This window comes from Cupriavidus sp. 22TCCZM04-2, from assembly GCF_057798895.1.
On sequence record NZ_JBYOJS010000004.1, the window covers coordinates 57,672 to 281,813 of the forward strand.

211 protein-coding genes, 2 tRNA genes, 1 other RNA gene and 1 pseudogene (2 of these 215 running past the window's edge) are annotated in these 224,142 nt (G+C 66.1%); 98 read left to right on the forward strand and 117 right to left on the reverse strand.

Annotation, left to right across the window (positions count from 1 at the left end; translation table 11 throughout):
* The 8 genes from AC3FKG_RS08155 to recA all read right to left on the reverse strand — a co-directional run.
* Window positions 1–961, reverse strand: the 5' portion of a protein-coding gene (locus AC3FKG_RS08155) for a PglL family O-oligosaccharyltransferase (protein ID WP_488742829.1). The gene continues 842 nt to the left of window position 1, outside the view; 961 of the gene's 1,803 nt are visible here — the first part of the coding sequence; it begins with the start codon at window positions 959–961; the stop codon falls past the left edge of the window.
* 91 nt (window positions 962–1,052) lie between these two features.
* Entirely contained in the window at window positions 1,053–1,541 is a 489-nt protein-coding gene (locus AC3FKG_RS08160) for a pilin (protein ID WP_488742830.1), read from the reverse strand.
* Window positions 1,542–1,855: 314 nt separating this feature from the next.
* Window positions 1,856–2,551: a TerC family protein gene (locus AC3FKG_RS08165; RefSeq protein WP_488742831.1), complete on the reverse strand. Its 696-nt coding sequence runs from the start codon at window positions 2,549–2,551 to the stop codon at window positions 1,856–1,858.
* A 270-nt stretch (window positions 2,552–2,821) separates the two neighbouring features.
* The gene (gene sucD / locus AC3FKG_RS08170; RefSeq protein ID WP_488742832.1) at window positions 2,822–3,703 is read right to left on the reverse strand and encodes a succinate--CoA ligase subunit alpha; all 882 of its coding nucleotides are present in this window, start codon (window positions 3,701–3,703) and stop codon (window positions 2,822–2,824) included.
* An 88-nt stretch (window positions 3,704–3,791) separates the two neighbouring features.
* The gene (sucC, locus tag AC3FKG_RS08175) at window positions 3,792–4,961 is read right to left on the reverse strand and encodes an ADP-forming succinate--CoA ligase subunit beta (protein ID WP_483710502.1); all 1,170 of its coding nucleotides are present in this window, start codon (window positions 4,959–4,961) and stop codon (window positions 3,792–3,794) included.
* 87 nt (window positions 4,962–5,048) lie between these two features.
* A complete protein-coding gene (locus AC3FKG_RS08180; RefSeq protein WP_483710501.1) occupies window positions 5,049–5,723 on the reverse strand; it encodes a DUF2889 domain-containing protein in 675 nt (224 codons plus the stop codon).
* Window positions 5,724–6,018: 295 nt separating this feature from the next.
* The gene (gene recX, locus AC3FKG_RS08185) at window positions 6,019–6,489 is read right to left on the reverse strand and encodes a recombination regulator RecX (protein ID WP_483710500.1); all 471 of its coding nucleotides are present in this window, start codon (window positions 6,487–6,489) and stop codon (window positions 6,019–6,021) included.
* A 100-nt stretch (window positions 6,490–6,589) separates the two neighbouring features.
* Window positions 6,590–7,651, reverse strand: coding sequence for a recombinase RecA (recA, locus tag AC3FKG_RS08190; protein ID WP_483710499.1), 1,062 nt, complete (start codon window positions 7,649–7,651; stop codon window positions 6,590–6,592).
* Window positions 7,652–7,946: 295 nt separating this feature from the next.
* Here recA and AC3FKG_RS08195 point away from each other — a divergent pair, with 295 nt between their 5' ends.
* The 5 genes from AC3FKG_RS08195 (at window position 7,947) to AC3FKG_RS08215 (ending at window position 12,757) form a co-directional block, all read left to right on the forward strand.
* Window positions 7,947–8,636 carry a response regulator gene (locus AC3FKG_RS08195; RefSeq protein WP_483710498.1) on the forward strand — a complete coding sequence of 230 codons (690 nt, stop codon included), beginning with the start codon at window positions 7,947–7,949 and terminating at the stop codon, window positions 8,634–8,636.
* Window positions 8,637–8,705: 69 nt separating this feature from the next.
* Window positions 8,706–10,250: a sensor histidine kinase N-terminal domain-containing protein gene (locus tag AC3FKG_RS08200; RefSeq protein ID WP_483710497.1), complete on the forward strand. Its 1,545-nt coding sequence runs from the start codon at window positions 8,706–8,708 to the stop codon at window positions 10,248–10,250.
* The gene (locus AC3FKG_RS08205; RefSeq protein ID WP_483710496.1) at window positions 10,247–10,567 is read left to right on the forward strand and encodes a DUF4212 domain-containing protein; all 321 of its coding nucleotides are present in this window, start codon (window positions 10,247–10,249) and stop codon (window positions 10,565–10,567) included. Before AC3FKG_RS08200 ends, AC3FKG_RS08205 begins: the two co-directional genes overlap by 4 nt.
* Window positions 10,568–10,833: 266 nt before the next feature.
* Window positions 10,834–12,528, forward strand: a complete 1,695-nt coding sequence (locus AC3FKG_RS08210) for an MFS transporter (RefSeq protein WP_488742833.1) — start codon at window positions 10,834–10,836, stop codon at window positions 12,526–12,528.
* Window positions 12,529–12,680: 152 nt separating this feature from the next.
* Window positions 12,681–12,757, forward strand: a tRNA-Met gene (locus tag AC3FKG_RS08215).
* A 176-nt stretch (window positions 12,758–12,933) separates the two neighbouring features.
* Here the strand turns inward: AC3FKG_RS08215 and AC3FKG_RS08220 are convergent.
* Window positions 12,934–13,572 carry a LuxR C-terminal-related transcriptional regulator gene (locus AC3FKG_RS08220; protein WP_488742834.1) on the reverse strand — a complete coding sequence of 213 codons (639 nt, stop codon included), beginning with the start codon at window positions 13,570–13,572 and terminating at the stop codon, window positions 12,934–12,936.
* Window positions 13,573–13,754: 182 nt separating this feature from the next.
* The gene (locus tag AC3FKG_RS08225) at window positions 13,755–14,822 is read right to left on the reverse strand and encodes a CaiB/BaiF CoA transferase family protein (RefSeq protein WP_483710493.1); all 1,068 of its coding nucleotides are present in this window, start codon (window positions 14,820–14,822) and stop codon (window positions 13,755–13,757) included.
* Between the two features lie 356 nt (window positions 14,823–15,178).
* Here AC3FKG_RS08225 and AC3FKG_RS08230 point away from each other — a divergent pair, with 356 nt between their 5' ends.
* On the forward strand, window positions 15,179–15,616 hold the full coding sequence (locus AC3FKG_RS08230) for a universal stress protein (RefSeq protein ID WP_483710492.1): 438 nt from the start codon (window positions 15,179–15,181) through the stop codon (window positions 15,614–15,616).
* Between the two features lie 44 nt (window positions 15,617–15,660).
* On the opposite strand, the gene AC3FKG_RS08235 is transcribed toward AC3FKG_RS08230, so the two are convergent.
* A complete protein-coding gene (locus AC3FKG_RS08235) occupies window positions 15,661–16,701 on the reverse strand; it encodes a serine/threonine protein kinase (RefSeq protein ID WP_488742835.1) in 1,041 nt (346 codons plus the stop codon).
* Window positions 16,702–16,720: 19 nt separating this feature from the next.
* Window positions 16,721–18,235, reverse strand: coding sequence for a DEAD/DEAH box helicase (locus AC3FKG_RS08240; RefSeq protein ID WP_488742836.1), 1,515 nt, complete (start codon window positions 18,233–18,235; stop codon window positions 16,721–16,723).
* A 291-nt stretch (window positions 18,236–18,526) separates the two neighbouring features.
* On the opposite strand from AC3FKG_RS08240, the gene AC3FKG_RS08245 reads away from it, so the two are divergent.
* The 15 genes from AC3FKG_RS08245 (at window position 18,527) to AC3FKG_RS08315 (ending at window position 34,445) form a co-directional block, all read left to right on the forward strand.
* Window positions 18,527–20,218, forward strand: a complete 1,692-nt coding sequence (locus AC3FKG_RS08245) for a ClcB-like voltage-gated chloride channel protein (protein ID WP_483710489.1) — start codon at window positions 18,527–18,529, stop codon at window positions 20,216–20,218.
* A 106-nt stretch (window positions 20,219–20,324) separates the two neighbouring features.
* The gene (locus tag AC3FKG_RS08250; RefSeq protein ID WP_483710488.1) at window positions 20,325–20,711 is read left to right on the forward strand and encodes a hypothetical protein; all 387 of its coding nucleotides are present in this window, start codon (window positions 20,325–20,327) and stop codon (window positions 20,709–20,711) included.
* An 83-nt stretch (window positions 20,712–20,794) separates the two neighbouring features.
* The gene (miaB, locus tag AC3FKG_RS08255) at window positions 20,795–22,147 is read left to right on the forward strand and encodes a tRNA (N6-isopentenyl adenosine(37)-C2)-methylthiotransferase MiaB (protein WP_483710487.1); all 1,353 of its coding nucleotides are present in this window, start codon (window positions 20,795–20,797) and stop codon (window positions 22,145–22,147) included.
* A gap of 23 nt (window positions 22,148–22,170) precedes the next feature.
* The gene (locus AC3FKG_RS08260; protein WP_483710486.1) at window positions 22,171–23,169 is read left to right on the forward strand and encodes a PhoH family protein; all 999 of its coding nucleotides are present in this window, start codon (window positions 22,171–22,173) and stop codon (window positions 23,167–23,169) included.
* Window positions 23,170–23,925, forward strand: coding sequence for an rRNA maturation RNase YbeY (ybeY, locus tag AC3FKG_RS08265; RefSeq protein ID WP_488742837.1), 756 nt, complete (start codon window positions 23,170–23,172; stop codon window positions 23,923–23,925).
* Window positions 23,926–24,055: 130 nt separating this feature from the next.
* Window positions 24,056–24,937 (forward strand): CorC family transporter, encoded by an 882-nt coding sequence (locus tag AC3FKG_RS08270; RefSeq protein WP_488742838.1) that lies wholly within the window; start codon window positions 24,056–24,058, stop codon window positions 24,935–24,937.
* Complete coding sequence (gene lnt, locus AC3FKG_RS08275; protein WP_488742839.1) at window positions 24,934–26,508, forward strand: apolipoprotein N-acyltransferase; 1,575 nt, start codon at window positions 24,934–24,936, stop codon at window positions 26,506–26,508. Before AC3FKG_RS08270 ends, lnt begins: the two co-directional genes overlap by 4 nt.
* A gap of 511 nt (window positions 26,509–27,019) precedes the next feature.
* Entirely contained in the window at window positions 27,020–27,976 is a 957-nt protein-coding gene (gene glyQ, locus AC3FKG_RS08280) for a glycine--tRNA ligase subunit alpha (RefSeq protein WP_483710482.1), read from the forward strand.
* Window positions 27,973–28,605 carry a hypothetical protein gene (locus AC3FKG_RS08285; RefSeq protein ID WP_488742840.1) on the forward strand — a complete coding sequence of 211 codons (633 nt, stop codon included), beginning with the start codon at window positions 27,973–27,975 and terminating at the stop codon, window positions 28,603–28,605. The genes glyQ and AC3FKG_RS08285 overlap by 4 nt, the downstream gene beginning before the upstream one ends.
* A 35-nt stretch (window positions 28,606–28,640) precedes the next feature.
* Complete coding sequence (glyS, locus tag AC3FKG_RS08290) at window positions 28,641–30,773, forward strand: glycine--tRNA ligase subunit beta (protein WP_483710480.1); 2,133 nt, start codon at window positions 28,641–28,643, stop codon at window positions 30,771–30,773.
* Window positions 30,774–30,804: 31 nt separating this feature from the next.
* Window positions 30,805–31,383 (forward strand): D-glycero-beta-D-manno-heptose 1,7-bisphosphate 7-phosphatase, encoded by a 579-nt coding sequence (gene gmhB, locus AC3FKG_RS08295; protein ID WP_483710479.1) that lies wholly within the window; start codon window positions 30,805–30,807, stop codon window positions 31,381–31,383.
* Window positions 31,384–31,415: 32 nt separating this feature from the next.
* Window positions 31,416–32,168, forward strand: a complete 753-nt coding sequence (locus tag AC3FKG_RS08300) for a lysophospholipid acyltransferase family protein (RefSeq protein ID WP_483710478.1) — start codon at window positions 31,416–31,418, stop codon at window positions 32,166–32,168.
* The gene (locus AC3FKG_RS08305) at window positions 32,165–33,016 is read left to right on the forward strand and encodes a M48 family metallopeptidase (RefSeq protein WP_483710477.1); all 852 of its coding nucleotides are present in this window, start codon (window positions 32,165–32,167) and stop codon (window positions 33,014–33,016) included. The genes AC3FKG_RS08300 and AC3FKG_RS08305 overlap by 4 nt, the downstream gene beginning before the upstream one ends.
* A gap of 106 nt (window positions 33,017–33,122) precedes the next feature.
* Window positions 33,123–33,530 (forward strand): lactoylglutathione lyase, encoded by a 408-nt coding sequence (gene gloA / locus AC3FKG_RS08310; RefSeq protein WP_483710476.1) that lies wholly within the window; start codon window positions 33,123–33,125, stop codon window positions 33,528–33,530.
* 9 nt (window positions 33,531–33,539) lie between these two features.
* Complete coding sequence (locus AC3FKG_RS08315) at window positions 33,540–34,445, forward strand: DMT family transporter (protein ID WP_483710475.1); 906 nt, start codon at window positions 33,540–33,542, stop codon at window positions 34,443–34,445.
* A gap of 75 nt (window positions 34,446–34,520) precedes the next feature.
* On the opposite strand, the gene trpS is transcribed toward AC3FKG_RS08315, so the two are convergent.
* The 5 genes from trpS to AC3FKG_RS08340 are packed head-to-tail and all read right to left on the reverse strand — an operon-like array spanning window position 34,521 to window position 41,446.
* Window positions 34,521–35,552, reverse strand: a complete 1,032-nt coding sequence (gene trpS / locus AC3FKG_RS08320; protein ID WP_488742841.1) for a tryptophan--tRNA ligase — start codon at window positions 35,550–35,552, stop codon at window positions 34,521–34,523.
* Window positions 35,553–35,595: 43 nt separating this feature from the next.
* Complete coding sequence (rsmA, locus tag AC3FKG_RS08325) at window positions 35,596–36,432, reverse strand: 16S rRNA (adenine(1518)-N(6)/adenine(1519)-N(6))-dimethyltransferase RsmA (RefSeq protein ID WP_483710473.1); 837 nt, start codon at window positions 36,430–36,432, stop codon at window positions 35,596–35,598.
* A gap of 14 nt (window positions 36,433–36,446) precedes the next feature.
* Entirely contained in the window at window positions 36,447–37,490 is a 1,044-nt protein-coding gene (pdxA, locus tag AC3FKG_RS08330) for a 4-hydroxythreonine-4-phosphate dehydrogenase PdxA (RefSeq protein WP_488742842.1), read from the reverse strand.
* Window positions 37,491–37,513: 23 nt separating this feature from the next.
* Window positions 37,514–39,004 (reverse strand): peptidylprolyl isomerase, encoded by a 1,491-nt coding sequence (locus tag AC3FKG_RS08335; RefSeq protein WP_483710471.1) that lies wholly within the window; start codon window positions 39,002–39,004, stop codon window positions 37,514–37,516.
* Window positions 39,005–39,013: 9 nt separating this feature from the next.
* A complete protein-coding gene (locus tag AC3FKG_RS08340) occupies window positions 39,014–41,446 on the reverse strand; it encodes an LPS-assembly protein LptD (protein WP_488742843.1) in 2,433 nt (810 codons plus the stop codon).
* A 159-nt stretch (window positions 41,447–41,605) separates the two neighbouring features.
* Here AC3FKG_RS08340 and AC3FKG_RS08345 point away from each other — a divergent pair, with 159 nt between their 5' ends.
* From AC3FKG_RS08345 to AC3FKG_RS08425, 17 genes are all read left to right on the forward strand, one after another.
* A complete protein-coding gene (locus AC3FKG_RS08345; protein ID WP_488742844.1) occupies window positions 41,606–42,640 on the forward strand; it encodes an aminoglycoside phosphotransferase family protein in 1,035 nt (344 codons plus the stop codon).
* A gap of 98 nt (window positions 42,641–42,738) precedes the next feature.
* Window positions 42,739–43,431 carry an AzlC family ABC transporter permease gene (locus AC3FKG_RS08350; protein WP_488742964.1) on the forward strand — a complete coding sequence of 231 codons (693 nt, stop codon included), beginning with the start codon at window positions 42,739–42,741 and terminating at the stop codon, window positions 43,429–43,431.
* Complete coding sequence (locus tag AC3FKG_RS08355; protein ID WP_211948850.1) at window positions 43,428–43,751, forward strand: AzlD domain-containing protein; 324 nt, start codon at window positions 43,428–43,430, stop codon at window positions 43,749–43,751. The genes AC3FKG_RS08350 and AC3FKG_RS08355 overlap by 4 nt, the downstream gene beginning before the upstream one ends.
* The gene (gene murU / locus AC3FKG_RS08360; RefSeq protein ID WP_488742845.1) at window positions 43,748–44,491 is read left to right on the forward strand and encodes an N-acetylmuramate alpha-1-phosphate uridylyltransferase MurU; all 744 of its coding nucleotides are present in this window, start codon (window positions 43,748–43,750) and stop codon (window positions 44,489–44,491) included. The genes AC3FKG_RS08355 and murU overlap by 4 nt, the downstream gene beginning before the upstream one ends.
* A 79-nt stretch (window positions 44,492–44,570) precedes the next feature.
* Window positions 44,571–45,965, forward strand: a complete 1,395-nt coding sequence (locus AC3FKG_RS08365) for an aminopeptidase P N-terminal domain-containing protein (RefSeq protein WP_483710466.1) — start codon at window positions 44,571–44,573, stop codon at window positions 45,963–45,965.
* Window positions 45,962–46,438 carry a hypothetical protein gene (locus AC3FKG_RS08370; RefSeq protein WP_483710465.1) on the forward strand — a complete coding sequence of 159 codons (477 nt, stop codon included), beginning with the start codon at window positions 45,962–45,964 and terminating at the stop codon, window positions 46,436–46,438. Before AC3FKG_RS08365 ends, AC3FKG_RS08370 begins: the two co-directional genes overlap by 4 nt.
* A complete protein-coding gene (locus tag AC3FKG_RS08375) occupies window positions 46,419–47,657 on the forward strand; it encodes a UbiH/UbiF/VisC/COQ6 family ubiquinone biosynthesis hydroxylase (RefSeq protein WP_483710464.1) in 1,239 nt (412 codons plus the stop codon). The genes AC3FKG_RS08370 and AC3FKG_RS08375 overlap by 20 nt, the downstream gene beginning before the upstream one ends.
* Before the next feature lie 294 nt (window positions 47,658–47,951).
* A complete protein-coding gene (gene dusB, locus AC3FKG_RS08380; protein ID WP_488742846.1) occupies window positions 47,952–49,022 on the forward strand; it encodes a tRNA dihydrouridine synthase DusB in 1,071 nt (356 codons plus the stop codon).
* Window positions 49,019–49,252, forward strand: a complete 234-nt coding sequence (locus AC3FKG_RS08385) for a Fis family transcriptional regulator (RefSeq protein WP_211948844.1) — start codon at window positions 49,019–49,021, stop codon at window positions 49,250–49,252. The genes dusB and AC3FKG_RS08385 overlap by 4 nt, the downstream gene beginning before the upstream one ends.
* A 22-nt stretch (window positions 49,253–49,274) precedes the next feature.
* Window positions 49,275–50,846: a bifunctional phosphoribosylaminoimidazolecarboxamide formyltransferase/IMP cyclohydrolase gene (purH, locus tag AC3FKG_RS08390; RefSeq protein ID WP_483710462.1), complete on the forward strand. Its 1,572-nt coding sequence runs from the start codon at window positions 49,275–49,277 to the stop codon at window positions 50,844–50,846.
* 205 nt (window positions 50,847–51,051) lie between these two features.
* Entirely contained in the window at window positions 51,052–51,597 is a 546-nt protein-coding gene (gene ruvC, locus AC3FKG_RS08395; protein ID WP_483710461.1) for a crossover junction endodeoxyribonuclease RuvC, read from the forward strand.
* Between the two features lie 81 nt (window positions 51,598–51,678).
* Window positions 51,679–52,836, forward strand: a complete 1,158-nt coding sequence (locus tag AC3FKG_RS08400) for a glycerophosphodiester phosphodiesterase (RefSeq protein WP_483710460.1) — start codon at window positions 51,679–51,681, stop codon at window positions 52,834–52,836.
* Between the two features lie 118 nt (window positions 52,837–52,954).
* On the forward strand, window positions 52,955–53,536 hold the full coding sequence (gene ruvA, locus AC3FKG_RS08405) for a Holliday junction branch migration protein RuvA (RefSeq protein ID WP_483710459.1): 582 nt from the start codon (window positions 52,955–52,957) through the stop codon (window positions 53,534–53,536).
* 34 nt (window positions 53,537–53,570) lie between these two features.
* Window positions 53,571–54,623, forward strand: a complete 1,053-nt coding sequence (gene ruvB, locus AC3FKG_RS08410) for a Holliday junction branch migration DNA helicase RuvB (protein WP_483710458.1) — start codon at window positions 53,571–53,573, stop codon at window positions 54,621–54,623.
* A 219-nt stretch (window positions 54,624–54,842) separates the two neighbouring features.
* Window positions 54,843–55,436: a hypothetical protein gene (locus AC3FKG_RS08415; protein ID WP_483710457.1), complete on the forward strand. Its 594-nt coding sequence runs from the start codon at window positions 54,843–54,845 to the stop codon at window positions 55,434–55,436.
* Between the two features lie 44 nt (window positions 55,437–55,480).
* A complete protein-coding gene (locus tag AC3FKG_RS08420; protein ID WP_483710456.1) occupies window positions 55,481–56,065 on the forward strand; it encodes a BPSL1445 family SYLF domain-containing lipoprotein in 585 nt (194 codons plus the stop codon).
* A gap of 169 nt (window positions 56,066–56,234) precedes the next feature.
* Window positions 56,235–56,972, forward strand: a complete 738-nt coding sequence (locus AC3FKG_RS08425) for a queuosine precursor transporter (RefSeq protein ID WP_488742847.1) — start codon at window positions 56,235–56,237, stop codon at window positions 56,970–56,972.
* Between the two features lie 27 nt (window positions 56,973–56,999).
* On the opposite strand, the gene AC3FKG_RS08430 is transcribed toward AC3FKG_RS08425, so the two are convergent.
* From AC3FKG_RS08430 to tyrS, 4 genes are all read right to left on the reverse strand, one after another.
* On the reverse strand, window positions 57,000–57,674 hold the full coding sequence (locus tag AC3FKG_RS08430; RefSeq protein ID WP_488742848.1) for a histidine phosphatase family protein: 675 nt from the start codon (window positions 57,672–57,674) through the stop codon (window positions 57,000–57,002).
* 49 nt (window positions 57,675–57,723) lie between these two features.
* Window positions 57,724–58,371 (reverse strand): YbhB/YbcL family Raf kinase inhibitor-like protein, encoded by a 648-nt coding sequence (locus tag AC3FKG_RS08435; protein ID WP_483710453.1) that lies wholly within the window; start codon window positions 58,369–58,371, stop codon window positions 57,724–57,726.
* Window positions 58,372–58,459: 88 nt separating this feature from the next.
* A complete protein-coding gene (gene dtd, locus AC3FKG_RS08440; RefSeq protein WP_488742849.1) occupies window positions 58,460–58,930 on the reverse strand; it encodes a D-aminoacyl-tRNA deacylase in 471 nt (156 codons plus the stop codon).
* Between the two features lie 8 nt (window positions 58,931–58,938).
* The gene (gene tyrS / locus AC3FKG_RS08445; protein ID WP_483710451.1) at window positions 58,939–60,180 is read right to left on the reverse strand and encodes a tyrosine--tRNA ligase; all 1,242 of its coding nucleotides are present in this window, start codon (window positions 60,178–60,180) and stop codon (window positions 58,939–58,941) included.
* Window positions 60,181–60,422: 242 nt separating this feature from the next.
* Here tyrS and AC3FKG_RS08450 point away from each other — a divergent pair, with 242 nt between their 5' ends.
* Both AC3FKG_RS08450 and AC3FKG_RS08455 read left to right on the forward strand, forming a co-directional pair.
* Entirely contained in the window at window positions 60,423–61,817 is a 1,395-nt protein-coding gene (locus tag AC3FKG_RS08450) for a M23 family metallopeptidase (protein WP_488742850.1), read from the forward strand.
* 23 nt (window positions 61,818–61,840) lie between these two features.
* A complete protein-coding gene (locus AC3FKG_RS08455) occupies window positions 61,841–62,968 on the forward strand; it encodes an anhydro-N-acetylmuramic acid kinase (protein ID WP_488742851.1) in 1,128 nt (375 codons plus the stop codon).
* Between the two features lie 21 nt (window positions 62,969–62,989).
* On the opposite strand, the gene AC3FKG_RS08460 is transcribed toward AC3FKG_RS08455, so the two are convergent.
* Window positions 62,990–63,895 (reverse strand): LysR substrate-binding domain-containing protein, encoded by a 906-nt coding sequence (locus tag AC3FKG_RS08460; protein ID WP_483710448.1) that lies wholly within the window; start codon window positions 63,893–63,895, stop codon window positions 62,990–62,992.
* A gap of 90 nt (window positions 63,896–63,985) precedes the next feature.
* Here AC3FKG_RS08460 and AC3FKG_RS08465 point away from each other — a divergent pair, with 90 nt between their 5' ends.
* The gene (locus tag AC3FKG_RS08465) at window positions 63,986–64,786 is read left to right on the forward strand and encodes a phytanoyl-CoA dioxygenase family protein (RefSeq protein WP_483710447.1); all 801 of its coding nucleotides are present in this window, start codon (window positions 63,986–63,988) and stop codon (window positions 64,784–64,786) included.
* Window positions 64,787–64,830: 44 nt separating this feature from the next.
* Here AC3FKG_RS08465 and erpA read toward each other — a convergent pair whose 3' ends face one another.
* The 4 genes from erpA to rplM form a co-directional block, all read right to left on the reverse strand.
* Window positions 64,831–65,199 carry an iron-sulfur cluster insertion protein ErpA gene (gene erpA / locus AC3FKG_RS08470; protein ID WP_211948827.1) on the reverse strand — a complete coding sequence of 123 codons (369 nt, stop codon included), beginning with the start codon at window positions 65,197–65,199 and terminating at the stop codon, window positions 64,831–64,833.
* A gap of 102 nt (window positions 65,200–65,301) precedes the next feature.
* Window positions 65,302–65,763: a bactofilin family protein gene (locus tag AC3FKG_RS08475; RefSeq protein ID WP_488742852.1), complete on the reverse strand. Its 462-nt coding sequence runs from the start codon at window positions 65,761–65,763 to the stop codon at window positions 65,302–65,304.
* Window positions 65,764–65,986: 223 nt separating this feature from the next.
* Window positions 65,987–66,379: a 30S ribosomal protein S9 gene (rpsI, locus tag AC3FKG_RS08480; RefSeq protein WP_483710445.1), complete on the reverse strand. Its 393-nt coding sequence runs from the start codon at window positions 66,377–66,379 to the stop codon at window positions 65,987–65,989.
* Window positions 66,380–66,391: 12 nt separating this feature from the next.
* Window positions 66,392–66,820, reverse strand: coding sequence for a 50S ribosomal protein L13 (gene rplM, locus AC3FKG_RS08485; protein ID WP_010813907.1), 429 nt, complete (start codon window positions 66,818–66,820; stop codon window positions 66,392–66,394).
* 744 nt (window positions 66,821–67,564) lie between these two features.
* Between rplM and AC3FKG_RS08490 the strand changes: the two genes are divergently transcribed.
* Window positions 67,565–67,987, forward strand: a complete 423-nt coding sequence (locus AC3FKG_RS08490; RefSeq protein WP_483710444.1) for an OsmC family protein — start codon at window positions 67,565–67,567, stop codon at window positions 67,985–67,987.
* Window positions 67,988–68,043: 56 nt separating this feature from the next.
* Here the strand turns inward: AC3FKG_RS08490 and rnpB are convergent.
* The 5 genes from rnpB to AC3FKG_RS08515 form a co-directional block, all read right to left on the reverse strand.
* Window positions 68,044–68,385: RNase P RNA component class A (rnpB, locus tag AC3FKG_RS08495), an RNA gene on the reverse strand.
* A 35-nt stretch (window positions 68,386–68,420) separates the two neighbouring features.
* Complete coding sequence (locus tag AC3FKG_RS08500; protein WP_488742853.1) at window positions 68,421–69,263, reverse strand: DUF3025 domain-containing protein; 843 nt, start codon at window positions 69,261–69,263, stop codon at window positions 68,421–68,423.
* A gap of 11 nt (window positions 69,264–69,274) precedes the next feature.
* Window positions 69,275–70,309 carry a dihydroorotase gene (gene pyrC, locus AC3FKG_RS08505; protein ID WP_483710442.1) on the reverse strand — a complete coding sequence of 345 codons (1,035 nt, stop codon included), beginning with the start codon at window positions 70,307–70,309 and terminating at the stop codon, window positions 69,275–69,277.
* 45 nt (window positions 70,310–70,354) lie between these two features.
* Window positions 70,355–71,665: a glycerate kinase type-2 family protein gene (locus tag AC3FKG_RS08510; RefSeq protein WP_483710441.1), complete on the reverse strand. Its 1,311-nt coding sequence runs from the start codon at window positions 71,663–71,665 to the stop codon at window positions 70,355–70,357.
* Window positions 71,665–72,738: a tartrate dehydrogenase gene (locus tag AC3FKG_RS08515; RefSeq protein ID WP_483710440.1), complete on the reverse strand. Its 1,074-nt coding sequence runs from the start codon at window positions 72,736–72,738 to the stop codon at window positions 71,665–71,667. The genes AC3FKG_RS08510 and AC3FKG_RS08515 overlap by 1 nt, the downstream gene beginning before the upstream one ends.
* A gap of 131 nt (window positions 72,739–72,869) precedes the next feature.
* Between AC3FKG_RS08515 and AC3FKG_RS08520 the strand changes: the two genes are divergently transcribed.
* On the forward strand, window positions 72,870–73,700 hold the full coding sequence (locus tag AC3FKG_RS08520) for a class II glutamine amidotransferase (protein ID WP_483710439.1): 831 nt from the start codon (window positions 72,870–72,872) through the stop codon (window positions 73,698–73,700).
* A gap of 80 nt (window positions 73,701–73,780) precedes the next feature.
* Here the strand turns inward: AC3FKG_RS08520 and AC3FKG_RS08525 are convergent, their stop codons facing one another.
* From AC3FKG_RS08525 to AC3FKG_RS08550, 6 genes are all read right to left on the reverse strand, one after another.
* Window positions 73,781–74,515 carry an amino acid ABC transporter ATP-binding protein gene (locus AC3FKG_RS08525; protein WP_483710438.1) on the reverse strand — a complete coding sequence of 245 codons (735 nt, stop codon included), beginning with the start codon at window positions 74,513–74,515 and terminating at the stop codon, window positions 73,781–73,783.
* On the reverse strand, window positions 74,512–75,195 hold the full coding sequence (gltK, locus tag AC3FKG_RS08530) for a glutamate/aspartate ABC transporter permease GltK (protein ID WP_483710437.1): 684 nt from the start codon (window positions 75,193–75,195) through the stop codon (window positions 74,512–74,514). Before gltK ends, AC3FKG_RS08525 begins: the two co-directional genes overlap by 4 nt.
* A gap of 9 nt (window positions 75,196–75,204) precedes the next feature.
* Window positions 75,205–75,933 carry an amino acid ABC transporter permease gene (locus AC3FKG_RS08535; protein ID WP_483710436.1) on the reverse strand — a complete coding sequence of 243 codons (729 nt, stop codon included), beginning with the start codon at window positions 75,931–75,933 and terminating at the stop codon, window positions 75,205–75,207.
* A 63-nt stretch (window positions 75,934–75,996) separates the two neighbouring features.
* Window positions 75,997–76,896: a glutamate/aspartate ABC transporter substrate-binding protein gene (locus AC3FKG_RS08540; protein WP_488742854.1), complete on the reverse strand. Its 900-nt coding sequence runs from the start codon at window positions 76,894–76,896 to the stop codon at window positions 75,997–75,999.
* Between the two features lie 251 nt (window positions 76,897–77,147).
* Window positions 77,148–78,455: a Glu/Leu/Phe/Val family dehydrogenase gene (locus tag AC3FKG_RS08545; RefSeq protein WP_483710434.1), complete on the reverse strand. Its 1,308-nt coding sequence runs from the start codon at window positions 78,453–78,455 to the stop codon at window positions 77,148–77,150.
* A 190-nt stretch (window positions 78,456–78,645) separates the two neighbouring features.
* Complete coding sequence (locus AC3FKG_RS08550; RefSeq protein ID WP_483710433.1) at window positions 78,646–79,605, reverse strand: LysR substrate-binding domain-containing protein; 960 nt, start codon at window positions 79,603–79,605, stop codon at window positions 78,646–78,648.
* Window positions 79,606–79,814: 209 nt separating this feature from the next.
* Here AC3FKG_RS08550 and AC3FKG_RS08555 point away from each other — a divergent pair, with 209 nt between their 5' ends.
* Window positions 79,815–80,372 carry a cysteine dioxygenase family protein gene (locus AC3FKG_RS08555; protein WP_488742855.1) on the forward strand — a complete coding sequence of 186 codons (558 nt, stop codon included), beginning with the start codon at window positions 79,815–79,817 and terminating at the stop codon, window positions 80,370–80,372.
* A 57-nt stretch (window positions 80,373–80,429) separates the two neighbouring features.
* Window positions 80,430–80,888 carry an Lrp/AsnC family transcriptional regulator gene (locus tag AC3FKG_RS08560; protein ID WP_211948812.1) on the forward strand — a complete coding sequence of 153 codons (459 nt, stop codon included), beginning with the start codon at window positions 80,430–80,432 and terminating at the stop codon, window positions 80,886–80,888.
* A 9-nt stretch (window positions 80,889–80,897) separates the two neighbouring features.
* Here AC3FKG_RS08560 and AC3FKG_RS08565 read toward each other — a convergent pair whose 3' ends face one another.
* Entirely contained in the window at window positions 80,898–82,787 is a 1,890-nt protein-coding gene (locus AC3FKG_RS08565; protein WP_483710431.1) for an ABCB family ABC transporter ATP-binding protein/permease, read from the reverse strand.
* A 118-nt stretch (window positions 82,788–82,905) separates the two neighbouring features.
* Here AC3FKG_RS08565 and AC3FKG_RS08570 point away from each other — a divergent pair, with 118 nt between their 5' ends.
* Window positions 82,906–83,310, forward strand: a complete 405-nt coding sequence (locus AC3FKG_RS08570; RefSeq protein ID WP_483710430.1) for an acyl-CoA thioesterase — start codon at window positions 82,906–82,908, stop codon at window positions 83,308–83,310.
* Between the two features lie 100 nt (window positions 83,311–83,410).
* Here the strand turns inward: AC3FKG_RS08570 and AC3FKG_RS08575 are convergent, their stop codons facing one another.
* From AC3FKG_RS08575 to clsB, 6 genes are all read right to left on the reverse strand, one after another.
* On the reverse strand, window positions 83,411–84,187 hold the full coding sequence (locus AC3FKG_RS08575) for an enoyl-CoA hydratase (RefSeq protein ID WP_483710429.1): 777 nt from the start codon (window positions 84,185–84,187) through the stop codon (window positions 83,411–83,413).
* 79 nt (window positions 84,188–84,266) lie between these two features.
* Window positions 84,267–85,466 (reverse strand): acetyl-CoA C-acyltransferase, encoded by a 1,200-nt coding sequence (locus AC3FKG_RS08580; protein WP_488742965.1) that lies wholly within the window; start codon window positions 85,464–85,466, stop codon window positions 84,267–84,269.
* 17 nt (window positions 85,467–85,483) lie between these two features.
* Window positions 85,484–87,907 (reverse strand): 3-hydroxyacyl-CoA dehydrogenase/enoyl-CoA hydratase family protein, encoded by a 2,424-nt coding sequence (locus tag AC3FKG_RS08585; protein ID WP_488742856.1) that lies wholly within the window; start codon window positions 87,905–87,907, stop codon window positions 85,484–85,486.
* Window positions 87,908–87,991: 84 nt separating this feature from the next.
* Complete coding sequence (locus AC3FKG_RS08590) at window positions 87,992–89,779, reverse strand: acyl-CoA dehydrogenase C-terminal domain-containing protein (protein WP_488742857.1); 1,788 nt, start codon at window positions 89,777–89,779, stop codon at window positions 87,992–87,994.
* Window positions 89,780–89,864: 85 nt separating this feature from the next.
* Window positions 89,865–90,455, reverse strand: a complete 591-nt coding sequence (locus AC3FKG_RS08595; protein ID WP_211948946.1) for a TetR/AcrR family transcriptional regulator — start codon at window positions 90,453–90,455, stop codon at window positions 89,865–89,867.
* Window positions 90,456–90,790: 335 nt separating this feature from the next.
* Window positions 90,791–92,122, reverse strand: coding sequence for a cardiolipin synthase ClsB (gene clsB / locus AC3FKG_RS08600; protein WP_488742858.1), 1,332 nt, complete (start codon window positions 92,120–92,122; stop codon window positions 90,791–90,793).
* Between the two features lie 90 nt (window positions 92,123–92,212).
* On the opposite strand from clsB, the gene mobB reads away from it, so the two are divergent.
* Window positions 92,213–92,734: a molybdopterin-guanine dinucleotide biosynthesis protein B gene (gene mobB, locus AC3FKG_RS08605; protein WP_488742859.1), complete on the forward strand. Its 522-nt coding sequence runs from the start codon at window positions 92,213–92,215 to the stop codon at window positions 92,732–92,734.
* Here the strand turns inward: mobB and AC3FKG_RS08610 are convergent.
* From AC3FKG_RS08610 to AC3FKG_RS08690, 17 genes are all read right to left on the reverse strand, one after another.
* Complete coding sequence (locus tag AC3FKG_RS08610; protein WP_483710424.1) at window positions 92,731–93,504, reverse strand: endonuclease/exonuclease/phosphatase family protein; 774 nt, start codon at window positions 93,502–93,504, stop codon at window positions 92,731–92,733. The genes mobB and AC3FKG_RS08610 overlap by 4 nt on opposite strands.
* Window positions 93,504–93,974 (reverse strand): dihydroneopterin triphosphate diphosphatase, encoded by a 471-nt coding sequence (nudB, locus tag AC3FKG_RS08615; RefSeq protein ID WP_483710423.1) that lies wholly within the window; start codon window positions 93,972–93,974, stop codon window positions 93,504–93,506. The genes AC3FKG_RS08610 and nudB overlap by 1 nt, the downstream gene beginning before the upstream one ends.
* 73 nt (window positions 93,975–94,047) lie before the next feature.
* The gene (locus AC3FKG_RS08620; RefSeq protein ID WP_488742860.1) at window positions 94,048–94,941 is read right to left on the reverse strand and encodes a hypothetical protein; all 894 of its coding nucleotides are present in this window, start codon (window positions 94,939–94,941) and stop codon (window positions 94,048–94,050) included.
* Between the two features lie 205 nt (window positions 94,942–95,146).
* Window positions 95,147–96,955 carry an aspartate--tRNA ligase gene (gene aspS / locus AC3FKG_RS08625; RefSeq protein ID WP_483710421.1) on the reverse strand — a complete coding sequence of 603 codons (1,809 nt, stop codon included), beginning with the start codon at window positions 96,953–96,955 and terminating at the stop codon, window positions 95,147–95,149.
* 45 nt (window positions 96,956–97,000) lie between these two features.
* Window positions 97,001–97,738, reverse strand: coding sequence for a DUF502 domain-containing protein (locus AC3FKG_RS08630; protein WP_483710420.1), 738 nt, complete (start codon window positions 97,736–97,738; stop codon window positions 97,001–97,003).
* Window positions 97,739–97,751: 13 nt separating this feature from the next.
* The gene (locus AC3FKG_RS08635; RefSeq protein WP_483710419.1) at window positions 97,752–98,090 is read right to left on the reverse strand and encodes an FmdB family zinc ribbon protein; all 339 of its coding nucleotides are present in this window, start codon (window positions 98,088–98,090) and stop codon (window positions 97,752–97,754) included.
* Window positions 98,091–98,284: 194 nt separating this feature from the next.
* Window positions 98,285–99,721: a high affinity choline transporter 1 gene (locus AC3FKG_RS08640; RefSeq protein ID WP_483710418.1), complete on the reverse strand. Its 1,437-nt coding sequence runs from the start codon at window positions 99,719–99,721 to the stop codon at window positions 98,285–98,287.
* A gap of 296 nt (window positions 99,722–100,017) precedes the next feature.
* Window positions 100,018–100,641 carry a methyltransferase domain-containing protein gene (locus AC3FKG_RS08645; protein ID WP_483710417.1) on the reverse strand — a complete coding sequence of 208 codons (624 nt, stop codon included), beginning with the start codon at window positions 100,639–100,641 and terminating at the stop codon, window positions 100,018–100,020.
* A gap of 20 nt (window positions 100,642–100,661) precedes the next feature.
* Entirely contained in the window at window positions 100,662–102,236 is a 1,575-nt protein-coding gene (ubiB, locus tag AC3FKG_RS08650) for a ubiquinone biosynthesis regulatory protein kinase UbiB (protein ID WP_483710416.1), read from the reverse strand.
* A 75-nt stretch (window positions 102,237–102,311) separates the two neighbouring features.
* Window positions 102,312–102,980 carry a ubiquinone biosynthesis accessory factor UbiJ gene (locus AC3FKG_RS08655; RefSeq protein ID WP_483710415.1) on the reverse strand — a complete coding sequence of 223 codons (669 nt, stop codon included), beginning with the start codon at window positions 102,978–102,980 and terminating at the stop codon, window positions 102,312–102,314.
* Window positions 102,981–103,130: 150 nt separating this feature from the next.
* On the reverse strand, window positions 103,131–104,105 hold the full coding sequence (locus AC3FKG_RS08660) for a Tim44 domain-containing protein (RefSeq protein ID WP_483710414.1): 975 nt from the start codon (window positions 104,103–104,105) through the stop codon (window positions 103,131–103,133).
* Window positions 104,106–104,176: 71 nt separating this feature from the next.
* Complete coding sequence (gene ubiE, locus AC3FKG_RS08665) at window positions 104,177–104,908, reverse strand: bifunctional demethylmenaquinone methyltransferase/2-methoxy-6-polyprenyl-1,4-benzoquinol methylase UbiE (protein WP_488742861.1); 732 nt, start codon at window positions 104,906–104,908, stop codon at window positions 104,177–104,179.
* Window positions 104,909–104,929: 21 nt separating this feature from the next.
* Window positions 104,930–105,346 carry a gamma-butyrobetaine hydroxylase family protein gene (locus AC3FKG_RS08670; protein ID WP_483710412.1) on the reverse strand — a complete coding sequence of 139 codons (417 nt, stop codon included), beginning with the start codon at window positions 105,344–105,346 and terminating at the stop codon, window positions 104,930–104,932.
* Window positions 105,347–105,418: 72 nt separating this feature from the next.
* Window positions 105,419–107,284, reverse strand: coding sequence for an ABC transporter ATP-binding protein/permease (locus AC3FKG_RS08675; RefSeq protein WP_488742862.1), 1,866 nt, complete (start codon window positions 107,282–107,284; stop codon window positions 105,419–105,421).
* 133 nt (window positions 107,285–107,417) lie between these two features.
* The gene (locus AC3FKG_RS08680) at window positions 107,418–107,795 is read right to left on the reverse strand and encodes an HIT family protein (protein ID WP_483711452.1); all 378 of its coding nucleotides are present in this window, start codon (window positions 107,793–107,795) and stop codon (window positions 107,418–107,420) included.
* A 53-nt stretch (window positions 107,796–107,848) separates the two neighbouring features.
* Complete coding sequence (locus tag AC3FKG_RS08685; protein WP_488742863.1) at window positions 107,849–111,823, reverse strand: DUF3683 domain-containing protein; 3,975 nt, start codon at window positions 111,821–111,823, stop codon at window positions 107,849–107,851.
* Window positions 111,824–111,982: 159 nt separating this feature from the next.
* On the reverse strand, window positions 111,983–112,561 hold the full coding sequence (locus tag AC3FKG_RS08690) for a YqaA family protein (RefSeq protein WP_483710409.1): 579 nt from the start codon (window positions 112,559–112,561) through the stop codon (window positions 111,983–111,985).
* A gap of 322 nt (window positions 112,562–112,883) precedes the next feature.
* Between AC3FKG_RS08690 and AC3FKG_RS08695 the strand changes: the two genes are divergently transcribed.
* The 8 genes from AC3FKG_RS08695 (at window position 112,884) to AC3FKG_RS08730 (ending at window position 121,129) form a co-directional block, all read left to right on the forward strand.
* Window positions 112,884–113,390, forward strand: coding sequence for a (2Fe-2S)-binding protein (locus AC3FKG_RS08695; RefSeq protein WP_483710408.1), 507 nt, complete (start codon window positions 112,884–112,886; stop codon window positions 113,388–113,390).
* A 12-nt stretch (window positions 113,391–113,402) separates the two neighbouring features.
* Window positions 113,403–115,778: a xanthine dehydrogenase family protein molybdopterin-binding subunit gene (locus AC3FKG_RS08700; protein WP_483710407.1), complete on the forward strand. Its 2,376-nt coding sequence runs from the start codon at window positions 113,403–113,405 to the stop codon at window positions 115,776–115,778.
* 30 nt (window positions 115,779–115,808) lie between these two features.
* Window positions 115,809–116,609, forward strand: a complete 801-nt coding sequence (locus tag AC3FKG_RS08705) for an FAD binding domain-containing protein (protein WP_483710406.1) — start codon at window positions 115,809–115,811, stop codon at window positions 116,607–116,609.
* 190 nt (window positions 116,610–116,799) lie between these two features.
* Complete coding sequence (locus AC3FKG_RS08710) at window positions 116,800–117,696, forward strand: AAA family ATPase (RefSeq protein ID WP_483710405.1); 897 nt, start codon at window positions 116,800–116,802, stop codon at window positions 117,694–117,696.
* Window positions 117,697–117,699: 3 nt separating this feature from the next.
* On the forward strand, window positions 117,700–118,962 hold the full coding sequence (locus tag AC3FKG_RS08715) for a vWA domain-containing protein (RefSeq protein ID WP_488742864.1): 1,263 nt from the start codon (window positions 117,700–117,702) through the stop codon (window positions 118,960–118,962).
* Window positions 118,953–119,519 (forward strand): SRPBCC family protein, encoded by a 567-nt coding sequence (locus AC3FKG_RS08720; protein ID WP_483710403.1) that lies wholly within the window; start codon window positions 118,953–118,955, stop codon window positions 119,517–119,519. The genes AC3FKG_RS08715 and AC3FKG_RS08720 overlap by 10 nt, the downstream gene beginning before the upstream one ends.
* Window positions 119,492–120,514 (forward strand): XdhC family protein, encoded by a 1,023-nt coding sequence (locus AC3FKG_RS08725; protein WP_483710402.1) that lies wholly within the window; start codon window positions 119,492–119,494, stop codon window positions 120,512–120,514. The genes AC3FKG_RS08720 and AC3FKG_RS08725 overlap by 28 nt, the downstream gene beginning before the upstream one ends.
* Before the next feature lie 9 nt (window positions 120,515–120,523).
* Window positions 120,524–121,129 carry a nucleotidyltransferase family protein gene (locus tag AC3FKG_RS08730; RefSeq protein ID WP_483710401.1) on the forward strand — a complete coding sequence of 202 codons (606 nt, stop codon included), beginning with the start codon at window positions 120,524–120,526 and terminating at the stop codon, window positions 121,127–121,129.
* 108 nt (window positions 121,130–121,237) lie between these two features.
* Here AC3FKG_RS08730 and AC3FKG_RS08735 read toward each other — a convergent pair whose 3' ends face one another.
* From AC3FKG_RS08735 to otsB, 4 genes are all read right to left on the reverse strand, one after another.
* Window positions 121,238–121,591 (reverse strand): 4a-hydroxytetrahydrobiopterin dehydratase, encoded by a 354-nt coding sequence (locus AC3FKG_RS08735; protein WP_483710400.1) that lies wholly within the window; start codon window positions 121,589–121,591, stop codon window positions 121,238–121,240.
* 31 nt (window positions 121,592–121,622) lie between these two features.
* Entirely contained in the window at window positions 121,623–123,014 is a 1,392-nt protein-coding gene (otsA, locus tag AC3FKG_RS08740) for an alpha,alpha-trehalose-phosphate synthase (UDP-forming) (protein WP_483710399.1), read from the reverse strand.
* A gap of 34 nt (window positions 123,015–123,048) precedes the next feature.
* The gene (locus AC3FKG_RS08745; RefSeq protein WP_483711451.1) at window positions 123,049–124,863 is read right to left on the reverse strand and encodes a glycoside hydrolase family 15 protein; all 1,815 of its coding nucleotides are present in this window, start codon (window positions 124,861–124,863) and stop codon (window positions 123,049–123,051) included.
* 72 nt (window positions 124,864–124,935) lie between these two features.
* Entirely contained in the window at window positions 124,936–125,718 is a 783-nt protein-coding gene (gene otsB / locus AC3FKG_RS08750; protein ID WP_483711450.1) for a trehalose-phosphatase, read from the reverse strand.
* A 284-nt stretch (window positions 125,719–126,002) separates the two neighbouring features.
* On the opposite strand from otsB, the gene ilvA reads away from it, so the two are divergent.
* Window positions 126,003–127,562 carry a threonine ammonia-lyase, biosynthetic gene (gene ilvA, locus AC3FKG_RS08755; RefSeq protein WP_483710398.1) on the forward strand — a complete coding sequence of 520 codons (1,560 nt, stop codon included), beginning with the start codon at window positions 126,003–126,005 and terminating at the stop codon, window positions 127,560–127,562.
* Window positions 127,559–128,392 carry an NADPH-dependent 7-cyano-7-deazaguanine reductase QueF gene (gene queF, locus AC3FKG_RS08760; RefSeq protein WP_483710397.1) on the forward strand — a complete coding sequence of 278 codons (834 nt, stop codon included), beginning with the start codon at window positions 127,559–127,561 and terminating at the stop codon, window positions 128,390–128,392. Before ilvA ends, queF begins: the two co-directional genes overlap by 4 nt.
* Before the next feature lie 63 nt (window positions 128,393–128,455).
* Here the strand turns inward: queF and AC3FKG_RS08765 are convergent, their stop codons facing one another.
* Complete coding sequence (locus tag AC3FKG_RS08765) at window positions 128,456–129,829, reverse strand: carbohydrate porin (protein ID WP_483710396.1); 1,374 nt, start codon at window positions 129,827–129,829, stop codon at window positions 128,456–128,458.
* A gap of 215 nt (window positions 129,830–130,044) precedes the next feature.
* On the opposite strand from AC3FKG_RS08765, the gene AC3FKG_RS08770 reads away from it, so the two are divergent.
* Genes AC3FKG_RS08770 through AC3FKG_RS08790 form a run of 5 tightly spaced genes read left to right on the forward strand, consistent with a single transcriptional unit; the run spans window position 130,045 to window position 135,447 of the window.
* Window positions 130,045–130,743 (forward strand): TetR/AcrR family transcriptional regulator, encoded by a 699-nt coding sequence (locus AC3FKG_RS08770; protein ID WP_483710395.1) that lies wholly within the window; start codon window positions 130,045–130,047, stop codon window positions 130,741–130,743.
* Between the two features lie 28 nt (window positions 130,744–130,771).
* Window positions 130,772–131,761, forward strand: coding sequence for an HlyD family secretion protein (locus AC3FKG_RS08775; RefSeq protein WP_483710394.1), 990 nt, complete (start codon window positions 130,772–130,774; stop codon window positions 131,759–131,761).
* Entirely contained in the window at window positions 131,758–132,786 is a 1,029-nt protein-coding gene (locus AC3FKG_RS08780; protein ID WP_483710393.1) for an ABC transporter ATP-binding protein, read from the forward strand. The genes AC3FKG_RS08775 and AC3FKG_RS08780 overlap by 4 nt, the downstream gene beginning before the upstream one ends.
* Complete coding sequence (locus AC3FKG_RS08785) at window positions 132,783–133,931, forward strand: ABC transporter permease (RefSeq protein ID WP_488742865.1); 1,149 nt, start codon at window positions 132,783–132,785, stop codon at window positions 133,929–133,931. Before AC3FKG_RS08780 ends, AC3FKG_RS08785 begins: the two co-directional genes overlap by 4 nt.
* A gap of 13 nt (window positions 133,932–133,944) precedes the next feature.
* The gene (locus AC3FKG_RS08790) at window positions 133,945–135,447 is read left to right on the forward strand and encodes an efflux transporter outer membrane subunit (RefSeq protein WP_488742866.1); all 1,503 of its coding nucleotides are present in this window, start codon (window positions 133,945–133,947) and stop codon (window positions 135,445–135,447) included.
* A 13-nt stretch (window positions 135,448–135,460) separates the two neighbouring features.
* On the opposite strand, the gene AC3FKG_RS08795 is transcribed toward AC3FKG_RS08790, so the two are convergent.
* From AC3FKG_RS08795 to AC3FKG_RS08830, 8 genes are all read right to left on the reverse strand, one after another.
* A complete protein-coding gene (locus tag AC3FKG_RS08795; RefSeq protein ID WP_488742867.1) occupies window positions 135,461–136,675 on the reverse strand; it encodes a pyridoxal phosphate-dependent aminotransferase in 1,215 nt (404 codons plus the stop codon).
* A 436-nt stretch (window positions 136,676–137,111) separates the two neighbouring features.
* A complete protein-coding gene (locus tag AC3FKG_RS08800) occupies window positions 137,112–140,384 on the reverse strand; it encodes a pilus assembly protein (RefSeq protein WP_488742868.1) in 3,273 nt (1,090 codons plus the stop codon).
* A gap of 80 nt (window positions 140,385–140,464) precedes the next feature.
* Window positions 140,465–141,010 carry a pilus assembly PilX N-terminal domain-containing protein gene (locus AC3FKG_RS08805; RefSeq protein WP_488742869.1) on the reverse strand — a complete coding sequence of 182 codons (546 nt, stop codon included), beginning with the start codon at window positions 141,008–141,010 and terminating at the stop codon, window positions 140,465–140,467.
* On the reverse strand, window positions 141,011–142,054 hold the full coding sequence (locus AC3FKG_RS08810) for a PilW family protein (protein ID WP_488742870.1): 1,044 nt from the start codon (window positions 142,052–142,054) through the stop codon (window positions 141,011–141,013). It abuts the gene before it with no gap.
* Window positions 142,051–142,650: a type IV pilus modification protein PilV gene (gene pilV, locus AC3FKG_RS08815; RefSeq protein WP_483710386.1), complete on the reverse strand. Its 600-nt coding sequence runs from the start codon at window positions 142,648–142,650 to the stop codon at window positions 142,051–142,053. Before pilV ends, AC3FKG_RS08810 begins: the two co-directional genes overlap by 4 nt.
* Window positions 142,647–143,180, reverse strand: a complete 534-nt coding sequence (locus tag AC3FKG_RS08820; protein ID WP_488742871.1) for a GspH/FimT family pseudopilin — start codon at window positions 143,178–143,180, stop codon at window positions 142,647–142,649. The genes pilV and AC3FKG_RS08820 overlap by 4 nt, the downstream gene beginning before the upstream one ends.
* Window positions 143,181–143,182: 2 nt before the next feature.
* Window positions 143,183–143,623 (reverse strand): type IV pilin protein, encoded by a 441-nt coding sequence (locus AC3FKG_RS08825; RefSeq protein WP_488742872.1) that lies wholly within the window; start codon window positions 143,621–143,623, stop codon window positions 143,183–143,185.
* Between the two features lie 266 nt (window positions 143,624–143,889).
* Window positions 143,890–145,215 (reverse strand): aspartate aminotransferase family protein, encoded by a 1,326-nt coding sequence (locus AC3FKG_RS08830; RefSeq protein WP_488742873.1) that lies wholly within the window; start codon window positions 145,213–145,215, stop codon window positions 143,890–143,892.
* Window positions 145,216–145,519: 304 nt separating this feature from the next.
* Here AC3FKG_RS08830 and AC3FKG_RS08835 point away from each other — a divergent pair, with 304 nt between their 5' ends.
* A complete protein-coding gene (locus AC3FKG_RS08835; RefSeq protein WP_488742874.1) occupies window positions 145,520–146,413 on the forward strand; it encodes a MurR/RpiR family transcriptional regulator in 894 nt (297 codons plus the stop codon).
* 7 nt (window positions 146,414–146,420) lie between these two features.
* On the opposite strand, the gene AC3FKG_RS08840 is transcribed toward AC3FKG_RS08835, so the two are convergent.
* The 3 genes from AC3FKG_RS08840 to AC3FKG_RS08850 all read right to left on the reverse strand — a co-directional run bounded on the left by AC3FKG_RS08840 (window position 146,421) and on the right by AC3FKG_RS08850 (window position 148,365).
* The gene (locus AC3FKG_RS08840; protein ID WP_488742875.1) at window positions 146,421–147,329 is read right to left on the reverse strand and encodes a glutamate/aspartate ABC transporter substrate-binding protein; all 909 of its coding nucleotides are present in this window, start codon (window positions 147,327–147,329) and stop codon (window positions 146,421–146,423) included.
* Between the two features lie 149 nt (window positions 147,330–147,478).
* A complete protein-coding gene (locus AC3FKG_RS08845; protein ID WP_483710380.1) occupies window positions 147,479–147,823 on the reverse strand; it encodes a hypothetical protein in 345 nt (114 codons plus the stop codon).
* A 59-nt stretch (window positions 147,824–147,882) separates the two neighbouring features.
* A complete protein-coding gene (locus tag AC3FKG_RS08850) occupies window positions 147,883–148,365 on the reverse strand; it encodes an ion channel (protein WP_488742876.1) in 483 nt (160 codons plus the stop codon).
* Between the two features lie 154 nt (window positions 148,366–148,519).
* On the opposite strand from AC3FKG_RS08850, the gene AC3FKG_RS08855 reads away from it, so the two are divergent.
* On the forward strand, window positions 148,520–148,768 hold the full coding sequence (locus tag AC3FKG_RS08855; protein ID WP_483710378.1) for a hypothetical protein: 249 nt from the start codon (window positions 148,520–148,522) through the stop codon (window positions 148,766–148,768).
* 93 nt (window positions 148,769–148,861) lie between these two features.
* On the opposite strand, the gene AC3FKG_RS08860 is transcribed toward AC3FKG_RS08855, so the two are convergent.
* The 19 genes and pseudogenes from AC3FKG_RS08860 to AC3FKG_RS08950 form a co-directional block, all read right to left on the reverse strand.
* Window positions 148,862–149,194, reverse strand: coding sequence for an RcnB family protein (locus tag AC3FKG_RS08860; RefSeq protein ID WP_488672142.1), 333 nt, complete (start codon window positions 149,192–149,194; stop codon window positions 148,862–148,864).
* Window positions 149,195–149,348: 154 nt separating this feature from the next.
* Window positions 149,349–150,113, reverse strand: coding sequence for a DUF4410 domain-containing protein (locus AC3FKG_RS08865; RefSeq protein ID WP_488742877.1), 765 nt, complete (start codon window positions 150,111–150,113; stop codon window positions 149,349–149,351).
* A 176-nt stretch (window positions 150,114–150,289) separates the two neighbouring features.
* The gene (locus AC3FKG_RS08870) at window positions 150,290–151,618 is read right to left on the reverse strand and encodes an ATP-binding protein (protein WP_488742966.1); all 1,329 of its coding nucleotides are present in this window, start codon (window positions 151,616–151,618) and stop codon (window positions 150,290–150,292) included.
* Window positions 151,618–152,331: pseudogene (locus AC3FKG_RS08875) on the reverse strand (response regulator). The gene AC3FKG_RS08870 and the pseudogene AC3FKG_RS08875 overlap by 1 nt, the downstream one beginning before the upstream one ends.
* A 133-nt stretch (window positions 152,332–152,464) precedes the next feature.
* Complete coding sequence (locus tag AC3FKG_RS08880; protein WP_488742878.1) at window positions 152,465–153,394, reverse strand: hypothetical protein; 930 nt, start codon at window positions 153,392–153,394, stop codon at window positions 152,465–152,467.
* 140 nt (window positions 153,395–153,534) lie between these two features.
* Window positions 153,535–154,752, reverse strand: coding sequence for a hypothetical protein (locus AC3FKG_RS08885; protein ID WP_488742879.1), 1,218 nt, complete (start codon window positions 154,750–154,752; stop codon window positions 153,535–153,537).
* Between the two features lie 114 nt (window positions 154,753–154,866).
* Window positions 154,867–155,328: a cupin domain-containing protein gene (locus AC3FKG_RS08890; protein WP_483710372.1), complete on the reverse strand. Its 462-nt coding sequence runs from the start codon at window positions 155,326–155,328 to the stop codon at window positions 154,867–154,869.
* Window positions 155,329–155,857: 529 nt separating this feature from the next.
* The gene (locus AC3FKG_RS08895) at window positions 155,858–157,519 is read right to left on the reverse strand and encodes a cation acetate symporter (RefSeq protein WP_488742880.1); all 1,662 of its coding nucleotides are present in this window, start codon (window positions 157,517–157,519) and stop codon (window positions 155,858–155,860) included.
* Window positions 157,516–157,821, reverse strand: a complete 306-nt coding sequence (locus AC3FKG_RS08900; RefSeq protein WP_483710370.1) for a DUF485 domain-containing protein — start codon at window positions 157,819–157,821, stop codon at window positions 157,516–157,518. The genes AC3FKG_RS08895 and AC3FKG_RS08900 overlap by 4 nt, the downstream gene beginning before the upstream one ends.
* A gap of 289 nt (window positions 157,822–158,110) precedes the next feature.
* The gene (locus AC3FKG_RS08905; protein WP_488742881.1) at window positions 158,111–159,301 is read right to left on the reverse strand and encodes a porin; all 1,191 of its coding nucleotides are present in this window, start codon (window positions 159,299–159,301) and stop codon (window positions 158,111–158,113) included.
* 40 nt (window positions 159,302–159,341) lie between these two features.
* Window positions 159,342–160,301, reverse strand: a complete 960-nt coding sequence (locus tag AC3FKG_RS08910; protein ID WP_488742882.1) for a Bug family tripartite tricarboxylate transporter substrate binding protein — start codon at window positions 160,299–160,301, stop codon at window positions 159,342–159,344.
* 359 nt (window positions 160,302–160,660) lie between these two features.
* Entirely contained in the window at window positions 160,661–161,467 is an 807-nt protein-coding gene (locus AC3FKG_RS08915) for a TetR/AcrR family transcriptional regulator (protein ID WP_483710367.1), read from the reverse strand.
* Between the two features lie 85 nt (window positions 161,468–161,552).
* Window positions 161,553–162,812 carry an MFS transporter gene (locus AC3FKG_RS08920; protein ID WP_488742883.1) on the reverse strand — a complete coding sequence of 420 codons (1,260 nt, stop codon included), beginning with the start codon at window positions 162,810–162,812 and terminating at the stop codon, window positions 161,553–161,555.
* 77 nt (window positions 162,813–162,889) lie between these two features.
* Window positions 162,890–163,645: a maleate cis-trans isomerase family protein gene (locus tag AC3FKG_RS08925; RefSeq protein ID WP_488742884.1), complete on the reverse strand. Its 756-nt coding sequence runs from the start codon at window positions 163,643–163,645 to the stop codon at window positions 162,890–162,892.
* 45 nt (window positions 163,646–163,690) lie between these two features.
* Window positions 163,691–164,140: a thioesterase family protein gene (locus AC3FKG_RS08930; RefSeq protein WP_488742885.1), complete on the reverse strand. Its 450-nt coding sequence runs from the start codon at window positions 164,138–164,140 to the stop codon at window positions 163,691–163,693.
* Window positions 164,137–165,297 carry an FAD-dependent monooxygenase gene (locus AC3FKG_RS08935; protein ID WP_488742886.1) on the reverse strand — a complete coding sequence of 387 codons (1,161 nt, stop codon included), beginning with the start codon at window positions 165,295–165,297 and terminating at the stop codon, window positions 164,137–164,139. Before AC3FKG_RS08935 ends, AC3FKG_RS08930 begins: the two co-directional genes overlap by 4 nt.
* Window positions 165,294–166,163 carry a VOC family protein gene (locus AC3FKG_RS08940; RefSeq protein WP_488742887.1) on the reverse strand — a complete coding sequence of 290 codons (870 nt, stop codon included), beginning with the start codon at window positions 166,161–166,163 and terminating at the stop codon, window positions 165,294–165,296. Before AC3FKG_RS08940 ends, AC3FKG_RS08935 begins: the two co-directional genes overlap by 4 nt.
* Window positions 166,164–166,176: 13 nt before the next feature.
* Complete coding sequence (locus AC3FKG_RS08945) at window positions 166,177–167,895, reverse strand: AMP-binding protein (protein WP_483710361.1); 1,719 nt, start codon at window positions 167,893–167,895, stop codon at window positions 166,177–166,179.
* A gap of 42 nt (window positions 167,896–167,937) precedes the next feature.
* The gene (locus AC3FKG_RS08950) at window positions 167,938–169,191 is read right to left on the reverse strand and encodes an alpha/beta hydrolase (RefSeq protein WP_483710360.1); all 1,254 of its coding nucleotides are present in this window, start codon (window positions 169,189–169,191) and stop codon (window positions 167,938–167,940) included.
* Between the two features lie 199 nt (window positions 169,192–169,390).
* On the opposite strand from AC3FKG_RS08950, the gene AC3FKG_RS08955 reads away from it, so the two are divergent.
* The 4 genes from AC3FKG_RS08955 to arsH all read left to right on the forward strand — a co-directional run bounded on the left by AC3FKG_RS08955 (window position 169,391) and on the right by arsH (window position 172,135).
* A complete protein-coding gene (locus tag AC3FKG_RS08955) occupies window positions 169,391–169,720 on the forward strand; it encodes an ArsR/SmtB family transcription factor (RefSeq protein ID WP_483710359.1) in 330 nt (109 codons plus the stop codon).
* 151 nt (window positions 169,721–169,871) lie between these two features.
* Complete coding sequence (arsB, locus tag AC3FKG_RS08960) at window positions 169,872–170,942, forward strand: ACR3 family arsenite efflux transporter (protein ID WP_483710357.1); 1,071 nt, start codon at window positions 169,872–169,874, stop codon at window positions 170,940–170,942.
* Window positions 170,943–170,951: 9 nt separating this feature from the next.
* Window positions 170,952–171,374 (forward strand): arsenate reductase (glutaredoxin), encoded by a 423-nt coding sequence (arsC, locus tag AC3FKG_RS08965; protein WP_483710356.1) that lies wholly within the window; start codon window positions 170,952–170,954, stop codon window positions 171,372–171,374.
* Window positions 171,371–172,135, forward strand: a complete 765-nt coding sequence (arsH, locus tag AC3FKG_RS08970) for an arsenical resistance protein ArsH (protein WP_483710355.1) — start codon at window positions 171,371–171,373, stop codon at window positions 172,133–172,135. The genes arsC and arsH overlap by 4 nt, the downstream gene beginning before the upstream one ends.
* 125 nt (window positions 172,136–172,260) lie before the next feature.
* On the opposite strand, the gene AC3FKG_RS08975 is transcribed toward arsH, so the two are convergent.
* Entirely contained in the window at window positions 172,261–172,794 is a 534-nt protein-coding gene (locus AC3FKG_RS08975) for a single-stranded DNA-binding protein (RefSeq protein ID WP_483710354.1), read from the reverse strand.
* Window positions 172,795–173,062: 268 nt separating this feature from the next.
* Window positions 173,063–174,313: an MFS transporter gene (locus AC3FKG_RS08980; protein WP_483710353.1), complete on the reverse strand. Its 1,251-nt coding sequence runs from the start codon at window positions 174,311–174,313 to the stop codon at window positions 173,063–173,065.
* A 411-nt stretch (window positions 174,314–174,724) separates the two neighbouring features.
* On the opposite strand from AC3FKG_RS08980, the gene uvrA reads away from it, so the two are divergent.
* Both uvrA and AC3FKG_RS08990 read left to right on the forward strand, forming a co-directional pair.
* A complete protein-coding gene (uvrA, locus tag AC3FKG_RS08985; protein WP_483710352.1) occupies window positions 174,725–177,586 on the forward strand; it encodes an excinuclease ABC subunit UvrA in 2,862 nt (953 codons plus the stop codon).
* Between the two features lie 231 nt (window positions 177,587–177,817).
* Window positions 177,818–178,303, forward strand: a complete 486-nt coding sequence (locus AC3FKG_RS08990; protein WP_483710351.1) for an adenosine-specific kinase — start codon at window positions 177,818–177,820, stop codon at window positions 178,301–178,303.
* A gap of 1 nt (window position 178,304) precedes the next feature.
* Here AC3FKG_RS08990 and AC3FKG_RS08995 read toward each other — a convergent pair whose 3' ends face one another.
* The 3 genes from AC3FKG_RS08995 to AC3FKG_RS09005 all read right to left on the reverse strand — a co-directional run bounded on the left by AC3FKG_RS08995 (window position 178,305) and on the right by AC3FKG_RS09005 (window position 181,398).
* Window positions 178,305–179,996, reverse strand: a complete 1,692-nt coding sequence (locus AC3FKG_RS08995; RefSeq protein WP_483710350.1) for a Na/Pi cotransporter family protein — start codon at window positions 179,994–179,996, stop codon at window positions 178,305–178,307.
* Between the two features lie 165 nt (window positions 179,997–180,161).
* Window positions 180,162–180,773, reverse strand: a complete 612-nt coding sequence (locus AC3FKG_RS09000) for a LysE family translocator (RefSeq protein WP_488742888.1) — start codon at window positions 180,771–180,773, stop codon at window positions 180,162–180,164.
* Window positions 180,774–180,825: 52 nt separating this feature from the next.
* Window positions 180,826–181,398, reverse strand: a complete 573-nt coding sequence (locus tag AC3FKG_RS09005) for an adenine phosphoribosyltransferase (protein ID WP_483710348.1) — start codon at window positions 181,396–181,398, stop codon at window positions 180,826–180,828.
* A gap of 164 nt (window positions 181,399–181,562) precedes the next feature.
* Between AC3FKG_RS09005 and AC3FKG_RS09010 the strand changes: the two genes are divergently transcribed.
* Both AC3FKG_RS09010 and AC3FKG_RS09015 read left to right on the forward strand, forming a co-directional pair.
* On the forward strand, window positions 181,563–182,141 hold the full coding sequence (locus tag AC3FKG_RS09010; RefSeq protein WP_483710347.1) for a DJ-1/PfpI family protein: 579 nt from the start codon (window positions 181,563–181,565) through the stop codon (window positions 182,139–182,141).
* 58 nt (window positions 182,142–182,199) lie between these two features.
* Complete coding sequence (locus AC3FKG_RS09015; RefSeq protein WP_483710346.1) at window positions 182,200–182,583, forward strand: ribbon-helix-helix domain-containing protein; 384 nt, start codon at window positions 182,200–182,202, stop codon at window positions 182,581–182,583.
* Between the two features lie 28 nt (window positions 182,584–182,611).
* Here AC3FKG_RS09015 and AC3FKG_RS09020 read toward each other — a convergent pair whose 3' ends face one another.
* Both AC3FKG_RS09020 and AC3FKG_RS09025 read right to left on the reverse strand, forming a co-directional pair.
* Complete coding sequence (locus AC3FKG_RS09020; RefSeq protein WP_483710345.1) at window positions 182,612–184,591, reverse strand: monovalent cation:proton antiporter family protein; 1,980 nt, start codon at window positions 184,589–184,591, stop codon at window positions 182,612–182,614.
* 8 nt (window positions 184,592–184,599) lie between these two features.
* Window positions 184,600–184,728, reverse strand: a complete 129-nt coding sequence (locus AC3FKG_RS09025) for a hypothetical protein (protein WP_483710344.1) — start codon at window positions 184,726–184,728, stop codon at window positions 184,600–184,602.
* Here AC3FKG_RS09025 and AC3FKG_RS09030 point away from each other — a divergent pair.
* The 11 genes from AC3FKG_RS09030 (at window position 184,727) to AC3FKG_RS09080 (ending at window position 194,102) form a co-directional block, all read left to right on the forward strand.
* Window positions 184,727–185,710, forward strand: coding sequence for a KpsF/GutQ family sugar-phosphate isomerase (locus AC3FKG_RS09030; RefSeq protein ID WP_483710343.1), 984 nt, complete (start codon window positions 184,727–184,729; stop codon window positions 185,708–185,710). The two genes, AC3FKG_RS09025 and AC3FKG_RS09030, sit on opposite strands and share 2 nt — an antisense overlap.
* A gap of 25 nt (window positions 185,711–185,735) precedes the next feature.
* Entirely contained in the window at window positions 185,736–186,362 is a 627-nt protein-coding gene (gene lptC / locus AC3FKG_RS09035) for an LPS export ABC transporter periplasmic protein LptC (protein ID WP_483710342.1), read from the forward strand.
* Window positions 186,363–186,449: 87 nt separating this feature from the next.
* Window positions 186,450–187,091, forward strand: coding sequence for a lipopolysaccharide transport periplasmic protein LptA (gene lptA, locus AC3FKG_RS09040; protein ID WP_488742889.1), 642 nt, complete (start codon window positions 186,450–186,452; stop codon window positions 187,089–187,091).
* A gap of 29 nt (window positions 187,092–187,120) precedes the next feature.
* Window positions 187,121–187,921 carry an LPS export ABC transporter ATP-binding protein gene (gene lptB / locus AC3FKG_RS09045; RefSeq protein WP_483710340.1) on the forward strand — a complete coding sequence of 267 codons (801 nt, stop codon included), beginning with the start codon at window positions 187,121–187,123 and terminating at the stop codon, window positions 187,919–187,921.
* A 99-nt stretch (window positions 187,922–188,020) separates the two neighbouring features.
* A complete protein-coding gene (locus AC3FKG_RS09050; protein ID WP_483711448.1) occupies window positions 188,021–189,499 on the forward strand; it encodes an RNA polymerase factor sigma-54 in 1,479 nt (492 codons plus the stop codon).
* Window positions 189,500–189,548: 49 nt separating this feature from the next.
* Window positions 189,549–189,902 carry a ribosome hibernation-promoting factor, HPF/YfiA family gene (gene hpf, locus AC3FKG_RS09055; RefSeq protein WP_483710339.1) on the forward strand — a complete coding sequence of 118 codons (354 nt, stop codon included), beginning with the start codon at window positions 189,549–189,551 and terminating at the stop codon, window positions 189,900–189,902.
* 376 nt (window positions 189,903–190,278) lie between these two features.
* Complete coding sequence (locus AC3FKG_RS09060; protein WP_483710338.1) at window positions 190,279–190,734, forward strand: PTS sugar transporter subunit IIA; 456 nt, start codon at window positions 190,279–190,281, stop codon at window positions 190,732–190,734.
* A gap of 75 nt (window positions 190,735–190,809) precedes the next feature.
* Window positions 190,810–191,781: an HPr(Ser) kinase/phosphatase gene (gene hprK / locus AC3FKG_RS09065; protein WP_483710337.1), complete on the forward strand. Its 972-nt coding sequence runs from the start codon at window positions 190,810–190,812 to the stop codon at window positions 191,779–191,781.
* Window positions 191,782–191,958: 177 nt separating this feature from the next.
* On the forward strand, window positions 191,959–192,330 hold the full coding sequence (locus tag AC3FKG_RS09070; RefSeq protein ID WP_483710336.1) for a PsiF family protein: 372 nt from the start codon (window positions 191,959–191,961) through the stop codon (window positions 192,328–192,330).
* A 105-nt stretch (window positions 192,331–192,435) separates the two neighbouring features.
* Window positions 192,436–193,323, forward strand: a complete 888-nt coding sequence (gene rapZ, locus AC3FKG_RS09075; RefSeq protein WP_483710335.1) for an RNase adapter RapZ — start codon at window positions 192,436–192,438, stop codon at window positions 193,321–193,323.
* Window positions 193,324–193,439: 116 nt separating this feature from the next.
* Entirely contained in the window at window positions 193,440–194,102 is a 663-nt protein-coding gene (locus tag AC3FKG_RS09080) for an LON peptidase substrate-binding domain-containing protein (RefSeq protein ID WP_483710334.1), read from the forward strand.
* Window positions 194,103–194,126: 24 nt separating this feature from the next.
* Here the strand turns inward: AC3FKG_RS09080 and mutY are convergent, their stop codons facing one another.
* The 3 genes from mutY to mutM form a co-directional block, all read right to left on the reverse strand.
* Window positions 194,127–195,314 (reverse strand): A/G-specific adenine glycosylase, encoded by a 1,188-nt coding sequence (gene mutY / locus AC3FKG_RS09085; RefSeq protein WP_488742967.1) that lies wholly within the window; start codon window positions 195,312–195,314, stop codon window positions 194,127–194,129.
* A gap of 103 nt (window positions 195,315–195,417) precedes the next feature.
* A complete protein-coding gene (locus AC3FKG_RS09090) occupies window positions 195,418–197,373 on the reverse strand; it encodes a dynamin family protein (RefSeq protein WP_483710333.1) in 1,956 nt (651 codons plus the stop codon).
* A 221-nt stretch (window positions 197,374–197,594) separates the two neighbouring features.
* A complete protein-coding gene (gene mutM / locus AC3FKG_RS09095) occupies window positions 197,595–198,449 on the reverse strand; it encodes a bifunctional DNA-formamidopyrimidine glycosylase/DNA-(apurinic or apyrimidinic site) lyase (protein WP_488742890.1) in 855 nt (284 codons plus the stop codon).
* Window positions 198,450–198,588: 139 nt separating this feature from the next.
* Here mutM and AC3FKG_RS09100 point away from each other — a divergent pair, with 139 nt between their 5' ends.
* From AC3FKG_RS09100 to AC3FKG_RS09135, 8 genes are all read left to right on the forward strand, one after another.
* Complete coding sequence (locus tag AC3FKG_RS09100; RefSeq protein WP_488742891.1) at window positions 198,589–200,454, forward strand: tetratricopeptide repeat protein; 1,866 nt, start codon at window positions 198,589–198,591, stop codon at window positions 200,452–200,454.
* A gap of 83 nt (window positions 200,455–200,537) precedes the next feature.
* A complete protein-coding gene (locus AC3FKG_RS09105; RefSeq protein ID WP_488742892.1) occupies window positions 200,538–201,152 on the forward strand; it encodes an outer membrane lipoprotein LolB in 615 nt (204 codons plus the stop codon).
* On the forward strand, window positions 201,149–202,027 hold the full coding sequence (gene ispE / locus AC3FKG_RS09110) for a 4-(cytidine 5'-diphospho)-2-C-methyl-D-erythritol kinase (protein WP_488742893.1): 879 nt from the start codon (window positions 201,149–201,151) through the stop codon (window positions 202,025–202,027). Before AC3FKG_RS09105 ends, ispE begins: the two co-directional genes overlap by 4 nt.
* Window positions 202,028–202,086: 59 nt before the next feature.
* A tRNA-Gln gene (locus AC3FKG_RS09115) sits at window positions 202,087–202,163 on the forward strand.
* 94 nt (window positions 202,164–202,257) lie between these two features.
* Window positions 202,258–203,211 (forward strand): ribose-phosphate pyrophosphokinase, encoded by a 954-nt coding sequence (locus AC3FKG_RS09120; protein WP_483710328.1) that lies wholly within the window; start codon window positions 202,258–202,260, stop codon window positions 203,209–203,211.
* 131 nt (window positions 203,212–203,342) lie between these two features.
* Window positions 203,343–203,957 carry a 50S ribosomal protein L25/general stress protein Ctc gene (locus tag AC3FKG_RS09125; RefSeq protein WP_483710327.1) on the forward strand — a complete coding sequence of 205 codons (615 nt, stop codon included), beginning with the start codon at window positions 203,343–203,345 and terminating at the stop codon, window positions 203,955–203,957.
* Window positions 203,958–204,089: 132 nt separating this feature from the next.
* Window positions 204,090–204,686: an aminoacyl-tRNA hydrolase gene (gene pth / locus AC3FKG_RS09130; protein ID WP_483710326.1), complete on the forward strand. Its 597-nt coding sequence runs from the start codon at window positions 204,090–204,092 to the stop codon at window positions 204,684–204,686.
* Between the two features lie 225 nt (window positions 204,687–204,911).
* Entirely contained in the window at window positions 204,912–206,768 is a 1,857-nt protein-coding gene (locus AC3FKG_RS09135; protein ID WP_488742894.1) for a PhoX family protein, read from the forward strand.
* 116 nt (window positions 206,769–206,884) lie between these two features.
* Here AC3FKG_RS09135 and AC3FKG_RS09140 read toward each other — a convergent pair whose 3' ends face one another.
* The 5 genes from AC3FKG_RS09140 to AC3FKG_RS09160 form a co-directional block, all read right to left on the reverse strand.
* The gene (locus AC3FKG_RS09140; RefSeq protein WP_153949000.1) at window positions 206,885–207,145 is read right to left on the reverse strand and encodes a YfhL family 4Fe-4S dicluster ferredoxin; all 261 of its coding nucleotides are present in this window, start codon (window positions 207,143–207,145) and stop codon (window positions 206,885–206,887) included.
* Between the two features lie 69 nt (window positions 207,146–207,214).
* A complete protein-coding gene (gene coaD / locus AC3FKG_RS09145) occupies window positions 207,215–207,700 on the reverse strand; it encodes a pantetheine-phosphate adenylyltransferase (protein ID WP_211947085.1) in 486 nt (161 codons plus the stop codon).
* 179 nt (window positions 207,701–207,879) lie between these two features.
* On the reverse strand, window positions 207,880–208,524 hold the full coding sequence (rsmD, locus tag AC3FKG_RS09150; RefSeq protein ID WP_488742895.1) for a 16S rRNA (guanine(966)-N(2))-methyltransferase RsmD: 645 nt from the start codon (window positions 208,522–208,524) through the stop codon (window positions 207,880–207,882).
* Between the two features lie 82 nt (window positions 208,525–208,606).
* On the reverse strand, window positions 208,607–209,962 hold the full coding sequence (locus AC3FKG_RS09155) for a M16 family metallopeptidase (RefSeq protein ID WP_483711446.1): 1,356 nt from the start codon (window positions 209,960–209,962) through the stop codon (window positions 208,607–208,609).
* A gap of 43 nt (window positions 209,963–210,005) precedes the next feature.
* A complete protein-coding gene (locus AC3FKG_RS09160; protein WP_488742896.1) occupies window positions 210,006–211,526 on the reverse strand; it encodes a M16 family metallopeptidase in 1,521 nt (506 codons plus the stop codon).
* Between the two features lie 194 nt (window positions 211,527–211,720).
* Here AC3FKG_RS09160 and ftsY point away from each other — a divergent pair, with 194 nt between their 5' ends.
* The gene (gene ftsY / locus AC3FKG_RS09165; protein WP_483710322.1) at window positions 211,721–212,824 is read left to right on the forward strand and encodes a signal recognition particle-docking protein FtsY; all 1,104 of its coding nucleotides are present in this window, start codon (window positions 211,721–211,723) and stop codon (window positions 212,822–212,824) included.
* Window positions 212,825–212,891: 67 nt separating this feature from the next.
* Here the strand turns inward: ftsY and maiA are convergent, their stop codons facing one another.
* Both maiA and AC3FKG_RS09175 read right to left on the reverse strand, forming a co-directional pair.
* Entirely contained in the window at window positions 212,892–213,539 is a 648-nt protein-coding gene (gene maiA, locus AC3FKG_RS09170) for a maleylacetoacetate isomerase (RefSeq protein ID WP_483710321.1), read from the reverse strand.
* A gap of 4 nt (window positions 213,540–213,543) precedes the next feature.
* Window positions 213,544–214,245 carry a fumarylacetoacetate hydrolase family protein gene (locus AC3FKG_RS09175; RefSeq protein WP_483710320.1) on the reverse strand — a complete coding sequence of 234 codons (702 nt, stop codon included), beginning with the start codon at window positions 214,243–214,245 and terminating at the stop codon, window positions 213,544–213,546.
* Between the two features lie 217 nt (window positions 214,246–214,462).
* Between AC3FKG_RS09175 and AC3FKG_RS09180 the strand changes: the two genes are divergently transcribed.
* The 5 genes from AC3FKG_RS09180 (at window position 214,463) to ybiB (ending at window position 219,676) form a co-directional block, all read left to right on the forward strand.
* Entirely contained in the window at window positions 214,463–215,116 is a 654-nt protein-coding gene (locus AC3FKG_RS09180; RefSeq protein ID WP_483710319.1) for an ANTAR domain-containing response regulator, read from the forward strand.
* 356 nt (window positions 215,117–215,472) lie between these two features.
* Window positions 215,473–216,786, forward strand: coding sequence for a CmpA/NrtA family ABC transporter substrate-binding protein (locus tag AC3FKG_RS09185; protein WP_483710318.1), 1,314 nt, complete (start codon window positions 215,473–215,475; stop codon window positions 216,784–216,786).
* 53 nt (window positions 216,787–216,839) lie between these two features.
* Window positions 216,840–217,742 carry a nitrate ABC transporter permease gene (gene ntrB / locus AC3FKG_RS09190; RefSeq protein WP_483710317.1) on the forward strand — a complete coding sequence of 301 codons (903 nt, stop codon included), beginning with the start codon at window positions 216,840–216,842 and terminating at the stop codon, window positions 217,740–217,742.
* A gap of 32 nt (window positions 217,743–217,774) precedes the next feature.
* Window positions 217,775–218,578 (forward strand): ABC transporter ATP-binding protein, encoded by an 804-nt coding sequence (locus tag AC3FKG_RS09195; protein ID WP_488742897.1) that lies wholly within the window; start codon window positions 217,775–217,777, stop codon window positions 218,576–218,578.
* A gap of 87 nt (window positions 218,579–218,665) precedes the next feature.
* Complete coding sequence (gene ybiB, locus AC3FKG_RS09200; protein ID WP_483710315.1) at window positions 218,666–219,676, forward strand: DNA-binding protein YbiB; 1,011 nt, start codon at window positions 218,666–218,668, stop codon at window positions 219,674–219,676.
* A 13-nt stretch (window positions 219,677–219,689) separates the two neighbouring features.
* Here the strand turns inward: ybiB and AC3FKG_RS09205 are convergent, their stop codons facing one another.
* Window positions 219,690–220,565 carry a pirin family protein gene (locus AC3FKG_RS09205; protein WP_488742898.1) on the reverse strand — a complete coding sequence of 292 codons (876 nt, stop codon included), beginning with the start codon at window positions 220,563–220,565 and terminating at the stop codon, window positions 219,690–219,692.
* A gap of 346 nt (window positions 220,566–220,911) precedes the next feature.
* Between AC3FKG_RS09205 and rpoH the strand changes: the two genes are divergently transcribed.
* The gene (rpoH, locus tag AC3FKG_RS09210; protein ID WP_483710313.1) at window positions 220,912–221,841 is read left to right on the forward strand and encodes an RNA polymerase sigma factor RpoH; all 930 of its coding nucleotides are present in this window, start codon (window positions 220,912–220,914) and stop codon (window positions 221,839–221,841) included.
* Window positions 221,842–221,923: 82 nt separating this feature from the next.
* On the opposite strand, the gene AC3FKG_RS09215 is transcribed toward rpoH, so the two are convergent.
* From AC3FKG_RS09215 to AC3FKG_RS09225, 3 genes are all read right to left on the reverse strand, one after another.
* Entirely contained in the window at window positions 221,924–222,544 is a 621-nt protein-coding gene (locus tag AC3FKG_RS09215) for an SCO family protein (RefSeq protein ID WP_488672237.1), read from the reverse strand.
* 135 nt (window positions 222,545–222,679) lie between these two features.
* A complete protein-coding gene (locus AC3FKG_RS09220; protein ID WP_483710311.1) occupies window positions 222,680–223,615 on the reverse strand; it encodes a heme o synthase in 936 nt (311 codons plus the stop codon).
* Window positions 223,612–224,142: the end of a COX15/CtaA family protein gene (locus tag AC3FKG_RS09225; protein WP_488742899.1), read on the reverse strand. Its footprint extends 573 nt past the window's final position; only the last 531 of its 1,104 coding nucleotides appear in the window; its start codon lies beyond the right edge, outside the window; the stop codon is at window positions 223,612–223,614. Before AC3FKG_RS09225 ends, AC3FKG_RS09220 begins: the two co-directional genes overlap by 4 nt.

A 224,142-nucleotide genomic window follows, 5' to 3' on the forward strand; every position in this document is an offset into this window, starting at 1 on the left:
GCCATGGGTGGGAGCGGAACATTGCCCACGCGTGGGTCCATAACGCACTGCGCGCGGACATCTGATCCGGGGCCTCGAATTGCGCAATTGTGTCGAACAGGCGCCAGTCGAAGGCGTGGCCGGCTGCCTTGATTGCCGGCTGCAGCACCAGCAGCACTGCGACCATGGCAACGGCCGCAACCAGTTGGCCGACGGGCCGGCGCATGGGATCGATATCGCGGCGCGTACCGCATGCAAGCCACGCGGCGATGACGGCGTACAGCGCGGCAAGACCCACGTGCAGAACGCCGGTGCGTGAACCTGACAGGACGATACCGCTTTCCAGCAAGACCACGGCTACCAGCCACATCGGGAAGCGAAGCTTGCCGCGTGATGCTAGCCATGTTGCAGCGACCAATGCCATGCCTTCTACCGTGGCCTGATGGTTAGGCTGGTTGAGGTTGCCCCAGAGGCGGCGGTTGTCGTCGTAGAAGTACGACGAGACCAGGCCGAAGCTACGGGATTCCAGGTGGAAAAGCTGTACCCATTGTGACAGGGTGCCGAGGAGGCCGGCGAGGAGGAAGGCAGTGGCGAGGGCGTCTGTCACTACTCGACGATTGTCCGTCGAAGTAGATGCGCCGTAACGATAGGCCGTCAGCATGACGACCGCGCCGAATGCGAGAGTGAGTTGCGTCGCGAAACGGCTGCCAGTCAGGTCAGTGACGCCGTAGGCAGTTTGGATTGCGCCAAGGGCGAACAACCAGACGGGAAGGCACGCGATCCGGGGGACATTGGCGTCGTTGTGTGACTTGGACTGGATCGTCGATACCGCGAGCGCGCCGGCAAGCAGAAGAAAACATGCAGCGGCTACCCACTCGCCGTATAGGGTCGCCAGCGGCAGCGTATGCCGGGAAACCAGCAGGGGAAAAACAATCGAGAGGACAACTAAGAGCGCCGGAATGGCGGTCCTGGACTGCGGCATGCGGCGCCTTGTTGGGGAAAAGGCGGATGATAGCTTGGCAGGTGGGCAAAGAAAAAGCGCCCGGAGGCGCTTTTTCCGCGAAATACTGCTATCAGATGCCCGTCTGACTCCGCGTACAACCTCCGCCAGTTGCGCCCGTCCAAGTCACGGCCGCCGGGGTAAGCCCCGGGGTCAACGTTACGGTGCAACCTGAGTTGGTCAGCTGGCCTGCGCTCGCGATGTTAATAACGCCGGCAGCATAAGTTACCGTGCCGTTGGCGGGCGTCGGCATAGCTGTGAAGTTACCGCCCGCAGCAGTGGCCAAGTTCGCAGTGGTGTCGCAAGGGGCAATTGCCGGTGCACCCGGGGCCGCTGCGGTAGGAAGGGCGTTGTTCTGGACACACTCCGCAATGGCTTGCTTCAGCGCAGCAACCGAGGTGATATTGTCCGACCACCGGCTACGCGTCACATAATCCTGATACTGCGGAATCGCAATCGCCGCCAGAATACCGATGATCGCCACAACGATCATCAGTTCGATCAGCGTAAAGCCCTTCTGGACACGGCGGCCCAGCTTCTTGATTTGTTGAACCCGTTGCATGAGATGACCCCTCGAAGAGATTTTAGGTTAATGCACTGCACGTCTTCGATTTGTGAAGTGCGGGGAGGATAGAGCAGGTACTGTGCCAGGCACCAATACCCACGAACAGGGGGTCAAGCGACAAATTTCGTCACGTAGCAAACGTGCACCCGTGTCTTAGTACCAAAAATTGTCAGTAGTCTGCCAATGTCTCATGCCAGATCGACAAAATGTGCGATAACTCACATAAGGTAGTTCCGCATTTCCGTTTCTCCATCAGCAGAAAGGGCAGCCACCCGGGCTGCCCTTTGCTTTGAGGCGTCGAAAACGCTTCGTCAGGCCGTCTGTGCCGCCCGGCGGCCCATCAGCTTGCCGACAACCACCACCAGGATCGCGCCGGCCGCGCCGAACACCAGATGGGCATGCGGCACATTGACTTCGAACCAGGCGGCATCGACCGGATCACTCACGAGCATTTCACCGGCCAGGTAGCCCAGCAACGCCGCACCCAGCACGATGATGATCGGGAAACGCTCCATCACCTTGAGCAGGATGGTGCTGCCGAACACGATCAGCGGGATCGACAGGCCCAGGCCCAGGATCAGCAGCATCAGCTGGCTGCCCTCGGGGCCCTTCTGGGCCGCGGCGGCCACGGCCACCACGTTGTCCAGCGACATCACCAGGTCGGCAATCAGGATGGTACGGATGGCCGCCCAGATATTGTCCTTGGCGTCGTGGCCCTCTTCGTCATCGTCGCTGTTGAGCAGTTGCACGCCGATATAGACGAGCAGCACCGCGCCGATGATCTTCAGGTAAGGCAGGCTCAGCAGCTTGACGGCTGCCACGGTCAGCACCACGCGCATGATGATGGCGGCGGCGCTGCCCCAGAAAATGGCCTTCTTCTGTTGCGCGGGCGGCAGGTTGCGCGAGGCGAGCGCGATAACCACCGCGTTGTCGCCGGACAGGACGATGTTGGTCAGGATGATCGATCCCAACGCAATCCAGAACGTGGTGGAAGACAGCAGTTCCACGGCAAGGCTCCTCGAGGTTTCTATCTATGTGTCCGACCCCGCCCGATTGCGGCAGTTTCGGATGTCTGAGAAAACAGACATGTATATCGTGCGAACCTTTCGATTCGATTTCAATTCACGGGCGAACTTCTCGGGAAATACCCTAGGAAGCGCTTCGCCACAATGACATTGCCCCCGCACTTGGCGGGGGCAACCCCGCTCCGGCCAGGCCGGAGCGGTTCAACACAGGGCCCTGCGCGCAATATGACGCGCGAGGCACGGATGTGTTGCTTACAGCATTGCCTTCAGCAGGCGAGCCATCTCGGACGGGTTCTTGGTCACCTTGATACCGCAGGCTTCCATGATTTCCAGCTTGGCCTGGGCGGTGTCGGCACCACCCGAGATCAGCGCGCCGGCGTGGCCCATGCGCTTGCCCGGAGGCGCGGTCACGCCAGCGATGAAGCCAACCACCGGCTTCTTCATGTTGTCCTTGATCCAGTGGGCCGCGTTGGCTTCGTCCGGACCGCCGATCTCACCGATCATGACCACGGCGTCCGTTTCCGGATCGTCGTTGAACATCTTCATGACGTCGATATGCTTCAGGCCGTTGATCGGGTCGCCACCGATACCGACAGCCGACGACTGGCCCAGGCCCAGCGCGGTCAGCTGGCCCACGGCTTCGTACGTCAGCGTGCCCGAGCGCGACACCACGCCGATGCGGCCCTTGCGGTGGATGTGGCCCGGCATGATGCCGATCTTGATTTCGTCCGGCGTGATCAGGCCCGGGCAGTTCGGTCCCAGCAGCAGGGTCTTCTTGTTCTCGCGGCGCATGCGGTCCTTCACTTCCATCATGTCGCGCACGGGAATGCCTTCGGTGATGCAGACCACCAGGTCCAGGTCGGCGTCAACGGCTTCCCAGATGGCAGCGGCAGCGCCTGCGGGCGGCACGTAGATGACGGAAACGGTGGCGCCGGTCTGGGCCTTGGCATCCTTCACGCTGGCGTAGATGGGAATGCCTTCGAAGTCTTCGCCGGCCTTCTTCGGGTTCACGCCTGCGACGAAGCAGTTCTTGCCATTGGCGTAGTCACGGCAGCCACGGGTGTGGAACTGGCCGGTCTTGCCAGTGATGCCCTGGGTGATGACCTTGGTGTCTTTGTTGATCAGAATCGACATACGTTATTCCTTTGCTTGGCTCTGGCAGCACGGGCACGCAGCCACGCGCGCTGCCCCAGTCCGCTTGAATGTGTTTCGGACGCCCGGATTACTTCTTGCCGGCGGCAGCAGCCACAACCTTCTGGGCGGCTTCTTCCATGGTGTCGGCAGCGATGATGGGCAGGCCCGAATCAGCCAGCATCTTCTTGCCCAGGTCTTCGTTGGTGCCCTTCATGCGGACCACCAGCGGTACCGTCAGGTTCACGGCCTTCGACGCCGAGATCACGCCTTCGGCGATCACGTCGCAGCGCATGATGCCGCCGAAGATGTTGACCAGGATGGCTTCAACGTTCGGGTTGCTCAGCATCAGCTTGAAGGCTTCGGTCACCTTCTCGGTGGTGGCACCGCCGCCCACGTCGAGGAAGTTGGCCGGCTCGCCGCCGAACAGCTTGATGGTGTCCATGGTGGCCATGGCCAGGCCGGCGCCGTTCACCAGGCAGCCGATGTTGCCGTCCAGCGAGATGTAGGCCAGGTCGAACTTCGAGGCTTCGATTTCGTTGGCGTCTTCTTCATCCAGGTCGCGGTAGGCGACGATTTCCGGGTGACGGAACAGCGCGTTCGAGTCGAAGTTGAACTTGGCGTCCAGCGCGATGACCTTGCCTTCGCCGGTCAGGATCAGCGGGTTGATTTCGGCCAGCGAAGCGTCGGTGTCGTAGAACGCCTTGTACAGGCCTTGCAGGGCCTGGCGAGCCTGGGGCACGGAAGCGTCGGGCACGCCGATCTTGCGGGCGATGTCGTCGGCGTCAGCGTCGGTCAGGCCGGTCGACGGCTCGATGATCAGCGTGTGGATCTTTTCCGGGGTGTGGGCAGCGACTTCCTCGATGTCCATGCCGCCTTCGCTCGATGCCATCAGGGCGATCTTCTGCGAAACGCGGTCCACCACCAGCGAAACGTACAGTTCCTTCTTGATGTCGGCGCCTTCTTCGATCAGCAGGCGGTTGACCTTCTTGCCTTCCGGACCGGTCTGGTGCGTGACCAGCTGCATGCCCAGGATGTTGGTGGCGTAGGTCTTGACCTCGTCGATGCTCTTGGCAACCTTCACGCCGCCGCCCTTGCCACGGCCACCCGCATGAATCTGTGCCTTGACCACCCAAACCGGGCCGCCAAGCTCTTCTGCGGCCTTCAGGGCTTCGGCAACCGAGAACGCGGGGATGCCGCGCGGAACCGGCACATTGTATTTGCGCAGGATTTCCTTGCCTTGGTACTCATGGATATTCATGCGTGTTTCCTTTCGGGTAGGCGTAAAAGGTAGAAGGGAAGAATCTGAAAGAAGACGAACTCTCTCGTCCGTGGCCGATCCTGAGGATCAGCCGGAAGTGCCGGTTGGCCGGTCGTACGGAACATTGCCGTGGCCGGCAGCCGCTTGCGCCTGAGGCGTGTTCGCAGCAACCTGCTCCGCCTCGGCCCGAACCTTGGGCTTCGGCTGGTGACCATACCAGCGTGGGTAAAACTCTCGAACCACCTCGCCATCGAAACGCAGCGCGTGGCAGCCGTTCAACTGGTAAGGGGGTTCGGGATTGGGATCATTGTCGGCGCCATCGCGAATGCTGATGACTTCGCCGGCGAATGCCTGGATGGCGGCACTCGGCAGCACGCCAGCGGCTTCGGTCAGATGCGAGCAGCCCTGGATACCGGACAGGCGATCGCGCACCGCCTTGCGGAAGCCCTTGCGCAGGTTCAGTCCGATCAGCTTGCGGTAAGCCGGGCCGATCTGGTCGCATTGCGTCGGATACGGCACCCAGTCGGAACAAGCCTCCGCATCCAGCACGTTGAGTTGCTCGTCGATCGTGACGCGCAGCCACAGGTCGTGCAGCGGCTGTCCAACCGGACGGATCCGGCCGCCAGCGAGGTCAATGTCACGCGGCTTGGTGTCGGTCAGGTTGACCTCGATGTCCCACAAGCCGTCTTCCCTGAGGTAAGCCTGGGCCGTAATGGCGCGGGTATGACGCAGGGAGCGGTTGACGGGCTGGGAAAGAGGCATGACCAGACTGGGAATACGGGGGCAAGGTACCGTGGAAAGGCAACGGCGCCGAAAAACCTGAAGAGTTTAACATGCCGGACCGCTTTGCCCGGGAACATCCGCATGCGCCAAGTGTCGGCGTCGGATTGTCGGCCAACGGGAGCGGAAAACCGGCGGATAAAAGCCATATGGCCGCTCCCGATGCCGGACTCGGCCCGCGGCGTAGCTGGCATACGGCCGAATACACTTGTCGCCAGTACTGGTATTGCCCTGAACTCAGGCCGGATACGCGGACCGGATACGCGGGCCGGCCGCCCTATTCCATCCCGTCCGGATACTCGTCCTCGGCGCCCTGGATCACCTTGCCGATGACCGAGCGCGAAAAACCGCGCGCCATCATGAAACGGATTTGCTTCGCCCGCTCTTCCGGCGTGGCCGGCGGGGTGCCGAAACGCTTGCGCCAGACCTCGCGCGCGCGCTCGGGCTCGGACTCGCGCAGGCGATCTCGCAATTCGCCCAACTGCTCGCTGCCAAGCTGGTGGGTCTTGGCCTCCTGGATGACGCGGGCTGCACCGTAGCGGCTGCCGCGGCGGTGCAGCAGGCTGTCGGCAAAACGCTGGTTGGACAGCCAGTTCTCGCGCTCGAGCGCATCGAGCAGCTGTTCGAGCTGCTCGGGGGATTCCGCGTGCGGTGCCAGCTTGCGCGCCAGTTCGGCCCGGCTGTGCTCGCGGCGCGACAGGTAGCCTACGGCGCGGGCCTTGAGGGAAAGCGGGGGTCGGGTGGCCATCGGCGCAATTCGGAATTCGAAATTCGGGTAAGGCGGGAAACAAAAAAGGCTGGCGCATCGGCAATGCGCCAGCCCCCTGGAGCGTGCCTGTCGGCAGCGCTCAGTCTTGTTCCACGACCGCGGCCGCCTGCACGCCATTCATCGGCGCCACGCCCAGCGCGGTGCGGACCTTGTTCTCGATCTCCTGGGCAATGTCCGGGTTCTCGCGCAGGAATTCGCGCGCATTGTCCTTGCCCTGGCCGATCTTGTCGCCGTTGTAGCTGTACCAGGCGCCCGACTTCTCGACGATCTTGGCGTCCACGCCCAGGTCGATGATCTCGCCCTGGCGCGAAATACCCTGGCCGTAGAGGATATCGAAGAAGGCCTCGCGGAACGGCGGCGACACCTTGTTCTTGACCACCTTGACCTTGGTCTCGTTGCCGATCACGTCGTCGCCCTTCTTGATCGAACCGATACGGCGGATGTCCAGGCGCACGGAGGCATAGAACTTCAGTGCATTGCCGCCCGTGGTGGTTTCCGGCGAACCGAACATCACGCCGATCTTCATGCGAATCTGGTTGATGAAGATCACCAGGCAGTTGGTGCGCTTGATGGTGCCGGTCAGCTTGCGCAGCGCCTGGCTCATCAGGCGGGCCTGCAGGCCGGGCAGCGAATCGCCCATTTCGCCTTCGATTTCGGCCTTGGGGACCAGCGCGGCCACCGAGTCGATGACGATCAGGTCGACCGAGCCCGAACGCACCAGCGCATCGGTGATTTCCAGCGCCTGCTCGCCGGTGTCCGGCTGCGAGATCAACAGGTCGCCGACGTTCACGCCCAGCTTGCCCGCGTAGTTGACGTCGAGCGCGTGCTCGGCATCGATAAAGGCACAGGTGCCGCCCAGCTTCTGCATTTCGGCCACGACCTGCAGCGTCAGCGTGGTCTTGCCCGACGATTCCGGACCATAGATCTCGACCACGCGCCCGCGCGGCAGGCCGCCGACGCCAAGCGCGATGTCCAGGCCGAGCGAGCCGGTGGATACCACCTGGATATCCTTTTCGACCTCGCCATCGCCCAGGCGCATGATCGAGCCCTTGCCGAACTGCTTCTCGATCTGGGAGAGCGCGGCGGCAAGCGCCTTCTGCTTCTCGGCGCTCACGCCGGCACCTGCCTTCTTGTCGTCCATGGTCGTCCTTGAGTCAAATGTTGAGTCAATGGTGGTATAAAGGGTCGAATGTGGCGCGGCACCGGCATTTCAGAATTTTCCGGCTCTTCCGGCTCCTCCGGCTTTTCCGGCTTGCTGCCGACCGGTTTCCCGGGTCTCGCCACAACTACAAAATCACCCGACTGCCTGCACAGCCGCCTTCTGCTGCGGCCTGCGCGGAATGTGCGGGTACTGTATAAAAAAACAGTATGCTTGGCAAGCCCTGTCCGCATTGTTTGCGTGGCCGCTGGCAATGCCGGCCGTGGTGGAGACAACCATGCGCATTCTGATCGCCGAAGATGACGATGTGCTGGCCGACGGCCTGACGCGCTCGTTGCGTCACTCCGGTTATGCCGTCGACCATGTCACGAATGGCCTGGAGGCCGATTCCGCGCTGTCGACCCAGAATTTCGACCTGCTGATCCTGGATCTGGGCCTGCCGCGCATGCCGGGCCTGGAAGTCCTGAAGCGCCTGCGCGCGCGCGGCGCCATGCTGCCGGTGCTGATCCTGACCGCCGCGGACAGCGTGGGCGAGCGCGTCAAAGGCCTGGATCTGGGCGCCGACGACTATATGGCCAAGCCTTTCGCGCTGACCGAACTTGAGGCCCGGGTGCGCGCGCTGGTACGACGCGGCGCAGGCGGCGGCGCCACGCTGATGCGCCATGGCCCCCTGTCCTTCGACCAGGTCGGTCGCATTGCCTATATGAACGATCAGATGCTGGACCTGTCGGCGCGCGAAATCGGACTACTGGAAATCCTGCTGACGCGCAGCGGGCGGCTGGTCTCCAAGGAACAACTGGTCGACCATCTGTGCGAATGGGGCGATGAAGTCAGCAATAACGCGATCGAGGTCTACGTGCACCGGCTGCGCAAGAAGATCGAGGTCGGCGGCATCCGCATCGCCACCGTGCGCGGACTGGGCTATTGCCTGGAAAAATTCCAGCCGGCCGTGGCCGCCCCGAACTAAGGCGTCCGCGCGCCGTTGCCGTCCACGCAGCCGATCACTCGACCGAAACCGCCTACACCCTTTGCCGAGATGAGCCAGCTGCGACTGCCATGGCGGCATCGGCCCGCCAAGGATCCCGCGCCCCCGTCCGGCGCCTCCGATCCCGACGACCTGGCCGACGCCCTGCCCCATCTGGAGGAAAGCACCGCCCACCCCGCCCCGCGCTCGCTGTTCGGCGAGATCCTGGACTGGATGCTGGCGCCGCTGCTCCTGCTGTGGCCGATGAGCATCGCCGTCACGTACCTGGTGGCCAAGTCGATCGCCAACGGGCCGTTCGATCGCGCGCTCGAGGCCAGCGCCATCGTGCTGTCGCAGCAGGTCCGCGAAGTGAATGGGCGCGTCACGCTGCAACTACCGTTGTCGGCGCGCGAGATCCTGCGCGCGGACGAGACCGACAACATCTACTACCAGGTCGTCGGCAAGCGCGGCGAGTATGTCGCCGGTGACCACGACCTGCCGCTGCCATCCGAAGAAGACCAGGGCCATCCCGGCCTGGTCTCGCTGCGCGATGACCGCGTGGCGGCCAACGACGTGCGCGTGGCCTACACCTATGTCGATCTCAAGAACGTCGGCGGTACCCAGCCCGTGCTGGTGCAGGTGGCAGAGACCCTCGACAAGCGCGCGCGGCTTGCCAACGAGATCATCAAGGGCGTGATCCTGCCGCAGTTCGTGATCCTGCCGCTCGCCGTGGTGCTGGTGTGGTTCGGGCTCACGCGCGGGCTCGCGCCGCTCACGGCGATCCAGCAGCGTATCCGCGCGCGCAATCCCGGCGATACCAGCCCCATCGACGAGCGCGCGGCGCCGCAAGAGATCACGCCGCTGGTCGCGTCATTCAACGAGCTGCTGGCGCGGCTGGACCAGTCGGTGCAGACGCAGAAGCGTTTTATCGCCGATGCCGCGCACCAGATGAAGACCCCGCTTGCGGGACTGCGCATGCAGGCGGAACTGGCACAGCGCGAACAGTCGCCGGAGGAATTGCGCCGGTCGCTGGCGCAGATTGCGGGCAGTTCCGAACGCACGGCGCACCTGGTCACGCAGTTGCTGTCGCTCGCGCGCATGGAGAACCTGGCTGGCGCGGGCAGCATGGCCGCGCTCGACCTGGCCGCGCTGGCGCGCGACGTGGTGAAGGACTGGCTGCCGCGCGCCTGGGCCCGGCAGATCGACCTGGGACTCGATGCCAGCGACCATCCGGTCATGGTCCAGGGCAATCGCCTGATGCTCACCGAAATGCTCAATAACCTGATCGACAACGCCATCCGCTACACGCCGCCCCACGGACATGCCACCGTGCGCGTCAGCGCCGATGCGTTCGAACCATTCGCCTATCTCGATGTGGAGGACACCGGGCCGGGCATCGCGTCCGCGGATCGCGAGCGCGTGATGGAACGGTTCTATCGCGTGCTGGGCACCAACACCGAAGGCAGCGGCCTGGGCCTGGCCATCGTCCGGGAGATCGTGCAGCAGCATGGCGGCGAAGTCCGGATCGATGACCACGTCTACCAGCAGGAGCCTCGGCTGGCCGGCGCGCGGTTCCGCATCACGCTGCGGCAGCCCACACCGGAGCCGGCGGCATGAGCACGCCTGCCCCGCACGATCCGGCGCTCAAGCGCGCCTGGCGGCGCAACCAGCGCTGGATCTGCGCGCTGCTCGCGGCCTGGTTCGTGGTCACCTTCGTCGTCAGCTGGTTCGCCCGCGACTTGCGCTTTGACTTCTTTGGCTGGCCGTTCTCCTTCTGGATGGGCGCACAGGGCGCGCCGGTCGTCTACGTCCTGATGACCGCGCTCTATGCGTGGCGCATGAACCGGGCCGACGACGAAGCTGACGCGGGCGCTGCAGACGGCTCCCCGCCTTCGGAGGGCATGAAACCGGAAGCCGGCAAGGATGCTGCTTAGCACCAAGCCGGCATAGCGCGAGCGCACGGCGCTCGCCGCACTTTCGCCTTCGCAATGCAGCACCGAAAGTGCCGGCTCAAGCGCTGCGCGGGCTAGCGTATACCCCGACGATTTACGCGCCAGACAGCGGAAATCTGTCAGAACTCAGTAAGTTTCGCCTCCCAAAATCCAGTCAGCTCCGGTGCCTATGGCTCCGCAGCGCGCCATGTCTTGCGGTGCGTCCGCGGCCTCGCCGGTGAACCATTTCAGACGGAGGAGACAACAACATGGCAAACCCGCAGAACGTAGCGATGCCTGGAGGCAGCGCGCAACATGCGCCGATGACGACCGAGGAGAAGAAGGTCATCCTGGCCTCGTCGCTCGGCACGGTGTTCGAGTGGTATGACTTTTACCTGTACGGCTCGCTGGCGGCAGTGATCGCCAAGCAGTTCTTCGCCGGCCTGGATCCCACCTCCGCCTTCATCTTCGCACTGCTGGCCTTCGCCGCCGGCTTTATCGTGCGCCCGTTCGGCGCTCTGGTATTTGGCCGCCTCGGCGACATGATCGGCCGCAAGTACACCTTCCTGGTGACGATCCTGATCATGGGCCTGTCGACGTTCATCGTCGGCCTGCTGCCCGGCTTTGCAACCATCGGCTGGGCCGCCCCGATCATCCTGATAGCACTGCGCATGCTGCAGGGCCTGGCGCTCGGCGGCGAGTACGGCGGTGCCGCCACCTACGTGGCGGAACACGCGCCGCACGGCAAGCGCGGGTCCTACACGGCCTGGATCCAGACCACCGCGACGCTGGGCCTGTTCCTGTCGCTGATCGTGATCCTGCTGTGCCGCGAACTGACCGGTGCCAATTTCGACGCCTGGGGCTGGCGCATTCCGTTCCTGGTCTCGATCCTACTGCTGGCCGTGTCGGTGTACATCCGCCTGTCGATGAGCGAATCGCCGGCGTTCCAGCGCATGAAGGCCGAAGGCAAGACCTCGAAGGCTCCGCTGACCGAATCCTTCGGCCAGTGGCGCAACCTGAAGATCGTGATCCTGGCGCTGCTGGGCCTGACCGCGGGCCAGGCCGTGGTCTGGTACACGGGCCAGTTCTACTCGCTGTTCTTCCTGACCCAGGTGCTGAAGGTCGACGCCAAGACGGCCAACCTGCTGATCGCCGGCGCGCTGGTGATCGGCACGCCGTTCTTCCTGTTCTTCGGCTCGCTGTCGGACAAGATCGGCCGCAAGTGGATCATCATGATCGGCTGCGCCCTGGCCGTGCTGACCTACTTCCCGCTGTTCAAGGCGATGACCCACTATGCCAACCCGGCACTGGAACGCGCCCAGCAGTCGGCACAGATCGTGGTCACCGCGGATCCGGCAAGCTGCTCGTTCCAGGGCAGCCCGATCGCCCGCGAGATCGACTTCCGCAGCTCGTGCGATATCGTCAAGCGTACGCTGGCCCAGGCATCGGCCAGCTATGAAGTGGTAGCTGCCCCGGCCGGTACGGTGGCATCGGTGAAGATCGGTGACAAGGAGATCAAGTCCTTCGACGCCACGGTGACCACGGGTGCGTTCGACGACGCCAGCAAGAAGCAGATCGCCGAGTTCAAGAAGGCCGTCGGCGCCGAGATGTCCGCGCACGGCTACCCGACCAAGGCGGATCCGGCCCAGATGAATACGATCATGGTGCTGGTGATCCTGGTGATCCTGGTGATCTACGTGACCATGGTCTACGGCCCGATCGCGGCGATGCTGGTCGAGATGTTCCCGACGCGCATCCGCTACACCTCGATGTCGCTGCCCTACCATATCGGCAATGGGTGGTTCGGCGGCTTGCTGCCCACCATCTCGTTCGCGCTCGTGGCCCAGAACGGCAACATCTACTACGGCCTCTGGTACCCGATCATCATCGCCGCGGTCACCTTCGTGATCGGCGCGCTGTTCGTACGCGAGACCAAGAACGTGGATATCTACGCGAACGACTGAGCCAAACCCTTTGAGGCAAGACCGATCCGGTAATCGGTCGCTCCAGCCGGCAGGCCGCAAGGCCTGCCGGTTTTCTTTTCACGCCCGTGTCATCATCTTTTCAAAGAGGTGTTGACAGGTCGTAAATTCCCGGTAGAATAGCGGTCTCTGTTGGCGAATTAGCTCAGTCGGTTAGAGCGACGGAATCATAATCCGCAGGTCCGGGGTTCGAGTCCCTGATTCGCCACCATCCATTCTCAAAGGGGGTTAGCGCAAGCTAACCCCCTTTGTCTTTCCGGGTTCCGTTGAGCGGTCCCGTCTTCGCCGGCGACTACGCTGCCGCGACGCGGTCATTCAGAATGGCCGCCCTTCTCGCGCTCACCCTCGACTGCCGTCCGGCGGCACTTGACCAGCCGGGGACAGCCATTACAGCAACCGGTGCCGGCGCGCATAGTCGACCATCTCGACGACGGACTCCACATTCAGCTTGCACATGATGTTGGTCTTGTGGGTGCTCACGGTCTTGCTGCCGATCAGCAGCAGCGCGGCGATCTCCTTGTTCGAGTGTCCGCGCGCCAGGTACTGGAGCACCATGAGTTCGCGCTCGGTCAGCCGCGCCAGCCTGCCGGCAGACGGCAGGCGCAGCGAGCGTGCGGCTTCCAGCGTCTGCGTGGGAAACACCAGGTAGCCCGACATCACGCCCTGCGCGGCCTGGACCATTTCCGCCAGGTCCCGCTGGCGCGGCACGAAGCCATGGGCCCCTGCGCGCAGCGCCTGCGCCGGCGCCATCGTGGCATCGCTGTCGGACAACACCAGCAGCCGCACCGCGGGATAGCCGGTGGCCAGCCGCCTGATCAGCGCGATGCCGGCCTGGCCAAGCGTGTCCAGCTCGATCACGACCAGCCGTGGCTGGCGATCACGCACCAGCTGCCGGGCCAGCCGCACGTTGTCGGCCAGCAGCGTCCGGCGCGCGCCCAGCGCATGGGCGATCTGCCACGATGCCTCGCCGGGCGGCGCAGGCCCTGCATCGACGATCAGGGCTTCATCGAACGAGGTGGGGTCCAACGCGCGGCTCCATGTTGAAGGGACTACCGCGAAGATTAGGTCGTGGGCTCCACGCCGGATCGGCGAAACGGCCGCATCTGCATGCGTACTTGTCGCAACGAAGCTGGAGAATTTCTGCGTCCGGGGCGGGCTTATGCGCTTTACGCTATACGCCCGCCTCCCGCAACGCGTTCAGCTCGCGCTCAGGACGGCTTTGCCGGCGAGAAGCGCGGCGCCGGCGTGGAGCGCGCGACTTCGCGATCGCCCTGGCGGTGCAGGCGGTAGGTGCCGCGCGCCTGGTTGTGCGGATGGCGTGCCGCCTCGTCCAGCGTGAGCACGCGGGCAAAGCAGACATCGGTACCGCCGAGCAGCGATTCCCAGTGCGTGCTGGGACGCGAAGCGATCAGCGCGGCGATGCGCGCCTTCACCGTCGGCCACTGCGCGCGGTCATACTGCGCGGCCGGATCGATGTCCGTGAGTTCGAGGCGCTCGAGCAGTTCGCGATAGAACTGCGGCTCGAGCGCGCCGAGCGTGATGGCGCGGCCATCGGCACACGCATAGACGTCGTAGAACGGGGAGTCATGGAAGGCGCTGGGCTGCGGGCCGCCCAGCGTGCCGGCCGCGCGCGATACCTGCACCAGCGAGCCGAGCATGGCGACGATGTCGGTGATCGCCGCATCCACCACGCAGCCCTGCCCGCTCGACCGCGCGTGCAGGATGGCACTGGTGATGCCGAATGCCAGGCCGAGCGCCCCCGTGGCATCGCCGACCACCGTGGGCGGCACCATCGGCAGCGCGCCGTCACGCGCGGCCATCGACAGCAGGCCGGTCAGCGCAATGTAGTTCAGGTCGTGCCCGGCGCTCTGCGCGAGCGGGCCGGTCTGGCCCCAGCCGGTCATGCGGCCGTAGACCAGGCGCGGGTTGCGCGCATGGCATTGCGCCGGACCCAGCCCCAGGCGCTCCATGGCACCGGGGCGCAGCCCCTCGATCAGGGCGTCGGCGCCGGCCACCAGGTCCAGCGCGGCAGCCACGTCCTCGGCGGACTTCAGGTTGAGCTGCACCACGGTCTTGCCATGCTCGAGTTCCATTTCGGCCGGCACGTTCTGGCCGCGCAGGATCCGCCGGGCATCGGGGGCAACCGGACGGGTCACCAGCGTGACTTCCGCGCCCAGGCCAGCCAGCATGGCTCCGCACAGCGGCCCCGGACCGATCCCTTCGAATTCCACTACCTTGATGCCACGCAGGGGCAGGAGGTTGCCGCTTTCGCTCATGTTTGCTGTCTCCGTCGAGCGCTCCGGCCGGGCCGGATCGCCTGATGTTCTGGGGTAGAAAGGCCGGGCACCATGTCGCGGCAGCGCCAGCCGGGCTCGGCACATGCTAAGCGGGCTTACCAGCGAGCGGCAATGGCTAAATGTGTCAGGCGCCTTGACATATCCTGCCGCATTGCCGCTCCGGGAGCGCAAAAGGAAATTTCCGAGTCACTTGATCTAAATCTGATTGTGGCGCAAGACTTGCTGCCATGATGGTGACGGACGGCCCGCCGCCCGCTCCTTCAATCCGCGGCGCCGATCCTGCCTATCCTATAACCTGGCGTATCCGTTCAGCGCCCCTCCAGGAGATTCCCGCCATGACCAATATCGTGCTCGCCACCGACGGATCGGCCTTCAGCGACGCGGCCGCCCGCTTCATTGCCGAAGGCAAGCTGTTGCAAAGCGGCTTTACCGTCCACGTGGTGCACGTCGCGCCCGAAGTCAGCGGACAGGTCCGCGCCTTTGTCAGCAAGGAAACCATCGACGCCTGGCACCAGGAGGCCAGCGACAAGGCCATGGCCGGCGTGTGCGAGATCCTGTCCGCGGCCGGCATTCCGTTCGAGCGCCACGCGCTGCACGGATTCGCGCCCGAGCGCATCGTCGCCTACGCGCGTTCAGCGGATGCTCAGGCTATCGTCATGGGGACACACGGCCGCGGTTCGTTCTTTGATGCGGTGATCGGCTCCGTGGCGGGCCGCGTGCTGGCGCAGGCGCCCTGCCCGGTGCTGCTGGTCAAGGCGCCCGAAAAGGCCTGAGCGGGGCGGGCCGACCGCCGCACCGCCCCTCTCCAGTCAGTCTCTCAAGCGCCCCACAGGGGCGCTTCTTCCATCAGCGCGACTTGCTCGCGCAGTTCCAGGATGCGGTCCTGCCAGTAGCGCGCCGTTCCGAACCACGGAAACGCCGCCGGAAAGGCGGGATCGCGCCAGCGGCTGGCCAGCCAGGCGCTGTAGTGGAGCAGCCGCAGCGTGCGCAGCGCTTCCACCAGCCACAGTTCGCGTGGCGCGAACTCGGCAAAGTCTTCGTAGCCCGCAACGATATCGGCCAGCTGGTCCTGCATGGCGGCACGGTCGCCTTCGAGCAGCATCCACAGGTCCTGCACGGCGGGCGCCATGCGGCTGTCGTCGAAATCCACGAAATGCGGACCTGCGGCAGCCAGCCCCGTGGCCCGGGCGTCGTCGCCGTCGATCCACAGCACGTTGCCGCGATGGCAATCGCCATGCACGCGCAGCAGGCGCACGTCGCCGGCGCGGTCATAGCAGCGGCGCACGCCGTCCAGCGCTAGCTCCACCACCGCCCGCCACGGTTCGCGCAGATCGGCCGGGATACAGTCATGCGCGATCAGCCAGTCGCGCGATGCCACGCCGAAGGTCTGCGCGTCGAGCACTGGTCGGGCCTGGTAGGCATGGGCAGAACCCACGGCGTGGATGCGCCCGATGAAACGGCCGAGCCAGGTCAGCGTGTCGGCGCGGTCCAGCGCGGGTTCGCGGCCGCCACAGCGGGGAAAGACGGAAAAGCGGAAATCTTCATGGCGTTGCAGCGTGCTGCCGTCCGGTCCGGCAAGCGCCGGCACCGCGGGAATCTCGGCATCGGCAAGTTGCTGCACGAAGGCATGCTCTTCGAGGATGGCGGCATCGGTCCAGCGGCCGGGCCGGTAAAACTTGGCCACCACAGGCTTGGCGTCCTCGATGCCGATCTGCCAGACCCGGTTCTCGTAGCTGTTGAGCGCCAGCAGCCGGCCGTCAGGGCGCATGCCCGCCGACTCGAGCGCATCGAGGATCAGCTCGGGCGTCAGCCCCGCGAACGGAATGCCGCTGTCGCCGGATGCTTGATGTGCGCTCATGCCTTCGGGCCTGGCGGGCTCAGCGCCCGCGCTTGGCCGGTGTGCCGCCAAGCAGCGCTGCCTGCGCCGGACGGCGGTTGCGTGCCGGGGCGCCGGCCCCGTCCTGCGTCGGCCGCGGCTGGCCTCCGCTGCGCGGCTGGGCCGGTGCGGCATTGCGGCTTGCGCCACCCTGCCCGCGGCCGGATTCGCCGCCGGCATGGCCTGCGCCGCCACGTGGCGCATTCTGGGCAGAACGCTGGCGCGGTTGTGCCTGCGCCGGTTTGGCCGCCGCAGGCGCAGCCGCCTTGGGCTGCGCGCGGCCACGTCCCCCGCCCTGTCCACCACCACCGCCACCACCGCCGCCACCCTGACCACGCTGCTGGCGGCCCTTCTGGATGGGCTCCGCCGCGATGCTCGGATCCACCTCGAAGCCGGTCAGTACGGTCTGCTCCAACTTGCGCTTGATCAGGCGTTCGATATCGCGCAGCAGGCCGTGCTCGTCCACGCAGACCAGCGAGATCGCCTCCCCCTCTGCGCCCGCGCGGCCCGTACGGCCGATGCGGTGCACATAGTCCTCGGGCACGTTGGGCAGGTCGAAGTTGACCACATGCGGTAACTGATCGATGTCGATGCCGCGCGCGGCGATATCGGTCGCCACCAGCAGGCGCAGCGTGCCGGCCTTGAATTCCGACAGCGCGCGCGTGCGTGCCGACTGGCTCTTGTTGCCGTGGATGGCCAGCGCCGACAGCCCCTCCTTGGTCAACTGCTCGGCCAGGCGGTTGGCGCCGTGCTTGGTGCGCGTGAACACCAGCACCTGGTGCCAGTCATGCTGGCGCACCAGGTGTGCCAGCAGTTCGCGCTTGCGTTCGCGGTCCACCGGGTAGACGCGCTGCTCGACGGTCTCGGCCGTCGTGTTGCGGCGCGCGACCTCGATCGAAGCCGGGTTGTTCAGCAGCCGGTCCGCCAGCCCGCGGATCTCGTCCGAGAACGTGGCCGAGAACAGCAGGTTCTGGCGCTTCGGCGGCAGCACATTGAGGACCTTGCGGATGTCGTGGATAAAGCCCATGTCGAGCATGCGGTCGGCTTCATCGAGCACCAGCAATTCCACATGCGAGAGGTCGATCGTGCGCTGGGACACATGGTCGAGCAGACGGCCAGGCGTTGCCACGACGATGTCCACGCCGCGCCGCAATTGTTCGATCTGCGGGTTGATGCCGACCCCGCCGAACATGACCATCGAGCGCAGCTTGAGGTGCTTGCCGTAGTTGCGCACGCTTTCTTCCACCTGGGCGGCAAGCTCGCGCGTGGGGGTCAGCACCAGCGCGCGCACCACCGGCCGGCCCGGGCGCTGCGCGCCGGATTCGGACAGCAGTTGCAGCATCGGCAGCGTGAAGCCGGCGGTCTTGCCGGTACCGGTCTGGGCGCCGGCAAGCAGGTCGCCGCCTTTGAGGATGGCGGGAATTGCCTGGGCCTGGATGGGAGTCGGGGTGGTGTAGCCCTGTTCGGCCACGGCCCGCACAAGCTTGTCGGACAAGCCGAGTTCGGAGAAAGACATGAATGGATGCTTCGGCCGTCTGCTGCGCGCTGGGCGCGCCAGCCAGCAGGCGACCTGTGTGATCTGAAACAACGCCGGTCGGGGGACCGGCGAAGCGGGGGCCGGCGGCATCCGCTTACGAAACAAAGGTCGGTAGTGTAACAGCCAAGGGCAAACCTTTTCGGCACATGGGCACGCCGTGCCGGCTGATACACACCGGCACGCGGCGCGCGGGTGTGGCGCTGCGCTATCATGCGGCCACCACCCGTCCCGGGGCGACGGCGCGGCGTCGCGCCACCCACGCAAGCACTCATGCGGTTCCGATTCCTCGAAGACCAGGAAGTCACGCTGTTCGCGGCGATTCCGGTCGGCATTCTGGCAGCCATAGCGACCACCCTGTTCAAGGAAGCCCTGGAACGGGCCGGCGTCGTGATTTTCTCCAGCGACGCGGACGTCGTCGCGGTGTTTGCCGGGCTGGCGTTGGCCTGGCGCATCGTGGTACCGGCCGTCGGCGGCGCGCTGGCGGGCTTGCTGCTCTGCGCCGCCAACCGCTTTTCCGGCAGCGGCGGCGCGACCGACTACATGGAAGCCGTGGCCAACGGCAGTGGCCGCCTGCCGGTGCGCGTCACGCTGCTGCGCTCGCTGTCGTCGTTCTGCTCCATCGTCAGCGGCAGCTCCGTCGGCAAGGAAGGCGCGATGATCCAGCTCGCCGCGCTGTGCGGCTCGCTGTTTCCATCGACACGCATCGGCCGGCCCGACGGCGCCTCGAACATGGGCCGCATGCTGACCGCCTGCGGTGCCGCCGCCGGCCTGGCCACGGTCTACCACACGCCGCTTTCGGCCGCCGTGTTCGTGGCTGAAGTGGTGTTCGGCGCACTGGCGGTGCAACGGCTGATGCCGCTGTTCCTGGCTTCGGTGGCAGGCGCCATGGTCAGCCAGTGGCATGGCGGCCTTCAGCCCCTGTATCCGGGCCTGCACATCGAGCCGGACCTGCGCCCGCAGCTGATACTGGCCGCGGCAGGCCTTGGCGTGACCGCGGGCATTGTTGGCGCACTGTTCCTGCGCGCCGCGAGCAAGGCGCGCGGGCGCTTCGCGCGCGTGCCAGGCGGCCCCGTGGCGCGGCTCGCACTGGGCGGCGCACTGGTGGGCGTGCTGGCCATGGGCGTGCCCGAAGTGGTCGGCAACGGCTTCTCGACGATCCAGACCATCCTGCAGGAACAGCCGCTGACCGTCTCGGTGGGCCTGGTGCTGCTGGCCAAGCTGGCGGCTACCGTCATCAGCATGGGCTCCGGCGCGGTCGGCGGCGTGTTCACGCCTTCGCTGTTCGTCGGCGCGGCGCTGGGCCAGTTGCTGGCGCTGGCCATGCAGGCCGTAGTGCCCGGCGCACCGGCCTCGCCGGTGCTGCCGCTGGTCGGCATGAGCGCCTTTCTTGCGGCGACCAGCCAGGCGCCGTTGATGTCGGTGCTGATGGTGTTCGAGATGACGCTGGCCCCGGCGCTGCTGCTGCCCTCGATGATCGGCGCCGTGGCGGCGTACTACACGGCTTCGCGCTGCCAGACGCTGTCGCTCTACAGCGTGATTGCCGAGCGCGCGCAGGCCTCCGCCGCCGAAGAGAACGCGCGCGCCATGACGCTGGCCGGGCTGTGCGATCCGACCGATACCACGCTGGCGCCGGATGCCTCGCTGGCCGCCGCGGCCGACAAGTTTGCCGAGACGGGCACCCGCTACCTGTACCTGGTCGAGCCCGATGGCCGCCTGCTGGGCGCGCTGTCGATCCACGCGCTGCAACGCGCGCAGCGCGAAAATTCCACCACCGGCGTGCTGGCGCTGGCCCAGCGCGACTTCCCGTCGCTGACCCCGGAATCGCGGCTGCGCGACGCGCTGGAGGTCTTTGCCGCGCATGGCATCAACCGCATTCCGCTGGTGCGCGATGCGGACAGCCGCGAGCTGATGGGCACGGTCTCCAAGCAACGTGTGCTGCAAGAGGCATCCTGTCTGTTCTAGACGACGCGGCGAACGGGCACGGCACGGTGCCGGTCGAACGGGGTAAAATACGCGGTTGCCCTTCAGCCCCCATCTCAACCTGAGCTGCGCCCTTTCCGGAGCCAATATGCCCGCTGGCCGTTCCCTGCGTCGGAGTGCTTCATCGCGTTTTCTCAAGCCGCTGCTGGCCCTGTCGCTGGGCACGGCACTGTGGCTTGGTGCAGCCGGCGCCATGGCGCAGCCGATCCGCGTGATCCCGGTCGATGCGCCGCAGGCGAAGCTGGTCGTCGCCGCGCCGTCGGCCGGGGCACCGCAGACGGTCACGCTCGATGGCAAGACCTTCGGCGTGGCGCCGGGCCTGCGCGTGTTCAGCAGCGACAACGAGCTGATGAACATGGCTGCCATCGCGGGGCAGAAGCTGCCGGTGCGCTACAAGCTCGACCTGTACGGCCAGCTCCTGACCGCATGGGTGCTCAGCGAACAGGAACAGAAGGCGCTGAAGGCGAAGTCCTGACCCACCGAAGTACGGAGGCGCATGCGCCGTCCGTGTTGTTGCCACACCCTGATGCCCCCAGGTGAACCACTGAGACCGGCACCATGAAGAAAGTATTTGTGAAGACGTACGGCTGCCAGATGAACGAGTATGACTCGGACAAGATGGTCGACGTCCTGAACGCCAGCCAGGGGCTGGAACCCACCGACAACGTCGAAGACGCCGACGTGATCCTGTTCAACACCTGCTCGGTGCGCGAGAAAGCGCAGGAGAAGGTGTTCTCCGAACTGGGCCGCATGAAGGCGCTCAAGGCCGCCAAACCCGACCTCGTGATCGGCGTGGGCGGCTGCGTGGCCAGCCAGGAAGGCGCGAGCATCGTCTCGCGCGCGCCCTATGTCGACGTGGTGTTCGGCCCGCAGACGCTGCACCGCCTGCCCGACCTGATCGCGCGCAAGCAGCGCACGGGACAGTCGCAGGTCGATATCTCGTTCCCCGAGATCGAGAAGTTCGACCACCTGCCGCCGGCCCGCGTGGAAGGCCCGAGTGCCTTTGTCTCGATCATGGAAGGCTGCTCGAAATACTGCAGCTACTGCGTGGTCCCGTACACGCGCGGCGAGGAGGTCTCGCGACCGTTCGAGGACGTGCTGGCCGAAGTGGCCGGCCTGGCGGAACAGGGCGTGCGCGAAGTTACGCTGCTGGGCCAGAACGTCAACGCCTATCGCGGCGCCATGGGCGGCACCAGCGAGATCGCCGACTTCGCGCTGCTGATCGAGTACGTGGCCGAGATCCCGGGCATCGAACGCATCCGCTACACCACCAGCCACCCGAAGGAATTCACGAGCCGCCTGGTCGAGCTGTATGGCCGCTGCGACAAGCTCGTCAACCACCTGCACCTGCCGGTGCAGCACGCCTCCGACCGCGTGCTGATGGCGATGAAGCGCGGCTACAGCGTGCTCGAGTACAAGAGCATCGTGCGCAAGCTGCGCGCGCTGCGGCCCGATATGTCGATGTCGTCGGACTTTATCATCGGCTTCCCCGGCGAAACCGAAGCCGACTTCGGCAAGCTGATGGCGATGGTCGAAGAGATTGGCTACGACACCTCGTTCTCGTTCATCTTCAGCCCGCGCCCCGGCACGCCGGCGGCCAACCTGCACGACGACACGCCGCACGAGGTCAAGCTGCGCCGCCTGCAACACCTGCAGGCCACGATCGAGGAGAACGTGCAGCGCATCAGCCGCAATATGGTGGGCTCGGTGCAGCGCATCCTGGTCGAAGGCCCGTCCCGCAAGGACCCGACCGAACTCCACGGCCGCACCGAGAACAACCGCGTGGTCAATTTCGCGCTGCCGGGCGTACCGCAAGCGCAGCGCGACCGCATGATCGGCCAGATGGTCGACGTGTCGGTCACGCAGGCGTTCCCGCATTCGCTGCGCGGCGAGATCGTGGTGCGGCAATGAGCGAAGCCACCCCACGCGCCAGAATGAAGATTCCTACCGCAGAATTCGTCGCCCCGCGCGACGACAACACGCGGCTGCAGAACCTGTGCGGCCCACTCGACGAGAACCTGCGCCAGATCGAACAGGCGCTCGACGTGACCATCCAGCGCCGCGGCCACCGCATGACCGTGCGCGGAACCAACGCGCAGGATGCCGCCCTCGCGCTGGAGCGCTTCTACAACGAGGCGCGCACCGCGCTGTCGATCGACGACGTGCAGCTGGGCCTGGTGGAGGCACGCCAGATCTCGGCGCACGGCAGCTACCTGCCGCAGGCCGACGACGAGAACGGCGCCACCGAGTTCGAGGACGACTCCCCGGTACTGCATACGCGGCGCTCGGGGCTGCAGGGCCGCACCGCCACGCAGCGCGAGTACCTGCGCCACATCCTGTCGCACGACCTCACGCTGGGCGTCGGCCCGGCGGGGACCGGCAAGACCTACCTGGCGGTGGCGTGCGCGGTCGATGCGCTCGAGCGCGACACGGTCAAGCGCATCGTGCTGACGCGCCCGGCCGTGGAAGCCGGCGAGCGCCTGGGCTTCCTGCCTGGCGATCTCGCGCAGAAGGTCGACCCGTACCTGCGTCCGCTGTATGACGCGCTGTACGACCTGCTCGGCTTCGACCGCACGCAGAAGATGTTCGAGCGCCAGATGATCGAGATCGCGCCGCTGGCGTACATGCGCGGACGCACGCTGAACCACGCCTTCATCATCCTCGACGAGGCGCAGAACACCACGCCCGAGCAGATGAAGATGTTCCTCACGCGCATCGGCTTCGGCTCCAAGGCGGTGATCACCGGCGACACCACGCAGATCGACCTGCCGCGCGGACAGAAGAGCGGCCTGGTCGAGGCCCAGCACGTGCTACGCGATGTGCGCGGCGTCGCCTTCTCGCGCTTTTCCAGCATCGACGTCGTGCGCCACCCGCTGGTGGCCCGCATCGTCGACGCCTATGACGAATACCACGCCCAGCACAAGGACGCGTAAGTGAAATCCAAGAAAGCCCAGCCTTCCGGTATCAGCCTGACCCTGTTCGATGGCGAAGGCCGTGCGCGCAAGAGCGCCGCCCGCGCCGTGCGCGTGCAGCTGCCCGATGGGCGCAGCCTGACCGTCGACCTGTCGCAGGCCGCCGACGGCGTGGTGGCCCTGCTGGCCGAGCACACTGACACCCGCCAGCAGGCCGGCCTGCTGGTGCGCCCGGACAATAACGATGCGCTGTCGGTGGCGGTCACGGCCACGCCGGTGGTCACCACGACGGGCACCCCGGCCACGCCGCCCGCGCTGGAACTTGAAGTGCAGCAAGGCGACGGTGTCGGCAAGCGCGCCGGTCTGCCTGCGCGCAAGCAGATCGAGACCTGGGTCACGTCGGCGCTGTACGCCGACGCCGCGCTCACCGTCCGCTTCGTCGGCGAAGACGAGGGCCGCGCGCTCAATCGCACCTATCGCGGCAAGGACTACGCCACCAATGTGCTGACTTTTGCCTACGCCGAGAATGAGGACGACCCGGTGAGCGGCGACATCGTGCTGTGCTGCCCCGTGGTTGAAGCCGAGGCGCAGGAGCAGCGCAAGCCGCTGGAAGCGCACTATGCTCACCTGATCGTGCATGGCGTGCTGCACGCGCAAGGATACGAGCACGAGGACGACGCCGAAGCAGAGGAAATGGAAGCGATCGAGACCGAAACGCTGCAGGCCCTGGGCTATGACGATCCTTACCGCGACGACCACAGGCCGGTCGCCCACTGAGCGCCGCGCCCCTTCGCGCCTAAAGTGAGCCCACCCGCACACAGCCTGCCGCCTTGGCGGGCTGTGTCACGGGGATCGACGGGCTTTTAGTGTATCCTTCAGACGATCTCCACCACGCGCTTGCCGCGAAATGAACGACCCCTATCCCAGTTCGAAGCCTGCCCAATTCAGGCACTCCGATCGTCCCCGATCGCTGCTCGAACGCCTGACCGACCTGATTTCCCCTGAGCCCGAATCCCGCGCGGAGTTGCTTGCCGTGCTGCAGGATGCGCATGAGCGCAACCTGATCGACGCCGATTCGCTGTCCATGATCGAGGGCGTGTTCCAGGTCTCCGAACTGACCGCGCGCGACATCATGGTGCAGCGCTCGCAGATGGATATGGTCAATATCGCGGACGCGCCGCAGACCTTCATCCCGTTCATGCAGCATACGGCGCACTCGCGCTTCCCGGTGTATGAAGGCAGCCGCGACAACATCATCGGCATCCTGCTGGCCAAGGACCTCCTGCGCTACTACACCGACGAGCAGTTCGACCTGCGCGAGACGCTGCGCCCGGCGGTGTTCATCCCGGAATCCAAACGCCTGAACATCCTGCTGCGCGAGTTCCGCAACAACCGCAACCACATTGCCATCGTCGTCGACGAATACGGCGGCGTGGCCGGGCTGGTCACCATCGAAGACGTGCTGGAACAGATCGTCGGCGACATCGAGGACGAGTTCGACCTCGACGAGGACCAGGACAACATCCTGCCCCTGCCCGATGGTGGCTGGCGCGTGCACGGCCTGACCGAGATCTCGCAGTTCAACGAGGTGTTCGGCACGGCGTTCTCCGACCACGACGTCGATACCGTGGGCGGCTTGCTCTCGAACCATCTCGGCCACGTGCCGCATCGCGGCGAGATCATCACGTTGCCGCCCGTCAGCTTTGAAGTGCTGCGCGCCGACGCGCGCCAGGTCCACCTGCTGCTCGTGCACCGCGAGTCGCCCGCGAACCACCTGGCCGACGCATGAAGCGCCCGGCCCCGGTGCTGGCCGGCACGTCCGTCGCGGCGCGCGAGCGCGTGTCCACCGCGATCCTCACCCGCCTGCTGCTGGCCGGCATGCTCGGCATTGCCCACACCCAGGCCTTCGCCCCGCATGACTGGTGGTGGCTGCAGATCCTGTCGCTGGCCGGCCTGGCCGCGCTGATCGCCGATGCCCCGCGCGCCCGCGTGGCCGCCGCCACCGGCTATGCCTTCGGCCTGGGCTGGTTCCTGTCCGGCATCTGGTGGCTCTACATCAGCATGCATGTCTACGGCGAGATGCCGGCCTGGATGGCAGCGCTTGCCGTGGTGCTGTTCAGCGCCTTCCTGTCGCTCTATCCGGCGCTGGCCGGCGCGGCCTGGCATCGCGTGGCCGCGCGCCTGCCGCGGCTGTCGATCTGGAACCCGCTGGCCTTCGGCGCGGCATGGGGACTGTCGGAGTGGCTGCGCGGGGTGATCTTCACCGGCTTCCCGTGGCTGTCGGGCGGTTATGCGCATGCCGATGGTCCGCTGGCCGGCTTCGCCCCGCTGTTCGGCGTGTACGGCATCGGCGCGCTGGCCGCTACCGTGGCCGCGCTGCTGGTGCTGGCCGTCCGTGCATTCGGGCATCGCGACGGCGGCCGCGGCCTTGTGGCCGCCGTGCTCGTGGCGGCGCTGCCGATCGCCGGTGCAGTGCTGTCGCCGATTGCGTGGACCACGCCTGCTGGCAGCCCGATCACGGTCCGGCTGCTGCAGGGCAACGTGCCGCAGGACATCAAGTTCGAGCAGGCCGGCGTGCAGCGCTCGATCGAGCTGTACCGCGACATGATCACCGCCACGCCGGCCGACCTCATCGTGACGCCCGAAACCGCGTTCCCGGTCATCCTGCAGGACCTGCCGGTCGATGTCGCGATGGCGATGCGCGACTTCATGGAGAAGTCCGGCACCGCCGTGCTGTTCGGCGCCGCCGGCGCCGATTCGCCGGTCGATTTCACCAACAGCGTATTTGGCATCGGCCCGCTGTCGCGCGGGCTCTACCGCTACAACAAGCACCACCTGGTGCCGTTCGGCGAATTCATCCCGCTCGGTTTCCACTGGTTCGTCTACATGATGAAGATGCCGCTCGGCGACTTCCGGCGCGGCGGGCTGGAACAGGCACCGATGCCGGTGCGCGGCATCCGCGTGGCACCCAATATCTGCTACGAGGATCTGTTCGGCGAGGAAATCGCCCAGACGCTGCGGCACCAGGCCGCGCCCGCGAACATGATGGCGAACCTGACCAACCTGGCGTGGTTCGGCGACACCATCGCACTGGACCAGCATCTGCAGATTTCACGCATGCGCGCGCTGGAAATGCGTCGCCCGATGTTGCGCGCGACCAATACCGGCATGACCGCCGTGGTGACGCCGGATGGCAAGGTTCAGGCACGCTTGCCGACCTTTACCGTCGATACGCTGACGGCCCGGGTGCAAGGCATGCAGGGGCTGACGCCCTATATCCGCTGGGGAAATGTGCCGGTGCTGGCCTGGTTTGCAGCCGTGCTTGCGTTGGCCGCCTGGCGCGCGCGGGGCGCACGCTGAAACTGACTGCCGGGTCACAGGCAGCAGGTTTGCCAGGGCGCGTCCGTCACGGGTAGTGCGGTGCGCGTCCAGGCCCGGCATCGCCGCGGTGTGGCCTGGCTATGCCGTCTCCTTCCAGTCGCCGCCGAATCAGGCGAGCAGGCTCGTCACTGCTGCCGCGGCGATCATGACCGCGATGGCGAGCAGATAAGGTTTGCGAGAAAGTAATGCCATGACCGTGTCCCCATCATTTGGTGGTTCTTAGCAACTCTGACAACTGGTTGCTTACTCATACTGTATACAAAAACGTTATCGGCAAGGGCACCCCAAGCCTGAATCCCCCGTCGGTGTTTTCCCCATGCGTTGCGAAAGCCCGACATGCCGCCGCGGCCCGCAAAGGCAGGCCGGCGCCCAAAAACCCGATAGAATTCAGGGTTTGGCACCAACCGTATGCGTCGCCCGCTGCACTTTGACTGCAGCCCGCGCCCTGAACGGCGCGGCATTGCGGCGGGACTCCCGATCTAGTCTTCCTATGCTGACCTTCCAACAAATGATTCTGACCCTGCAGGCCTATTGGGACCGGCAGGGCTGCGCACTCTTGCAACCCATCGATCTGGAGGTCGGCGCGGGGACTTCGCACGTGCACACGTTCCTGCGCGCGATCGGCCCGGAGCCGTGGCGCGCGGCCTATGTGCAGCCGTCGCGCCGCCCCAAGGACGGCCGCTACGGCGAGAATCCGAACCGCCTGCAGCACTACTACCAGTACCAGGTCGTGCTCAAGCCCGCGCCGGAGAACATCCTCGAGCTGTACCTCGGCTCGCTCGAAGCGCTGGGGCTGGACCTGAAGCAGAACGACATCCGGTTCGTCGAGGACGACTGGGAGAACCCCACGCTGGGCGCATGGGGCCTGGGCTGGGAAGTCTGGCTCAATGGCATGGAGGTCACGCAGTTCACCTACTTCCAGCAGGTCGGCGGCATCGACTGCAAGCCGATTACGGGCGAGATCACCTACGGCATCGAGCGCCTGGCCATGTACCTGCAGAAGGTCGAGAACGTCTATGACCTGGTCTGGACCGAGTGGCAGGAGAACGGCGAAACGCGCCGCCTGACCTATGGCGATGTCTACCACCAGAACGAAGTCGAGCAGTCCACGTACAACTTCGAGCACAGCAACACCGAAATCCTGTTCCGCCATTTCGCCGAACATGAGAGCGAGGCCAAGCGTCTGATGGGCAATGGCGGCGAGACAGCCGACAGCGGCACCCAAGCGCAAGCCGGCACCGGCCCTCGCCTGGCGCTGCCCGCCTACGAACAGCTGCTCAAGGCCGCCCACACGTTCAACCTGCTGGACGCGCGCGGCGCGATTTCCGTGACCGAGCGCGCCGCGTATATCGGCCGCATCCGCAATCTTTCGCGCCAGGTCGCGCAGGCCTATTACGATTCGCGCGAAGCGCTGGGCTTCCCGATGTGCGGCGGGGCCAAGGCATGACGTCGCTGACGCGCAGCGCGCTGTGCTGCGCCATGGTCATGGCAGTGCTGGGGCTGACGGGCGGTGCCGCCGCGCGTGCCAAGACCCAGCCCGCGCCGAGCCCGCAGGCGCTGCTGCTGCCGGCCGATCTGTCCAATGTATGCGAAGCCGAACCGCAGGCACTGCAGGTCGCCATGGCGCGCCACTGGCAGCCATCGCTGAACTCGCTCGATCAGTGGACACAGCTGGTGCGGTCGTTCGCGTGCGACCTGTCGGGCTCGCGCGATCTTGGCTGGCACCGCGTGCCGCTGCGTGCGTATGAAAGCGCGATTCGCTATCCGCTGACCTGGACCGATACGGAAATCCGCAACGGCAAGCCGCGCCGCGTCATGCGCACCTACTATTCGGCCGCGCAGTTGCCGCCGAAGATCGATTTCTGGGTGGGCGGGCGCATCGACGAGATCCGCTACGACAAGCGCCTGCGCCGTATCGAAGCGCGCTTTCCGGCCGCGGGCAGCCGCGCCGCCGGCAACGGTGCGGCAAGTGCCGTCGCCGTGCCGCAATGCGCGTTCACCACCCTGCAATTCCGGCAACAGAACGGCCTCTGGCTGCTCTCCGGTGTAGAACCTAATCTTGAGCCGCACTGCTGATTGCAGGGCGTGCCACAACTTGTTGGAAACGATTCATGTCGCAACCCATGACCGACTCGCTGCTGATCGAACTGTTCACCGAAGAGCTGCCGCCCAAGGCCCTGTCGCGCCTGGGCGAGGCCTTCGCGCAGGGCCTGTTCGCCGGCCTGCGCGAGCGTGACCTGCTTGACGACGGTGCCGCCGTCACGCCCTATGCCTCGCCGCGCCGCCTGGCCGCGCTGGTATCCGGCGTGCGCCGCAGCGCGCCCGACCGCGAGCAGCGCGAGAAGGTCCTGCCGCTGACGGTGGCGCTGGGCGCCAATGGCGAACCGACCGCGCCGCTGGCCAAGAAGCTCGCCGCGCTGGCGAAGTCCGTCGGTGTGCCGGAAATCGACTGGCAAACGCTGGAGCGCGCCTCCGACGGCAAGGCCGAGGCCTTCTTCTATCGCTACACCGCCCGGGGCGCGGAGCTGGCCGCCGGCCTTCAGGCCGCGCTGGATGACACTATCGGCAAGCTGCCGATCCCGAAGGTGATGAGCTACCAGCGCCCGAGCGGCGACACAGTCCATTTCGTGCGCCCCGCGCACCGCCTGGTGGCCCTGTTCGGCAGCGAGATCGTGCCGGTCTCCTTGCTTGGCCTGCAGGCCAGCAACCTGACGCAGGGCCATCGCTTCCTGTCGCAAGGCGTGATCGAGATCCCGCACGCGACGCAGTATGCGGACGCGCTGCTGCAGCAGGGCAAGGTGATCGCGAGCTACGCGCAGCGTCGCGAGTCGATCCGTGACCAGTTGCTGAAGGCTGCCGGCGCAGACCAGGTCGTCATGCCGGATGCGCTGCTCGACGAGGTGAATTCGCTGGTGGAATGGCCGGTGGTCTACGCCTGCCATTTCGAGGAAGCTTTCCTGGCGGTTCCGCAGGAATGCCTGATCCTCACGATGCAGACCAACCAGAAGTATTTCGCGCTGACCGACGCCGACGGCCACCTGCGCAACCGCTTCCTGATCGTTTCCAATCTCGCCACGGAAACGCCGCAGTCGATCATCACGGGCAACGAGCGCGTGGTACGCCCGCGCCTGGCCGATGCCAAGTTCTTCTTCGACCAGGACCGCAAGAAGACGCTGGCTTCGCGCGTGCCGCAGCTGGCGAGCGTGGTCTACCACAACAAGATCGGCACCCAGCTTGATCGCGTGCAGCGCCTGCAGCAGATTGCCGGCCACATTGCCGATGCGCTCAACGCGGCTGGCGTCGCCGTGGACAAGGCCGCTGCCATGCGCGGCGCCGAACTGGCCAAGGCCGACCTGCTGACCGATATGGTCGGCGAGTTCCCCGAGCTGCAAGGCACCATGGGCACCTACTACGCCCGCCACGACGACGAAGCCGAGGACGTGGCGCTGGCCTGCTCCGAGCACTATCGCCCGCGCTTTGCCGGCGACGCGCTGCCCGAAGGCGCCGTCAGCACCGCCGTGGCGCTGGCCGACAAGCTCGAAACGCTGGTCGGCATCTGGGGCATCGGCCTGCAGCCGACTGGCGAGAAGGATCCGTTCGCGCTGCGCCGCCATGCGCTGGGCATCCTGCGCATGCTGATCGAGAAGCCGCTGGCGCTGTCGGTCGACGCGCTGCTCGCGCTGACCCAGCAGGCCTTTGCCGGCGTGACGGCCGTCAAGGCCGCCCCTGAGGCGATTGCCGATTTCCTCTATGACCGTGTGCGCGGGTACCTGAAGGACAAGGGCTACACCACCAATGAAGTCGAAGCCGTGGTCAGCCTGCGCCCACAGCAGCTGCACGACGTGATCGGCCGCATGGAAGCCGTGCGCACGTTCGCCGCGCTGCCGGAAGCCGAAGCGCTGGCCGCCGCCAACAAGCGCATCACCAACATCCTGAAGAAGAACGCGGACGCCGCGCAGGACATCGCCGCCGTCAACCCGGCCCTGTTCCAGGAAGATGCCGAACGCGCGCTGCATGGCGCCATCGAACAGGTGCGCCCGGCCGTGGCAGCGGCCTTCGCCCGCGGCGACTTCACCAGCGCGCTGCGCGACCTGGCCCAGCTGCGCGAGGCCGTCGATGGCTTCTTCGACAACGTGATGGTGATGGCCGAGGACGCGCAGCAGCGCGCCAACCGCCTCGCGCTGCTGGCCTCGCTGCATGCGCTGGCCAACCGCGTGGCCGACATCTCCAAGCTGGCGGCCTGACCCGGGCCGCACGCCACACCGGAAACCAGACATGCCGCAGACACCGCCCAAATTCATCGTCCTCGACCGCGACGGGGTGATCAACCTCGACAGCGACCAGTTCGTGAAATCGGCCGACGAATGGGTGCCGATCGAAGGCAGCCTAGAAGCCATCGCCATGATGAACCAGGCGGGTTACCGCGTGGTGGTCGCCAGCAACCAGTCCGGCATCGGCCGCGGGCTGTTCGAGATGAGCGCGCTCAACGCCATGCACGAGAAGATGTACAAGGCGCTGGCCAACCTGGGCGGGCGGGTCGACGCCGTGTTCTTCTGCCCGCATACCGCGGCCGACGCGTGCGACTGCCGCAAGCCGAAGTCCGGTCTGCTCGAACAGATCAGCGAACGCTTCGGCATCGAACTCAAGGGCGTGCCGATCGTCGGCGACTCGCTGCGCGATCTCGAGGCCGGCGTGGCGGTCGGCTGCACCCCGCACCTCGTACTGACCGGCAAGGGCCAGAAGACCCTGGACAAGGGCGGTCTGCCGCCCGGCACGCGCGTTCACGACGATCTGCGCGCCTTCGCCCGCTGGCTGGCCGGCGGCGACGTCGCGCCGCGCCCGGCTTCTTCCTGAATTCCCTGCTGACCCCATCAAGCGCCCCCTCGATGACCTTTTTGCGTTCCCTTCTGTTTGCGCTGTACCTGCTGGTGCTGACACCACCCTACGCAACCGTCTGCTTTATCGTCTTCCCGTTCATGAATGCCGCGCGGCGCTTCGATTTCGTGCGCGGGTGGACCCGCCTTGCGATCGGCGCGGCGCGTGTGATTTGCGGCATCCGCTACCAGATCGAAGGGCGGGAGCACATGGACACCATGCTCGACAAGCCCGTGGTGCTGCTCTCCAAGCACCAGTCCGCATGGGAAACCATCGCCTATGTGGCGTTGATGCCCAAGCCACTGTGCTTTGTCTTCAAGCGCGAGCTGCTGCTGGTGCCGTTCTTCGGCTGGACCCTCGGTTTGCTGAAGATGGTGCATATCAACCGCAAGGAAGGCATCAAGGCGTTCTCCTCCGCCGCGCGCCAGGGCCGCGAGCGTTTGGCCGAGGGCGCGTGGATCATCATGTTCCCTGAAGGCACGCGCACGCCGTCGGGCCTGGAGAACCCGCGCTACAAGAGCGGCGGCGCCCGCCTCGCCGTGGAAACCGGCGCATGGGTGATTCCGATGGCCGTCAATTCGGGCCGGGTGTGGCCGCGCAACTCGTTCTTCAAGTACCCGGGCATGATCACGATCTCCATCGGGCCGTCGATCCCGTCGGCCAACAAGACGGCCGACCAGCTCAACCAGGAAGTGCGCGACTGGATCGAGCGCGACATGCGCCGCATCGACGCGCCGAGCTACGGCAACGGACAGGCCGCATGAGCTTGCTGCGTCCCGCTCCCGATGCCCCCGGCGCACAGCTGGAACTGCCGCTGGCCGACAGCGCGCAGGACATCGTGGCCGGGATGGCGCCGACTCCACCCGCGGCCGGATGGCCGGCACCCCAACCGGATGGCCGCCGGCTCCAGTTGGGCGAGCACACGCTGCACTACAGCCTCAAGCGTTCGTCGCGCCGGACCATCGGCTTCACGGTCGATGACCGCGGCCTCTCAATCACGGCCCCGCGCTGGGTCACGCTGGCCGATGTCGAGAGCGCCATCCGCGAAAAGCAGCGCTGGATCCTGAACAAGCTCGGCGAATGGCGCCAGCGCGAAACGCGGCGCGTGCTGCCCACGGTGCAATGGCGCGATGGCGCCACGCTGCCGTTCCTTGGGCAGACCATCACGCTCACGCTGGAATCGCCGATCGGCGCGGTGCTGTTCAATGGCGAGACGCTTGTGCTCCACCTGGCCATGCCCGCGCATGCCGACGAGCAGCAGATCAAGGATCGCGTGCAGAGCTGGCTGCAGCAGCAGGCGCGGCGCTTGCTGCCGCAACGGCTCGACCTGTATGCCGAGCGCCTGGGCGTGCGTCATAGCGGCTTCGCCCTGACCTCCGCCGCCACGCGCTGGGGCAGCTGCACCGCCGACGGCAAGATCCGCCTGAACTGGCGGCTGATGCATTTTCCGATGTCGATGATCGACTATGTCGCGGCGCATGAACTGGCGCATCTCAAGGAGATGAACCACGGCCCGCGCTTCTGGGAGACCGTGGAATCGATCTTCCCGGAGTTCCGCGATGCACGGGCACAATTGCGGGCCCATCCGCCCGAACTGCTGCCGACGTTCTGAGCGAACGTCCTGAATGGCGACGGCACGCCTGGCCGCGCCGGTGCGTTTCACGCAAACGCACTAAAATGTCGCATTCCCCTCAAGAACGACCCACAGGGCATCTCAAATGCGACTCCTCCATACCATGCTGCGCGTCGGCGACCTGCAGCGCTCGATCGACTTCTACACCCGCGTGCTCGGCATGCAGCTGCTGCGCGAAAGCGACAACACCGAGTACAAGTACCGCCTGGCGTTCGTCGGCTATGGCCCGGAAAGCGAAACCGCGGTGCTGGAGCTGACCTACAACTACGGCGTCGACAAATACGACCTGGGCACCGCCTACGGCCATATCGCGCTGGAGACCGACAACGCCGCCGCGGCCTGCGACCGCATCCGCGTGGCGGGTGGCAAGGTCACGCGCGAAGCCGGCCCGGTCAAGGGCGGCACTACCGTGATCGCGTTTGTCGAAGACCCGGACGGCTACAAGATCGAACTGATCGAGCGCAATTCGACGCGCGACGCCAGCCGTCCCTGAGCGCGCGGCATGGACGCGCAGACCCTGAGCCGCCGCCCGCTCGATGGCGCCGCCGTCGGCCTGATGGTGGTGCTGTGCGCCGCCTGGGGGCTGCAGCAGGTCGTGATCAAGCTGACCGCGCCGCTGATGGGCGCGGTGCTGCAGGCGGGCGTGCGCTCGGCCATCGCGGCGCTGCTGGTGTTCGGCTTTGCCGCGTGGCGCGGCACGCCGCTCTGGCAGCGCGACGGTACGCTGCGCGCGGGCCTGCTGGCGGGATTGCTGTTCGGCGCCGAATTCTTTTGCATCTTCGTCGGACTCGGCCACACCACGGCATCGCGCATGGCGGTGTTCCTGTACACCGCGCCAATCTTTACCGCGGTCGGACTGCATTTCGCCGTCGCGGGCGAGCGTCTGCGCGCAGCCCAGTGGCTGGGCGTGGTGCTGGCCTTCTGCGGCATGGTGCTGGCCTTTGCGGACGGCATAACCGCCGCCTCCGCGCATGGCGGCACGCTGGCCGGCGATGCGCTGGGCGTGGTGGCGGGGCTGCTGTGGGCGGCGACCACCGTGGTGGTGCGTGCCACGCCGCTGGCCAGTGCTCCGGCCAGCAAGACCCTGCTCTACCAGCTCGCGGTATCGGGCGTGCTGCTGCTGGCCATGGCCCTGATGGGCGGCCAGGCGGACAGTGTCCAGCTCAACGGCGCCGTGCTCGCCAGTCTCTTCTACCAGTCGGTGCTGATCGCGTTTGCCAGCTACCTGGCGTGGTTCTGGCTGTTGCGGCGCTACTTGGCCTCGCGGCTCTCAGTGTTTTCGTTCCTGACGCCGCTGTTCGGCGTCGCCTTCGGCGTAGTGCTGATGCAGGATGCGATCGGGCCGCGCTTTGCGGTCGCGGCACTGCTGGTGCTGGCGGGGATCGTGCTGGTGAATCGCCGCGGTTGAGCGTCGCGGGACGGAAACAAAAAACGCGCGGAAAGATCCGCGCGTTTTTTGTTGGCCGATCGGCCTGGTAGCGTCTCAGCGGCTGCCGAACGAGAACATGCCCAGCGCCTCTCGCACCTCGTCCAGCGTCTGCTGGGTGATGGTCTTGGCCCGGTTGGTGCCGTCGCGCAGCAGGTCGAACACATAGTCGGGATCCTTGGCGAGCTGCTCGCGGCGCTCGCGGATCGGGCCCAGCAGTTCGTTCAGCACGCTTTCGACGCGGCGCTTGAGCACCATGTCGCCCAGCCCGCCACGGCGGTAATGCGCCTTGAGCTCTTCCACTTCTTCCGTGTTCGGGTCGAAGGCATCGAGGTAGGTGAACACCATATTGCCCTCTACCTTGCCCGGGTCCGAGACCTTCAGGTGGTCCGGGTCGGTGTACATGCTGTGCACGGCTGCCTTGATCTGCTCGGGCGCAGCGCCCAGCGCAATGGCGTTGCCCTGCGACTTGCTCATCTTGGCCTTGCCATCGACGCCCGGCAGGCGGCCGAACTTCGGGATCAGCGCCTGGCATTCCTTCAGCACGTCGCGGCCGACCTGGTGGTTGATGCGGCGCACGATCTCGTTGGTCTGCTCGATCAGCGGCGCCTGGTCCTCGCCCACGGGCACGATGTCGGCCTTGAACGCGGTGATGTCCGCGGCCTGCGCCGCCGGGTAGCACATGAAGCCAGCCGGGATATCGCGGCCGAAGCCACGGGCCTGGATCTCTTCCTTGATGGTCGGGTTGCGCTCCAGGCGCGCTACCGTGACGAAGTTCAGGTACATCAGCGTCAGCTCGGCCAGCGCCGGCAGGTACGACTGCACGGTGATGGTCGTCTTCGCCGGATCGATGCCGACGGCCAGGTAGTCCAGCGCCACTTCCAGCACGTTGCGGCGGACCTTGTCGGGATCGTGCGCGTTGTCGGTCATGGCCTGCGTGTCGGCCAGCAGCAGGTATTGCTCATGCGTGTCCTGCAGCTGCACGCGCGTCTTGAGCGAGCCAATGTAGTGGCCGAGGTGCAGCGGGCCGGTGGGACGATCGCCGGTCAGGATGACGGGTCGCTTGTTGGTTTGCGTATTGGCGGTCATGACGGAAATTCGCGGAAAATTCGGGATGGTATCGGTCTGGCAATCAGGCGGCGGGCCGATCGGAAGCGGCACCGCCCAGGCGGCGCGCCAGTTCGACGTACTCGCCGACGGGCACCTCTTCGGCGCGGCGGCTCAGGTCGAAGCCGATGGCCTCGAAATCGACCTGGTCCCGCAGGAACGATAGCGTATTGCGCAGCACCTTGCGCCGCTGCGAGAACGCTGCGGTAACCAGGTCGCCCAGCACGGTGATATCGCAATCCGCATGCGGAGAACGCAGCCGGCCGTCCACCGTGCGCGGCCACGGAATCATGCGCACCACCGCGGAATCGACCTTCGGCGGCGGGTTGAACGAACCCGGTGGCACGTCGAGCACGTGTTCCATGTGGTAGCGCACCTGGAGCATGATCGACAGCCGGCCGAAGGCCTTGCTGCCGGGCTCGGCCACCATGCGGTCGACCACTTCCTTCTGCAGCATGAAGTGCTGGTCGCGCACGTGGTCGGCGTACTCCATCAGGTGGAACAGCAGCGGGCTGGAAATGTTGTACGGCAGGTTGCCGACGATGCGCAGCGGGCGCCCCGCCACCGCCAGGCGGCTGAAGTCGAACGCCAGCGCGTCGCCCGCGTGGACCAGCAGGCGGTCGCCATAGCGGCGGCGCAGCCGTTCGACCAGGTCACGGTCCAGTTCGACCACCTGCATCTGCGGCACGCGCTCGAGCAGCGGATCGGTCAGCGCGCCCAGGCCCGGGCCGATCTCGACGAGCACATCGTCTGCGGTCGGATTGATGGCATTGACGATGCCGTGGATGATCGAATCGTCGACCAGGAAGTTCTGGCCGAATCGCTTGCGGGCCACGTGGCCCTGGTGCATGTTTGAACGCATGGAGGATTACACCACTAGTGCGATGGCCTGGCCGTTGCATGCCTGCCGTTGGCATGCCCGGCCATGGTGACCGCACTGCGGATCGCCTCGATCATGCTGCCGTGCTCGGCCTGGCCGCTGGCGGCCAGGTCGAGCGCGGTGCCGTGGTCGACCGAGGTGCGGATGAAAGGCAGGCCCAGCGTGATATTCACGCCGTGCCCGAACGTGCCGTACTTCAGGGGCGCCAGCCCCTGGTCGTGGTACATCGCCAGCACGCAGTCGGCGTCGCGCAGGTGGCGCGGCTGGAACAGCGTGTCGGCGGGATAGGGGCCGCGCGCATCGATGCCGGCATCGCGCGCCTGCGCCAGCGCCGGTTCGATGATGTCGATCTCCTCGCGGCCCATGTGGCCGCTTTCCCCGGCATGAGGATTGAGACCGGTCACAAGGATGCGCGGCCGCGCAATGCCGAACCAGCGCCGCAGGTCGGCATCGATGATCGACAGTGTCTGCAGCAGCAGCGGTATGGTCAGGGCGTCGGGCACCGCGCGCAGCGGCAGGTGCGTCGTGGCCAGCGCCACGCGCAGCATGGCGTTGGCATGCGCCGGCTGGGGGCCGGCCAGCATCATCACCACGCGCGGCACGCCGGCCGCCTCGGCAAGGTATTCGGTATGGCCGGTGAATGGCACGCCGGCATCGTTGATCGTGCTCTTCTGCACGGGTGCCGTGACCATCGCCGCGAAACACGCGGGGCCGCCATGTTGGGCGCGGCAGCCGGCAATGGCGGCGTCAAGCATCGACAGTACGTAGGGACCGTTGCGCGCATCGAGCCGGCCCGGCTCGCAGGCAACCGCCAGCGGCACGTGATGGACGACTACGTCGCCCTCGCCCAGCAGGCGTTCCCAGGCATGCGCCACGCCGAGCGCGGCGGCGCGCGATGCCAGCAGTTGCGCATCGCCGAGCACATGGTAGCGGCAGTGGCCGTTTTCGCCCGCGAGCCGCAACAGCGCCCCGATGGTGATGTCGGGGCCGATACCGGCGGGTTCGCCGGTCGAAATGGCTAGCGCAAGCGGGTCGGGCATATCGGGATCGTGCGGAGCGGGCCTCAGCGCTGTCGGTTGACGCGGTATTCGACGTACGCCGCCGAACGGAGCTGGCGCACCCAGTCATCATAGGCGGCGCGCAGCTTCTGCTCGCGGATTTCCGCACGCGCGAAGTCTCGCTGCTTCTCGGGCGCCATCTCGGTTTCGCGGCGGTTTTCCACCTGGATCAGGTGCACGCCGAATTGCGTCACCACCGGCTCGGAAATCTCGCCTGGGCGCAGCCGGTTCATGGCCTGCTCGAACTCCGGCACAAGTTCGCCCGGCGATACCCAGCCAAGCTCGCCGCCCGCCTGGGCCGAGCCGTCCTGCGAGAAGCGCTTGGCGGCATCGGCAAAGTCGCCGCCGTGCGTAATGCGGTCGCGCAGCGTGCCGAGCTGGCGGCGCGCCTCCGCTTCCGGCATGTTCGGGCCGGTGCGGATCAGGATGTGGCGGACCTGGGTCTGCGTAATGCGCGAGGCCGCAGCCGGGCTCGAGGCCGCCGCAGCCGGCGCCACGCGCTTGGCGGTCAGCTTCAGGATGTGGAAGCCATTGGCGCTTTCCACCACTTCAGGCGCCACGGCGCCGGGTTGCAGGTCGACTACCGCATTGGCGAAGATGGCCGGCAGGCGGCCGATCTCGCGGAAGCCCATGGAGCCGCCCTGCGCCGCTTCGGGCGCCTGCGAATTCGCCTGCGCCAGTTGCGCGAAATCGGCGCCGCCCTGCGCTTGCTTGAGCAGCCCTTCCGCCTTGGTCTTCAGCGCCTGCTTCTGCGCATCGGAGGCATCTTCGGGCACGCGCACGAGGATCTGCGCGACGTTGAACTCGGTCGGCCCAGTCGCCGCCGCGCCCTGGCCACCACGCGCGGCAAGGTAGTTGTCGATCTCGCCGTCATATACCTGTACCTTCGAGTCCACTTCGCGCTCGCGCAGGCGGATCACCTGCACCTGCTTGCGCAGCTCGTCCCGGTACTTGGTCCAGGTCATGCCGCTGGACTCGACGCGACTGCGCAGTTCCGTTGGGCTCAGGCGGTTCTGCTGCGCCACCGATTCGATGGCACGGTCCAGTTCCTGGTCGGTCACCTTGATGCCGGCATCCTGCGCGGCCTGGGTCTGCACGCGCTCCATCACCAGGCGCTCGAGCACTTCGCCAAGCAGGTCGGCGCGTGCGGGCGCCGGGCGGTTGGCGGCGCGAAGCTGGCTCTCGATCTCGTCGGCGCGGTCAAGCAGTTCACGCCGCGTGATCACGCTGTTGTTGACCACCGCGACGACCTCGTCCACCAGCTGCGAACGCTTGCCGCTGCTGCCGGGTTGCGGCACGCCAAGCTGCGGCTGGCTCGACGGGACGGCCACGTCCGAGGACTGCGGCACGAAGATGCCGGTGGTGCGCGGCCCTTGCGAAGGCGCCTTGAGCTGGGCCAGGGCCGGCCCGGCCACGGCGGCCAGCACGGCCGACAGCAGCACGCGGCGCCAGGGCGACGACACCAGGGAAAACACGGCAAATTCTTGACGTTTCATCGTAATCCGTCATTCATAGTGATCGAACTGGGTCGTCGGCACCGGCTTGGCGGTGACGGGTTCGTACCCAGGAACATTCAGGCGCAGGATATCCAGCGGATTCGAGCCGATCTTCGACAGCCCGCGGAACTCCACCTGCAGGAAGATGCGGCCGGTGTAGCCCTGCGAGGTGTTCCGGAAGCGCTGGTAGACCACACGGCCGACCCAGCAATCGGCGGCATATTCCACGCCGGCCAGCGCATCGACCATCTGGTTGGCGTTCCGGTCGAAGGCGAACCGCCCGATGCCATAGGCGCGTTGCGTAATCGGCCACTGACCGGAAATCTCGAACTGGTCGATGGCGGTATTGTCCGTCACCGACGTGGCGCGCCGGTAGCGGTAGCCCACGTTGAGCAGCTTGCGCGCCTCCGGGCGCCAGGCAAATGCCAGGTTGGAGTAATTGACGTGCTCCGAATCCGGATTGTATTGGATCCCCGCGTCGACATAGTAGCCGCGGAACAGCTGGATCGTGGTGGCGGCCAGCAGGTCCGAGCTGCCCGCCTTCGGGTCCTGCAGCGTGCCGTTTATCTGCACGCGCTGGCCGGTGAAGTCGTAGCGCTGCGCAATCGTGCCGCGGAAACGCTCCACGCCGGTATCGGCTTCGATCAGGCGCGTGGTCACGCCGGCGGTCAGCTTGTTGTTGTCGGCGACCCGGTCATAACCGGTGAACGGGTTTTCCGAGAAGATCTGCCCGTAGCCGAAGTCCGACTGCACGGTATCGAACAGCGGGAACTGGCTCTGGTCGACGAACGGCGTGTAGACATAGAACAGCCGCGGTTCGAGCGTCTGCAGGTAGTTGACCCCGAACAGCCGGCTCATCGTCGGCGCAGTGCGCTCGAAGGTCATGCCGGAATCGAGGCTGACGGTCGGCACCGTCCGCGAGAAATTGTTCTGCGCGGTCGGCGTGTTGCTTTGCGCCTCCATCTGGTATTGCGTCGCATTGAAGATGACCTTCGGCGTCACATACCAGCCCGGGCGCACGATCGGATAGCTGATCGTCGGCTGCACGAACATGCGCTCGCCCTGCGGCTGCTGGAAGCCGTTGGACGTCAGCGGAATGCGGAAGCGTGTGTAATCCGTTTCCACCTGCACATCGAAACCGCCCAGGTCATAGCGGATGTACTTGCCGTTGAGCTGCGGCTCGCGCTCGTAGGACGGCCCGCTCGGCAGCAGCGTCTGGAATTTCTGCACGCGCGCCAACACCGTGAAGTCCTGCCAGTTGTAGGTGACGCCGCCTTCCTGGGTGTACTGCCGCAGCGTCGATTGCGACACCGTGCGCGTCAGGTCGTCCGGATACTTGTCGTCCGATACGCGGTTCAGGTTCAGGTAGGCGTTCAGCCCCTTGGCAAGGTTCTGGGTATGCTGGAACGAGTAGGACCAGCGGTTGGTGCCGGTCTGGCGGTCATCCGGCAGGATTTCCGCGCGCAGCCGGCCCGAATAGCCTTGCCCCAGGTACCGGTAATCGCCGCCGAGCATGAAGCCGCGCGACGTCATGATGCGCGGATAAAGCGTCAGGTCGCGGTTCGGCGCGATGTTGAAGTAGTACGGCAGCGTGACATCGAGGCCCGATTTCGAGCCGTAGCCGAACAGGGGCGACAGAAAGCCGCTGCGGCGCTCGTCGGTCAGCGGGAAACTGAACACCGGCGCGCCTGCGATGGGCACGTCGAAGAAATGCAGCACGCCGCCGTAGGCCACGCCGACCTGGCGATCGCTGTCCAGGTCGAGCTGGCGCGCGCTGAAATACCAGTCGGCATTGTCCGGCGAACATGTGGTGTACGTGGCCCGCTTGATCACGCTGCGGTCCTTGTCCACGAAATCGATGCGTTCGGCCTTGCCCGTGCCGCCGGTCTGCTGGAAATAATAGTCGGGCGAGAGCATGTAGCCCTCGTTCGCCTCGATCTTCATGCGCGCCTCGGGGCCCACGGCCAGCGCGCCGCCGCGCGACACGCGGGCATTGCCGTGGGCGAAGGCCTCGTCGGTATCCTGGTCGTAGGTCAGCTTGTCGCCCTTGACCACGGCACCGCCACGGCGCAGCTCGGCGTTGCCTTCGATTTCCACGCCGCGCTCGTTATAGCCGTTCAGCCGGTCGCCGGACACGAATGCCGGCGGATTCTCGCCGGGCTCGCCCGACTTGGACGGCTCGGCCAGGCGCGGCACGAGTTCGCCCGACACCGTCGGCGCGGGCGGCACCTGGGGGGCGACTTCGATAAGGGGCTCGGTCTGGTCTATGTCGGGGATGGCGGAACTCGACATCTGCGCGTGCGCGCCCACCGACAGGCCGGCCATGGCCAGCACCAGCGGCCGCAGGGCGCCGGCAGGCAGCCGGCCAGTGCGGCTGGAAGGGCCGGAAAGCGCAGGCGGCTTGTTGGCTCGGTGGTTCGTTGATCGTCGTTGTTCGGTCATGCGAGCGGGTTTTCAGTCACGTCGTCGGTGGCGGCTTGCCTGCGAGCCGCCAGCGCCGTCGAAACAGGCTGCGGGGCAACCGAAGGCCCCTCCCGGGGGCCGCCCGGCGCCCGGGTCTGGTCGGGTATTATACGGGGCAACCAATACTACCTTTCCGGCATGGCAGCACTTCCTCACGACCCGCGCCTGGACCAGCTCAAATCCTGGGTATCCGGACTCGGTCCGGACTGGTCCGTCGATCCCGATTCCTGCGTACCCGCTTCGGCCGACGCCAGCTTCCGGCGCTACTTCCGCGTCAGCACGGCCAACGCCGCGCATCCAACCGCCATTGTGATGGACGCGCCGCCCGCGCACGAGGACTGCCGGCCGTTCGTCCATGTCGCGGCGCTGTTCGGCGCCGCCGGCGTGACGGTGCCCACGGTCCTGGCACAGGATCTGGAGCAGGGCTTCCTGTTGCTGGCCGATCTAGGCAGCCAGACCTACCTGTCCCGGCTCGACGATTCCTCAGCAACCGGCATGTACGCCGACGCCGCGGTCGCGCTGGTCCGCATCCAGGCCGCTACGCGTGCCGGCGAACTGCCGGCCTACGATCGCGCCCTGCTGCAGCGCGAACTGGACCTGTTCCCCCAGTGGTACATCGCGAAACACCTGGGCGCGACGCTCACGGACGCCCAGCAGGCCGACCTGCGCGAAGTGATGGATGTGCTGCTGGCCAACATCCTGTCGCAGCCGCAGGTCTACGTGCACCGCGACTATCACTCGCGCAACCTGATGGTGCTCCCCGGCGGCGCCAACCCCGGCGTGCTCGATTTCCAGGACGCCGTGATCGGCCCGATCACCTACGACGCGGTCTCGCTGTGGCGCGACGCCTATATCGAGTGGGACGAGGAGCAGCAGCTGGACTGGCTGATCCGCTATTGGGAGCGCGCGCGCAAGGCCGGGCTGCCGGTGAACGCCGATTTCGGCGAGTTCTACCGCGATTTCGAGTGGATGGGCCTGCAACGCCACCTGAAGGTCCTCGGCATCTTCGCGCGCCTGTACCACCGCGACGGCAAGGACGGATACCTCGCCAACCTGCCCCTGGTGCTCAAGTACACGCGCCAGGTCGCGGGCCGCTACACGGAACTGCGCAAGCTGATCCGCCTGCTCGACGCGCTCGAAGGCGCCGCGAGCCCGGCCGGCTATACGTTCTGAGCGGGGCTCGCGCAGTGCCCCCGCCGGACCATCCCGACAACCCCCGCGCCATCACGCGCTCGGGCGAATGGTGGGCGGGCGTACGCGCGCTCGCGCCCATGCTGCTGGGCGTGGTGCCGTTCGGCCTGATCTATGGCGTGCTGGCGGTCGGCGCAGGCATGCCCGCCTGGCTGGCCTGCGCCATGAGCGCCATCGTGTTCGGTGGCGCTTCGCAGATGATCCTGACGCAACTGTGGTCGGCCGGCACGCCGGCCCTGGTGATCGCCGTCACCGTCGCCATGGTGAACCTGCGCCATGCGCTCTACTCCGCCACCATTGCCCCCACGCTGGCCCACCTGCCGCGCCGCTGGAAAGCGCTGATCGCCTACCTGCTGACCGACGAAGCGTTTGCCGCCATGACGCACCGGCTGGCCGACACCGGCCCGCGCGCGCGCTACCGCCACTGGTTCTACTTCGGCGGCGGTTTCGCGCTGTGGGCCAGCTGGCAAGTGTCGACGCTGGCCGGCGTGCTGGTCGGCGCACAGGTGCCGCGTGACTGGCCACTGGACTTTTTCCTGCCGCTGACCTTTATCGGCATCATCGTGCCGGGCCTCAAGCACCGCGCGCAGGTCGCCGCGGCGCTGGTGGCGACCGCCCTTGCGGTGGCGTGCTTCGGCATGCCCCACAAGCTCGGGCTGATGGTCGCCGCACTTGGCGGCATTGCCGCCGGCATGCTGCTGCTCGGCCGTGGCAACGTGTCCGGCGAACGTCCGGCCGGCAAGGACGCCGCCGTCGGCAAGGAGCCGGCATGAACTCGCTGACCTTGCTGTGGGTATTCATTGGCGCGGGGCTGGCCACCTTCCTGATCCGCCTGTCGTTCATCGCGGTCGAAGGCCGCGTGCGGCTGCCGGCGTGGTTCCGCACCGCGCTCCAGTTCGTCCCGGCCGCCATGCTGTCCGCGCTGATCGCCCCCGACCTGCTGATGCGCGGCGGCGAACTCTACGTGAGCCCGCTCAACGCGAGGCTGGTTGCCGGCCTGGTCGCGATCGTGATCGCGGCGCGCACGCGCAGCATCGGCTGGACCATCGTCGGCGGCATGGCCGCCCTCCTCGCCATGGAGACCCTGATTTGAAAGCCATGATCTTCGCCGCCGGCCGCGGCGACCGCATGCGTCCGCTGACCGATAGTTGCCCCAAGCCGCTGCTGCCGGTGGGCGGCAAGCCGCTGATCGTCTGGAAGATCGAGGCACTGGTGCGCGCCGGGCTGCGCGACATCGTCGTCAACCATGCCTGGCTCGGCGAGCAGATCGAGGCCGCGCTGGGCGACGGCAGCCGCTTTGGCGCGCGCATCGCCTATTCCGCCGAAGGCAGCGCGCTGGAGACGGCCGGCGGCATCGCCAAGGCGCTGCCGCTGCTGTCGCGGGCGCCTCAGGCGGAGCACGGCGAGATCTTCCTGGCCGTTTCCGGCGATATCTTCTGCGAATACGACTTCCGCGCCCTGTTGCCGCGTGCCCGCGAGATGGCCGGTGCGCCGGTCCCGCGCATGCATCTGGTGATGGTGCCCAATCCGCCGTTCCACCCGGCCGGCGACTTCTCGCTGTGGCCCGACGGCCGGCTGGCGCTTGACCCGGCGCCGGGAGCCGAGCGCCTGACCTTCGGCAACATCGGCCTGTATGACACGCGCCTGTTCCGCGATATCGCCCCCGGCACCAAGGTGGCGATGACGCCTTGCTATCGCGCCGCCATCGCGGCGGGCGCGGCCAGCGGCGAGCGCTTCGACGGCCGCTGGGAAAACGTCGGCACGCCGGCCCAGCTGGCCGCGCTGAACGACGCCGTCGCCGCGCGCGGCACGGCCACCGCAGGCGGCGCCTGAGTCGCCTGCCTGCGCTGACGGGCCCCGAGGTCCGTCAGCGTTAGAATCTGATGCATTCCCCCATCCAGTTGGCAATCCTATGTCCGCACCCGATACAGCCCTCCTGGCGTCTTGCCGCGATCGTCGCGCGCGCGTGCTGCAGCACTTGCGCGCCGGCGGCGGTGGCGTGGCCATCCTGCCCACGGCGCCGGAAGCCATGCGCAACCGCGACAGCGACTACCCGTACCGGCATGACAGCTATTTCTATTACCTGACCGGCTTCACCGAGCCCGATTCCGTGCTGGTGCTGGTCGCCGGCCAGGGCACCGAAGCCGACCGCAGCATCCTGTTTTGCCGCCCGAAGCATGAAGAGCGCGAGATCTGGGACGGCTTCCGTTACGGCCCCGACGGCGCACGCGCGGCCTTCGGCTTCGATGAAGCCCATTCGGTCGAAGAGATCGACGCCATCCTGCCCGGCCTGCTCGCCAACCGCGCGCAGCTCGCGTATCCGCTGGCCGCGTCGACGCGCACCGACATGCAGGTGCGCCGCTGGCTGGATGCGGTGCGCATGCAGGGCCGCGCCGGTGTCGCGGCGCCATCGGTCGCGGTGGACATCCGTACGCTGCTCGACGAGATGCGGCTGATCAAGGATGCCGGCGAACTGGCTACCATGCGCCGCGCCGGCGAGATCTCCGCGGGCGCCCACGTGCGCGCCATGCAGGCGACCCGCCCCGGCCTGCGCGAGTACCACCTGGAAGCCGAGCTGCTGTACGAATTCCGCCGCCACGGCGCGCAGAGCGTGGCCTACAACTCTATCGTCGCGGCCGGGCCCAACGCCTGCGTGCTGCACTATCGCGCCGGCCCCGCCGAACTGCGAGACGGCGACCTGTGCCTGATCGACGCCGGCTGCGAGCTGGACGGCTACGCGTCGGACATCACCCGCACCTTCCCCGTATCCGGACGCTTTTCGCCGGCCCAGCGCGAGCTGTACGACCTCGTGGTGGCCGCGCAGGAAGCCGCGATTGCCGAGACGCGCGCGGGTGTCCCCTATAACGTGCCGCACGATGCCGCGGTGCGCGTGCTCGCGCAGGGCATGCTCGATACCGGCCTGCTGGATCGCAACAAGGAAGGCACGCTCGACGACGTGCTGGCGAGCGGCAGCTACCGCCGCTTCTATATGCACCGCACCGGCCACTGGCTCGGCATGGACGTGCACGACGTGGGCGAATACCGCGCGGCCGCGCCCGCCGTTGACGGCGAACGCCCGTGGCGGCCGCTGGAGCCGGGCATGGTCGTGACCGTGGAGCCTGGCATCTACGTGCGTCCGGCCGAGGACGTGCCGGAACGCTACTGGCATGTCGGCATCCGCATCGAGGACGATGCCGTGGTCACCGGCGGCGACTGCGAGATCATCACGCGCGGCGTGCCGGTCAAGGCCGACGAGATCGAGGCCCTGATGCGCGAGCGCAATAGCATTACCGGAGGCAAAGCATGATCGGATGGCTGCGACGACTGTTCCCCGGCAGCGCCGGGACGCCGCACAACGTGCCCACGAAACGCCACGTCGATCCGAACGAACCGTTCGTACTCAACCTCTACGACGACCGCGTGGTGGTACACCGCCCCGACGGTCAGCGCGAGGAGGTCATGTGGGATTCGCTCGAACGCGTGGTAGTGCGGGTTTCCAAGGCCGCCCCCTGGGCCGGCAAGGCCTGGCTGATCCTGGTGGGCGCCGCCGACAGCGGCCAGGGCTGCGTCGCGCCGCTGGACGCGGCCAACGCCAGCGCCCTGCTGGAGCGCCTGCAGGCCCTGCCCGGCTTCAACCAGCAGAAACTCGACAACGCCCTGCGCGATGCCGAGGCCGGCAAGTCGCGCTCCGACGCGATCTGCTGGAAACGCGGCGCGCCCGAGCAGGCGCCGGATCTCACTACGGACGGGAGCGCCGGCAATGACCCAGGCCGAGCCTGAAGTCAGGGACATCGCCATCGTCGGCGGCGGGCCGGTAGGCCTGGCGCTGGCCTGCCAGTTGCTGCTGGCGACCGAATGGCGCATCACGCTCATCGATGCGGCCACGCCGGCGCGGGCGGCGCGCGACCCGCGCGCCATCGCGCTGTCGCATGGCAGCCGGCAACTGCTGGAGCAGGTAGGTGCGTGGCCGGTGGCGGGCACGGCGATCGAGCATATCCATGTTTCGCAACGCGGCCATCTCGGCCATGTGAAGCTCCACCATGAAGACTATGGCGTACCGGCGCTGGGCTATGTGGTGCGCTACGGCGAACTGTGCAACGTGCTCGAACGCGCGCTTGGCCGCGCCGTCCAGCAGGCCGGTGCATCTCGGCTGCTGCGCGTCTTCGAGACCCGCATCGACGAGCTGCGGCAGGATCCGCTGATCGGCGGGAACTTCGATGGCCTGGACGCCATGGCCGGCGCCGTGCACCTTGCCGGCACGACGGCCGACGGGCAGGCGGCGCGCTTTGCCGCGCGCATTGCCGTGCAGGCTGAAGGCGGCCTGTTCCACCAGCAGGTCGCGCATGGGGGCCAGGGCGCGCGGCATCGCGATTACGGCCAGACCGCCGTGATCGGGCACGTTGCCTGCTCGCGGTCACGGCCGGGCTGGGCGTGGGAGCGATTCACCACCGAAGGGCCGCTGGCGCTGCTGCCTTACGACGAACATGGCGTCGACGGCTACGCGCTGGTCTGGTGCTGCCCGCCCGAACAGGCGGCGCGCCGGCTGGCGCTGTCCGACGCCGATTTCGCGGCCGAGCTTGGCGAGGCATTCGGCGACCGCCTGGGCCGCTTTACGCTGGCCGGCAAGCGCCACGCTTTCCCGCTCGGGCTCAACGCGGCGCCGGTCACGGTCGACGGCCGCATCGCGGCCGTGGGCAATGCCGCCCAGACCCTGCACCCGGTGGCGGGCCAGGGGCTCAACCTCGGGCTGCGCGATGCCTTCGCGCTGGCCGACTCGCTGCGCACGGGCTGCACGCCGCGCGCGCTGAAGGCCTTCGCCTCGCGCCACCGCCTGGACCGGGCGGTGACCATCGGCGTGACCGACCTGTTGCCGCGCGCATTCGGCGTCCACTACCCGATGGCCGCCCATGCGCGCGGGGCTTCGCTCGCGGCGCTGGCCTGCCTGGCGCCGCTCAAGCACGCGCTGGCACGGCACATGATGTTCGGCATGCGCCGCTGAAAGGCCCTGGGAAAGCCGCGTATGCGGCTTTCGCCACTTTTCACCCAGCCGGGTCCAGCGTTTTCAGACGCCACCTATTGTCTTGATGCTCAATTCTTGGGCAGCGGCAGTCGTTTGGCGTTAGAATCCAGCCCTCGCTCATGCCCGTGAAGATTGCCGACAGCCGTTTTGGCGCGGGCGTGTTTTTCCGTTTCACTCCAGAACCACGCAGCCGGGCCGACCCGATTTGCATTGCGCCATGCGCATGCCGCCGGGAGCCGTGGCCGCCGTAATCACCGGAATCGCCGCCTCAACGTGCAGATCGGACCACACCAGCTTCGCAACAACCTGTTCGTCGCCCCCATGGCGGGCGTGACGGATCGCCCGTTCCGCCAGTTGTGCAAGCAGCTCGGCGCGGGCTATGCGGTGTCGGAAATGGTGGCGTCCAATGCACAGCTCTGGAAAAGCGAAAAGACCATGCGCCGGGCCAACCATGCCGGCGAAGTGGAGCCCATCTCGGTCCAGATCGCCGGCGCCGAGCCGGCCATGATGGCCGAGGCCGCCCGCTACAACGTGGACCGCGGCGCGCAGATCATCGATATCAACATGGGCTGCCCGGCCAAGAAGGTCTGCAACGTGGCCGCGGGCTCCGCGCTGCTGCAGAACGAGCCGCTGGTGGTGCGCATCGTCGAGGCCGTGGTCGGTGCCGTCGGGGATCGCGTCCCGGTCACGCTGAAGATCCGCACCGGCTGGAACCGCGAGAACCGCAACGCCCTGCGCGTCGCGCGCATGGTGGAAGACGCGGGCATCAGCATGCTGACCATCCATGGCCGCACGCGCGCCGACCTGTACCACGGCGACGCCGAGTACGAGACCATCGCCGCGGTCAAGGCCACCATCGGTATTCCGGTGGTCGCCAACGGCGATATCACGACACCGCAGAAGGCAAAGCAGGTGCTGGCGCTGACGGGCGCCGACGCCATCATGATCGGCCGCGCGGCACAGGGCCGGCCGTGGCTGTTCCGCGAGATCGAGCACTTCCTGGCCACCGGCGAATTGCTGCCCCCGCCGGAGGTGGCCGAGATCCGCGCCATCATGAATACGCACCTGGAAGACCACTACGATTTCTATGGCGAGTTCACCGGCGTGCGTACCGCGCGCAAGCATATTGCGTGGTACACGCGCGGGCTGCGTGGCGCGAACGTGTTCCGCCATCGCATGAACACGCTGGAGAGCACAGGCGAACAGCTTGCCGCGGTCAATGCCTTCTTTGACGAGCAGGCGCAGTGGTCCGACCGGCTGGTCTATGTCGATGAAGCCGGTGCGGGCGAGAGGGAAGATGAAACGGACAACAACAACAAAAAAGGGGAGTTGCTTGCCGCATGAGCCGCAACGCTATCGACCAGTGCATCCGGGACAGCCTGGACAGCTACTTTCGGGATCTGGATGGCGAAGAGCCGTCCAATATGTACAACATGGTGCTGGAGGCCGTCGAGCGCCCGCTGCTCGAAGCCGTGATGGTGCGCGCCGAGCGCAACCAGTCGCTGGCCGCCGCCTACCTGGGCATCAATCGCAATACGCTGCGCAAGAAGTTGCAGCTGCACGGTTTAATTTGAATTTGAAGCGTTTCGTACAGCCATGATCAAGCAAGCTCTCCTTTCCGTTTCCGACAAGACCGGCATCGTCGAATTCGCGCGCGAACTGAACGCGCTCGGCGTCACGCTGCTTTCCACCGGCGGTACCGCCAAGCTGCTGGCCGACAGCGGCCTGCCCGTCACGGAAGTGGCCGACTACACCGGCTTCCCCGAGATGCTCGACGGCCGCGTGAAGACGCTGCACCCGAAGGTGCACGGCGGCATCCTGGCGCGCCGCGACCTGCCCGAGCACATGGCCGCGCTGGCCGAGCACAATATCCCGACAATCGACCTGCTGGTGGTGAACCTGTATCCGTTCCAGCAGACCGTTGCCAAGGATGACTGCACGCTGCCGGACGCGATCGAGAATATCGACATCGGCGGCCCGACCATGCTGCGTTCGGCGGCCAAGAACCACCGCGACGTGACCGTGATCGTCGATCCGGTTGACTACGCCGTGGTGCTCGACGAAATGCGCGGCAATGGCAACAAGGTCGGCTACGACACCAATTTCCGCCTGGCCACCAAGGTATTCGCGCACACCGCCCAGTACGATGGCGCGATCACGAACTACCTGACCAGCCTCGGCACCGACAAGTCGCACCAGGGCCGCAGCGCCTATCCGCAGACGCTGAACCTGGCCTTCGACAAGGTGCAGGAAATGCGCTACGGCGAAAACCCGCACCAGTCCGCCGCGTTCTACCGGGACCTGAAGGCGGTGGATGGCGCGCTGGCCAACTACGTGCAGCTGCAGGGCAAGGAACTGTCGTACAACAACATCGCCGACGCCGATGCGGCGTGGGAATGCGTGAAGTCCTTCGACGTTGCCACCCCGGCCTGCGTGATCATCAAGCACGCAAACCCGTGTGGTGTGGCTGTCGGCGCGAATGCGCTGGAAGCGTATGACAAGGCTTTCAAGACCGACTCGACCTCGGCCTTCGGCGGCATCATCGCCTTCAACGTGGAACTCGACGAAGCTGCGGCGCAGGCCGTTGCGAAGCAGTTTGTCGAAGTGCTGATCGCGCCGTCATTTAGCGCGGCTGCGCGTGCCGTGTTCGCGCCGAAGCAGAACGTGCGTTTGCTCGAGATCCCGCTGGGCAAGGGGGTCAACCAGTATGACTTCAAGCGCGTGGGCGGCGGTCTGCTGGTGCAGGGCCCGGATGCCAAGAACGTCAAGCCGTCGGAACTGCGCGTGGTGACGCGTCGTCATCCGACCCCCAAGGAAATGGATGACCTGATGTTTGCGTGGCGCGTGGCCAAGTACGTCAAGTCGAACGCCATCGTGTTCTGCGGCGGCGGCATGACGCTCGGCGTCGGCGCCGGGCAGATGAGCCGCGTGGATTCGGCGCGCATCGCCAGCATCAAGGCGCAGAATGCCGGACTGACCCTGGCCGGGTCGGCTGTGGCGTCGGATGCGTTCTTCCCGTTCCGCGACGGGCTGGATGTGGTGGTGGACGCCGGCGCGACTTGCGTGATTCAGCCGGGTGGTTCGATGCGCGATGACGAAGTGATCGCTGCTGCGGATGAACGTGGTATTGCGATGGTGCTGACCGGTACTCGGCATTTCCGTCACTGATTCTGCGGCTTCTTTTGCGAAGGGCTCCGGGTTCGCGGGTGATGTTGCCTGTGGCTCGGGGCTTTTTTGCTTCTGGCTGGTTTTGGGGGAATAAGGGCGGTATCGTGCTTGGCGGGCGCTGCTGCTCCGCCGGCTACGCCGGCGAAACAGCAGCGCATCCAAGTACCAAGAAAACGTCTGTCGCCCCCTCCATCCCCAAAAATAAATGCGCATCTTAGGCATCGACCCCGGCCTCCGCACAACCGGCTTCGGCGTACTGGAAAAGCACGGCAACAAGCTTTCCTACATTGCCTCGGGCACCATCAAGAGCAATGGCGACACTGACCTGCCTGCGCGCCTGAAGACCTTGTTTGACGGCATCAGCGAGGTGGCCCGCACCTACGCACCGGACTGCGCGGCGATCGAGAAGGTGTTCGTCAACGTCAACCCCCAGTCGACCTTGCTGCTGGGCCAGGCCCGCGGCGCGGCGATCTGCGGACTGGTGGGGCAAGGCCTGCCGGTATTCGAATACACCGCCCTGCAACTCAAGGTAGCGGTAGTCGGCTATGGCCGCGCCAACAAGGAACAGGTGCAGGAGATGGTGATGCGGCTGCTGAGCCTGCCGGGGCGTCCGAGCACCGACGCCGCCGATGCGCTCGGCGTGGCCATCTGCCACGCCAATGGCGGCGACACGCTTGGCACGCTGTCCGGCCTGGCCCCCGACCTCGTCCGCAAGGGCATGCGCGTGCGTCGCGGGCGGCTGATCGGCTGACAAATACCGCGGCAAGAGCCCAACACTCCCGTCTCTTACAATCGAGGGCATTTGCCGCGCGGCGGCCACGAACCCTCGACCATGCTCCGCTTCCGATTCTGTCTTCCCGCAACCCTGGCGACAATCGTGCTGGCCGGCTGCGCCACGAAGCTACCCACGCCTTCCGCACCCAAGCCTACCGCCGCAGCCAAAGAAATCCCCGCGCCCGCACCGGCCAGCAAACCGCTGGTCATCGCGCACCGCGGCGCCAGCGCGCTGCGCCCCGAGCACACGTTGGCCGCGTATGCCAAGGCCATCGAGGACGGCGCGGATGTCATTGAGCCCGATCTCGTCATCACGCGCGACGGCGTTCTCGTGGCGCGCCATGAAAACGAAATCGGCGGCACCTCCAACGTGGCCGAAATGCCGCAGTTTGCCGACCGGAAACGCACCAAAGTCATCGACGGCGAACGCCTGAGCGGATGGTTCACCGAGGACTTCACGCTGGCCGAACTCAAGACGCTGCGGGCACGCGAACGCATCCCGAAGCTGCGCCCCGACAATGCCCGCCTCAACGACCAGTTCGAGATCCCGACCTTCGACGAGATCGTGCGGCTCGCCCAACAGGCATCGCTGCGCACCGGCCGGCAGATCGGCCTGTATCCCGAACTGAAGCACCCAAGCTACTTCCGCGGCATCGGCAAGCCGCTTGAAGACAAACTCCTCGAAGCGCTGCGCCGCCAGCCATACCTGCGCGAGGCGCCCGTCTTCGTCCAGTCTTTCGAGGCCGGCAGCCTGCGCGAGGTGCGCAAGGCCCTGGGGCATGGCATGCCCAATGTCAGGCTGGTGCAACTGATCGGCAACCCGAAGCAGACCCCGCCCGACTGGCGGCTGGCCGGCGACACGCGGACCTATGGCGACATGCTGAGCCCGACCGGCCTGCGCGAAGTAGCTGCCTACGCCGACGGCATCGGCCCCGAGAAGAACAGCGTGGTGCCGCGCGATGCGCAAGGCGGCCTGGGCGCGCCTTCCGCCGTCGTGCGCAACGCGCACGCGGCTGGCCTGCTGGTGCATCCCTATACATTCCGGCCCGAGAATGCCTTCCTGCCCAAGGCCTTCCGGACTGGCGGAGATGCCGCCACGCGCAGCCCCGCCGGCATGGTGCGCGAGGTGGAGGCCTTTGTCGCTGCCGGCGTGGACGGTGTCTTCACCGATGACCCGGCGCTCGGCCGGCGTGCCATCGACGCCCGGAACCCGTGAGGCGCGGATGCGCCGCTGGGCTACACTTGCGGCCTTTCGCAGGACCGCAATACCGCAATACCGTTGAACCGACCCCGCTCCTGCCCATACCGCTAACGCTAACGCACACGCAAAAACCATGATCGGACGCATCGCCGGCACCCTTATCGAGAAAAATCCTCCGCACCTGCTCGTGGACTGCCACGGTGTCGGCTACGAGATCGATGTGCCGATGAGCACGTTCTACAACCTGCCCGCGACCGGCCAGCCGGTGACGCTGCTGACCCAGCTCATCGTGCGCGAGGACGCGCACCTGCTCTACGGCTTCGGCACGGCGACCGAGCGCAACACGTTCCGCGAGCTGATCAAGATCACCGGCATCGGCGCGCGCATGGCGCTGGCGGTGCTGTCCGGCATGTCCGTGCCGGAACTGGCGCAGGCTATCACGCTGCAGGAAGCCGGGCGCCTCACGCGCGTGCCGGGCATCGGCAAGAAGACCGCCGAACGCCTGCTGCTCGAACTCAAGGGCAAGCTCGGCGCGGAACTCGGCCATGCGCCGGGCGCAACCCCCGTGCATGACAACGCGGTCGATATCCTCAACGCGCTGCTGGCGCTCGGCTACTCGGAAAAGGAAGCCGCCGCGGCCATCAAGCAGGTGCCTGCCGGCACGGGCGTTTCGGATGGCATCAAGCTGGCGCTGAAGGCCCTGTCCAAGGCGTGAAGCGTAAAATAGCGCGACACCTGACGCCGCAGCCATGATTGAAACCGACAAGTTCTCCGCCCCCGACCGCATGATCGCCGCCACGCCCGCTTCCGCGCACGAAGAGGCGTTCGAGCGCGCGTTGCGGCCCAAGCTGCTCGACGAGTACGTCGGCCAGGAGAAGGTGCGCGGACAGCTGGACATCTTCATGCACGCGGCGCGCAACCGCCGCGAGGCGCTGGACCACGTGCTGCTGTTCGGCCCGCCCGGCCTGGGCAAGACCACGCTCGCGCATATCATCGCGCGCGAAATGGGCGTCAACCTGCGCCAGACCTCCGGTCCGGTGCTCGAACGACCGGGCGACCTGGCCGCGCTGCTGACCAACCTCGAAACCAACGACGTGCTGTTCATCGACGAAATCCACCGGCTCTCGCCGGTCGTCGAGGAAATCCTGTACCCCGCGCTCGAGGACTACCAGATCGACATCATGATCGGCGAAGGCCCGGCGGCGCGCTCGGTCAAGCTCGACCTGCAGCCGTTCACGCTGGTCGGCGCCACCACCCGCGCCGGCATGCTGACCAACCCGCTGCGCGACCGCTTCGGCATTGTGGCGCGGCTGGAGTTCTATACGGCCCAGGAGCTCGCACGCATCGTCACGCGCTCGGCCCAGTTGCTGGGCGCCCGGATCGACCCGCAGGGCGCGCTGGAAATCGCCCGCCGCGCGCGCGGCACGCCCCGGATTGCCAACCGGCTGCTGCGCCGCGTGCGCGACTATGCCGAAGTCAAGGGCGATGGCACCATCAGCCGCGAGATCGCCGATGCCGCGCTGGCCATGCTGGACGTGGACGGCGTGGGCTTCGACCTGATGGACCGCAAGCTGCTGGAGGCCGTGCTGCACAAGTTCGGCGGCGGCCCCGTCGGCGTCGACAACCTGGCCGCGGCGATCGGCGAAGAACGCGACACCATCGAGGACGTGCTGGAGCCCTATCTGATCCAGCAGGGGTACCTGCAACGCACGCCGCGCGGCCGCGTCGCCACGGCGGCGGCCTACCTCCACTTCGGCCTTCCCGCGCCCGACCGCGGCGGCACCGGCGAGCTGCCCGCCTGAGGAAAACCGGCTCCCGGCGGTGAATGCTGCACCGCCACAAGCGCTCGCCCGGCGCCTCCCTGTCGTCAATTAAACTTTTTTGTCCCGCATCCCAAATTTTTTCGAAGTGGATTGCTGGCCCCTGCCCGATTGTCCACAATGGCTTCAACGGCACCCCAGCCATGGTGCCACGGTAGCCGTGCCGATTGGCATGGCCGCTTACCATCGCCAAGGAAAACCATGATCCGTCGTCCGTCCTCCCTGCCGGTCGCAGTGTTAGCGGCTGCCATGCTTATCGCCACCAGCGCCTACGCCCAGCGTCCGCAGGCTCCGGTCGGCGTTGCCGAGGAGGCCGTCGTCAGCGGCAAGATCATCGATATCGATCCGAACACCAAGGCTGTGCTGGTACAAGGCCCGCGCGGCAACGTCGTCGAACTGGTGGGCGGCGACGAAGTGAAGAATTTCGGCCAGATCCACAAGGGCGACATCCTCACCATCGCGCGTGGCGCGGCGCTGGTGGCATCGTTGGAACCGGTGGACAGCAAGTCGTCCGCGCTGGCGGAAACGGTGGACCGTACTTCGCGCGCGGCCGAAGGCAGCAAGCCCGGCATCATGCGCGAGATCACCACGACTGTGACGGCGGAGATCACGAAGGTCGATCCGGCCAAGCATCTGGTCACGTTCCGGGGCCCGCGCGAAACCTTGCGCACAGTCAAGGTGGAAGATCCTGCCATCGATCTCAGCAAGATCCAGCGTGGCCAGATGGCAAAGATCGTCTATCGTGAAGTCGTAGCCATCACGGTCAAAGCCCCGGCTGCATCCGCAGCCAATTGACCCCGAAGCCAGACGCGGTACTTTACCCCACCAGGAGGTTACCTATGAATCGACGCCATTTTGTTACCCGGGTTGCCGGATCGGGGCTGCTCGTCGCCACCGCGTTCACGGTTGGCTGCACGACGACAGGCACCAAGGCCTCGTCCGATCCGGCAGCGAAAAGACAGGAAATCGATGCGGGTGTGGATGGCGCGCTGAACCGCCTGTATTCCTCAACCAACGGCTCTCGCGAACTCGCCAACCGTGCGCAGGGCATCCTGGTGTTCCCGCGCGTCATCTCGGCGGGCCTGGTGGTCGGCGGCGAATACGGCGAAGGAGCCCTGCGCTCGCACGGTTCGACCGTGGGCTACTACAGCACCGCGCAGGCTTCGGTTGGCCTGACCGCAGGTGGCCAGTCCAAGGCCGTCATCATCATGTTCATGACGCCCGAGGCCTACAACAAGTTTGTGGCAAGCAAGGGCTGGACCGCCGGAGCGGATGCGAACGTGGCACTGGCCAAGATCGGCGCGGACGGCCGGCTCGATACGCTGACCAGCCAGCAACCGGTGGTGGGCTTCGTGCAGACCAACGCGGGCCTGATGTTCGATGCGTCGATCAACGGCGCCAAAATCTCCAAACTGGATATCTGATCCCGGATGCGCCGACCCGCGGCTGGATAGCCGCACGAACCGGTACACTTACCGCACGATCCCGGCTACGGCCGGGATTTTTCTTGCTGCACGGCAAGGCACGTCCCCGGCTGGCATAATCGCCCGAAAAAACGCAGGCGCGGAAAGCGCCGCCAAACCGGGAACCTCGATGTCCGCCCTGCCCACCGCCGCCACAGCCGCCTCCACCCATACCGGGCGCGTCTACCGTTACTACGATCTCGTCATGGTGGCCTTCGTCACCGTGCTGCTGTGCTCCAACCTGATCGGGGCCGCCAAGGCGGCGCAAGTGACAGTCCCACTGCTGGGGCCGGTTACCTTCGGCGCCGGCGTGCTGTTCTTCCCGATCTCGTACATCTTTGGCGACGTGCTGACCGAGGTCTACGGCTATGGTCGCGACCGCCGCGTGGTGTGGGCGGGCTTCGCGGCCCTGGCGTTTGCGACGTTCATGAGCCTGGTGGTGCTGCACATGCCCGTGGCGCCGTTCATGGCCGACTACCAGAAGAGCCTGGAAGATGTGTTCGGCAATACGTGGCGCATCGCGTTAGGTTCGCTGATTGCCTTTTGCTGCGGCAGCTTCGCCAACAGCTATGTGCTGGCCAAGATGAAGCTGTGGACGGGCGGACGCTGGCTGTGGACCCGCACCATCGGCTCGACGCTCGCCGGCGAGCTGGTCGACTCATCCCTGTTCTACGTGATTGCGTTCTACGGGATCTGGCCGCTGGAGAAGGTGCTCCAGGTCGCGGTGGCGCAGTATGTGCTCAAGACCGGCTGGGAAGTCGTGATGACGCCGGTCACGTACAAGGTCGTGAACTTCCTCAAGCGCGCCGAGAACGAGGACTGGTACGACCGCAACACCAACTTCACGCCGTTCCGCCTGCGCGTCTGAGGCCGGCGGCCTGCCCGTGGCGTCCCGTCAGGGAACGCGCCGGTCCACTTCATCGAGCGCCAGCGCTTCCAGGTGGGTCACGTCGCCCCACTGGGCCAGCGTCAGGTGATGGCTGTCGCTGCGCAGGCGGTTGATGCTGGCGTTCAGCAGTTCATGCTGGCGCGGCGCTTCCAGCGTCATGCCGGTGGCCTCGCGGTAGAGACAGTCGAGCACGCCGCCGTGGGCCACCAGCGCGATGCGCTCGCCCGGATGACGACGCGACAACGACAGCGCGATCTCGACCGCGCGATCATGAAACTGCGCCAGCGACTCGCCCTGAGGCGGCGCGTAATCTGGCACGCGCGCCTGCCAGCGGGCGAAGTCCTCGGGCAGTTGCTCGGCAACCTCGGCATAGGTCTTGCCCTGCAAGGTGCCGTAGCTGCGCTCGCGCAGGCGCGGCTCGGAGCGAACCTGCAGGCCGAGCGCGTCGGCCAGGGGCGCAGCGGTCCGCATGGCACGGCCCAGGTCGCTGGAGTAGACCGCGTCGATCGGCTCGCCTGACAGCGCCGCGGCGAGCGCCCGCGCCTGGGCTTCACCGGTCTCGTTGAGCGGGATGTCGAGCTGGCCCTGCAGCCGGCGCTCGCGGTTCCAGGCCGTCTCGCCATGACGGATCACAATCAGGTGCGTGTAGGCCAGCGAATGCGGCCCGGAGCTTTGCAACATGCCCTTTCCTTGCATTTCCTTGCCCGGCGCGGACGCCGGGCACGCGACCTCAGCCGGCCACCTTGGGGTTGAGCGTGTAAGTGCCGGTCAGGCTTGCCTGCGCCAGCACATGGCCGCGGATGGCTTCCAGCACCTGGGCGCCCGTGAACTTGCCGTCCAGCGGCACCCGCTCCAGATCCAGCGCGTAAACCGTGAACACGTAGTGGTGCAGCAGCGTGTCGTTCCACGGCGGGCACGGGCCGTCGTAGCCGTAGTAGTCGCCCTTCATGTCGGCGTCATTGGCGAACCAGCCGGTGTAGTCGTTGATGCCGTGGCGCAGGCCGCCGGCGGTGGCCGTGCCGCCGGCCGCTTCGGGTCCCGGCTTGCCGCGCGCGATCACGCCGTCGCTGTGCGAGCCGGCGGCGATCGTGGTCAGGCCCGGCGGAATATCGACCAGCGCCCAGTGGTAGAAGTCCACGCGCGGCAGCGATGCCGGCACTTCGCGGCCTTCCTGGTTGACGTCGTCCCCTTTGCTCGGGACATCGCGGTCATGGCAGATCAGGACGAAGGACCGCGTCTGGGCCGGCGCGTCTTCCCAATGCAGGTCTGGATTGCGGTTGCTCGACAGGGCCACGTGGGCATCGGCGTCGGGCACGCAGAAGGCGAACTCGCCGGGGATCGGCGTGTTGTCGGCGAAGGACTTGCTCCAGAGTTTCATTTGTCTCTCCTGTCTGTGGATGGCCAGCGCGGGCGCGGCCACCGTGGTTTCCTGCTGCCTGTCCGGGTTGCGGCAGCCTGCGGCGGGCTCAGGCGTTGCCGGGCGGCGACACGCGCAGCCAGAACGTCACGGGTCCGTCGTTGGTCAGGCTCACTTGCATCATCGCCCCGAATTCGCCCGTTTGCACCTCCGGGTGCGACGCCCGCGCCCGCTCGACGAAATACTCGTACAGGCGGCGCCCGTCCTCGGGCGACGCCGCCGGCGTGAAGCTGGGCCGGGTACCGCTGTTGGTATCGGCCGCCAGCGTGAACTGGGACACCACCAGCAGCCCGCCCGCCCCGCCGTTGCCGTCCATATTCTGCACCGGCAGGTTCATCTTGCCGTCCGCGTCGGAAAACACGCGATAGGACAGCATCTTGGCCAGCAGGCGGTCGGCCTGCGCCTCGGTATCGCCGCGCTCGGCGCAGACCAGCGCCAGCAGTCCGGCGCCGATCTCCCCGGTGGTGCGGCCGCCGACGGTCACCCGGGCCTGCGCGACGCGCTGGATCAGTGCGATCATCGTCCGGCTCAGGCCAGCGTCACGCGGGCAAAGCGGCGCTTGCCCACCTGGACCACATAGGTGCCCGCTGCCACCTTGACGGCCTTGTCGCTGACCGTGGCACCGTCGATCTTCACGCCGCCCTGCTCGATATTGCGGTTGGCCTCCGACGTGGACGGCACCAGGTTGGCCTGCTTGAGCAGCTGCGCGATGCCCAGCGGCGCACCCGACAGGCTGACGGCCGGGATGTCGTCCGGCACGCCGCCGCGCGCGCGGTGGTTGAAGTCCTCGAGCGCCTTCTCGGCATCGGCCTGGCTGTGGAAGCGCGCCACGATCTCCTGCGCCAGCATCACCTTGCAGTCGCGCGGGTTGCGACCGAGCGCGATTTCCTGCTTCATCAGGTCGATCTCGGCCAGCGGGCGGAACGACAGCAGCGTGTAGTACTGCCACATCAGGTCGTCCGAGATGCTCATCAGCTTGCCGAACATCTCGCTGGGCGCCTCGGTCACGCCGACGTAGTTGCCCTTGGACTTCGACATCTTCTCGACGCCGTCCAGGCCCACCAGCAGCGGCATGGTCAGGATGCACTGCGGCTCCTGGCCGTATTCCTTCTGCAGTTCGCGCCCGACCAGCAGGTTGAACTTCTGGTCGGTGCCGCCGAGCTCCAGGTCGGACTTCAGCGCGACCGAATCGTAGCCCTGCATGAGTGGATAAAGGAACTCATGGACCGAAATGGGAATCCCAGACCGGAAGCGTTTGGTGAAGTCGTCGCGCTCCATCATCCGGGCCACGGTGTACTTGGCGGCCAGCTGGATCATGCCACGGGCGCCGAGCGGGTCACACCACTCGCTGTTGTAGCGGATTTCGGTGCGCGCCGGGTCGAGCACCAGGCTGGCCTGGCGGTAGTAGGTCTGGGCGTTGGTCTCGATCTGCTCGCGCGTGAGCGGCGGCCGGGTGCTGTTGCGGCCCGACGGGTCGCCGATGGTCGAGGTGAAGTCGCCGATCAGGAAGATCACCTGGTGACCCAGGTCCTGGAGCTGGCGCAGCTTGTTCAGGACCACGGTGTGCCCGATGTGGATGTCCGGCGCAGTGGGATCGAGGCCGAGCTTGATGCGCAGGGGAACGCCGGTCGCTTCGCTACGGGCCAGCTTCTGGGCCCATTCGGCTTCAATCAGCAGTTCGTCGCAGCCACGCTTCGAGACCTCAAGCGCGTGCATGACCGACGGCGTGAGGGGATATTTGGCCGCGGGGCCGGAGGATGCTTCAGTCATGACGTAAGTCTTTGAAATACATGAAAATTTGGCGGATGCGCCACTCGGCCCCGGGCCGATTCTTGGTATAATCCGCGCTTCCTGGCGCCAAGCGGTACCAAGCCCGCGCGCCACCCGCCATTCTAGTGCCGACACCAGGTGGCAAATAAATTTGAATAGCACGCGCCGCACCTCGGGGGAGGAAGGCAGACGACAGACATCGTCGCGGCAGCGGTGCCCAGACCAAGGCTGAATTTTACGTGATGTGGTCCAGACTCCGCGAAGTTTTCGCGCGTGAGCTGGTGGTTCTCGTCGACCCGACCAACCCCCAGCACGCGCGACGGCGCAAGCAGCTCACCGCTTCGGTGGGCGCGATTTTCACGCTCGGCATGGCTGCAGCCATGGGCGTGGCGCCCCGCAGCGCCTTCAACGACCCGGATGCGCCGCGCGTCAACGAGACGCTGCGCATGCCCGATGTGCGCGAACAGCTCGCGCAGCTTGTCGATGTCGATTCCGATGCCGTCTACGTGCGCCAGGAGCGCATGCAGCGCGGCGACACCATTGCGTCGCTGCTGCGCCGCCTGGACGTGGACGATCCCGACGCGCAGGCGTTCATCCTGAAGAACCCGACCGCGCGCGGCCTGTTCAACCTCAACCCAGGCCAGGCCGTGCAGGCGCAGATCGACGACAGCAATATGCTGGTGTCGCTGCAGGCCAACCTGGGCGGCGACGCCGCAACGTCGCGCGAACTCGTGATCGAGCGCGTCGAGCCGGCAAAGGCCAGTGGCACGACGAGCTACAAGGCGCGCGTGCAGAACGTCGATAACGACCTGCGCTACGAGATGGCGTCCGGCTCGATCTCCGCGGGCGGCTTCTTCAAGGCCATGGACGCGGCCAACGTGCCCGATGACATCGTGCAGCAAATGCTGTCGATCTTCTCCGGCGTGATCGATTTCCAGCATGACATCGCCAGTGGCGACCGCTTCCGCATCATCTACGAAGCCGGTTTCCAGGACGGCGCGTTCATCCGCAACGGCCGCGTGGTGGCGATCGAGCTGATCAACCGGAACCAGCTCCACCAGGCGCTCTGGTTCGCGCCCGAAGGCGAGCGCAACGGCGCCTACTACACCTTCGACGGCCGCAGCATGAAGCGCCCGTTCCTGCGTTCACCGGTGGAGTTCTCGCGCGTGTCGTCGGGCTTCGGCGGCCGCGATCATCCGCTGCATCATGAGTGGGTCCAGCACAAGGGCGTGGACTTCGCCGCGCCGACGGGCACCAAGGTGCTGGCCACCGGCGAAGGCACCATCGACTTTGTCGGCCGCCAGAACGGCTACGGCAACATCATCATTCTGAAGCACGCGAACGGTTATTCGACCTACTACGCGCATCTGTCCGGCTTTGCCGGCGTGCAACAGGGGCAGAAAGTGACGCAGGGCCAGGTGATCGGCTATGTCGGGCAAACCGGCTGGGCCACGGGACCGCACCTGCACTATGAATTCCGCTTCAACGACGTGCCGCAGAACCCGCTGAGCATCGCACTGATGGAAGCGCCCGTGCTGACCGGCAAGGCGCGCCAGGAATTCCTGGGCTATACCAGCACCATGCTCAGCCGCATCAACGCGCTGCGCACCTATAACGTCCTTACCGCGGCCAACTGACGGCCGCTCCGCCCGGAGACTCCATGCGCGCCCACGGCGACCGCTATATCGGCATCATGTCTGGCACCAGCATGGACGGCGCGGACGCCGTGCTGGTGGACTTCAGCGGCGAGCGCCCCGCAGTGCTGGCCGCCGCGCATGAACCCTTCCCCGAGGCGCTGCGCACGGACTTCGGCCAGTTGCAGCAGCCAGGCGACAACGAGATCCATCGCGAGGCGCTGGCCGCCAATGCGCTCGCACGCGTCTACGCTGGCTGTGTGACCTCGCTGCTCGGACAGGCGGGACTGCAGCGGGATGATGTTGCCGCGATCGGTGCGCATGGGCAAACCATCCGTCATCGGCCGGGCCTTTACGACAAGATCGGCTATACGCGGCAAAGCCAGCATCCCGCACTGCTGGCGGAACTGGCCGGCATCGACGTGGTGGCGGATTTCCGCAGCCGCGACGTGGCGGCGGGCGGTCAGGGTGCACCGCTCGTGCCGGCACTGCACCAGGCGCTGTTCGGCGACGGGGCCGAAGCGCGCGTGATCTGCAATATCGGCGGCATCTCCAACATCAGCGTGCTGCCCGGCAACGGCGGCGCCGTGATCGGCTTCGACTGCGGACCGGGCAATGCGCTGCTCGACTACTGGATCGGCGAACAGCTCGGCATGCCGTTCGACAACGACGGCGCGTGGGCCGCAAGCGGACGCGTCGACGACGCGCTGCTGTCCGAATGCCTGGCCGACCCTTATTTCAATGCCGCACCGCCCAAGAGCACGGGCCGCGACCTGTTCCATCCCGCATGGCTGGAAGCGCGCCTCGCGACGCGCGGCAATCCCAAGCCGACGCCGGCCGACGTGCAGGCGACACTGGCCGCGCTCACCGCCGAGGCGATTGCGCGCGATGTCCGTACCCACTCGCCCCAGGCGCGACGCCTGATTGTGTGCGGCGGCGGCGCCCGCAACGGCTACATCATGCGGCGTCTGGCGCAGGCGCTGCCCGGCCTGTCCGTGCAGACCACCGAAGACTTCGGGGTGCCGGTTTCACAGGTGGAGGCCATCGCCTTCGCCTGGCTGGCGCGCCAGTGCCTGCTGCGTCTGCCGGGCAATGTCGCCACCGTCACCGGCGCCGCCGGTCCGCGCGTGCTTGGCGCGATCTACCCGCGCTGATTCACCATTCGGCGGCCGGACTCAGGCCGGCACCGCCGCCCCGCTCTCCACCACCCAGTCGATGAACGCCCGTGCCAGCGGAGACGCGCGCACCGCCTGTGCGCGCGCCAGCACGACACGCTGCGCGCTCACCGGCTCGCGCAACGGCAGGCACGCAATCGGCAGGCCGTCATAGCTGTGGTCGCCGGCCGGTCGCGTGCAGGACAGCGCAACACCGTAGCCATGCGCCACCAGGCCGCGCTGCATCTCGAAGCTCTGTGTGTACTGGTGCAGCGTCGGATGCAGGCCGTGGGACCAGAACAGCGACAGGAAGTACTCACGAGTCTGCGGGATATCCTCGAGGATCAGCCGCTCGGCGGCCAGCTCCGCGAGCCCGATGTCGCGCTGGCCCGCCCGCGCATGGTGCGCCGGCAGCAGCGCGTAAGGCGGCAGGCTTGCCAGCACCCAGCGATCGACGCGCTGGTCGAAGCCGAGGTCATAAGTCAGTGCGAGTTCGGCCTTGCCGGCCTGCAGCGTGCGATGGATGCTGGCCAGGTCCGCTTCGAACAGCGTGATGGAAATGCCCGGGTGGCGCTCGCGGAAGCCCGCCAGCAGGCGCGGTACGAAGTATGGACCCAGATCCTGGAAGCAGGTCATCGACAGCCGGCCGCTTAGCCCTTGCTGTCCCACCTCATCCACGGTGATGCCCGCTGCGAGCGCCAGGATATCGCGCGCCCGGGTAAGCAGCCGCTGGCCCGCGGGCGTGAGCTCCAGGCCGCGGCTGACCTGACGGCGGAACAGCGCCTCGCCCAGCGTGTCTTCCAGTTGCGCGATGGCCGTCGACACCGACGGCTGGGATACGTGGCGCGCCCGCGCAGCGGCGCTGATGCTGCCATGCTCGGCCGCCGCCACGAAGTATTCGAGTTGCCGGAACGAGAAGGGGATCATGATTTCCTATACTACAGCATAGGAAATATATGCTTTTCCTATTGATCAGGGTTGCCGATACTGGGGTCGTCCCCGCACCGGAGCCTTGCCATGGAGATCACCGCAGAACAGATTCGCAGCTACCAGCGTGACGGCGTGCTGGTGTTGCGCGGCGCCTTCACCGATTGGGTGGAGCGCTTGCGCGACGGTTTCGAACAGAACCTGGCGCAGCCCGGCCCGTTCGCGATCGAAAACGTGCGCCACGGCGAACGCGGGCGTTTCTTCGAGGACTACTGCAACTGGCAGCGCATCGAACCGTTCGAGGCGTTCATCCGCCATTCACCGGCCGCCGCCATTGCGGGGCAGATCATGCAATCGCTGACGGCGCAGGTGTTCCACGAGCACATCCTCGTCAAGGAACCCGGCACGGCCAAGCCAACGCCGTGGCATCAGGACCTGCCCTATTACTGCGTGGATGGCCTGCAGACCGCCAGCTATTGGATTCCGCTGGACCCGGTGACGCAAGTTAACACCCTGCGCGTCGTGGCGGGCTCGCACCGCTGGCCACGGCTGGTCCGGCCCAAGCGCTGGGCCAGCAACGAGAACTTCTATGGCGGCGATGACGCCTTCATGGAAATGCCCGATGTGGAAGACGGCAGCCATACCATCCTGCAGCCCGAGCTGGAAGCCGGCGATGCCGTGGTGTTCGATTTCCGCACCGTTCACGGCGCTGCCGGCAATACGGGCACCAGTCGGCGCCGCGCGTTTTCGGCACGCTTCCTGGGCGACGATGTGCGGTTCCTGGAGCGGCCAGGCCGGACATCACCGCCGTTCCCGGGGATTGGCCAGCAAACCGGCGAGCGGATGCGGGAAGACTGGTTTCCGGTGGTCTGGCGAGCGCCGCAGGAATAAAAAAAGCGCACCCGGAGGTGCGCCTTTTTCCGAAACGTCTTGCCTCAGACCGAGAACGAAGAGCCGCAACCACAGGTGGTGGATGCGTTCGGGTTCTTGATCACGAACTGCGCACCGTTGATGTCTTCCTTGTAGTCGATCTCGGCGCCGACCAGGTACTGATAGCTCATCGAGTCGATCAGCAGGGTGACGCCGTTCTTGACCATGGTGGTGTCGTCTTCGTTGACTTCCTCGTCGAACGTGAAGCCATACTGGAAGCCTGAGCAGCCGCCGCCCTGCACGAACACGCGCAGCTTCAGCTCGGCATTGCCCTCTTCCTCGATCAGCTGCTTGACCTTGTCGGCGGCGCTGTCGGTAAAGACGAACGGTGCCGGCACGTCCTCGGTTGCGGGTGCCTCTGCGACTGCGTTCATGGGGTTCTCCTGATTAGATACGCCTGTATTCTAAGCGCTACTGGAAAATCGTGCCGAAACCCTTGGTTTTCAAGGGCTTCTGCGAAAGATCGCACGTGGCGCTCAGGCCGCTTTCCCGGCTTCGGCAACGTCGAGCGCGGCAACGGCGCCTTCAATGTCCTCGTCGGCGCCTTCGGCGGCCAGAAGTTTCGGGACCGTCTTGAGTTCTTCCTGGCCCAGCGGCACTAGCCGCCCTTCCACCAATGCGCCCTGATGCATCTCGAGCGCGGCATAGCGCACCTCGCCCAGCACGCGTGCGTGGGGCTGGAGTTCCAGCAATTCGCCGGCATGGACAGGCCCTTTCACCGTGCCATTCAGGATCAGGTGGCCGACGGCGATCTCGCCTTCCACCATGCCCTTCTCGCTGATGACCAGCATGCTGGGCTTGTCGCCGGCGGCGCGGATATTGCCGCGCACCTTGCCGTCGAGCCTCAGGCCGCCTGCAAATACCAGATCGCCATCGATGGCGGTGCCTTCACCGCTCAGCGTATCGATCGAGAGCCCCTTCTTCTTGGAAAACAACATCCCTCGCTCCTTGATGGATTCTAAAGCGCTCTGCCGTCAACATGCGGAGCGCATTGTAATCGGTGAAGCAGTCATTCTCCCCACCAAAGCAGGGGCCGAAATTGTGACTTTTTCCGCAGGCAGGACCTCTCCCGTCCGCCACGGACGAAAAAAAACCGCACGACCAGCGTGCGGTTTTTCTTGTTTCGCGCGATCCGGGCAATGCCGGACCGGCGAACACACATCAGCGCTTCGAGAACTGCTTGCGGCGACGTGCCTTGTGGAAACCGACCTTCTTACGCTCCACTTCACGCGCGTCACGCGTGACGTAGCCAGCCTTCGACAGGGCCGGCTTCAGCGTTGCGTCGTAGTCGATCAGGGCGCGGGTGATGCCGTGACGGACAGCACCGGCCTGGCCGGTTTCACCGCCGCCGGTAACGTTGACCTTGATGTCGAACGTTGCGGCGTGCTCGGTCAGTTCCAGCGGCTGGCGCACGATCATCAGGGAAGTTTCGCGAGCGAAGTATTCCTTGATGGGCTTGCCGTTGACGATGATATCGCCCTTGCCCGACTTGATGAAGACACGTGCCACGGCGCTCTTGCGGCGGCCAGTACCGTAATTCCAGTTACCGATCATGGATTGGCCTCCTTAGATTTCCAGCGCCTTGGGCTGCTGCGCTTCGTGCGGATGCTCGGCTTCGGCGTAAACCTTCAGCTTCTTGATCATCGCGTAGCCCAGCGGACCCTTCGGCAGCATGCCCTTCACAGCCTTCTCCAGGGCACGGCCCGGGAAGCGCTGCTGCATCTTGCCAAACGTCGTTTCGTAGATACCGCCCGGGTAACCCGAATGGCGATAGTACTTCTTGTCCGTTTCCTTGGTACCCGTGACACGCAGCTTGGCTGCATTGACGATGATGATGTAATCACCCGTGTCGACGTGCGGAGTAAATTCCGGCTTGTGCTTGCCGCGCAGACGGCGTGCCACTTCGCTGGCAACACGGCCGAGGACTTTGTCCGTCGCGTCAATCACGTACCAGTCGCGCTTTACCTCATGAGGCTTGGCGGAAAAGGTCTTCATGATTTTTCCTGACTATTAGAGAACTGCCCGATTACTGACTCGCGAAGGCTTGTACTCGCCCCTGCAAATCTCGTCGGCCGATCCTGTGGACCTGGCCTTCCTGCTTGTCTTCGCAGGCTCTCCCTACTTCTCTTCCCGCGGGCATGGCGGAAAAGCCGTAGATTATACTGTCGAACGCGAGACGGACACAAGCAAAGCCAAGGGATTTCGTCAAGATCGCCATACCGCCACTGACAATGAATGCGACGGGCCGAGGCGCTTGATGCACTTGCCCGGTACAGGCGAAAAAAAACCCAAGCCGGTTGAGGCCTGGGTTTGAATCCACCAAAGGAGGAGGGTGGAGGAGACACTGGGAGATCGACGGTGTTTCATGCGGGCGGTGCGGAGGACTTGGCCGATGGCTTCGTTTTCGCACTCTGGCGCGCTGTCTGCGCCGTCGTTCAATGAATGGAATTATACATGGGGTAATCCCTGATGCAAGCGAAATTTGCACTGCGAAATGCAATTCCACATCATGGGATGACGCCCTCCTCACCGGGAATGCGTATTTTTCCTTTAAAATCAGCATGTTGACATGAAGTTTGCATTGTCATGGGGCTGACACATTAGAAGAAACCCTCGGTTTCAGCAGGGATATCGGCTTCGACCCGCTCGGCTTACGATGTCATAGGCCGGAAAAAGCAAGATTCAAGATCACGCGCTTGTGACCGCAAACGCACGACTCAGATAACAGGAACGAACAAAATGGAATGCAAAGTGACATGGATGGGCGCCGAGGGCATGAGCTTCGTCGCCCAGACCGGCAGCGGGCACATCGTCGCCATGGACGGCGCCCCGGAGGGCGGCGGCCATAACCTGGCGCCGCGTCCGATGGAGATGGTGTTGCTGGGTACCGGCGGCTGCACCGCCTATGACGTGGTGCTGATCCTGAAGCGCGGCCGCCAGGAAGTGAGCGGCTGCAGCGTGAAGCTCGAAGCCGAGCGCGCCAGCGAAGACCCCAAGGTCTTCACCCGCATCAATTTCCACTTCGTGGTGACCGGCAAGAACCTGAACCCGGCCACGGTCGAACGCGCGATCAAGCTCTCGCACGAGAAATACTGCTCGGCGTCGATCATGATCGCCAAGACCGCGGAAATTACGCACACGATGGAAATCGTCGAAGGCTGACGAAGCGCGGATGCCCGGGCAGTCCGAGACTGGCCTGGGCAAACATCGGAAGACAAGTGCAAAGCAGGCCGATAAGCCGGATTCTGTGCACGCCACCGCACCTTGCGGCGGGCGGCGCGTGACAACCATTCCTCTAGGCCGGCTGTTACCAGCCGGCTCCAGCTCCCTACCCGCAGGCTCAGCGGGCCGCCTCGATGCCTGCCTATTTGGGATTGCTCCAGGTGGAGGTTACCGCGTTTCACCCTTCCCGCCAGGAAGACCTGGCGGCAAGACTCGTCTCTGTGGCCCTATTCCGCACGTTGCCGTGGATGGCTGTTAGCCAACACCCTGCCCTGTGGAGTCCGGACTTTCCTCCCCTTGCACCTTGCGATGCAAGCAGCGATTGTCTGGCCTGCTTTGCGGCCCGAAGTCTAACACCATTGCGGGCCGCCGGTCAGTCCACGATCGACTGCCGCCGGCCCGGCCGGAAAACCGTCGTGTCCGCGTAGTACGCCGCATCGGCATTGGCATCGCACCAGCCGGGAATGCCCATGACGGGCAGCGGCGCGAAGCTGCGACCGCCACGGAGTGTGCCGGCGTCGGCCGCCGCACGCAATGACACGGCAAGCGCGTCATCGAGCATGGGCGATCCGGCCACTGCCGCCGGCAGCGCCAGCGGCCAGGCATGGGCTGTTACGGCTTTGTACGGAGCCACCAGCTTTTCGAGCAGAGCGTGGCCGAACGGCACCACCACGCAATGGCGGCCCCAGTCTTCCCTGCGCCCGACAAACAACTCCTGCCACCCAAACCCGCGCAGCGCGGCCTCCAGGCCAGCATCCACGCTGAGGAACAGTACGGCGTTCTCGTCGAACAGCGTTGCGGCATCCCGCACGCCGCCACGGCCAGCCTGCACTCCGACGCATTCGATCACCCCGGCCTGGATCGCATTGAGTCGTGCCTTGGCCCGGGGGAAATGCAGCCAGATCAGCGCGTTGAAGAAATCGTGGAGATTATCGCGAGTGGGCACCTCGCCAGTGGCGTGAATATGCGCCTCGTAGGCGATACCGGCCGGCAACGCCTCTTGTGCGACGAACTCGAGCGGGACCCCCTGGGTATTGCATAACCCGGCCCGGGATGCCTGATCGTTCAGGCAACCGTGCAAGGATGCGCCCTGCGTCACGCGCCCGGCCACGCTTGCGCCAATGGCCTCGAACGGCCGGAACCACGGCCGCGCCCAGTCGATCCCTGAAAGAGAAGCGGCGAACGCCAGGTTCGCCGCTGATGTGACTGCCGTCAATGCCTTGCGCTTCAGCGCGCCTTCCAGCGCAGCGTTTCGCCTGCGCGCAGCGGCACCAGCGTGGCGTCCCCATACGGCAGCTCGGCCGGCAGTTCCCAATCTTCACGCTCCAGCGTCAGCGTGCCGGTATTGCGCGGCAGGCCGTAGAACGCCGGGCCGTTGAAGCTGGAGAACGCTTCGAGCTTGTCGAGCGCACCAGCGGCATCGAACGCCTCGGCATAGAGTTCCATCGCGTGCAGCGCGGTGTAGCAGCCGGCGCAGCCGCAGGCATGCTCCTTCAGGCCGCGCGCGTGCGGGGCGCTGTCGGTGCCCAGGAAGAAGCGCTCGCTGCCGGACGTCGCCGCGGCGACCAGCGCCTCGCGGTGGATCTCGCGCTTGAGCACGGGCAGGCAGTAATAGTGCGGGCGGATGCCGCCGGTGAAGATCGCGTTGCGGTTGTAAAGCAGGTGGTGCGCCGTGATGGTCGCGCCCACCGGGCCGCTGGCATCGCGCACGTACTGGGCCGCATCCTTGGTGGTGATGTGCTCGAACACCACCTTCAGTTCCGGGAAGTCGCGGCGCAGCGGCGTCATGACGCGGTCGATGAAGACGGCTTCGCGGTCGAAGATGTCGATGTCGCCATCGGTCACTTCGCCATGCACCAGCAGCGGCAGGCCCACGCGTTGCATCGCCTCGAGCGCGGCCGAGCAGCGGCGGATGTCGGTTACGCCGGCATCGCTGTTGGTGGTGGCGCCGGCCGGGTACAGCTTGACGCCGTGCACGAAGCCGCTCGCCTTGGCCGCTACGATCTCCTCGGCCGGGGTGTTGTCGGTCAGGTACAGCGTCATCAGCGGCTCGAAGTTCATGCCGGCCGGCAGTGCCGCCAGGATGCGGGCGCGGTAGGCCTGCGCCTGTTCCACCGTGGTCACGGGCGGCTTCAGGTTCGGCATGATGATGGCGCGGCCGAACTGGCGCGCGGTGTCGGGCAGCACGGCTGCGAGCGCCGCGCCGTCGCGCAGGTGCAGGTGCCAGTCGTCCGGGCGGGTAATGGTGAGCTTCTGGGTCATGGCTTGCTGGGCCTGCCGCCGCAAGCGCGGCAGGCGGTCTGGAAGTTAGAGAATCAGGATGGCGCGGTAATCGTTCACATTTGTGCGCGTGGGACCGGTCACGACCAGGTCGCCGATGGCATCGAACAGGCCCCAGGCGTCATGCGCGTCGAGCTGGCGGCGCGCCGGCACGCCAGCCGCCTCGGCACGCGCCAGCGTGGTCGGGTCCGCGAGCGCACCCGCATTGTCCTCCGAACCGTCGATGCCGTCGGTATCGGCCGCGATGGCATGCACGCCTTCCATGCCTGCCAGTTCGATGGCCAGCGACAGCAGGAATTCCGAGCAACGCCCGCCCCTCGCCTTGCCGCTGCCGCCACCGGCGGGCAATGTGACCGTGCATTCACCGCCCGAGATCAGCGCCACGGGCGCGGCAAACGGCGCATTGTACGCGCGAATTTCGCGTACCAGCGCGGCATAGACGCGCGCGACCTCCTGCGCCTCCCCCGTCACCGTATCGCCGAGGATGACCGGGGTGATGCCCTGCTCGCGGAACAGCGCCGCGGCGGCCTGCAAGCTGTCGTGAGCAGTCGCAATCATGCGGTTGTCGACGCGCGCGAACAGCGGATCGCCAGGCTTGGGGGTCTCCGGAACCTCCCCGCGAGCGCCGCGTTCCAGGTGCGACTGCACGCTCCCCGGGACCGTGGCGCCATAGCGCCGCAGGATATCGAGCGCGTCGGCAAACGTGCTCGGGTCCGCCACGGTCGGTCCTGACGCAATCGCGCTGGGATCATCGCCGGCCACGTCGGAGACGATCAGCGTCGTTACCGGCGCCTGGCTGGCTTGCGCAAGCCGCCCGCCCTGGATGCGCGAGATGTGCTTGCGCACGATATTCATCTCGGTGATCGGAGCACCGCAGCGCAGCAGTTCCTTCGTCGTCGCCTTGAGGTCCGCCATCGGAATGCCTTCGGCCGGCAGCGACAGCAGGCTCGAGCCCCCGCCGGACACCAGCACCAGCAGGCGGTCTTGCGGCGTCAGCGCCGACACGCGGGCCAGGATCTCGGCCGCGCCCTGTTCGCCGGACTCATCCGGCACCGGGTGTCCGGCCTCGATCACGCGCACATGGTCGGTCGGGAGCCCATGCGCATAGCGCGTGATCACCAGCCCCTCGATCCGCGTCTTGCCGGCATAGGCCTGCTCCACTGCGAGCGCCATCGACGCCGCGGCCTTGCCCGCGCCCACGACCAGCGTGCGCCCGCCAGCCTGCGGCGGCGGCAGGTGCCCGGCCACGATCTTGAGCGGATCGGCGGCCGCCACCGCGGCCTGGAACGTCTCAAGCAGCAGCGCGCGCGAGTCGCCCTTGTAACCGCCCGCCGCCATCACAATGCCTCCGCGATCGCGCGGCCAAGGTCCGCCGTACCGGCCTTGCCGCCGATGTCACGCGTCAGCGGCGCATGTTCGGGCCCTGCGGCCAGCACCTTCTCGATCGCGCCCAGCACCGCCGCGCCGGCCTCATCATGGCCAAGGTGCTCCAGCATCATGGCGCCACACCAGATCTGGCCGATCGGATTGGCCACGCCGCGCCCGGCGATATCCGGCGCGGAGCCGTGCACCGGCTCGAACAGGCTCGGATACGTGCGGTCCGGGTTGATATTGCCCGACGGCGCGATGCCGATGGTGCCGGTACACGCGGGGCCCAAGTCGGACAGGATGTCGCCGAACAGGTTACTCGCCACGACCACGTCGAACCAGTCGGGATGCTGGACGAAGTGCGCGGTCAGGATGTCGATGTGGTACTTGTCGACCTTCACGCCAGGGTAGTTCGCCGCCATCGCCCCCACGCGCTCGTCCCAGTACGGCATCGTGATCGAGATGCCATTGGACTTGGTCGCCGAGGTGAGGTGCCGCTTCGGACGCTTCTGCGCGAGCTCGAACGCGAATTTCAGGATGCGGTCGACGCCGACCCGGCTCATCACCGTTTCCTGCATCACGATCTCGCGCTCGGTATTCGGGAACATGCGGCCGCCGATGCTCGAATACTCGCCCTCGGTGTTCTCGCGCACCACGTAGAAATCGATATCCCCGGGCTTCCGGTCAGCCAGCGGGCTCTTGATGCCAGGCATCAGCCGCACCGGCCGCAGGTTCACGTACTGGTCGAATGAGCGGCGGAACTGCAGCAGCGAGCCCCACAGCGACACGTGGTCGGGCACGGCATCGGGCCAGCCGACGGCGCCAAAGTAGATCGCGTCGTATTTCACAAGCGTGTCGAACCAGTCGTCCGGCAGCATCTTGCCGTGGCGGGCGTAGTAGTCGCAGCTGGAGAAATCGAAGTGGTCGAACTGGAAGTCGATGCCGAACTTGCGCGCGGCGGCATCCATGACGCGAATGCCTTCGGGGATCACTTCCGTGCCGATTCCGTCTCCGGGAATCACGGCAATCTTGTATTGGCTCATAGGTCGGGAGGCGTGTTGCGGGATGGCCGGAGGCACCCTTTAGGCATGCGCTTGGCAGCGGCCCGGGGGCGTTGGATAATGTCTGCATTCTATTGCAAAGCGGCAGCCCCCTGCCGCCCCGGTGCCCCGCCATGTGCCAGCTGCTAGGCATGAATTGCGCCACGCCGACCGACGTGACGTTCTCCTTCACCGGTTTCGCCGCCCGCGGCGGCGTGACCGACCACCATTCCGACGGCTTCGGCGTGGCGTTCTTCGAAGACAAGGCCTGCCGGCTCTTCATCGACAACCAGTCGGCCGGCACATCGCCCGTCGCGGACCTGATCAAGCGCTACCCGATCAAGTCCAAGAACGTCATCTCCCACATCCGCAAGGCCACGCAAGGCACAGTGCTGCTCGAGAACTGCCACCCGTTCATGCGCGAGCTGTGGGGCCGGCACTGGATCTTCGCGCACAACGGCGACCTGCTGAACTTCGCGCCGTTCCTGTCCGGCGTTTACCAGCCCGTGGGCGACACCGACAGCGAACTCGCCTTTTGCACGCTGATGCAGGGGCTGCGCAAGCGCTTCCCGGGCTCGCAGCCGCCGCTGAACGAGCTGTGCCATGCGCTGGCGGACATCACCCGCGAAATCACCACGCACGGCGTCTTCAACTACCTGCTGTGCAACGGGCAGGCCTTGTTCGCGCACTGCTCGACGCGGCTGTACTACATCGTGCGGCAATGGCCGTTCTCGACCGCGCACCTGATCGACGCCGACCTGTCGATCGACTTCGCCCAGGTCACCACGCAGGATGACCGCGTTGCGGTGATCGCCACCCAGCCGCTGACCGACAACGAGACCTGGACGCGCTTCGAGCCGGGCGAGCTGATCATGTTCATCGACGGACGTCCGGAGATGACGCTGTCCGTGCCGATTCCACCCGAAGTGCAGGCGAAGAACGCGGCCAATACGGCCTGCACCTGACACCGGACGGTCCGGCCAACGAGAAAGGGACGCCATGGCGTCCCTTTCTCGTTGCGGCGTGCTACAGGTTCAGTGCGGGCTCAGTGCTGCAGGATCTTCGACAGGAACTGCTTCGCGCGATCCGAGCGCTGCTCGATATTGCCGAAGAACTCTTCCTTGGCGCAGTCCTCGACGATCTTGCCCGCGTCCATGAAGATCACGCGGTTGGCCACCTTGCGTGCAAAGCCCATTTCGTGGGTCACGCACATCATGGTCATGCCTTCCTGCGCGAGCTGCACCATCACGTCCAGCACTTCGTTGACCATCTCCGGGTCCAGCGCCGAAGTCGGTTCATCGAACAGCATGCAGATCGGATCCATCGACAGCGCGCGCGCGATCGCCACGCGCTGCTGCTGGCCGCCCGAGAGCTGGCCCGGGTACTTGGCCGCCTGGCTCTTCAGGCCCACGCGCTCCAGGTACTTCAGGCCCTTGGCCGTGGCCTCTTCCTTCGAGCGGCCGAGCACCTTCATCTGCGCGATGGTCAGGTTTTCGGTGATCGACAGGTGCGGGAACAGCTCGAAATTCTGGAACACCATGCCCACGCGCGAACGCAGCTTGGGCAGGTTGGTCTTCGGGTCGCCGACCGAGGTGCCGTCCACCAGGATATCGCCCTTCTGGAACGGTTCCAGCGCGTTGACGGTCTTGATCAGGGTCGACTTGCCCGAGCCCGACGGTCCGCAAACCACCACGACCTCGCCCTTGGCAACCCTGGTGGTGCAGTCGGTCAGCACCTGGAAGGAGCCATACCACTTGGATACATTGTTGATTTCAATCATAGGGCCACCTTTTTCTGGTAACGCTTGACCATCAGCGAAACGGAGTAGCAGATAACAAAATAGACAAGGCCGGCGAACAGCAGCATTTCCACAATGCGGCCATCACGCTCGCCAACGCCGTAGGCCTGGCCAAAGAAGTCCGCCAGCGCGCTCACGTAGACCAGCGACGTATCCTGGAACAGGATGATGCCCTGCGTCAGCAGCAGCGGCACCATGTTGCGGAACGCCTGCGGCAGGATCACCAGCTTCATGGTCTGCCCGTAGGTCATGCCCAGCGCCTGCGCGGCGAACATCTGCCCGCGCGACACGCTCTGGATACCCGCCCGGATGATCTCCGAGTAGTACGCCGCCTCGAACAGCGAGAACGCGATCAGCGCCGACGTCATGCGCAGGTCCGATGCCGGAGACAGGTTGAAGGCGCTTTGCAGGAGTTGCGGAATAATCAGGAAGAACCACAACAGCACCATCACCAGCGGGATGGAGCGGAAGATGGTCACGTACCCCTGCGCAAACCAGTTGAACGCCTTGATGGACGACAGGCGCATCATCGCCAGGATGGTGCCCCAGACAATGCCCACCACGATGGCCGTAACCGTGATCTTGAGCGAGACCAGCATGCCCTCGGCCAGCACATCGAGCGTGGCAGGAGTGATGGAGCTGAAATCGAATTCGTATGCCATGGCGCCCCCTTACTTGCTGCCGATGAAACCGGGCACGCGGCTGCGGGCCTCGACCCAGCGCATGATCAGCATGACGACGATATTGATGACCGCGTACATCACCGTCACCGCGATGAACGACTCATACGGGCGCGCGGTGTAGTCCACCAGTTGCCGCCCCTGCGCCGCCAGTTCGAGCAGGCCGATCGTCGACGCCACGGCCGAGTTCTTGAAGATGTTCAGGAACTCGGACGTCAGCGGCGGCACGATGACGCGGAAGGCCATCGGCAGCAGCACGAAGCGATAGGTCTGCGGCAGCGTGAAACCCATGGCCAGGCCCGCGTTGCGCTGGCCGCGCGGCAGCGAATTGATGCCCGAGCGCACCTGCTCGCAGACCCGGGCCGCGGTGAAGGTGCCCAGGCACAGCATGGCGGCCAGGAACTGCTGGGTGAACGGGTTCATCTGCTTGATGGCCTCGCCGCCGGGCAGCAGCTCGGGGCCGACGAAGTACCAGATGAACAGCTGCACCAGCAGCGGAATGTTGCGGAAGAGCTCGACATAGGCCGCGGCAAGGCCCGACAGCCACTTGTTGGGCACGGTGCGCAGCACGCCAAGCACGGAGCCGATGGCGAGCGCGATGACCCAGGACGATAGCCCGAGCGCGACCGTGACCTTCAGGCCGGAAATCATCCAGTCCAGGTAGGTCTCGTTCTGGGCCGCCTGCTCGAGGAATACTCCCCAATGCCAGTTGTAGTTCATGATGCGTCCTCAAAAAGAAACGGAAGGACTCGCCTTCCGTTTCGCACGCCTGATTTCAGCAGGTCAGTCGAGCGCCTTGTCGTTCGGGCTCTTGATGAGCGCCTTCATGTCTTCCGACAGCGGGAAATCGAGATTCAGCCCCTTCGGCGGCACCGGCTGCATGAACCACTTGGTATACAGCGTGTTGATGGAGCCGTCCTTCATCATGCCGGCGATGACGTTGTCGGAAACCTTCTTGAACTGCGGGTCGTCCTTGCGGATCATGCAGCCATAGGCCTCGCGCGATTGCGGCTTGCCGACCACGATCCAGTCGGCCGGGTTCTTGGCCTTGGCGCGCTCGCCATACAGCAGCGCGTCGTCCATCATGAATGCCACCGCGCGGCCCGATTCCAGCGTCAGGAACGACTGGCCATGGTCCTTGGTGCTGATGATGTTCATGCCCAGCTTCTGGTCATCGTTCATCTTGCGCAGCAGGCGCTCGGAGGTGGTGCCGGCCGTGGTCACCACGTTCTTGCCCTTCAGGTCGGCCCAGTCCTTGATGCCGCCATCCTTCTTCACCATGATGCGCGTGCCGATGATGAAGATGGAATCCGTGAAGGAAACCTGCTTCTGGCGCTCCAGGTTGTTGGTGGTCGAGCCGCACTCGATGTCGATGGTGCCGTTCTGCAGCAGCGTGATGCGGTTCTGCGAGGTGATCGGGATTTCCTTCACCTGCAGGTTCGGCATCTTGAGCTGGTCCTTGATGGCTTCCACGATCTTCATGTTGATATCGTAGGAATAGCCGACCTGACGGACGCCGCCGAGGTTGTAGTTGAAGGGGATCGACGAATCGCGCACGCCAAGCGTAATCACACCGGTATCTTTGATCTTCTTCAGCGTGCCCGTCAGTTGCTCGGCTGCCTGTGCGGTACCGCACACCAGGCCAGCGGCCAGCATCAGGGAAGCCAACTTGGCAAAATTCATAACATCTCCTTGACCATGAAGAGAGAAAGGCGGGATTCTAATGACGAATGTCCCACAGATGAAACAGTATTGCGCAGCATCCCGCTCAAAACAACTGGGTTTTACTCCTAGAAGTGGAATTCAAGGCATAGGTGCGCACCCGTTGCCGGATACGACAACGCGGCCCTGAGACAAATCCTCGGGCCGCGTCAGGCGGTTATTGCCAGGTGCTGCGTCGCACCAATCAACGTCTCGGCGCAACGGCGTTTGCATCAGGGATACAGGCCGCGCATTTCGCGCGCTTGCAGGATCCGCGAACAGGCCACGATAAACGCGGCCGTGCGCAGCGTTACCTTGTTGTCCTGCGCCACCTGCCAGATCGCGCGGAATGCCTCTTGCATGATCCGTACCAGGCGCTGGTTGATTTCCTCTTCGGTCCAGAAGAAGCTTGAGAAGTCCTGCACCCACTCGAAGTAGGACACGGTCACACCGCCGGCGTTGGCAATCACGTCCGGTGCCACCAGGATATTGCGCTCGCGCAGGATGTCATCAGCCTGCGGCGTGGTGGGGCCGTTTGCACCTTCGATGACCAGCTTTGCCTGGATCTGGGGCGCGTTCTGCGCCGTGATCTGGCCTTCGAGCGCGGCCGGGATCAGGATGTCGCAGTCCAACTGCCAGAACTGTTCCGACGAGATGACTTCGGCCTTGTAGCCGTCGATGGTGCCGCTGTGCGAGGCGTATTCCATCATCGCCGGCACGTCGAGGCCGGCCGGGTTGTACAGCGTGGTGCGGTGGTCCTGCACGGCCACCACCTTGGCGCCGGCTTCCTGGAACAGCTTGGCGGCGACAGCGCCGACGTTGCCGAAGCCCTGCACCGCCACGCGGGCGCCCTTGATCTCCAGGCCGATATTGCGCGCGGCCTCGGAGCCGACCACGAACACGCCGCGGCCAGTCGCCTCATGGCGGCCGAGCGATCCGCCCAGCGAGATCGGCTTGCCGGTCACGACGCCGGTGGACGTGCTGCCGGAGTTCATCGAGTACGTATCCATCATCCACGCCATCACTTGGGCATTGGTGTTGACGTCCGGCGCCGGGATGTCCTTGCTCGGCCCGATGATGATGTTGATTTCGCTGGTGTAACGGCGCGTCAGGCGCTCCAGCTCGGCGTGCGACAGCGTGCGCGGATCCACCCGGATACCGCCCTTGGCGCCACCGTAGGGCACGTTCACCGCGGCGTTCTTGACCGACATCCACGCCGACAGCGCCATCACTTCCGAAAGCGTCACGTCCTGGTGGAAACGCACGCCGCCCTTGCCCGGGCCGCGCGACAGGTTGTGCTGCACACGATAGCCCTCGTAGTGGGCGATGGTGCCATTGTCCAGCTCGATGGGTACGTCGACGATCAGCGCGCGCTTGGGGCGCTTGAGGGTTTCAACCCAGCGTGCCAGCGAGCCCAGGTAAGGCGTGACACGGTCGACTTGTTGCAGGTAGATGCCCCAGGGGCCGAGATTGTCGGCGTTGAGGTAGGACGGCAGTGCGTGCTTTTGGCCAGCAATTTGAGTCGGTGCTGCGGAAGACATCGGGTGGGTTCCGGGGTGGAGAATGCCCGCAAGCTTAGGCGTGGGGCCAGTTCGGAATCCAATGCCGTTTGCTCATCCGCTCATGCAAAATGCGCATAACGTTTTCCAACCAATGATCAATTGAGTGTCGGCCGATGCAAGCCACGAGCGTGCTCCCTCTCCCGCTTGCGCGAGAGGGAGCAAGACAACGCTAAGCCGGCGTCTGCGCCGGCACCAGTGTCGACCACACCTGATCCACCAGCTGCCGCTTCCTCCGTGCCGCCGTGGCCCGCCGGTCATTGCCGTTCTCGCCCGGACGCTCGCGGTACAGCCGGATCTCCATATCGATCGACAGTGGCAGCCCGCGTGCGGACTCTGCCCGCACCAGCCGGCCCTGTGCCACGTCGTCGCGCACCGCGCTCTCGGGCAGGAACGCCATGCCGTGGCCAGACAGCGCCATGACCTTGAGCGCCTCGGCCATGTCCGTTTCGTAGCATTTGTCGAGCTTGAGTTCTTCCGAGGTATCGGCGAGCAGCATGTCGACCATGCGGCCGAGGAAGGCATTGGGCGTGTAGCTCAGGAACGGCACCGGTTTCTTGTCCGTGCCGGGCAACCGGTACAGCGGCTTGCCGGTGCTGTCGGGCACGCTGTAAGGGGACAGCCGTTCCATGCCGAGCACCAGCATGTCATAGCGTGACGGATCGAGCTGGATCGCCTGCCGCGCGTGGTGGTAGACCATCACCAGGTCGCAGCCGCCCTCCACCAGCATCAGCACCGCGTCGTGCACGTTGAGCGCGCGCAGCCGGCACGGCAGCGTGCCGACCTTGCGCTCCAGCGCCTTGAGCCATTCCGGGAAGAACGTCAGCGACAACGTGTGCGGCACGGCAAATTCCAGCACCTGCGCGTTGGATGAACGCTGGCCGCGCATCAGCGCCCGCGTCTCGCTGACCTGCGCCAGCATCGCCAGTGCCTGCTCGTAGAACACCTTGCCGGCGGCGGTCAGGCTGGTCGGGTAGCTGGAGCGGTCGATCAGTTCCGTACCGACCCACGCCTCCAGCGACTGTATCCGGCGTGAAAACGCCGGCTGGGTGACATGCCGCAGTTCGGCCGAGCGCGAGAAGCTGTGCGTCTCGGCCAGGCTGACGAAGTCTTCAAGCCATTTGATTTCCATGACGCGGATTATCCACCGGCCCGGGCGCCGGTGGCACTGGCATGCAACCTATTTCGTGTAAATGATGTGGAGTGGAATGTCATTCCATCAATTGGTATATTACGAGCATTGGATTGCAAGGTATCACCACATCCGACGACAGAATGCATGCCTTTGCTCTGCGGCCGCTCCTATGATTTCCCTATACCAAGAACACCACGGAGCCCGCCATGCCACCCAGTCCAGCCGCCGCAGGCGGCACGCCCGCCGTCCACGCCGGCCCGCTGGGCCAGCTTGCGCTCAGCATGGAGGCCACCTTCGCGCACAGCGCCCGCATGGTGGCCAACCATCTCGACAGCTGCCTGCCGGACGCCGATACGCTGCTGGCCTGCCTGCCGCCCGGCGCGCTGCTGGGCAGCCCGCACGCCTACACGCGCCACCTGGTCTATGCCGATCCGCTCGCGCGGTTTTCGGCCATGTTGCTGGTCTGGCGCCCCGGGCAGTCCAGCCCGGTGCACGGGCATCGCACCTGGTGCGCCTACCGCGTGCTGCATGGCACGCTGGGCGAGCGCCACTACCAGTGGAACCCTTCCACCCGCCGCGCCGCGCAGAGCGGCAGCGTCGAGCGCCATGCCGGCGCCACCTTCAGCGTGCCGGCAGGCTTGCAGCACATCCATGCGCTTGGCAATGCCAGCGACAGCGTTGCCGTGTCGCTGCATGTATACGGCGTGGACCACGACCACATCTCCACCGGCGTCAACCTGCTGGTTGACACCATCGACGCCTGACACGCCGCCCGGTAGCGGCGCCAAGGGCCACGACTTCAGGGAATACCGCATACACCGATGGACCGCTACGACAAACAGATCCTTGCCATCCTGCAGGAAGACGCCACGGTGCCGGTGGCCGAGATCGGTGAACGCGTCGGGCTGACTTCCACACCGTGCTGGCGCCGCATCCAGAAGCTCGAGGAAGCCGGCCTGATCCGCAAGCGCGTGGCGCTGCTTGATGCCGGCAAGCTGAATGCCGGCGTGACGGTGTTCGTCTCGGTCCGCACGAGCCAGCACAACGTCAAATGGCTCAAGCAGTTCCATGCGCTGGTGGCCTCGATTCCGGAAGTGACCGAGTTCTACCGCATGGCCGGCGACACCGATTACCTGCTGCGCGTGGTGGTGCCGGACATCGCCGCCTATGACCGCGTGTACAAGAAGCTGATCCAGGGATCGGAACTCGCCGACGTAAGTTCCAGCTTTGCGATGGAACAGATCAAGTACACCACGGCGTTGCCGCTTGATTATGCGTAGCGCCGGCGCTCAGGCGTCCTGCGTGGCGTCGCCGACGTCGATCGCCAGTTCGTCCCGTACCGCTTCGCCGCGTGCCGCACTGCGCGCCTGGATTTCCCACATCTCCGCATAGCGGCCGCCTGCGCGCATCAGCTCGGCGTGGGTGCCGCGCTCGACGATGCGCCCATGGTCCATCACCAGGATCTGGTCGGCATGAACCACGGTGGACAAGCGGTGCGCGATCAGGAGCGTGGTGCGGTTCTGCGCGAGCCGCATCAGTTCGGCCTGGATGGCCTGCTCGGTGCGCGAGTCCAGCGCGGAGGTCGCCTCGTCGAACACCAGGATCGGCGGATTCTTCAGCAGCGTCCGGGCGATGGCCACGCGCTGCTTTTCCCCGCCCGACAGCTTGAGGCCGCGTTCGCCGACGGGCGTGTCGTAGCCCTGCGGCAGTTCGCGGATGAACTGGTCGATCTGTGCCGCGCGCGCGGCGGCGATGACTTCGTCATGGGTGGCATCGGGCCGGCCATAGGCGATGTTGTAGAAGATGCTGTCGTTGAACAGCACCGTATCCTGCGGCACGATGCCGATCGACCGGCGCAGGCTGTCCTGCGTGATCTCGCGCATGTCCTGCCCGTCGATCAGGATGGCGCCGTCGCTGACGTCATAGAAGCGGAACAGCAGGCGCGCGAGCGTCGACTTGCCCGAGCCGCTGTGCCCCACCACTGCCGTGGTGGTGCCCGCCGCGATCGTGAAATCGACATCGTCGAGAATCACCCGATTCGATTCATAGCCGAAGCGCACATGGCGGAAGCGCACTTCCGCGCCCTGCACCCTGAGCTGCTGAGCGCCCGCGGTGTCGGCCACCTCCTGGTGCGTGCCCAGCAGCACGAACATGCGGTCCATGTCGGTGGTGGCCTGCTTGATCTCGCGGTAGATCACGCCGAGGAAGTTCAGCGGGATATAGAGCTGGATCATCAGCGTGTTGACCAGCACCAGGTCGCCGAGCGTCAGCTTGCCCGCGACCACGCCCACGGTGGCGCGCCACAGGATCAGGATCAGTCCCGCCGCGATGATGGTCTGCTGGCCGAAATTCAGGAACGACAGCGAGTTCTGCGAACGGATCGCCGCGGTGCGGTAGTGGCGCAGGTTCTCGTCATAGCGCTGCGTCTCGTACTCTTCGTTGCCGAAGTACTTGACCGTCTCGAAGTTCAGCAGCGAATCGATCGCCTTCTGGTTCGCGCGCGAATCGAGCTCGTTCATCTTGCGGCGGAAATGCGTGCGCCATTCGGTCACGACGATGGTGAAGACGATATAGCCCACCAGCGCGCAGCCCGTGATGGCGGCAAACCAGATGTCGTAGTGCAGCACGAAGAAGCCGAGCACCAGCGCCATCTCCACCAGCGTCGGCAGGATGCTGTACAGCGAGTACGAGATCAGCGACTGGATGCCGCGCGTGCCGCGCTCGATATCGCGGCTCATGCCGCCGGTCTGCCGGTCCAGGTGAAAGCGCAGCGACAGCGCGTGCAGATGGCGAAACACCTGCAGCGCGATTTCCCGCACCGCGCTCTGCGTCACCTTGGAAAAGAGGATTTCCCGCAACTCCGTGAACAGCGTGGACGACAGCCGCAACACGCCATAGGCCACGATCAGCCCGACCGGCACCACCAGCAGCGCGCGCGGGTCGCCGGCGGTGATGTTCATGCTGTCGATCAGCCGCTTCATCAGCACCGGCACGCCCAGGTTCGCGACCTTGGCCGCCACCAGGCAGACCAGCGCAAGCATCACGCGCCACTTGTAGTGCCAGACATAGGGCACCAGGTTGCGTACGGTCTGCCAGTCGCTGCGCGGCTGGCGTTGGCCGGGGAAGAGCGTGGCGGGCTTTGCGGGGGGCGGTTCCGCGGTCGTGGAATAGCGGCGCATACGATAGAATTCAGGCTAATGGCCGATTGTCGCAGAGATCGCGCCGGCCGGCAGGGCGCCTCCCGGGTGCGTCCGCTCGGCGCGATTGCCGCCTTCCCTTCCTTTCCGGTTTCCCGCCATGAACTCGCCCCATACCGTCCCAGCCCTGCCAGCCGGCAAGAGCCCCGCACTGCGCGTTGTCCCGATGCCCGCCGATGCCAATGTGCATGGCGACGTGTTCGGCGGCTGGATCATGGCGCAGGTGGACATCGCCGGATCCATTCCCGCGGTCGAACGCGCCCAGGGCCGCGTGGCCACGGTGGCCGTGAATTCCTTCCTGTTCAAGCACCCCGTGTTTGTCGGCGACCTGGTGAGCTTCTATGCCGAGATCGAGAAGACCGGCCGCACCTCGATCACGGTATCGGTCGAGGTCTATGCGCAGCGCATGCGGCACAGCAATGAGATCGTCAAGGTGACGGAAGCCACGCTGACGTATGTGGCGACGGATGAGAGCCGCCAGCCGAGAGTGTTGCCGGCGGAGTAAGGCTGAAGGTCGGCAGAATCATCTTGCCGATTGTTGTTTCCCCTCTCCCCTTGATGGGAGAGGAGAGCAAGCCCACAGTAGAGGAAACGCCCTCAGCCGTTCAGCTGAACTTCGTAAAATCCGGCTTGCGTTTCTCGAAGAACGCCGTGAACGCCTCCTTCGCTTCCGGTGCCACCAGCATGCGCCGGAACACCTCGCCCTCCTCGGCCATCTTCTTCTCGACGGCCGCCACGTCATTGCCCTTCATCAGCCGCTTGGTCTCGCGCAGCGACGAGGCCGGCAGCGCGGCCAGCTTGCGCGCCTGCTGCAGTGCAAAGGCGTGCAGTTCCGCCACCGGCAGCACGCGTGTGACAAGACCAAGCTGGTGCGCTTCCTGCGCGCCGAACGGCTCGCCCAGCATCAGCTTCTCGGCGGCGCGCTGGTAGCCGAGCAACCGCGGCAGCAGCAGGCTGGATGCCGCCTCCGGGCATAGGCCCAGCTGCGTGAACGGCAGCGACAGCTTGGCCGTTTCAGATGCATAGACGAAATCGCAATGCAGCAGCAGCGTGGTGCCGACCCCCACGGCCGCACCGCTGACTGCCGCGACGATGGGCTTGCTCGCGTGGCTGATCTGGTCCAGGAACTGGAACACCGGTGCCGGCTCGGTGCCTTCACTGCCTGTCGGCGGGCGCTGCATGAAATCTTCGAGGTCATTGCCGGCGGTGAAGATCTCGTCCTTGCCGCGAATCAGGATGACGCGCACCGTGCTGTCCGCCTCGGCCGCGCGCAGCGCATCGGCCATGGCCTGGTACATTGCCGCCGTGATGGCGTTCTTCTTCTCTGCACGATCGAATTCGATCGTCAGGATGCCCTGGTCAATGCTGGTGCTGATGCTCATGAATGCCTCTCGTGGTGATACGTGGCTGCAATGACGGGATGGGGCGCCGCCAAGGCAGCACCCCATCTGGCACGCTGCGTCAGACGCGCTCGAAGATCCCGGCTGCGCCCATGCCCGTGCCCACGCACATGGTCACCATGCCGTACTGCAGGTTGTGGCGACGCAGCGCATGCACCACGGTGGCCGAACGGATCGCACCGGTCGCGCCGAGCGGGTGGCCCAGCGCAATGGCACCGCCCATGCGATTGACCCTGGCCGGATCAAGCTCCAGGTCGCGCATGACTGCCAGCGACTGCGCGGCAAAGGCCTCGTTCAGCTCGATCCAGCCGATCTGGTCTTGCGTCAGGCCTGCAGCCTTCAGCGCCGCGGGAATCGCTTCCTTCGGACCGATCCCCATGATCTGCGGCGGCACGCCGCGCACCGCGAACGACACGAAGCGCGCGAGCGGCACCAGGTTGAACTGCTTCAGGATCCTCTCGGACACCAGGATCAGCGCGCCGGCACCATCGGACGTCTGCGAGCTGTTGCCGGCGGTCACGCTGCCCTTGTTGGCGAACACCGGGCGCAGCTTGCCGAGGCCTTCGAGCGAGGTATCGAGGCGCGGACCTTCGTCCAGCGCGATGGTGCGCGTCTTGACGCTGACCTCGCCGCTGGCCAGGTTCGGGAACTTCTCGACAATCTCGATCGGCGTGATCTCATCGTTGAATTCCCCCGCCTGCTGCGCGGCAATGGCCTTCTGGTGCGAGGCCAGCGAGAACGCATCCTGGTCTTCGCGGCTGACCTGCCATTGCTGCGCGACCTTCTCGGCGGTCAGGCCCATGCCATAGGCAATGCCAACGTTCTCGTCGCGCGTGAAGATGTCGGGCGACATCGACGGCGAGTTGCCCATCATCGGCACCATGCTCATCGATTCCACGCCGGCGGCGATCATCACATCGGATTCACCCACGCGGATGCGGTCCGCGGCCATCGCCACCGCGCTCAGGCCCGAGGCGCAGAAGCGGTTGACGGTGATGCCGCCCACGGTGTTCGGCAGGCCCGACAGCAGCGCGCCGATGCGCGCCACGTTCAGGCCCTGCTGCGCTTCGGGAATCGCACAGCCGACGATGGCGTCTTCGATCAGCGCCGGGTCGAGCGACGGCACCTGCGCCACGGCGGCCCTGAGGATCATCGCCAGCAGGTCGTCCGGGCGCGTATTCTTGAACGCGCCCTTCGGCGCCTTGCCGATCGGCGTGCGGGTCGCGGCAACGATGTAGGCGTCTTGCAGTTGTTTCATGATGTCGGTTCCTCGCTGCCTTAGTTGCGGACGGGCTTGCCGGTCTGCAGCATGCCCATGATGCGTTCCTGCGTCTTGCTGGTGCCGAGCAGGTCGACGAAGGCCTTGCGCTCGAGCGCGAGCAGCCATTGCTCGCTGACGAGCGAGCCGGCCTCGACGTCGCCGCCGCACACCACTTCGGCGATGCGCGCGGCGATCAGGAAATCGTGCGCGGAAATAAAGCCGCCGTCGCGCATATTGACCAGCGAGGCCTTGATGGTCGCAATGCCCGAGCGGCCGGCCACCGGCACCAGTGCCGGCAGCGGCGCGCGATAGCCGGCGTCGGCCAGCGCGCGCACCTGGTTCAGCGCTACATGGAGCAGTTCGTGCACGTTGAAGACGACCTTGTCCGAGTCCTGCAGGTAGCCCATCTGGCGGGCTTCGAGCGCCGATCCGGACACCTTGGCCATCGCCGCGTTCTGGAAGCGGCTGGTCAGGAACTGCAGGTAGTTGGTGCTGCCGGCCGCCTGCGCTGCGCGCGCTGCCGCCAATGCTGCTTCCTTCAAACCGCCGCCGGCGGGCACCAGGCCCACGCCCACTTCCACCAGGCCGATATAGGTTTCCAGCGCCGCCACGCGTGCCGCCGAATGCAGCATCAGTTCGCAGCCGCCGCCCAGCGCAATGCCCGATGCGGCCGATACCACGGGCACCGCCGCATACTTCACGCGCATCATGCCGTCCTGGAATTTCTTCACGAAGGGCTCGATGCCCTTGGCGCCGCCCATCATGAAGGCCGGCATCGCGGCTTCCAGGTTGGCGCCCGCGGAGAACGGGCCGCCCGGCGCGCCAAGCTGCAGCGATGTCGGCTGCCACACGACCAGTCCCTTGTATTCGGCTTCAGCAAGATCGATTGCGCGCGTCAGGCCGTCGATCACGTCCGGCCCGATGGTGTTCATCTTGCTCTTGAACGAGACCACCAGCACATCGTCCTCGCCCTCGGCGACCCAGATGCGCACGGCGTCGTTCTCCTCGACGGTGCGGCCGGCCTTGCGTGGATCCACGGCGGCCGTGCCCGCCAGCGCGGCGCGGAATACCTGGCGCCGATAGACCGGCAGCGTGCTGCGCGCGATGAACTGCTGCGTGGCCGGCGCCCACGAACCCTGCGCCGCATGCACGCCCTGGTTCTCGGCCACGGGTCCTTCGAACACCCACGCGGGCATCGGCGCATTGGACAGCGCCTTGCCTGCGCCGATATCTTCCTTCACCCACTCGGCCACCTGCTTCCAGCCGGCGGCTTGCCAGTCCTCGAACGGACCCGAGTTCCAGCCGAAGCCCCAGCGGATTGCCAGGTCGACATCGGCCGCCGAACCGGCGATCTGTTCGAGGTACACCGCGATGTAGTGGAACACGTCACGGAACACCGACCACAGGAACTGCGCCTGCGGATTGGTCGATTCGCGCAGCAGCTTGATGCGCTCCGCCGGCGCCTTCTTGAGCATGCGCACGACGATCTCGTCGGCCTTCTTGCCCGACTCGACATACTGGCCGGTCTTGGCGTCGAGCACCTTGATCGCCTTGCCTTCCTTCTTGTAGAAGCCGGCACCCGTCTTCTGGCCCAACGCGCCTGCATCGACCAGCCCTTTCAGCACGGCCGGAGTCTTGTAGACCGGCGCGAACGGATCGTCATGCAGGTTGTCTTGCATGGTCTTGATCACGTGAGCCATGGTGTCCAGGCCCACCACGTCGGCGGTGCGGAACGTGGCCGACTTGGCGCGGCCCAGTTTCGAGCCGGTCAGGTCGTCGACGATGTCGAACGGAATGCCGAATTTCTCGGCCTCGGCGAACACTGCCAGGATCGAGAAGATGCCCACGCGGTTGGCGATGAAGTTGGGCGTGTCCTTCGCGCGCACCACGCCCTTGCCCAACGTGGTGGTCAGGAAGGCTTCGAGCTTGTCGAGGATCTCCGGCTGCGTGGTCGCCGTGGGGATCAGCTCGACCAGGTGCATGTAGCGCGGCGGGTTGAAGAAGTGCACCCCGCAGAAGCGCGCCTTCAGGTCGGCGTCGAAGCCATCGGACAGTTCCGTGATCGACAAACCAGAGGTATTGCTCGCGAAGATGGTATTTGCGCCAAGATGCGGCGCGACCTTCTTGTACAGGTCGTGCTTCCAGTCCATGCGCTCGGCGATCGCCTCGATCACCACGTCGCATTCCTCGAGCAGGGCGATATCGTCTTCGTAGTTGGCGGCCTGGATCAGGCCGGCCTCGTCCTTGATGCCCAGTGGCGCGGGCGAGAGCTTCTTCAGGTTCTCGATGGCGCGCAGCGCGATCCCGCTCTTGGGGCCTTCCTTGGCCGGCAGGTCGAACAGCACCACCGGCACGCGCGCGTTGACGAGATGGGCGGCGATCTGCGCCCCCATGACGCCGGCGCCGAGCACGGCGACTTTCTTGACGATGAAATTGGACATGAGCGCTCCTGATGGATGTGAGCGTTTTGATGAAGGGCGACCCCTCCCTCCTGTCATGAGGAGAGAGGGCAGGCAATCAGGCCGTCAGAACAGGTCGGCGTCCAGCGCCATCAGCGTGGCCGAGCCGGCCCGCGCCTTGCGGATCTCGCCGGCCGTCTCCGGCAGCAGCTTGGCAAAGTAGAAACGCGCCGTCGCCAGCTTGGCGGTGTAGAACTTGTCGCCGCCGCCTTCTTTTTCGAGCGCGATCTTGGCCATGCGGGCCCAGAAGTACGAGAACACCAGGTGGCCCACCACACGCAGGTACGGCACGGCGGCGGCGCCCACTTCGTCTGCATTGCCCATGGCCTTCATGCCGATTTCCATGGTCAGCTTCTGCACCTTGTCGCCCAGGTCGGCAAGCGGGTTGATGAACTCCTGCATCGCTTCGTTGGTGCCCTCTTCCTCGACGAACGCCTGCACGATCTTGCCGAAGGCCTTCATCCTGGCGCCCATGTCGCCGAGGATCTTGCGGCCCAGCAGGTCCAGCGCCTGGATGGTGTTGGTGCCCTCGTAGATCATGTTGATGCGGGCGTCGCGCACGTACTGCTCCATGCCCCATTCGGAGATGTAGCCGTGGCCGCCGAACACCTGCATGCCTTCGTTGGTGCTGGTGAATGCGTTGTCGGTCAGGAAGGCCTTGATCACCGGCGTCAGCAGCGCCACCAGGTCGCCGGCCTGCTTGCGCACGGCCTCGTCGGGGTGCGACAGTTCGCGGTCGATCTGCAGCGCGGTCCAGTAGCTGAACGCGCGGCCGCCTTCGGCATAGGCCTTCTGCGTCAGCAGCATGCGACGCACGTCCGGATGCACAATGATCGGGTCGGCCGGCTTGTCCGGCGCCTTCGGGCCGGTCAGCGCACGCATCTGCAGGCGATCCTTGGCGTAGGCCACCGAGTTCTGGTATGCGACTTCGGTCAGGCCCAGGCCCTGCGCGCCGACGCCCAGGCGCGCGGCATTCATCATCACGAACATCGCGTTCAGGCCCTTGTTGGCCTCGCCCACCAGCCAGCCGCGCGCGCCATCGAGGTTCATCACGCAGGTGGCATTGCCGTGGATGCCCATCTTGTGCTCGATCGAGCCGCACTGGATGCCGTTGCGCTGGCCGGGGTTGCCGCTCGCGTCCGGAATGAACTTCGGCACGACGAACAGCGAGATGCCCTTGGTGCCCTGTGGGGCGTCCGGCAGGCGTGCCAGCACCAAATGGATGATGTTCTCGGCGAGGTCGTGCTCACCGGCGGAGATAAAGATCTTGGTGCCGGTCAGCAGGTAGGAACCGTCGGCCTGTGGTTCGGCTTTCGTGCGCAGGATGCCGAGGTCGGTGCCGCAATGCGGCTCGGTCAGGCACATGGTGCCGGTCCACACGCCCGACACCAGCTTGGGCAGGTACGCCTGCTGCAACGCCGGCGTGCCGTGCGCGTGCAGCGCCTCGTAGGCGCCGTGCGACAGGCCCGGGTACATGGTCCACGCCTGGCTGGCCGAGTTCAGCATCTCGTACAGCACGTTGTTAACCACGATCGGCAGGCCCTGCCCCCCGAAGGCCGGGTCGCAAGCCAGCGCCGGCCAGCCGGCTTCCACGTACTGGTCGTAGGCTTCCTTGAAGCCGGTCGGCGCCTTCACCACGCCGTCGCCGACGTAGGTGCAGCCTTCGCGGTCGCCCACCTGGTTGAGCGGGAACACCACGTCCGAGCAGAACTTGCCGGCTTCCTCGATGACCTGGTTGATGGTGTCCGCGTCGATGTCCGCGTGCGGCGGCATCGCCTTGAGTTCGGCTTCGGCGCCGAGCAGTTCATGAAGCACAAACTGCATGTCGCGCAACGGTGCGGTGTACTGGCCCATCAAAAGCTCCTTGGAGTTTCACGATGCCGCCACGCCGCCCGTGCGCCACCCGACAGGCGGGTGACACGGTCCGTACGCGACAGCCTCAGGTACGGTAAGACTGAATCAGTTTGTTGAGCGCGACCATGGCAAGCTCGGCGCTGTCCGGCAGGCGCAGGAAACGTGCGTCGTGATGCAGGCCCAGTTCAAGGCTGTACATCTCGAACAGCATCAGGCGCGGATCGCTGTCCGCGCGCAGGTGCCCCTCTTCCTTGGCCTGGCTGATGGCACGCGTCAGCGCCGATCGCCAGATGCTGACGCTCTTGACCAGCTCGTCACGCACCAGGCTTTCCGCGCGGTCGTCGTACTCGACGGCGCCGCTGATGTAGATGCATCCCGTCGTCACTTCCTGGATGCGTTTCTCCATCCACCGGCGCACCATCGACCACAGCCGAGGCAGCCCGCGCGGCTCATGCAGAGAAGGGTAAAACACCTCCTGCTCGAACCGCCGGTGATACTCGCGCACAACTTCCACCTGCAGGTCTTCGCGCGAACCGAAATGCGCGAAGACGCCGCTCTTGCTCATCTGCATGCGTTCCGCCAACAGCCCGATGGTCAGACCTTCGAGCCCGTCGCGGGACGACAATTCCAGTGCGGCATCCAGAATCGCCACGCGCGTCATCTCCCCCTTGCGCATCGGCGCGGGGGAAGCGGTGGCGGATTCAAGACGAGCTGACTGGTGTCGCATAATTATTTCTCCGTTCTTGTGGCGCCTTCACTGGGCACCACGTATGACCCTGACGTTGCTTATTGCATGCGGCGGCCGCTGAAATGCCGGTTTTCGCCGCGAATGCACGCAGTCTAAGCCAAAAAAGAACGGTCGTTCAGATTATTCTGTCGCGCCCCGTTGCCATCAAGCTTTTAATTAGACCCACGTTTCTAAACAGGCTGCGTTGCAACATCATCGCGCCGCCTGTTGCTTCAAGCCAAGCAGCCTGCATCGTGCTGCGAAGCAATACGTCGTGCGCCGCCCTAGTAGCGCCCCGTCACGCCGGCGATGACGACGCCAAAGCGCAACACCATGTACGCCGCCCAGTTCGCGACGCGCCTTAGCGAAGAGCGGCGTGCATGGGCTTCGGGCATGACGCGCACGCTGCACTGCGCGATGGCCCGCTCCAGTTCCTCACGCAAGCCGGCGGCGAAGGCCGGATCATAAATGCAGACGTTGGCCTCGCGCGCGAGCAGCAGGCTGAACGGATCCATATTGCTCGACCCGACCGTGGCCCACGACTGATCGACCACGCCGACCTTGGCGTGCAGGAAGCTTTCGGCGTACTCGTAGATCTCGACACCGGCGTCCAGCAAGCTGGCATAGAGCGCATGCGTAGCGAAATGCTGGAGACGGTATTCGATCCTGCCCTGCAACAGCAATCGTACCCGCACGCCGCGGGCGCGGCACGCGAGCAGCGCGCGCCGCATCTTGTGGCCGGGCAGGAAATACGCGTTGGCCAGGATCACGTCGTCACGGGCCACGCCCAGCGCGCGCAGGTATTCGCGCTCGATGGTGCGGCGGTTGCGCAGATTGTCGCGCAGCAGCAGCGCCGCCAGCACGCCACCCGCGGTGTCCCGCCGTGGCGGCAGGTCGGTGACGAGCGGGTAGCCCGCCGCCGCGCCCGCCAGGCCCACGTCGTGCAATTCGCCGCGCAGCGAGAGCCGCCACCACAGCCGTTCGGCCGTCAGTGCAATGCGGTCCACCAGCGGCCCGCTGACTTCGACGGCGAAGTCGTAGCGGGCCCCCAGCCCTGCCTGCTCGAACGGCCCGTGATTGTAGTCGTCGATGATGTTGATGCCACCTACGAACGCCACGCGCCGGTCAATCACCGCCAGCTTGCGGTGCAGGCGGCGCAGGTGCCGGCGCGCCAGCCGAAAGCCGCTCAGGACGCGGTAGACACGCAGTTGCACGCCGCCGTCGCGCAGGCGCTGCGCGAGCTCCCCGGACATGTCGCCGGCACCGAAACCGTCCACCGTGAGCCGTACCGATACGCCGCGCGCCACCGCACGGACCAGCGCGTCGCTGACGGCGCGGCCGACGTCGTCGTCGGCATAGATATAGGTCTCGACGATGACCTGGAAGGCCGCGGCATCGATGGCCTCGATCAGCGCCGGGAAGAAATCGCCCCCCCCGCTGAGCAGGCGTACCTGATTGCCCCCCACCGGCTTGCTATGCCTACCGGCCCAGCGCAGCAGGCGCCGCCGTCCCGCGGGCGCGGCCGTGGTGCCGGTGTCGCCGTCCCGCGCCGCAACCTGCGCCACGGCGGCGGCACGCGTGGCGGCCAGCTTGTCGGTGTCGGATATCCGTGACATGACGCGATTATGGAACACAAGGCGCCATCTGCACATCGTGCGGCGCATCTCTGCTATCGTCGATGCACTCAGGCACCCAGGGACAGCACTGTGAAGGTATTCGGCATCACCGGCTCGTCGGGCAGCGGCAAGACCACGCTGCTCGACGCGCTGATCCCGCGCTTCGTCGCCACCGGCATGCGGGTCAACGGCATCAAGCACACGCACCACGGCTTCGACCCCGATACACCGGGCAAGGACTCCTGGCGCATGCGCGAGTCCGGCTGCAGCAATGTGGTGCTGGTCGGCGCGCGACACATGACGCTGATGCGCCATTACCCCGAGGATGTCCCGTCGCCGGAACTCGACGATGCGCTCGCCGTGCTGCCGGCGGATACCGACCTGGTTCTGGTCGAAGGCTACAAACGCAGCGATTTCCCGAAGCTCGAAGTGTTTCGCCCATCGCTGGGGCGTGCGCCCCTATGGGATGAAGTACCTGGTGTGGTCGCCGTGGCCACCGATGCGCCGCAAGCCGTGGCGCAGATGACGTCCCTGCCGGTGCTGGACCTGGGCGATCCCGACGCGATCTTTCAGTTCATCCACAGCCGGCTGGACCAGGCCCAAACCGGCTAGGCGGCCTTCCCGCCGGCCGCGCTGCCGTCATCGGCGTTCTGTGCCAGCTCCGCCACCAGCGGCACGTGGTCCGAGCGCTGCGCCCAGTCGCGCCCGGTCAGGGCATGCGCCCGCTCGATCTCGAAGCCGCGCACGTAGATGCGGTCGAGTTGCCACCACGGCATGTGGCTCGGAAAAGTATGCAGGCGCGCGCCGCGTGCGTGAGACGCTTCCACCGCGCCAAGCGTGTTGCAGATCTGCGCGTCGAGCCGGTGGTTCCAGTCGTTGAAATCGCCGGCGATCACCAGCGGCGCCGAGGGCGGCACCACGTTGCGCACGCGCTCGACCAGCGCCTCGGCCTGGCGCGCGCGGCTGCGCGCGAACAGGCCGAAATGCACGCAGATCAGGTGGGCTTCCCTGCCGTTCACGTCGGCCACCGCATGCAACAGCCCGCGCTGCTCGAAGCGGTGATCGGAGATATCGAGGTTCTCCGACATCAGGATCGGATGTCGCGACAGGATCGCGTTGCCGTGGTGGCCATGTTCGTAGACAGCGTTGCGCCCATACACGGAGTGCGGGTAAGCATCCGTGGCCAGGTAGTTCAGCTGCGTGTGCTCGGGATCGAACAGCGCCGCGGCGACCAGTCGGTCGTTGCGGTCCTGGACCTCCTGCAGGAACACGATATCGGCGTCCATGGCCTGCAGCCCTGCGCGCACGTTCTGGATTCGGGGGCGGCGCGAAATGCCGGTCACGCCCTTGTGGATGTTGTAGGTGACCACGCGCAGCTTCATCAACCCGCTCCACAGACGGCCGGCCTGCCCGCACCGCGCCAGGCAAGCTGGCGCACCGCCTCCGCGTTGCTGCTGGAGAAGCACTGTTGCGCGGCGGCTTCCCATGGCAGCCAGCGCGACTGCAGGTGCTCGCGTGGCGCAAGCGTCACGGGCAGCGGCCCGGATACGCACAGGCCAAACCAGTGTTCGGTGTTGCGCGTGACGCCGGCCTCATACCGGTGGCGCCACTGCGGATAGATGTCGTACTGGATGGTGTGCTGCCAGTCGGCGAGCTGGTGTTCGCCGGCGATGATGCCGGTCTCCTCGAACACTTCGCGCGCGGCGGTCAGCGCCAGCGGCTCGTCATGGGTGTCCAGGCTGCCGGTCACGGACTGCCAGAAGCCCGGCCGATCGGCGCGCTCCAGCAACAGCACTTGGAGATCTGGCGTGTAGATCACGACCAGCACGGATTCAGGGATCTTGTAGGACATGGAACATGGGTCCGATGGACACCCCCAAGGATAGCGCAGCCGCGCCCGCTTGCGACGCCAATGACCGCCGCGTTCAGGCGGCGTCGCGTTCGGTTTCGGGGTGCATCGGGTCGATGCTCAGCCAGGTGTCGAAGACGTCGGGCGCGTCGCCGTGCCCCCAGGCTTCGCGCAGCTGCTGCATCAGCGGCGCAAGCGCTTCCCGGTAGCGCAGCGCGGCGTCGCGCGCCTGGAATGCCAGGTCGTCGGCACTGCCCTGCGCCTGCTCGCGCAGGATGCCGCGCTGCTGGACGATTTCCTTTTCGCGCTGGCCCAGGGCGTTGTACTTCTGGATCAGGAAGCGCTGGTGATCGCCGGCTTCCTCACGCTGTGCCGAGCGGGCGTTCGCCTGTTCGAAGCGCATCACGATGCTGGCGGTCTCCTGCTCGACGTGGGCCGCCTCGGCCTCGAGCGCACGGAGCGCGTCCTGCCGGCGCAGGGCGTCGCGGCGGCTGTCCTGCACGCGCGCGGCTTCTTCCTCGAAGGTGCGCTGCGCGAACAGGTAGGCCTGCACCACGGGCTGCGGCGCCACCACCAGCAGCGGATCGGCACCGGCGGCACGCTGGCCGCTCAACAGGGCATCGTCGGGAATGCGCAGGTTGCCCAGCTCTTCCAGCCAGCGGCCGCGCGCCATCACGGCGGCCACGGTGTCCAGCGCCACGTGGCGCAGGGCGTCGGCACGCTTCGATTCCACCGGCTCGACCACGCCCCCCCCGCTGGTCGCCTGCGCGGCGGCGTGGGCAATGTCGGGCACACAGGCCGCCACTGTCGTTGCCACCGATTCCGACATGGCCCGCGCCGACTTGCGTACCGCGCGGCGCAGCTCGAAGCGTGCCAGCAGCATCATGACCAGGCCGGCCACCAGCCAGGTCACGAGCGTTTCGGCATGGGCCAGCAGGAACTGGCGGATCAGGTCTGTATCCAGGTTCACGTTATTTTCCTCCCGCGCGCCGGCCACCTTCAATGCGGGAGCTCGGTCAACGCCTAGATAAAAGAGACACTGCGAGCCCGGGCGATGTTCCGACCAGTAACAAATGGAAACTTTGGCGCGCTGTCCGGCTCCGGAATCACTTCGACCAGAAACGAAAAAACCGCGCCACAAGGCGCGGTTTTTTTGTCGGTCGCAACCGTCAGGCTCAGACCGTGGTCTTCGGCTCGGTGGCGCGCAGGCGGATATGGAGTTCGCGCAGCTGCTTTTCGTCGACCGCGCTCGGCGCCTGCGTCAGCAGGTCCTGGGCGCGCTGGGTTTTCGGGAAGGCGATCACGTCGCGGATCGAATCGGCACCGGCCATCATGGTGACGATACGGTCCAGGCCGAACGCCAGGCCGCCATGCGGAGGTGCGCCATACTGCAGCGCATCAAGCAGGTAGCCGAACTTGGCGCGGGCTTCCTCGTCGCTGATCTTCAGCGCGCGGAACACCTTGCTCTGGATGTCCGAGCGATAGATACGGACCGAACCGCCGCCCATTTCCCAGCCGTTCAGCACCATGTCGTAGGCCTTGGCGATGCACTTGCCCGGGTCGGTTTCCAGGTACTGCAGGTGCTCGTCCTTGGGGCTGGTGAACGGGTGGTGCATGGCGACCCAGCGCGCGTCTTCCTCGTCGTACTCGAACATCGGGAAGTCGATCACCCACAGCGGCTTCCACACGTCTTCGAACAGGCCGTTGGCCTTGCCGAATTCCGAGTGGCCGATCTTCAGGCGCAGCGCGCCGATGGCGTCGTTGACCACCTTGGCCTTGTCGGCGCCGAAGAAGATGATGTCGCCGTCCTGGGCGCCGGTGCGCTTCAGGATCTCGGCAATGGCCGCGTCATGCAGGTTCTTGACGATCGGCGACTGCAGGCCGTCACGGCCCTTGGCGACTTCGTTGACCTTGACCCAGGCCAGGCCCTTGGCGCCGTAGATGCCGACGAACTGGGTGTAGGCGTCGATCTCGCCGCGCGAAATCGCACTGCCACCCGGCACGCGCAGGCCGACCACGCGGCCGTTGTCGCTGTTGGCGGGGCCCGAGAACACCTTGAAGTCGACGTCCTTCATCACGTCGGTCAGATCGGTGAATTCGAGCTTCACGCGCAGGTCCGGCTTGTCCGAGCCGAAGCGGGCCATGGCTTCGCGGAACTCCATCACCGGGAACTTCGCGTCCAGGTCGACGTCGATGGCGTTCTTGAACACCACGCGCATCATGTCCTCGAACAGGTCACGGATTTCCTGTTCGGTAAGGAACGACGTCTCGCAGTCGATCTGCGTGAATTCCGGCTGGCGGTCGGCGCGCAGGTCTTCGTCGCGGAAGCACTTGGTGATCTGGTAGTAGCGGTCGAAGCCCGACACCATCAGCATCTGCTTGAAGATCTGCGGCGACTGCGGCAGCGCGAAGAAGTGGCCCGGGTTCACGCGCGACGGCACCAGGTAGTCGCGCGCGCCTTCCGGCGTGCTCTTGCCGAGCATCGGCGTTTCGATGTCGATAAAGCCTTGCGCATCGAGGAACTTGCGGACTTCCATCGCCACCTTGTAGCGCAGGCGCAGGTTGTACTGCATCTGCGGACGGCGCAGGTCCAGCACGCGGTGCGTCAGGCGGGTGGTTTCCGACAGGTTGTCGTCGTCGAGCTGGAACGGCGGCGTGACCGACGGGTTCAGCACGGTCAGTTCATGGCACAGCACCTCGATCTTGCCCGAGGTCAGGTTGGTGTTCTCGGTGCCGGCCGGGCGCGGACGCACCTTGCCGGTAATGCGGATGCAGAACTCGTTGCGGATCTCTTCCGCGGCCTTGAACATCTCCGGGCGGTCCGGGTCGCACACCACCTGCACCAGGCCTTCGCGGTCGCGCAGGTCGATGAAGATCACGCCGCCATGGTCGCGGCGGCGCTGCACCCAGCCGGTCAGGGCCACTTCCTGGCCCGAAAGTTGTTCGGTCACCAGACCGCAGTAGTGAGTACGCATGGAGGACATAGATGTTTCCCGGTAATACGCGACCGCCCGCCGGGCGGCCCGTGATCAATTGGTATGCGAAGGATCGGCCGTCTCGACCGCTGCCGCGTGGCCGGCATCAGCGCCGGTCGCCCTGGCAGGGCTGACGGGATCCGCCGGGCGGCTCGGGCCGCCGTTTTTGCGGGGCAGGTCCGCCGGTGCCACCACGCCCATCGATACGATGTACTTGAGCGCGGCGTCGACGGTCATGTCGAGTTCGATGGTGTCGGCCTTGGGCATCATCAGGAAGAAGCCCGAGGTCGGATTGGGCGTGGTCGGCACGTAGACGCTGACGTATTCGCCCTGCAGGTGGTTCTGCACATCGCCGCCCGGACGGCCGGTCAGGAAGGCGATGGTCCACGAGCCTTCACGCGGGTACTGCACGAGCAGCGCCTTGCGGAAGGCATTGCCCGACGACGACAGCAGCGTGTCGGAGACCTGCTTGACGCTGGTGTAGATCGGGCCCACCACCGGGATATGGCCCAGCAGCGCTTCCCACCAGCGCACCAGGCGCTGGCCGATGAAATTGTGCGCGAGCAGCCCGACCAGGAGGATGCACAGCAGCGTCAGGATGGCGCCAAGGCCGGTCACGCGCTTGCCGAAGAGCAGCTGGTCCGGGCGCCAGGCCTCGGGCAGCAGCGCCAGGCTCTGGTCCATGGTGCCGATGACCAGGCTGAGCACCCACAGCGTGATGCCCAGCGGCACGAGCACCAGCAACCCGGTCAGGAACCAGGTCTTCAGCGCGGAGGTTTTCTTAGCGACCACGGCCGTCCTGCGTTCAGTGGCAGGCGCAGGCGCTGCCGCAACCGCCAGCGGCGGGCGCCGAGGAAGCCGTGGTGCTGGCGGACGATTCGGTCGATGCCGCAGCCGTGCTCTCGGCAGCGGCAGGCGCCGCCGCGCCGGAGGTCGCCGCGGCGCTGGTGCCGCCGCTGCCACCGCGGAAATCGGTCACGTACCAGCCCGAACCCTTAAGCTGGAAACCGGCCGCGGTCAGCTGCTTCTTGAAGCTTCCGGCGGCGCCGCAGGACGGGCAGTCGGTCAGCGGAGCGTCGCTCATCTTCTGCAGCACATCGCGCCCGTGGCCGCAGGCGTCGCAACGGTAGGCATAGATCGGCATGGTATGTCTTTGGCGAAAAATCAGGATCGGAACAACGCAGGCGTCGTCCGCGCGAGCGCGCGCGACGATGCAAAGCCTTGAATTATAAACCCTTACGGGGTTGCCTGACGGGAGGAAATACGGGCACGAAGCAGCACATTCGGCCGCCAGGACCGGCCTCGTGCCATCAGGCAGCCGTCCCGCCGAGGTAGCGGTCAGGCGATATGTACTTCCTGGACCGGCGCATGATCCGCAATCCACTGCGGCAGCAGCGATCCGACCACCATGCCGCTGATCGAGAACAGCAGGCCGACCATCTGCGGCGGCATGGTTGCGTCGGCGAACGCGATCTCGCAGGTCAGCCAGGACCCGAGGCCCAGCAGGATGGCCGCCAGGCCGCCCTGGCGCGTGGCGGGCTTCCAGAACATGCCGAAGGCCAGCGGCACGAACGACGACACCAGAGTGACCTTGTAGGCATTTTCGACCATATGGAAGATCGACAGGTGCGAGTTCAGCGCGAACAGGGTCACCAGCCCCGTGAACACCAGCACGACCGTCTGCATCACGCGCAGGAACTTGCGGTCGTCGAGATGCCGGAAATACGGCCGCAGGATGTTCTCGGCGAACGTCACCGAGGGCGCCAGCAGCGTCGCCGAGGCGCAGCTCTTGATGGCCGACAGCAGCGCGCCGAAGAACATCACCTGCGCGAACATCGGCGCGTGCTGCAGGATCAGCTGCGGCAGGATCAGCTGGGAATCCGAGTTGATGTATTTCGCCACCATGCCCGGATCGATCAGCGTGGCCGAATAGGCCAGGAACATCGGGATGAAGGCGAAGAAGAAATACAGCACGCCGCCCAGCACCGACGCGCGCCCGGCAATCTTTTCGGTGCGCGACGACGTCACGCGCTGGAACACGTCCTGCTGCGGAATCGAGCCGAGCATCATGGTGAACAGCGCCGCCGCAAACCCGATGATCTGCACCAGGTCCAGCGAGGGCAGGAACTCGAACTTGCCGGCTGCCGCCGCATGCGACACCACCGCCACCACGCCGCCGGCCTGGCCGCTGACCTCGTAGCCGATGTAGAGCATGCCCACCACGATGATGATCATCTGGAGGAAGTCCGTCACCGCCACCGCCCACATGCCGCCGAAAAGCGTGTACACGAGCACGCTGGCCGCGCCGATCATCATGCCGGCGTCCTGCGACAGCGCGCCGTCGGAGACCGTGTAGAACACCAGCCCGAGCGCCTTGATCTGCGCCGCCACCCAGCCCAGGTAGGACACCACGATGCACAGCGTGGTCAGCACCTCGGCCAGCCGCCCGTAGCGGTTGTGGTAGTAGTCGCCGATGGTGAGCAGGTTCATCCGGTACAGCGGCCGCGCGAAGAACAGGCCCACCAGGATCAGGCACAGCGACGAGCCGAACGGGTCCGAGACCACGCCGGACAGGCCTTCTTTCAGGAATACGGCGGGAATGCCCAGCACGGTTTCGGAACCGAACCAGGTGGCGAAGACGGTGGCGGTGACCACGTAGAACGGCAGGCTGCGCCCGGCCACGGCGAAATCGGCGGTGTTGCGCACGCGCAGCGCGGCCCACAAGCCGATGCCGACCGAGATTACCCAGTAGATGATGACGAACCAGATCAGCATGCCGCTGCCCTATGCAGAAAGTGCCCTTGTGGCGAGAAACCGAATGCCGGGGCGCAGGTGCTGGGCTGCCGTCCCGGAGTCCAATTCATCGGTCGGGGCCGCTTGAGGGGCATTGCGACGCCGGTCCCCTGAGCGGGATGGCGCACTTGGCCTGCGGTCGTAGCCGAATCAAAACGCGGATTATAGCGACGCAGAACTTGGCCGGCGAAGAAAAATCCGATGCCGGGCCCGATCGGGCCGGCCGTGCAGCGTAACGGCCACAGCGCAGGCGCCGGACTGTTGCGCCGCCGCCTGCGTCAGGCCCGGCGGCGCCAGACCTGCCAGCGCTCCTGCCCTTCGAAGACCGGCAGCGGTGCGGCGGACGGGCGGTCATCGATCCGTTCGAAGGCGGGCTCCAGCAGGGCATCCAGGTCGGACGCCAGCATCGCAAACGGCGGCCCGCCGCGCTTGTCGCCCAGAAAGAAATAACCGGCCAGCAGGCCACCGGCCGGCAGCAGCGCCGCCACGCGTTCGGCGTAGGCTTCCCGCAGCGTCGGCGGCAGCGCGCAGAGAAAGGCGCGCTCGTAGATCAGTTCGCAGCGCGGCTCCGGCGTATAGGCGAAAAAATCCGCCTCGCGCACGATCGCGGCGGCCGGGCCCAGCGCACGGCGGGCCGAGGCGACCGCCTGCGGCGAAAAGTCGATCGCCGTGACCGGCCAGCCGCGCTCGAACAGCCAGCCCGCTTCCCAGCCGTTGCCGCAGCCGGGTACCAGCGTCGGGCACGGCGTCTTGCCGGTCACGAACTGCTGGAACTCCGCCGGCACGCCTTGCAGGTCCCAGGGCGTGAAGCCTTGTTCGAAGCGCTCGTCCCAGAACGCCGGGTCCGCGGCATTGCGGGTGGTGAAGGACGGCGGGCTGGCTGCCTTGTCGGCCGGGTTCATGTGGTCTCTCCTTCGAGCCGTCAGTAGCCGGACCACGCCAGCAGATGGGTCAGCACGATGCCGGCCAGGAAGCCGCCGACCAGCAGCAGCACGGTGCCGACCAGCCGGTTGGTGCGGCGCTGCTCGGTGACGAGCATGGCCAGCAGCCGCTCCTGCTCGCCATTGGTGTTCAGCGCGCGGCGCTCCAGGAACTGGTGCGCCAGGCGCGGGAAGTCGGGCAGCATCTTGGCCCACAGCGGCGCCTCGACCTGGATCCGTTCCCACGCGCCCTTCCAGCCCACCTGCTCGTGCATCCAGCGTTCAAGGAACGGCTTTGCGGTTTTCCACAGGTCCAGGTCGGGGTCGAGCTGGCGGCCCAGGCCTTCGATATTGAGCAGCGTCTTCTGCAGCAGCACCAGCTGCGGCTGGATCTCGACGTTGAAGCGGCGCGAGGTCTGGAACAGGCGCATCAGCACCATGCCCAGCGAGATTTCCTTGAGCGGCTTGTCGAAGTACGGCTCGCAGCAGGCGCGCACCGCGCTTTCGAGTTCTTCCACGCGAGTGTCGGGCGGCACCCAGCCCGATTCCACGTGCAGCAGCGCCACGCGGTGATAGTCGCGGCGGAAGAAGGCGATGAAATTCTGCGCCAGGTAGTTCTTGTCGAATTCCGACAGCGCGCCGACGATGCCGAAGTCCAGTGCGATATAGCGGCCAAAGGTTTCCGGCTGCACCGATACCAGGATGTTGCCGGGGTGCATGTCGGCATGGAAGAAGCCGTCGCGGAACACCTGCGTGAAGAAGATCTCGACGCCCTCTTCCGCGAGCTGGTGCATGTCGACGCCGGCCGCCTTGAGCGATTCGGTGCGCGAGATCGGGATGCCGTGCATGCGCTCCATCACGAACACCGTGCTGCTGCACCAGTCCCAGAACACTTCGGGCACCAGCAGCAGGTTGGTATCGGCAAAGTTGCGGCGCAGCTGGCTGGCGTTGGCCGCCTCGATCATCAGGTCGAGTTCGTCGTGCAGGTACTTGTCGAACTCGGCCACCACCTCGCGCGGCTTCAGGCGCTTGCCGTCGGCCCAGAAACGCTCGAGCCAGGTGGCCATGTCGCGCATCAGCGCCAGGTCGCTGTCGATCACCGGCAGCATGCCGGGCCGCAGCACCTTGACGGCCACCTCGCGGCCATGGTTCGGGCCGCCCCGCAGCGTGGCGAAGTGCACCTGCGCGATGGACGCGCTGGCCACGGGCTGGTGCTCGAACGTCTCGAACAGCTCGTCGAGCGAGCGCCCGAGCGAACGCTCGACGATCCGCACGGCCACCGCCGAGTCGAAAGGCGGCACCTGGTCCTGCAACATCGCCAGCTCGTCGGCGATATCCGGCGGCATCAGGTCGCGGCGCGTGGACAGGACCTGGCCGAACTTGACGAAGATCGGCCCAAGCTTGGTCAGCGCCAGCCGCAGCCGCTCGCCGCGCGGCATGTCCAGCTTGCGCCCGATGGTCATGACGCGGACCAGGAAGCGGATCTTGCGGTTCTGGAAACCGGACAGCACAAGCTCGTCCAGCCCGTAGTACAGGATGACGAAGAGGATCTTGCCGAGGCGCAGAAGGCGGGTCATGCGACGGAGTTCAGGAAACGGTGGCGCTGCGCGAGGCGGGCGGCAGCAGAAATTGGCGTCATGCCGGCGGCGCGATCAGCGATGGGCGGACGGCAGCGCCGTCGACCCGGCGGGACGGGCGCGCTCGAGCCGCTCCAGGCGTTTCTCCAGGCGGGCCAGGTCATCGCGCAGGCGGCCCACGTCGGCGCCAAAGCCGTCCAGCGCCCCATGGCGCACCAGCGTCGGCTTTTCATCCAGCAGGTACTCGGTGACGTTCTCGACCAGCGTGCGCCCGACGCGCGTAGCCTGCTCATGGGCCTGGCGCGCGCCATCGACCATGCGCTGGGCCAGGCTGTCGCTGAGCGGGCCGCCGAGGATCCCGCGAAACGCGCGCGACAAGTCCTCGGCCGCGTCCCAGCGCAGGTTGCGCGCCAGCATCGAAACCGTGTTGGCCAGCTCGGCGTCGCCTTCGATGCGCACATGGCGCATCGCCGCGGCCTGGCCGCCGTCCGCCACGTCGGCGGCAACCAGCGGCCATTGCTGCAGCGGCACCAAAATCGTGACCGCCGGCGCTTCGGCCGCGGGCGCCAGCTCGATGGCACCGTCCTCGGTCACGCGCAGCGACAGCGCGAACGCGGCCGCGTCGAGCCGGACCACGCGGCCGGCAAACGCCGCCAGTTGGCCACGGGCCCAGGGTTCCTGTTCGAGCAGGTGGTTCAGCGCGGCAACGGCGGGCGCGGCCAGGGCGGAAGGCAGAGGGTTCATGGCGATTGGCTTGCTGCGAACGGCTGGACAGGCAGGGCCGGCAAAAGCGCCGGGCGCCGCCTCCAAACGGAAAAGGCCCGCGCTTGCGCACGGGCCCTCCATTCTAAGCTACTCCCCGCTGGCGTCGCCGCCATGGGGCACTGACTGCACTCAGGATTCCTGCTGGATACCGGCCAGCAGCCAGCCGCCCGTTCCGGAAACCGGCTTGGCCAGGTTCCAGACCTCGGCGAACGGCTGCGCCGCTTCGCCGGCGCGCTCGCGGATCATGCCCGAGAAGCGCACGCTGGCCAGGTGCTGGGTCGGCGACGATTCAATGCCCAGCATCTGCGCTTCCAGCGTGACCACGTCCGTCTTGTTGACTTCGGTGCCGCGCTCGGCCAGGTCCATCTTGATCTCGGCAAACATTTCCGGCGTCGTGAATTCGCGGATGTCGTCGAGGTTGCCGGCATCCCACGCCGCCTGCAGGCGCACGAAATGCACCTTGGCATTGCGCAGGAAGGCTTCGGTGTCGAAGTCGGCCGGCACGCCCCACGGCTGCTGGGCCACGGTATCGCCGGCGAGCGGCGCGGCGCTCGCGGCGGGCATCACCGGATTCGCGGCCGGCGTCGGCGTCTGCTGGCGCAGCATCGGCTCGGCGTTGCCGCCCATGCCGCCCACATTGCCGGCACCGGCGTAGGCCGGCTGCTGGCTGCGCTGGCTGCCGCCACGGAACTTGCGGATCAGCCAGATCACCACGAACGCGACCAGGGCAATCAGGATCAGGTTGGCCAGGAAGCTGGCCGCCGCGCCGCCCAGGCCAAAGTGCGACAGCAGCGCCGCAATGCCCAGACCCGCGGCAAGGCCGCCAAGCATGCCCGCCCAGTTGCGCTTGGGCTTTGCCGCGGCTGCGGCTGCGCCGGCAGCCCCGGCGGTGGCCGGCGCAGCCTGCTGCGCAGGTTGCTGGGCCGGCTGTTGCGACGGCGTTTGCTGTGCCGGCGCCTGCTGGCGCTGCTGCGTCACGGTGGACGATTGCTTGCCGATGCTGCGCGAACCGCCCATGCGCTTGGCATTGGCGTCCAGCGCCGCGCCGAGCGCGATCGCGGCAATCAGCGACCCCACCAGGAATTTTCCGCGAATCGAAGACATGTTCAGTGATCCCTTGTCAGTTTCCACTCAAATCCGGTCTGAAATGCCGAATTCAAGCCAGAAATGGCGATTTAGTACTTGCGCCCGACGTGGAGCGCCACGACTCCGGCCGTCAGGTTGAAGTATTCGACCTTCTCCAGCCCAACTTGTTCCATCAAGCGTACAAGTGAAGCCTGGTCCGGATGCATTCTGATCGATTCTGCCAGATAACGATAGCTGGGGGCATCCCCCGCCACCTTCTCCCCGAGCCACGGGAGCACCTTGAACGAATAGATATCGTAGGCCTTCTCCAGCGGTTTCCACACCTTGGAGAACTCCAGCACCATGACTTTGCCGCCGGGCTTCACCACGCGGCGCATTTCGGCCAGCGCGGCGTCCTTGTGCGTCATGTTGCGCAGGCCGAAGGCCACCGTGACCAGGTCGAAGTAGTTGTCCGGGAACGGGATGCGTTCGGCGTCGCACAGCGCCACCGGCGTGACGATGCCCTTGTCGAGCAGGCGGTCGCGACCCACGCGCAGCATCGACTCGTTGATGTCCGTGAGCCAGACCTGGCCGGTCGGGCCGGCCTGCCTGGCGAACGCCTTGGCCAGGTCGCCGGTGCCGCCGGCGATGTCCAGCACCTTCTGGCCGGGCCGCACGTTGGCCTGGGCGATGGTGAACATCTTCCACAGCCGGTGCATGCCGCCCGACATCAGGTCGTTCATCACGTCATACTTGCTGGCGACCGAATGGAACACGCCGGCGACCTTGCCGGCCTTTTCCGATTCGTCGACCTTGTCGAACCCGAAGTGGGTTTCGCTCATATCTCAGACTCCAGGTACAGATCAGTGGTGATGGCCGCAGCCATGGCCGCCGGCGGCCGCCATGGGCGTGTCGCGGTCGGCGCCGGCGGCTTCCAGGCGCTGCAGGTAATCGGCCCACAGCACATCCTGCTGGTCGCCGAGGCGGTACAGCAGTTCCCAGGAATAGATGCCGGTATCGTGGCCGTCGGTAAAGCGGATCTGGATGGCGTAGTTGCCCACCGGCTCGACCGCGGCAATGCCGACCTCGCGCTTGCCGGTCTGCAGCACTTCCTGGCCGGGGCCATGCCCCTGCACCTCGGCCGACGGCGAATACACGCGCAGCAGCTCGAACGGCAGCCGGAAGTCGCGCCCGTTGTCGAAGCCGACTTCAAGCACGCGCGATTGCGTGTGCACCGTCAGCGCGGTGGGATGGGGAGTATCTTTTTCGAGGCCTGCCATAGTGGGTTCGCCGGCGCGGGCGCCTGGTGGGTTGGCGTGATGCGACGTGGTGCTACCTGTTGCGGTACGCGTTCACGCCTCGCATACGACCCGATAGCTTACCGCAGCGCTCTCGCCTTGCCCATCTTGGGTGCCGGCGCCGTCATCCGGCACATAACGCAGGCGGCGGCCATGGAACGCCGCGACCGTGCTGCGGTGGGCAATGCTGATGATGGCGGCGTCGGGCAGTGCGTCGACCACCATCCGGTACATGATGCCCTCAGTCTCCTCGTCGAGGGCGCTGGTCGCCTCGTCCAGGAACAGGTAGCGCGGCTTCTGCAGCAGCGCGCGGGCGAAGGCCAGGCGCTGCTGCTCGCCGGGCGACAGCCGCAGCGACCAGTTGTCGAACACATCGAGCTGGTCCACGAGCTGAGGCAGCCGCGCCTGCCTCAGCACCGCCTGCAGCGCCTCGGCCGCGTGGGCGGTGCCTGCGTCCGGATAGGCAAGCGCGTCGGCCAGCGTGCCGATCGGCAGGTAGCTGCGCTGCGGCAGGAACAGCGTGCGCGCGTGGGACGGCATGGTGATGGTGCCGCTGCCGTATGGCCAGATTCCGGCCAGCGCGCGGAACAGCACGCTCTTGCCGCAGCCCGACGGTCCATTCACGAGCCAGCGCTCGCCCGGCGCGATCGACAGCGAGAACGGCGCCACCAGCGGGCGCTGGCCGACGCTCGCGCCGCGCTGGGCGCGCACCGGCAGCGCCAGGCCCAGGCCGTCGACGCGGATCCCGGCCTGCGGCTCGCCGCTATGCTCGACCTCGATATCGCGCACGCCGGTATGCGACTCGTCCTGCCGCTCGGCAACGCGGATCGCTTCCTGGAAATCGATCAACCGGTTGGCCGCGGCCTTCCAGCCCACCAGCGTGGCGTAGCTGTCCACGAACCACGACAGCGCGCCCTGCACCTGGCCGAAGGCGGAGCTGGTCTGCATCAGGCCGCCGAGGGTCATCTTGCCGGCGAAGTAGCGTGGTGCGGCCACAAGGATCGGGAAGATGATGGCGAACTGGGCATAGCCGGAACTCACGAAGGTCAGCCGCCGCGTATAGCGCATCAGCTGGTTCCAGTTCGCGCGGATGCGGTCGAAGCGCGCGCGCAGGCCGGCCTGCTCGGTCGGCTCGCCGCGGTACAGCGCGACGGGTTCGCTGTTCTCGCGCAGGCGCACCAGCGTGAAACGGAAATCGGCTTCGTATTGTTCCTGCTGGAAATTCAGGCCGATCAGCGGCCGTCCGACCACGTGCGCAATCAGCGAACCGATCACCGCGTAGCCCGCCGCAAACCACACCATATAGCCCGGGATCACGATTTCGTTGCCACCCAGCGCCAGGCTGATCGGGCCGGACACCGTCCACAGGATGCCGACGAAGGACAGCAGCGTCACCACCGAATTGAGCAGGCCCAGCGATAGCGTCAGCGCACCGTCGGTGAACTGGCGCAAGTCGTCGGAGATCCGCTGGTCGGGGTTGTCAGTGGTATGCGTCTGCTCGATGCGGTAGTACGCCTGGTGCCCCATCCAGTGGCCCATGAACTGGCTCGTCATCCAGGTACGCCAGCGCATCTGGAGCATCATCGTGTAGTACTGCCGGGAGATGGCAGCCACGATGAAGAACGCCGCGATCCACGAAAAGCGCAGCAGCAGCACCTTGAACGAGGCATAGTCGCGCTGCTCCAGCGCGTTGTAGAACACGCGGTTCCACTCGTTGAGCAGCACGTTGATATAGACGATGCCCAGGTTGAGCGCGACCACCAGCGTCAGCAGGCCAAGGCCGGCCTTGCGGTCTTCGGACTTCCAGTAGGGCCGGATCAGCGCCCAGGTCGCGGCCATGCGCAGCCGGCTCTGGATCTTGAGGGCCCGGGCGGGAACGGCCGGGCCAGGTACGGTAACGGAAGTCGGGGTCGTGGACATAGCGGCAGCGGTTCGCCCGCCGGCGCTTCGGCGGGCTTGTTCTTCTGGAACGAGCAAGGGCCGCGGCGGCCCTTGCCATGACAACACGAGTCAGACGCATCCCGCTCGACGCGGTTCCGTGCGCCTGCCGGCCTCAGTCGTCGGTGGCGAGCGCCGAAAGTGCCGCACGCAGCGCCGGCAGCCGGCCTTGCAGCTCGGCCACTCGCGCCGCGTCAGCGGCGCGTTGCGGAGCCGCCCAGATTGCCTCGGGGAAATGCGTGTCCCAGCGGTAGCGCGCAATGATATGCCAGTGCAGGTGCGGCACCATATTGCCGAACGCGGCCAGGTTGATCTTGTCGGGCGTCATGACCTCGCGCACCACGCGCTCGACCCGCGCCACCAGCCGCATCAGCCAGGCCTGGTCGCCATCCTCCAGGTCGGTCAGCTCGGCCGCATGATCGTTCCAGACGATGCGGCAGAAGCCGGGGAAGCGATCGTGCTCGACCAGGATCACGCGTGCGCGGTCGCCCATCCAGACGAGTTCGCCGCCGTCGGCCTCACACAGCGGGCAACCTGCTGCGCGTGTCACACCAGCACCCGCTCGATGCCGCCGGCGTTGGCCTTGGCCACGTACTCCGGCATCCAGTTCTCGCCCAGCAGATGCTTCGCCATTTCCACGACGATGTAGTCGGCCTGCACCGACGCATCTTCGTTGTAGCGCGACAGCCCCTGCAGGCACGACGGGCAGCTGGTGAGGATCTTGACGTCACCGGTGAAGCCATCGGTGCGCAGCTTGTCGGCGCCCTTGGTCATCTCCTCTTCCTTGCGGAAGCGGATCTGCGTCGAGACATCCGGACGGGTCACCGCCAGCGTGCCGGATTCCCCGCAGCAGCGCTCGTTCTTCTCGATCTTGCCGGCGCCCGCGTTGCCGCCCATCAGGTCATTGACCAGCTTGGTCGGGTCCATGGTCTTGATCGGCGTGTGGCACGGGTCGTGGTACATGTAGCGCGTACCGGTCACGCCTTCGAGCTTCACGCCCTTTTCCAGCAGGTATTCGTGAATGTCGATGATGCGGCAGCCCGGGAAGATCTTCTCGAACTCATAACCGGCGAGCTGGTCGTAGCACGTGCCGCAGCTGACCACCACGGTCTTGATGTCGAGGTAGTTCAGCGTATTGGCCACGCGGTGGAACAGCACGCGGTTGTCCGTGACCATCTTCTCGGCCTTGTCATACTGGCCGTTGCCGCGCTGCGGATAACCGCAGCACAGGTAGCCCGGCGGCAGCACGGTCTGCACGCCCACGTGCCAGAGCATGGCCTGCGTGGCCAGCCCCACCTGCGAGAACAGCCGCTCCGAGCCGCAGCCCGGGAAATAGAACACCGCTTCGGTCTCGGGCGTGGTCGCCTTCGGGTCGCGGATGATCGGCACGATCTCGTTGTCCTCGATGTCGAGCAGCGCGCGCGCGGTCTTCTTGGGCAGGTTGCCCGGCATCTTCTTGTTGATGAAGTGGATCACCTGCTCGCGCACCGGCGCCTTGCCCACGGTGGCGGGCGGATGCGCGGTCTGCTTCTTCGCGAACTTCTTCAGCACCTCGTTGCCCAGGCGCTGTGCCTTGTAGCCCCAGTCGATCATGACCTTGCGGGTCAGGTTGATGGTCTCGGGGTTGGTGGCGTTCAGGAAGAACATCGACGCGGCCGTTCCGGGGTTGAACTTTTTCTGCCCCATCTTGCGCAGCAGGTTGCGCATGTTCATCGACACATCGCCGAAGTCGATCTTGACCGGGCACGGCGTCGCGCACTTGTGGCACACCGTGCAGTGGTCGGCCACGTCCGAGAACTCGTCCCAGTGCTTGATCGACACGCCGCGGCGGGTCTGCTCTTCATACAGGAAGGCCTCGACCAGCAGCGAGGTCGCCAGGATCTTGTTGCGCGGGCTGTACAGCAGGTTGGCGCGCGGCACGTGCGTGGCGCACACCGGCTTGCACTTGCCGCAGCGCAGGCAGTCCTTGACGCTGTCGGCGATGGCGCCGATGTCGCTCTGCTGCATGATGATGGACTCGTGCCCCATGAGCCCGAACGACGGCGTGTACGCATTGCGCAGGTCCGCGCCCGGCAGCAGCTTGCCCTTGTTGAAGCGGCCCTGCGGATCGACCTTCTGCTTGTAGGTGCGGAAGTCGCCGATCTCTTCCTCGGTCAGGAATTCCAGCTTGGTAATGCCGATGCCGTGCTCGCCGGAAATCACGCCGTCGAGCGAGCGCGCCAGGTCCATGATGCGAGCCACCGCGCGGTGGGCATCCTGGAGCATCTCGTAGTTGTCGGAGTTGACCGGGATGTTGGTGTGCACGTTGCCGTCGCCGGCGTGCATATGCAGCGCCACGAACACGCGCCCGCGCAGCACCTGCTTGTGGATCGCCTGCGCTTCGTCGAGGATCGGCTTGAACTCGCCGCCATTGAAGATCTTGCGCAGCTCGGCGCGCACTTCGGCCTTCCAGGACACGCGGATGGTGCGGTCCTGCAGCAGGTGGAACACCGTGGCATCGGGCTGCTGCACCAGGCGCGCGTCGAAGGCCTGGCCGAGCAGGCCCAGGCCGTGGCCGATCAGCGACGCCTTGGCGGTGGCCAGCGGCACATCGAGGTGGTCCTGCAGGTAGCGCCAGCGCGCGCGGATTTCGCGCAGCAGCGTGAGCGCGTGCTGGACGCGGTCTTCCAGCAGCTCGGCGCTTGGGATCTCGTTGGCGTCGTCGCTGCGGCCCAGCGGCAGGTTGCCGCGCGCGAAGAAGGCCTCCAGCGCGTCGACCAGCGCGAGCTTGTTCTTGATCGACAGCTCGATATTGATGCGCTCGATGCCGTCGGTGTACTCGCCCATGCGCGGCAGCGGGATCACCACGTCTTCATTGATCTTGAAGGCGTTGGTGTGCCTGGCGATGGCGGCGGTGCGCGAACGGTCGAGCCAGAATTTCTTGCGGGCCTCGGGGCTCACGGCGATAAAGCCTTCGCCGCTCTTGCCGTTGGCCATGCGGATGACTTCCGAGGTGGCGCGCGCCACGGCGTCTTCATCGTCGCCGACGATATCGCCGATCAGCACCATCTTCGGGAAGGCGTTGCGCTTGCTCTTGGTGGCATAGCCGACCGCGCGCAGGTAGCGCTCGTCCAGGTGCTCCAGGCCGGCGAGGATGGCGCCGCCCGGGGTCTTCGACTCGGCGTCGAGGAAGTCCTTGATCTCGACGATGCTCGGGATCGCATCGCGCGCCTGGCCGAAGAACTCCAGGCACACGGTGCGGATGAACTTCGGCATGCGGTGCAGGATCCAGCGCGCGCTGGTGATGATGCCGTCGCAGCCTTCCTTCTGCACGCCGGGCAGGCCCGCCAGGAACTTGTCGGTGACGTCCTTGCCCAGGCCTTCCTTGCGGAACTTGCGGCCCTCGATGGCCAGCGTCTCGGTGCGCAGCACCTTCTCGCCTGGCGCACGGTTGCCGTCGGACCACTTCAGTTCGAAAGTGGCGACCGGCACGTCGTGGATCTTGCCGAGGTTGTGGTCCAGGCGCGTGACTTCCAGCCAGTTGCCTTCCGGATCGACCATGCGCCACCAGGCCAGGTTGTCCAGCGCGGTGCCCCACAGCACGGCCTTCTTGCCACCCGCGTTCATGGCGACGTTGCCGCCGATGCAGGAGGCGTCGATCGAGGTCGGGTCCACCGCGAACACCAGGCCGGCCTTGTCGGCGGCGTCGGCCACGCGGCGCGTCACCACGCCGGCGCCGGAGAAGATGGTGGCAACCTTGTGCGGGACGTTCGGCAGCTCGGTCTGCTCGACCGGGCCGAGCTGTTCCAGCTTCTCGGTGTTGATGACCGCGCTCATCGGCGTCAGCGGCACGGCGCCGCCGGTATAGCCGGTGCCGCCCCCGCGCGGGATGATGGTCAGGCCGAGTTCGAAGCAGCCCTTCACCAGGCCGGCGATCTCTTCCTCGGTGTCCGGCGTCAGCACGACGAACGGATATTCCACGCGCCAGTCGGTCGCGTCGGTCACGTGCGAGACGCGCGACAGGCCATCGAACTTGATGTTGTCCTTCTGCGTGACGCGGCCCAGCACGCGCTGCGCGCGCTTGCGCAGGTCGTAGGCGGCGGCAAACTCGTTCTTGAAGTCCTCGATCGCCTGCTTGGCGAACGCGACCAGCTGCTCCACGCGGTGCGAGCGGTCCTCGGCAGCCGGCTCGGCGTGCTCGGCACGGTCGGCGGCGCGGCGCTTCTCGATCTCGCCCAGGCGGTGGTGCAGCGCGCTCACCAGCATCTGGCGGCGCTTGGGGTTCTCGAGCAGGTCGTCCTGCAGGTACGGGTTGCGGCGTACGACCCAGATATCGCCCAGCACTTCGTACAGCATGCGCGCTGACCGGCCGGTACGGCGCTCGCCGCGCAGCTCGTCCAGGATGCGCCAGGCCTCTTCGCCGAGCAGGCGGATGACAATCTCGCGGTCCGAAAAGGACGTGTAGTTATAGGGGATTTCACGCAGGCGCGCAGGGGCGTCCTGCGCGGCCAGCTTGGCGTCGAGCACGAGTGGGGCGTTCATGGGGGACCGCTTCCTGCTGGCGCACTGAAGGTGTGCGCCGATCGTTCATTAAAGCGCGATTGTACTGCATGGCACGGTTTCGCCGCGCCGCAACATGGCACAACCCGTGCCGGAACAAGGGTTTAGCGCCGCCTTGTGTACTGTCTGCCACATGCAGGTTCAGAACCAGGCGCGGAACATTTCAGCAATGTTGTGCCAAAAACTGTCCGGTATCCACAGCAGGCTGGCTGTCATGGCCAGGTAGCGCAGGAATTTGCCGATCGCCATATAAACCAGGCTCGGCCAGAACGGCAGCCGCAGCCAGCCCGCTAAAGTGCACAAAGGATCACCAATTGCCGGCAACCATGATGCCAGCAGCGTGGGCGGCCCCAGCCGCCTCATCCAGTGGAAGTAGCGCGCGTCGAGCTTCGGCTTGGTGGGCTTGCGCACATGTTTGCGATGCTCGAGATGTTCCTGCTCGTGTTCGCGCGCCTGGCGCCGCTTGCGATAGCGCACCAGCGCGAGCTTGGCCGCGTAGCCGAGCCACCAGTCGATGGCGCCGCCCGCCGTATTGCCGAGCGTGGCCACCACCACCGCGGGCCAGAACATATGCGGATTGAGCTTGATATAGCCGAACACCGCCGGTTCCGAGCCGAGCGGCAGCAGCGTGGCCGACACCAGGCTGACGAGGAAAATGGCGGGCAGGCCCACCTTCGGTAAGGCGACGATGTCGAACAGCCAGTCGAAGAAGGCTTCCATGTCGTGGGGCTGGTATCGGGCTAGTGCCGGAGTTGGTGCCGGGTAGTCTCGATCATTCTAGCTGTCCCCCTTTCGGGGCACGCGCAACCCGCATGGCAGTGGCCCGCGATTTGTGATTAACTGTTACAGCCCGTCGCGGCCAAACGTTCGCCGGCCGCCGGGGGGTTCCTCCCGCACGGCAATGGCCGTGGGCAGCACCGGCAGCACCAATATCACGAAATAGCCGTAGCAAACGGCAGTACCGCGTCGTGGCCAGTCCCGCGCTGTTTATTTTGGGATTTCGGGGAATTGGTCATGCGCGTCCACCCACATGGAGACAAGCATGGCGATTCCGATCCGCCTGACGGTCAATGGCAAGCCCGTTGACGCCCAGGTAGAACCCAACACCCTCCTGGTCCAGTTCCTGCGCGAACAGCTTCGCCTTACCGGCACCCATGTCGGCTGCGACACCGCGCAGTGCGGCGCCTGCACGGTCCACCTGGACGGGCGCGCGGTCAAGTCCTGCAATATCCTCGCGGTGCAGGCCGATGGGGCCGAGGTCACCACCATCGAAGGACTGTCCGGCATACGCGTCGGCAACGGGGCGCCGATGCACCCGATGCAGGAAGCCTTCCGCGAATGCCACGGCCTGCAGTGCGGCTTCTGCACGCCGGGCATGGTGATGGCCGCCACCGCGCTGGTGCAGGCCCAGCCCGACGCCGATGCCACCGCCATTCGCCAGCAGCTCGAAGGCAACCTGTGCCGCTGCACCGGCTACCACAACATCGTCAGGGCCGTGCAGCAGGGGCAGGCCGCCATGCGCGGCGCCACCGCCACGAGCGCCGAGTAAGGGAGGCCAGCCATGAACGCACCCGAATCGCAGAAGTTCGTCGGCTCGCCGGTCAAGCGCAAGGAAGACTTCCGCTTCCTGACCGGCAACGGCCAGTACACCGACGACATCGTCCTGCCGCAGCAGAGCTACGGCTATTTCGTGCGCTCGCCGCATGCGCATGCGCGCATCCGGTCGATCGACAAGAGCGCCGCGCTGGCCTCGCCCGGCGTGATCGCCGTGCTGACCGGCGAGGACATGGCCGCCGACAAGGTGGGCGGCCTGCCGTGCGGCTGGCTGATCCACAGCATCGACGGCACGCCGATGAAGGAGCCGCCCCACCCTGTCATCGCACAGGGCAAGGCACGCCATGTCGGCGACCAGGTCGCCCTGGTAGTGGCCGAAACGCTCGCGCAGGCGAAGGACGCCGCCGAGAAGGTCGAGGTCGACTACGAGGAATTGCCAGCCGTCGTCAACGCTGGCGATGCCGCGGCGGCCTCCACGCTCGTGCATGACGACGTGCCGGCCAACACCTGCTACACGTGGGGCCACGGCGACAAGGCCGCGACCGATGCCGCGTTCGCGAAAGCCGCGCACGTGACCACGCTCGATATCGTCAACAACCGGCTGATTCCCAACGCGATCGAACCGCGCGCGGTCAACGCCAGCTACGCGCGCCAGGACGACAGCTACACCGTCTACGTGGCCAACCAGAACCCGCACGTGGAACGCCTGCTGATGGGCGCCTTCGTGCTGGGCCTGCCGGAATCGCGGCTGCGCATCATTGCGCCCGACGTCGGCGGCGGCTTCGGCTCGAAGATCTTCCTGTATCCGGAAGACGTGGCGCTGACCTGGGCCTCGAAGAAGGTCGGCCGGCCGATCAAGTGGACCGCCGAGCGTTCGGAGTCGTTCCTGACCGACGCGCACGGCCGCGACCACGTGACGAAGGCCGAGCTGGCGCTCGACAGCGACGGCAAGTTCCTGGCCATGCGCGTGCACACCACCGCCAACATGGGCGCGTACCTGTCGACCTTCGCCAGTAGCGTGCCCACCATCCTCTATGCGACGCTGCTGGCCGGGCAGTACGCCACGCCGGCCATCTACGCCGAGGTCAAGGCGGTGTTCACCAACACCGCGCCGGTGGACGCCTACCGCGGCGCCGGGCGTCCCGAGGCCACCTATGTGGTCGAACGGCTGGTGGAAGCCGCCGCGCACGAACTGAAGACCGACCCGGCCGAGCTGCGCCGCAAGAACTTCATCCGCCAGTTCCCGTATGCCACGCCGGTCGGCCTGACCTATGACACCGGCGACTACGAGCCCTGCCTCGCGCGCGCGCAGGAACTCGCCGACGTGAAGGGCTTCCCGGCCCGCCGGGACGAGGCAAAGCAGCGCGGCAAGCTGCGCGGCCTTGGCTACTCCTGCTACATCGAAGCATGCGGGCTGGCACCGTCGAACATCGCCGGCGCATTGGGCGCGCGCGCGGGCCTGTTCGAGGTCGGCGAGATCCGCGTGCACCCGACCGGCAGTGTGACGGTGTTCACGGGCTCGCACAGCCACGGTCAGGGCCACGAGACCACCTTCGCGCAGATCGTGGCGGACCGGCTCGGCATTGCGCTGGAGTCGGTCGAGATCGTGCATGGCGATACCGGGCGCGTGCCGTTCGGCATGGGCACCTATGGCTCGCGCTCGCTCGCAGTGGGCGGGTCGGCGATCATGAAGGCGCTGGACAAGATCGAAGCCAAGGCCAAGAAAATCGCCGCGCACTTGCTGGAGGCGTCCGATGCCGACGTCGAGTTCAGCAACGGCGTGTTCCGCGTGGCCGGCACGGACCGCACCAAGACCTTCGGTGAAGTCGCGCTGACCGCGTACGTGCCGCACAACTATCCGCTCGACAAGCTGGAGCCGGGCCTGAACGAGAACGCGTTCTACGACCCGACCAACTTCACGTATCCGTCGGGCGCCTATGTGTGCGAGGTAGAGGTCGATCCGGACACCGGCGAGTCGCAGGTGATGAAGTTCACCGCGGTCGACGACTTCGGCAACATCATCAACCCGATGATCGTCGAAGGCCAGGTACACGGCGGCATCGGCCAGGGCCTGGGCCAGGCCATGCTGGAGCAGTGCATCTACGACAGCGACAGCGGCCAGTTGCTGACCGGTTCCTACATGGACTACGCCATGCCGCGCGCGGGCGACCTGCCAGACTTCACCGTGGAAACCGCCAAGGGCACGCCCTGCACGCACAACCCGCTCGGCGTGAAGGGCTGCGGCGAAGCTGGCGCCATCGGCTCGCCGCCCGCGTTCATCAACGCGCTGGTCGATGCGCTGTCGCCGCTTGGCGTGAAGGACCTGCAGATGCCCGCCACGCCGCACCGCGTGTGGCAGGCCATCCAGGCCGCCCGGCCCTGAGTCCGCCGACGAACCGTAAAGGAAACCGACATGTACGCATTCCAGTTTGAACGCGCGGCGGATGCCAAGGCAGCGGTCGCCAAGCTCCGGGCCGATCCGGACGCCAAGTTCCTGGCCGGAGGCCAGAGCCTGCTGGCGGCAATGAAGCTGCGCCTGTCCGCGCCGTCCACGCTTATCGACGTGGCCCGCATTCCAGGCATGAGCGATATCCGCGTCGAAGGCAACGAGATCGTGATCGGCGCCGCCGCGCGCCATGCCGACGTCGCTGCCAACGCGGAGGTACGCCAGCGCATTCCCGCGCTGGCCGCGCTGGCCGATGGCATCGGCGACCGCCAGGTGCGCGCGATGGGCACCATTGGCGGCTCGCTTGCCAATGACGATCCCGCCGCTTGCTACCCCGCCGCGGTGCTGGGCCTGGGCGCCAGTGTGGTCACCGACCGCCGCATCATTGCGGCCGATGACTTCTTCAAGGGCCTGTATGAAACCGCGCTGGAGCCCGACGAACTGATCACCGCCGTGCGCTTCCCGGTGCCAGAGAAGGCGGCCTACATCAAGTTCCGCAACCCGGCCTCTCGCTTCGCGCTGGTCGGCGTGATGGTCGCGCGCACCGGCGGCAACGTGCGCGTTGCCGTCACCGGGGCGGCCGACAGCGTGTTCCGCTGCCAGCCGCTGGAACAGGCGCTGGCGGCCAACTTCACCGCGGCAGCGGCGAAGGCGGTGAAGGTTGATCCATCGCGGCTCAATGCCGATCTGCATGCGTCGGCGGAGTACCGGGCACATTTGATTCCGGTGCTGGCGGCGCGGGCGGTGGAGGCGGCGCTGAAGGGATAGCCGGCATGCACCAAGCCTCTGCCTTGCTCCCCTCTCTCCTTGGGGAGAGGGGTTGGGGGTGAGGGCCGGCGTCACACGAAGTGAAGGTGACCGGTACTGCAAGCGCCGGCCCTCACCCCCGGCCCCGCTCCCGCAAGCGGGAGCGGGGAGCAACCAATGCGTTCATCAGCCGCTTCAGTCGCTGCCGCCCATGCTTCCCACCTCCATCGACCAAACCCAGTCGCTCCTCGAATCCCACCAATACTTCGCCGACCGCGAAACCGCGACGGTGCTGTACCTCGCCCTGCGCATGCAGCGCCCGCTGTTCCTTGAAGGCGAACCCGGCGTAGGCAAGACCGCCCTGGCGCAGGCCATGGCCGAAGTCATGGGCACGCGCCTGCTGCGCCTGCAGTGCTACGAAGGCCTCGACGCGGCCAGCGCGCTGTACGAATGGGACTACCCGCGCCAGATCATGGCCCTGCGCGTGGCCGAGGCGCGCGGCGAGCGCCCCGAGGCGCAGTCGCTCTATCACGACGACTACCTGCTGAAACGCCCGCTGCTCGAAGCCCTGCTGCCCGATCCCGCAGCACCGGGCGCGCCGCGCGTGCTGCTGATCGACGAGATCGACCGCGCCGACGAACCGTTCGAAGCGTTCCTGCTCGAGATACTGTCCGAATACCAGGTGTCGATCCCCGAGATCGGCGTGATCCGCGCCGAGCGGCCGCCGCTGATCATCGTCACCTCCAACCGCACGCGCGAGGTCCACGACGCGCTCAAGCGCCGCTGCCTGTACCAGTGGATGGGTTACCCACAGCGCGAGCGCGAACTGCAGATCGTCGCGGCACGCGCGCCGGAAGCCGCCGCACGGCTGCAGGCGCAGGCCGTCGATTTCATCCACCGGCTGCGCGGCATCGACCTGTTCAAGGCGCCCGGTATCGCCGAGGCCATCGACTGGTGCCGCGCGCTGTCCGCGCTCGGCGTGACCGAACTGGACCCGCAGTCCGTGCGCGACACACTCGGCGTGCTGCTCAAGTACCAGGACGACCTGGCCCGCGCCGATGGGCCGACCGTGGCCGAACTGCTCGCGGGCGCATCCGCCGCGACCTGACCGATGGCCACGCTGCACCCCGCCCGCGCCGGCAAGCCCGGCCCCGCCCTGCCGGTGCTGGCGCGCAACGTGGCGCACTTCATGCGGCTGCTGCACGACGGCGGCTTCGCGCTGTCGCCCGCGCATTCGGTCGACGCGCTCGATGCGCTGCAATACGTGGACATCGGCCGGCGCGACGACGTTCGCGCGGCGTTGGCCGCGCTGGTGTTGTCCGGCCCCGACCAGCGGCCGCTGTTCGACGCCGCCTTCGACCTGTTCTGGCGCGACCCCGACTGGGAAGGCAAGCTGCGCGCGATGCTGCTGCCGCGCGTCGATGCCGGCGCGCCGCCGCCGCGGCGCAGCAACCGGCTGGCCGATGCATTGGCGGCACGCCAGCCTGACCTGCCCGCCCGGCCGCAGCAGACCGAAGCGGACCGGATCACGGTGCCGCTGACGTTCTCGGACCAGGAGCGACTGGCGCAGCGCGATTTCGAGACGCTGACCGCGCAGGAATGGCGCGCGCTGCAGCACCTGGTGCGCAAGCGCCGCGCCCACCTGGCCATGGAGCGCACGCGCCGGCTGCGTCCGGCCAGCAGCGGCACGCGTGCCGACCTGCGCGCGAGCGCGCGCCTGGCCGTGCGCCAGCATGGCGAATGGCTGCGCTGGAAATACCGCCGCCATGCCGAACGCAAGCCGCCGGTGGTGCTGCTGCTCGACATCTCCGGATCGATGAGCCAGTACTCGCGCGCCGTGCTGTACTTCTGCCATGCGTTGACGCTGTCGCGCGAGCGGCTGTCCGTATTCCTGTTCGGCACGCGGCTCACCAACATCACGCGCGCCTTGCGCGAGCGCGACCCCGACGAAGCTGTAGCCGTCATCACCGGCCAGGTGCGCGACTGGGCCGGCGGCACGCGCATCGGCGAAGCGCTGGCGAGCTTCAACCGCCAGTGGGCACGCCGCACGCTATCGGGACGCGCCACGGTACTGCTCGTCACTGACGGGCTGGACCACGAACATATCGACCTGCTGGACCAGGAGATGGCGCGGCTGCGGCGCTTTGCTCACCGCATCATCTGGCTCAACCCGCTGCTGCGCTACCCCGGCTTCGCGCCGCAGGCGCGTGGCGTGCAGGCCATCCTGCCGCATGTGGATGCGCTGCGTCCGGCGCACAATCTCGACAGCCTGCTCGGCTTGCAGACCTTGCTGTCCGAGCCGGACGCCGGCACGGCTTTCGCTTCGCCTATGAAACCAATCACAAGAGACAAGGAGCGCCCCCCATGGAAATGAACCAGAGCCAGCGCCTGCCGGTGCCTCAGCAAGTGGCATGGGAAGCGCTCAACGACATCGCGCTGCTCAAGCAGTGCATCCCCGGATGTGAGAGCATCCAGCCTGACGGCGAAAATGCCTACCAGCTCGCCTTGACCGCGGCGGTCGGCCCGGTCAAGGCGCGCTTCAAGGGCCGCATGGCGCTGCAGGATATCCAGGCACCGGACAGCTACACCATCCAGTTCGACGGACAAGGCGGTGCGGCCGGTTTCGGCAAAGGGTCCGCACGCGTCACGCTGGAACCCGAGGGCGATGAAACGGTGCTCACGTATGCGGTCAACGCGCAGGTGGGCGGCAAGATCGCGCAGATCGGCTCGCGGCTGGTAGACGCCGCGGCGCGCAAGATGGCGGAGACCTTTTTCACGCGTTTCACCGAGGCACTGGCTGCGCCGGCGCCCGATGATGCCGAACCACAACAAGACGCCGCCCCCGATGGCAGCGATGCGCAACAAACAGAGCAACAATCAGAGGAACCCAAGCGGAAGCGATCATGGACAGCGTGGATCTCGAAGTCCTGAGAAGCAGTGTTCGGTGGCAGCAGGAAGGCCACCGTGTGCTGCTGGTGACGGTAGTCAGGACCTGGGGCTCGTCGCCCCGCCCGGAAGGCGCGATGCTGGCCGTGCGCGATGACGGGCTTGTCGTCGGCTCGGTGTCCGGCGGCTGCATCGAAGACGATCTGATCGACCGCGTGCGCCGGCTCGGCATCACCGCGGATCATCCCGAATCTGTCAAATACGGCATCAGCGCCGAGGAAGCCCACCGCTTCGGCCTGCCGTGCGGCGGCACGATTGAACTGGTGACCGAGCCGCTCGCCCCCGCGAGCGGCATCGCGGAACTGCTCGACGCCGTCGAGAACGGCCGGCTGGTGACGCGCACGCTCGACATGGCGACCGGCAACGCCACGCTGGGGCCGGCGGAGGCCACCGATGGCCTGGCCTTCGACGGCCAGACCTTGCGAACCATTCACGGCCCGCGCTATCGCATGCTCGTGATCGGCGCGGGGCAGTTGTCGAAGTACCTGTGCCAGATTGCCGTGGGCCTGGGCTTCCAGGTCACCGTGTGCGACCCGCGCGAGGAATACACGGAAACGTGGGACATCCCGGGTGTGATCATGGTGCGGACCATGCCCGACGACACCGTGACGGAGATGAACCTCGACGAGCGTTGCGCGGTGATTGCGCTCACGCACGATCCCAAGCTCGACGACCTGGCGCTGATGGAAGCGTTGCGCACGCGCGCGTTTTACGTCGGCGCGCTGGGCTCGCGTCGCAACAACCAGGCACGGCGCGAGCGCCTCAAGGAATTCGACCTGAACGACGTTCAGCTGTCCCGCCTGCACGGCCCGGTCGGCATCTTCATCGGCAGCCGCACGCCGCCGGAGATTGCCATTTCCATCCTGGCCGAAGTGGTGGCCGCCAAGAACCATGTCTCGCTGCCCGACATCCTGCAGGTGGAAGGCGCCAAGGCGGCACGGGAAATGGCGGCCGGCACCGGCAGCAGCTGCAGCACCTGAGGATGCGCCATGACCGCCGCCCGCAATGCTCCCCTGATCAAGACCGACCTGCCGACCGGGGTTCTCCTGGCGGCCGGGTTCGGCCGGCGCTTCGACGCCAATGGCCAGCGCAACAAGCTGCTGGAGACACTGCCTGACGGCCGCACCATCGCGTGGCGCAGTGCGCGGACATTGGCCGCTGCGCTGCCTGACTCGATTGCCGTGATCCGGCCTGGCCATCCGGCGCTCGCCGAGGAATTGCGGCGCGGGGGCTGCCGGGTGGTCGAAGCGGCCGGGGCCGAAGCCGGCATGGGCGCAGCGTTGCGCGCCGCGGTCGCGGCGACGCCCGACGCGCGTGGCTGGGTGGTGGCGCTTGCCGATATGCCGTGGTTGCCGATGGAACTGGTCAGGGCGGTGGCGTTGACCATCACCACGCCTGACACCATTGCCGCGCCGTGGCGCGACGGGCAGCGCGGGCACCCGGTTGGATTCGGGGCAGCCTGGCGGGAGGAATTGCTGAAGCTCGACGGGGACGAGGGAGCGCGGGCGCTGTTGAAGGCGCAACCGGTGACGAGGATCCTGACGGAGGACGACGGGGCGTTCAGGGACGTGGATCTGCCGGGGGATTTGAACTAGCTGCTACGAATGCCGTAGCGCCTGGTTCCTGCCCTCTCCCACGCGTTGGAGAGGGGAGCCACGGCGTCACGAGGCGTTACGCCATCCGCATTTCAAGGCAAGTGATCGCTAACTGCCCTCCCGCAACTGCTCAGCCAGCCCGGAAGTCTTGGCCGCCATGATGAAATCATTCCTGTGCAGTCCCTTGATCTTCTTGGTCCGCCACGACACCGTGGCATGCCCCCATCCAAAGCTGATCTCGGGATGATGCCCTTGCGCTTCCGCCAGTTGTCCCACGCCATTGGCGAATGCCAGCGCCTGCGCGAAGTTGCGGAAGGTGAAGCTTCGCTCGAGCCTGCCGGCGTCATCGGTCAGCGTCCATCCGGGCGTGTCGGCCAGCAGCCCTTCGGCCTCGGCACGCTCCAGCGGCGGAATGCCCCCACGGCACGGCGTGCAGGTCTGCGAATCCAGTCTCTCGGTCATGGCTAGCTCCTTCTGCAGCCGCAACAAGTCCTCAGCCGCCCTCGGTTTCCGACAAGGCACGCAGGTATTCCCGACTCCACCAATGCACATCCTGGCAGCGGACCCGTTCCAGCAGCTTCTCATGCCGCGCCTGCCGCTCGGCCAGCGGCATGTGCAAGGCCTGCTGGATCGCCTGCGCGGTGGAGTACGTGTCGTAGGGGTTCACCAGCAACGCTTCCTTTAGCTGCTCCGCCGCGCCGGCAAAGCGAGACAGCACCAGCACGCCGGGATCTGCAGGATCCTGTGCCGCGATAAATTCCTTGGCGACCAGGTTCATGCCATCGCGCAGCGGCGTCACCAGCGCGACGCGGCTGGCGCGGCACAGGCCCGGTAGCCGCTTGCGCGCCGTGGTGCGGTGGATATAGCGCACTGGCATCCAATCCAGCTCGCCGAATTCGCCATTGATCGCGCCGCTTAAACGTTCCATCTCGCTGCGCAAGTCCGCATACGCATCCACCGATTCGCGCGATGGGGCCGCGATCTGTACCAGCGTCGCGCTCTTGCGATTCTCGGGGTACTCGGCGAGCAGCCGGTAGAAGGCCTTCAGCCGCTGCGGCAGCCCCTTGGAGTAGTCGAGCCGGTCGATGCCGAGCAGCAACCGGCGCTGCGCATACTGCGCGCACATCATCTCGAACGTTTCCTGCGCCTCCGCGCCACGCCCCAGTTCGGCGAACTCGTCCACATCGATGCCGATCGGAAACGCCTCCGCACGCACGGTGCGATGGTACGCACGGTAGCGATGCTCGCCCATCGGTTCGGCGAACGCTTCGTTCTGCACGTAGCGCGAGAAATGCTCGAGGTCGGTGTGGGTCTGGAAGCCGATCAGGTCATACGCAAACAGCGCCCGCATCAGCCAGTCATGCTGCGGGATCGCCGCGAGGATCAGCGGTGGCGGCAACGGGATATGCAGGAAAAAGCCGATGCGCTGGCCACAGCCGATGGCGCGCAGTTCGGCCGCCAGCGGGATCAGGTGATAGTCGTGGATCCAGATGACATCGTCGGGCTTCAGCAGCGGCGCCAGCTTGCGCGCGAAGAGCTGGTTCACGCGGCGGTAGCCGTTGAGGTAGTTCGAGTCGAAGTCGGCCAGGTCCAGGCGGTAGTGGAACGCGGGCCACAGCACGCCGTTGCTGTAGCCGAGATAGTACGAGTCGTGGTCCTCGCGGCACAGGTCCACCGTGGCCAGCGTGACGTTGCCGGCTTGCTGCAAATGCAGCTCGCCTTCGCCCGGCGTGCCGCCCTGGTTAGTTTCCAGCGCCTTGCCGCTCCAGCCGAACCACAGGCCGCCGGTCTGGCGCAGCGCTTCGGACAACGCCACCGCGAGCCCGCCCGCGGCAACATTGCGCGGATCGGCAACGCGGTTGGATACCGCTACTAGTCTGGGCATATAGAGCTGTTCGTGTTAATCATGCCAGCCCCGGTCAGATCACGCTGTCCCACGGCGCCGACAGGCGCATGGCGCCATTGATCAGCCCGACCATCGAATAGGTCTGCGGGAAGTTGCCCCACATCTCGCCGGTGACGGGATGGGTGTCTTCGGACAGCAGGCCCAGCGGATTGCGGGCCGCCAGCATGGCCTCGAAGATCTTCCGCGCCTCGTCGCGCCGGCCGATGCGTGCCAGCGCATCGATACGCCAGAACGTGCAGATGTTGAAGGCGGTCTCGGGCTTGCCGAAATCGTCCGGCGCTTCGTAGCGGCGCATGTAAGGGCCGTCGCACAGGCTCTCTTCGAGTGCCTTGACCGTCGACATGAAGCGCGGATCGCGCGGGTCGATGAAGTTCACCTCGGCCATCAGCAGCACGCTGGCATCCAGCTCCTTGCCGCCGAAGCTTTCGGCAAATGCCTGGCGCGATTCATTCCAGGATTCGGCCAGGATGCGCTCCTTCATGCGTTGCGCATGGCCGTGCCAATACTCCGCGCGCGCCTGCAGTTCCAGCTTTTCCGCCACCTTGGCGAGCCGGTCGCAAGCCGCCCAGCTCATCAGCGCAGACGAGGTATGCACGCGCGCACGCGTGCGCAACTCCCACATGCCGGCATCGGGCGTGCCGAACACTTTCACGGCCTGCTCGCCCACTTCTTCCAGCCGGCGGAATTCGGCCGGGCCGCCACGATGCAGCAGCCGGTGGTCGTGGAAAGCCTGCGCCGCGCCCAGCACGACATTGCCGTAGACATCGTGCTGGAAGTGCTCCTGCGCCTGGTTGCCCAGACGCACCGGACCCATGCCGCGATAGCCAGGCAGGTGGTCAAGGATGCTTTCGGGCAGTTCGCGCTCCAGCCCGATGCCGTACAGCGGCTGGATATGCCCGTCCTGCGACTGCATCACCACGTTCGACAGCCAGCGCAGGTAGTCCTCCAGGGTGCCGACTTCGGACAGGCTGTTGAGCGCGCGCACCACGAAAAACGCGTCGCGCAACCAGCAGTAGCGGTAGTCCCAGTTGCGCCCGCTGCCGGGGGCCTCGGGAATGCTGGTGGTCATGGCCGCGACGATCGCGCCGGTCTCCTCGTACAAGGACATCTTGAGCGTGATCGCGGCGCGGATGACCGCGTCCTGCCATTCGCGCGGCACCGCAAGACGGCGGCTCCACATGCGCCAGTAGGAGGTGGTCTCCTGCTCGAAATCGCGCGCGGTTTCCTCGACGCCGTGATTGAGCGTTTCGTCCGGGCCGAGGATGAAGTTGTGGCTGCGCGTGAGCAGGAACGGCGTGTGCGACAGCACATAGGCCAGCGGCGCATCGGTGGTCATGCGCAGCGTCATGCTGTCGCCGATGTAGCGCACATGGCTGCTGCCGCGCGTGATCTCCGGCACCTTGCGCCCCCAGTCGAAGCGCGGCGACACCACCACACGCACGCGCGGCGCGCCGCGCACCGGGCGGATGCGGCGCACGAGCGTGATGGGCCGGAAATAGCGGCCCAGCCGGAAGAAACGCGGCGCGAAGTCGGTGATCTCCAGGCTGTTGCCGTGGATATCGGTCAGCCGCGTGCGCAGCACGGCGGTATTCGGTTCGTACCACTGGCTCGACGCGTGGAAGTCCTCGATCTCGATCGAGAAATGCCCGGCGTTCTCGCTCGGGTCGAGCAGCGCGTTGAAGACCGGGTCGCCGTCGAAGCGCGGCATGCACGACCACACGATCCGGCCGCGGCTGTCGGCCAGCGCCGAGAACGCGCAGTTGCCGATCATGCCGAGGGACAGCGACGGCGCCGCATGGCGCTTGCCGCCATCGACGGTCTTGTACACGCCGTCGGACGGCGGCTGGCCCAGCTCCGACGGACTGCTTGGATTGCTTGCGGAAGTCACAGCGAATCCCCCTCAAAGATGTCGTTGTGGATTGGACGCCGGGGGCAGATCGGCCCGACGCGGCGTGCCGTCGAGCGCGTGCGCTGAGCGGTGCAGCCAGCAACGCAGCGCGGCCGGCCCGGTAACGCTGACCGTCGCCATGGTGTCGCGCTGGCCAACCAGCACGCCGAGGCCGCCGAGCTTGCGGATCACGGCAAAGCCTGCCTCGTCCGTCACATCGTCGCCGGCAAAGACCGGGCCGCGCCCAGCAAATGGCGGCATGTTCATGAAGGCGGCAATGGCGTCGCCCTTGTTGATGCCCGCGGGCTTGATCTCCACGACCATCTTGCCGGGCATGCCCTCAAGTCCGTTCGCGTGGCGCAGCGCGTCGGTGACGGCGGCGCGCACCAGCCCCTCGAGTTCGGGGGCTTCGCGATAGTGGATGGCAACCGCCACGGATTTGCGCTCCAGGCGCAGGCCCGGATGGCGGCGCACCAGGGCTTCCAGCGGCGGAATCAGCGGCTCCAGGCCGGGCGCCGGCTTCATCTCGACGCGCGCTCCGCCGCTGCGGAGTTCGGCCCCGTGAATGCCGGCGGCCGGCAGGCACAGCGGCTGCAGGAAGTAGTCGAGTTCGACGATCGGCCGGCCGGATACGATGGCGAGCGCGCCGTCCAGGTGCTCATGGAGTCGGCGCAGCGTTCCGACGAGTTCAGGCTCGACCTGCACCAGCTCGGGGCGGGGTGCGAGGTCGGCCAGGGTGCCGTCGAAGTCGAGAAAGAGCGCCGTATTGGGTTCGATTAGCGGTAACGGGGGCATCGCGTTAAACCGTAGCATGGGGTCCCGGCGAGCGTCCACCGGGCGCTGTCCTACACGGCACAGCTCGTCACATTGACCTGGCCCGTCCGCCCCACAGTGCGCGCGGAGCCACCCCGGCCGGGATGCCCATTGGCGTCCAAGGCCTTGTGCGGCGTGCCGATCCTTTATCATTGGCGGTTTCCGCCGAAATTTCCGGCCTTTTTTGCGCGCCCTTCTTGCGCCCCATTTTTGCCCTTCCCCGCGCCGTTCCGTCGCGCCGCCAGGGCTCTTCGCCAACCGCAGACATGAACCGCAAGCCCGCCTCCTCCAAACCCGACTATCTCAGGAAGATCCTGACCGCCAAAGTCTATGACGTGGCCCAGGAGACCGAGCTGACCTTCGCGCACAACCTGTCGGCGCGCACCGGCAACTCGGTGTGGTTCAAGCGGGAAGACACCCAGCCCGTGTTCTCGTTCAAGCTGCGCGGCGCGTACAACAAGATGGCGTCGCTCACGCAGGAAGAGATCAAGCGCGGCGTAATCGCGGCGTCGGCCGGCAACCACGCGCAGGGAGTGGCCCTGGCTGCCGCGCGCCTGCAGTGCAAGGCCATCATCGCCATGCCGGTCACGACGCCGCAGGTCAAGATCGATGCCGTGCGCGAGCGCGGCGGCAAGTGGGTGGAGATCGTGCTGCACGGTGATTCGTACAGCGACGCGTACAACCATGCGGCGGTGCTGGAGAAGAAGCACAAGCTGACCTTCATCCATCCGTTCGACGATCCTGAAGTCATCGCCGGCCAGGGCACCATCGCCATGGAGATCCTGCGCCAGCATCCGGGCCCGATCCACGCGATCTTCGTTGCCATCGGCGGCGGCGGGCTGATCTCAGGCATCGCCTCGTACATCAAGGCCGTGCGCCCGGAGATCAAGGTGATCGGCGTGCAGACCGTGGATTCCGATGCGATGAAGCGTTCGGTCGAAGCCGGCAAGCGCATCGAACTGAAGGATGTGGGCCTGTTCTCCGACGGCACCGCGGTCAAGCTGGTCGGCAAGGAGACCTTCCGCATCACGCGCGAACTGGTCGACGAGATCGTGCTGGTGGACACCGATGCGATCTGCGCGGGCCTGAAGGATGTGTTCCAGGATACGCGCAGCATCCTGGAGCCTGCCGGCGCGCTCGCCGTGGCCGGCCTCAAGCTGTACGCCGAGCGCGAAAAGCTCAAGGGCCAGCACCTGGTCGCGATCGCTTGCGGCGCGAACATGAACTTCGACCGCCTGCGCTTCGTCGCCGAGCGCGCGGAAGTGGGCGAGGCACGCGAGGGCGTCTTCGCCGTCACCATCCCCGAAGAGCGCGGCAGCTTCAAGCGCTTCTGCGAACTGGTGGGCACGCGCAGCGTGACCGAGTTCAACTACCGCATCGCCGACAAGCGCATGGCGCACATCTTCGTCGGCGTGCAGATCGCCAGCCGCGCCGAAAACGACAAGATCGCGGCCAATTTCCGCCGCCACGGCTTCGACACGCTGGACCTGTCCAACGACGAACTGGCCAAGCAGCACATCCGCTACATGGTCGGCGGCATCTCGCCGCTGGCGCATGACGAACTGCTCTATCGCTTCGAATTCCCCGAGCGGCCGGGCGCGCTGATGAAGTTCCTGTCGAGCATGAGCCCGAACTGGAATATCAGCCTGTTCCACTATCGCAACCAGGGCGGCGACACCTCGAACATCCTGGTCGGTATCCAGGTGCCGAAGAACGAAAAGCGCGCCTTCCGCGCCTTCCTGTCGACGCTGGGTTACGTACACTGGGATGAGACCGAGAATCCGGTCTACAAGCTGTTCCTCTCCGACCGCGCAGAACAAGCATGAGCCTTCCCGAACACTCGCCGCTGGGCAAGCCCTCGGCCTACAAGACCGAATACGATCCGACGCTGCTGTTCCCGATTCCGCGCCAGCCCAAGCGCACCGAGATCGGCCTGCCCGAAGGCAAGCCCGTGCCGTTCTTCGGGGTGGATATCTGGAATGCGTACGAGGTGTCCTGGCTGAACATGAAAGGCAAGCCGCAGGTGGCGCTGGCTACGTTCATCATCCCCGCCGGCACGCCCAATATCGTCGAGTCGAAGTCGTTCAAGCTGTACCTGAATTCGTTCAACCAGAGCAAGATCGCGTCGCCCGAAGCGTTGCAGCAACTGCTGCACCATGACCTGTCGGAAGCGACGGGCGGGACAGTGCAGGTGCGGCTGGTGACCGAGGCCGACCTGGGCAAGCAGAAGATGGGCGAGCTCGATGGCTTGCTGCTGGACCGGCTCGATATTGAAGTCGACCGCTACGAGCCGGCGCCCGATTTGCTGCACGCGGACCAGGCCGAATCGCCGGTGGAAGAGACGCTGGTGTCGCACCTGCTGAAGTCCAACTGCCTGGTGACCGGGCAGCCCGACTGGGGCAGCGTGCAGATCCGCTATGTCGGCGCGCCGATCAACCAGGAAGGGCTGCTGAAGTATCTGATCTCGTTCCGCAACCACAACGAGTTCCACGAGCAATGCGTGGAGCGGATCTTTATGGACGTGATGCGGGCGTGCAAGCCGGTGAAGCTCGCGGTATATGCGCGCTATACGCGGCGGGGGGGACTGGATATCAATCCGTTCCGGACCAACTTCAACACGCCCTGGCCGGATAATCTCAGGAACGCCCGGCAGTAAGTATTGGGGGTCGTGTGCTTGTGCCTGGCGGGCGCTGTCAGAGCGGCAACGCCCGCCTCGCCTTCAGAATTCCGCGTGGAACCGGACTCCGTAGAACTTGGCCGGTCCGCGATCCGCGTTATATCCCGGATTCCTGACATACTGGAAATCCGGACTGATACTCAGGTATTTGAACGGCTGAAAGCTGTAATAGATTTCAAAGACCTGCTCCGGCGCATAGTTGAGCGCCCCATCCCCCAGGAACGCCCCTTGCCCGCCAGCAGCCAGATAAGCGCGATGGTTCGCGCCCAGCATGTTCGCGGCAAAAGCCATCCCGACGGCATCGCGCGCCCGGCCCCATGAACTGCCATTGAGCACGCCGCCGAACGACACCTGCCGCCCGATCTCGGTGAAGGCATAGGTCTCGGTCTTGTCGTCCGACATGCTGGCGCGGAAGAACACCCCCAGCGAATCATTGATCTGCTGCAGCATCGTCAGGCCGACGCCGACCTTGGCGTGCTCCTGCCGCACGTTGGCCACGTCGGGGGCGACGTTGTTGGCCTGCCCGAACTGGATCGCGTCATTGAACGACCCCATGCGCGCCTTGTTGCGGAAGAACAGCAACCGCGCCGTGCCGGGCCGCCCGTGCACCGAGTAGCGCCTTTCGACTTCCAGTACATCGCCGTAATGCTCGAACATCCGCGTGTCGAGCTCCAGCCCGTTCGATTCCAGCGGTTGCAGGAAGCGGCCGATGCGCGCGGACCAGTCGTCGCCAATGTATTCGAGCGCTACGCCCCAGTTGTAGCCGCGCGCGTCGGCGGCGTAGTCGAACGCGCCATGCGTGAGGAACGACCAGTTCATGAACTGGGTGCGTGGATCGGAGCCGTAGTCGTTCTGGTCGAACACGTCCAGCACGCCAAAGTTGCCGGCGGTCAGCACCACGCGGCGCTTGTCCACCGTGCGCGCGAACTGGTTGAAGTCAGCGTCGAGCTTCTCGGTCTCCCCACCAAGCCCCCAGGTCTGCCGGATGAAGGCGCGCGCGCGGTAGACAACGGGATTGGTGCTCGCGCCCTTGGCAAGTTCCCCATTGGAGAGCCCGGCCATGCCATGCAACTGCGAAAACGGCACACCCTGCGCGACTTCGGGATTGAGGTGAAATTCCGCGCCCTGCCACAGGCGCAAACCGAGATCGAGCGTACTCGTGAACGAGTAGCTCTTGGCCCGATCCGTGGTCAGGCTGTTCGGCCCCGAGTAGGCGGCGTTGAAGGCGGGCTTGCGCTGCCAGACATAAGTGGCCTGGCCGTGGAAGGCGAACGGGCTTTCGGTCGCGGCGTCCGTGCCGGCTTCGGGCGCCGCGTCTTGCGACAGAGCCGGCGCACAAGCCCCCGCCGACAGCATGGCGGCAAGGCAGCGGGCAAAAATCTGGCTCGGCAATGCAGCCGGGAATCGAAAACGCATGGGCGGGAGTTGTTCTGATTCGGACCGTGGAACCAGACTATGGGCGGGTCGAAGAATAGCCAAGGCGCTATGACGTGTCTACCGCCCTTGCTGCGACGCAGCATTCTGCCATGAACCCAGAGGTGACTGATCATCAACGTTGTAACAAGTCTTGAATTAATTAACTCAAAAATTAATATCAAGCGGCTGTTCTCGTCATTAGCGATGCCAGCCGCATGCCACCATCAGCCGTCCGGAAGACCGCAAAGCCACGTGCCGAACGCCGAGGTCCGGGCCGCCCAACGGCCGGGAATCCCGGCCAGCGCGACCAGTTGCTCGACGCCGCCACCGAGCTGTTCGCACGCCACGGCGTCGCCGGCACGCCGATCCGCGCGATTGCCGAGCATGCGGGCGTGACACCCGCGCTGGTGCACTACTACTTCCGCGACCGCGACCAGCTGCTCGATGCCATCGTCGAGGAACGCCTGCAGCAACTCGTCGACGCGATCTTTGCGCCCGCGGCGGCCGCCGAAGACCCGGTGGCCATGCTGGTGGGCATTGCCGGCCGGATGATTCGCGTGGCCGCCGCCACGCCATGGTTTCCCGGGCTATGGATTCATGAAGTGGCCGGCGCCGACGGCCTGCTGCGCGAGCGCGTGCTGAACCGCTTCGCGCTGCAGCGCGCAGGCGCATTGAGCGCGCCGCTGGCCGCGGCGATCGCCGGTGGCAAGCTCAATCCCGGCCTGGAGCCGGCACTTGTGATGCCGTCGCTGATCGGACTGACGCTGCTGCCGCTGGCAACCTCGCATATCTGGCAGCGGCTGCCGGGCGCGGAGCATGTCGATACCGAGACGCTGGTCCGCCATGTCAGCACGCTGCTGACCCAAGGCCTCGCCCCCACTGCCAAGGCGCCGTCCGACGGCGCCAACGACTGACCGCACCCACGCCATGCCCCGAGCTGCCATGCAAGCCTCCTCCCCGACCGCCAGCCACGCCACCACACGTCGAACCTCGCGCACGCTGGCCCTGCTGCTACCGCTCGCGATCACGGCATGCAGCCAGGACAAGTCCGCCACGTGGCAGGGTTATGTCGAAGGCGAATTCGTCAGCGTCGCGTCGCCGTTCGCGGGTCGGCTGGACAGCCTTGCGGTCAAGCGCGGCCAGCAGGTGGACAAGGGCACGGCGCTGTTCGTGCTGGAATCCGACGATGAACGCGCCGCACGCCAGCAGGCAGCCGAGCAGGTGCGCGCCGCCGAGGCGCAACTGGCCGACCTGAAGACCGGCAAGCGCCCGGTCGAGGTCGAGGTCAGCCGCGCCCAGCTCGCGCAGGCGCAGGCCACGGCGCAGCGCAGCGCCGCGCAGTTCAGGCGCGACCAGCGGCAGTACGACATCGGCGGCATCTCGCAAGCGCAGCTGGAAGAATCACGCGCCACCGCGGCCAGCGACGCCGCGCGCGTGCGCGAACTGCAGCGCGATATCGACGTCGCGCGCCTGCCGGGCCGCGACGCCCAGCAAGCCGCACAGGCCGCGCAGGTCGAAGCCGCGCGCGCGGCGCTGGCCCAGGCGGAATGGAAACTCTCGCGCAAGGCGGTATCGGCCACGCAGGCCGGGCTGGTCTATGACACGCCCTATCGCCTTGGCGAATGGATCCCCGCGGGCAGCCCCGTCGTGCGCATGCTGCCGCCGGGCAACGTCAAGGTGCGCTTCTACGTGCCGGAGACCGTGGTCGGGGCGCTGCGCAACGGCCAGTCGGTGCAGGTGCATTGCGATGGCTGCCCGGCCCCGGTGGCCGCCACCATCAGCTACGTCTCGAACGAAGCCGAGTACACCCCGCCGGTGATCTACAGCAACGAGACGCGCCGCAAGCTCGTGTTCCTGATCGAAGCGCGCCCCACCGAGGCTGACGCGCCTAAGCTGCGGCCCGGCCAGCCCGTGGAGGTACACCAGCCATGAGCAGCACGCCTGGCGCAAACGGCACCCATCACACGAATGACGCGAATGGCGCGAATGGTGCAAACGGCGGCCTGGCCATCGACGTGCGCGGCCTCAACAAGCACTACGGCGACAAGCATGTCGTCAACGATCTCACCATGCAGGTCGCGCGCGGCGAGATCTTCGGCTTCCTGGGCCCGAACGGCAGTGGCAAGACCACGTCGATCCGCATGATGTGCGGGCTGCTCACGCCCGACTCGGGACAAGGCACCTGCCTCGGCTTCGACATCCTGCGCGAGACCGACGAGATCAAGCGCCGCGTCGGCTACATGACGCAGAAATTCTCCTACTGGGACGACCTGTCGATCCGCGAGAACCTGGACTTCGTCGCGCGCGTCTATGGCATGGCCAACCGGCGCGAGGCCGTTGACCACGCCCTGGAAGGCCTGGGGCTGGCCACGCGCTCCGCGCAGCTCGCCGGCTCGCTCTCGGGCGGCTGGAAGCAACGGCTTGCGCTCGCGGCCTGCCTGCTGCATGAGCCGGAGCTGCTGCTGCTCGACGAACCGACGGCCGGCGTAGACCCGAAGGCCCGCCGCGATTTCTGGGAGCAGCTTCACCTGCTGGCCGCGCGCGGCATCTCGGTGCTGGTCAGCACGCACTACATGGATGAGGCCGAGCGCTGCCACAAGCTCGCCTACATCGCCTACGGCAGGCTGCTTGCGCAAGGCACCGCCGAAGAAGTCGTCGCCAGCCAGAAGCTCGCCACCTGGAGCGTCGAGGGCGCCGACCTGGCCCAGCTCTCCGAGCAGCTGCACGGCGCGCCGGGCGTGGAACAGACCGTCGTCTTCGGCACCGCGCTGCACGTGACCGGCCGCGACGGCGCACTGCTCGGCGAGACCCTGCGGCGCATGGCGGGCCCGGGCCGGCGCGTCGAGGAAACCCAGACCAGCCTCGAAGATGTCTTCATCCACATGATGAGCCGCGCCGAAGACAACATGGGCGCGAACGCCGAGGCGGGCCGCAAGGCGCGCAAGGACCAGCCATGACACGCAACGGTCGATTCGCCTTCTCGTTCGAGCGCTGGTGGAGCATCGTGCTCAAGGAGTTCCTGCAGCTGCGGCGCGACCGCGTCACGTTCGGCATGATCGTGGGGCTGCCGATCATGCAGCTGCTGCTGTTCGGCTTTGCCATCAACACCGACCCGCGTCACCTGCCGACCGCCGTGATTTCCGCCGACCAGAGCGAATTCACGCGATCGTTCATCGCCGGCATGGCGAACTCCACCTACTTCAAGATGGTGGGCACGCTGCCCGATGAGAACGCCGGGCGCGAGGCGCTGATGAAAGGCAGCGTGCAGTTCGTGGTCAGCATCCCGCCCGATTTCACGCGCAAGCTGCTGCGCGGCGAACGGCCCGCGCTGCTGGTCGAAGCCGATGCCACCGATCCGTCCGCAACCGGCGCCGCAATAGCCGCGCTGGCGCAGTTGCCCTTCAGCGTGGCGCGCACCGACCTGAAAGGATCGCTCGCGCCGCTGGCCGGCGGCAAGGCGCCCTTCGACGTGCAGGTGCAGCGGCTCTACAACCCGGAAGGCATCACGCAGTACAACATCATCCCCGGGCTGATGGGCGTGATCCTGACCATGACCATGGTGATGATGACGGGCCTGGCCATGACGCGCGAACGCGAGCGCGGCACCATGGAGAACCTGCTGGCCACGCCCGTAAAGCCGATCGAGGTGATGACCGGCAAGATCGTGCCGTACATCTTCATCGGCCTGATCCAGTCCACCATCGTGCTGATCGCCGCGCGCTGGGTGTTCCAGGTGCCATTCATCGGCTCCGTGCTGGTGTTGTACATGGCGGCGCTGCTGTTCATCGCGGCCAACCTGACCGTGGGCATTACGCTGTCGTCGCTGGCGCAGAACCAGTTGCAGGCGATGCAGCTCACCTTCTTCTACTTCCTGCCAAATATCCTGCTGTCCGGCTTCATGTTCCCGTTCGCGGGCATGCCGGTCTGGGCGCAGGCGATCGGCAACATCCTGCCGATGACGTACTTCCATCGCATCATCCGCGGCATCCTGCTCAAGGGCAACGGCTGGACCGAGCTATGGCCCAATATCTGGCCGATGGCGCTGTTCATCGTGGTGGTGATGACGATCGCGGTGCGCTTCTACCGCCGCACGCTGGACTGACGGAGCCAACGCCATGCGTCCACCTGTTCCGCTTCTTGCCTGCCTGCTGCTCGCGGCGTGCGCGGTTGGCCCCGATTTCCGCACGCCGGCGCCGCCCGCCGACACCGGCTACGTAACCGGGCCGCAGCCGCAGGCCACGGTTGCCGCCGACATGCCCGGCAATCTGCTACATGGCCAGCCGCAGGCGTTCGCGGCCGGCACCGATGTGCCCGCGCAATGGTGGACACTGTTCCGCAGCCCGGCGCTCGATGCCACCATCCGCGCCTCGCTCGATGACAGCCCCACGCTGGCGCAGGCGCAGGCAAAGCTGCGCGAGGCACAGGAAAACCTGGCCGCACGCACCGGCGCCACGCGCTGGCCGACGGTGGACGCGAACCTCAATACCACGCGCCAGCAGGTCAATTTCCAGTCGCTCGGCATCACGGCAATCCCGAGTCCCGGGCCGTTCACGCTATATGGCGCGACGGTGCAGGTTTCGTACATGCTGGACCTGTTCGGCGGTCAGCGGCGCGAGCTGGAAGGCCTGCAGGCCGCCGTGGATTACCAGCGCTACGAGTTCGAGGCCGCGCGCCTGGCGCTCGCCGCCAACGTCGCCACCGCCGCGATTCGCGAAGCGGGCCTGCGCGCGCAGCTGGCCGAGACCGTGGCGATTGCCGAGGCGCAGCAGCGCGAGGTAGCGATTGCCGAGGACCGGCTGCGCACCGGCGGCATCGCGCGCGTCGACGTGCAGCGCCAGCGCGCGGAATACGCGCAGACACTGGCACTGATCCCGGGGCTCGCGCAGCAGATCGAAGCCACGCGCCACCAGCTTGCGGTCTACACGGGCCAGACGCCCGCCGCGGCGCAGTTGCCCGAGTTCAGGCTGGAGGACCTGCAGCTGCCGGTTACGCTGCCGGTCAGCCTGCCCTCCACGCTTGCGCGCCGCCGCCCGGATATCCGCGCGGCCGAGGCGCTGCTGCACCAGGCCTCGGCCAATATCGGCGTGGCCACGGCCAATCTCTATCCGCAGATCACGCTCAGTGCCGGCGGCGGCTGGCAGTCCACCACGGCGCGCAACGTGTTCGACAGTTTCAATGTCTGGAGCCTGGCGGCCGGACTGGTGCAGCCCGTGTTCCACGGTGGCGAACTGCTGGCGCACAAGCGCGCCTCCGAAGCCGCCTACGAACAGTCATTGGCGGCCTATCGCCAGGCCGTGCTGCAGGGCCTGCAGAACGTGGCTGACTCACTGCGCGCGCTGGAAGCCGACGCCGCCACGCTGCGCGCGCGCGCCGACAATGCGCGCGAGGCGCGCGCCACGCTGGCCATCGTCTCGGAGCAATACCGGCTGGGCGGTGTCAGCCAGCTCGCGCTGCTAGATGCGGAGCGCCAGTCGCGGCAGGCCTCGCTGGACCTGGCGCAGGCGACTGCAAGCCGGCTCGCGGATTCCGCCGCGTTGCTGCAGGCGCTGGGGGGCGGCTGGTGGGAGGAAGAAGCACAGGCCAGCGCCGCCGCAGCGGCGGCGCCGGCCATGCAATAAGGGCTTGGCTCGCTCAGCGCCCGAGGAACCCGCGCAGGCGCCGCACGCCCTCGTCGAGCCTGGCCGGATCACAGGCATAGCACCAGCGCACGAAGCCCTCGCCTTCGTCGCCAAACGCACTGCCCGGTGCCAGGCCCAGTCCTGCCTCGCGCACGAGCTGCTTGCACAGGGCCAGGCTGTCGGAGGCGCCTGCCAGGCGGAAGAACACATACATCGCGCCATCGGGCGCATGCGCTTCCACGCCCGGCAACGCGGACATTGCGTCCACCAGATGGTCGCGCGCGGTGCGCAGCCGCTGCACCAGGTCGCGCGTGAAGGGCTCGCCGTCGCGCACCGCCGCCACGCCGGCCTCCTGCACGAACGACGGCGCGCACGAGGTGTTGTACTCGATCAGCTTGCCGAGATCGTCGATCATCGATGACGGCAGCACCATCCAGCCAAGCCGCCAGCCGGTCATGAGCCAGGCCTTGGAGAATGAATTGACGCAGATGACGCGCTCCTCGCGCGAGGCGATATCCAGGAACGACGGCGCGGTGCGGCTGGCGCCGCCGCCAGGCTCGTCGCCGTAGTACAGGCGCTCGTAGACCTCGTCGGCGATGATCCAGATGCCATGCCGGCGGCAGTGGTCCAGCACGGTACGCTGTGCCGCGCGCGACATCACCCAGCCGGTCGGGTTGTTGGGCGAGTTGACCATCAGCGCGCGCGTGCCGGGCGTCAGCGCGGCCAGCAGCTTGCCGACGTCGAGCGTCCAGCCGTGCGCGCCATAGTCGAGCGAGACGGTCTGGACCGAGGCGCCGAGGATCTTGGGAATCTCCACCAGGTTCGGCCACAGCGGCGTCACCGCCACGACGCGGTCACCGGGGCCGGCGACCAGTTGCGCGGCCAGCATCAGGCCATTGACGCCCGCACTTGTCACGGCCACGTTGTCGATGCCCGTCGCGCCATGCAGCGCGCCGACATAGTCGGCCAGCGCACTGCGCAGCGGCGCGATGCCAAGATTGTGGGTATAGAACGTGGCGCCACCACCCAGTGCGCGCGCCGCGGCTTCGCGCACGAAGTGCGGCGTGGCCTGGTCCGATTCGCCGAACCAGAACGGCAGCACGTCAGGCAGGCCGATGCCGGCATTGGCGACTTCGCGGATGCGTGAGGCGCGCAGGTCGCGGACGGTGGGGCGGGCGACGGGGGAATCGGACGGATCGGACGGGTGGCGGCTTGGGCTGGCGGGCATGGGCATTCCTGCGGTGGGCACAAGATGCCAAGCGTAGCGCAAAGCCGCCAGCGATGCCGGGTATGAAGGCGGCGGCGTTGCGGGCGTTACCTTGAGGGACTGTAAAGGCCCGGCCCGCGCCCGTTGTCTTCCGGGGCCGCTCCGGATGGCCTCAGCTTCAGGCCGAATCCGCTTTGCGCCCGGTCGTCACGGCTGGGACGCAGGGAATACTGGTCGGAACGGGACGGACGCGGCGCCTGAACGGCAGAGGCTGCCGCAGGCGCGCTCGCGCCCCCTCCTCCGGCCGAACGGGCAGGAGACGCCACAACCAGCAACGCCAGGACCGAAATCAGGGATCTGTGGAACACGAGAAACGCCAATGCCTTGCAGCGACGACGAAGCCCATATTGTGACAGGGGCCTGAAGACGTCGCCAGCGACGCCTTCGGGCCGCGACGTTATTGGTCGATCTGCGAATACCAGTAGAGCCGCTTGCGCTTGCCCACACCCGTGGGCACGACCTTCTGTCCGCCCAGCGGCGACGTATTGTTACCACCGCCAGGTCCCGTCTGGTTACCACCACCGATCAGGACGCCGACATTGCTCGTGACACCGGAGCCATCCGTGACCGAGACAATGCCGAACACCGGAGAGGGCGGCAGCCCGCCGCCGTCGAAAGTGACGTAGCGGTTGGCGTTCTGGCCTAGCCCGGTCAGGAACGACACGGAATATCCGCGGGCAATGCCAAGGTCCGGATAGCACGCGCCCGGCGTGGGCACCGACGGCGTATTGGTACCGAAGTACGTATAGCCCGACACCGTCAGCGGTGCGTTGACGATCTTCTCGCCCCGGCCCAGGGTAATGTAGAAGCCCTTGCCACTGGTCGTGTCCACATACTGCGTGGCGGTCGCATTGAACAGGCTCGCTTCCGTCAACGGTGTCCATGTCGCCGGCAAGCCACCCGTGACAACCGTGTCCTTGATTACATAGAACCGGTTGACCACGTTGTAGGCCGTGCCCGGTGTCGTCGACGCGGAATAGAGCGGATGCTCGCGGTCGCCAGTGCCCATCGTGATGGCGTCGTAGGTTCCGGTAGACACCACGTCAGGGGCGTAAAGGAACTTGCGCGCATCATTGGTATTGGTTGCGCCGCCCAGCGCCGCCAGCATGCCCATGGTCCAGTTGGACGGGGCCGAACCCTTGCTGGTCTCGAAATCTATACGCCAGACATTGCCGCCGACGTCGCCGACATAGGCTTTGTCGACATAACCATCTCCATTGCGATCGACTGCGGCCACATCGGAGGGAATCGCACGGCTCAGGCCTGAGGGGCTTGAGCAAACGCTGCTGCCCAGACCACCGCAATTCGCCAGCCATGCCTGCACGACCGTGCCCTTGATGGCATCCAGCACCACCACACCGCGTCCGACCGTGTTCGACCCCGACGACGGGTCGCTGTCTTCGGCGGTGTCGTAGCCCGCGCCCATGACCAGCACCGGATTCGTGCTCCCTTTCACCAGCACCACGCGCGGCTGCGACCAGGTCTGGCCCAGTTCCGGAATCTGTGCATTCGTCACGGACCAGAGGTACTTCGGGTTGACCGGGTCGGTCACATCCATTGCGTACAGCAACGAGCCACCGCGCCGCGCCGTGATGTACAGGATCACGCGCGGATTCTTCGGATCGCGCATGTCCTGGTAGAGCGTCGTGGTGCCGTCAAAGAAATAGTCGCGCGGCGTGCCGTAGGTGGATCCGGGAAGCTTGATGGCGGGGAAATTGGTATAGATCCGGCCGAGCTTGCCATAGAACTCGGGGGGCACGAATCCCCACAGCTCGCCACCGGGCCGCACGCCGTTGATGCCGCTCGACTGGTTGCCGTTGATGGCGCGGAATACACCATCGTTGGCGCCGTAGAACACCACGATACCGGTCGGGCTGCCGTAGTTGACCACCACCGGGCGCGAATGCAACACATCGCCGTGGATCGACGGACGGACCGTAACCAGGCCGCCAGGACCGGCTTCGGCCTCCGACCCTGCCACGATGGTCGTGCTCGAGCCGCTCGAACCCTTGCCATTGCCTGATGAACCGGATGCCGCCGAGAGGGCCGCATAAACGTCCGTTCCGCGCACCCAGTTGATCATGTTGTTGACGTCCGCGGCGGTGGACTTGAGTGCCGTCTGGCCATTGGTGCCGGTCAGCCAGCTGTTGCTGGTGTCGAACGATGCCAGCGCCGTGCCGGCGGCGCATGCCCCGCTGGCGCAGGTCAGAAGACGGCGGCCGCTCTGGTCGGTCAGGTACTGTGCGCGCTGCATTTCGCCGGCGCCACCCTTTTCGACGACTTCGCCGTCCGCCAGGTCCAGCGCTTGCGAGTTGCCGGACGGGCTGTTGACCCAGAAGCCTGTCGATGGCCAGCTTGTGACCCCGGTCTTGCCATAGCCGGCAGTGCTGAACGTAAGTGGCGGCTCGGCACTCCAGTAGCTCTTGGCGTTCGGCGAAATGAAGCCGGTGCCGGCGTTACTGATGGCGCTCTGCTGGTTCGGGCCCGCGGGGCTCGAATCCAGCATCACGATCTGGTTGTTCGCGTCATAGCCGAGCTTGTACTGCTTCAGGTTGCCGATCCAGCGCGGTGCCGCCGTGGCATCCGGGCGGAACATGCCGATATAGACCTGGTTCAGGTAGGTGCCCTGGCTGTTCACGCTGACTGGCAGGCTGACCGAGGCGAACACATTGTTGACCGCCTGCATTTCGCTGAAGATCTCCAGCAACGCGTTGGTCATGGCATCGATGTCGCCCATCTTGACGACATAGGACTTCCCCCCGCCGTTGCTGGCCATGCTCTTGGTAAAGTCAACATAGTCGGGGTTATTGCCATCAGTCACGGCAATCGTGTACGTGATGACATTCTGGTTGTTCGCCAGGCTCCCGTTCACGTCGGTCTGGTACATGAACCGCGCCCACTCGTCGCCCCAGTTGCTCTGGTATTTGGTGTTGGTTCCAGGAATGGTGATCTGCTGCTGTTGCGCAGCGGTAGCCCCGGCTGCAGCCAGTGTCGCGGCAGACAGCTGGCCGCCGTCCTGTGGCTTGCCATTGTTCATTGCGTTCGCAATGTAGATGACAAAATTACGCTGACATGGATCGGTGATAGGCGACCGGCCCGCGTAATTCGTGCCCGATATGCCCGTCTTTCCAGCAAAGAAGGCCCACGCCTCCTGCATGCCGCCACCCACCTGAGAGCCATTTCCCTTGTCGCCATTGCGGTCAATGGTCTTGAGATAGTTCATGAAGTTGGCGGTGCCGGTTGCGTCCATCAACGGCAGGGCGGGCGCAGGCGGCGGATTGGGCGGGGTCGCGGCCTGGAATTTGAATTGCCCGCCGTAGTTGCTGCCGGTGCCGAACATCATGAGGCCCATGTTCATGTTTCCGGCCATCGCTGGATTCTGCGATAGCGTCGCCACTGCCGCATACAACGCGCACTGCTCCGCGCCGACGTTGCTGGTGTTGTTGGCGGATGCGACATAGCCGGGCGACTTGCAGTTGACGGCAACGTTTGCGTCCCAGGCCGCGGCATTGTCCAGGATGAGCAGGACATTGGGCTTGCCAGTCGTACTGGTCTGCAAGCCGGTGAACAGGTCGATATCTTCGGCCAGTGCGCTGCGGACGCTGGCAAAGCCCAGCAAGGTGAGCGCGCAGACCGCATAGCGGCGGAAACGACGAGCCTGGTTTGACATGCTGGATCCTGGAGCTTGGATGGTGGTACCGGCGACTGCGTCAACGCAGCGCCATGAGGGCAATCGGTGCGTTCCGTTCGTCAAGGGCATACCGCGGGCGCGGGCACGCGTACGCCAATGCCTTGATGAACCGTCACGGCCGCATTGGTCACGCCGGCATCGTTCACCGTGGACGCGACATCCCATTGCGTCGATTCACACAGGGAACTCCCCGCAGTGCTGGTAGAACCGGTGAGGATGCCGGTGTTCTGGCTGCCCGAACCGACGAAGCAGGAAACGTCGTTGGGGTCGTTCAGGTTCAGTTGCGTATTCTTGATCGGCAAGGCCGAGATACATGCCGGCGCGGCGACCTGGGCGGTGTAGTCCGCCTTGCCGTCGGCGTTCACATCGACGGGCACCGCAGCGGCGGCCGATGCCGGGGCGGCCGTAAAGTCCTGGCTGATGACCTGCTCGACGGCTTGCTGCGCGGCATTGCGCGCCTCCACCGTGTGCTGCTGGTTGGCGGCCACCTTGACATTGGTCAGGCCAGAATTGACGACGGCCAGCGTGATCAGCATGAACATCGCCAGGAAAATCAGCGTGACGATCAGCGTCACTCCGGACTGGCTGTGGCGAAAGAATTTCACTTATTGCTCCCGTGCGCCGGCCACATTGACCACCCGCGCAACCGCCGAGTACACGTGGCGCTTGTAGCGGTCATTGAAAGGCCCGCTTGCCGCCGCGCGGCCCAGGTCGTATGTGCGGTTGTCCACCTGACCGTTCGACGCCTGGATATTGCGCGCCAGCACGCTGGTCCGCAGCGTGGTGACATTGGACCAATTGGTCAGGGCAACACTCCAGTCATAGCCAGGCACACTCGGGCAGGCCGCGGCATTGTTCACCCCCGGATCGTCGACGTAGCAATCCGCGGAGCCGTTGTTGTCGAGGTCCACGCCGTACTGCACGTGCATGTCCTGGATGCCCTGCGCGAGCGACTGGGTCTGGAAGGCGCCGTTGACCAGTTCGGCCATCTTCAGCGTGGGGATACCGTCGCCGCCATTGGCGCACAGGTCGCACGCCGAAAGGTAGAAGATGCGCACCATGGCCTGGCGCAACGGCGCACGCACGGTCGGATCGCAGGTCTTGGTGCGCATGGTGAAGGCCGCGGCACTGGCATCGAACACAAAGAGCGCGCCATCGTCAGGGCAGGAAGACACCTGCATGTACGGCACCCCGACGGCCGCCGCGGCAGCCACCGACGTCGAAACACGGCGCATCACCACAATCTCGGAGGTCGGCGCGAGGTCCGCAATGCAGGGCAAGGCGGTTCCGGGCGCGTACCCCATCACGGGCAGAGGAAACGTGACGGAAGGCGACGTGGAGAAGCCCAGCGCGGCGACAGAGGTTTCGCACGGTGCCGGTTGCGGTTGCGCCGGCGTGGCGCCCTTGGTAATGCCGCCCGTGCCGAAAAAGCCCGCGAGCTCGGCGTCACGACGGATCAGGTCCAGGGCATAGCGCCCGTTCTCGATCTGCTCGCTCGACTTGACCAGTTCGGACCGGTTGACGCTGTTGGCGTAGTAAAGGCCGGCCAGCGCGGTCAGCAGCAGCAGGCCCAGCGTAATGCCGATCATCAACTCGACCAGCGATACGCCTCGCTGGCGCAGCAAGAGCCTGCGGCGCACCCCGGTCATGACAACACTCCGATCCTGACTTGCGTGCTGACCGCGCGGCGATTCGCGTCATTGCCATATTGTCCCTGTCCGCAAGGCAAGGACGGCGCAACCGTCTGCGTGAAGCCTTGCCACGCGACCGTGATGCGATAGATCTGGTTGGCCACATCCACGTTCTCGATGCAGCCGCGCGCGCCGATCATGGCGCCGACGGCCTGCGCGCCACTTGCGCCGACCCGCGCTTCGGCGCTGCCAAGCAATGCCGCATTCCAGGCCGCAAGGTCGCCGGTGGCCATGGCCTGTTGCGCCGCCGTGCCCTGCGTGCAAGCCGCGGGGGCGGCAGCGCCAGTGCCCAGGCTCATGCCGGTGGCGCCATTCGAATAGCAGGTGGCGATTTGCCGGTTGGCATTGATCCGCGTGGCCATATCCTGCAGCAGGGCAAGCGCCTGGACGCGCTGGTAGGACTCCATCTCGGACTTGCTGGAGCGCGCGACCAGCCCCGCCGTTCCCATCAGGGCGACGAGCAGGATGACGAGCGCGACCAGGACTTCGATCAGCAGGAAGCCCCGCTGCCGGGCCTTGCGCGCCCTCGATGCCCGCGTGGGGAAACGCCTCATGAACAAGCTCCTGCGGACGATGCGACCCGGCCGGTCTGGCTGATCTGGACGCATACAGTTGAGGCGCTGGTGGCCCCGCTCGAGGGCGCTACCTGGAAGGTCTGCGTGCCGCCGCCCGTTAGGCGGCCATCGTTGCCCACGCTCAGCGTGTTGCCCGCGCTGGCGGCAATGGTGAGCCCGTTGTACGGGCCGAAGCTGCGCACGGTCTCGGCGCCGACCGCGACAATCCAGCCGCCGGTCCATGCGGCGCCCGTCGCCGCCATGCTGACGGTGGCGTTGCGCTTGACGGCCTCGCTACGCGCCAGCACCAGCGCAGACGACACATCAAGCGCCGCGCCGCGGACCCGCTGCATCGCGATCATCGACTGAAACGAAGGCGCCGCCATGAACGCGACGATGCCCAGCACGGTGACGACGGCGATCAGCTCGACGAGCGTGAAGCCGCCACGCACCGGGCGCTGGCGAGCCGCGCGGGAAATGAACGGATTGCACGAAGTGCGCGGCGCCACAGGCGAGACTCTGGCGGACATGGTCACTTCCAGCAGGTGGTGCCGCTGCCCGAGGCTGACTTGACGCCGGCATTGGTCAGCGTCAGCGTGCCGCAGGCCGTGTCAGCGCTCAACTGGGCGCCCTGAGGCGCCGCGTCGATGCGGTAACCAGGAGGCGGACCCGCGACGGGAGTGATCGTCACGGTGTACTTGGAAGCGACTTCGGGCGGCAGCGTGGTGTACCCGAGCGTAGTCATGTCAGGCGCATAGGCGCGGTTGTCCAGCAGGAACCGCTCCTGTGCGCCGGAAATTTCAAGCATCAGCGCTGCCGCTGCAGCCCGGTTCGAGCGCACGACGTACTGCGTGTAGGAAGGAATTGCGATCGACGCCAGGATCCCGATGATCGCCACCGTGATCATCAGCTCGATCAGCGTAAACCCGCGTGTCGGCCTGGCGCGGCGCGCGCGCGCATGCCGGCATGGCATGCCGGCAGCCCCAGACCTGCTTACCCCAATGACCCGAAACGACAGCCCGAAACGCTTGACCCTGCTGTCGTGTCGCACTGCCGGGCTTCTATGTCCCATGCCGCGCTCCGATGCATATTATGTGCTGGATGACCTATTTCCAGCGCTATGGCGCGAAGTGTAAGCCACGCTTTTACACGGGTCAAAGAAATTACTATATCGGGACCGCGGCGTTGCAGCGACAAGACAGAATGCGCAGGCAACCACAACCCCACGATCGACTGGGGTTATGCAGGCAAGACAGCCGCCACCGCGCCGGTAAAGCGTTCGACGATATTGTCGATGTCCTTCGCCGTGCAGATGAACGGCGGTGCGAACAGCACGTGGTCGCCGTGCACGCCGTCGACGGTGCCGCCCATCGGATAGACCAGCAAGCCGTTCCTGACCGCCGCGGCCTTCAGCTTCGCGTGGGTCTTGAGCTGGGGGTCGAGCGTCGCCTTGCTGTCGCGATCAGCGACGAATTCCACGCCGACGAACAGGCCGCGCCCGCGGATGTCGCCCACGCGCGGGTGGTTGCCGAACGCCTCGCGCAGGCGCGCGCGCAGCTGCTCGCCGCGCTCGCGCACATTGGCCAGCAGCTTGTCTTCGGCAATGGTGCGCTGGACGGCCAGCGCGGCGGCGCAGGCCGTGGCATGGCCGATATAGGTGTGCCCGTGCTGGAAGAAGCCGCTGCCGGCGACGATGGTGTCGTAGATGCGGCGCGTGGAGATCATCGCGCCGATCGGCTGGTAGCCGCCGCCGAGGCCCTTGGCAATGGTGACGATGTCGGGCACCACGCCGTCCTCTTCGCAGGCGTAGAGATAGCCGGTTCGGCCCATGCCCGACATGACCTCGTCCAGGATCAGCAGCACGCCGTACTTGTCGCACACGGCGCGGATGCGCTTCAGGTAGTCCGCCACCGGCGGCACGGCGCCGGCCGTGGCGCCGACCACGGTCTCCGCCACAAAGGCCGCCACGTTCTCGGGCCCGAGTTCCAGGATCTTGGCCTCGAGTTCGTCGGCCAGCCGTTGCGCGTACTGGACATCGGTCTCGCCGGCCGCCTGGTCGCGATAGGCGTAGCAGGGCGACACATGATGGGCCGGCACCAGCAGCGGCAGGAACGGCTCGCGGCGCCAGGCATTGCCGCCAATGGCCAGCGCGCCGAGCGTGTTGCCGTGGTAGCTCTGGCGCCGCGCAATGAAATGGCGGCGGCTGCCCTGCCCCAGCTCGACAAAGTACTGCCGGGCGAGCTTGAGCGCGGCCTCGACCGCCTCGGAACCGCCCGAGACGAAATAGACATGATCGAGGTCGCCGGGCGCGGCCTCCGCCAGCGTCTGCGCCAGGGTCTCGGACACCTCGGTGGTGAAGAACGAGGTGTGGGCGTAGGCAATGGTGTCGAGCTGCGACTTGATTGCCGCGATCACGCGCGGATGGCCATGGCCGAGCGACGACACCGCCGCGCCGCCCGACGCGTCGAGGTAGCGCCGGCCTTCGCTGTCAACCAGCTCGATGCCGTGGCCGGCGACCGCGACCGGCAGGGCCTGGCGGGGATTGCGATGAAAGACGTGGGTCATGGCGATCGTTCCTGCAATGAAAAGAGGAATAGGGCAACGGGAATCAGGCAGCGCGCCACCGGCTTACAGCTTCCGGACCGGATGGTCGATATACAGCCAGCGCGGCAACGCAGTGCCCGAAGTATAAGGAGAAGGCATCGCGAATTGCAACATATGTTTCATAAATATCAAAACGGGAATCGAATGAATCACAGCGCCGGGACGCCCATCGCCCGGCCAATGCGCAGGCCGCATCACACATCCGGGGGATGCCTTGTCGCGCCCGGCTGTGCAACAATCGTTACAACCTCGATCCGGAGCTTCAATGTCGTCCACCAGCATCACCCCGCCAGAAGACCTGGGCGCCCTGGAAGCCCGGCTGCGGGCGAGTTATCCGACGCTGAGCGTGCAGTTCCAGAGTGGCGCGCGCTACCTGCTGGACCATCCCCAGGATGTGCCGGTGCTGTCGATGCGCAAGATCGCCGTCAGCGCGGGGGTCCAGCCGGCCACGCTGGTGCGGCTGTCGCAGCATCTGGGCTTCGAAGGCTGGCAGGGCCTGCGCGAACTGTTTGTCGACGCCCTGCGCGGCGGCGCGCAGCCCTACGCGCGCCGGGCACGCCAGGTGGTGAAGGACGGCGGCACCAGCCGCATGCTCGGCGAGATGCTCGAAGCCCAGCACAACAACCTCGACCAGATCGGCGCCGGCAACGAGAAAGCCCTGCAGACCGCCGCGGAACTGCTGTCGGCCGCGGCCTGCGTGCATGTGGCCGGATTCCGGTCATGCTTCCCGATCGCGTACACCTTCCACTACGTCTACCGGCTGTTCCGCAGCACCGTGCAACTGGTGCGCGGCGATGCGGGCAGCCTGGAGATGGAGCTGCGCGCCTTCGGCCCGCGCGATGCCGTGCTGGTGGTCAGCTTTGCGCCGTATTCGCAGGAGATCATCCGCGTGGCCAGCGCGGCGCGCGAGGCCGGCTGCAAGGTCGTGGCCCTGACCGACAGCTCGGTCGCCCCGATTGCGCTGGCCGCCGATTGCACACTGCTGTTCTCGGTGGAAAGCCCGTCGTTCTTCCCTTCGATCACGGCCGGCATCGCCACGGTCGAAGCGCTGGTCGAGCAACTCCTCGCACGTAAAGGCAAGGGCGCCATCCGTGCGCTGGAACAGGCAGAAGGCGAACTGCACCGCGCCGGCGCCTACGTGCCGGCTGACCGCGGCTGACCACGGGCTACTCGAACGCGTGGTCGTTCGGGTTCGCGTAGGCCTTCTTCACCGGCTCGCTCATCGGGAACTCGAAGTTGATGTTCTTGGGCGGCACGGGCTTGAGGAACCACTTGTCGTAAAGGGTATTGATCTCGCCGCTCTTCATCAGGCCGGTCAGTACGCCGTCGACCAGCTGCTTGAAGCCGGGATCGTCCTTGCGCATCATGAAACCGTAGGCTTCGAACGATTGCGGCGTACCGACCACCACCCAGTCGCCCGGATTCGGCGCGAGCGTGCGGGCGCCGGACAGCAGCACGTCGTCCATCATGAACGCGGCCACCCGTCCCGACTGCAGGATCAGGAACGATTCGCCATAGTCCTTGGCGCTCTGGATCGTGATATTGGCGTGCTTCTCGTCGTTCAGCTTACGCAGGATGCGCTCGGAAGTCGTCCCCGCATTGGTGACCACCGCCTTGCCGGACAGGTCGGAGAAGTCATGCACCGGGCTGCCCTTCTTCACCAGCAGCCGCGTGCCGGCCACGAAGAACGTAGTCGAGAACGCCACCTGCTCCTGCCGCGACTTCAGGTTGGTGGTCACGCCGCACTCCAGGTCCACCGTGCCGTTTTGCACGAGCGAGATGCGGTTCTGCGACGTGACCGGCACCATGCGGACTTGCAGGTTGGCCACGCCGGTCTGCTTCTTCACCTCGTTCACCACGCGGTCGCAGAGATCCTGAGAAAAGCCGATCACCTTCTGGTTGCTGTCGTAGTACGAGAATGGGATCGACGACGTGCGATGGCCGATCGAGATGGTGCCGGACGCCTTGACCTTGCTTAGCGTGGGGCTGCCGGCTACGTCCACGGCCTGCGCGGCGCCGGCGACCAGGGTGCCGGCCATGGCCAGGCTCAGGCAGGCGAGTTTCATGGGGTGCATGGTGGCTCCTTTGAAAGGCGATGTTGGGGGCGCCGTCGAGGTGATGGGATGCTAGGCGTTTAGCAACGTATGTTCCATCATGGATTACCATGAAACGCTTGTTCTATTCGACGGGTTTCCCTCCTCCGTCTTTCAGTCAGGGCCAGCCCTCAATCCGTGCACTTGGTCCGATAGGCCTCCTGCAGTTCCTTCTTGGGTCGTTCCCGTTCCAGTTCGGGCACTACCCTGCCCTGGGCGGTTTCAATGGACTGGCCGCCGACCTGGTACTCGCGTTTGGGCGCCCCGGCGATTTGCGCCGCCAGTTCGCGGCATTCGGCGGCGAGCGATTCGCTGCGGGATCCGGGCCGGTACGGCGACGTGCCTTCCTGTACCGCATTCCCGATCGCCTCGGCGGCGGCGTCCTTGCCGTCCTGGCGCTGTGCGTGGGCGCTGCACACGGTGCCCAGCGCCAGGATTGCGGCAAGGCGGAACATCGCTTTGAATCGACTCTGCATGACAGGCTCTCCTTTGTTATGCGTGGCTCGCGGCACGTAGTATCGCCCAGCCCGGGACGCTACTGCTCCGAACCCGAACGCCTTTCCGCGTGTACCTTTTCATCGAACTGCCAGTCGCGCCGCATCATCACGTAGGTGAATGATGTCGACCAGCCGATCAGGATCAGGCCGACCAGCGGTTCGATACTGGCGATCAGCCGGCTCGCGCCGACCGGGTAGATATCGCCCAGGCTCTGCGTGGTGTAGGTCTCCAGGGCGAAGTAGACATAGATCACCGGCGTGATCTCGCGGCTGCCGGTCAGGCCGCCCAGGCCAAGACCGTGGTCGCATAGCCAGAACCCCAGCGCAAAGACCATGGCCTCCAGGCAGTGGACCACGATGATGCCCATGATGAGCACGCCGATATTGACGCGCCCGCTCCAGCGACTGGGGTGCAGCGCCGAGAGCAGCCGCAGCGCTTCATAGTGGATGGCCACCACCGTCACGGTCAGGATGGCGGCGCACAGCAAGGCCAGGGAGTAGTGCTCGGCGGAGGATTCCATGCGCGATCGGGACGGTCGGGACGATGCCAGCCAGTGCTGGTACCTCGAACATAACACCGGAACGCCTGCCGGGGCACCTTCGCAGCAGGATCCCGGGCGCCGCCATCGCGCATCGACTATGCTGGATTTCCCAACCTCATGAACGGGAGGGAACGTGCGCAAGACTCTTTCTGTCCTCGCGGCAATCCTGCTGGCCGGCGCCAGCACCGTTGCCCTGGCCCATAACTGTCCCAACGAGATGAAGGCGATCGACGCCAAGCTCTCGACCAAGCCGGCGCTGTCGCCGGAAGACGCCGCACGCGTGCAGAAGCTGCGCGCCGAAGGCGAGGCCTACCACAAGGCCGGCCAGCATGATGACGCGATGAAGTCGCTGCTCGAGGCGAAGAAGATCCTCGGCATCTGACGCTGTCCGCACCGCAAGGAAACGCCGCCCGCGCAGGTCAGCCCGCGCGGGCGGCTTCTTTGTTGCGGGAGGATGAAGTCGACGCGATCCGCGTCAGGTTCCGGCACCCACCTGCTGGATCACGCCATTGGGCGCCACCAGGTAATAGTTCGCACCGACACCAACCCAGTGTGTGCCCTTGCGCGGCGCCGGCAGGCTGTATTGCTTCCAGTCATCGATCACATACTGACGGTCGCGGAACTCGGTGGGCAGGCGATCGCCCTTCTTCCATTCCTGGACCTGCATATAGGGCGACGTGGCAGCGGCAGAGGCCGGCGCAGCGGGCTCGGCCATCTTCGACTTGCCCTTGTGCTGGGCAAAGCTGGCGGAAGCCGTGAGGACGCCAGCGATCAGCAACAGCGCGGGTAGCGCTTTTTTTGTCTTCATGGTGATCTCCTTGCGTACGGAAGGGCGAACTGCCGGTGCAACCGGACAGCCACTACCAGCTTAGTCACAAATCGGCGCATACGCTTTCAGCACGTGTCGAAGTGCTTCGCTGGACACCGATCACGCGGGCCCCGGCGAGGGGCCCGAACCACACTCAGTTGCCGGCAGCGGCCGAGAGCCAGCCCTCTTCCGTGCTCGCGGCCGTAACCTGGCTGGCGATCGAACCGGCCAATCGCGTGGCGTCGGCGTAGATGCTGTCGCGCTTTGCTTCGGACACGCCGTGCAAACCCGTGCCGGCCGCCGCGGCCGTGGCAATGTGGCCAGCCGCCGCCCCGACGCCGCCGGTTTCGGCAACGCCGGGCATATGGCCGCTGTCGGCGGTCGCGACGAAGCTTTGCAGCGGCACCGGCGCACCGTTGGCGGGCTTGTACGAGATCCGCACGGCGACACCGACTTCGCTCTTGCCGGCGCCCAGGCCGATCAGCAGGCGACGGCGGCTGGAGCCTTCATCGATCTTGCTGAAATCGCCGTCGACGATCAGCGCGCTGGCATTGGCAGGGGCCGGGCCATCGGCACGCACGGCATGCAGTCCCTGGGCCTGCAACTGGCGCACGATTTCGTCCGCCACGTGTTCGCTGGCTTCCGCGGCCGTGCCGGACTGCGTGCTGGCGGACCCGCCGCCGGCGGCCATCGTCTTCAGCTTCTGCACGAAACCACCGTCCAGCTTCACCTGCCCCGCCTCGGCCTTGAACGCCTGCACATAGATGACGTCCGCGTGCACCGGCTGCATCAGGCCGGTTTGCTGGATGCCGGTCACGCCGGCGCTGGCGCAACCAGCGGCAAGCATCGCGCTTGCAGCAACGGCGGCAACGGCCAGGCGCCTGGGGTTCAGGGCGAGGGCTTGGAAGGGGGTACGCATATCAGGTCCTTGGTCGGGGGGCGGGTGCCATTCAGTGGTCGGGAACGCTGTCACCGCGAGGTGTTGCGGTGCGTCGCGTCTCGGTAACCAAAGTATGGAAATTCCCCCCGCAAAGCGCCATGCGGCAATTATTTCGCGCGATGTCACGGCGTGGCGCCATGACGCGCTCCGATGCGCTAAACGCTGGGCATGTGCAACGGCAGCGTCACCAAGGCCTCCAGGCCGCCGCCATCGCGCGCGCGGAACTGCAGCGAGCCGCCGTGCAGGCGCGCAATGCGATCGACGATCGCCAGGCCAAGGCCGGTGCCGCCCGAGTGGCTGCGCGCATTGGCGCCGCGGCTGAACGGCGCCTTGAGCTGCTCCAGCTCCGCCGCCGTGATGCCGGTGCCGCGATCGCACACGGCAATGCAGGCGTGTTGGCCGTCGCGCCACGTGCGCACGCCGAGGCCGGTCTTGCCGTAGACGACCGCGTTCTGCATCAGGTTCATCAGCAGGCGCAACAGGCTGACGGGCCGGTACGGAACCGGCGGCAGATCGCCGAGCGAGAGCTCGAACGCATGGCCGAGCCCGGCGAAGTCCGACGCGAGCTGGCCGACCAGCGCATTGAGGTCCCCGGGCTGCGGCAGCTCTTTCTCGCCGCTGCCCGCATAGTCCATGAACTGCTGCAGGATGGTCTCGATGTGATCGAGATAGCCTTCGGCCGATGCCACGAAGTCCTCATCGGCGCCACGCGGGATCGACATGGCCATCGCCAGGCGCAGCTTGGTCAGCGGCGTGCGGATATCGTGCGAGACCCCGGCGAGCATCAGCGCGCGCGTCTGCTCGGCCTGCTGCAGCGCCTGCGTCATCTGGTTGAAGGCGCTGCTGACCTGGGCGATCTCCGTGGGCCCGTCCGTCGGCAGCGGCGGCGGCGATTCGCCCGCGCAGATATGGCGCGCGGCCTGCGCCAGGTCCCGCAGCGGACGGTTCAGGTGAAGCTGGATCAGGTAGCCGGTCAGCGCGGCCAGCAAGGCCAGCGCGGTGGACAACACCAGTGCCGTGGCGATGCCGCCCGCGCGTGCATCCTCGGTCATCGGCATGGCGACCCAGCGCGGCAGGTCGGCCACATGCAGCCGGATCCATAGCCGCTCGTCATCGCCGGTCTGCCATCGCACCGGCATGTCGGGCGGCAGGTGGCGCTGCAGGGCCTCCAGGAACACGTCGCGCTGGTAAGTGCGGAACAGCAGCAGCACGTTCGGGTCCGCCGTCGGCGGAGCCTGTTCGGGGTCCTGCAATTGCGCGCCGAGCCGCTGCGCCACCGCACCGCCCGTGCCTGCCGGCATGGCGCCGAGCACGCCGTCGAGCATCTTCACGTAGTCGGAAAAAATAATGGCCGCGCGCTCGATGCGGGGCCGCTGCACGAAATGCAGCAGCACGCTCAGCGAACAGGCCTGCGTGATCGCCACCAGCACGACCAGCAGCGCGATATTGCGCGCCAGCAACGAGCGCGGCACCCCGATGCGCATCACGACTCGACGCCGGCCACCAGCATGTAGCCGACGCCCCACACGGTCTTGATGAAGCGCGGCTTGGACGGATCGTCCTCGACGATCTGGCGCAGCCGCAGGATCTGCACGTCGATGCTGCGATCGAGCGCATCGTGATCGCGTCCGCGTGCGCGCGCGAGCAGGTTGTCGCGGCTCACGGCACGGTTGGGTGAAGAGCCCAGCGCGTGCAGCAACAGCATCTGCGCGGAATGCACCTCCACCGGCTCGCCGCGCCGCATCAGCGTCTGCTTGCCGACATCGAAGCTGAAATCGCCGAAGCGCAGGGTCTGAGAGGTCACGGTGGGATCGCCGGCGGCCATCTTCTGGCGCCGCAGCAGCGCGCGCACGCGCGCCACCAGTTCATCGGGCACGAAGGGCTTGGCAAGTTAATCGTCGGCGCCGGTTTCCAGGCCCGCCACGCGGTCCATCGGATCGCCCTTGGCGGTCAGCATCAGGATCGGCAGCGTCTGCCCTTCGGCGCGCAGGCGGCGGCAGATGGCGAGGCCGTCTTCGGGCTCCATCATCAGGTCCAGCACGAGCAGGTCATAGGGCTCGCGATGCAGGTGGCGGTCGAGCTGCTTGCCGTCGGCGACCGCGCGCACGCGGAATCCGTGCCCGGTCAGGAAGCGTTGCAGCATATTGCGCAGCTCGGCTTCGTCGTCGAGCACGATAATCCTGTTCACCTGCTCCATGGCGGGTTCTCCGGCCTAGGCATCGCCCCACGGCGTCCTGGAGAAACAATACACAAGACGGGCACTGCCATCATCGTTCCCCGTGGTATGGCCGGCGCGCGCCGTCGAGCAGGACGCTGCGCGGGGGTATCCGTTACACGATGTGCGCGGGCACCCACATGCCGCCGGCCCAGTGGCCCGGCACCATGACCGCGGCCCGCGGCGGACGCGCCAAATAAACCGTGCGCGGCGCGACATACACGGTACGCGGCAGGGGAGCAGCACCAACGACGACCGTCGCTGGCGGCGGCACGGCGACCACCACCTTCGCAGGCGGGGGCGCGACATAGATGGCGGCCGGGGCGGTCGGCGGGATATAGACCGTCGCTGGCGGCGGCGGGACGACCACCGGCGGTGTTGCCACGGCCACGACCGCACTGCCGGTCGTCACCGTGCCCGTGGCAACGACCGTGCTGCCGTGGACGACGGTGCTGCCGCCGCCCGTGGTCACGACGCCTGGCGCCACGCCGGTCGCGCTGCCGGCGTGCGTCACGGTGCCGCCGTCCGCACCGGTGACCGTCCCCGAGCGTGCACAGGTCGCGCCGGCGCAGGTCGTCGAGGCCGCATGGCTCACCGTGTTGCCGTTCGCGCCGGTCACGGTGCCCGACGAGGCGTACTGGCCGGCACCTTCTCGCGTCACGGATCCCGCGGTATTGGCGGTTTGCCCGTCCGGCCCGGTCAGGCTGCCGGTGTGCGAGCACGTGCCGCCCGCGCAACTGGTATTGCCGTCGTGCTGCACCGAGCGGCCGTTCGGTCCGATCGCCGTGCCGCTGTTCGAGTATTGCCCCGGCGCGTTGCGGGTCACGGTGCCGGTGTTGGTGGCCAGGCCGCCGTAAGGGCCGACCACGCCCCCGGCATGCGAGCAGCTGCCGCCACCGCAGGAGCCGAAGTGCGCGCCGTTGTAGGTGCCGCGCGGCGTGTAGGCCGTACCGTGGCCGGACCACCCGGCAAACGCCGGGGTGCTGGCCAGGACGATCAGCGCACCGGTGGCGGCGGCAAGCAGGCGGGGAAAGCGTGAGGTCATGTCTGGTCCTTCAGTTTCGGTTTCGGCCGGCCAGTGCGGCGGCAACGGACCGAACTATAGGAGGACATCCCGCGCCTGTCGCCGTGGAAAAGATGTCGCGGTATTTCACGGCGCGGCGCGCCTGCGCCGGCATCCAGGCGCTATGGCGCGGTCTTCCCCGCTTTTTCATCCTGCGCCGAATAATCGTAAAGATGCGTGTTGTCCGGCGTCTCCCCCACCCTGGTACCCAGCGGGCGGAACAGGACGCCGCGCCGGAAATTCCGGCTGTCCGACCTGGCGTTACGCTTGGCAAGCTCGGCGGCCTCGGCATAGGCCATCGGGGCTTTCTCTTTCTCGATTTCGAGCCGCAACGTCTGCTCGTCGACGCGCACGCTGTACCGGCCCAGGTTGTAGAGCAGATACATGGCATAGAGGTTGTCGAAGTCCTTGTAGGCGCCCTGCTCCCGGCGGAAATCCAGGGACAGGACCGACGGAAAGCGATTGGGCAAATCCTTGAAGGCGACCTGGTCTTCCTCCAGCGGGTCCACATAGGTCGACCCGCCATACTTCTTGTACAGCACGACATCCATGCCGTAGCCGCGCGCGCCCCACTCGCGGATGAGCTTCATCGCCATCTCGGTCGGAACGTTGGCGTTGGCGGCGGCGACCACCCGGCGTCCGGACAGGATCCTGGCGCTCGTCACCGCCAGGTCCTTGTAGCCGGCGCCATACCGGAATGCCGCGCCAATGGTCTTGGCGCAGTTCAGGCGCAAGTAGTCATACCGGATCTCGCCCCGGTGATACTCGGTGTTCCGGGCGCGCCCGTGGTAATCGTCATTGATGCGCCGGAAGTAGGCAGCCAGCGCGGCCTTGTCGCTCGCGGGCACGCCGTGCACGCGCACGCCGATCACCGAGCGCTTGTAGACCTCGCCGAAGTCCAGGCCGAACGAGGCCGTCGGCGCCACCGAGGAGACCGTCCTGAACAGGTATTCCTGCTTCGGGATGGCGACCATCAGGTCATCGGTGTAATGGCCCGCCGCGTGCCTGGCGTCGCGGTCGGCATAGAAGTTGGCCGAATAGACGACATCATCGCCGGGGACCTGGTCGCGAATGGCCAGGGCAATGTGGCCGGCGGAGCCGCCCTTGGAAGTGCCGAAGCTGATCAACAGCTCGAGGTCATAGGGATCGGCGCGCAGGGCATCGGCGATTTCCACGAGATTGGCAGGTTCGGGGCCACCCTTGCTGCCGAAGTCCGCGGCACCCGCTGCCGTCGACAGCAGCACGGCGATCGTCACGGCCACTGCCGCCAACCCCGCGTTGCCGGGCAGACTCCCGATCGACGACAGCAGCATCCGCTTGCATGCCAGCACTGGCCACATCGCACCACCCCCGAAGTTTGGCGATGCCGCGATTATTACCGGGGTGGCGGAACGCGTCGAGCCGGCCAGACCCGAAGGCGGATTCAGGCCGTGCCGGTCGTCATGACCGGGGGCTCAGGCGTGCGGTGAATCGCCGGCCGCGACCGTCACGCCGCACTCGCTCGCGACCGCGAGCAGCCTGGCGATATCGGGCGGTCCGGGCGGGATCTCTTCGTCTATCCGGGTGAACAGGCGGGAAGCCATGCCACCCTGGCTGGTGACGGAGATCATCTCGCCACCGCCGACACCGAACCTGAAGTGATGCATGGTGCCGGCAGGCACATGCACGAAGGTCCCCGGCGTGGCGGTGATGACCTGGTCGTCGTAGCCGATGTCGATGGTGCCGCGCGTGATGTAGAACGACTCGTCCCAGTCGTGGCAGTGCGGCGGCGGTCCGCTGCCCTCTTCGCCCTGTTGCAGGAAGACCTCATAGCCTTGCGTGGCGGTGTTTGGCGCCAGCACCGTGATCTTCTCTCCAACCACGTTGAGCGCGCGCGCATGCGCGTCGGGAGTCACTGCGAAGGGTTGCGGCTTCATGGTCGTTTGCCTCCGGCAACGCAGGCCCCTGCGGGGCCTGTGCTGTCTGCAGAAGTGACCACCGGCGTCGTCGGTTGCGCGCGGGGCCAGCGCCCGCATTGCTTGATGCAGCCGACGGCGGGACGTTGCTGATCCTCGAACCAAGATAGCAGACGCCCCGCGCCGCGCACACCTTATGTGCGTGCGGACCGAGCTAGCCCGATCTGATCCACGGTAGGTGGCACCGTTCATCGCGATCATGCCCTTGGCCGGGATCAAGGGATTCATTCTCGTGATGGTGCTTGGCATGCGCGCCGTTTCGCTGCGTAGCCGGCGAGTCACTTTGTGTCAGACTCCCGGTCACCCGGGAAACCCTTGTCTCTGGCTAACACTTCCCCTTGCCGGGTGTGTCAGGGACTTTCACCCCCAAGTCAGTGCGTCCTGCCGGGCGCACACCAAGAAAAAGGCCCGCGCATTGAGTCGGCGCGGGCCATGATGAAAGCGTTAGCGGGCAAAGCGCGATCGTCCTCGCCCCATTAACCCGGCGTTGTCAGTGAGACGCTCCTTCGACTGCGCCAATCCCGGTCTCCGAACGCAGCTCCTGCGCCTCGAAGCCCGCCTTGTCCACGCGAGCGCGTGTGGAACTGTCCGTCAGCGAGAAGATCCAGATGCCGACAAAGCCGATCGTCATCGAGAACAGCGCCGGCGAGGTGTAGGGGAACGGCGCATCCTTGAAGTGGAACACGTCTACCCAGACTGCCTGCGACAGCACGGTCAGCACGACCGCCGACAGCAGGCCGAGGAAGCCGCCGATCGTCGCACCGCGCGTGGTGCAGCCCTTCCACAGCACCGACATGAACAGCACCGGGAAATTCGCCGAGGCCGCGACGGCGAACGCCAGCGACACCATGAACGCGATGTTCTGCTTCTCGAACACGATGCCAAGCACCACCGCAACAATGCCCAGCACGATCGTCGTGATCTTCGACACGCGCAGTTCCTCGGTGCTGGTTGCCTTGCCGTGCTTGAAGACGGTCTGGTACAGGTCGTGCGACACGGCCGACGCGCCGGCGAGCGTCAGCCCGGCCACGACCGCCAGGATCGTCGCAAACGCCACGGCCGAGATAAAGCCGAGGAACACGTTGCCGCCCACCGCGCTGGCCAGGTGCACCGCCGCCATGTTGACGCCGCCAAGCAGCTTGCCGCCGCCGTCCTGGAAGCTCGGGTTGGTCCCGACCAGCACGATCGCGCCGAAGCCGATGATGAACGTGAGGATGTAGAAGTAGCCAATCCACGTGGTCGCCCAGAACACCGACTTGCGCGCTTCCTTGGCGTTGGGCACGGTGAAGAAGCGCATCAGGATGTGCGGCAGGCCGGCGGTGCCGAACATCAGCGCGATGCCGAACGAGATCGCCGAAATCGGGTCTTTGATGAAGTTGCCCGGGCTCATGATCGAGTCCTTCTTGGCATGGACTTCCACCGCCTTGGCGAACAGGGCCTCGGGGCTGAAGTGATACTGGGCCAGCACCATGAAGGCCATGAACGTGGCACCGCCAAGCAGCAGGCAGGCCTTGATGATCTGCACCCACGTGGTGGCGGTCATGCCGCCGAACAGCACGTACACCATCATCAGCGCGCCGACGATCACCACCGCGACCCAGTACTCCAGGCCGAACAGCAGCTTGATGAGCTGGCCCGCGCCGACCATCTGCGCGATCAGGTAGAACGCCACCACCACCAGCGTGCCCGATGCCGCGAAGGCGCGGATCGGTCCCTGCTTGAAGCGGTACGCGGCGACGTCGGCAAAGGTGAAGCGGCCAAGGTTGCGCAGCCGCTCGGCCATCAGGAACGTGATGACCGGCCAGCCCACCAGGAAGCCGATGGAATAGATCAGGCCGTCATAGCCGTTGGCATAGACCGCCGCCGAGATGCCCAGGAACGATGCCGCGGACATGAAGTCCCCGGCAATCGCCAGCCCATTCTGGAAGCCCGTGATGCCGCCGCCGCCCGTGTAGAACGTCGCGGCCGACGTGGTCCGCTTGGCCGCCCACTTGGTGATGAACAACGTGCCGATCACGAACAGCACGAACATGCCGATGGCGGTCCAGTTGGTCGGCTGCTTGACCGCCTGCCCAAGGTCGCCCCCTGCCGCCAGCGCGGCCGTCGAAAGCAGCAGCGTGCCGCTGGCGAGGATTGCGTGGTTCGCTTTCATGCCACCTCCCGCTTGATCTGCTCGGTCAGTTCGTCATAGGCGTGGTTGGCATGGCGAACATAGAGACCGGTGATGACCACGGTGAAGATAATCACGAACAGGCCGATCGGCATGCCCCATGTCATCACGCCCGCGCCTGTCTTCGTGGCGAGCAGGTCCTTGTCGAAGGCGATCAAAAGTACATACCCGTAGTAGATCACGAGCATCACCGCGGTCAGCGCCCAGCCGAGCCGCGAGCGCTTCTGCACAAGCTCGCGATACGTCGGGTTGGCCTTCAGTCTTGCGACCAGTTCTTCGTTCATCTGTGTCTCCTGCCAATCGTGCTACGGCCTTGCCGTGGGCTGACAGTGCATGCGCCAGCAGCGCATGCGCGGTGGTCTCAGCCCCGGTCCGTGACGATAAGGTAAGGCCTGCCCCTTACCTGCTTCTTACACGGGACAGGTCTTCGTACCGGGGAAAACACGTAGATGACGCGCGCGAAGGAGACTGCGACGGCACTGGCAGCGGCGCGCATGCGCGCAAGTGCGGCAACGGACATGCGCGGCAGGCACGCCGCTGACGGCGCGCACCGCTGTCAGCAAGCCGTAAGCATCAGAACTTGTGCCGCATGCCGAGCGCAACGCCGACCATCGACGTGGCGCCGTTGCCGAGCACATAGCTGTTGCCGAGCGCCAGGCTGTTCGCGAACGCGATCGATGCCGAGTCGAGCATCAGGCCGGCGTGCTTCGCATACGCCGCCGACAGATAGACGTCGGTGCGCCTGGAGAGGCTGTAGTCCGCGATCAGGTTGAGCTGCCACGGATTGGCCACACTGGTATTGCCGAACACGTTCCTGGCCTTGTCGTAGTCGTACTCGAGCGTCAGCGTAAATGCCGGCGTCACCTGGTAGACGCCACCGATCCAGAAGAAGTCGTCCCGCACGGCGGTGACCCCCGCCGCGGTCTTGTTCTGCCCCCAGCGATAGCCGCCCATGACGCGGCCCCACGGCAGGTTGTAGCTGAGCGCCGCGGTGGCCTTGCGGAAGGTGCCGCTGCTCGTGCTGGCCGGCGTGCTGGCCGGCGTGCTGATGGTCGGGTTGAACTGGTCGTAGGCCAGCGCGGCCCAGAGCGATCCGCCCGTGTACGCCAGCGACGCGCCCCACGCGCTGTCGCGCCGCGCCTGCCCCGGGACTTCGCCGGCGCCGCCGAGCGCGAACCCGGACGGGACCGCCTGCGGCAGTGCCACGCCGGTGCCGAAGGAATAGTGCGCGACACCGGTGAACGCACCGAAGTTGCCGGTGTACTTGATGGTGTTGTCCTCGCGGAAATTGGCGCCGGTGAACAGCGTGATCGGCTCGTATTCCGTGGCGAAATACGCCGGCACGAAATTGACGATGCTGTCGAACAATGACGTGTACTGGCGGCCCAGACTCAGTTGCCCGTACCGCGCGTTCTTGATGCCGACGAAGGCCTGGCGGCCGAACAGGCGGCCAGTCTGCTGCGACGTGCCGGTATCGGCGTTGAAGCCGCTTTCCAATACGAAGACCGCCTGCGTGCCGCCGCCAAGGTCCTCGACGTCGCGAATGCCCCAGCGCGACCCCGACATGCCGCCCGATGTCAGCCGCACCACGTCATGCGCGGGCCCGGGGTTGAACCGGTTGGCGGCCGTCGGCACGGCGCCGGCATGGCTCACATACTCGATGCTCGCATCGACCACGCCATAGAGCGTGACGCCTGACTGGGCCCACGCGGGACAGGAACTGGCAAGCGCCACGGCGGCGGCTGCAAATCGATGGAATCTCACTCTGCTTTCTCCTCTGTTGTTGTGATGTGTCGGGCTGCACTCATTCAGGCTTCACGCCGGCGTCAGAGATCACCTTTTCCCAGCGGGCCTTCTCCGCGTCGATGAAACGAGCACCGTCCGCGCGCGACATCGGCATCGGATATGTGCCGAGGTCTTTCAGGCGATCGATGAAGGCTTGCTGAGACAGGCTCTGGTTGACTGCCGCATTGATCCGGTCGAGCACCGGCATGGGCGTGCCCTTCGGCGCGAAGATCGTGAACCAGCCTTTGGCGATCAAGCCCGGTGCGGCCTCTTTGGCCAGCGCAATGCCTTCCAGGCCGCGCAACGGCGCATCGGATGTCACGGCGAGCGCCCTGAGCCGACCCGCGCGAACGAGCGGCAGCAGCGGCGCGATGCCATCGACGTAGACCGGGATATCGCCTTTCACCACGGCCTGGATTGCCTGTGTCGTGCCACTGAAACTGACCTGGCGGAATTTCGTGTTCTGCAGCTGGCCCATCATCTCGGCCGTCAGGTGCGGCACGGAGCCGCGCGTGGGACTGCCGATTACCACCTCGTCAGGATGCGCCTTGCCGTCGCGCAGCACGTCGGACAGGTTCCTGTACGAAGTGTCCGTGCCTGCCACGAACATCATCGGCGTGTAGGCCACCGTGGCGGCCACCGCGGTATCGCGCTGGATGTCGAACTTCGCCTCCTTGTACATCACCGGCGTCGTCACAGCGGCGGCCGCGTGGAAGAGAACGAGCGTGTAGCCGTCGGCGGGCGCCTGTTTCAATGTGCTCATGGCCACGATGCCGTTGCCGCCCGGCTTGTTCTCCACGATCACCTGCTGCTTCCATGCGCTCGCCAGGCGTTCCGCCACCTGTCGCGCAATGATGTCGGGCGCGCTGCCCGCAATGGAGGGGACGAGGATGCGGACCATCCGGTCCGGATAAGCGTGCGCGAACGGCGCAAGGATGGAACCGGCCAGCAAGGCCAGGGCAAGAAGGGGGCGCTTCATGTTGTCTCCGACATCTGTTGCGCCTGACCCGAATGGCCGGCGCTTTATTTGATATGCACTCAAATAAACATTGTAGTTTTATTGACTGCATCTCAAATAAGTAGATACCACTACCGCCTGGCGCGCTGCGAAAGTCAGTGGGAGGAAATCAGCAAGAGGGAGTGTGGCCGCTTAAGTGGGGCCTGTTTGCCGACAAAGCACGAAGGACCGGCCGGTTGGCTCCCCTCTTCCATTTATGGAGAGGGGTTGGGGTGAGGGCCGGCGTGTCTCGATGCGATGCGCCGTACTTCGTGGAAGCGCCCGCCCTCACCCCGGCCCCTCTCCCGCAAGCGGGAGAGGGGAGAAAACAATCTACCCATCTACGCAGCGCGCGCGCCCTTCTTCTTTGCGGGCTTCGCATTGCGCGGCCAGCCTTCGATGCCGTCGAGCGTAATGCGCAGCCCTTCTTCGAAGGCCGTGTCGGAAGACAGCTTCGAGAATGCCTTGCTGACGAAGCGTGCGCCGGGATACTGCTCCGCCGATACGCCGTCGAGCTTGCTCTGGATAAAGGCCTGGTGATAGGCCGGCAATTGCCGCGACGCCTCGGCCATGCTGGCCGAGACGAGGTATTGCGCCAGCAGGTGATACGCCAGCGCAACCTGCTCCGCCGAAAAATCGCCCTGCATGAAGGCCGACGTCATGCGGTTGAAGAACTCCAGGCCATAGTCGGTTTCACCGGGCTGCACATCCTGGAACAGGCGGTACCGGTTATGCGACGCCACATAGTTGCTCACGCCGGGGTTTTCGATCGCGACCTGGAAGCTGAGCCGCGAGATCCGTTCGACATCGGCGCGCCAGTCGCCCGTCAGCGGCTGCAGGCGCAGTGTCCGCTGGCGGTAGTAGTCATTGAGCACGCCGGTGACGAGCTGGTCGCGGCCACCGAGGTAATAGTGGATCAACCCCGGGGCCACGCCAAAATCCTTGGCGAGCTGCACCATGGAAATCTGGTCCAGCGGCGTGGTCTTGGTCAGCTCGATCGCGTGCTGCAGGATCGTCGCGCGGCTGAGCATCGGCTCGGCGCCGATCGGCGATTCCGTCTTGGGCGGACGTCCGCGCCGGCGCGGTACGGGGCTGGACGGCTGCGGTGCGGCGGCCTTGGCTGCGGGCGATTTGCGTGCGGCGGGCATGATGGAGAGGCGAAGCGGGCCGGCTAGGAATTGGTGGTGTGCCAATTCTATCCGCGTTCGCCGGTTCTGCCACGTCGCCGCCTTGCTACGCGGAGGCCGCCGCCGCGGCTGGCTCGACCCGCTGCGCGATGCGATAGCGGCCGAGCGACAGCACCAGGCCGGATGCCGCCAGCAACATGCAAGGCAACACGAGCAAGGGCACGTCGTAGCTGCCATGCCGGTCGAACCACGCCCCGAGCCCGATCGGCCCGATCACCGCGCCAAGCCCATAGCCCGAGAACGCGATGCCGAACAGAGAACCAAACGAGGTCAGCCCGAAGTAGGAACGCACAAGGTACGAGATCAGGTCGCCCTCCGCGCCAATGGTCAGGCCGATCAGCGTCGTCGCAATCAGCAACGTGCCGTAGTCGTGCGAGCCGCGCAGCAGGAATACGCCAATGGCTCCCCCAACAAAGAACACGCCGGCGACCAGCGGCGCGTGAATGCGGTCGATCAGCAGCCCGGTCATCAGGCGTCCGATCAGCAGGCCGACGCCCATCATCGACGCGCTGCGAGCCGCCATGGCCGCATCGAAGCCGCGGTCCGCGAACAGCGACGGCAGGTGGGGGCCGAGCGACAGCGTGGCGGCCGAACTGAGTACGAAGACCAGCCAGATCGCCCACAGCCGATAGCTGCGCACCGCGGCCGACAGCGGCACGCCGGCCGGCGCGGACGATGCCGGCCGCCCTGCCCGGCTGCCGGCGGGAAAGCGCTCGCGCAGCAGCCCGCACGCTGCCAGCGACAGCACCACCGAGCCCGCGCCGAGGACGAGATAAGCCGTGCGCCAATTGAACATCGTCACGAGGTACTGCGCGGTCATCGGGAGGATCACCGTGCCGGCGCCGAGGCCGCACATCGCGATGCCAAGTGCCAGCCCGAGGCGCCGGTCGAACCACTGCGGCAACACGGCCAGGTAGCCCAGCACCGACGTGGCGGCGCCCGACACCCCAACGACAATCGATAACCCGACCCAGGTCAGCATGCTGCCGTTCTGCAGCGCCATGGCGCACGTGGCAAGCCCGAATACGATGGCCGAACACGCAATCACGCGGCGGATGCCGAAGCGGTCCATCATGGCGCCGACGATCGGGCTGACGATGGCCAGGCCGAACATCGACGCCGCGTAGGACAGCGATGCCTGCGAGCGCCCCCATCCGAACTCGGCGGCAAGCGGCCGGACGAACACGCCAGCCGTGGCGTTGAACAACGGCGCATATCCGGCCAGCATGCCGAGTGCGGCGCCAAGGATGATGCTGGCATGGATGCGGATAGACACGCGCGGCAGCGCATCGGGGGCGGTGTGCATGGTTTGTCTCCTGGTGGTTGGCGCCGCCATCTGCGGGCGGCTGCCGAATCGGAACGGCGCCGGTCAGCGCAATCCGGTCAGCGCAATCCGGTCTGGCTGCCGAGGTAGGCGCCCGCGCAGGGCGCCGTGGCGGCAAGGCCGAGCCGGCGCAGCATCTGCCGCGCCGTACACACGGCCGTGGAGGTCACGGGAATGCCGAGTGCCTGCTGGGCAAGTTCGATGGCGGACAGCGACGGCATCTGCACGCACGCCGACAGCACCACGGTATCGACGCCACGGACGTCGAGCCGCTTCACGTCCTCCAGCAGTTGCAGCGGATCGCGCTCGCCAACCTCGAGGTTGTCGAGGATCGAGAAGTTGATCGCATCCTTGACCTCGATCCCTTCGTGTTCGATGTACTCGACCACGGACCTGGTCAGCGCGTCGCTATACGGCGCCATCAGCGAGATGCGGCGTGCGCCGAAGTCTTTCAGTTCATCGACCAGCGCGCCCGCGGAAGTCATGATCTGCGGGCGGTACGGTGCCTCCGCCATCGCCTGGCCGAGATCCTCGATCACTTGCCGGTGGTAGCCCATGCCCATGCACATGGTCGCCACCAGGCAGGCCGTGCTCATGACGTCGACACGCGCATCGGCCAGCTCCAATGCGCAGCGGCCCATGTCGCGGTTCATCTTTTCAAGCTCCTCGGCCACCACGCGGTGCATGCGCACACGGCTGGAATGGAAGCTGAACTGCTCCGGCAGCACCTGCATGCGCGCGGCGAAGATGGCCGGGACCTCGCGCTCCATCGTGAGGTTGGAGCTGGGCACGATCTGTCCGATTCGATACTTCATCGTTGAAAATTCCGGGAACGTTCGAGGGGGGGGTTGAGACTGCGGCTAGAGGGCGGGCGCAAGAAAGCGTTTCAGCACGTCGCGCAGCGAATCCGGGATCGGCGTGCCTTCGCGGCGGTCCAGGCGCACGCAGATCGGCGAGAACATCGCGTCGAACACCGGCGCGCCGTCGGGCCGGCGCGCCACGCATCGGATGTCGAACGAGCGCGTGCGAATGGCTTCCACCGTGCAGGTGATGTCGATCACGTCATCGGGCCACAGCGTGCCAATGAATTCGAAGCGCATCGCCTTGCATGGCGTGCCGACGCCGTGGACTTCGCCAAGCCTGCCGTCGCCGCCGGCCATATGCGCGGTATAGAGTCCGACCGCGCCCAGCAGGTAGTCCGTGAAGCGCCCGGTGTAGACCACGCCGGCGGGGTCGCAGTCGCCCCAGCGCACGCGCCGCCTGACGACGAACGGGCGCTCGCCGAGCACGTACTCCGTGGCGTTGATCATGGCTGACCCACTGCGGCGTTGCCGGTGACGCCACCGGCGGCAAGCTCCGCCATCAGCGCCGGGAACTGCGCGCGCAGGCGGCCGGCATCCACGCGGCCGGTGCGCGTCATGAAGCGGAACACGAACTCGTGCGGCGTCGGCAGTTCCATCCACTCGCGGATGTGCTCGTACCAGTTGTACGAAGCCTCCGACGCGCTGATCAGCTTGGCTTTCTCTGGCTTGCGCACGGCTTCGTACTGCAGCAGCGCGGCAGGCACATCGGCGGGATGCGCGACGATGGCATCGGCCAGCGCCATGGCGTCTTCCATGGCGATGCGCGTGCCCGAGCCGATCGAGAAATGCGCGCTCGTCAATGCATCGCCGATCAGCACCTGGCGGCCGACATGCCAGTTCGCGTTGAGGATGACCGGAAACTGCCGCCACGCCGAGTTGTTCGACACCAGCGCGTAGCCGTCCAGCTCCGGCGCGAATACGCGCTCGAACAAGGCCTGCCGCGCTTCGGCGCTCATGTCCTCCATGCCGAAGTCGAGCCACGTCTGGTGGTCGCACTCGGCGACAAACGTGCTCATCGAGTCGGAGTACGGGTAGTAGTGCGCGACGAAATATCCGCCCTCATGCTTGCGGAACACCAGCGCCGGACTGGGGAATGGCTTCTCTACGCCGAACCATGCGAAATGGTTGGTCAGCATGCGGCGCGTGGTGCCGAAGCCGGCCTCGTTGGCCGTGCGCAGTTGCGAGTTGATGCCGTCGGCGCCCACGATCAGGTCCGCGTCGATGGCGTTGAAGTCGGCGATGCGCTTGTTGTAGGTGACATGCACGCCGAGTTCGCGGGCGCGCTGCTGCAGCACCGCCAGCAGGCTGATGCGCGGAATCGCGCCGCCGCCCGCACCGGGCTTCTTCATGACGATCGGCTGCTCATGGCACACGATCGCATGCTGGTCGTTGAACCGCATGACCCTGGCCAGGCGGTCGACCACGGTCGGCGATGCCGAGCGCAGGTTCGCCAGGCCGGTGTCGGCCAGCACCACGCCGAAGCCGAACGTGGCGTTCTCCGGGTTCTGCTCGAAGACGTCGATCTCGACATCCGACAAGCGCTCCTTGAGCAGGATGGCGAGGAACAGACCGGACGGCCCGCCGCCGATGATGGTCGCTTTCATTGCGAGACTCCCGGCGCGATCACCAGCGCGTCCATGTCGAACTGGCGGATCTCGCCCGCCAGGCCGCCGGTCAGGGCGCCGTACCACACGGCTGGCTTGAAGCCCAGTTCCTTGCGGCGGAACTGCAGCGTCGGGTTGCCATCGATGCGCACATAGCCATTGCCGAGCGACGTGGTGCGATAGCCGTCGGTCTTGCGTGCCACGTCGATCAGCGGCGCGAACTCGGGGACGTCGAGCACATAGACGGAGGCCTTGTCCTGGTCGACGCCGTGGCCTTCGATATTGCCGGCCTTGCGCTGCCAGACCGGCTCGATCGACACGAAGGCCGCGCCATCGTCGCGTGCCCGTTCCAGTTCGATCGCCGCCTCGATGGTGAGCGCCGCATCGCGCTGGTCGGCATCGCTGAACGGGCGCACCTGCCATGTGATCTCGATCGGGTAGCCGTTGGGGTCGTTGAAGTAGATCGATTCGATCACCTCGTGGCGGATCTGGTAGCGCAGCGGAATGCCCACGGCTTCGACGCGCTGGCGCCATTGCAGCAGCTCGACTTCATCGCGCACGCGCCACGCGGTGTGTGTGGCGCGGTCCTGGTAGTGCTCGCGCACCGTCAGCCAGTCCGGCCGCTCGGTGCCGATGTAGTAGAAGAAGGCGATGGTGCTGCCGTTGCCGCTGTCGAAGAAGAAGTGCAGGAAATCGGCGTGGTTGTCCGGGCCCCAGCCCTTGGCCGAGATCGCGTGAACCAGCGGCAGGCCGAGCAGGTCGCGGTAGAAGTGCACGGTCTCGGCCAGCTTCCAGGTCGGCCGCGCGGTGTGGTGGACGCCGTGCAGCGCGACTGCGGGAATGGCGGCTTGCGTGGATTGGGTCATGTCTCTTCCTTATTCACTGGCTTTGCTGAACGGCATCTTGTTCCGCCATCTTTTCCGTCTCGGCTTGCAGGAGCTGCACGATGCGGTCGCGCAGCAGCACCTTGCTGAGTTTTCCGGAGGCGGTCAGCGGAAACTCGGGAATGATCTCCAGCCGCTCCGGCCACTTGAATTTGGCAAGGCCGGCTTGTTCGAGGAACTGCGCCAGGGCCGGCAGCGTCAGTCCCGCTGCCGCGGCGGCGGGCTCCAGCAGGACGAATGCGCACACGCGTTCGCCGTAGACCTTGTCGGGCATGCCGACCACGGCCGACGCCAGCACCGACGGGTGTTCGTTGATGACGTTCTCGAGTTCCTCGGCATTGATCTTTTCGCCGCCACGGTCGACCACGTCCTTGATTCGGCCGCGGAAGAAGTAGTAGCGCTTGCCCTCCACCATGGCCGACGACATCAGGTCGCCCGAGCGGTAGAAGCCATCGGCGGTGAAACGCGTGGCATCTTCCTTCTCGGACTTGTAGTAGCCGCGGATGGTGTACGGGCCGCGGAACAGTGCCTCGCCAGCCTCGCCTTCGGGCACGTCGTCCTCGGTGCCGGGGTGGACGATTCGCACTTCGTCGGCCGCCGAGACCGGGCGGCCGACCGATTGCTCGCGGATCTCCTGCGGGTCCTCCGGACGCGTGAACATGATCACGCCTTCGGTCATGCCGAAGATGTGGTGCGTCGGCGACCCCGTCAGGCGCGTCAGGTTGGCCGCGTTCTTGGGCACGATGAAGTTGCGCCGCAGCCGTTCAGCCGGCGTGGATCGCAGCAGCACCGGCGCGATGCGATTCAGGATCGGACCGGCGACGCCGAACCAGGTGGGCTCGTAGTCGCGCACCACGGCCTGCAGCGTGTCCTCGGAGAGATCGGGTGCCACGGTCACGGTCGCGCCGCTCAACAGGAACGGCCCGAAGAAACAGCCCATGTTGAGGTTGTGCATGTACGGCGTGGGGAAAAACAGCACGTCGTCGGCGCTGTAGCGGTTCCATTCCGCCACCGCGCGCATGTTGTACAGGTACTCGCTCTGGAAGCGCGGAATGATCTTTGGCACGCCCGTGGTGCCGCCCGACAACTGGAACACCGCGGCCTGGAACGGCTCATGCTTGACCTCGGCCAGGATGCCCTGCGCGCGCTCCAGCGGCATGTCGCGAATCAGGTCTGCCAAAAGCACAGCGCTGCCGCGGCGTGTCCCACGTGCCTGCAGGATGAAGGCAAAGCTCGGCACTTCGGCCTGCATGCCCTCGGCAAACCCCACGTCGTCGAACTTCGGGTCATCGCCCTGCACGAAGTGCAGGCGCGCGTCGCACAGCTTGCCGAGATAGCCGATCTCGAGCTTGCGGAACGCCTGCAGCGAACACAGCGGGATGATGCCGGCCTTCAGGCAGCCAAAGAAGGCCAGCAGCAGTTCATTGCAGTTGCCGCACTGGAAGATCGCGCGGTCAAGCGGCTTCAGCCCCAGTGCCAGAAGCGCGGCGCCGAGCCGGTCGGTCTGCTCGTCGAACGCCTGGTAGGTGAACTTGCCTTCCGGCCCGGCCAGCGCGAGCCGGTCCTTGTGCTCGCGGAACGACTGGCGGAAGGCACCGACCAGCGTCTCGGTGCCCAGGTAGCCGTCCGCCACATACTGGCGCAGCCGGTTTTCGTCGGGATAGCGCACGCCGTCTAGCAGCACTGACGGGCGCACGTGGGTGGGTTGCAGCATGTCTACCTCTGTCGTTTTATGGATTTTTCCGGCGGTGCCGGCTCAGGCCATCGTCTCGCGCAGCCACTCGACGATGTGCCGTCCAGCGATGCTTTGGCCGGACGGTTCCTCACGGCTGAGGGCCATGCCGTGGTGGTTGCCGCGCACGCGGAGGTGCCGCCTGCGGGCCGCGGGAATCTGCGCGTAGATCTCGCGGATATCGGCGGGGAAGGTGCACTGGTCGCCGGTGTATTCGATCAGCAGCGTGGGCTGGTGCAGCGTGCCCAGCGTCTTGTCCAGTGCGGCATTCGACGACAGCCCCGACCATGTGGACAGCCACGACTCCGGCGTGACCGTGCGGCCAAAGCCGACGCTGCCCCAGTTCGACGTGAACGGGTCCCTGCCCCACAGCGAACCGGTCTTCCGGTCCGACGGGTCCAGCGTGATATCCCACGAGCGCAGGTCGGCGTCGGTGCGCCAGACCTGGAAGATCGGCGCATGCGCGCCCATGCGCCGATCGGCCTCCGTGGCGACGCCGGCCTTGAGCGCCGTGCGCGCCTCGTGCTTGGCGCGCAGCATCGCCCTGGCGCGCGCATCGATGCGGGCCACGCGCGCGCTTTGCGCTTCCCGGTAGCGAGCGACGAAGTCGGGGGCGTAGTGGCCCTCTCCGGTTTCGGCGTCAAAACCGTTGGCCTTGGAGAACGGGTCCAGGGTTGGATCGGTCTGCATCGGGTCGTCTTCATCGATGACGGATGGATCCATGCCGCTCATCAGCAACTTGCCCTGTCCCGGATGCGGGGACACGAGGATGAATGCGTCGACCGCCGGCATGTGCAGTTCGCCCAGGTTCGTCGGACGGCCAGCCGGCGTGCGCGCGATGCGCTGCTCGCGCGGCGTCAGTGCCTGCTGGTTGTAGAACGTATAGAGGCCGGCGCCGCCGGAGTTGCCAAGCATCACGATGTTCTCGTAGCCCAGCTCGCGCAGATGGGTCATGCCCGCGGCCACATCGAACAACGCGATCTCATGCTCCAGGCGCAAGTCATTGCCGATCGAGCGCGGACCCTGCACCCAGCAAGCGCAGCCGGCATCGAGCACGAACGGCACGAGGTAGTGCGTAATGGCCATCTCGCGCGGATGCATCAGCGTGACGACTGTCTTCTCCTTCCCGGTCATGGTGAACAGGAAGCCAAGCGTGCGCTGGCCGTCGGCAGTGGTCAACGCATAAGGCACCATCTGGTATGGACGATCCATCAGGCGGGCGTCCCATGAGGCGCCTCGCATGCCGGCCGTCACTTGTGGCTTCCGCTGGTCTGTCACGCTGTCTCCTTCGATAAATGTCACCGTCTCAATAATCTAGGTGTTATTTGAGATGCTGTCAAATAAATATGCGGCGCATCGAGATGTCTGCGGTTCGCAGAAGCCGACGGCATCGAATACACCACCACGTGCACCGGCTGGTCCCGACCGTCACAGACGCACGGTTGCAACGCTTTTACGTTTCGACTATATTCGAACCATGGAAACCGATAACGCCCTTGAAGCGCTTGCTGCGCTCGCCCACGCCATCCGCCTGGCCGTGTTCCGTCTGCTCGTGCAGGCCGGCCCCGACGGCCTGCCGGCTGGCCGCATTGCCGAACTGATGGCGATGCCGGCGTCATCGCTGTCGTTCCATCTAAAGGAGTTGCATCGCGCCGGACTGCTGGCGAGCCGCCAGGAGGGCCGGTCGATCATCTACATGGCTCGCTTCGAGACCATGAATGCCCTGCTCGGCTATCTCACGGAGAACTGCTGTGGTGGCAATCCATGTTCGCCAGTGTCCTCTTGTTCCGTCGCCACGGCGTCCTAAGCCATGCAACGCTTCCACGTCCATGTCGGCGTCACGCCGAAGCCATCCGCCAACACCGCCCGCCGCACGCCCGAATCCGGCTGCTGCCGAGTTTCTCCCGACGCGCCCATGCCAGTCCTGAGGACGCACGCGCTCGCCTTGAACCTGCACCATGTCTGAACTGATCACTCCCGTCTCGGCCGAGGCGCCGCAACCCAGCGCAATTGGCTTCTTCGAGCGCTATTTGACCATCTGGGTGGCGCTCTGCATCGTCGCCGGCATCCTGCTCGGCCAATGGCTGCCGGGCGTCTTTCAGACCATCGGTGCCATGGAAGTCGCACAGGTGAACCTGCCGGTCGGCGTGCTGATCTGGGTCATGATCATCCCGATGCTGATCAAGATCGATTTCGGCGCGATGGGCCAGGTGGCGGGCCACTGGCGAGGCATCGGCGTGACGCTCTTCGTCAACTGGCTCGTCAAGCCGTTCTCGATGGCGTTCCTGGGCTGGATCTTCGTGCGCCATCTGTTCGCAGGCTGGCTGCCAGCCGACCAGCTCGACAGCTACATCGCCGGCCTGATCCTGCTGGCGGCGGCGCCCTGCACGGCGATGGTCTTTGTCTGGTCGCAGCTCTGCAAGGGCGATCCGTACTTCACGCTGTCGCAGGTGGCGCTCAACGACGCCATCATGGTCGTGGCCTTCGCGCCGGTCGTCGCGCTGCTGCTGGGGCTGTCGTCGATCACTGTCCCATGGGACACGCTCATCACGTCGGTCGCGCTCTACATTGTGGTGCCGGTGCTGATCGCGCAGGTCATCCGCAAGACGTTGCTGGCACGGGGCGAAGTCACCTACAAACGCGTGGTCGGTGCCCTCGGTCCCTACTCGATCACCGCCCTGCTGGCGACGCTTGTGCTGCTGTTCGGCTTCCAGGGCAATGCCATCGTCGAACAGCCACTGATCATCCTGCTGCTGGCCGCGCCCATTCTGATCCAGGTCTTGCTGAACTCCGGCCTGGCGTATTTGCTGAACCGCAAGCTCGGCGTGGCTCATTGCGTGGCCGGCCCATCGGCGCTGATTGGCGCGAGCAACTTCTTCGAGTTGGCGGTGGCCACGGCCATCAGCCTGTTCGGCTTCCAATCCGGCGCGGCGCTCGCCACCGTCGTCGGCGTGCTGATCGAAGTCCCCGTGATGCTGTTTGTCGTCGGCGTCGTCAACCGCTCGCAGGACTGGTACGAATCGCACTGAGGAATTCCCATGACCGTCACCATCTATCACAACCCGGCCTGTGGCACGTCGCGCAACACACTGGCCATGATCCGCAATGCGGGCATCGAGCCAACCGTCATCGAGTACCTGACCTTGCCGCCTGACCGGCAGACCTTGCAGGCAATGATCCGCGATGCCGGGCTCACCGTGCGCGAAGCCATTCGCGAGAAGGGCACGCCCTTTGCCGAGCTTGGCCTTAGCGATTCGGCGCTGACCGATGACCAGTTGCTTGATGCGATGCTGGCCCATCCGACCCTGATCAACCGGCCCTTCGTCGTCACCGAACTTGGTGTGCGGCTGTGCAGGCCGTCGGAACTCGTACTCGACATCCTGCCGGCGCCTCAGCAAGGCGCTTTCACCAAGGAAGACGGCGAGGCCGTGGTCGACACGCAAGGCCGGAGGATCCAATGACCGGGGAGCTGCCCAACATTGCTCCTGCGGTATTCGACACGCCGGATCTCCACAAGCTGGAGCCTGCACGCGTCAGCACCCACCCGCCGCGCATCCTTCTGCTTTACGGCTCGCTGCGCGAGACGTCCTATAGTCACCTGCTGGTGCAGGAAGCCGAACGGATTCTCCAGCACTTCGGGGCGGAAACCCGCGTGTTCGATCCGCGCGATCTGCCGATGGCGGACAGCGTCACTGCCGATCATCCGAAGGTGGTGGAGCTGCGCAAGCTCTCCGAGTGGTCGGAGGGCCAGGTCTGGTGCAGCCCGGAACGCCACGGCACCCTGACCGCCGTCTTCAAGAACCAGATCGACTGGCTGCCACTGGAGATTGGCGGCATTCGCCCGACACAGGGCCGCACGTTGGCGTTGATGCAGGTGTGCGGTGGCTCGCAGTCATTCAACGCCGTCAACGCGCTGCGCGTGCTGGGTCGCTGGATGCGCATGGTGACCATTCCTAACCAGTCGTCGGTTGCCAAGGCGTATCAGGAGTTCGACGCCAACGGCCGCATGAAGCCGTCGTCCTACTATGACCGCGTGGTCGACGTCATGGAGGAGCTCTACAAGTTCACGCTGCTGGTGCGTGACCGCAGCGACTACCTGACCGACCGCTACAGCGAGCGCAGGGAGGCAGCGCCTGCCAACGCGACGACGCTGGCTGCAGCCGCCATGAGCCACGAGGGCGAAGCCCGGAACGGAGACACCGATAGCGGTGAAGTGGAATAGATCCAGGTCCGCCTGTGATCCGCTTACGGTGGGACTTGCACCCACAAGAGTGCGCCCGTGCTGGCGCACAAGAAAAACCCCGCTCGAAGGCGGGGTCGATCTTTACACTTTTTGCTTACGGACCATTAGAACGGAATATCGTCGTCCATATCCTCGAAGCCGTTCGACGGTGCCTGTTGCGGACGGCGCGCACCGCCTTGCTGGCCACCGCCGCCCTGACCGCGGCCGCCGCCGTAGCCGCCGCCGCCCGACGCTTCACGGCTGTAGCCACCGCCGCCACCACCACCGCCGTAGCCGCCTTCATCGCCGCCACCACCAGCGCTCTGGCGCCCGCCCAGCATTTGCATCTGGTCGGCGACGATTTCGGTGCTGTACTTGTCCTGGCCACTCTGGTCCTGCCACTTGCGGGTGCGAATGCGGCCTTCGATATAGACCGACGAGCCCTTGCGCAGGTATTGGGCCGCGATTTCGGCCAGCTTGCCGAACATCGAGACACGGTGCCACTCGGTGGCTTCCTTCATTTCGCCGGACTGCTTGTCCTTGTAGCGGTCAGTGGTTGCCAGGCGCAGATTGGTCACGGCGTCGCCGCTGGGCATGTAACGGGTTTCCGGGTCCGCGCCCAGGTTCCCGACGAGAATGACTTTGTTGACCGATGCCATGTGATAGTTCTCCAAAAGCCACGCGCTGTGCTGAAAAGCGTGGCATACGCTCAGTATGTAGATTGAATCGGATTGCTGCAGCTGCGGCGACCACGGGGCCATCCACTGCCAGGATCCCGCAGCCATTGCGACGCTCGTGACGATGTGACGACTGCAAAAGCGACAACGTAAACGAACAACGCGCCCCCGGCCAGATAGTCGGGAGGCGCGGTCATGCTAGGCCATATTCGGCCAGAAACTGTTGCAAAGTGATGCGGCTGACACCGCTTCAGGCTGCCGCCTGTGGACTTGCCTGCCCCCTGGCCGGCGGCGGCTTCATGCTCCAGGCGATTATAAGCCAGACCAGAAGCACCACCGCGCAACCCACGAACACGGCGCTGCGCCCTTCATGCTTGAGCAGCCAGCCGCCCACCACGCCGCCCAGGAACAGGCCCAGCGCCTGCGTGGTGTTGTACACGCCGAGCGCAGCGCCGCGCGAGGCGGCGGCGTAGCGCGACACCAGCGACGGCTGCATGGCCTCCAGCACGTTGAAGGCGACAAAGAAAAACAGCAGGACGACGACAATCGCCCACAGGCCGTGCACCGCGGCGAACAGCAACTGGACCGCGGTCATCAGTCCCACCGCGCTCAGCAGCACCGGCCGCACGCGGCCATAGCGCTCCGCCGCCATCATCGGCCCAAGCATCAGCACGAAGGACACCAGCACCACCGGCAGGTAGACCTTCCAGTGCTGGTCGAGCGGCATGCCCGCGTCGGCCAGCATGGCGGGCACCACCATGAACATGGCAACCTGCGAGGCGTGCAGCGCCAGCACGCCGACGTTCAGGCGCACGAGGTCCGGATTGAGCAGCACCTGGCGGAACGGCAGCCGGACCGGATGCGGCGGCGGCGGGCTCGGCACCACGAACAGCGTCACGATAATAGCCACGGCGCCCAGCACCGACATCAGCCCGAAGATGCCCGGCATGCCGATGGCATGCAGCAGCGGCGAGGCAATCACCAGCGACAGCGCGAAGGTCAGCCCGATGCTGCCGCCCACCATGGCCATGGCCTTGGTGCGGTGGCGTTCGCGCGTCAGGTCGGCGATGCAGGCCGTGATGGCCGCGGAAATCGCGCCGGTGCCCTGCAGCGCCCGGCCCAGCGTAATGCCGAACAGCGTGTGCGAGAACGCGGCCACCAGGCCGCCCGCCACGAACAGCAGCAGGCCCGCCACCATGACCGGCTTGCGGCCTATGCGGTCCGACAGCCAGCCGAGCGGGATGTGCAGGAACGCCTGCATCAGGCCGTAGATGCCCATGGCCAGGCCGACGCGCTGGGCATCATGGCCGTCCGGCAGGCCGCGCGCGTACTCCGCGAAGACCGGCAGGATCAGGAACAGGCCCAGCATGCGCAGCGCGAAGATGCTGGCCAGCGAGAGGCTGGCGCGCAACTCGGTACGCGTCATGCGTTCGCGCTGGGGCTCGGTCTTGGAATCGCCGGCAACGGCGGCATCTGGGGAAGAAGACGGGATCGGCGACATGGCGATCGTGGGAATGGGTCAGGCTGGTTGCCGGCGCTGGCGGCAATGGCTGTTTCGATCGGCATCCGGGGCAGAAGTTGCCATCCCGGTCGACCAGGCAAGCGCGGCATTCAGCCCGGTTCCCACAGGTGCGCGCCTTGTGCAGGCAACCCGGGAAACCGAAGTTCGGTATATTAACAGGTTTGCTTCTTCGCGCTTTCCGGGTCACCTGGGATCGGCGGGCGACCGCCGGCGCGCGCATCGGCAGGCGGATCGCGGTGATCGGAACGACCCGTGGCATCGCTTGCGGATGGCGCATGAAGCACCCGCATTCCAGCAATTCAGTTTCGGATTTCCGTCAGACCGACCTGTCCATGCGCGCCGCGCTGGCCGGCGGCCTGCCCGGCGACGACTTTTCGGCCTTTTGGGCATATGGAAGAAATCAAGATCCGTGGGGCCCGTACCCACAACCTGAAGAACATCGATCTCGACCTGCCGCGCAACCGGCTGATCGTGATTACCGGCCTGTCCGGCTCGGGCAAGTCGTCGCTGGCGTTCGATACCCTGTACGCGGAAGGCCAGCGCCGGTACGTGGAATCGCTCTCGGCCTACGCGCGCCAGTTCCTGCAGCTGATGGAAAAGCCGGACGTGGACCTGATCGAGGGCCTGTCGCCGGCCATCTCGATCGAGCAGAAGGCCACCAGCCACAACCCGCGCTCGACGGTCGGCACGGTGACCGAGATCCACGACTACCTGCGCCTGCTGTACGCGCGCGCCGGCACGCCCTATTGCCCCGACCACAACCTGCCGCTGCAGGCGCAGAGCGTGGCGCAGATGGTGGACGCCGCGCTGGCACTGCCCGAAGACACCAAGCTGATGATCCTGGCGCCGGTCGTGTCCGACCGCAAGGGCGAGCACTCGGACCTGTTCGACACCATGCAGGCGCAGGGCTTCGTGCGCTTTCGCATCCGCTCGGGCGGCGGCACCACGCACGAGGCCGAGGCCAAGGTCTATGAGGTCGACGCGCTGCCCAAGCTGAAGAAGACGGAGAAGCACACCATCGAAGTCGTGGTGGACCGCGTCAAGGTGCGCCCGGACATCAAGCAACGCCTGGCCGAATCGTTCGAGACCGCGCTGCGCCTGGCCGATGGCCGGGCCCTGGCGCTGGAACTCGACACCGGCAAGGTGCACATGTTCAGCTCGCGCTTCGCGTGCCCGATCTGCTCGTACTCGCTGCAGGAACTCGAGCCGCGCCTGTTCTCGTTCAACAACCCGATGGGCGCCTGCCCGAGCTGCGACGGCCTGGGCCAGATCACGTTCTTCGACCCGAAGCGCGTGGTGGCCTTCCCGAACCTGTCGCTGGCCTCCGGCGCGATCAAGGGCTGGGACCGGCGCAACCAGTTCTACTTCCAGATGCTGCAAAGCCTGGCGGCCTTCTACGAGTTCGACACCGATACCGCGTTCGAAGAGCTGCCCGCCAGGGTGCAGCAGGTGGTGCTGCACGGCTCGGGCGAAGAGGAAATCCCGTTCACCTATATGAACGAACGCGGCCGCACCACGGTGCGCGCGCATGTGTTCGAAGGGATCATCCCGAACCTGGAGCGCCGCTACCGCGAGACCGATTCGGTAGCGGTGCGCGAGGAACTGGCCAAGTACCAGAACAACCAGCCCTGCCCGGTCTGCCACGGCACGCGCCTGCGCACCGAGGCCCGCCACGTCAAGGTCGGCGAAGGCGAGCAGGCGCGCGCCATCTTCGAGATCAACGGCTGGCCGCTGCGCGAGACGCTGACTTACTTCCTCACGCTCGACATGCATGGCGCCAAGCGCGAGATCGGTGACAAGATCATCAAGGAAATCACCGCGCGGCTGAACTTCCTGAACAACGTGGGGCTCGACTACCTGTCGCTGGAGCGCAGCGCCGACACGCTGTCCGGCGGCGAGGCTCAGCGCATCCGCCTCGCCTCGCAGATCGGTTCGGGCCTGACGGGCGTGATGTACGTGCTCGACGAGCCGTCGATCGGCCTGCACCAGCGCGACAACGACCGCCTGATCGGCACGCTCAAGCATCTGCGCGACATCGGCAATTCGGTGCTGGTGGTCGAGCATGACGAAGACATGATCCGCGCGAGCGACTACGTGGTCGACATCGGCCCGGGCGCAGGCGTGCACGGCGGCATGATCGTGGCCGAAGGCACGCCGCGCCAGATCGAGGACTCGCCCGCGTCGCTGACGGGGCAGTACCTGTCGGGCCAGCGGCGCATCGAAGTCCCGGCCCAGCGTGCAGCACCTGACGACGAACGCCTGCTGCGCATCGTCAATGCGAGCGGCAACAACCTGCGCAACGTCACGGCGGAGGTGCCGGTCGGGCTGCTGACCTGCATCACGGGCGTGTCGGGCTCGGGCAAGTCCACGCTGATCAACGACACGCTTTACCACGCGGTGGCGCGCCACTTGTACGGCTCCACGGCGGAGCCGGCGCAGCATGACCGCATCGAGGGACTGGAGCATTTCGACAAGGTCATCAACGTCGACCAGAGCCCCATCGGGCGCACGCCGCGCTCGAACCCGGCCACCTATACGGGCCTGTTCACGCCGATCCGCGAACTGTTCGCCGGCGTGCCGTCGGCCAAGGAACGCGGCTACGATCCGGGCCGCTTCTCGTTCAACGTCAAGGGCGGGCGCTGCGAGTCGTGCCAGGGCGACGGCGTGCTCAAGGTCGAGATGCACTTCCTGCCCGATGTCTACGTGCCGTGCGACGTGTGCCACGGCAAGCGCTACAACCGCGAGACGCTGGAAGTCCTGTACAAGGGCAAGAACATCTCCGAGGTGCTGGAGCTGACCGTCGAGCAGTCGGTCGAGTTCTTCAGCGCGGTGCCGGTGGTGCGCCGCAAGTTGCAGACGCTGCTCGACGTGGGCCTCGGCTATATCCGCCTGGGGCAGTCGGCCACCACGCTGTCGGGCGGTGAAGCGCAGCGCGTGAAGCTGTCGCTGGAGCTGTCCAAGCGCGACACGGGCCGCACGCTCTATATTCTCGACGAGCCCACCACGGGCCTGCACTTCCACGATATCGAGCTGCTGCTCAAGGTCATCCACAAGCTGCGCGACCAGGGCAATACCGTGGTGATCATCGAGCACAACCTCGACGTCATCAAGACCGCGGACTGGTTGATCGACATGGGTCCGGAAGGCGGCGCCGGTGGCGGCCAGGTGATTGCGCGCGGCACGCCGGAGGATGTGGCGAAGAGCAAGGCGAGCTTTACGGGGAAGTATTTGAAGCCGTTGCTGGCGCGGTAGGGTTCGTTTGAGGCGCATCAACTTGAGGTGACATTGCTGGCCTCGTGGACGTCAACCGATATCGAGCATCCATTCTTCGTCATCTCTCCCGACGTCGAGATGGAGAAGGCTCCGCCGATCGTGCCCAGGCACCGGGGGAGCGGCACCGCCTTGCATTCGAACCCGCAAGTCCTACCATGAACGGCAAGGACGGCCACGATGGCCGCCACGACCAACATCCGGAGGCCAGCCATGGAACTCCTGTCGGTACCGGTCACCAAGCCGGAAGCGACCAACTTCATCTTCGGCCAGTCGCATTTCATCAAGACGGTGGAAGACCTGCACGAGGCGCTGGTGGGCACCGTGCCCGGCATCCGCTTCGGGCTGGCGTTCTGCGAGGCCTCGGGCAAGCGGCTGGTGCGCTGGTCTGGCAATGACGAGGCACTGATCGACCTCGCCTGCGAGAATGCCCGCACCATCGGCGCGGGGCATGCCTTCTTTATCTTCCTGGGCGACGGGTTCTTCCCCGTCAATGTGCTCGGCGCCGTGCGCGCGGTGCCGGAGGTCTGCCGGATCTACTGCGCGACGGCAAACCCGGCCGAAATCATCATCGCGCAGACCGAAAACGGACGGGCCGTGCTGGGCGTGGTGGACGGCGGATCGCCGCTGGGCATCGAGACCGATGCCGATGTCCGTGAGCGCCGGGACCTGCTGCGCAAGATCGGCTACAAGCTCTAGCCTACTGGCGCGCCGCGGTGCTCAGCTGTTGCATCGGCGGTGCGCCGGGCGCATCGTCTTCCCTCATGCGGCTGCGGTTCAGCACGCCGGCCTGCTCGAGCACCGGGTAGGCCGTGGCGCAGAACAGCGAGTTCAGGCGCTTGAGTTCGCTGATCACGTCCAGGTGCAGCGAACTCGTCTCTATGCTTTCCGCGGTCTGCACAGCCACACGGTGCAAGTGGGTGCGCGCATATTTCTGCTCGAGTTCGCGGAAGTTGGCTTTCTCGGCCATCAGCGTCTGCGCGCTCTTGAGATCGCCATTGAGAAACACCGACAGGCCGATCCGCAGGTTGGCCACTAGCCGCGCATGCATCTCGGCGATTTCCTGCATGCCCGCTTCGGAAAACATCAGGTTGTGGGCGATCTTCTTTTCCTTCGCGTCGACCAGCACGCGCTCGATGATGTCGCCGGCGTGTTCCAGGTTGATGGTCAGCGAGATGATTTCCGTCCAGCGCTGGCCATCGCGTTCATCCAGCGCTTCCAGGCTGATGCGGGTCAGGTAGAGCTTGATGGCGGTATAGAGATCGTCCACCTCGTTGTCGATGCGGCAGGTGGCGGTCGCCAGCTTGGCGTCGTTGGTGCGCAGCACGCGCAGCATGTTGTCGAGCATCTGCTCGATGCGGTCGCCGATGCGCAGCACCTCGCGTGCGGCGTTGGCCAGCGCGAGCGTCGGCGTGGGCAAGGCGGCGGGGTCCAGGTGGCGCGGCGTGACCTGGCTTTCGCCGGTGTTCCGGCCGGGCAGCACCGTTTCGCACAGCCTGGCCAGCGGCGCGGTCGCGCCCAGCAGCAGGATGGCCAGCGCCACGTTGAACAACAAGTGAAAATTGACGATCAGGCGCTGCGGATCATGGTCGATCAGCGCGAGCAGGCGCTCGGCCTCGCCCAGGAATGGCAACGCAACCAGGCAGCCGAGCAGTCGCGAGAGCAGGTTGCCGAGCGTGACGCGCTTGCCGGGCTGGTTGTTGCCCGATGTGGTCAGCAGCGCCGAGATGCCCGACCCGAGGTTCGCGCCCAGCACCAGCGCGAGCGCCACATGGATCGACACCACGCCGGCGGAGGCCAGCGCGCCGCAGAACAGCACCACGGCCAGGCTCGAATAGCACAGGATGGTCAGGAACGCGCCGATCAGCATGTCCAGCGCGGCGTCGCCGGTCAGCGTGCCGAACAGCACCTTGACGCCCGCGGCCTGCACCATGGGGCGCGTGGCGATCGAAATCAGCTCCAGCGCCAGCGTGATCAGACCCAGGCCGATCAATACGCGGCCCACGTGGCCAGGCTTGCTGCCTTTCCAGGACAGGTGGAGGATCACGCCGACGAAGATCAGCAGCGGCGACAGCCACGACAGGTCCAGCGAGAAGACCTGCACCATGATCGCGGTGCCCACGTTGGCGCCGAGCATGATGGCCAGCGCCGGCGCCACGGCAATCAGGCCCTGGCCGACGAAGGAACTGACGATGACGGCGGTGGCGTTGCTGCTCTGGACGAGGCCGGTGACGCCCAGCCCGGCGGCGAAGGCGGTGAACCGGTTGGCGACGCTGGTCGAGAGCACATGCCGGAGATTGGCGCCGTAGACGCGGAGGATCCCGACCTTGACGATGTTCGTGCCCCAGACAAGCAGGGCCACGCCGGAAAGAAGATGCAGAAGTACGCCCATCGTGCGCCCCTGTGTGACCGGTGACGGCTACAGCTCGGAGGCTCCGCCCGGTCATCATGTTGTTGTCAAGGGCTCATTATGCGCGCGACAGGGGGTCGGGGCAACGCCATGGGGCGTGAAGCGCACGCATCCGGCGCGCGTCGGATGCATCGGTAAAGCGTCCGGTCAGGGCAGCGCGACCTTGATGCCCAGGCCGACGAAGATCGCGCCGGCCGCGCGATCGAGCCAGCGTCCCGTGGCCGGACGCCTGCGCAGCCACGCACCGAGCCAGCCCGCGCACAAGCCGAACAGCGAGAACACCACGGCGGTCTGCAGCATGAACACCAGGCCCAGCAGCACGAACTGCAGCGCCGGGTGCGCGGCGTCCGCGCGCACGAACTGCGGCAGGAACACGAGGAAAAACAGCGTGACTTTAGGGTTCATCATGTTGCCCAGCACGCTCTGGCGGAACACCTTGCGCAGCGGCACCGCGGCCACGTCGGCGCCCTGCGAGAGCCCGCCCTTCGCGCGCAGTGCCTGGATGCCGATCCAGATCAGGTAGGCGGCACCCGCATACTTGATCAGCTGGAACGCCAGCGGCGACGAACGCAAGACCGCCGCCAGCCCCACCGCGGCGACCATCGTGTGGAACAGGCAACCGACCGCAAACCCCAGCGCCGCCACCACGCCCGCACGCCGGCCCTGCGCCATGCCGCGCGCCAGTACCTGCAGGTTGTCTGGACCGGGGGCGAGGGTGATGGCGATCGAGGTCACCAGGAACAACAGCAAGTCGGGCATCGGGTCTCCATCGGATTCGATCGGGCGGCGGGCGCATCAGCGCTTGGCCAAATCAGTGGCCGTCGAACCGGCACACCGTGAACAGCGGCAGCCCGCCGCCCTGCAGCAGGCGCGAGCCGCCCAGCTCCGGCAGGTCGACGATCGCGGCGCCCTCCACCACCGTGGCGCCCAGCCGCTCCAGCAGCTTGCGACCGGCCATCATGGTGCCGCCGGTAGCGATCAGGTCGTCGACCAGCAGCACGCGGTCGCCTGGCTTGCAGGCATCGGCGTGGATCTCGACCGTGGCGCTGCCGTATTCGAGTTCGTATTCCTCGGCCACGGTCTGGAACGGCAACTTGCCTTTCTTGCGGATCGGCACGAAACCGAGGTTCAGCTCATACGCGACGATGGCACCCAGGATGAAGCCGCGCGCATCAATGCCCGCGACCAGGTCGAGTTGCGCATCCATGTAGCGGTGCACGAAGACGTCGATCAGCACGCGCAGGGTCTTGGGGTTCTGCAGCAGTGGCGTGATGTCGCGGAACTGCACGCCGGGCAAGGGCCAGTCCGGCACGGTACGGATGCGGTCGCGCAGGTAGCCTGTGACGTCGCCGAGCTCGGGGGACTGGATGATGGAATCTGCCATGGAAATCGAGAAATGTTGGTTGCGCCACGCGCGCCCCCGGGATCGCCGGCCGTGGTAACGGGTTACCACCCCGACCGCGCGGGCCGCACGCAAAATGGCCCTGCCGGTGCCATGCCGTGCCAACAAGGCCGGCCGAAACACCCGTAACCATACAGGAGACCGCGATGGCAAAAAAGATTCTGATGCTGGTGGGCGACTTCGCCGAAGACTACGAGACGATGGTGCCGTTCCAGGCGCTGCAGATGGTGGGCCACACCGTGCATGCGGTATGCCCGGACAAGAAGGCCGGCGATCAATGTGCCACCGCCATCCACGATTTCGAAGGCGACCAGACCTACACCGAAAAGCGCGGCCACAACTTCACGCTCAATGCGAGCTTTGCCGAGATCGATCCGGCCACCTATGACGCCCTGGTCATCCCCGGCGGACGCGCTCCGGAATACCTGCGCCTGAACACGCGCGTGCTGGAGATCGTGCAGCACTTTGCCAGCGCCGGCAAACCCATCGCGGCGGTATGCCATGGCGCCCAGTTGCTGGCCGCCGCCGGCGTGCTGGAAGGCCGCACCTGCTCCGCCTACCCCGCTTGCGCGCCGGAAGTGAAGCTGGCCGGCGGCAAGTATGCGGATATCCCGGTCGACCAGGCCCACACCGACGGCAACCTCGTGACAGCGCCTGCATGGCCCGCGCACCCGGCGTGGCTGGCCCAGTTCCTTGCCGTGCTGGGGACGCGGATCGTACATTAGAGGCTTCCGAACATCGCGCGGGCCAGATCTGGCAGGCGCCGCCAGCACGGGAGTTACGATGTGTGAGATCTTCATCCGCGCCAACCCGCAGTCCTATGAATGCCAGGCGCGATCGCTGCGGCTGCATGGCGTCGCCACGAGCATCCGGCTGGAAAACCTGTTCTGGGAAGTGCTCGACGAACTGGCGCAGCGCGATGGCATGACCGTCAACCAGCTCATCACCCGGCTGCACGATGAACTGACGGCGCATCGCGGCGACGAGGCGGTGGCTGGCAATTTCTCGTCATTCCTGCGGGTGTGCTGCCTGCGCTACCTGATGCTGCAAGGCGAGGGGCGCATTCCCGCCGACAAGGGCGTTCCGATCCGCTCGCTGGACGCACGCGCCGTGCTGGACAGCTTGCCACCATCATGGGTCGATGTACCGGCAGGAGCGGCGCACTAGGCGCTTGCACGCGCCACTGTGATTCCGCTCAGTCGCTGAGAATCCGCGACTCCGCTGCCTCAAGTGCCTCGGGCGTACCGCGCAGCACGACGATATCGCCCGCTTCCAGCACGGTGTCCGGCTCCGGATCGAAGGCGCTGATGCCACGGCGGCGCACGGCCGTGACCTCGGCCCCGATCCGCTCGAGTCCCAGCGCGCCGATGCGCCGTCCGACCGACGTCGCGGCCTCCCCGAGCGACACCGAATGCAGGCGCACCGAATCGCGTTCGACCATGTCTTCCTCGTCATCGCGGCCGTGGAAGTATCCGCGCAGCAGGCTGTAGCGCGCATCGCGCGCTTCCTGCACGCCACGCAGCACATGCCGCATGGGCACGCCGAGCAGCACCAGCGCATGCGAGGCCAGCATCAGGCTGCCCTCGATGATCTCCGGCACCACTTCGGTCGCGCCAGCCTTCTGCAGCGTGTCGAGTTCCGAATCGTCGACCGTGCGCACGATCACCGGCAGCGCCGGCGCCAGTTCCTGCACGTGGTGCAGCACCTTGAGCGCGGACGGCGTGTTCGCGTACGTGACGACGATCGCCGCGGCGCGGTGGATACCTGCCGCGATCAGCGCCTCGCGCCGGCCGGCGTCGCCATAGACCACGGTATCGCCGGCCGCCGCGGCTTCGCGCACGCGGTCCGGGTCGAGGTCGAGCGCCACGTAGGTGATGCCCTCCCTCTCGAGCATATGGGCCAGGTTCTGGCCGCTGCGCCCGTAGCCGCAGATGATGGCGTGCTTCTCGGTCTGCAGGCTCTGCGCGGCGATGCGGGTCATGTTCAGCGACTGCATCAGCCATTCGTTCGCGGCAAAGCGCAGCACAATGGCGTCGCTGTACTGGATCAGGAACGGCGCGGCCAGCATCGACAGCAGCATCGACGCCAGGATCACCTGGATCAGCACCGGGTCCACGAGGTTCAGCCCGTCGATCTGGTTGAGCAGCACGAAGCCGAATTCGCCGGCCTGCGCGAGCCCCAGGCCGGTACGGATCGCCACGCCCTGGCGCGAGCCGAACAGTCTTGCCAGGACCGCAATCAGCACCAGCTTGAACAGGATCGGCACCACCAGCAGCAATAGCACCAGCCAGACGTGCTCGAGCACCACCTGGATATTGAGCAGCATGCCGATGGTGACGAAGAACAGCCCGAGCAGCACGTCGCGGAAGGGCTTGATGTCTTCTTCCACCTGATGCCGGTACGGCGTTTCCGAGATCAGCATGCCGGCCATGAACGCACCCAGTGCCATCGACAACCCGAGCCGTTCGGTCAGCGCGGCCATGCCGAGCGTGACCAGCAGCAGGTTCAGCATGAACAGTTCCTGCGACCGCCGCGCCGCCACCACGTGGAACCAGCGGCTCATCAGGCGCTGGCCGAGGAAGAAGATCGCGCCCATCGCCACGGCGATCTTGGCCGTGGCCAGGCCCAGCGCCACCACCAGGTCGCCCGGATCGCGCGACAGCGCCGGGATCACGATCAGCAGCGGCACCACGGCCAGGTCCTGGAACAGCAGCACGCTGATGATGTTGCGCCCATGCTCGCTTTCCAGCTCGACGCGCTCGGACAGCATCTTCGAGACGATGGCCGTGGACGACATCGCCAGCGCGCCGCCAAGCGCCACCGAAGCCTGCCAGGAGAGCGGGAACAACCAGTTGAACAGCCAGCTCGCCGGCACCACGGCCAGCATCGACAGCACCACCTGGGAGCCTCCCAGCCCGAACACGAGCCGTTTCATGGCGCGCAGCTTGCTGAGGCTGAATTCCAGGCCGATCGAGAACATCAGGAAGACCACGCCGAACTCGGCCAGGTACTTGGTCTGCGCCGTGTCGCTGGCCAGGCCCAGTGCGTGCGGGCCGATCAGGATGCCGACCGCCAGGTAACCGAGCATGGGCGGCAGCTGCAGCATGCGGAACGCGACCACGCCGAATACGGCGGCAGCCAGCAGCACCAGGGTCAGTTCCAGCGGAGAATGCATCAAGATGCTCAGGATGAACCGACCGGGCTGGCCGGCCGTGCCCCGGCACGGGCGCCCTGCCGGCGGAACACGGCAAGCGCGGCGCTCGCCGGGACGGCCCGGGCGTCGCCGCATTCGTTGGTATACTTCGTCGCCATGATAGCCAATTTCGATGCGGATCGAGCACTCAGGCTCGCCCGCAGTACCCTCCAGATTGAAGCCGACGCGGTCGCCGCGCTCTCCGGGCGCCTGACCGCCGACTTCGCGCACGCCGTGCAGCTCGTCCTGCAGTGCAGCGGACGTGTCGTGGTGTCGGGCATCGGCAAGTCGGGCCATATCGGCCGCAAGGTGGCGGCCACGCTGGCCTCCACGGGTACGCCCTCGTTCTTCGTGCACCCGGCCGAGGCCAGCCATGGCGACCTCGGCATGGTCACGCGCGAGGACGTGCTGATTGCCTTCTCAAATTCCGGCGAGACCGGCGAGCTGCTGTCGATCATCCCGATCGTAAAGCGCATCGGTGCTCGGCTGATCTCGGTCACCGGCAACCCGGAATCGAACCTGGCCAAGCTGGCCGACGCCCATCTGGATGCCGGCGTGGAAAAGGAAGCTTGCCCGCTGAATCTGGCGCCGACGGCCAGCACCACCGCGGCGCTGGCGCTCGGCGATGCGCTGGCGGTGGCGGTGCTGGATGCGCGCGGCTTCGGCGAAGAAGACTTTGCCCGCTCGCACCCAGGCGGCGCGCTCGGCCGAAAGCTGCTGACCCACGTGCGCGACGTCATGCGCAGCGGCAACGCCGTGCCGGAAGTCCGCGAGAACACGCCACTGGCCCAGGCGCTGATGGAAATCACGCGCAAGGGCATGGCCATGACCGCGGTGGTCGACCCGGACGGCATCGCCATCGGCGTGTTCACCGACGGCGACCTGCGCCGCCTGCTGGAAACGCCGCGCGACTGGAAGACCGTGCCGATCGGCGAAGTGATGCACCGGAATCCGCAAGTGGTCCACGAAGACCAGCTCGCCGTCGAAGCCGTGCAGGTCATGGAAGCCAACCGCATCAACCAGTTGCTGGTGGTGGACCATGACGGGCGCCTGGTGGGCGCGCTGCACATCCACGACCTGACCCGCGCCAAGGTCATCTGAAGCGCGGCGCGAACGCAACGAGACCATGCAGGCACTCCTGTCCTCCCTCACCGGGATCGTACTGCGGCTGCTGCCGCTGCTGCTGATGGCCGTGGTGGCCGGCAGCACGTTCTGGCTGGTGCAAGTCAATACGCAGCAGGAAGGCACCAAGGCGCCGACCGTGCGCAAGCACGAGCCCGACTACTACATGGAGCGTTTCTCCGCCACCGAGCTCGCGCAGGACGGCAGCACCAAGATGCGCTTCACCGGCGACAAGATGGTCCACTTCGACGACGACCAGACCTACGAGTTCACCCGTCCCGCCATGCGCGCCTACCAGCCCGAGCGTCCGCCGGTCACCGCCCGCGCCGATCGCGGCCGCATGAATGCCGAAGGCTCGGTGATCGACCTGTATGGCAACGGCTACATCGAGCGGCAAAAGGGCGCCGATGCCGCGAAGGACCCGCTCATGACGGCCGCGTCGGAGTACTTCCAGGTCCTGGTCAATGACGACATCGTCAAGACCGACAAGGCCGTGAAGCTCACGCGCGGCCCGTCGGTCATGACCGCCAACGGGCTGATCTTCAACAACGTTACCCGCGAAGTACAATTGCTGGGCAACGTACGCGGCACCATCATCACCGGTGCGCCCACCCGGACTCCGGGATCCTGACAACAACAGCCGCCCGCGCCCGACCGGGCGGCACCGCGGACCTGAGCATCGCGCCCGACCTTCCGCTTTCCTGCGACCCTTGCCAACATGATTGCTTCCCTGACGACCCTGTCCCGCCGGCGCGCCGCCCCGCTGCTGCTGGCCGTGGCCACCGCGATTGCCGCGCTGGCGCCGCTGGGCGCCCATGCCGAACGCGCGGACCGGGACAAACCGCTGGTCCTGGAAGCCGACAACGCCAGCTACGACGACGTCAAGCAGATCTACACGCTGACCGGCAACGTGGTCCTGACCAAGGGCACCATGGTGCTGAAGTCGGATGCGGCCGAGATCCGCACCGACCCCGAGGGCTACCAGTACGCGGTGGCCACGGCCAAGGGCGGCAAGCAGGCCTATATCCGCCAGAAGCGTGAAGGCGTGGACGAGTACATGGACGGCTGGGGCGACCGCATCGAATACGACGGCAAGCAGGAACTGTCCAAGCTGATCGGCCACGCGCGCATGGCGCGGCTGCAGGGCGCCAAGCTGGTCGACGAGATCCGCGGCGCGGTCCTGACCTATGACAGCCGCAACGAGTTCTACACCGCCGCCGGCGGCGGCGACAACACGTCGGCCGGCAATCCGTCGGGACGCGTGCGCGCCGTGCTCTCGCCGCGCCAGGAGGCCAGCGGTGCGGCCGCCAGCCCGCCCCTCGACTTGAGGTCGGCACCCGCGCCGTCCAGCAAGCCCTGAATCACGCGCCCGAACGCATCACCGCCACCATGACCGATACCGCAATGCTCGCCCCCACGCCCGCTTCCGCCGCTCCCGACGCCCGTGCCGACAGCAGCACGATGGTCGTGCGCCACCTGAAGAAGCGCTACGGGTCTCGCACGGTGGTGAAGGACGTGTCGCTCGAGGTGAAGAGCGGCGAGGTGGTGGGCCTGCTCGGCCCCAATGGCGCGGGCAAGACCACGTCGTTCTACATGATCGTGGGCCTCGTCGCGCTGGACGAGGGCGATATCGTGCTCGACGGCCAGCACATAAGCGGCCTGGCCATCCACGAGCGCGCGCGCATGGGCCTGTCCTACCTGCCGCAGGAAGCGTCGGTGTTCCGCAAGCTCAATGTGGAAGAGAACATCCGCGCGGTGCTGGAGCTGCAGCTGGTCAACGGCAAGCCGCTGCCTAAGGCCGAGATCGACAGCCGCCTCGATACGCTGCTGGACGACCTGCAGATCGCCCACCTGCGCAACAACCCCGCGCTGTCGCTGTCGGGCGGCGAGCGCCGCCGCGTGGAAATCGCCCGCGCGCTGGCGTCCTCGCCGCGCTTCATCCTGCTTGATGAACCGTTCGCCGGCGTGGATCCGATCGCCGTCGGCGAAATCCAGCGCATCGTCAGCTTCCTGAAGGCACGCAACATCGGCGTACTGATCACCGACCACAACGTGCGCGAGACGCTTGGCATCTGCGACCACGCGTACATCATCAGCGAAGGCACCGTACTCGCATCGGGCCAGCCCGACGAAATCATCGCCAACGAGTCGGTGCGCCGCGTCTACCTGGGCGAGAACTTCCGCATGTGAAGCCGGGGGCGGCAGGTGGGCTTGGCAGAGACGATCAGGCAGCATCAGCGATAGCAATTTCCGTTCCAACATCGGTTGGATGCGCATAGAATAGGTCGCATGAAACCGTCGCTACAGCTCCGTCTCTCCCAACATCTGGCACTCACGCCGCAACTGCAGCAGTCGATCCGGCTGCTGCAACTTTCTACGCTTGAGCTGCAGCAGGAAGTCGAGCAGGCCTTGACGGAAAACCCGCTGCTGGAGCGCGAAAACGACTGGATCGACAGCCCGCTGCGCGTGGCGGCCGATGGCTCGGTCAACCTGCAGAGCGCACCCGCGCCCGCACCGGCCGAACCGCAGGGCAACAGCGACGCGAACCCCAGCAGCCCGGGCAGCGAGGATGAGAGCTATAGCGACAGCGGTAGCGAGGATTACGGCAGCGACTGGAGCCTGGACGATTTCGCGCGGCGCCCGCAGGGCGAGGACGACGAGAAGACGCCCATGCAGCTGCGCGACGCCGAACCCACCCTGCGCGAACACCTGATGGAGCAGCTCGCGCCGCTGAAGATCTCGACTCGCGACAAGGGCCTGGCGATCTTCCTGATCGAATCGCTCGACGACGATGGCTACCTGAGCGCGTCGCTCGACGAGATTTGCTCCGAGTTGCCCGAGGAACTCGAATTCGAGGTCGACGAACTGCAGGCGATCCTCACGCTGCTGCAAAGCTTCGACCCGCCCGGCGTGGGCGCGCGCAACGCGGCCGAATGCCTGAGCCTGCAGCTGCGCCGGCTGCAGCATCCGCAGCGCGAACTGGCGCTCTCGATCGTCAACCATCACCTTGAACTGCTTGCCGTACGCGATTACACGCGCCTGAAAAAAGCACTGCAGGTGGATGAAGCGGCGCTCAAGGCCGCGCATGAACTGATCCGCTCGCTCGCGCCCTACCCAGGCCACGCATACAGCCGCCCCGAAGCGGACTTCGTGGTGCCTGACGTATTCGTGCGCAAGAGCGGCGGCGGCTGGATCGCGCAGCTCAATCCGGATGTGATGCCGCGCCTGCGCATCAACGACATGTACGCGCAGATCCTGCGCGGCGCCAAGGGTGAATCCGGTGCCGCGGGGCTGCAGCAAAAGCTGCAGGAAGCGCGCTGGCTGATCAAGAATATCCAGCAAAGGTTCGACACGATCCTGCGAGTTTCGCAGGCGATTGTCGAGCGTCAGAAGAACTTCTTCACGCACGGGGAAATCGCGATGCGCCCCTTGGTTTTGCGGGAGATTGCCGATACACTGGGATTACACGAGTCAACCATATCCCGGGTGACGACCAATAAATACATGGCAACGCCGATGGGTACTTTCGAACTGAAGTACTTTTTTGGCAGCCACGTTTCCACCGAAACCGGTGGGGCGGCTTCTTCAACGGCGATCCGCGCCTTGATCAAGCAACTTATAGGAGCCGAAGACCCGAGGAGTCCTCTTTCCGACAGCCGAATTGCCGAATTGCTGGGTGAACAAGGCTTCGTTGTCGCGCGCCGTACCGTCGCCAAGTATCGCGAAGCCCTGAAGATCCCTGCTGTCAATCTCCGCAAGACTTTGTAGCCGAGTTGCACCGCCTGCCTGGTGCAGCTCTTTCAGAAGGAGAAGCGCTATGAACTTCAAGATCAGTGGACACCACCTGGACATCACGCCTCCGCTGCGTGAGTACGTGGAAACGAAGCTGGAGCGTATCGTCAGGCATTTCGATCAAGTCATTGGCGTCAGCGTGCTACTCTCAGTCGACAATCACAAGGAAAAGGACAGGCGTCAGTACGCGGAAATCAATTTGCACCTTCGGGGCAAGGACATTTTTGTGGAAGCCCATCACGAAGACCTGTATGCGGCCATCGACGCACTCGTCGACAAGCTGGACCGCCAGGTGATTCGCTACAAGGATCGCGTGCAAGGCCACGACCGTGAAGCGGTCAAGTACCAGATGGCCGAGGCTCAACTACAGCAGCAATAATCAAGCCTGCCAGTCGCAAGGCTGGGCACTGAAAACAGGACTGATAAAGCAAGCCGCGCCATGTAGCGCGGCTTTTTTGCATCTGTAGCCCTGGCCTTGCGCGTGTCCTGGACACAAGTGTTCGCAACTGGCGCAGCACGGTGTATGCTCTCCAAGACATAGCGCGTAGCGACTCCGGCGCGAGCACCGTACCCAGGTGTGGCGGCGCCAGCACGGACCAGGCCATACAGGGCGCTGCATTGCACAAGAACAGGGGAGACGCTGCTCTATAATGGCCGAACGCTTGGTAAGCCATGGCGTGGCCGCAACCCGGCCCCACTTCGTTTCCGGGCTGAGCAGTCCGATCTGCCTGCTAACTGAAATCCTCGCATCGCCCATGAATCGTTTGGCCAAACTGCTGCCACCCGGCAACATTAATCTCGACGTCAGCGTCACCAGCAAGAAGCGTGTATTCGAGCAAGCCGGGCTCCTATTCGAGAACAACCATGGCGTGGCGCGGGCGACCGTGACCGACAACCTGTTCGCGCGCGAGTCCCTGGGTTCGACCGGTCTGGGCGCGGGCGTGGCCATTCCGCACGGGCGCATCAAGGGGCTGAAGCAACCGCTGGCTGCCTTCATGCGGCTGGCCGAGCCGATCCCGTTCGAATCGCCGGATGGCAAGCCCGTCTCGCTGCTGATCTTCTTGCTGGTGCCGGAACAGGCTACGCAGCAGCATCTCGAGATTCTTTCCGAAATCGCCCAATTGCTGTCGGATCGCGACATGCGCGAAGGCCTGGCAACCCTGGCCACGCCGGACGCGGTCCATGAACTTCTGACGCAGTGGCATCCCTGACCCCTCCCCTGGGCTGGCAACAGACCGGACAATCGTAAAGTCCGGCACAGTCCCCCGCCCCGAAAGTCATCACGCATGGAACTCACCGGCGTCACCTCCCAGTCGATCTTCGACGACAACGCAGCCGACATCAAACTCTCGTGGGTGGCTGGCCTGGAGGGTGCGGATCGCGCCTTCGACGTGGAGTTTGCCCGCGAGGCCACCTCGGCCGCGGACCTGGTCGGCCACCTGAACCTGATCCACCCGAACCGGATCCAGGTGCTCGGCAAGCCCGAAATCACCTATTACCAGCGCCTCGACGACGAGACCCGCAAGCGCCAGATGGGCGAGCTGATCCTGCTCGAGCCGCCGTTCCTGGTCGTGGCCGACGGCATGGAGCCGCCGCCGGACCTGGAACTGCGCTGCACGCGCTCGTCCACGCCGCTGTTCACCACGCCGGTTTCCTCGGCGGCGGTCATCGACCACCTGCGGCTGTACCTGTCGCGAATCTCCGCGCCGCGCGTGACCATGCACGGCGTGTTCCTCGACATCCTCGGCATGGGCGTGCTGGTCATGGGCGAGTCGGGCCTGGGCAAGAGCGAACTCGGCCTGGAGCTGATCTCGCGCGGCCACGGCCTGGTGGCCGACGACGCGGTGGATTTCGTGCGCCTGGGACCGGATTTCATTGAAGGCCGCTGTCCGCCGCTGCTGCAGAACCTGCTCGAAGTACGTGGCCTGGGCCTGCTCGACATCAAGACCATCTTCGGCGAGACCGCCGTGCGGCGGAAGATGAAGATGAAGCTGGTGGTCCAGTTGGTGCGCCGCAATGATGGCGAGTTCGAACGGCTGCCGCTCGATTCACAGTACCTCGACGTACTGGGCTTGCCGATCCATATGGTCAAGATCCAGGTGGCGGCCGGCCGAAACCTCGCCGTGCTGGTCGAGGCCGCCGTGCGCAACACCATCCTGCGCCTGCGCGGCATCGATACGCTGCGCGATTTCATGGATCGCCAGCGCGCCGCGATGCAGGCCGATGCGGTCTCGCGCGGGCAAGGCCGCCTGCTCTGAGCGGGCATCGCGACACGTTTTCAATTGCTTACATCGGCGTTGACAAATAAGTCAACGCGGTGGGGATATCTTCCGTTTTGTGCTGTAATGGGCATCGAGCCCAGTCCGGAGCCGCAGCGTTCACTGTGAGGGTGGCGAAAAGCGGCCATGAAGTTTTCCACAGCCAGGAGAGCAAGCATGAAGAAACTGATCGCGATGTGTGTGTTGGTAACGCCGCTGCTGGCCACCGGCGCAATGGCACAGCCCGCCACCCAAACCACGCCTGCAGCGCCCGCCATGCCGGCCGCGCCGGGCCCCGGAGACAAGGCCGTACCGGCATCCGCCGCCAAGGCGCCCACCGCGCAGCAGCAGAAGATGAAGGACTGCAACGATCAGGCCGCCGGCAAGAAAGGCGACGATCGCAAGGCCTTCATGAAGCAGTGCCTCTCGGCCAAGGGCGTGCAGCCGACCAAGACCCAGCAGGAAAAGATGTCGGCCTGCAGCAAGGAAGGCAAGGGCAAGAAGGGCGACGAATACAAGTCCTTCATGAAGGAATGCCTGTCGAAGTAATCGGCTGCCGATCCGGACAAAATGGCGAACCGCGCGGTTCGCCATTTTTGTCAGCGCGGCCCCTGTCATGACGTGGCCACTTCCGGATGCTATGCTTCCGATGCTATGCGCATCATCCTCATCACCGGCATCTCCGGCTCCGGCAAATCCGTCGCACTGAACGTGCTTGAAGATGCAGGCTACTACTGCGTCGATAACCTGCCGGCCCAATTCATCCCCGACCTGGCCCGCTATCTTGCGGCCGAGGGCTATACGCACCTCGGCGTCGCCACCGATATCCGCAGCCGCGAATCGCTGGACCACCTGCCCGACACGGTTCGCCAACTGGCGGAGACCCATCAGGTCGAGGTCGTGTTCCTCACGGCCAGTACCGACGCACTGGTGCAGCGCTATTCGGAAACGCGTCGCCGCCATCCGCTGTCGATTCTGACCAACGGCGCGCCCCGCTCCGAGGAAGAACGGGCGGCGTTCAATGACCGCGGGCTGATGGAAGCCATCGAGATGGAGCGCGAACTGCTCAGCCCCCTGGCCGAGTCCGCGCACCGCATCGACACCAGCAACGTGCGCACCAATACGCTTCGCAGCTGGATCAAGGAACTGATCCGCGAGGACAGCCAGCGTCTGACGCTGCTGTTCGAGTCGTTCGGCTTCAAGCACGGCGTGCCCAGCGACGCCGACATGGTCTTCGACGTGCGCTCGCTGCCCAACCCTTACTACGACCTGGCGCTGCGCCCGCTGACCGGCCGCGATGCCCCGGTGATCGACTTCCTCCAGGCCCAGCCGATGGTGCTGGCCATGGCCGAAGACATCCGCGCCTATGTCGAAAAGTGGCTGCCGAGCTTCATTGCGGATAACCGCAGCTATCTGACCGTCGCCATCGGCTGTACCGGCGGACAGCACCGTTCGGTCTATATTGCGGAAAGGCTCGCCAACTATTTCCGCGCGCATGGTAATGTGCTGGTGAGACACCGGGAACTCGCGCCGGCGGCATAGCGACCTGCGTGCGTGGTTTTCCCGTGTCGCCAGGTACGTCAAGCCTGGCAGCATGGCGGTCGCCGCGCCCGATCCGGCGGCCGGTTTCCCCGATCCAGTGGAACACCAGCCATCGCATGTCCTCGACAGACCTTCTCCGCCACACCGCCCCCGTCGACGCGACGCCGCCGACGCTGGACAACCTGCCACTCTTTCCGCTGCACACGGTGCTGTTCCCGGATGGCCGCCTGCCGCTGCGCGTATTCGAGAAGCGCTATGTGGACATGGTGCGCAATTGCCTGCGCGACGCGTCGCCGTTCGGCGTATGCCTGATCGCCAGTGGCGAGGAAGTCGCGCGCTCGGGCAAGCCAACCGTGCCGGAATCGATCGGTTGCCTGGCCGAGATCATCGATTGCAATATGGAGCAGCTTGGCGTGCTGCTGATCGAAACGCGCGGACGGCAGCGCTTCCGCGTGCTCGAGCACCATAAGCGCGACGACGGCCTGATCGTGGCCAGCGCCGAGCTGCTGCCCGCGGACATCATCGACTGCAAGCTGGAACTGCTGGGCGAATGCCTGACGGTGCTGCGCCGGATCGTCACGCGGCTGCATGCCGAGCAGCCCGATCGCATGCCGGTTGCCGAGCCCTACCTGTGGGACGACCCAAGCTGGGTCACCAACCGCCTGTGCGAACTGCTGCCGGTGCCGCTCAAGGCCAAGCAGATGCTGATGGAACTGCCCGACGCGGGCATGCGCATCGAGATCGTGCACCGCTACATGCGGCAGCACCACATGGTGTAGCCAGTCCCGTTCGCCGAGCGCGACTCAGAACAGGCCGCCGCGGGCCTGCAGTTCGAGCAGCTTGCGCACCGGTGCCGGCGTGCCGAGCGCGTCGAGATCATCGAGCGAAAGCCATCTCTGGGCCGGCCCCGAATCGGTTTCACGCAGCGACAGCGCGGCCATGTCGACCCGGATCGCTCGGATCTGCAGCCGGAAATGCGTAAAGACATGGACCAGTTCGCCCGCCAGCGCCGCGCGCGCGGGTTGTCCGAAGGCGCGCGCATAGCCCAGCGCATCGTCCTCCGCGAGTTCCGCATCGAACGGCACCGTTGCCACGGGCATTTCGGGGAGGCTCCACAGGCCGCCCCAGACACCGCTGTCCGGGCGAAGCTGCAGCAGCACGTCGCGGCCATGGCGCACCATGACCATCACGGTACTGCGCTCCGGTATCGCCGCGCGCGGCTTGGGTGTTGGCAACGTCCCGGTCAGGCCATCGCGGCGCGCCACGCAGTCCGCCGACAGCGGGCAAGCCGCGGCATCGGCCAGGCATGCCGGCTTGCCGCGCGAACAGACGGTTGCGCCGAGGTCCATCAGGCCTTGCGTGTAGGCCACCATATCGTCCGCCTGGCACGGCCCGGCCGCGGGCAACGCGGCCTCTGCCAGTTCCCACATGCGTTTTTCGATGGCGCGCTCGCCCGGATGGCCTTGAATGCCGAAGACGCGCGCAAAGACGCGCTTGACGTTGCCGTCGAGGATCGGCGATCGCACGCCCGCGCTGAAGGCCGCCACCGCCGCCGCGGTGGAGCGGCCAATGCCGGGCAGCGTGGCCAGCACGGCGGGATCGGTTGGAAACCGGCCACCATGCTCGCTGACGACCTGCATGGCGCAACGGTGCAGGTTGCGCGCGCGCGAGTAGTAGCCCAGCCCTGCCCACAGCGCCATCACCTGGTCCGCAGGCGCGGCGGCCAGCGCCTGCACGGTCGGAAGCTGCGCGATAAAGCGCTGGAAGTAGTCGATGACCGCGCTCACCTGCGTCTGCTGCAGCATGATCTCCGACAGCCAGATCCGGTACGGGTCGCGCGTGTTCTGCCACGGCAGGTCGTGCCGGCCGTGCACGCGCTGCCAGTCGACCACGCGCGCGCCGAAGTCGGCGGGGACATGGATGTCGGACTGCAACGCGGCATTGGCGTTGACGGTGGCGGACGAGACAGCGGGGGCGGACTTGCGGGGCATCGGGACAATCAGGCGCATGAATCGCACGGCAGGCAAACGGGCCGCGCAATAGAAAAAGCGCCGCTCGAAGGCGGCGCCACATGATATACCGCCCGGCCCGGGATCAGGCGACGGCGAGCTGCGCGCCCTTCGTGTCAGTCCCGCCCGGACGGATGATGCGCTGGATATGTGCCTCGATGCGCCCGCTGCGTTCGTCCAGGCCGTTGAGCACTTCTTCCAGGTCGGCGATCCGGCTTTCCAGCGTGTCGGTGGCCTCGTGGATGCGTTCGATCGAATCGACACGGCGGCGCAGCTGCTTCTGATGCTCGCGTACCTGCGCTTCCAGCGGCGTCATCACGGACTTGAGCCAGACTTCGATATCACGGTTCAGGTCACGGAAATTCTCCAGCACGCGGCTGGCCATGGTGTCGAACGCGCCCTGCACCAGGTTTGGCCTCGAGCGCGTCAGCATGCTGACCGCGCCGAAGTGCGACTGCACGAGCTGCAGGATCTCGCCGAGTTCGGCGACATAGCGCGAGGTCACGAACTGCATCGGCGCCGGCAGCGTGAAGCCATGCTCGGCATTGAAGCGCCGGTACATGCTGTCGATGAGCTGGTGCAGCTGGCCGATCTTGTTATCCGCGTCGGTGATCAGCGTGGTCAGCCGTGCGAACAGCGCGTCCATGTCTTCGCGCAGGCCGCGCGAGAAGAAGCGTTCCTTCATCTGCTCGCGCGCGTCGCGCATGGTGCGGCGCACGTCGCGCAGTTGCAGGCTCTTGATGATGTCCGCGCTGTGGCGGCCAAACACCAGCCGCAACGCCTGGAACTTGCTGATGCTCTGCTCGAACTCTTCCTTCTCGCTCTGCACGCGCATCAGCATGTGCTTGACCATCGCGTGGTTCTTGCCACGCAGGCCGCGCAGTTCGAACAGCTGTTCGACGATGTCGCGTCGGCGGCTCTGCAGCAGTTGCTGCGCGCCGCGCGCCATGTCCTGCACCGAGCGATGGACCTGGTCGGCGACGATCTCGCGCCGGCGCGGAATCAGCTGGTCGGACAGCACGTGCTCGAAATTCGGCAGGCCGCTGCGTGCCAGCAGCGTCTGGTCATGCGTGACCTTGGCCACCAGGCCCTTCTGCGCCGACACCGGATAGACGCGCCCCTGCTCGATGCCGAGCACCTGCGCCGTCGAGGTGACCTGGCCCGAGATCTCCTTCGCGATCTCGCCCTGCGACTTCAGCGGGTCCCACAAGCCGTCGATCTTGTTGAGTACGGCCAGGCAGCCGCGGCGATGGCCGGCGCCCACGTGCCCGCGCCAGAGTTCCAGGTCGCTCTTGGTCACGCCGGCGTCCGCGGCCAGCACGAACACCACCACGTGTGCATCCGGGATCAGGCGCAGCGTCAGCTCAGGCTCGGTGCCGATCGCGTTCAGTCCCGGCGTATCGAGGATCACCAGCCCCTGCCGCAGCAGCGGATGCGGGAAATTGATGACCGCGTGGCGCCAGCGCGAGATCTCGACCATGCCTTCGGCATCCACCGCATAGGCGGCGTCCGGGTCTTCCTCGTGGTACAGGCCCAGCGCTTCGGCCTGGGCCGGCGGCACGCGGATGGTCTCGACCACATGCTGGAAAGCCGCCAGCATGCCCTCGGGCGATGACGGGTCCAGCGGCACCGAGTGCCAGTGCGAGGCCGATGTGCCAGCCTCCAGGAAATCAGCGGTCGAGGCCTCCTGCAGCCGGGTTTCGATCGGCAACAAGCGGATGCTGGGCGGCTCGTGCTCGTCGTAGCGCAGCTCCGTCGGGCACATGGTGGTGCGCCCGGCCGATGACGGCAGGATGCGGCGCCCGTAGTCGGCGAAGAAGATGGCGTTGATCAGTTCGCTCTTGCCGCGGGAGAACTCGGCAATGAAGGCGACCTTGAGCCGGTCGCTGCGCAGCACGCTCTGGATGCGCTGCACGCGCTCTTCGGCGGTCGCGTCGTAGAGGTCGTGCTGCTGCAGCCACGACTGGAATTCGGTCAGCGACTGGAGTACCCCGGTTCTCCAGGCGCCGTATTGTTCAAATTGTTGTGCGAGCGTGGTCATGGCGGCGGTTCGGCTGGGTTCCTGTCCGGCAATCTGGCGCAAGTGCCGACTTTGCAAGCGTGCGGTGTTTTTGTAACTTTTTATGACTGCGCACAAGATACAGGTTTCCGGGGCGCTTTTGTGGCGCTTTTGTGGAATTCGCGCCCCTTGGCCGCAGAGTGTTGCGCCGAGCCATCGACACCCGGCAGGACGCTCCCCTCGGCCGCCAGGGGCGCCGCGATTCAATGCTGGCAGTGCGTACAGTAGAAGGTCGAACGCTGGCCCTGGACGATCTGCCGCACCGGCGTGCCGCAGATCCGGCAAGGCTCTCCGGCGCGGTCGTAGACAAAGCAGTCGAGCTGGAAATAGCCGCTCGCGCCGTCGCTGCCGACAAAGTCGCGCAGCGTGCTGCCACCGCGTTCGATGGCCTGCGCCAGCGTTTCGCGCACCGCCAGCGCCAGCCGTTCGCAGCGCGCCAGGCTCAGCCGGCCGGCCGGCGTGGTCGGGCGGATGCCCGCGCGGAACAGGCTTTCGGAGGCGTAGATATTGCCCACGCCCACCACGATATTGCCGGCCAGCAGCACGGTCTTGATCGCCGCGGAACGCCCGCGCGTATGGCGGTGCAGCCAGCCGCCGTCGAAATGCGGATCGAACGGCTCAATGCCGAGCCCGCGCAGAAGCGGGTGTCCGGGCAGCATGGCCTCGCTCAGCGGGCTCCAGAGCACGGCGCCGAATCGGCGCGGATCGCGAAAACGCAGCACGATGCGGTTCCCGCCGGCATCGTCCAGCGCCAGGTCCAGGTGGTCGTGGGTGCCGGCGGCCGGCGCATCGGGCAGCACGCGCAGCGTCCCGGTCATGCCCAGGTGGACCAGCAACCAGCCGGCATCGCCCGTGGCTTCATCGACGCACTCCAGCAGCAGGTACTTGCCCCGCCGCTCGATACGCTGCACCAGGCGTCCGGCCAGGCGTGCCTCCAGGTCGTCGTCGATCGGCCAGCGCAAGCCGCGATGGCGCACGATCACGTCGGCAATACGCCGCCCCACCACATGCGGCAGCAGGCCGCGCCGGGTCACTTCGACCTCCGGCAATTCAGGCATCGAACCTCTCCGTTGGTTACCGCTCCAAACTCCTGCCGGAAGCGCGCACGCCTTGCTGCGCCGGCAAGCAGCGCATTGTAGCGGCAGGCTACAATGCCCCTATCATTCGAACGCCTGAACGCGCCGGAGCAATCATCACATGTCGGAACTTTTTCCGGATCCCGTTGCGAGACCCGCTGCCATGGACTTCCCCGCGAAGGCCATCACTGTGCGCCCAGGCATGTCCGCTCGGTCGGCGGCCAGTACCGGGCGCCACATCCGGTCCCTGATCGCCGGCGCCTGCCTGGCACTTGGCGCGCTCGGCGCGGTCCAGGCCGCGCCGGCGCAGCCCGACAAGTCGCCCGCCGGCGTCACGCTGCCGAACATATCGCTCACCGGCGACATCATGTACAGCGTGATGGCTGCCGAGATCTCGCTGCAGCGCGGCCTGGTCGGCCCGGCCTATCGGACTTATGTCGAACTGGCCCGCTCCACGCGTGACCCGCGCTTTGCCCAGCGCGCGACGGAGATCGCCTTCAATGCGCGCATCCCGCAGCAGGCGCTCGACGCCGCGCGGCTGTGGAGCGACATCGCGCCCGGCTCGCCGGCGGCGCGCCAGGTGCTCTCGACCCTGCTGGTGCTCAACGGGCGCTGGAGCGACGCACGGCCGCTGCTGCTCCAGCAGTTGGCCGGCGTGCCCGCCAACCATCGTGCCGAGGGCATCCTCCAGCTTCAACAGCAGATGTCGCGCACGAGCGATCCCGCGGGCGCCGCGGCGCTGCTGCAGGAGCTGACCCGTGACGATGCGCGGCTGCCCGAAACGCAGCTTGCCATTGCCCGGGCACAGGAGATCGCGGGCAACATGCCAGCCGCGCTTGCGGCGCTCGATGAAGCGCTGCGGCTGCGCCCCGATTTCGAGCCGGCGGCGCTGATGGCAGCCGAATTGCGCGCCGAGAGCGAGCCCGACAAGGCGATTGCCGGCCTGCGCCGCTTCCTCGACAAGTCGCCGCGCTCGGTCAGCGGCCACATCACGCTGGCGCGCCTGTACCTGATGCGCAATGACATGCCGGCCGCGCGCCAGGAATTCGAGACGCTGCGCAAGGTTGCGCCAAACGACCCGCGCGTGCCGCTCGCACTGGGCCTGACCAGCCTCCAGGCCAAGGAATTTGGCGAAGCCGAGCAATACCTGAAGGAGTACCTGCAGCTCGCCGAGAAGGTGCCGACGGCCAATCCGGATATCGCCTTCCAGTACCTGGCGCAGATTGCCGAAGAGCGCAAGGACTACGCGGGTGCGATCCAGTGGCTGGAACGCATCGAGGACAGCCGCCTCGCTCCGGCCGCCGCGGCCAAGCGCGCGCAGTTGCTCGCGCGCATGGGCAAGCTCGACGATGCCCAGGCCATCTTCGGAGACATGCTCAGCGACGCCGAGGACATCCCCGATCCGGCCCAGCGCTCGCAGCGCATGATGGCTATCCGCCAGGCCGAGGTCGCTACGCTGATGGAGACCAAGTCCTACGACCGCGCCCGCAAGGTGCTCGACGAACGCATCACGGCGGAGCCGGACAATGCGGACTGGATCTACGAGCTGGCCATGCTGGACGAGCGCCAGAAGCGCTACGACAGCATGGAGAAGGGGCTGTTGCGCGTGATCGCGCTGCAGCCGGAGCAGAAGCAGGGGTACAACGCGCTCGGCTATTCGCTGGCGGACCGCAATGTGCGCCTGCCCGAAGCGCGCAAGCTGCTCGAGCGCGCCTCTGAACTCGGGCCGGATGATCCGTACATCATGGATAGCCTGGCCTGGGTGAAATTCCGCATGGGCGAGCTGCAGCCGGCGGCGGAACTGCTCAAGAACGCCTATGCCAAGGCGCCCGAGGCCGAGATCGGCGCGCACCTGGGCGAAGTGCTGTGGCAGCTCGGCGAGCGCGACGAAGCCCGCAAGACATGGACCGAAGCCGCCAAGATCGAGCCGGAAAACGAAATCCTGGTCGATACCCTGCGCCGCTACAACGTCCTGCTGTCCAAGTAAGCCCGGGCCGGTCCATGCGACCGGCCGCGCCATCTGTCGCGGGCCGTCCCACCAGGGCGGCCCCGCTTTCCTGAATGCCGAACATGAACCGATCCCGCCGCCTGGCCCTGCTTTGCCTTGGCGCGCCCATGCTGCTGGCAGCCTGCGCCAGTGTCGCGCCTTCGCGCGGCTTCGATGCCGGCGAAACCGCCGCAAGCCGACACTACACCGGCCGCTTTTCCGCAAACTACGTTCGCTATGGCCGCGACGAAGGGGTGCAGGGCAGCTTCCGCTGGGAGGAACAGGGCCGCAACGTTCGCCTTGACCTGCTCTCGCCGCTGGGCCAGACGCTGGCCGTCGTCACCGCCACGCCTTCGGGCGCGACCCTCGACCTGCCCAACAAGCCGCCGCGCGATGCGCCGGAAGTCGACAGCCTGCTCGAGGACGCGCTCGGCTTTGCGCTGCCGGTGGCCGGCATGCGCGACTGGCTGCACGGGCGCCCTTCGGCCGGACGCCCGGCCAAGGCCACGCGCGATGCCCAGGGGCGCCTCGCCATGCTGGCACAGGACGGCTGGAGCGTGCGCTACGTGGCCTGGCAGGATGCGCCCGACAGCGCGCAGACGACGACGGCGCGACCGCGCCGCATCGACCTGGAGCGCGACGGCGGCCCTACGCCGCTGTCGGTCAAGCTCGTGATTGATCCGGAGGAGACACCTTGACCGGGACCACCAACCTGCCTCCGCCGCAACTGCGCGATTGCCCGGCGCCGGCCAAGCTCAACCTGTTCCTGCACGTCACCGGCCGGCGCCCGGATGGCTACCACACGCTGCAGACGGTGTTCCAGCTCGTGGACTGGTGCGATACGCTGCATTTCCAGCGCCGCGACGACGGTATCGTGACGCGCGCCACGGACATCCCCGGCGTGCCGGCGGAGACCGACCTCGTCGTGCGTGCCGCGCGCGCGCTGCAGCGGGCGACGGGCCCGCACTACGGCGCCGACATCGAGATCGACAAGATCCTGCCGATGGGCGGCGGCATCGGCGGCGGCTCCTCCGACGCGGCCACCACGCTGCTGGCGCTGAACCACCTGTGGGGACTTGGCCTGGCGCGCGCGGAGCTGATGCGCATCGGGCTGACGCTGGGTGCGGACGTGCCCGTCTTCGTGTTCGGGCAGAACGCCTTCGCCGAAGGCATCGGCGAAGAACTGACGCCCGTCGAGCTGCCTGACAGCTGGTTCGTCATCATCCATCCGAAGCAACATGTGCCGACGTCTGAAATTTTTTCGGACGAGTGCTTGACAAGGGACACCCCCCTCTCCATAATTGCGGTCTTCGCTGCTTGCACAAACAAATTCTCTTTCGGTCGCAACGACCTGGAAGCGATAGCAACGGCGAAGTTCGGCGAAGTTGCCAGAGCCCTTGAATGGCTGAAGCAGTTCAATCAGCATGCAAGGATGACCGGTTCCGGAGCCTGCGTGTTTGCGCGTTTTCCAGACGAGCAGACGGCGCAGCAGGTCCTGAAGCGGTTGCCTCCCGAGTGGGATGGCAGGTGTGTGCGCAGTCTGGCACATCACCCGCTCGCAGCGTTCGCATAGCAAGTTATGGTTCGGCGCGGTACAGCAGTCAGGTATCACGACGAGCAGCAAGGTTGTGTAGGGGAGTCGCCAAGTTGGTCAAGGCACCGGATTTTGATTCCGGCATTCGAAGGTTCGAATCCTTCTTCCCCTGCCATTACATTCCTATAGTGTCCTCACGGACCCTCAGTATCAGTCACCGGCCTTGCCGGTGACTACAAGCTCCCCCAGCAGCAAGACAGGTGCCCCGAATGAGCAGCGAAGGCTTGATGGTATTTACCGGCAACGCCAACCCCAAACTCGCGGAGGCTGTCGTACAGCACCTCGGCATTCCTCTGGGCAAGGCGCTCGTTGGCCGTTTCTCAGACGGCGAAGTTCAGGTTGATATCCAGGAAAACGTTCGCGGCAAGCACGTCATCGTGCTGCAGTCCACCTGCGCGCCGACCAACGACAACCTGATGGAACTGATGGTGATGGTCGACGCGCTCAAGCGCGCCTCGGCACGCAGCATCACCGCGGCCATGCCCTACTTCGGCTATGCCCGCCAGGACCGCCGCCCGCGCTCGGCGCGCGTCGCGATCTCGGCCAAGGTCGTGGCCAACATGCTCGAAGTCGCCGGTGTCGAGCGCGTGCTGACAATGGACCTGCACGCCGACCAGATCCAGGGCTTCTTCGATATCCCCGTCGACAACATCTACGCATCCCCGGTACTGCTGGGCGACCTGCGCGAGAAGAACTACGGTGACCTGCTGGTCGTGTCGCCGGACGTCGGCGGCGTGGTCCGCGCCCGTGCGCTGGCCAAGGAACTGAACTGCGACCTGGCGATCATCGACAAGCGTCGTCCGAAGGCCAACGTGGCCGAGGTGATGAACATCATCGGTGAAGTCGACGGCCGCAACTGCGTGATCATGGACGACATGATCGACACCGGCGGCACGCTTTGCAAGGCGGCCCAGGTGCTGAAGGAGCGAGGCGCGCTGAAGGTTTTCGCCTATTGCACGCACCCCGTGCTGTCCGGCGGCGCGGCTGCCCGCATCGCGGACTCGGCACTGGACGAAGTGGTGGTGTGCGACACCATCCCGCTGTCGGAAGAAGCTGCCAAATGCAGCAAGATCCGCCAGCTGTCGACCGCCCCGCTGCTGGCCGAGACCTTCACGCGTATCGTCAAGGGCGACTCGATCATGTCGCTGTTCGCGGGTTCCTGATAGAATTTTCGGCTTTGCCGCGCTGATTGCGGGTTTTTCGGCAATTAGCGCGTGTGACCGGCGCATCAGTTTCGATTGCGCCACAACAGGGCTGTCTGGTCGCGGACAGCCTTCTTTACTTTGGAGTCATCATGAAAGTAGTCGCTTTCGAGCGTAGCGTACAGGGAACGGGTGCGAGCCGCCGCCTGCGCAATTCGGGCAAGACCCCCGGCATCATCTACGGCGGCGCCGCCGACCCGAAGATGATCGAACTGGATCACAACGCGCTGTGGCACGCCCTGAAGAAGGAAGCCTTCCACTCGTCGATCCTGGACCTGGAAGTTGCCGGCAAGTCGGAAAAGGCCCTGCTGCGCGCATTCCAGATGCACCCGTTCAAGCCGATGGTGCTGCACGTCGATTTCCAGCGCGTGTCGGCCAGCGAAAAGATCCACGTCAAGGTGCCCCTGCACTTCATGAACCAGGAAACCGCTCCTGGCGTGAAGCTGGGCCACGGCCTGGTCAACCACATCGTGAACGACCTGGAAGTGTCGTGCCTGCCGGCCGACCTGCCCGAGTTCATCGAAGTGGACGTCGGCACGATGGAGCTGGGCCAGACCCTGCACCTGGCTGACCTGAAGCTGCCGAAGGGCGTGACCGTCGTGACCCACGGCGACGAAAACCCGGCCATCGCCAGCATCTCGCTGCCGGCTGGTGCCGCTTCGGCCGCCGAAGGCGCTGAAGGCGAAGGCGAAACGCCGGCTGCCTAAGCTGCCCACCCGGCATTGCGGCCTGGCCGCAAGACGGAAAAAACCGCCGGTCCTGCCGGCGGTTTTTTTTGGCGTATGCTTGGCGGCTGCGGTTCGACATGAACCCCGCCGCCATCCAATCCAGTTCATCGCATGATCAAGCTCATCGTCGGCCTAGGTAATCCCGGAGCGGAATACGAGGCTACCCGCCACAACGCCGGCTTCTGGCTGGTGGACCAGCTGGCCCGCATGGGCGGCACCACGCTGCGCGTGGAAGGCCGTTTCCACGGCCTGGCCGGACGGGCCCGCCTGTGGGACCAGGACATCTGGCTGCTCAAGCCGTCCACGTTCATGAACCGCTCTGGCCTGGCCGTGGTATCGCTGGCCCGCTTCTACAAGATCCTGCCTGATGAGATCGTGGTCGCGCATGACGAGATGGACCTGCCGCCGGGCGCCGCCAAGCTCAAGCGCGGCGGCGGCGCGGGTGGTCACAACGGCCTGAAGGACATCGCCGCGCATCTGACCACGCAGGAATTCTGGCGCCTGCGCCTGGGCGTGGGGCATCCGCGCAACCTGCCCGGCGGCGCCGGCGCGGGCCGTGAGGATGTCGTCAACTTCGTGCTCAAGCCGCCGCGCAAGGAAGAGCAGCAGGCAATCGACGAAGCCATCGATCGCTGCGTCGACCCGCTCGGCCTGCTGGCCAGGGGAGATGCCGAGCGCGCCATGGCGCAGTTGCATACCGCGCGTTGATCCCGCCGGCGCAGGCATAGCCCTGCGACACCTACGTGAAAACGAATGACAACGGGCCGCCATCAGCGGCCCGTTGTCATTTCGATATCCGTTTCGCATCCGGTCTCTTGTTGCAGACATCTTGTCATCAGAGTTACACGGACAGCACCTACATTGCGGGCTCAGCAAGCGGGCCGGCATTACAGGATGGCGGCCGCACATGACAAACCCCACAGGAGAAAGTCCATGTCGTACCTGACCGACGCAGCGCGCGCCGCCAGCCGTGCCGCCAAGCCCGATGTTGACGTGCCCGGCCAGAGGCTTGAGGACATCGTCGCCGCCAATCCGGCACGCCGCCGGGTGCTGCGCGGCGGCCTCGGCGTGTCGCTTGCTTCCGCCTTTGGCAGCGGCGTGCTGGCCGCGTGCGGCGGCGGCGACGATTCGGTAGCGGCACCTGCAGCGGCACCTGCTCCCGCGCCGGTCGTCACGCCCGACGCTGTCCCAATAAGCTACGAAGTCACCTTTGAACCTGTGGCCAGGTCGATCGCCGATACCGTAGTCGTGCCCAACGGCTACCGCGTCGACGTGCTGTTCTCCGCGGGCGATCCGGTCGAGGCCGGTTCCACGGGCTATGCAGGGGCCTTCCAGTCGTCGGCCGAAACCGAGCGCCAGGCAGGCGGCAATCACGACGGCATGCACTACTTCGCGCTGCCGGGCGTCGATCCGCAGAAAGGCGGCCTGCTGGCGATCAACCACGAGCTGCCCGACTACAACATCCTGTTTGCCGGCGGCATCTACAACGCCAGCACCGCCACGCCCGAGGAAAAGCGCATCGCGCTTTCGGCCGTCGGCATCTCGGTGATCGAGGTGGAGCTGGCCGCAAGCGGCAACTGGCAAGTCAAGCGCGGCTCCGTCTACAACAAGCGCCACACCGGCAACTCGCTGTATCGGGTGAGCGGCCCGGCCGCGTCCGCAGTAGGCTCGACCGTGGTCGGCATGCTCAACAACTGCTCTAGCGGCTACACGCCGTGGGGCACGTACCTGACCTGCGAAGAAAGCACGGACAATTACCTCGACCCGACCCAGGACGAGAAAGGTTACGGATGGGTTGTCGAAATCGATCCGTACGGCACGCTCGGCGCGCCGGCCAAGCGCACCGCCATGGGTCGCTTCGACCATGAGAACGTCGCCTTCCTGGCTGATGCCAGCAACAACGTCGCCTTCTATATGGGCGACGACGGCACGCCAGGCTGCATCTACAAATTCGTGCCGGCCAAGGCGTTCGACCCGGACAACCGCGCCGCCAACGCCAACCTGCTGGACAGCGGCACGCTGTTCGTCGCCAGGTTCAACGCCGATGGCAGCGGCCAGTGGGTGGAGCTGACGCAGGGCAAGAACGGCCTGACCGTCGGCGCCTCCGACCCGGGCAACTGGACCCAGTTCGCCACATCGCCCGCCCCGGCCACGGTCGACTTCACCAGCCAGGCCGACGTGCTGGTCAACACCAAGGCGGCCGCGCGCGTGGCCGGCGGCACGCTGATGGACCGTCCCGAGTGGATCACGGTGGCGCCGGACAAATCCATCTATTGCACGCTGACGAACAACAGCGGACGCAAACAGACCGACGCCGCCAACCCGCGCACAAGCAATCTGCATGGCCACATCATCCAGTGGCAGGAAGCAGGCGGCTCACCGCTGGCCATCACCTTCACCTGGAGCATCCTGCTGCAGGCCGGCGACCCGTCGCTGGCCACGGCCAACCTGAAGGGCAACATCAACGGCGACACGTTCTCGAGCCCGGACGGCCTGCGCGTGGACCCGAAGGGCCGCCTGTGGGTCGAGACCGACTCGAGCACCAGCGCCAGCTACATCAACACCTTCGGCAACAACAGCATGTACTACATTGCGCCGACCGGTCAGTCAAAGCGCTTCCTGACCGGCCCGACCGGCTGCGAGATTACCGGCATTGCGTACACGCCGGACCTCACCACTTGTTTCATCAATATCCAGCATCCCACCGGCAAGTGGCCGGATGCGGCCAAGCCGCCGCGCTCGTCCACCATCGTGGTGCGCCGACCCGACGGCAAGCCGATGGGCGCCTGACCGCGCAGCGTTGTAGGCAGTACCGTAGTAACCGGGGAAAATTAAACCCCCGCCACCTTGCGGTGGCGGGGGCTTTTTTGTGCCGTACCGGCCTGTCGCCCGTAGGGGGCGGCAATTCAGGCCACGTGCTTGGCGGCCGTCAGCAGGCGGTAGCGCTGCATCAGCACCTCATGGGTCTCGATCCGGTTCGGATCCTTGGGGATGCAGGCGACCGGGCAGACCTGCTGGCATTGCGGTTCGTCGAAATGCCCGACGCATTCGGTGCACTTGTTGGGGTCGATTTCATAGATCTCGGGCCCCATCGAAATGGCTTCGTTCGGGCACTCGGGTTCACAAACGTCGCAGTTGATGCAGTCGTCGGTGATCAGTAGCGCCATGGTGTTTCCTTCCAGCTGACGCGCCCGCGCCCGGACTGGCCGCGAATCGACGCGTCTGAAACCGGTATTTTATTCCGGTTTGGCGATTTTCTCTTGCAGCCAGCGCTCCACCGACGGGAACACGAACTTGCTGACATCGCCGCCAAGCACCGCAATCTCGCGCACGAAGGTGCCGGAGATGAACTGGTACTGGTCGGACGGCGTCAGGAACATGGTTTCCACGTCCGGAAGCAGGTAGCGGTTCATGCCCGCCATCTGGAACTCGTACTCGAAATCCGACACGGCGCGCAGGCCGCGCACGATCACGCGTGCGTTGTTCTTGCGGACAAAATCCTTGAGCAGTCCGGCAAAGCCCTCGACACGCACATTGGGATAGTGGCCCAGCACTTCACGAGCGATGCTGATGCGCTCTTCGAGCGAGAAAAACGGGCGCTTGTTGGGGCTGTGCGCCACGCCAACCACCAGCTCGTCGAAAATATTCGACGCACGGCGGACCAGATCCTCGTGCCCCCGGGTCATGGGATCAAACGTGCCGGGGTAGACCGCGATGGCCATACTTCCTCCTTGATCTGCCCGCTGCCGGCCCTTTTCCGGACCGCCCTGACCTACCGGCCGCGCCGGGTGGTTGATGCGTCGCGAGCGTTATAACAGCGGCGTAGTGTAACGCTAATTCCGTGAATTGGAAGTCGTCAACGTGTGCTTTTGCCGCATCGCACCGTGCTCCGCCGCATGCATCAAGCTGCACCGTTCCCGGCGCTGCGGTGCTGTAGCAGGTGGAAATGCACCGCCCCGGCACGGGCCTGGCGGACGATCTCCAGCGCTGCGGGGACCGGCGCATCCGCGCCGGTCAGCGAACGGTCCGTTTCGACGTACACGGCGCCGCCGGGCCTCAGGAGCCGCGCCGCATGCTCGAGTGCCGGCCGCAGCCAATCCTCGGCAAAGGGCGGGTCAAGGAAGATCACGTCGAAGCTCGCGTCCGGCATCTGTGCCGCAATGGCGAATGCGTCGCCTTGCATCACCCGCATCTGGGAAGCATCGAGCCGGTACTGGTTGTCCCGGAGCTGCTTGGCCACGCGCGGGTTGAATTCGACCAGCGTGACGCCCTGCGCACCGCGCGATGCCGCTTCGAAACCGAGCGCACCGGAGCCGGCGAACAGGTCCAGGCAATTCAGGCCGGCAAGGTCCTGTCCGAGCCAGTTGAACAGGGTTTCCCGCACGCGGTCAGGCGTGGGCCGCAGCCCTTGCGCTTCGGGCACGGGCAGCATCGTGCGCTTCCAGCGGCCACCGATGATGCGGACCTGGGACGGCGCCTGGCGCGGCGCCGGAGAAGACGATCGCCCGCTCGCGGCGGGCGATGGAGATCGGGAACGCGAATTCATCCCGTGATTGTAGAGCCTGACGGCGCTTCGGCCACCCCTGGACGTTGCGGATCGCGTGCGAGGGGCGCCAGAGGACTATCGGTCACTCCGGACCCCCGACGATCACCGTGGCCATGGCGTCGGGATGGACATGGCGCCCAAACGCCGCCTTCACCTGCTGGCCGGTGACCTTGCCGATCTGCGTCGTCCAGGTGTCCAGATAGTCGAGCGGCAGTCCGTACCAGCCGATATTCGCCACGTTGGTCAGCAGCTTGCGGTTGCTGTCGATGCGCAGCGGGAAGCCGTTGATGAGGTTGTCCTTCGCTGCCTTTAGCTCGGCATCGGTCGGGCCTTCGGCGACGAAGCGGGCCAGCACCTGCCGGACCAGCGCCAGCGCCTCGTTGGTCTGCTCCTTCTTGGTCTGCAGGCTGATGCCGAACGGCCCCGGCTGCTTCGACGGCGCAAAGTAGCTGTCCACACCGTAGGTGAGTCCGCGCTTCTCTCGCACCTCATCGGTCAGGCGCGAGCTGAAGCCGCCGCCGCCCAGCACGTAGTTGCCGACCAGCAGCGCGAAGTAATCCGGATCGCCGCGTGCGATCGACGGCTGGCCAGTCACCACCGCCGCCTGCTGCGCGGGATGCGGCACGCGCTGCTCGCTGGCCGGAATGGTCATCTGCACCTGCGGCATGGCCGGCGGCGCACTGCCCTGCGGCAGGCCGCTGGTCAGCTTCTCGGCGATCACTTCGGCCTGCTTGCGGTCGACCGCGCCGATCAGCGTGACCACCGCGCGCGACGCGCCGTAGTTGTCGCGCCAGAACTTGACGATGTCGTCGCGCGTGATCGACTCGACCGAGGCCGCAGTGGCCGACACGCCGTACGGGTGGTCCGGATACATCGCCTTGGCCAGCGCCTTGTCGGCGATCACGCCCGGCTTGGCGTCGGCCTCGCGGATCGCGCTGACCAGGCGCTGCTTCTCGCGGCCCACCACGGCATCCGGATAAGTGGGCGCCTGGATCAGTTGCATGGCCAGCGCCACGGACTGGTCGAGCTCCGGCTGCGCGGTCAGCGTGCGCATGCCGATGCCGCCGCGGTCACCGCCGGCGGCGCCGCCGAAGACGGCCCCGGTATCGGCAAAGGCGTCGGCAATCTGCGCCTCGTCGCGCGCGGGCTGGCCGTTGCGCGCGGCCGCGCCCTTGTCGAGCAGCGCCGCCGTGAGCGTGGCCAGGCCAGCCTTGCCCGCGGGGTCATAGCGGCTGCCGGCGTCGAAGTCGACATTGACGTCGAGCATCGGGATCGACGGGCTGTGCACATAGAACACCTGGGCCCCGGTCGAGGCGGTCCAGTGTTCGATCGGAATGGCGGCCAGCGCGCCTTGCGCGACCAGCAGCGCGAGCGCGCCCAGCGCCGCGCCTGCCAGCCGGCGCAGCGCGCGCGGCGAAGGAATAGTCGACTCGCTCATCGCGCTCATCTCGCTCATCTCAGATAAGGACATGCGTGGATTCTCAGTGGCGCAGGCCTTCGGGGGCCTTGGCCTTGGGCTTGTTCGGATCAATCGGCTGCGGCAACAACGTGGCTACGGTCAGGTTGTCGTCGCTGAAGTACTTCGCGGCCACGGCCTGCACCTGGGCCGGGGTGACTTCCTTGATCTTGTCGAGGATGCGATCGATATTGCGCCACGAAATGCCGGAGATCTCCGCGACACCGATTTCCATGCCCTGCCCGAACACTGAATCGCGCTTGTAGATCTGACTGGCGACGACCTGCGCCTTGACGCGCTTGAGTTCCTCCGGCGACACGCCGTTCTTGGCGATGCGCTGGATCTCCTCGCGCAGCGCCGCCTCGATCTGGTCGGTGGTATGGCCATCGGCCGGCGTGCCGTCGAGCACGAACAGGGAATTGCCGCGATTGATGCTGTCGTAGCCGACATTGACGTCGTCGGCCAGGCGCTGCTCGCGCACCAGCTCGCGCGTCAGACGGGCATTGTCGTAGCCGTTGAGCACAGCGGCCAGCACCTCCAGCGCGTAGGGGTCGACATCCTTTTCCACGTCGCGCAGGCGCGGCACCTTGTAGGCCATCACCATGTACGGGTTCTCGGCCGGCGCCTTCACCCAGATGCGCTTGATGCCGATCTGCGGCGGATCGGCCTGCTCCTTGCGCAGCGGCAGCGTGCGCGGCTTGAGCTTGCCGTAATAGCGTTCGGCCATGGCACGCACCTCGGCCGGCTTGACGTCGCCGGTAACGATCACCGTGGCGTTGTTGGGCACGTACCAGCCGCGGTACCAGGCCTGGACATCGTCCAGGCGCATGTTGACCAGGTCGTCCATCCAGCCGATGACCGGGTGCCGGTAAGGCGCGGCGACATAGACGGCGGCGAGCAGCTGCTCGTAGACCGTGCCGCGCGCCGAGTCGTCGGTGCGCAGGCGGCGCTCCTCCATCACGACCTTCATCTCGCGCTCGAACTCGCCCTGGTTGAAGATGAGGTTGGCCATGCGGTCGGCTTCCAGCTCCATCATCCTTGGCAGGTATTGCTTGCTGATCTGCTGGTAATAGAGCGTGAAGTCGCGGTTGGTCATGGCGTTCTCGCGCCCGCCGAGCGCCGCGACCTGCTTGGAGAACTCGCCCACGCCGACCTTGGGCGTGCCCTTGAACATCATGTGCTCGAGCATGTGGGCGACGCCGGTGGTGCCGCTGACCTCGTCGACGCCGCCGACGCGGTACCAGATCTGGTGCGCCACCGTGGGCGCGCGATGGTCTTCCTTGACGATCAGGCGCAGGCCGTTGGACAAGCGGTATTCGGTCGTGCCCTGCGACGTGGCGCCGACCGGGGCCGTCTGTCCGGACGGCATGGGCGAGGCGACCGTGCGCTGCGCCTGGGCGCCGGCCGACCACGGCAACGCGGCCAGCAGCAGGACGGGCAGTGCCCGCCTGGCCAGGCGTTGCAGCGACGCCCGGCCCGCGGCACGGGTGGGGAAGGGTTCAGGGCGGGCGGCGCCCGTTCCGGTCAAGACTGTGCAATGGTCCATGCAACCCCGTCTGCTAGAATTTTGCCGATCGATTCATGGTTCCATGAATCCGCTGTGTTACGAACTATACGCAAAAGCAGGCGCGCACCACAACGAGAGGCTGGTGGGGTGCCGGAATAACGCGTAAGGCCTGATTGATTAATGACGCCGCCGGACGGCGGCCGATCCTGACGGGGTATTGACCCCTTTCCCCAATGTTTAGTTTCTGGAAGAAGCGCAAGGCCGAGCCGGCCCCAGCGCCGGCAGAACAGCCCGCCACGCCGGCTTCCGCTCCGGCGCCCTCCCCTGTCGCCAGCCCGGCACAGTCCTTTGCCCCATCCCCCGCGCCCATTGCACCGGTCGAGCCGGTCGCGCTCGAAGAGCTTGAACTGACCCCCGCGCCGGCGCAGACGGCCGAAGCCCGCCGCGGCTGGGTGCAGCGCCTGCGCACCGGCCTGTCCAAGACCAGCCGCAATATCAGCACGCTGTTTGTCGGCATGAAGGTCGACGAAGCCCTGTTCGAGGAGCTGGAAACCGCCCTGCTGATGGCCGACGCCGGCGTCGAGGCGACCGAATACCTGCTCGGCGAACTGCGCAAGCGCGTACGCAATGACCGCATCGAGACTGCCGAGGGCGTCAAGGCGGCGCTGCGCGACCTGCTGATCCAGCTGCTGCGTCCGCTCGAAAAAACCATGGCGCTGGGCCGCGAGCAGCCGCTGGTGATGATGATCGCGGGCGTCAACGGTGCCGGCAAGACCACCAGCATCGGCAAGCTGTGCAAGCATTTCCAGCACTACGGCCAATCCGTGCTGCTGGCCGCCGGCGATACCTTCCGCGCCGCCGCGCGCGAACAGCTGACCATCTGGGGCGAGCGCAACAACGTGACCGTGGTGGCGCAGGAAAGCGGCGACCCGGCCGCCGTGATCTTCGATGCCGTCAATGCGGCGCGCGCGCGCGGCATCGACATCGTGATGGCCGACACCGCCGGTCGCCTGCCCACGCAGCTGCACCTGATGGAAGAACTCAAGAAGGTCAAGCGCGTGATCAGCAAGGCCATGCCCACGGCCCCGCACGAGGTGCTGCTGGTGATCGACGCCAACACCGGTCAGAACGCCCTGGCGCAGACGCGCGCCTTCGACGATGCGCTCGGCCTGACCGGCCTGATCGTGACCAAGCTCGACGGCACCGCCAAGGGCGGCATCCTGGCCGCCATTGCGCGCCAGCGTCCGGTGCCGGTCTACTTCATCGGCGTCGGCGAGAAGGTGGAGGACCTGCAGCCGTTCAAGGCCGAGGAGTTTGCCGACGCCCTGCTCGGCTGATGGCTTCGCCAGAATGAGAAAACGCCCCGGCATGCCGGGGCGTTATTCATGGCAGGGATGCAGCCAATCACTCGGCGTCCGGCTGTTCCTTGGGCTGTGCTTTCTGGAAAGCGGCCAGCTCCATGCACGCGTCCTGGATCCGCGCGATGGTCGGGTAGCGGCTCACGTCGATATTGAAGCGCCGCGCGTTGAAGACCTGCGGCACCAGGCAGATATCGGCCAGCGTCGGCGTATCGCCGAAGCAAAAGCGGCCGGCCTTGCCCTGGCGCTCCAGGTTGGCCTCGAACGAGGCAAAGCCCAGTTCGATCCAGTGCCGGTACCACGCGTCCTTGGCCTCGTCGGCAACGCCCAGCGTGCGCTTGATGTACTTCAGCACGCGCAGGTTGTTCAGCGGATGGATCTCGCAGGCAACCTCCAGCGCCAGGCCGCGCACGTAGGCGCGGTCCAGTGCGGTGCCGGGCAGCAGCTTCGGCTCGGGATGGATCTCGTCCAGGTACTCGATCATGGCCACCGACTGCTGCAGCACCTGGCCCTCGTCGAGCACCAGAGCCGGCACCAGGCCGTCCGGATTCACCGCGCGGAACTCGGGCAGCAACTGCTGCCCGCCGTCCTTGAGCAGGTGTACCGGCACATAGTCGTACGGCAGCCCCTTCAGCTCCAGCGCGATACGTACTCGATAGGACGCGGAGCTCCGGAAATAGCTGTAGAGCTTCATCGGATCAGACCACCTTGATGGTAAGGTCGCCCACGCCGCCGACGTGGCACTGCATCACGTCGCCCTTGACCACCGGGCCCACGCCCTCGGGCGTGCCGCTGAAGATCACGTCGCCGGGCTGCAGTTCGAACAGCTTCGACAGGTACGACACCATTTCCGGCACCGACCAGATCAGGTCGGCCAGGTCGCCGCGCTGCTTTTCCACGCCGTTGACGGACAGCGTCACCTCGCCCTTCTCCGGATGGCCGATGGCCGATGCCGGCACGATCGGGCCGATCGGCGCCGAATGGTCGAAGGCCTTGCCGGTCTCCCAGGGGCGGCCCGTCTTCTTCGATTCGTTCTGCAGGTCGCGGCGCGTCATGTCGAGGCCCACGGCGTAGCCGAACACGTGGCTGGCGGCCTGCTCGACCGGGATGTCCTTGCCGCCCTTGCCGATTGCCACGACCATTTCCACTTCATAGTGGACGTTGCTGGTGCCCGGCGGGTACGGGAAGGTGCCCTCGGAACCGTCCGCCACGTAGCTGACCGCGTCCGACGGCTTGCAGAAGAAGAACGGCGGCTCGCGGTCCGGGTCCGAGCCCATTTCGCGGGCATGGGCGGCATAGTTGCGGCCGACGCAGTACACGCGGCGTACCGGGAAGCTAGCGTTGCTGCCTCGCACGGGCACGCCAACGGGTGCGGGCGGGGCAAAAACGAATTCGGTCATGCATCTCTCCAGGCTTGTTCTGATATTCCTGCGCACGAGTGCGCGGCGTCGCCAGCAGACACCCCCGCGCGCAGCAGGGCAACAGCATACACCTTGCCCGCGGGGCTGCGTACGACGGCATACAGTGGATGGGGGAAAGCCTCCGATGTGCCGGCGGGCGTGCCGCAATGGGTTCCCGGCGCGGATCTTGCGTAACGCGAGGCAACCCAGAATACCCATGACTCGCCACCCTGCGCCCCCTTCGCCAATTCAGTCCAGCGCGTCCTCGCACGGCAGCGCACCGGCCACGCGGACGTTGCGCATCCTGCTGGTGCGCGACCCGCATGACGTCGACCCGCTCAATGTCGAGACCATCCGTGGAGGACTGATCAGCACGGGATTTACGGACATCGAGACGGTGGACGCCGACCTGCGCCTGCCCGATGTCATCGCGGCCAGGCAACCGGACCTGATCATCATTGCTTCCGAGTCCGCCGCGCGCGACACGGTAGAGCACGTGTGCGTTTCCACGCAGCATGCGCCACGTCCGATCGTGCTGTTCACCGACAACGACGACGCGCAGCGTATCAAGGCCGCGCTGTCGGCCGGCATCACGGCCTATATCGTCGACGGCCTGCGCGCCGAGCGCGTCAAGACCGTGCTGGACGTCGCCTACGCCCGCTTCGAACTCGACCAGCAGTTGCGGGCCGAACTCGACGCCACGCGCCTGAAGCTGGCCGAACGCAAGGTGGTGGAACGCGCCAAGGGCCTGCTGATGCAGGCGCGCGGCATCACCGAGGACGAGGCCTACAAGCGCCTGCGCAGCATGGCCATGGAACGCGGCCTGAAGCTCGTGGAGGCGGCGCAGCGCGTGCTCGACGTGATGGGCTGAGCCTGCGCGTGCGGTGCGGCCGCGGCACGCGGCTGGTGCAATGCACAAAACTGGCGCCGACCCATGACCGTCGCGCCCCCCCGACCCGGCTTGCGCGCAGCTGGCGGGCACGCCTCGTCCCCGAACTCCGCTTTTTGCCCCGCTCTCGGCCGTCGGGCCGCCTCCCGGCCACCGCAATGCCCTGGCACAGCCATTGCGTTATCCGCACATCGGCCAACGAGGGTCGATCACAACTCAGGCGGGCACGGCCAACGCGGGCCGCGCTACGCCACGGACAACGGCGTCCTGAACTGCACCCTGTCTTCTGGCGAACACGGGCTGCGGATCGGGATGCCTTTTCTTCTTGGAGCCCAGCAATGCCCTCTCGCCTCAGGATTAGCAAGCCGCAGCACGCCGCGGTCGACGCCACCCTCGCCACTGCCGACGTGGCACCGGCCAGCAGCGGCCGCCGCCGCGCGCTGGCCACCATGGCTGGGGCCAGCGTGATGACGCTGGTCGATCCGCTGGTGCGCGCCGGCGCCTGGGCGGCGGGTTCGGACGCGCCCGAGAAAGCCGAGGTGCGCATCGGCTTTATTCCGCTGACGGATTGCGCCTCGGTGGTCATGGCTTCGACGCTCGGGCTGGACAAGAAGTACGGCATCAGGATCACGCCGACCAAGGAGGCTTCGTGGGCCGGCGTGCGTGACAAGCTGGTCAACGGCGAACTTGACGCGGCTCACGTGCTGTACGGACTGATCTATGGCGTGCAGCTCGGCATCGGCGGCCCGAAGAAGGACATGGCGGTGCTCATGAGCCTGAACCACAACGGCCAGGCCATCACGCTGTCATCCAAGCTGGCCGAGAAAGGCGTGAAGGACGGCGCCAGCCTGAAGGCGCTGATGAGCAAGGAAAAGCGCGACTACACCTTCGCGCAGACCTTCCCGACCGGCACGCATGCGATGTGGCTCTATTACTGGCTGGCCGCGAACGGCATCAACCCGATGCAGGACGCCAAGGCCATCACCGTGCCGCCGCCGCAGATGGTGGCCAATATGCGCGTGGGCAATATGGATGGCTTCTGCGTGGGCGAGCCTTGGGGCGCGCGCGCCATCGCCGACAAGATCGGCTTCACGGTGGAGACCACGCAGGCGATCTGGAAGGACCACCCCGAGAAGACGCTCGGCACCACCGCCGAATTCGTGCAGAAGTACCCGAACACGGCGCGCGCGATGGTCGCGGCCATCCTCGAAGCCTCCAAATTCATCGACGCATCGGCCTCGAACCGCCGCAAGACGGCCGAGACCATTGCCGCGAAGTCCTACGTCAATACCGACATGGACATCATCCTGGACCGCATGCTGGGCCGCTACAGCAATGGCCTGGGCAAGACCTGGGATGACCCGGACTCGATGAAGTTCTACCAGGACGGCCTGGCCAACTTCCCGTTCCTGTCGGACGGCATGTGGTTCCTCACGCAGCACAAGCGCTGGGGCCTGCTCAAGACCCACCCCGACTATCTCGCGGTGGCGAAGCAGGTCAACCGCATCGACGTCTACAAGCAGGCCGCCACGGCGGCGCAGGTGCCGCTGCCCAAGAGCGACTTCCGCACCGCGAAGCTGATCGACGGCGTGGTATGGGATGCCACCAAGGACCCGAAGGCCTACGCCGACGGCTTCAAGATCGATGCCTGACGTGCAGGCCCATCGACATCGTTTCGGATTGCCCGTGAACCAAGGAGCCAGAAGTGAATGCCATCGCCAGACCCGCGCCGGAAGGCGCCCCCGGCTTGCAGGCCGATCCTGATGCGAGCGAACGCGCGCGGCGCCGCGCGCTGGAAATCGAAGCCCAGGCACGGCGCGCCGAACGCCGCGAGGCGCTGCGCGCCGCCCTGCTCGGATGCATGCCGCCGCTGCTGGGCTTCGCGCTGTTCGTGCTGGCCTGGCACGGCATCGCCACGTTGATCCCCGCGCTGCCAACGCCGGGCGCCACCTGGCATGCCGCCGTGCCGCTGTTCGCCGACCCGTTCTACCGCAATGGCCCCAATGACCAGGGCATCGGCTGGAACGTGCTGGCATCGCTCGCGCGCGTGGGGGCTGGCTTCGGGCTGGCAGCACTGATTGGCATTCCGGCCGGCTTCATCCTCGGACGCTTCGCCTTCCTGAATGCGATGGCGTCGCCTGTGATCAGCCTGCTGCGGCCGGTGTCGCCGCTGGCGTGGCTGCCGATCGGGCTGCTGCTGTTCAAGGCGGCCAACCCGGCCGCGATCTGGGCCATCTTCATCTGCTCGATCTGGCCGATGGTGATCAATACCGCCGTGGGCGTCACGCGGGTGCCGCAGGACTACCTGAATGTGGCGCGCGTGCTGGACTTGTCCGAATGGAAGGTGTTCACGCGCGTGCTGTTCCCGGCGGTGCTGCCATACATGCTGACCGGCGTGCGGCTGTCGATCGGCACCGCGTGGCTCGTCATCGTCGCCGCGGAAATGCTGACCGGCGGCACCGGCATCGGCTTCTGGCTGTGGGACGAGTGGAACAACCTGAAGGTCGAGCACATCGTCATCGCCATCTTCGTCATCGGCGTGATCGGGCTGCTGCTGGAACACGCGCTGCTCGCGCTGGCCCGGCGCTTCAGCTACGGCAACCCCTGACTGCGCCGCGCGCAAACCCAACGGAAATCGCCATGAAAAAGTTCGTCAGCATCGAAAACGTCGGGCAGACCTTCAAGACGCGCAAGGGGCCGTTCGTGGCGCTGCGCGACATCGAACTGCAGATCGCGCAGGGTGAGTTCATCACGCTGATCGGCCACTCCGGCTGCGGCAAGTCCACGCTGCTGAACCTGATCGCGGGCCTGGCCACGCCGACCACCGGGACGCTGATCTGCGCGGGCCGGGAAATCGCCGGCCCCGGGCCCGAGCGCGCGGTGGTATTCCAGAACCACTCGCTGCTGCCGTGGATGACCTGCTTCGACAACGTCCACCTGGGCGTGGAACGCGTGTTCGGCGGCAGCGAGAGCAAGGCGCAGCTCAGGGCGCGTACGCACGACACGCTGGCGCTGGTGGGCCTGGCCCACGCGGAAGGCAAGTTCCCGCACGAGATCTCGGGCGGCATGAAGCAGCGCGTGGGCATTGCGCGCGCGCTCGCCATGGCGCCCAAGGTGTTGCTGATGGACGAGCCGTTCGGCGCGCTCGACGCGCTCACGCGCGCACACCTGCAGGATGCCTTGCTGAAGATCGTGGAGCGGACGCGCAGCACCGTGGTCATGGTCACGCACGACGTGGACGAGGCCGTCCTGCTGGCCGACCGCATCGTGATGATGACCAACGGCCCGGCGGCCACGATCGGCGAAATCCTCAGCGTCGGCCTGCCGCGTCCGCGCGACCGCGTGGCACTGGCCGAGGACAGGGACTACCACGCCTGCCGCACGGCGGTGCTGGATTTCCTCTATCGCAAGCAGCGCAACCCGGCCCTTCAGGAAGCGGCGTGAACGGCCACCGACGCGCCCGCCGCCATGGGCGTGGCGGCGGCGCTCCGCTATCATGAAGCGAAACACCAAACCCCACGCTGCCCGCCCATGACTGCATCCACCGCCACACCCGCCACGGGCCCGTTTTCAGCGGCCCGCTACATCAAGGAAATCGGTCGCGGCGTGAACGGCGCCCGCGCACTGCCGCGCGAAGACGCGCAAACCCTGTTCGACGCCATGCTGGCCGGGCGCGTATCCGACCTGGAACTGGGTGCCGTGCTGATGGCCTATCGCATCAAGGGCGAAGCCCCGCACGAACTGGCCGGCATGCTCGAGGCTGCGCACGCGCACTGCCAGCCGCTGGCCGCGCCGGGCGATCGACAGGTGGTAGTCATCCCCAGCTACAACGGCGCGCGCAAGCAGCCCAACCTGGTACCCTTGCTGGCCCTGCTGCTGGCTCGCGAGAATATTCCAGTGCTGGTGCACGGTTCGCGCGAATTCCAGGGCCGCGTGACTAGTCTGGCCCTGTTCGAGGCGCTGGGCGTACCGCTGTGCGCCACTACCGACGAGGCCACCGCGCGCCTGCGTGATGGCGATGGGGCGAATGGGCCGCTGGCGGTGGTGCCCGTGGATGTGCTCTCGCCGGGCCTGTCGCAGTTGCTGGACCGGCGCACGGTCATCGGCCTGCGCAATTCGTCGCACACCGTGGCCAAGATGCTGCAGCCGGTCGGCTCGCATTCGCCGGCCGAGGCCCTGCGCCTGTACAGCTACACGCACCCCGAGTACCGCGAAACGCTGACGGACTATTTCTCGCATGAGCCCGCCAATGTGCTGCTCGCCCGCGGCACCGAAGGCGAGGTGGTGGCCGACGCGCGCCGCGGCAGCCGCATCGACTGGCTGCATGACGGGCACCAGCAGACCCTGGTCGACCCGACCAGCGGATCGATTGCCGATGTGCCCGAGCTGCCCCAGGGCAGCGACGTGGCCGAGACGGCGGGCTGGACGCGCCAGGTGCTGGACGGCTCGGTGCCGGTGCCCGCGCCGATCGCAACGCAGGTGCGCGCCATCCAGGAATGCCTGCGCCAGGGCACGCGCGTGGCCTGGGCCAGTCCGCTCTGACCCCCCAGGCGCTTCAGGTCTTGCGCGGCGGCAGCGGAATGCGCTCGGTCTCGCCGGGGACATGGGGGAAGCCGTCGTCCTCCCAGCGCTGCGAAGCCGCCTCGATCGCTTCCTTGCTGCTGGCCACGAAGTTCCAGAAGATAAAGCGGTGACCGTCGGTGGGATCTCCGCCCAGCAGCATCACGCGCGCCGGCGCGGTGGCCGTCAGGGTGGCCGCCAGGCCGGGCGTCAGCACGACCATATGCTCGGCCGGCAGCGCTTCGCCGTCGAGCGCCACGCTGCCGTCGACCGGGTAGATGCCCCGCTCGGCATGGTCCGGCGGGATCTCCACGCTCGCGCCGGCATCGAGTTCAATCGCGACGTAGAGCGTGCGGCTGAATACCTTGACCGGCGATGTCTTGCCAAAGGCATCTCCGGCAATCACCGTCATGCGTACACCGGGCTGTTCGATTTTCGGCAGCGTGGCACCGGGATGATGGAAGAACGAGGGCGCCACGGTCTCATGGTCCTTCGGCAATGCCACCCAGGTCTGGATGCCATGCAGGCGCGCGCCGGCTTCGCGCACGGTCTCGGGCGAACGCTCCGAATGGACAATGCCGTTGCCCGCGGTCATCCAGTTGACGTCGCCGGGGCGAATGAGCTGCTCGCTGCCAAGGCTGTCGCGGTGCATGATCTCCCCGTCGAACAGGTAGGTCACCGTGGCCAGGCCGATATGCGGATGCGGCCGCACATCGGCACCGTGGCCAGGCGGCAGCGTCACCGGCCCCATATGGTCGAAGAAGATGAACGGGCCGACGGTCTGGGCGGCAGCGGCCGGCAGCAGGCGACGCACGGTGAAATCGCCCAGGTCTCGTACATGGGGCTTGAGCAGGTGTTCGATGGCAGACATAGCTCCTCCGGATCGTGGGGCAGGCTCTTGCACAAGCCGTGACGGGCTCGCGACGGCACTGTCAGTGTAGCGTCTGGCGCAATACTGTATCCCGCCGGCCGGTGCGAACCCCGAACCCTCACGGGCCTCTAACACAGGATATCGGAGCACCGATATGCCGTCTTAGTACCTTGCCGCGCATAACACTATCCGAATATAGATGACAATCATCAGGAACTATCAAGGCGTTAGGGACTCCAATTAGCACTCACCCGGCTTGAGTGCTAAGATGTGTTGCAATGCTGTGCCGTCCCGTCCGGAGCGGCACACCGGCAACCGAACCGCCGGATGCGAAAGGAGTAATTGAGTGAACGCAGTCTTGCCTGCCGACCAAACCGTGCTGAACAGCCGTCTGCCGACGGCGCCCAAGCTGGCTGGAAGCTTTGCATTGACCTTCCCGGCCACCGTGGGCAACCTGGAAAGCTATATCCAGGCCATCCACCGCATTCCCCTGCTGACCGCCGAGGAAGAGCAGCGTCTCGCGCGCGAACTGCGCGACCATGATTCCGTAGATGCCGCACGCCAGCTGGTGATGTCCCACCTGCGCCTGGTGGTGTCGATCGCACGCCAGTACCTCGGGTATGGCCTGCCGCACGCTGACCTGATCCAGGAAGGCAATATCGGCCTGATGAAGGCAGTGAAGCGCTTCAACCCGGACCAGGGCGTGCGCCTGGTGTCGTACGCGATGCACTGGATCAAGGCCGAGATCCACGAGTACGTGCTGAAGAACTGGCGCATGGTCAAGGTGGCGACCACCAAGGCCCAGCGCAAGCTGTTCTTCAACCTGCGCAGCCACAAGAAGGGTGCCCATACCTTCACGCCGGAGCAGGTCGAAGCCGTTGCGCGCGAGCTCAACGTCAAGCCCGAAGAGGTGATGGAGATGGAAACCCGCCTGTCGGGTGGCGATCTCGCGCTGGAAGGGCAAATCGAAGACGGCGAGGAAGACTTCGCCCCGATCGCCTACCTGGCGGACAACCACAACGAGCCCACGCGGGTGCTGGAAGCCCAGCGTCACGACCGTATGCAGGTCGAGGGCCTGGAAGAAGCGCTGACGCGCCTGGACGACCGCAGCCGCCGCATCATCGAGGCGCGCTGGCTGAACGTCGAGGACGATGGCTCGGGCGGCGCCACGCTGCATGAGCTGGCCGATGAATTCGGCGTGTCGGCCGAACGGATTCGCCAGATCGAGGCGGCGGCCATGAAGAAGATGAAGGGCGCGCTGCAGGCGTTTGCCTGATCGCCGCCGCGCCAGCACAATCGCTGGCGCCATGCAAAAGGCCGGTCCACTGGACCGGCCTTTTTTCATTCCCGCGCCGCGCTCAGGACAGCAGCTGCTTGATATCGTGGGCAATCGGCTCTGGCCCTTGCCCGTGACGGATGAACAGCCGCAGCCGCCCTTCCGGGTCGAACACGTAGCTGCCGGCCGAGTGATCCATGGTGTAGTTGTTCGGCGAAGAACCCGGCACCTTCGCGTAGTACACCTTGAAATCCTTGGCGACCTTCTGCAGCGCCGCCTCGTCGGCCGGCCGCATGCCCAGGAAGCGCGGATCGAACGCCGGCACGTACTGCGCCAGCAGCGCCTGCGTATCGCGCTCCGGATCGACCGTGACGAACAGCACCTGCACCTTGTCGGCGTCCGGGCCGAGCTGCTCCATCACCGCCTTGAGTTCGGCCATGGTGGTCGGGCAGACGTCGGGACAATGCGTGTAGCCGAAGAACATCACCACGACCTTGCCCTTGAAGTCGGCGATCGTGCGCACCTTGCCGTTGTGGTCGGTCAGCGAAAAATCCTTGCCGAAGTCCGCGCCGCCGCTGATGTCGACGTTGCGGAACGAGGCCTTCTGCTGGCCGCAGGCGGCAAGCGCCAGCGCCAGGAAGGCCAGCGCGGCAAAACGGCGGAACGAGGCGAGGAGCCCGGAAGATTGGCTTGGCTTGTTCATGCAAGATTGGAAGTCGGGGCGCCGGCAAGACTGCGGTGGCGCGCGATGGCGAGGGCAGCACACAGTATCGCCCATCCGCGCCGTGCGGCACGGCGGCCGCGACAAGATGCCGCAGGCCGCGAACAAACGTGCCGCTCAGATCTGCGGCACGAACTTGAAGTAGTGATCGACCAGCAAAGCCGCGAACAGGATCGACAGGTACAGGATCGAGAAGCGGAAGGTGCGCTGCGCCAGTTCGTCGGAGTAATTGCGGTACAGCGTCCACGAGTACTTCAGGAACCAGGCGCCCAGCACCAGCGCGCTGACCAGGTAGATATAGCCGCACATGCCGTACACAAAAGGCAGCAGCGTCGCGGCGATCATGACCAGCGTGTACAGCAGGATATTGAGCAGCGTGTACTTTTCGCCGTGCGTAATCGGCAGCATCGGCAGCCCCGACTTGGCGTAGTCGGCACGGCGGTACAAGGCCAGCGCCCAGAAATGCGGCGGGGTCCACGTGAAGATGATCAGCACCAGGAACCAGGCCTCGGCCGGCACGTCGTTGGCCACGGCTGCCCAGCCGAGCGCCGGCGGCATGGCGCCCGACAGGCCGCCGATAACGATGTTCTGCGGCGTGGCCGGCTTGAGCAGGATGGTGTAGACGACGGCATAGCCCAGGAAGGTGGCGAAGGTCAGCCACATCGTCAGGTCGTTCGCGAACACGTGCAGCAGCCACATGCCGGCGCCACCCAGGACGGTCGAGAAGATCAGCGTCTGGGTAGTCGTGATCTCGCCGGTGGCCGACGGGCGCCAGGCTGTGCGGCGCATCAGCGCGTCGATCTTCTGCTCGACCAGGCAATTGATCGCGAACGCGGCCCCGGCCAGCAGCCAGATGCCTGCGCCGCCGCCGATCAGCACGCGCCACGGCACCATGCCCGGCGTGGCGAGGAACATGCCGATGATGGCGCAGAACACCGCGAGCTGCGTCACACGCGGCTTGGTCAGGGCGGCATATTGACGGACCAGGTGACGCACCCGGCCCACGGATTGGGATTGTGTTGCGGTTACCACGGGAGGGAGTTTGTCTTTCATGTGGCGCGAGCGGCAGTCGGCACGCTGGAAGCAGCGCCGGCGCGACGGGTCGCGAGTCCTATATTGTAGTTGAGTCGCACCAGCAGCAGCAGGAGCACCGCCGCGCCGCCATTGTGGGCCACCGCGGCCACCAGCGGCCAGTCCAGCACGATGTTCGAAAGTCCGGTGGCCAGTTGCAGCGCCAGCACGGCCAGCAGCCAGTGCGACGCGCTGCCCAGCCCTTCCAGCCGGCGCGCGCGCAGACCGAACCATGCCAGGTAGGCCAGCACGACCACGGCGAAGCAGCGGTGCACCCAGTGGATCGCCACCAGCGCCGCATGCGGAATGTAGTCGCCGTCAGCCGTCATGCCGAGCTGGCGCCATAGCGTGAAGCCGTGCGTAAAGTCCATCTCCGGCACCAACCGGCCGTTGCACAGCGGGAAATCGGTGCAGGCCATCACCGCGTAATTGGTGCTGACCCAGCCGCCCAGGAAGATCTGGATCACCAGCAGCAGCAGCGCCACGCGCGCGGGCCAGCGCAACGCCCC

Excerpts from the sequence above, each read along its gene's own strand:
- AC3FKG_RS09060 (WP_483710338.1), top strand. The coding sequence starts at position 190,279 with ATGAATCGTTTGGCCAAACTGCTGCCACCCGGCAACATTAATCTCGAC.
- pdxA (WP_488742842.1), bottom strand. The coding sequence starts at position 37,490 with ATGCCCGACCCGCTTGCGCTAGCCATTTCGACCGGCGAACCCGCCGGT.
- AC3FKG_RS09100 (WP_488742891.1), top strand. The coding sequence starts at position 198,589 with ATGTCGGAACTTTTTCCGGATCCCGTTGCGAGACCCGCTGCCATGGAC.
- AC3FKG_RS08975 (WP_483710354.1), bottom strand. The coding sequence starts at position 172,794 with ATGGCATCGGTCAACAAAGTCATTCTCGTCGGGAACCTGGGCGCGGAC.
- AC3FKG_RS09010 (WP_483710347.1), top strand. The coding sequence starts at position 181,563 with ATGGCAAAAAAGATTCTGATGCTGGTGGGCGACTTCGCCGAAGACTAC.
- AC3FKG_RS08640 (WP_483710418.1), bottom strand. The coding sequence starts at position 99,721 with ATGCTGATCTGGTTCGTCATCATCTACTGGGTAATCTCGGTCGGCATC.
- AC3FKG_RS08420 (WP_483710456.1), top strand. The coding sequence starts at position 55,481 with ATGAATCGACGCCATTTTGTTACCCGGGTTGCCGGATCGGGGCTGCTC.
- arsB (WP_483710357.1), top strand. The coding sequence starts at position 169,872 with ATGTCTGAACTGATCACTCCCGTCTCGGCCGAGGCGCCGCAACCCAGC.
- AC3FKG_RS08160 (WP_488742830.1), bottom strand. The coding sequence starts at position 1,541 with ATGCAACGGGTTCAACAAATCAAGAAGCTGGGCCGCCGTGTCCAGAAG.
- AC3FKG_RS08400 (WP_483710460.1), top strand. The coding sequence starts at position 51,679 with ATGCTCCGCTTCCGATTCTGTCTTCCCGCAACCCTGGCGACAATCGTG.
- AC3FKG_RS09025 (WP_483710344.1), bottom strand. The coding sequence starts at position 184,728 with ATGGCGACGAAGTATACCAACGAATGCGGCGACGCCCGGGCCGTCCCG.
- AC3FKG_RS08685 (WP_488742863.1), bottom strand. The coding sequence starts at position 111,823 with ATGAACGCCCCACTCGTGCTCGACGCCAAGCTGGCCGCGCAGGACGCC.
- AC3FKG_RS08925 (WP_488742884.1), bottom strand. The coding sequence starts at position 163,645 with ATGAAGTATCGAATCGGACAGATCGTGCCCAGCTCCAACCTCACGATG.
- lptC (WP_483710342.1), top strand. The coding sequence starts at position 185,736 with ATGCAGGCACTCCTGTCCTCCCTCACCGGGATCGTACTGCGGCTGCTG.
- pilV (WP_483710386.1), bottom strand. The coding sequence starts at position 142,650 with ATGAGGCGTTTCCCCACGCGGGCATCGAGGGCGCGCAAGGCCCGGCAG.
- AC3FKG_RS09005 (WP_483710348.1), bottom strand. The coding sequence starts at position 181,398 with ATGGCAGATTCCATCATCCAGTCCCCCGAGCTCGGCGACGTCACAGGC.
- AC3FKG_RS08205 (WP_483710496.1), top strand. The coding sequence starts at position 10,247 with ATGAGCACGCCTGCCCCGCACGATCCGGCGCTCAAGCGCGCCTGGCGG.
- purH (WP_483710462.1), top strand. The coding sequence starts at position 49,275 with ATGATCAAGCAAGCTCTCCTTTCCGTTTCCGACAAGACCGGCATCGTC.
- maiA (WP_483710321.1), bottom strand. The coding sequence starts at position 213,539 with ATGAAGCTCTACAGCTATTTCCGGAGCTCCGCGTCCTATCGAGTACGT.
- AC3FKG_RS08345 (WP_488742844.1), top strand. The coding sequence starts at position 41,606 with ATGGCAGCACTTCCTCACGACCCGCGCCTGGACCAGCTCAAATCCTGG.
- AC3FKG_RS08725 (WP_483710402.1), top strand. The coding sequence starts at position 119,492 with ATGGACAGCGTGGATCTCGAAGTCCTGAGAAGCAGTGTTCGGTGGCAG.
- clsB (WP_488742858.1), bottom strand. The coding sequence starts at position 92,122 with ATGTCACGGATATCCGACACCGACAAGCTGGCCGCCACGCGTGCCGCC.
- mutY (WP_488742967.1), bottom strand. The coding sequence starts at position 195,314 with ATGCCCCGCAAGTCCGCCCCCGCTGTCTCGTCCGCCACCGTCAACGCC.
- AC3FKG_RS08890 (WP_483710372.1), bottom strand. The coding sequence starts at position 155,328 with ATGAAGCCGCAACCCTTCGCAGTGACTCCCGACGCGCATGCGCGCGCG.
- AC3FKG_RS08565 (WP_483710431.1), bottom strand. The coding sequence starts at position 82,787 with ATGCGCCGCTATTCCACGACCGCGGAACCGCCCCCCGCAAAGCCCGCC.
- AC3FKG_RS08920 (WP_488742883.1), bottom strand. The coding sequence starts at position 162,812 with ATGCACACCGCCCCCGATGCGCTGCCGCGCGTGTCTATCCGCATCCAT.
- ruvA (WP_483710459.1), top strand. The coding sequence starts at position 52,955 with ATGATCGGACGCATCGCCGGCACCCTTATCGAGAAAAATCCTCCGCAC.
- ruvB (WP_483710458.1), top strand. The coding sequence starts at position 53,571 with ATGATTGAAACCGACAAGTTCTCCGCCCCCGACCGCATGATCGCCGCC.
- AC3FKG_RS08370 (WP_483710465.1), top strand. The coding sequence starts at position 45,962 with ATGATCGGATGGCTGCGACGACTGTTCCCCGGCAGCGCCGGGACGCCG.
- gltK (WP_483710437.1), bottom strand. The coding sequence starts at position 75,195 with ATGGCATACGAATTCGATTTCAGCTCCATCACTCCTGCCACGCTCGAT.
- AC3FKG_RS08300 (WP_483710478.1), top strand. The coding sequence starts at position 31,416 with ATGACCTTTTTGCGTTCCCTTCTGTTTGCGCTGTACCTGCTGGTGCTG.
- AC3FKG_RS09090 (WP_483710333.1), bottom strand. The coding sequence starts at position 197,373 with ATGACCACGCTCGCACAACAATTTGAACAATACGGCGCCTGGAGAACC.
- ybiB (WP_483710315.1), top strand. The coding sequence starts at position 218,666 with ATGACTGCATCCACCGCCACACCCGCCACGGGCCCGTTTTCAGCGGCC.
- recA (WP_483710499.1), bottom strand. The coding sequence starts at position 7,651 with ATGGACGACAAGAAGGCAGGTGCCGGCGTGAGCGCCGAGAAGCAGAAG.
- AC3FKG_RS08810 (WP_488742870.1), bottom strand. The coding sequence starts at position 142,054 with ATGACCGGGGTGCGCCGCAGGCTCTTGCTGCGCCAGCGAGGCGTATCG.
- ubiE (WP_488742861.1), bottom strand. The coding sequence starts at position 104,908 with ATGAGCGAAACCCACTTCGGGTTCGACAAGGTCGACGAATCGGAAAAG.
- AC3FKG_RS08430 (WP_488742848.1), bottom strand. The coding sequence starts at position 57,674 with ATGTTGCAAAGCTCCGGGCCGCATTCGCTGGCCTACACGCACCTGATT.
- AC3FKG_RS08930 (WP_488742885.1), bottom strand. The coding sequence starts at position 164,140 with ATGATCAACGCCACGGAGTACGTGCTCGGCGAGCGCCCGTTCGTCGTC.
- AC3FKG_RS08285 (WP_488742840.1), top strand. The coding sequence starts at position 27,973 with ATGACGTCGCTGACGCGCAGCGCGCTGTGCTGCGCCATGGTCATGGCA.
- AC3FKG_RS09215 (WP_488672237.1), bottom strand. The coding sequence starts at position 222,544 with ATGAACAAGCCAAGCCAATCTTCCGGGCTCCTCGCCTCGTTCCGCCGT.
- AC3FKG_RS08915 (WP_483710367.1), bottom strand. The coding sequence starts at position 161,467 with ATGCCCGCCGCACGCAAATCGCCCGCAGCCAAGGCCGCCGCACCGCAG.
- AC3FKG_RS08880 (WP_488742878.1), bottom strand. The coding sequence starts at position 153,394 with ATGACCTCACGCTTTCCCCGCCTGCTTGCCGCCGCCACCGGTGCGCTG.
- glyQ (WP_483710482.1), top strand. The coding sequence starts at position 27,020 with ATGCTGACCTTCCAACAAATGATTCTGACCCTGCAGGCCTATTGGGAC.
- AC3FKG_RS08195 (WP_483710498.1), top strand. The coding sequence starts at position 7,947 with ATGCGCATTCTGATCGCCGAAGATGACGATGTGCTGGCCGACGGCCTG.
- pth (WP_483710326.1), top strand. The coding sequence starts at position 204,090 with ATGATCAAGCTCATCGTCGGCCTAGGTAATCCCGGAGCGGAATACGAG.
- AC3FKG_RS08795 (WP_488742867.1), bottom strand. The coding sequence starts at position 136,675 with ATGCCCGCCAGCCCAAGCCGCCACCCGTCCGATCCGTCCGATTCCCCC.
- lptB (WP_483710340.1), top strand. The coding sequence starts at position 187,121 with ATGACCGATACCGCAATGCTCGCCCCCACGCCCGCTTCCGCCGCTCCC.
- AC3FKG_RS09080 (WP_483710334.1), top strand. The coding sequence starts at position 193,440 with ATGTCCTCGACAGACCTTCTCCGCCACACCGCCCCCGTCGACGCGACG.
- AC3FKG_RS08415 (WP_483710457.1), top strand. The coding sequence starts at position 54,843 with ATGATCCGTCGTCCGTCCTCCCTGCCGGTCGCAGTGTTAGCGGCTGCC.
- AC3FKG_RS08610 (WP_483710424.1), bottom strand. The coding sequence starts at position 93,504 with ATGAAGCTGCGCGTGGTCACCTACAACATCCACAAGGGCGTGACCGGC.
- AC3FKG_RS08900 (WP_483710370.1), bottom strand. The coding sequence starts at position 157,821 with ATGAACGAAGAACTGGTCGCAAGACTGAAGGCCAACCCGACGTATCGC.
- AC3FKG_RS08870 (WP_488742966.1), bottom strand. The coding sequence starts at position 151,618 with ATGCGCATCGGGGTGCCGCGCTCGTTGCTGGCGCGCAATATCGCGCTG.
- AC3FKG_RS08230 (WP_483710492.1), top strand. The coding sequence starts at position 15,179 with ATGACCAATATCGTGCTCGCCACCGACGGATCGGCCTTCAGCGACGCG.
- AC3FKG_RS08820 (WP_488742871.1), bottom strand. The coding sequence starts at position 143,180 with ATGTCCGCCAGAGTCTCGCCTGTGGCGCCGCGCACTTCGTGCAATCCG.
- arsC (WP_483710356.1), top strand. The coding sequence starts at position 170,952 with ATGACCGTCACCATCTATCACAACCCGGCCTGTGGCACGTCGCGCAAC.
- AC3FKG_RS08885 (WP_488742879.1), bottom strand. The coding sequence starts at position 154,752 with ATGTGGCCAGTGCTGGCATGCAAGCGGATGCTGCTGTCGTCGATCGGG.
- tyrS (WP_483710451.1), bottom strand. The coding sequence starts at position 60,180 with ATGACTGAAGCATCCTCCGGCCCCGCGGCCAAATATCCCCTCACGCCG.
- AC3FKG_RS08935 (WP_488742886.1), bottom strand. The coding sequence starts at position 165,297 with ATGAAAGCGACCATCATCGGCGGCGGGCCGTCCGGTCTGTTCCTCGCC.
- AC3FKG_RS08910 (WP_488742882.1), bottom strand. The coding sequence starts at position 160,301 with ATGAAGCGCCCCCTTCTTGCCCTGGCCTTGCTGGCCGGTTCCATCCTT.
- AC3FKG_RS08945 (WP_483710361.1), bottom strand. The coding sequence starts at position 167,895 with ATGCTGCAACCCACCCACGTGCGCCCGTCAGTGCTGCTAGACGGCGTG.
- AC3FKG_RS08980 (WP_483710353.1), bottom strand. The coding sequence starts at position 174,313 with ATGTCGCCGATCCCGTCTTCTTCCCCAGATGCCGCCGTTGCCGGCGAT.
- AC3FKG_RS08715 (WP_488742864.1), top strand. The coding sequence starts at position 117,700 with ATGGCCACGCTGCACCCCGCCCGCGCCGGCAAGCCCGGCCCCGCCCTG.
- rplM (WP_010813907.1), bottom strand. The coding sequence starts at position 66,820 with ATGAAGACCTTTTCCGCCAAGCCTCATGAGGTAAAGCGCGACTGGTAC.
- otsA (WP_483710399.1), bottom strand. The coding sequence starts at position 123,014 with ATGCCCAGACTAGTAGCGGTATCCAACCGCGTTGCCGATCCGCGCAAT.
- ubiB (WP_483710416.1), bottom strand. The coding sequence starts at position 102,236 with ATGACCCGCCTTCTGCGCCTCGGCAAGATCCTCTTCGTCATCCTGTAC.
- lptA (WP_488742889.1), top strand. The coding sequence starts at position 186,450 with ATGATTGCTTCCCTGACGACCCTGTCCCGCCGGCGCGCCGCCCCGCTG.
- miaB (WP_483710487.1), top strand. The coding sequence starts at position 20,795 with ATGAAGAAAGTATTTGTGAAGACGTACGGCTGCCAGATGAACGAGTAT.
- AC3FKG_RS08460 (WP_483710448.1), bottom strand. The coding sequence starts at position 63,895 with ATGATCCCCTTCTCGTTCCGGCAACTCGAATACTTCGTGGCGGCGGCC.
- AC3FKG_RS09120 (WP_483710328.1), top strand. The coding sequence starts at position 202,258 with ATGAGCAGCGAAGGCTTGATGGTATTTACCGGCAACGCCAACCCCAAA.
- rsmD (WP_488742895.1), bottom strand. The coding sequence starts at position 208,524 with ATGAATTCGCGTTCCCGATCTCCATCGCCCGCCGCGAGCGGGCGATCG.
- AC3FKG_RS08955 (WP_483710359.1), top strand. The coding sequence starts at position 169,391 with ATGGAAACCGATAACGCCCTTGAAGCGCTTGCTGCGCTCGCCCACGCC.
- AC3FKG_RS08705 (WP_483710406.1), top strand. The coding sequence starts at position 115,809 with ATGTACGCATTCCAGTTTGAACGCGCGGCGGATGCCAAGGCAGCGGTC.
- AC3FKG_RS08700 (WP_483710407.1), top strand. The coding sequence starts at position 113,403 with ATGAACGCACCCGAATCGCAGAAGTTCGTCGGCTCGCCGGTCAAGCGC.
- rapZ (WP_483710335.1), top strand. The coding sequence starts at position 192,436 with ATGCGCATCATCCTCATCACCGGCATCTCCGGCTCCGGCAAATCCGTC.
- glyS (WP_483710480.1), top strand. The coding sequence starts at position 28,641 with ATGTCGCAACCCATGACCGACTCGCTGCTGATCGAACTGTTCACCGAA.
- AC3FKG_RS08355 (WP_211948850.1), top strand. The coding sequence starts at position 43,428 with ATGAACTCGCTGACCTTGCTGTGGGTATTCATTGGCGCGGGGCTGGCC.
- AC3FKG_RS09180 (WP_483710319.1), top strand. The coding sequence starts at position 214,463 with ATGACTCGCCACCCTGCGCCCCCTTCGCCAATTCAGTCCAGCGCGTCC.
- pyrC (WP_483710442.1), bottom strand. The coding sequence starts at position 70,309 with ATGACCCAGAAGCTCACCATTACCCGCCCGGACGACTGGCACCTGCAC.
- AC3FKG_RS08785 (WP_488742865.1), top strand. The coding sequence starts at position 132,783 with ATGACACGCAACGGTCGATTCGCCTTCTCGTTCGAGCGCTGGTGGAGC.
- AC3FKG_RS08335 (WP_483710471.1), bottom strand. The coding sequence starts at position 39,004 with ATGAAACGTCAAGAATTTGCCGTGTTTTCCCTGGTGTCGTCGCCCTGG.
- AC3FKG_RS08860 (WP_488672142.1), bottom strand. The coding sequence starts at position 149,194 with ATGAAGACAAAAAAAGCGCTACCCGCGCTGTTGCTGATCGCTGGCGTC.
- AC3FKG_RS09155 (WP_483711446.1), bottom strand. The coding sequence starts at position 209,962 with ATGAGCGAGTCGACTATTCCTTCGCCGCGCGCGCTGCGCCGGCTGGCA.
- AC3FKG_RS08305 (WP_483710477.1), top strand. The coding sequence starts at position 32,165 with ATGAGCTTGCTGCGTCCCGCTCCCGATGCCCCCGGCGCACAGCTGGAA.
- AC3FKG_RS08645 (WP_483710417.1), bottom strand. The coding sequence starts at position 100,641 with ATGAACCCGGCCGACAAGGCAGCCAGCCCGCCGTCCTTCACCACCCGC.
- AC3FKG_RS09205 (WP_488742898.1), bottom strand. The coding sequence starts at position 220,565 with ATGTCTGCCATCGAACACCTGCTCAAGCCCCATGTACGAGACCTGGGC.
- AC3FKG_RS08200 (WP_483710497.1), top strand. The coding sequence starts at position 8,706 with ATGAGCCAGCTGCGACTGCCATGGCGGCATCGGCCCGCCAAGGATCCC.
- AC3FKG_RS08475 (WP_488742852.1), bottom strand. The coding sequence starts at position 65,763 with ATGTTGTTTTCCAAGAAGAAGGGGCTCTCGATCGATACGCTGAGCGGT.
- AC3FKG_RS08225 (WP_483710493.1), bottom strand. The coding sequence starts at position 14,822 with ATGAGCGAAAGCGGCAACCTCCTGCCCCTGCGTGGCATCAAGGTAGTG.
- AC3FKG_RS08850 (WP_488742876.1), bottom strand. The coding sequence starts at position 148,365 with ATGGAATCCTCCGCCGAGCACTACTCCCTGGCCTTGCTGTGCGCCGCC.
- AC3FKG_RS08385 (WP_211948844.1), top strand. The coding sequence starts at position 49,019 with ATGAGCCGCAACGCTATCGACCAGTGCATCCGGGACAGCCTGGACAGC.
- AC3FKG_RS08515 (WP_483710440.1), bottom strand. The coding sequence starts at position 72,738 with ATGAGCCAATACAAGATTGCCGTGATTCCCGGAGACGGAATCGGCACG.
- AC3FKG_RS08270 (WP_488742838.1), top strand. The coding sequence starts at position 24,056 with ATGAACGACCCCTATCCCAGTTCGAAGCCTGCCCAATTCAGGCACTCC.
- AC3FKG_RS08675 (WP_488742862.1), bottom strand. The coding sequence starts at position 107,284 with ATGTCCACGACCCCGACTTCCGTTACCGTACCTGGCCCGGCCGTTCCC.
- uvrA (WP_483710352.1), top strand. The coding sequence starts at position 174,725 with ATGGAAGAAATCAAGATCCGTGGGGCCCGTACCCACAACCTGAAGAAC.
- AC3FKG_RS08765 (WP_483710396.1), bottom strand. The coding sequence starts at position 129,829 with ATGCGTTTTCGATTCCCGGCTGCATTGCCGAGCCAGATTTTTGCCCGC.
- AC3FKG_RS08260 (WP_483710486.1), top strand. The coding sequence starts at position 22,171 with ATGAAGATTCCTACCGCAGAATTCGTCGCCCCGCGCGACGACAACACG.
- AC3FKG_RS08735 (WP_483710400.1), bottom strand. The coding sequence starts at position 121,591 with ATGACCGAGAGACTGGATTCGCAGACCTGCACGCCGTGCCGTGGGGGC.
- AC3FKG_RS08595 (WP_211948946.1), bottom strand. The coding sequence starts at position 90,455 with ATGCGCAAGGGGGAGATGACGCGCGTGGCGATTCTGGATGCCGCACTG.
- gmhB (WP_483710479.1), top strand. The coding sequence starts at position 30,805 with ATGCCGCAGACACCGCCCAAATTCATCGTCCTCGACCGCGACGGGGTG.
- AC3FKG_RS09220 (WP_483710311.1), bottom strand. The coding sequence starts at position 223,615 with ATGAAAGACAAACTCCCTCCCGTGGTAACCGCAACACAATCCCAATCC.
- AC3FKG_RS08315 (WP_483710475.1), top strand. The coding sequence starts at position 33,540 with ATGGACGCGCAGACCCTGAGCCGCCGCCCGCTCGATGGCGCCGCCGTC.
- hprK (WP_483710337.1), top strand. The coding sequence starts at position 190,810 with ATGGAACTCACCGGCGTCACCTCCCAGTCGATCTTCGACGACAACGCA.
- AC3FKG_RS08350 (WP_488742964.1), top strand. The coding sequence starts at position 42,739 with ATGCTGCTGGGCGTGGTGCCGTTCGGCCTGATCTATGGCGTGCTGGCG.
- AC3FKG_RS08435 (WP_483710453.1), bottom strand. The coding sequence starts at position 58,371 with ATGAAACTCTGGAGCAAGTCCTTCGCCGACAACACGCCGATCCCCGGC.
- AC3FKG_RS09070 (WP_483710336.1), top strand. The coding sequence starts at position 191,959 with ATGAAGAAACTGATCGCGATGTGTGTGTTGGTAACGCCGCTGCTGGCC.
- AC3FKG_RS08690 (WP_483710409.1), bottom strand. The coding sequence starts at position 112,561 with ATGGAAGCCTTCTTCGACTGGCTGTTCGACATCGTCGCCTTACCGAAG.
- AC3FKG_RS08680 (WP_483711452.1), bottom strand. The coding sequence starts at position 107,795 with ATGGGCGACCGCGCACGCGTGATCCTGGTCGAGCACGATCGCTTCCCC.
- AC3FKG_RS08425 (WP_488742847.1), top strand. The coding sequence starts at position 56,235 with ATGTCCGCCCTGCCCACCGCCGCCACAGCCGCCTCCACCCATACCGGG.
- erpA (WP_211948827.1), bottom strand. The coding sequence starts at position 65,199 with ATGAACGCAGTCGCAGAGGCACCCGCAACCGAGGACGTGCCGGCACCG.
- AC3FKG_RS08250 (WP_483710488.1), top strand. The coding sequence starts at position 20,325 with ATGCCCGCTGGCCGTTCCCTGCGTCGGAGTGCTTCATCGCGTTTTCTC.
- AC3FKG_RS08730 (WP_483710401.1), top strand. The coding sequence starts at position 120,524 with ATGACCGCCGCCCGCAATGCTCCCCTGATCAAGACCGACCTGCCGACC.
- AC3FKG_RS08995 (WP_483710350.1), bottom strand. The coding sequence starts at position 179,996 with ATGGGCGTACTTCTGCATCTTCTTTCCGGCGTGGCCCTGCTTGTCTGG.
- AC3FKG_RS08210 (WP_488742833.1), top strand. The coding sequence starts at position 10,834 with ATGGCAAACCCGCAGAACGTAGCGATGCCTGGAGGCAGCGCGCAACAT.
- AC3FKG_RS09000 (WP_488742888.1), bottom strand. The coding sequence starts at position 180,773 with ATGCCCGACTTGCTGTTGTTCCTGGTGACCTCGATCGCCATCACCCTC.
- AC3FKG_RS08635 (WP_483710419.1), bottom strand. The coding sequence starts at position 98,090 with ATGCCGATCTATGCCTACCGTTGCGACGCCTGCGGCCACGGGCGCGAT.
- gloA (WP_483710476.1), top strand. The coding sequence starts at position 33,123 with ATGCGACTCCTCCATACCATGCTGCGCGTCGGCGACCTGCAGCGCTCG.
- sucD (WP_488742832.1), bottom strand. The coding sequence starts at position 3,703 with ATGTCGATTCTGATCAACAAAGACACCAAGGTCATCACCCAGGGCATC.
- trpS (WP_488742841.1), bottom strand. The coding sequence starts at position 35,552 with ATGACCGCCAATACGCAAACCAACAAGCGACCCGTCATCCTGACCGGC.
- AC3FKG_RS08575 (WP_483710429.1), bottom strand. The coding sequence starts at position 84,187 with ATGAGCATCAGCACCAGCATTGACCAGGGCATCCTGACGATCGAATTC.
- AC3FKG_RS08585 (WP_488742856.1), bottom strand. The coding sequence starts at position 87,907 with ATGTCCAATTTCATCGTCAAGAAAGTCGCCGTGCTCGGCGCCGGCGTC.
- recX (WP_483710500.1), bottom strand. The coding sequence starts at position 6,489 with ATGGCCACCCGACCCCCGCTTTCCCTCAAGGCCCGCGCCGTAGGCTAC.
- AC3FKG_RS08535 (WP_483710436.1), bottom strand. The coding sequence starts at position 75,933 with ATGAACTACAACTGGCATTGGGGAGTATTCCTCGAGCAGGCGGCCCAG.
- AC3FKG_RS08825 (WP_488742872.1), bottom strand. The coding sequence starts at position 143,623 with ATGCCATGCCGGCATGCGCGCGCGCGCCGCGCCAGGCCGACACGCGGG.
- AC3FKG_RS09105 (WP_488742892.1), top strand. The coding sequence starts at position 200,538 with ATGAACCGATCCCGCCGCCTGGCCCTGCTTTGCCTTGGCGCGCCCATG.
- AC3FKG_RS08180 (WP_483710501.1), bottom strand. The coding sequence starts at position 5,723 with ATGCCTCTTTCCCAGCCCGTCAACCGCTCCCTGCGTCATACCCGCGCC.
- AC3FKG_RS08720 (WP_483710403.1), top strand. The coding sequence starts at position 118,953 with ATGGAAATGAACCAGAGCCAGCGCCTGCCGGTGCCTCAGCAAGTGGCA.
- AC3FKG_RS09030 (WP_483710343.1), top strand. The coding sequence starts at position 184,727 with ATGATAGCCAATTTCGATGCGGATCGAGCACTCAGGCTCGCCCGCAGT.
- AC3FKG_RS08570 (WP_483710430.1), top strand. The coding sequence starts at position 82,906 with ATGAACTCGCCCCATACCGTCCCAGCCCTGCCAGCCGGCAAGAGCCCC.
- ilvA (WP_483710398.1), top strand. The coding sequence starts at position 126,003 with ATGAACCGCAAGCCCGCCTCCTCCAAACCCGACTATCTCAGGAAGATC.
- AC3FKG_RS08525 (WP_483710438.1), bottom strand. The coding sequence starts at position 74,515 with ATGATTGAAATCAACAATGTATCCAAGTGGTATGGCTCCTTCCAGGTG.
- AC3FKG_RS08490 (WP_483710444.1), top strand. The coding sequence starts at position 67,565 with ATGGAATGCAAAGTGACATGGATGGGCGCCGAGGGCATGAGCTTCGTC.
- AC3FKG_RS08455 (WP_488742851.1), top strand. The coding sequence starts at position 61,841 with ATGCGCGCCCACGGCGACCGCTATATCGGCATCATGTCTGGCACCAGC.
- aspS (WP_483710421.1), bottom strand. The coding sequence starts at position 96,955 with ATGTCCTCCATGCGTACTCACTACTGCGGTCTGGTGACCGAACAACTT.
- AC3FKG_RS08465 (WP_483710447.1), top strand. The coding sequence starts at position 63,986 with ATGGAGATCACCGCAGAACAGATTCGCAGCTACCAGCGTGACGGCGTG.
- AC3FKG_RS08660 (WP_483710414.1), bottom strand. The coding sequence starts at position 104,105 with ATGTCTTCGATTCGCGGAAAATTCCTGGTGGGGTCGCTGATTGCCGCG.
- AC3FKG_RS09140 (WP_153949000.1), bottom strand. The coding sequence starts at position 207,145 with ATGGCGCTACTGATCACCGACGACTGCATCAACTGCGACGTTTGTGAA.
- hpf (WP_483710339.1), top strand. The coding sequence starts at position 189,549 with ATGAACTTCAAGATCAGTGGACACCACCTGGACATCACGCCTCCGCTG.
- AC3FKG_RS08670 (WP_483710412.1), bottom strand. The coding sequence starts at position 105,346 with ATGGCAGGCCTCGAAAAAGATACTCCCCATCCCACCGCGCTGACGGTG.
- AC3FKG_RS08775 (WP_483710394.1), top strand. The coding sequence starts at position 130,772 with ATGCAAGCCTCCTCCCCGACCGCCAGCCACGCCACCACACGTCGAACC.
- arsH (WP_483710355.1), top strand. The coding sequence starts at position 171,371 with ATGACCGGGGAGCTGCCCAACATTGCTCCTGCGGTATTCGACACGCCG.
- AC3FKG_RS09015 (WP_483710346.1), top strand. The coding sequence starts at position 182,200 with ATGTGTGAGATCTTCATCCGCGCCAACCCGCAGTCCTATGAATGCCAG.
- lnt (WP_488742839.1), top strand. The coding sequence starts at position 24,934 with ATGAAGCGCCCGGCCCCGGTGCTGGCCGGCACGTCCGTCGCGGCGCGC.
- ftsY (WP_483710322.1), top strand. The coding sequence starts at position 211,721 with ATGTTTAGTTTCTGGAAGAAGCGCAAGGCCGAGCCGGCCCCAGCGCCG.
- AC3FKG_RS08895 (WP_488742880.1), bottom strand. The coding sequence starts at position 157,519 with ATGAAAGCGAACCACGCAATCCTCGCCAGCGGCACGCTGCTGCTTTCG.
- AC3FKG_RS08510 (WP_483710441.1), bottom strand. The coding sequence starts at position 71,665 with ATGGCGGCGGGCGGTTACAAGGGCGACTCGCGCGCGCTGCTGCTTGAG.
- nudB (WP_483710423.1), bottom strand. The coding sequence starts at position 93,974 with ATGTCCTACAAGATCCCTGAATCCGTGCTGGTCGTGATCTACACGCCA.
- dtd (WP_488742849.1), bottom strand. The coding sequence starts at position 58,930 with ATGATCGCACTGATCCAGCGCGTCGCGCAGGCCCGGGTGACCGTCGGC.
- AC3FKG_RS08655 (WP_483710415.1), bottom strand. The coding sequence starts at position 102,980 with ATGAACCCTCTGCCTTCCGCCCTGGCCGCGCCCGCCGTTGCCGCGCTG.
- AC3FKG_RS09185 (WP_483710318.1), top strand. The coding sequence starts at position 215,473 with ATGCCCTCTCGCCTCAGGATTAGCAAGCCGCAGCACGCCGCGGTCGAC.
- AC3FKG_RS09195 (WP_488742897.1), top strand. The coding sequence starts at position 217,775 with ATGAAAAAGTTCGTCAGCATCGAAAACGTCGGGCAGACCTTCAAGACG.
- AC3FKG_RS08800 (WP_488742868.1), bottom strand. The coding sequence starts at position 140,384 with ATGTCAAACCAGGCTCGTCGTTTCCGCCGCTATGCGGTCTGCGCGCTC.
- AC3FKG_RS08365 (WP_483710466.1), top strand. The coding sequence starts at position 44,571 with ATGTCCGCACCCGATACAGCCCTCCTGGCGTCTTGCCGCGATCGTCGC.
- AC3FKG_RS08845 (WP_483710380.1), bottom strand. The coding sequence starts at position 147,823 with ATGCAGAGTCGATTCAAAGCGATGTTCCGCCTTGCCGCAATCCTGGCG.
- AC3FKG_RS08545 (WP_483710434.1), bottom strand. The coding sequence starts at position 78,455 with ATGTCTTCCGCAGCACCGACTCAAATTGCTGGCCAAAAGCACGCACTG.
- AC3FKG_RS08840 (WP_488742875.1), bottom strand. The coding sequence starts at position 147,329 with ATGCACCCCATGAAACTCGCCTGCCTGAGCCTGGCCATGGCCGGCACC.
- AC3FKG_RS08830 (WP_488742873.1), bottom strand. The coding sequence starts at position 145,215 with ATGACCCACGTCTTTCATCGCAATCCCCGCCAGGCCCTGCCGGTCGCG.
- AC3FKG_RS08550 (WP_483710433.1), bottom strand. The coding sequence starts at position 79,605 with ATGGAAATCAAATGGCTTGAAGACTTCGTCAGCCTGGCCGAGACGCAC.
- AC3FKG_RS08835 (WP_488742874.1), top strand. The coding sequence starts at position 145,520 with ATGTCGTCCACCAGCATCACCCCGCCAGAAGACCTGGGCGCCCTGGAA.
- AC3FKG_RS08695 (WP_483710408.1), top strand. The coding sequence starts at position 112,884 with ATGGCGATTCCGATCCGCCTGACGGTCAATGGCAAGCCCGTTGACGCC.
- AC3FKG_RS08540 (WP_488742854.1), bottom strand. The coding sequence starts at position 76,896 with ATGAATTTTGCCAAGTTGGCTTCCCTGATGCTGGCCGCTGGCCTGGTG.
- AC3FKG_RS08990 (WP_483710351.1), top strand. The coding sequence starts at position 177,818 with ATGGAACTCCTGTCGGTACCGGTCACCAAGCCGGAAGCGACCAACTTC.
- AC3FKG_RS08710 (WP_483710405.1), top strand. The coding sequence starts at position 116,800 with ATGCTTCCCACCTCCATCGACCAAACCCAGTCGCTCCTCGAATCCCAC.
- AC3FKG_RS09020 (WP_483710345.1), bottom strand. The coding sequence starts at position 184,591 with ATGCATTCTCCGCTGGAACTGACCCTGGTGCTGCTGGCTGCCGCCGTA.
- AC3FKG_RS09160 (WP_488742896.1), bottom strand. The coding sequence starts at position 211,526 with ATGGACCATTGCACAGTCTTGACCGGAACGGGCGCCGCCCGCCCTGAA.
- mutM (WP_488742890.1), bottom strand. The coding sequence starts at position 198,449 with ATGCCTGAATTGCCGGAGGTCGAAGTGACCCGGCGCGGCCTGCTGCCG.
- AC3FKG_RS08940 (WP_488742887.1), bottom strand. The coding sequence starts at position 166,163 with ATGACCCAATCCACGCAAGCCGCCATTCCCGCAGTCGCGCTGCACGGC.
- AC3FKG_RS08520 (WP_483710439.1), top strand. The coding sequence starts at position 72,870 with ATGTGCCAGCTGCTAGGCATGAATTGCGCCACGCCGACCGACGTGACG.
- AC3FKG_RS09175 (WP_483710320.1), bottom strand. The coding sequence starts at position 214,245 with ATGACCGAATTCGTTTTTGCCCCGCCCGCACCCGTTGGCGTGCCCGTG.
- AC3FKG_RS08240 (WP_488742836.1), bottom strand. The coding sequence starts at position 18,235 with ATGTCTTTCTCCGAACTCGGCTTGTCCGACAAGCTTGTGCGGGCCGTG.
- AC3FKG_RS08780 (WP_483710393.1), top strand. The coding sequence starts at position 131,758 with ATGAGCAGCACGCCTGGCGCAAACGGCACCCATCACACGAATGACGCG.
- AC3FKG_RS09050 (WP_483711448.1), top strand. The coding sequence starts at position 188,021 with ATGAAACCGTCGCTACAGCTCCGTCTCTCCCAACATCTGGCACTCACG.
- queF (WP_483710397.1), top strand. The coding sequence starts at position 127,559 with ATGAGCCTTCCCGAACACTCGCCGCTGGGCAAGCCCTCGGCCTACAAG.
- AC3FKG_RS08790 (WP_488742866.1), top strand. The coding sequence starts at position 133,945 with ATGCGTCCACCTGTTCCGCTTCTTGCCTGCCTGCTGCTCGCGGCGTGC.
- AC3FKG_RS08770 (WP_483710395.1), top strand. The coding sequence starts at position 130,045 with ATGCCACCATCAGCCGTCCGGAAGACCGCAAAGCCACGTGCCGAACGC.
- AC3FKG_RS08450 (WP_488742850.1), top strand. The coding sequence starts at position 60,423 with ATGTGGTCCAGACTCCGCGAAGTTTTCGCGCGTGAGCTGGTGGTTCTC.
- coaD (WP_211947085.1), bottom strand. The coding sequence starts at position 207,700 with ATGGCCATCGCGGTCTACCCCGGCACGTTTGATCCCATGACCCGGGGG.
- ruvC (WP_483710461.1), top strand. The coding sequence starts at position 51,052 with ATGCGCATCTTAGGCATCGACCCCGGCCTCCGCACAACCGGCTTCGGC.
- rpsI (WP_483710445.1), bottom strand. The coding sequence starts at position 66,379 with ATGATCGGTAACTGGAATTACGGTACTGGCCGCCGCAAGAGCGCCGTG.
- AC3FKG_RS08340 (WP_488742843.1), bottom strand. The coding sequence starts at position 41,446 with ATGACCGAACAACGACGATCAACGAACCACCGAGCCAACAAGCCGCCT.
- AC3FKG_RS08560 (WP_211948812.1), top strand. The coding sequence starts at position 80,430 with ATGGACCGCTACGACAAACAGATCCTTGCCATCCTGCAGGAAGACGCC.
- AC3FKG_RS08555 (WP_488742855.1), top strand. The coding sequence starts at position 79,815 with ATGCCACCCAGTCCAGCCGCCGCAGGCGGCACGCCCGCCGTCCACGCC.
- AC3FKG_RS08865 (WP_488742877.1), bottom strand. The coding sequence starts at position 150,113 with ATGCGTACCCCCTTCCAAGCCCTCGCCCTGAACCCCAGGCGCCTGGCC.
- rsmA (WP_483710473.1), bottom strand. The coding sequence starts at position 36,432 with ATGCGTTCAAACATGCACCAGGGCCACGTGGCCCGCAAGCGATTCGGC.
- AC3FKG_RS08245 (WP_483710489.1), top strand. The coding sequence starts at position 18,527 with ATGCGGTTCCGATTCCTCGAAGACCAGGAAGTCACGCTGTTCGCGGCG.
- otsB (WP_483711450.1), bottom strand. The coding sequence starts at position 125,718 with ATGCCCCCGTTACCGCTAATCGAACCCAATACGGCGCTCTTTCTCGAC.
- AC3FKG_RS09135 (WP_488742894.1), top strand. The coding sequence starts at position 204,912 with ATGTCGTACCTGACCGACGCAGCGCGCGCCGCCAGCCGTGCCGCCAAG.
- AC3FKG_RS08375 (WP_483710464.1), top strand. The coding sequence starts at position 46,419 with ATGACCCAGGCCGAGCCTGAAGTCAGGGACATCGCCATCGTCGGCGGC.
- sucC (WP_483710502.1), bottom strand. The coding sequence starts at position 4,961 with ATGAATATCCATGAGTACCAAGGCAAGGAAATCCTGCGCAAATACAAT.
- AC3FKG_RS09125 (WP_483710327.1), top strand. The coding sequence starts at position 203,343 with ATGAAAGTAGTCGCTTTCGAGCGTAGCGTACAGGGAACGGGTGCGAGC.
- AC3FKG_RS08235 (WP_488742835.1), bottom strand. The coding sequence starts at position 16,701 with ATGAGCGCACATCAAGCATCCGGCGACAGCGGCATTCCGTTCGCGGGG.
- AC3FKG_RS08590 (WP_488742857.1), bottom strand. The coding sequence starts at position 89,779 with ATGGGCCAGTACACCGCACCGTTGCGCGACATGCAGTTTGTGCTTCAT.